Source organism: Pseudomonas sp. IT-P253, assembly GCF_949768125.1.
GTDB lineage: Bacteria > Pseudomonadota > Gammaproteobacteria > Pseudomonadales > Pseudomonadaceae > Aquipseudomonas.
Window position 1 is genome coordinate 56,853 of record NZ_CATKPT010000022.1, and the last position, 230,686, is coordinate 287,538.

185 protein-coding genes and 3 pseudogenes (2 of these 188 only partly in view) are annotated in these 230,686 nt (G+C 59.1%); 93 read left to right on the forward strand and 95 right to left on the reverse strand.

What is annotated here, in order from left to right; translation table 11 throughout:
• The 6 genes from ACM6IR_RS13110 to gloB all read right to left on the reverse strand — a co-directional run.
• On the reverse strand, positions 1 to 725 hold the 5' portion of the coding sequence (locus tag ACM6IR_RS13110; protein WP_414908085.1) for an ABC transporter permease. 295 nt of this gene lie to the left of the window's left edge; the window shows 725 of its 1,020 coding nt (coding positions 1–725); its start codon is at positions 723 to 725; its stop codon lies beyond the left edge, outside the window.
• Between the two features lies 1 nt (position 726).
• Positions 727 to 1,800, reverse strand: a complete 1,074-nt coding sequence (locus ACM6IR_RS13115; protein WP_414908086.1) for a microcin C ABC transporter permease YejB — start codon at positions 1,798 to 1,800, stop codon at positions 727 to 729.
• Between the two features lie 4 nt (positions 1,801 to 1,804).
• Positions 1,805 to 3,646, reverse strand: a complete 1,842-nt coding sequence (locus ACM6IR_RS13120) for an extracellular solute-binding protein (protein WP_414908087.1) — start codon at positions 3,644 to 3,646, stop codon at positions 1,805 to 1,807.
• Positions 3,643 to 5,475 (reverse strand): extracellular solute-binding protein, encoded by a 1,833-nt coding sequence (locus ACM6IR_RS13125; RefSeq protein ID WP_414908088.1) that lies wholly within the window; start codon positions 5,473 to 5,475, stop codon positions 3,643 to 3,645. The genes ACM6IR_RS13120 and ACM6IR_RS13125 overlap by 4 nt, the downstream gene beginning before the upstream one ends.
• 299 nt (positions 5,476 to 5,774) lie before the next feature.
• Positions 5,775 to 7,217: a transglycosylase SLT domain-containing protein gene (locus ACM6IR_RS13130; RefSeq protein ID WP_414908089.1), complete on the reverse strand. Its 1,443-nt coding sequence runs from the start codon at positions 7,215 to 7,217 to the stop codon at positions 5,775 to 5,777.
• 98 nt (positions 7,218 to 7,315) lie between these two features.
• Complete coding sequence (gene gloB, locus ACM6IR_RS13135; RefSeq protein WP_414908090.1) at positions 7,316 to 8,083, reverse strand: hydroxyacylglutathione hydrolase; 768 nt, start codon at positions 8,081 to 8,083, stop codon at positions 7,316 to 7,318.
• A gap of 65 nt (positions 8,084 to 8,148) precedes the next feature.
• Here gloB and ACM6IR_RS13140 point away from each other — a divergent pair, with 65 nt between their 5' ends.
• The 5 genes from ACM6IR_RS13140 (at position 8,149) to ACM6IR_RS13160 (ending at position 13,573) form a co-directional block, all read left to right on the forward strand.
• Positions 8,149 to 8,907 carry a class I SAM-dependent methyltransferase gene (locus tag ACM6IR_RS13140; RefSeq protein ID WP_414908091.1) on the forward strand — a complete coding sequence of 253 codons (759 nt, stop codon included), beginning with the start codon at positions 8,149 to 8,151 and terminating at the stop codon, positions 8,905 to 8,907.
• A 92-nt stretch (positions 8,908 to 8,999) separates the two neighbouring features.
• Entirely contained in the window at positions 9,000 to 9,452 is a 453-nt protein-coding gene (gene rnhA, locus ACM6IR_RS13145) for a ribonuclease HI (RefSeq protein ID WP_414908092.1), read from the forward strand.
• A 215-nt stretch (positions 9,453 to 9,667) separates the two neighbouring features.
• Positions 9,668 to 10,420, forward strand: a complete 753-nt coding sequence (gene dnaQ / locus ACM6IR_RS13150; RefSeq protein WP_414908093.1) for a DNA polymerase III subunit epsilon — start codon at positions 9,668 to 9,670, stop codon at positions 10,418 to 10,420.
• A gap of 268 nt (positions 10,421 to 10,688) precedes the next feature.
• Positions 10,689 to 12,944, forward strand: a complete 2,256-nt coding sequence (locus ACM6IR_RS13155; RefSeq protein ID WP_414908094.1) for an Orn/Lys/Arg decarboxylase N-terminal domain-containing protein — start codon at positions 10,689 to 10,691, stop codon at positions 12,942 to 12,944.
• Positions 12,945 to 12,958: 14 nt separating this feature from the next.
• Entirely contained in the window at positions 12,959 to 13,573 is a 615-nt protein-coding gene (locus ACM6IR_RS13160; protein WP_414908095.1) for a GNAT family N-acetyltransferase, read from the forward strand.
• On the opposite strand, the gene ACM6IR_RS13165 is transcribed toward ACM6IR_RS13160, so the two are convergent.
• A complete protein-coding gene (locus ACM6IR_RS13165; protein WP_414908096.1) occupies positions 13,539 to 14,432 on the reverse strand; it encodes a LysR substrate-binding domain-containing protein in 894 nt (297 codons plus the stop codon). The two genes, ACM6IR_RS13160 and ACM6IR_RS13165, sit on opposite strands and share 35 nt — an antisense overlap.
• Before the next feature lie 87 nt (positions 14,433 to 14,519).
• Entirely contained in the window at positions 14,520 to 14,780 is a 261-nt protein-coding gene (locus tag ACM6IR_RS13170) for a hypothetical protein (RefSeq protein ID WP_414908097.1), read from the reverse strand.
• A 175-nt stretch (positions 14,781 to 14,955) separates the two neighbouring features.
• On the opposite strand from ACM6IR_RS13170, the gene ACM6IR_RS13175 reads away from it, so the two are divergent.
• Both ACM6IR_RS13175 and ACM6IR_RS13180 read left to right on the forward strand, forming a co-directional pair.
• The gene (locus tag ACM6IR_RS13175; RefSeq protein ID WP_414908098.1) at positions 14,956 to 15,516 is read left to right on the forward strand and encodes an NADPH-dependent FMN reductase; all 561 of its coding nucleotides are present in this window, start codon (positions 14,956 to 14,958) and stop codon (positions 15,514 to 15,516) included.
• A gap of 331 nt (positions 15,517 to 15,847) precedes the next feature.
• Positions 15,848 to 17,131, forward strand: a complete 1,284-nt coding sequence (locus ACM6IR_RS13180; RefSeq protein ID WP_414908099.1) for an arsenic transporter — start codon at positions 15,848 to 15,850, stop codon at positions 17,129 to 17,131.
• Positions 17,132 to 17,234: 103 nt separating this feature from the next.
• On the opposite strand, the gene ACM6IR_RS13185 is transcribed toward ACM6IR_RS13180, so the two are convergent.
• Complete coding sequence (locus tag ACM6IR_RS13185; RefSeq protein ID WP_414908100.1) at positions 17,235 to 18,185, reverse strand: DUF1853 family protein; 951 nt, start codon at positions 18,183 to 18,185, stop codon at positions 17,235 to 17,237.
• A gap of 163 nt (positions 18,186 to 18,348) precedes the next feature.
• Here ACM6IR_RS13185 and ACM6IR_RS13190 point away from each other — a divergent pair, with 163 nt between their 5' ends.
• The 14 genes from ACM6IR_RS13190 to ACM6IR_RS13255 all read left to right on the forward strand — a co-directional run bounded on the left by ACM6IR_RS13190 (position 18,349) and on the right by ACM6IR_RS13255 (position 31,598).
• Positions 18,349 to 19,239, forward strand: a complete 891-nt coding sequence (locus ACM6IR_RS13190; protein ID WP_162436772.1) for an NAD(+) kinase — start codon at positions 18,349 to 18,351, stop codon at positions 19,237 to 19,239.
• Positions 19,239 to 20,210, forward strand: a complete 972-nt coding sequence (locus ACM6IR_RS13195) for a metallophosphoesterase (RefSeq protein ID WP_414908101.1) — start codon at positions 19,239 to 19,241, stop codon at positions 20,208 to 20,210. The genes ACM6IR_RS13190 and ACM6IR_RS13195 overlap by 1 nt, the downstream gene beginning before the upstream one ends.
• The gene (locus ACM6IR_RS13200; protein WP_414908102.1) at positions 20,207 to 21,076 is read left to right on the forward strand and encodes a rhomboid family intramembrane serine protease; all 870 of its coding nucleotides are present in this window, start codon (positions 20,207 to 20,209) and stop codon (positions 21,074 to 21,076) included. The genes ACM6IR_RS13195 and ACM6IR_RS13200 overlap by 4 nt, the downstream gene beginning before the upstream one ends.
• 35 nt (positions 21,077 to 21,111) lie before the next feature.
• Positions 21,112 to 21,372 carry a YeaC family protein gene (locus tag ACM6IR_RS13205; protein ID WP_414908103.1) on the forward strand — a complete coding sequence of 87 codons (261 nt, stop codon included), beginning with the start codon at positions 21,112 to 21,114 and terminating at the stop codon, positions 21,370 to 21,372.
• The gene (locus ACM6IR_RS13210) at positions 21,369 to 22,199 is read left to right on the forward strand and encodes a DUF2797 domain-containing protein (RefSeq protein ID WP_414908104.1); all 831 of its coding nucleotides are present in this window, start codon (positions 21,369 to 21,371) and stop codon (positions 22,197 to 22,199) included. Before ACM6IR_RS13205 ends, ACM6IR_RS13210 begins: the two co-directional genes overlap by 4 nt.
• Positions 22,200 to 22,209: 10 nt before the next feature.
• Positions 22,210 to 24,867, forward strand: coding sequence for an aminopeptidase N (pepN, locus tag ACM6IR_RS13215; RefSeq protein ID WP_414908105.1), 2,658 nt, complete (start codon positions 22,210 to 22,212; stop codon positions 24,865 to 24,867).
• 311 nt (positions 24,868 to 25,178) lie between these two features.
• Complete coding sequence (locus ACM6IR_RS13220) at positions 25,179 to 26,231, forward strand: WD40/YVTN/BNR-like repeat-containing protein (protein ID WP_414908106.1); 1,053 nt, start codon at positions 25,179 to 25,181, stop codon at positions 26,229 to 26,231.
• A gap of 25 nt (positions 26,232 to 26,256) precedes the next feature.
• On the forward strand, positions 26,257 to 28,632 hold the full coding sequence (locus ACM6IR_RS13225; RefSeq protein WP_414908107.1) for an efflux RND transporter permease subunit: 2,376 nt from the start codon (positions 26,257 to 26,259) through the stop codon (positions 28,630 to 28,632).
• A 259-nt stretch (positions 28,633 to 28,891) separates the two neighbouring features.
• Entirely contained in the window at positions 28,892 to 29,185 is a 294-nt protein-coding gene (locus tag ACM6IR_RS13230) for a DUF5629 family protein (protein ID WP_414908108.1), read from the forward strand.
• On the forward strand, positions 29,178 to 30,347 hold the full coding sequence (locus ACM6IR_RS13235) for a lactonase family protein (protein WP_414908109.1): 1,170 nt from the start codon (positions 29,178 to 29,180) through the stop codon (positions 30,345 to 30,347). The genes ACM6IR_RS13230 and ACM6IR_RS13235 overlap by 8 nt, the downstream gene beginning before the upstream one ends.
• 155 nt (positions 30,348 to 30,502) lie before the next feature.
• Positions 30,503 to 30,682, forward strand: coding sequence for a hypothetical protein (locus ACM6IR_RS13240; protein WP_414908110.1), 180 nt, complete (start codon positions 30,503 to 30,505; stop codon positions 30,680 to 30,682).
• A gap of 208 nt (positions 30,683 to 30,890) precedes the next feature.
• Positions 30,891 to 31,016: a hypothetical protein gene (locus tag ACM6IR_RS13245; protein WP_414908111.1), complete on the forward strand. Its 126-nt coding sequence runs from the start codon at positions 30,891 to 30,893 to the stop codon at positions 31,014 to 31,016.
• 115 nt (positions 31,017 to 31,131) lie between these two features.
• Positions 31,132 to 31,344 carry a hypothetical protein gene (locus ACM6IR_RS13250; RefSeq protein ID WP_414908112.1) on the forward strand — a complete coding sequence of 71 codons (213 nt, stop codon included), beginning with the start codon at positions 31,132 to 31,134 and terminating at the stop codon, positions 31,342 to 31,344.
• Positions 31,341 to 31,598: a hypothetical protein gene (locus ACM6IR_RS13255; protein WP_414908113.1), complete on the forward strand. Its 258-nt coding sequence runs from the start codon at positions 31,341 to 31,343 to the stop codon at positions 31,596 to 31,598. Before ACM6IR_RS13250 ends, ACM6IR_RS13255 begins: the two co-directional genes overlap by 4 nt.
• A gap of 119 nt (positions 31,599 to 31,717) precedes the next feature.
• Here ACM6IR_RS13255 and ACM6IR_RS13260 read toward each other — a convergent pair whose 3' ends face one another.
• From ACM6IR_RS13260 to ACM6IR_RS13315, 12 genes are all read right to left on the reverse strand, one after another.
• On the reverse strand, positions 31,718 to 32,314 hold the full coding sequence (locus ACM6IR_RS13260) for a glutathione S-transferase (protein ID WP_414908114.1): 597 nt from the start codon (positions 32,312 to 32,314) through the stop codon (positions 31,718 to 31,720).
• On the reverse strand, positions 32,311 to 35,952 hold the full coding sequence (locus ACM6IR_RS13265; RefSeq protein ID WP_414908115.1) for an AAA family ATPase: 3,642 nt from the start codon (positions 35,950 to 35,952) through the stop codon (positions 32,311 to 32,313). Before ACM6IR_RS13265 ends, ACM6IR_RS13260 begins: the two co-directional genes overlap by 4 nt.
• Complete coding sequence (locus tag ACM6IR_RS13270) at positions 35,949 to 37,193, reverse strand: exonuclease SbcCD subunit D C-terminal domain-containing protein (RefSeq protein WP_414908116.1); 1,245 nt, start codon at positions 37,191 to 37,193, stop codon at positions 35,949 to 35,951. The genes ACM6IR_RS13265 and ACM6IR_RS13270 overlap by 4 nt, the downstream gene beginning before the upstream one ends.
• Positions 37,194 to 37,459: 266 nt before the next feature.
• Complete coding sequence (locus tag ACM6IR_RS13275; protein ID WP_414908117.1) at positions 37,460 to 39,121, reverse strand: BatD family protein; 1,662 nt, start codon at positions 39,119 to 39,121, stop codon at positions 37,460 to 37,462.
• On the reverse strand, positions 39,118 to 40,857 hold the full coding sequence (locus tag ACM6IR_RS13280) for a tetratricopeptide repeat protein (RefSeq protein WP_414908118.1): 1,740 nt from the start codon (positions 40,855 to 40,857) through the stop codon (positions 39,118 to 39,120). The genes ACM6IR_RS13275 and ACM6IR_RS13280 overlap by 4 nt, the downstream gene beginning before the upstream one ends.
• Entirely contained in the window at positions 40,854 to 41,933 is a 1,080-nt protein-coding gene (locus ACM6IR_RS13285) for a vWA domain-containing protein (protein WP_414908119.1), read from the reverse strand. Before ACM6IR_RS13285 ends, ACM6IR_RS13280 begins: the two co-directional genes overlap by 4 nt.
• Entirely contained in the window at positions 41,926 to 42,420 is a 495-nt protein-coding gene (locus ACM6IR_RS13290) for a DUF4381 domain-containing protein (protein WP_414908120.1), read from the reverse strand. Before ACM6IR_RS13290 ends, ACM6IR_RS13285 begins: the two co-directional genes overlap by 8 nt.
• Positions 42,417 to 43,361: a DUF58 domain-containing protein gene (locus ACM6IR_RS13295; RefSeq protein WP_414908121.1), complete on the reverse strand. Its 945-nt coding sequence runs from the start codon at positions 43,359 to 43,361 to the stop codon at positions 42,417 to 42,419. Before ACM6IR_RS13295 ends, ACM6IR_RS13290 begins: the two co-directional genes overlap by 4 nt.
• Positions 43,362 to 43,366: 5 nt before the next feature.
• Positions 43,367 to 44,326: an AAA family ATPase gene (locus ACM6IR_RS13300; RefSeq protein ID WP_414908122.1), complete on the reverse strand. Its 960-nt coding sequence runs from the start codon at positions 44,324 to 44,326 to the stop codon at positions 43,367 to 43,369.
• 170 nt (positions 44,327 to 44,496) lie between these two features.
• Positions 44,497 to 46,203 (reverse strand): ATP-binding cassette domain-containing protein, encoded by a 1,707-nt coding sequence (locus tag ACM6IR_RS13305; protein ID WP_414908123.1) that lies wholly within the window; start codon positions 46,201 to 46,203, stop codon positions 44,497 to 44,499.
• Positions 46,204 to 46,230: 27 nt separating this feature from the next.
• The gene (locus tag ACM6IR_RS13310) at positions 46,231 to 47,418 is read right to left on the reverse strand and encodes a YcaO-like family protein (protein ID WP_414908124.1); all 1,188 of its coding nucleotides are present in this window, start codon (positions 47,416 to 47,418) and stop codon (positions 46,231 to 46,233) included.
• 830 nt (positions 47,419 to 48,248) lie between these two features.
• Positions 48,249 to 48,602 carry a hypothetical protein gene (locus tag ACM6IR_RS13315; RefSeq protein WP_414908125.1) on the reverse strand — a complete coding sequence of 118 codons (354 nt, stop codon included), beginning with the start codon at positions 48,600 to 48,602 and terminating at the stop codon, positions 48,249 to 48,251.
• Between the two features lie 504 nt (positions 48,603 to 49,106).
• Between ACM6IR_RS13315 and ACM6IR_RS13320 the strand changes: the two genes are divergently transcribed.
• Positions 49,107 to 54,002, forward strand: a complete 4,896-nt coding sequence (locus ACM6IR_RS13320; RefSeq protein WP_414908126.1) for an NAD-glutamate dehydrogenase — start codon at positions 49,107 to 49,109, stop codon at positions 54,000 to 54,002.
• 160 nt (positions 54,003 to 54,162) lie between these two features.
• Here ACM6IR_RS13320 and ACM6IR_RS13325 read toward each other — a convergent pair whose 3' ends face one another.
• From ACM6IR_RS13325 to ACM6IR_RS13340, 4 genes are all read right to left on the reverse strand, one after another.
• Entirely contained in the window at positions 54,163 to 54,873 is a 711-nt protein-coding gene (locus ACM6IR_RS13325; RefSeq protein WP_414908127.1) for an ATPase, read from the reverse strand.
• Positions 54,874 to 55,102: 229 nt separating this feature from the next.
• Positions 55,103 to 55,513, reverse strand: coding sequence for a cupin domain-containing protein (locus ACM6IR_RS13330; protein WP_414908128.1), 411 nt, complete (start codon positions 55,511 to 55,513; stop codon positions 55,103 to 55,105).
• A 274-nt stretch (positions 55,514 to 55,787) separates the two neighbouring features.
• Positions 55,788 to 56,081, reverse strand: a complete 294-nt coding sequence (locus tag ACM6IR_RS13335) for a putative quinol monooxygenase (protein WP_414908129.1) — start codon at positions 56,079 to 56,081, stop codon at positions 55,788 to 55,790.
• A gap of 123 nt (positions 56,082 to 56,204) precedes the next feature.
• A complete protein-coding gene (locus ACM6IR_RS13340; RefSeq protein WP_414908130.1) occupies positions 56,205 to 57,638 on the reverse strand; it encodes a PLP-dependent aminotransferase family protein in 1,434 nt (477 codons plus the stop codon).
• A 204-nt stretch (positions 57,639 to 57,842) separates the two neighbouring features.
• Here ACM6IR_RS13340 and ACM6IR_RS13345 point away from each other — a divergent pair, with 204 nt between their 5' ends.
• The 3 genes from ACM6IR_RS13345 (at position 57,843) to ACM6IR_RS13355 (ending at position 60,148) form a co-directional block, all read left to right on the forward strand.
• Complete coding sequence (locus ACM6IR_RS13345) at positions 57,843 to 58,283, forward strand: carboxymuconolactone decarboxylase family protein (RefSeq protein ID WP_414908131.1); 441 nt, start codon at positions 57,843 to 57,845, stop codon at positions 58,281 to 58,283.
• 250 nt (positions 58,284 to 58,533) lie between these two features.
• Positions 58,534 to 59,454 carry a LysR substrate-binding domain-containing protein gene (locus ACM6IR_RS13350; RefSeq protein WP_414908132.1) on the forward strand — a complete coding sequence of 307 codons (921 nt, stop codon included), beginning with the start codon at positions 58,534 to 58,536 and terminating at the stop codon, positions 59,452 to 59,454.
• A 172-nt stretch (positions 59,455 to 59,626) separates the two neighbouring features.
• A complete protein-coding gene (locus ACM6IR_RS13355) occupies positions 59,627 to 60,148 on the forward strand; it encodes a GNAT family N-acetyltransferase (protein ID WP_414908133.1) in 522 nt (173 codons plus the stop codon).
• 1 nt (position 60,149) lies between these two features.
• On the opposite strand, the gene ACM6IR_RS13360 is transcribed toward ACM6IR_RS13355, so the two are convergent.
• Complete coding sequence (locus ACM6IR_RS13360; protein WP_414908134.1) at positions 60,150 to 60,842, reverse strand: aspartate/glutamate racemase family protein; 693 nt, start codon at positions 60,840 to 60,842, stop codon at positions 60,150 to 60,152.
• Positions 60,843 to 61,031: 189 nt separating this feature from the next.
• On the opposite strand from ACM6IR_RS13360, the gene ACM6IR_RS13365 reads away from it, so the two are divergent.
• Positions 61,032 to 61,526 carry a hypothetical protein gene (locus ACM6IR_RS13365; protein ID WP_192409444.1) on the forward strand — a complete coding sequence of 165 codons (495 nt, stop codon included), beginning with the start codon at positions 61,032 to 61,034 and terminating at the stop codon, positions 61,524 to 61,526.
• A 121-nt stretch (positions 61,527 to 61,647) separates the two neighbouring features.
• On the opposite strand, the gene ACM6IR_RS13370 is transcribed toward ACM6IR_RS13365, so the two are convergent.
• Positions 61,648 to 65,547, reverse strand: a complete 3,900-nt coding sequence (locus ACM6IR_RS13370) for a fibronectin type III domain-containing protein (protein WP_414908135.1) — start codon at positions 65,545 to 65,547, stop codon at positions 61,648 to 61,650.
• Between the two features lie 415 nt (positions 65,548 to 65,962).
• Between ACM6IR_RS13370 and ACM6IR_RS13375 the strand changes: the two are divergent.
• Positions 65,963 to 66,198, forward strand: a pseudogene (locus tag ACM6IR_RS13375) (DUF934 domain-containing protein); the annotation flags it as partial.
• Between the two features lie 167 nt (positions 66,199 to 66,365).
• Here ACM6IR_RS13375 and ACM6IR_RS13380 read toward each other — a convergent pair.
• From ACM6IR_RS13380 to ACM6IR_RS13390, 3 genes are all read right to left on the reverse strand, one after another.
• On the reverse strand, positions 66,366 to 68,720 hold the full coding sequence (locus ACM6IR_RS13380) for a tetratricopeptide repeat protein (protein WP_414908136.1): 2,355 nt from the start codon (positions 68,718 to 68,720) through the stop codon (positions 66,366 to 66,368).
• 361 nt (positions 68,721 to 69,081) lie between these two features.
• Positions 69,082 to 70,212, reverse strand: a complete 1,131-nt coding sequence (locus ACM6IR_RS13385) for an RHS repeat-associated core domain-containing protein (protein WP_414908137.1) — start codon at positions 70,210 to 70,212, stop codon at positions 69,082 to 69,084.
• Positions 70,213 to 70,388: 176 nt separating this feature from the next.
• Complete coding sequence (locus ACM6IR_RS13390) at positions 70,389 to 70,814, reverse strand: YciI family protein (protein ID WP_414908138.1); 426 nt, start codon at positions 70,812 to 70,814, stop codon at positions 70,389 to 70,391.
• A 495-nt stretch (positions 70,815 to 71,309) separates the two neighbouring features.
• Here ACM6IR_RS13390 and tpx point away from each other — a divergent pair, with 495 nt between their 5' ends.
• The 5 genes from tpx to ACM6IR_RS13415 all read left to right on the forward strand — a co-directional run bounded on the left by tpx (position 71,310) and on the right by ACM6IR_RS13415 (position 80,988).
• Positions 71,310 to 71,810 (forward strand): thiol peroxidase, encoded by a 501-nt coding sequence (gene tpx / locus ACM6IR_RS13395; RefSeq protein ID WP_414908139.1) that lies wholly within the window; start codon positions 71,310 to 71,312, stop codon positions 71,808 to 71,810.
• Positions 71,811 to 71,988: 178 nt separating this feature from the next.
• On the forward strand, positions 71,989 to 73,305 hold the full coding sequence (locus ACM6IR_RS13400) for an MdtA/MuxA family multidrug efflux RND transporter periplasmic adaptor subunit (RefSeq protein ID WP_414908140.1): 1,317 nt from the start codon (positions 71,989 to 71,991) through the stop codon (positions 73,303 to 73,305).
• A complete protein-coding gene (locus ACM6IR_RS13405; RefSeq protein ID WP_414908141.1) occupies positions 73,302 to 76,406 on the forward strand; it encodes an MdtB/MuxB family multidrug efflux RND transporter permease subunit in 3,105 nt (1,034 codons plus the stop codon). Before ACM6IR_RS13400 ends, ACM6IR_RS13405 begins: the two co-directional genes overlap by 4 nt.
• On the forward strand, positions 76,403 to 79,510 hold the full coding sequence (locus ACM6IR_RS13410; protein WP_414908142.1) for an efflux RND transporter permease subunit: 3,108 nt from the start codon (positions 76,403 to 76,405) through the stop codon (positions 79,508 to 79,510). Before ACM6IR_RS13405 ends, ACM6IR_RS13410 begins: the two co-directional genes overlap by 4 nt.
• Positions 79,507 to 80,988, forward strand: a complete 1,482-nt coding sequence (locus ACM6IR_RS13415) for an efflux transporter outer membrane subunit (RefSeq protein WP_414908143.1) — start codon at positions 79,507 to 79,509, stop codon at positions 80,986 to 80,988. Before ACM6IR_RS13410 ends, ACM6IR_RS13415 begins: the two co-directional genes overlap by 4 nt.
• A gap of 158 nt (positions 80,989 to 81,146) precedes the next feature.
• On the opposite strand, the gene ACM6IR_RS13420 is transcribed toward ACM6IR_RS13415, so the two are convergent.
• A complete protein-coding gene (locus ACM6IR_RS13420; RefSeq protein ID WP_414908144.1) occupies positions 81,147 to 81,305 on the reverse strand; it encodes a hypothetical protein in 159 nt (52 codons plus the stop codon).
• On the opposite strand from ACM6IR_RS13420, the gene ACM6IR_RS13425 reads away from it, so the two are divergent.
• Together ACM6IR_RS13425 and ACM6IR_RS13430 are read left to right on the forward strand one after the other, a co-directional pair.
• Positions 81,298 to 83,379 (forward strand): putative bifunctional diguanylate cyclase/phosphodiesterase, encoded by a 2,082-nt coding sequence (locus ACM6IR_RS13425; RefSeq protein WP_414908145.1) that lies wholly within the window; start codon positions 81,298 to 81,300, stop codon positions 83,377 to 83,379. The two genes, ACM6IR_RS13420 and ACM6IR_RS13425, sit on opposite strands and share 8 nt — an antisense overlap.
• Positions 83,380 to 83,528: 149 nt before the next feature.
• The gene (locus tag ACM6IR_RS13430; protein ID WP_414908146.1) at positions 83,529 to 84,275 is read left to right on the forward strand and encodes an SDR family oxidoreductase; all 747 of its coding nucleotides are present in this window, start codon (positions 83,529 to 83,531) and stop codon (positions 84,273 to 84,275) included.
• Between the two features lie 123 nt (positions 84,276 to 84,398).
• Here ACM6IR_RS13430 and mapR read toward each other — a convergent pair whose 3' ends face one another.
• From mapR to ACM6IR_RS13460, 6 genes are all read right to left on the reverse strand, one after another.
• Positions 84,399 to 85,808 (reverse strand): GntR family transcriptional regulator MpaR, encoded by a 1,410-nt coding sequence (gene mapR, locus ACM6IR_RS13435; protein WP_414908147.1) that lies wholly within the window; start codon positions 85,806 to 85,808, stop codon positions 84,399 to 84,401.
• Positions 85,809 to 85,872: 64 nt separating this feature from the next.
• Entirely contained in the window at positions 85,873 to 87,303 is a 1,431-nt protein-coding gene (gene ccoG / locus ACM6IR_RS13440) for a cytochrome c oxidase accessory protein CcoG (RefSeq protein ID WP_414908148.1), read from the reverse strand.
• Between the two features lie 195 nt (positions 87,304 to 87,498).
• Positions 87,499 to 87,732, reverse strand: a complete 234-nt coding sequence (locus ACM6IR_RS13445) for a DUF3203 family protein (RefSeq protein WP_414908149.1) — start codon at positions 87,730 to 87,732, stop codon at positions 87,499 to 87,501.
• Positions 87,733 to 87,886: 154 nt separating this feature from the next.
• Positions 87,887 to 88,618: an ATP-binding cassette domain-containing protein gene (locus tag ACM6IR_RS13450; protein WP_414908150.1), complete on the reverse strand. Its 732-nt coding sequence runs from the start codon at positions 88,616 to 88,618 to the stop codon at positions 87,887 to 87,889.
• Entirely contained in the window at positions 88,618 to 89,364 is a 747-nt protein-coding gene (locus ACM6IR_RS13455) for an ABC transporter permease (protein WP_414908151.1), read from the reverse strand. Before ACM6IR_RS13455 ends, ACM6IR_RS13450 begins: the two co-directional genes overlap by 1 nt.
• 852 nt (positions 89,365 to 90,216) lie before the next feature.
• A complete protein-coding gene (locus ACM6IR_RS13460) occupies positions 90,217 to 90,381 on the reverse strand; it encodes a hypothetical protein (RefSeq protein ID WP_414908152.1) in 165 nt (54 codons plus the stop codon).
• 197 nt (positions 90,382 to 90,578) lie between these two features.
• On the opposite strand from ACM6IR_RS13460, the gene ACM6IR_RS13465 reads away from it, so the two are divergent.
• The 3 genes from ACM6IR_RS13465 to glgB all read left to right on the forward strand — a co-directional run bounded on the left by ACM6IR_RS13465 (position 90,579) and on the right by glgB (position 98,315).
• Positions 90,579 to 92,573 carry an alpha-1,4-glucan--maltose-1-phosphate maltosyltransferase gene (locus tag ACM6IR_RS13465; RefSeq protein WP_414908153.1) on the forward strand — a complete coding sequence of 665 codons (1,995 nt, stop codon included), beginning with the start codon at positions 90,579 to 90,581 and terminating at the stop codon, positions 92,571 to 92,573.
• A 166-nt stretch (positions 92,574 to 92,739) separates the two neighbouring features.
• On the forward strand, positions 92,740 to 96,081 hold the full coding sequence (gene treS, locus ACM6IR_RS13470; RefSeq protein ID WP_414908154.1) for a maltose alpha-D-glucosyltransferase: 3,342 nt from the start codon (positions 92,740 to 92,742) through the stop codon (positions 96,079 to 96,081).
• Positions 96,082 to 96,083: 2 nt separating this feature from the next.
• A complete protein-coding gene (gene glgB / locus ACM6IR_RS13475; RefSeq protein WP_414908155.1) occupies positions 96,084 to 98,315 on the forward strand; it encodes a 1,4-alpha-glucan branching protein GlgB in 2,232 nt (743 codons plus the stop codon).
• Between the two features lie 196 nt (positions 98,316 to 98,511).
• Here glgB and ACM6IR_RS13480 read toward each other — a convergent pair whose 3' ends face one another.
• The 8 genes from ACM6IR_RS13480 to glgA form a co-directional block, all read right to left on the reverse strand.
• Positions 98,512 to 99,579, reverse strand: coding sequence for an autotransporter domain-containing protein (locus ACM6IR_RS13480; RefSeq protein WP_414908156.1), 1,068 nt, complete (start codon positions 99,577 to 99,579; stop codon positions 98,512 to 98,514).
• Positions 99,580 to 100,148: 569 nt separating this feature from the next.
• Positions 100,149 to 100,907, reverse strand: a complete 759-nt coding sequence (locus tag ACM6IR_RS13485; protein ID WP_414908157.1) for a PIG-L deacetylase family protein — start codon at positions 100,905 to 100,907, stop codon at positions 100,149 to 100,151.
• A gap of 219 nt (positions 100,908 to 101,126) precedes the next feature.
• On the reverse strand, positions 101,127 to 103,286 hold the full coding sequence (gene glgX / locus ACM6IR_RS13490) for a glycogen debranching protein GlgX (protein WP_414908158.1): 2,160 nt from the start codon (positions 103,284 to 103,286) through the stop codon (positions 101,127 to 101,129).
• Positions 103,287 to 103,532: 246 nt separating this feature from the next.
• On the reverse strand, positions 103,533 to 103,859 hold the full coding sequence (locus ACM6IR_RS13495; RefSeq protein WP_414908159.1) for a DUF2934 domain-containing protein: 327 nt from the start codon (positions 103,857 to 103,859) through the stop codon (positions 103,533 to 103,535).
• Positions 103,860 to 103,880: 21 nt separating this feature from the next.
• A complete protein-coding gene (locus ACM6IR_RS13500) occupies positions 103,881 to 106,655 on the reverse strand; it encodes a malto-oligosyltrehalose synthase (RefSeq protein WP_414908160.1) in 2,775 nt (924 codons plus the stop codon).
• A complete protein-coding gene (malQ, locus tag ACM6IR_RS13505; protein ID WP_414908161.1) occupies positions 106,652 to 108,730 on the reverse strand; it encodes a 4-alpha-glucanotransferase in 2,079 nt (692 codons plus the stop codon). The genes ACM6IR_RS13500 and malQ overlap by 4 nt, the downstream gene beginning before the upstream one ends.
• The gene (gene treZ / locus ACM6IR_RS13510; RefSeq protein ID WP_414908162.1) at positions 108,727 to 110,523 is read right to left on the reverse strand and encodes a malto-oligosyltrehalose trehalohydrolase; all 1,797 of its coding nucleotides are present in this window, start codon (positions 110,521 to 110,523) and stop codon (positions 108,727 to 108,729) included. The genes malQ and treZ overlap by 4 nt, the downstream gene beginning before the upstream one ends.
• A 16-nt stretch (positions 110,524 to 110,539) precedes the next feature.
• The gene (glgA, locus tag ACM6IR_RS13515) at positions 110,540 to 112,126 is read right to left on the reverse strand and encodes a glycogen synthase GlgA (RefSeq protein ID WP_414908163.1); all 1,587 of its coding nucleotides are present in this window, start codon (positions 112,124 to 112,126) and stop codon (positions 110,540 to 110,542) included.
• 557 nt (positions 112,127 to 112,683) lie between these two features.
• Here glgA and ACM6IR_RS13520 point away from each other — a divergent pair.
• Complete coding sequence (locus ACM6IR_RS13520; protein WP_414908164.1) at positions 112,684 to 113,496, forward strand: crotonase/enoyl-CoA hydratase family protein; 813 nt, start codon at positions 112,684 to 112,686, stop codon at positions 113,494 to 113,496.
• A gap of 7 nt (positions 113,497 to 113,503) precedes the next feature.
• On the forward strand, positions 113,504 to 114,334 hold the full coding sequence (gene nudC, locus ACM6IR_RS13525) for an NAD(+) diphosphatase (protein ID WP_414908165.1): 831 nt from the start codon (positions 113,504 to 113,506) through the stop codon (positions 114,332 to 114,334).
• Here nudC and ACM6IR_RS13530 read toward each other — a convergent pair.
• The 3 genes from ACM6IR_RS13530 to ACM6IR_RS13540 form a co-directional block, all read right to left on the reverse strand.
• Positions 114,302 to 115,081 (reverse strand): TSUP family transporter, encoded by a 780-nt coding sequence (locus tag ACM6IR_RS13530; protein WP_414908166.1) that lies wholly within the window; start codon positions 115,079 to 115,081, stop codon positions 114,302 to 114,304. The genes nudC and ACM6IR_RS13530 overlap by 33 nt on opposite strands.
• A 204-nt stretch (positions 115,082 to 115,285) precedes the next feature.
• Positions 115,286 to 115,762, reverse strand: coding sequence for a DUF1348 family protein (locus ACM6IR_RS13535; RefSeq protein WP_414908167.1), 477 nt, complete (start codon positions 115,760 to 115,762; stop codon positions 115,286 to 115,288).
• 51 nt (positions 115,763 to 115,813) lie between these two features.
• Positions 115,814 to 116,380: a TetR/AcrR family transcriptional regulator gene (locus tag ACM6IR_RS13540; protein WP_414908168.1), complete on the reverse strand. Its 567-nt coding sequence runs from the start codon at positions 116,378 to 116,380 to the stop codon at positions 115,814 to 115,816.
• Between the two features lie 215 nt (positions 116,381 to 116,595).
• On the opposite strand from ACM6IR_RS13540, the gene pssA reads away from it, so the two are divergent.
• Positions 116,596 to 117,939, forward strand: a complete 1,344-nt coding sequence (gene pssA, locus ACM6IR_RS13545) for a CDP-diacylglycerol--serine O-phosphatidyltransferase (protein WP_414908169.1) — start codon at positions 116,596 to 116,598, stop codon at positions 117,937 to 117,939.
• A gap of 115 nt (positions 117,940 to 118,054) precedes the next feature.
• On the opposite strand, the gene efeO (ACM6IR_RS13550) is transcribed toward pssA, so the two are convergent.
• From efeO (ACM6IR_RS13550) to efeU, 4 genes are all read right to left on the reverse strand, one after another.
• Positions 118,055 to 118,879 (reverse strand): iron uptake system protein EfeO, encoded by an 825-nt coding sequence (efeO, locus tag ACM6IR_RS13550; RefSeq protein ID WP_414908170.1) that lies wholly within the window; start codon positions 118,877 to 118,879, stop codon positions 118,055 to 118,057.
• 24 nt (positions 118,880 to 118,903) lie between these two features.
• Complete coding sequence (efeB, locus tag ACM6IR_RS13555) at positions 118,904 to 120,211, reverse strand: iron uptake transporter deferrochelatase/peroxidase subunit (RefSeq protein WP_414908171.1); 1,308 nt, start codon at positions 120,209 to 120,211, stop codon at positions 118,904 to 118,906.
• Positions 120,212 to 120,230: 19 nt separating this feature from the next.
• Positions 120,231 to 121,430 carry an iron uptake system protein EfeO gene (efeO, locus tag ACM6IR_RS13560; RefSeq protein WP_414908172.1) on the reverse strand — a complete coding sequence of 400 codons (1,200 nt, stop codon included), beginning with the start codon at positions 121,428 to 121,430 and terminating at the stop codon, positions 120,231 to 120,233.
• 116 nt (positions 121,431 to 121,546) lie between these two features.
• The gene (gene efeU, locus ACM6IR_RS13565; protein WP_414908173.1) at positions 121,547 to 122,386 is read right to left on the reverse strand and encodes an iron uptake transporter permease EfeU; all 840 of its coding nucleotides are present in this window, start codon (positions 122,384 to 122,386) and stop codon (positions 121,547 to 121,549) included.
• A gap of 266 nt (positions 122,387 to 122,652) precedes the next feature.
• On the opposite strand from efeU, the gene ACM6IR_RS13570 reads away from it, so the two are divergent.
• The 6 genes from ACM6IR_RS13570 to ACM6IR_RS13595 all read left to right on the forward strand — a co-directional run bounded on the left by ACM6IR_RS13570 (position 122,653) and on the right by ACM6IR_RS13595 (position 129,750).
• Positions 122,653 to 123,669 carry an AraC family transcriptional regulator gene (locus ACM6IR_RS13570; RefSeq protein WP_414908174.1) on the forward strand — a complete coding sequence of 339 codons (1,017 nt, stop codon included), beginning with the start codon at positions 122,653 to 122,655 and terminating at the stop codon, positions 123,667 to 123,669.
• Between the two features lie 250 nt (positions 123,670 to 123,919).
• Positions 123,920 to 125,584 (forward strand): AMP-binding protein, encoded by a 1,665-nt coding sequence (locus ACM6IR_RS13575; RefSeq protein ID WP_414908175.1) that lies wholly within the window; start codon positions 123,920 to 123,922, stop codon positions 125,582 to 125,584.
• Positions 125,585 to 125,599: 15 nt separating this feature from the next.
• Entirely contained in the window at positions 125,600 to 126,361 is a 762-nt protein-coding gene (locus ACM6IR_RS13580) for an SDR family NAD(P)-dependent oxidoreductase (RefSeq protein ID WP_414908176.1), read from the forward strand.
• Between the two features lie 12 nt (positions 126,362 to 126,373).
• Positions 126,374 to 127,567 carry an acetyl-CoA C-acyltransferase gene (locus ACM6IR_RS13585; RefSeq protein ID WP_414908177.1) on the forward strand — a complete coding sequence of 398 codons (1,194 nt, stop codon included), beginning with the start codon at positions 126,374 to 126,376 and terminating at the stop codon, positions 127,565 to 127,567.
• Between the two features lie 137 nt (positions 127,568 to 127,704).
• Positions 127,705 to 128,832 carry an acyl-CoA dehydrogenase gene (locus ACM6IR_RS13590; RefSeq protein ID WP_414908178.1) on the forward strand — a complete coding sequence of 376 codons (1,128 nt, stop codon included), beginning with the start codon at positions 127,705 to 127,707 and terminating at the stop codon, positions 128,830 to 128,832.
• A 144-nt stretch (positions 128,833 to 128,976) separates the two neighbouring features.
• Positions 128,977 to 129,750, forward strand: a complete 774-nt coding sequence (locus ACM6IR_RS13595) for an enoyl-CoA hydratase (RefSeq protein WP_414908179.1) — start codon at positions 128,977 to 128,979, stop codon at positions 129,748 to 129,750.
• Positions 129,751 to 129,858: 108 nt separating this feature from the next.
• Here ACM6IR_RS13595 and ACM6IR_RS13600 read toward each other — a convergent pair whose 3' ends face one another.
• Both ACM6IR_RS13600 and ACM6IR_RS13605 read right to left on the reverse strand, forming a co-directional pair.
• A complete protein-coding gene (locus ACM6IR_RS13600; protein ID WP_414908180.1) occupies positions 129,859 to 131,010 on the reverse strand; it encodes an acyl-CoA dehydrogenase family protein in 1,152 nt (383 codons plus the stop codon).
• 3 nt (positions 131,011 to 131,013) lie between these two features.
• A complete protein-coding gene (locus tag ACM6IR_RS13605; protein WP_414908181.1) occupies positions 131,014 to 132,120 on the reverse strand; it encodes an enoyl-CoA hydratase/isomerase family protein in 1,107 nt (368 codons plus the stop codon).
• A gap of 448 nt (positions 132,121 to 132,568) precedes the next feature.
• Between ACM6IR_RS13605 and ACM6IR_RS13610 the strand changes: the two genes are divergently transcribed.
• From ACM6IR_RS13610 to astA, 7 genes are all read left to right on the forward strand, one after another.
• Positions 132,569 to 133,348 (forward strand): transporter substrate-binding domain-containing protein, encoded by a 780-nt coding sequence (locus tag ACM6IR_RS13610; protein WP_414908182.1) that lies wholly within the window; start codon positions 132,569 to 132,571, stop codon positions 133,346 to 133,348.
• A 66-nt stretch (positions 133,349 to 133,414) separates the two neighbouring features.
• Entirely contained in the window at positions 133,415 to 134,140 is a 726-nt protein-coding gene (locus ACM6IR_RS13615; RefSeq protein ID WP_414908183.1) for an ABC transporter permease, read from the forward strand.
• A complete protein-coding gene (locus ACM6IR_RS13620) occupies positions 134,137 to 134,847 on the forward strand; it encodes an ABC transporter permease (protein WP_414908184.1) in 711 nt (236 codons plus the stop codon). Before ACM6IR_RS13615 ends, ACM6IR_RS13620 begins: the two co-directional genes overlap by 4 nt.
• 56 nt (positions 134,848 to 134,903) lie before the next feature.
• A complete protein-coding gene (locus tag ACM6IR_RS13625) occupies positions 134,904 to 135,665 on the forward strand; it encodes an ABC transporter ATP-binding protein (protein ID WP_414908185.1) in 762 nt (253 codons plus the stop codon).
• Between the two features lie 12 nt (positions 135,666 to 135,677).
• On the forward strand, positions 135,678 to 136,157 hold the full coding sequence (locus tag ACM6IR_RS13630) for an Lrp/AsnC family transcriptional regulator (RefSeq protein WP_414908186.1): 480 nt from the start codon (positions 135,678 to 135,680) through the stop codon (positions 136,155 to 136,157).
• A gap of 285 nt (positions 136,158 to 136,442) precedes the next feature.
• On the forward strand, positions 136,443 to 137,381 hold the full coding sequence (gene ctlX / locus ACM6IR_RS13635; protein WP_414908187.1) for a citrulline utilization hydrolase CtlX: 939 nt from the start codon (positions 136,443 to 136,445) through the stop codon (positions 137,379 to 137,381).
• A complete protein-coding gene (gene astA / locus ACM6IR_RS13640; RefSeq protein ID WP_414908188.1) occupies positions 137,378 to 138,412 on the forward strand; it encodes an arginine N-succinyltransferase in 1,035 nt (344 codons plus the stop codon). The genes ctlX and astA overlap by 4 nt, the downstream gene beginning before the upstream one ends.
• Positions 138,413 to 138,574: 162 nt before the next feature.
• On the opposite strand, the gene ACM6IR_RS13645 is transcribed toward astA, so the two are convergent.
• The 9 genes from ACM6IR_RS13645 to argH all read right to left on the reverse strand — a co-directional run bounded on the left by ACM6IR_RS13645 (position 138,575) and on the right by argH (position 148,116).
• Positions 138,575 to 139,282, reverse strand: coding sequence for an HPP family protein (locus ACM6IR_RS13645; RefSeq protein ID WP_414908189.1), 708 nt, complete (start codon positions 139,280 to 139,282; stop codon positions 138,575 to 138,577).
• Between the two features lie 160 nt (positions 139,283 to 139,442).
• Positions 139,443 to 140,621, reverse strand: a complete 1,179-nt coding sequence (locus ACM6IR_RS13650; protein WP_414908190.1) for an MFS transporter — start codon at positions 140,619 to 140,621, stop codon at positions 139,443 to 139,445.
• A gap of 179 nt (positions 140,622 to 140,800) precedes the next feature.
• Positions 140,801 to 142,156, reverse strand: a complete 1,356-nt coding sequence (locus tag ACM6IR_RS13655; RefSeq protein WP_414908191.1) for an MmgE/PrpD family protein — start codon at positions 142,154 to 142,156, stop codon at positions 140,801 to 140,803.
• The gene (locus ACM6IR_RS13660; RefSeq protein ID WP_414908192.1) at positions 142,153 to 143,040 is read right to left on the reverse strand and encodes a polysaccharide deacetylase family protein; all 888 of its coding nucleotides are present in this window, start codon (positions 143,038 to 143,040) and stop codon (positions 142,153 to 142,155) included. The genes ACM6IR_RS13655 and ACM6IR_RS13660 overlap by 4 nt, the downstream gene beginning before the upstream one ends.
• On the reverse strand, positions 143,033 to 143,881 hold the full coding sequence (locus ACM6IR_RS13665) for a polysaccharide deacetylase family protein (protein WP_414908193.1): 849 nt from the start codon (positions 143,879 to 143,881) through the stop codon (positions 143,033 to 143,035). Before ACM6IR_RS13665 ends, ACM6IR_RS13660 begins: the two co-directional genes overlap by 8 nt.
• A 138-nt stretch (positions 143,882 to 144,019) precedes the next feature.
• Positions 144,020 to 144,844, reverse strand: a complete 825-nt coding sequence (locus ACM6IR_RS13670) for an ABC transporter substrate-binding protein (RefSeq protein ID WP_414908194.1) — start codon at positions 144,842 to 144,844, stop codon at positions 144,020 to 144,022.
• A 53-nt stretch (positions 144,845 to 144,897) separates the two neighbouring features.
• The gene (locus ACM6IR_RS13675) at positions 144,898 to 145,662 is read right to left on the reverse strand and encodes an amino acid ABC transporter ATP-binding protein (protein ID WP_414908195.1); all 765 of its coding nucleotides are present in this window, start codon (positions 145,660 to 145,662) and stop codon (positions 144,898 to 144,900) included.
• Between the two features lie 10 nt (positions 145,663 to 145,672).
• Positions 145,673 to 146,551 (reverse strand): amino acid ABC transporter permease, encoded by an 879-nt coding sequence (locus tag ACM6IR_RS13680; RefSeq protein WP_414908196.1) that lies wholly within the window; start codon positions 146,549 to 146,551, stop codon positions 145,673 to 145,675.
• Between the two features lie 137 nt (positions 146,552 to 146,688).
• Positions 146,689 to 148,116, reverse strand: a complete 1,428-nt coding sequence (gene argH, locus ACM6IR_RS13685; RefSeq protein ID WP_414908197.1) for an argininosuccinate lyase — start codon at positions 148,114 to 148,116, stop codon at positions 146,689 to 146,691.
• A gap of 296 nt (positions 148,117 to 148,412) precedes the next feature.
• Here argH and ACM6IR_RS13690 point away from each other — a divergent pair, with 296 nt between their 5' ends.
• Positions 148,413 to 149,378 carry a LysR family transcriptional regulator gene (locus ACM6IR_RS13690; RefSeq protein WP_414908198.1) on the forward strand — a complete coding sequence of 322 codons (966 nt, stop codon included), beginning with the start codon at positions 148,413 to 148,415 and terminating at the stop codon, positions 149,376 to 149,378.
• Between the two features lie 183 nt (positions 149,379 to 149,561).
• On the opposite strand, the gene ACM6IR_RS13695 is transcribed toward ACM6IR_RS13690, so the two are convergent.
• Genes ACM6IR_RS13695 through arnB form a run of 9 tightly spaced genes read right to left on the reverse strand, consistent with a single transcriptional unit; the run spans position 149,562 to position 159,957 of the window.
• Positions 149,562 to 151,154 (reverse strand): ArnT family glycosyltransferase, encoded by a 1,593-nt coding sequence (locus ACM6IR_RS13695; protein WP_414908199.1) that lies wholly within the window; start codon positions 151,152 to 151,154, stop codon positions 149,562 to 149,564.
• On the reverse strand, positions 151,154 to 152,539 hold the full coding sequence (locus tag ACM6IR_RS13700) for a UDP-glucose dehydrogenase family protein (RefSeq protein ID WP_414908200.1): 1,386 nt from the start codon (positions 152,537 to 152,539) through the stop codon (positions 151,154 to 151,156). Before ACM6IR_RS13700 ends, ACM6IR_RS13695 begins: the two co-directional genes overlap by 1 nt.
• On the reverse strand, positions 152,536 to 152,937 hold the full coding sequence (gene arnF, locus ACM6IR_RS13705; RefSeq protein ID WP_414908201.1) for a 4-amino-4-deoxy-L-arabinose-phosphoundecaprenol flippase subunit ArnF: 402 nt from the start codon (positions 152,935 to 152,937) through the stop codon (positions 152,536 to 152,538). The genes ACM6IR_RS13700 and arnF overlap by 4 nt, the downstream gene beginning before the upstream one ends.
• On the reverse strand, positions 152,934 to 153,278 hold the full coding sequence (gene arnE, locus ACM6IR_RS13710) for a 4-amino-4-deoxy-L-arabinose-phosphoundecaprenol flippase subunit ArnE (protein WP_414908202.1): 345 nt from the start codon (positions 153,276 to 153,278) through the stop codon (positions 152,934 to 152,936). Before arnE ends, arnF begins: the two co-directional genes overlap by 4 nt.
• Positions 153,275 to 154,924 (reverse strand): lipid IV(A) 4-amino-4-deoxy-L-arabinosyltransferase, encoded by a 1,650-nt coding sequence (gene arnT, locus ACM6IR_RS13715; RefSeq protein WP_414908203.1) that lies wholly within the window; start codon positions 154,922 to 154,924, stop codon positions 153,275 to 153,277. The genes arnE and arnT overlap by 4 nt, the downstream gene beginning before the upstream one ends.
• Positions 154,921 to 155,805: a 4-deoxy-4-formamido-L-arabinose-phosphoundecaprenol deformylase gene (arnD, locus tag ACM6IR_RS13720; RefSeq protein WP_414908204.1), complete on the reverse strand. Its 885-nt coding sequence runs from the start codon at positions 155,803 to 155,805 to the stop codon at positions 154,921 to 154,923. The genes arnT and arnD overlap by 4 nt, the downstream gene beginning before the upstream one ends.
• Positions 155,805 to 157,796 carry a bifunctional UDP-4-amino-4-deoxy-L-arabinose formyltransferase/UDP-glucuronic acid oxidase ArnA gene (gene arnA / locus ACM6IR_RS13725; RefSeq protein ID WP_414908205.1) on the reverse strand — a complete coding sequence of 664 codons (1,992 nt, stop codon included), beginning with the start codon at positions 157,794 to 157,796 and terminating at the stop codon, positions 155,805 to 155,807. The genes arnD and arnA overlap by 1 nt, the downstream gene beginning before the upstream one ends.
• Positions 157,793 to 158,812 carry an undecaprenyl-phosphate 4-deoxy-4-formamido-L-arabinose transferase gene (arnC, locus tag ACM6IR_RS13730; protein ID WP_414908206.1) on the reverse strand — a complete coding sequence of 340 codons (1,020 nt, stop codon included), beginning with the start codon at positions 158,810 to 158,812 and terminating at the stop codon, positions 157,793 to 157,795. Before arnC ends, arnA begins: the two co-directional genes overlap by 4 nt.
• Positions 158,809 to 159,957, reverse strand: coding sequence for a UDP-4-amino-4-deoxy-L-arabinose aminotransferase (gene arnB, locus ACM6IR_RS13735; protein ID WP_414908207.1), 1,149 nt, complete (start codon positions 159,955 to 159,957; stop codon positions 158,809 to 158,811). Before arnB ends, arnC begins: the two co-directional genes overlap by 4 nt.
• A 387-nt stretch (positions 159,958 to 160,344) precedes the next feature.
• On the opposite strand from arnB, the gene xerC reads away from it, so the two are divergent.
• The gene (gene xerC, locus ACM6IR_RS13740; protein WP_414908208.1) at positions 160,345 to 161,283 is read left to right on the forward strand and encodes a site-specific integrase; all 939 of its coding nucleotides are present in this window, start codon (positions 160,345 to 160,347) and stop codon (positions 161,281 to 161,283) included.
• A 10-nt stretch (positions 161,284 to 161,293) separates the two neighbouring features.
• Here the strand turns inward: xerC and ACM6IR_RS13745 are convergent, their stop codons facing one another.
• The 6 genes from ACM6IR_RS13745 to phbB all read right to left on the reverse strand — a co-directional run bounded on the left by ACM6IR_RS13745 (position 161,294) and on the right by phbB (position 169,255).
• A complete protein-coding gene (locus ACM6IR_RS13745; protein WP_414908209.1) occupies positions 161,294 to 162,364 on the reverse strand; it encodes an ABC transporter ATP-binding protein in 1,071 nt (356 codons plus the stop codon).
• Complete coding sequence (locus tag ACM6IR_RS13750; protein ID WP_414908362.1) at positions 162,361 to 163,959, reverse strand: ABC transporter permease; 1,599 nt, start codon at positions 163,957 to 163,959, stop codon at positions 162,361 to 162,363. The genes ACM6IR_RS13745 and ACM6IR_RS13750 overlap by 4 nt, the downstream gene beginning before the upstream one ends.
• A gap of 3 nt (positions 163,960 to 163,962) precedes the next feature.
• Complete coding sequence (locus tag ACM6IR_RS13755) at positions 163,963 to 164,976, reverse strand: iron ABC transporter substrate-binding protein (protein WP_414908210.1); 1,014 nt, start codon at positions 164,974 to 164,976, stop codon at positions 163,963 to 163,965.
• A gap of 494 nt (positions 164,977 to 165,470) precedes the next feature.
• The gene (gene phaC, locus ACM6IR_RS13760) at positions 165,471 to 167,174 is read right to left on the reverse strand and encodes a class I poly(R)-hydroxyalkanoic acid synthase (protein WP_414908211.1); all 1,704 of its coding nucleotides are present in this window, start codon (positions 167,172 to 167,174) and stop codon (positions 165,471 to 165,473) included.
• A 97-nt stretch (positions 167,175 to 167,271) separates the two neighbouring features.
• Complete coding sequence (locus tag ACM6IR_RS13765) at positions 167,272 to 168,450, reverse strand: acetyl-CoA C-acetyltransferase (protein ID WP_414908212.1); 1,179 nt, start codon at positions 168,448 to 168,450, stop codon at positions 167,272 to 167,274.
• A gap of 58 nt (positions 168,451 to 168,508) precedes the next feature.
• A complete protein-coding gene (phbB, locus tag ACM6IR_RS13770; protein ID WP_414908213.1) occupies positions 168,509 to 169,255 on the reverse strand; it encodes an acetoacetyl-CoA reductase in 747 nt (248 codons plus the stop codon).
• 459 nt (positions 169,256 to 169,714) lie between these two features.
• Here phbB and ACM6IR_RS13775 point away from each other — a divergent pair, with 459 nt between their 5' ends.
• Entirely contained in the window at positions 169,715 to 170,752 is a 1,038-nt protein-coding gene (locus ACM6IR_RS13775) for an AraC family transcriptional regulator (protein WP_414908214.1), read from the forward strand.
• A gap of 19 nt (positions 170,753 to 170,771) precedes the next feature.
• Here ACM6IR_RS13775 and ACM6IR_RS13780 read toward each other — a convergent pair whose 3' ends face one another.
• Entirely contained in the window at positions 170,772 to 172,898 is a 2,127-nt protein-coding gene (locus ACM6IR_RS13780) for a DUF3141 domain-containing protein (RefSeq protein ID WP_414908215.1), read from the reverse strand.
• 255 nt (positions 172,899 to 173,153) lie between these two features.
• Between ACM6IR_RS13780 and phaP the strand changes: the two genes are divergently transcribed.
• Positions 173,154 to 173,723, forward strand: coding sequence for a TIGR01841 family phasin (phaP, locus tag ACM6IR_RS13785; protein ID WP_414908216.1), 570 nt, complete (start codon positions 173,154 to 173,156; stop codon positions 173,721 to 173,723).
• A 35-nt stretch (positions 173,724 to 173,758) separates the two neighbouring features.
• On the opposite strand, the gene phaR is transcribed toward phaP, so the two are convergent.
• The 4 genes from phaR to ACM6IR_RS13805 all read right to left on the reverse strand — a co-directional run bounded on the left by phaR (position 173,759) and on the right by ACM6IR_RS13805 (position 179,451).
• Positions 173,759 to 174,280: a polyhydroxyalkanoate synthesis repressor PhaR gene (phaR, locus tag ACM6IR_RS13790; protein ID WP_414908217.1), complete on the reverse strand. Its 522-nt coding sequence runs from the start codon at positions 174,278 to 174,280 to the stop codon at positions 173,759 to 173,761.
• 214 nt (positions 174,281 to 174,494) lie between these two features.
• Positions 174,495 to 175,763, reverse strand: coding sequence for an OprD family porin (locus ACM6IR_RS13795; RefSeq protein WP_414908218.1), 1,269 nt, complete (start codon positions 175,761 to 175,763; stop codon positions 174,495 to 174,497).
• Positions 175,764 to 175,890: 127 nt separating this feature from the next.
• On the reverse strand, positions 175,891 to 177,663 hold the full coding sequence (locus ACM6IR_RS13800) for an acyl-CoA dehydrogenase C-terminal domain-containing protein (RefSeq protein WP_414908219.1): 1,773 nt from the start codon (positions 177,661 to 177,663) through the stop codon (positions 175,891 to 175,893).
• Between the two features lie 165 nt (positions 177,664 to 177,828).
• Complete coding sequence (locus ACM6IR_RS13805; RefSeq protein ID WP_414908220.1) at positions 177,829 to 179,451, reverse strand: acyl-CoA synthetase; 1,623 nt, start codon at positions 179,449 to 179,451, stop codon at positions 177,829 to 177,831.
• A 229-nt stretch (positions 179,452 to 179,680) separates the two neighbouring features.
• On the opposite strand from ACM6IR_RS13805, the gene ACM6IR_RS13810 reads away from it, so the two are divergent.
• The 5 genes from ACM6IR_RS13810 (at position 179,681) to ACM6IR_RS13830 (ending at position 185,852) form a co-directional block, all read left to right on the forward strand.
• Positions 179,681 to 181,957, forward strand: coding sequence for a PAS domain S-box protein (locus ACM6IR_RS13810; RefSeq protein ID WP_414908221.1), 2,277 nt, complete (start codon positions 179,681 to 179,683; stop codon positions 181,955 to 181,957).
• A 4-nt stretch (positions 181,958 to 181,961) separates the two neighbouring features.
• Positions 181,962 to 182,597 carry a response regulator transcription factor gene (locus ACM6IR_RS13815; protein WP_414908222.1) on the forward strand — a complete coding sequence of 212 codons (636 nt, stop codon included), beginning with the start codon at positions 181,962 to 181,964 and terminating at the stop codon, positions 182,595 to 182,597.
• A gap of 78 nt (positions 182,598 to 182,675) precedes the next feature.
• On the forward strand, positions 182,676 to 183,746 hold the full coding sequence (locus tag ACM6IR_RS13820) for an AI-2E family transporter (protein WP_414908223.1): 1,071 nt from the start codon (positions 182,676 to 182,678) through the stop codon (positions 183,744 to 183,746).
• A gap of 177 nt (positions 183,747 to 183,923) precedes the next feature.
• On the forward strand, positions 183,924 to 185,426 hold the full coding sequence (locus ACM6IR_RS13825; protein WP_414908224.1) for an aldehyde dehydrogenase family protein: 1,503 nt from the start codon (positions 183,924 to 183,926) through the stop codon (positions 185,424 to 185,426).
• Positions 185,427 to 185,501: 75 nt separating this feature from the next.
• Complete coding sequence (locus ACM6IR_RS13830; RefSeq protein ID WP_414908225.1) at positions 185,502 to 185,852, forward strand: BON domain-containing protein; 351 nt, start codon at positions 185,502 to 185,504, stop codon at positions 185,850 to 185,852.
• Positions 185,853 to 185,923: 71 nt separating this feature from the next.
• Here ACM6IR_RS13830 and ACM6IR_RS13835 read toward each other — a convergent pair whose 3' ends face one another.
• The gene (locus tag ACM6IR_RS13835; RefSeq protein ID WP_414908226.1) at positions 185,924 to 186,571 is read right to left on the reverse strand and encodes an MliC family protein; all 648 of its coding nucleotides are present in this window, start codon (positions 186,569 to 186,571) and stop codon (positions 185,924 to 185,926) included.
• Positions 186,572 to 186,735: 164 nt separating this feature from the next.
• The gene (locus tag ACM6IR_RS13840; protein WP_414908363.1) at positions 186,736 to 187,521 is read right to left on the reverse strand and encodes a response regulator transcription factor; all 786 of its coding nucleotides are present in this window, start codon (positions 187,519 to 187,521) and stop codon (positions 186,736 to 186,738) included.
• Positions 187,522 to 187,648: 127 nt separating this feature from the next.
• On the opposite strand from ACM6IR_RS13840, the gene ACM6IR_RS13845 reads away from it, so the two are divergent.
• From ACM6IR_RS13845 to ACM6IR_RS13855, 3 genes are all read left to right on the forward strand, one after another.
• A complete protein-coding gene (locus ACM6IR_RS13845; RefSeq protein ID WP_414908227.1) occupies positions 187,649 to 188,044 on the forward strand; it encodes a hypothetical protein in 396 nt (131 codons plus the stop codon).
• Positions 188,045 to 188,132: 88 nt separating this feature from the next.
• On the forward strand, positions 188,133 to 189,242 hold the full coding sequence (locus tag ACM6IR_RS13850; RefSeq protein WP_414908228.1) for a polyamine ABC transporter substrate-binding protein: 1,110 nt from the start codon (positions 188,133 to 188,135) through the stop codon (positions 189,240 to 189,242).
• Positions 189,243 to 189,323: 81 nt separating this feature from the next.
• Entirely contained in the window at positions 189,324 to 190,448 is a 1,125-nt protein-coding gene (locus ACM6IR_RS13855) for a P1 family peptidase (RefSeq protein WP_414908229.1), read from the forward strand.
• Between the two features lie 331 nt (positions 190,449 to 190,779).
• Here the strand turns inward: ACM6IR_RS13855 and ACM6IR_RS13860 are convergent.
• Positions 190,780 to 191,031 (reverse strand): annotated as a pseudogene (locus ACM6IR_RS13860) (LysR substrate-binding domain-containing protein); the annotation flags it as partial.
• A 204-nt stretch (positions 191,032 to 191,235) separates the two neighbouring features.
• On the opposite strand from ACM6IR_RS13860, the gene ACM6IR_RS13865 reads away from it, so the two are divergent.
• From ACM6IR_RS13865 to otnI, 6 genes are all read left to right on the forward strand, one after another.
• On the forward strand, positions 191,236 to 191,403 hold the full coding sequence (locus ACM6IR_RS13865; protein WP_414908230.1) for a hypothetical protein: 168 nt from the start codon (positions 191,236 to 191,238) through the stop codon (positions 191,401 to 191,403).
• On the forward strand, positions 191,396 to 192,310 hold the full coding sequence (gene ltnD / locus ACM6IR_RS13870) for an L-threonate dehydrogenase (protein WP_414908231.1): 915 nt from the start codon (positions 191,396 to 191,398) through the stop codon (positions 192,308 to 192,310). Before ACM6IR_RS13865 ends, ltnD begins: the two co-directional genes overlap by 8 nt.
• Before the next feature lie 10 nt (positions 192,311 to 192,320).
• On the forward strand, positions 192,321 to 193,613 hold the full coding sequence (gene otnK, locus ACM6IR_RS13875) for a 3-oxo-tetronate kinase (RefSeq protein ID WP_414908232.1): 1,293 nt from the start codon (positions 192,321 to 192,323) through the stop codon (positions 193,611 to 193,613).
• Positions 193,610 to 194,248: an aldolase gene (locus tag ACM6IR_RS13880; protein WP_414908233.1), complete on the forward strand. Its 639-nt coding sequence runs from the start codon at positions 193,610 to 193,612 to the stop codon at positions 194,246 to 194,248. The genes otnK and ACM6IR_RS13880 overlap by 4 nt, the downstream gene beginning before the upstream one ends.
• Positions 194,249 to 194,437: 189 nt before the next feature.
• Positions 194,438 to 195,898, forward strand: coding sequence for an SLC13 family permease (locus tag ACM6IR_RS13885; protein ID WP_414908234.1), 1,461 nt, complete (start codon positions 194,438 to 194,440; stop codon positions 195,896 to 195,898).
• 21 nt (positions 195,899 to 195,919) lie between these two features.
• Complete coding sequence (otnI, locus tag ACM6IR_RS13890) at positions 195,920 to 196,702, forward strand: 2-oxo-tetronate isomerase (RefSeq protein WP_414908235.1); 783 nt, start codon at positions 195,920 to 195,922, stop codon at positions 196,700 to 196,702.
• 52 nt (positions 196,703 to 196,754) lie between these two features.
• On the opposite strand, the gene ACM6IR_RS13895 is transcribed toward otnI, so the two are convergent.
• Positions 196,755 to 197,576, reverse strand: a complete 822-nt coding sequence (locus ACM6IR_RS13895) for a DeoR/GlpR family DNA-binding transcription regulator (RefSeq protein WP_414908236.1) — start codon at positions 197,574 to 197,576, stop codon at positions 196,755 to 196,757.
• A 302-nt stretch (positions 197,577 to 197,878) separates the two neighbouring features.
• Here ACM6IR_RS13895 and groL point away from each other — a divergent pair, with 302 nt between their 5' ends.
• Together groL and ACM6IR_RS13905 are read left to right on the forward strand one after the other, a co-directional pair.
• Positions 197,879 to 199,495, forward strand: coding sequence for a chaperonin GroEL (gene groL / locus ACM6IR_RS13900; RefSeq protein WP_414908237.1), 1,617 nt, complete (start codon positions 197,879 to 197,881; stop codon positions 199,493 to 199,495).
• A gap of 200 nt (positions 199,496 to 199,695) precedes the next feature.
• Positions 199,696 to 200,583, forward strand: coding sequence for a universal stress protein (locus ACM6IR_RS13905; protein WP_414908238.1), 888 nt, complete (start codon positions 199,696 to 199,698; stop codon positions 200,581 to 200,583).
• A 17-nt stretch (positions 200,584 to 200,600) separates the two neighbouring features.
• On the opposite strand, the gene ACM6IR_RS13910 is transcribed toward ACM6IR_RS13905, so the two are convergent.
• The 3 genes from ACM6IR_RS13910 to ACM6IR_RS13920 are packed head-to-tail and all read right to left on the reverse strand — an operon-like array spanning position 200,601 to position 205,050.
• Complete coding sequence (locus tag ACM6IR_RS13910) at positions 200,601 to 202,997, reverse strand: exo-beta-N-acetylmuramidase NamZ domain-containing protein (protein WP_414908239.1); 2,397 nt, start codon at positions 202,995 to 202,997, stop codon at positions 200,601 to 200,603.
• Positions 202,949 to 204,217, reverse strand: coding sequence for a putative glycoside hydrolase (locus ACM6IR_RS13915; protein ID WP_414908240.1), 1,269 nt, complete (start codon positions 204,215 to 204,217; stop codon positions 202,949 to 202,951). Before ACM6IR_RS13915 ends, ACM6IR_RS13910 begins: the two co-directional genes overlap by 49 nt.
• Positions 204,214 to 205,050 carry a polysaccharide deacetylase family protein gene (locus ACM6IR_RS13920; protein ID WP_414908241.1) on the reverse strand — a complete coding sequence of 279 codons (837 nt, stop codon included), beginning with the start codon at positions 205,048 to 205,050 and terminating at the stop codon, positions 204,214 to 204,216. The genes ACM6IR_RS13915 and ACM6IR_RS13920 overlap by 4 nt, the downstream gene beginning before the upstream one ends.
• Positions 205,051 to 205,251: 201 nt before the next feature.
• On the opposite strand from ACM6IR_RS13920, the pseudogene ACM6IR_RS13925 reads away from it, so the two are divergent.
• The 5 genes and pseudogenes from ACM6IR_RS13925 to ACM6IR_RS13945 all read left to right on the forward strand — a co-directional run.
• Positions 205,252 to 205,389: pseudogene (locus ACM6IR_RS13925) on the forward strand (nitroreductase); the annotation flags it as partial.
• A gap of 110 nt (positions 205,390 to 205,499) precedes the next feature.
• The gene (locus ACM6IR_RS13930) at positions 205,500 to 206,093 is read left to right on the forward strand and encodes a Spy/CpxP family protein refolding chaperone (RefSeq protein WP_414908242.1); all 594 of its coding nucleotides are present in this window, start codon (positions 205,500 to 205,502) and stop codon (positions 206,091 to 206,093) included.
• A 350-nt stretch (positions 206,094 to 206,443) separates the two neighbouring features.
• On the forward strand, positions 206,444 to 207,328 hold the full coding sequence (locus tag ACM6IR_RS13935) for a universal stress protein (protein WP_414908243.1): 885 nt from the start codon (positions 206,444 to 206,446) through the stop codon (positions 207,326 to 207,328).
• A 56-nt stretch (positions 207,329 to 207,384) separates the two neighbouring features.
• Positions 207,385 to 208,092, forward strand: coding sequence for a phosphoribosyltransferase (locus ACM6IR_RS13940; RefSeq protein ID WP_414908244.1), 708 nt, complete (start codon positions 207,385 to 207,387; stop codon positions 208,090 to 208,092).
• Positions 208,085 to 208,741 (forward strand): dienelactone hydrolase family protein, encoded by a 657-nt coding sequence (locus ACM6IR_RS13945; RefSeq protein WP_414908245.1) that lies wholly within the window; start codon positions 208,085 to 208,087, stop codon positions 208,739 to 208,741. Before ACM6IR_RS13940 ends, ACM6IR_RS13945 begins: the two co-directional genes overlap by 8 nt.
• A gap of 6 nt (positions 208,742 to 208,747) precedes the next feature.
• Here ACM6IR_RS13945 and ACM6IR_RS13950 read toward each other — a convergent pair whose 3' ends face one another.
• Complete coding sequence (locus ACM6IR_RS13950; protein ID WP_414908246.1) at positions 208,748 to 210,115, reverse strand: erythromycin esterase family protein; 1,368 nt, start codon at positions 210,113 to 210,115, stop codon at positions 208,748 to 208,750.
• 417 nt (positions 210,116 to 210,532) lie between these two features.
• On the opposite strand from ACM6IR_RS13950, the gene ACM6IR_RS13955 reads away from it, so the two are divergent.
• The 6 genes from ACM6IR_RS13955 to ACM6IR_RS13980 all read left to right on the forward strand — a co-directional run bounded on the left by ACM6IR_RS13955 (position 210,533) and on the right by ACM6IR_RS13980 (position 217,977).
• Positions 210,533 to 211,177 (forward strand): c-type cytochrome, encoded by a 645-nt coding sequence (locus tag ACM6IR_RS13955; protein ID WP_414908247.1) that lies wholly within the window; start codon positions 210,533 to 210,535, stop codon positions 211,175 to 211,177.
• A 197-nt stretch (positions 211,178 to 211,374) separates the two neighbouring features.
• Positions 211,375 to 212,094, forward strand: a complete 720-nt coding sequence (locus ACM6IR_RS13960; RefSeq protein WP_414908248.1) for an ABC transporter ATP-binding protein — start codon at positions 211,375 to 211,377, stop codon at positions 212,092 to 212,094.
• Entirely contained in the window at positions 212,091 to 212,978 is an 888-nt protein-coding gene (locus tag ACM6IR_RS13965) for an efflux RND transporter periplasmic adaptor subunit (RefSeq protein WP_414908249.1), read from the forward strand. The genes ACM6IR_RS13960 and ACM6IR_RS13965 overlap by 4 nt, the downstream gene beginning before the upstream one ends.
• Positions 212,978 to 214,465, forward strand: coding sequence for an efflux transporter outer membrane subunit (locus ACM6IR_RS13970; RefSeq protein ID WP_414908250.1), 1,488 nt, complete (start codon positions 212,978 to 212,980; stop codon positions 214,463 to 214,465). Before ACM6IR_RS13965 ends, ACM6IR_RS13970 begins: the two co-directional genes overlap by 1 nt.
• Positions 214,462 to 215,604 (forward strand): ABC transporter permease, encoded by a 1,143-nt coding sequence (locus ACM6IR_RS13975; RefSeq protein ID WP_414908251.1) that lies wholly within the window; start codon positions 214,462 to 214,464, stop codon positions 215,602 to 215,604. Before ACM6IR_RS13970 ends, ACM6IR_RS13975 begins: the two co-directional genes overlap by 4 nt.
• A 90-nt stretch (positions 215,605 to 215,694) precedes the next feature.
• Complete coding sequence (locus ACM6IR_RS13980) at positions 215,695 to 217,977, forward strand: heavy metal translocating P-type ATPase (RefSeq protein ID WP_414908252.1); 2,283 nt, start codon at positions 215,695 to 215,697, stop codon at positions 217,975 to 217,977.
• Positions 217,978 to 217,982: 5 nt separating this feature from the next.
• On the opposite strand, the gene ACM6IR_RS13985 is transcribed toward ACM6IR_RS13980, so the two are convergent.
• From ACM6IR_RS13985 to ACM6IR_RS14000, 4 genes are all read right to left on the reverse strand, one after another.
• Positions 217,983 to 218,948 (reverse strand): ribose-phosphate diphosphokinase, encoded by a 966-nt coding sequence (locus tag ACM6IR_RS13985; RefSeq protein WP_414908253.1) that lies wholly within the window; start codon positions 218,946 to 218,948, stop codon positions 217,983 to 217,985.
• Between the two features lie 155 nt (positions 218,949 to 219,103).
• Positions 219,104 to 219,646, reverse strand: a complete 543-nt coding sequence (locus ACM6IR_RS13990) for an Hsp20/alpha crystallin family protein (protein WP_414908254.1) — start codon at positions 219,644 to 219,646, stop codon at positions 219,104 to 219,106.
• A gap of 87 nt (positions 219,647 to 219,733) precedes the next feature.
• Positions 219,734 to 221,224: an arginine-ornithine antiporter gene (gene arcD, locus ACM6IR_RS13995; protein WP_414908255.1), complete on the reverse strand. Its 1,491-nt coding sequence runs from the start codon at positions 221,222 to 221,224 to the stop codon at positions 219,734 to 219,736.
• Positions 221,225 to 221,354: 130 nt separating this feature from the next.
• The gene (locus tag ACM6IR_RS14000; RefSeq protein WP_414908256.1) at positions 221,355 to 222,284 is read right to left on the reverse strand and encodes a universal stress protein; all 930 of its coding nucleotides are present in this window, start codon (positions 222,282 to 222,284) and stop codon (positions 221,355 to 221,357) included.
• Between the two features lie 333 nt (positions 222,285 to 222,617).
• Here ACM6IR_RS14000 and ACM6IR_RS14005 point away from each other — a divergent pair, with 333 nt between their 5' ends.
• From ACM6IR_RS14005 to ACM6IR_RS14045, 9 genes are all read left to right on the forward strand, one after another.
• The gene (locus ACM6IR_RS14005) at positions 222,618 to 222,899 is read left to right on the forward strand and encodes a hypothetical protein (RefSeq protein ID WP_414908257.1); all 282 of its coding nucleotides are present in this window, start codon (positions 222,618 to 222,620) and stop codon (positions 222,897 to 222,899) included.
• 390 nt (positions 222,900 to 223,289) lie between these two features.
• A complete protein-coding gene (locus ACM6IR_RS14010; RefSeq protein WP_414908258.1) occupies positions 223,290 to 224,132 on the forward strand; it encodes a transporter substrate-binding domain-containing protein in 843 nt (280 codons plus the stop codon).
• A 52-nt stretch (positions 224,133 to 224,184) separates the two neighbouring features.
• Positions 224,185 to 225,006, forward strand: coding sequence for an amino acid ABC transporter ATP-binding protein (locus ACM6IR_RS14015; protein ID WP_414908259.1), 822 nt, complete (start codon positions 224,185 to 224,187; stop codon positions 225,004 to 225,006).
• Positions 225,007 to 225,017: 11 nt separating this feature from the next.
• Positions 225,018 to 225,689, forward strand: coding sequence for an amino acid ABC transporter permease (locus ACM6IR_RS14020; protein ID WP_414908260.1), 672 nt, complete (start codon positions 225,018 to 225,020; stop codon positions 225,687 to 225,689).
• A 10-nt stretch (positions 225,690 to 225,699) separates the two neighbouring features.
• Positions 225,700 to 226,365, forward strand: coding sequence for an amino acid ABC transporter permease (locus ACM6IR_RS14025; RefSeq protein ID WP_414908261.1), 666 nt, complete (start codon positions 225,700 to 225,702; stop codon positions 226,363 to 226,365).
• 37 nt (positions 226,366 to 226,402) lie between these two features.
• Positions 226,403 to 227,284, forward strand: a complete 882-nt coding sequence (locus ACM6IR_RS14030; RefSeq protein WP_414908262.1) for a dihydrodipicolinate synthase family protein — start codon at positions 226,403 to 226,405, stop codon at positions 227,282 to 227,284.
• Between the two features lie 59 nt (positions 227,285 to 227,343).
• On the forward strand, positions 227,344 to 228,387 hold the full coding sequence (locus ACM6IR_RS14035; protein ID WP_414908263.1) for a 4-hydroxyproline epimerase: 1,044 nt from the start codon (positions 227,344 to 227,346) through the stop codon (positions 228,385 to 228,387).
• Entirely contained in the window at positions 228,384 to 229,682 is a 1,299-nt protein-coding gene (locus ACM6IR_RS14040) for an NAD(P)/FAD-dependent oxidoreductase (RefSeq protein WP_414908264.1), read from the forward strand. Before ACM6IR_RS14035 ends, ACM6IR_RS14040 begins: the two co-directional genes overlap by 4 nt.
• Positions 229,679 to 230,686, forward strand: the 5' portion of a protein-coding gene (locus tag ACM6IR_RS14045) for an aldehyde dehydrogenase family protein (RefSeq protein WP_414908265.1). Its footprint extends 474 nt past the window's final position; 1,008 of the gene's 1,482 nt are visible here — the first part of the coding sequence; it begins with the start codon at positions 229,679 to 229,681; its stop codon lies off the right edge, out of view. The genes ACM6IR_RS14040 and ACM6IR_RS14045 overlap by 4 nt, the downstream gene beginning before the upstream one ends.

Sequence of the window (230,686 nt, forward strand, 5' to 3'; positions counted from 1 at the left end):
CCCAGCGCCCGGGCCGCGCGTACATATTCGAGGTTGCGTCCGCGCAGGAATTCGGCGCGGACCACATCCACCAGGCTCATCCAGGAAAACAGCAACATGATCCCCAGCAGCCACCAGAAATTGGGCTGCACGAAGCTGGCCAGAATGATCAGCAGATACAGCACCGGCAGGCCGGACCAGATTTCCAGAAACCGCTGCCCGGCCAGGTCGACCCAGCCGCCATAGAAGCCCTGCAAGGCCCCGGCGATCACACCGATGATCGAGCTAAGGATGGTCAGCGTCAGGGCAAACAATACCGAAATCCGGAAGCCGTAAATCACCCGGGCCAGTACATCGCGCCCCTGATCGTCAGTGCCCAGCAAGTTGTCGGGCGAGGGCGGGCCGGGTGCAGGCACTTTCAGGTCATAGTTGATGCTTTGGTAACTGAACGGAATGGGCGCCCACAGCACCCAGGCGTCTTTGGCCTTGAGCAGTTCGCGGATGTACGGGCTCTTGTAGTTGGCTTCCAGCGGGAATTCGCCGCCGAAAGTGGTTTCCGGGTAGCGCTTGAGGGCCGGGAAATACCAGCTGTTGTCGTAGTGCACCACCAGCGGTTTGTCGTTGGCGATCAACTCGGCGCCGAGACTGGCACCGAACAGCAGCAAAAACAGCCACAACGACCACCAGCCTCGCTTGTTGGCTTTAAACAGTTCGAGACGGCGTCGATTGAGAGGGGACAGGTTCATCTCAATGCTCCCGGTTTTCGAAGTCGATGCGCGGATCCACCAGGGTGTACGTGAGGTCGCCGATCAATTTCACCACCAGCCCTAACAACGTGAAGATAAACAGCGTGCCAAAGACCACCGGGTAATCACGGTTGATCGCCGCTTCAAAGCTCATCAAACCCATGCCATCGAGCGAGAAGATCACTTCGACCAGCAGCGAGCCGGTGAAGAAAATCCCGATAAACGCCGAAGGGAAACCGGCGATCACCAGCAGCATCGCATTGCGGAACACATGGCCGTAGAGCACTCGATGCTGGGTCAGGCCCTTGGCCTTGGCGGTCACCACGTACTGTTTATTGATCTCGTCGAGGAAGCTGTTCTTGGTCAGCAGGGTCATGGTTGCGAAGTTGCCGATCACCAGCGCGGTCACGGGTAACGCGATGTGCCAGAAGTAATCGAGCACCTTGGCGCCCATGCTCAGCTCGTCGAAGTTGTTCGAGGTCAGGCCCCTGAGCGGGAACCAGTCGAAATAGCTGCCTCCGGCGAAGACTACGATCAACAGAATGGCGAACAGAAACGCCGGGATCGCGTAACCGACAATGATCAACGAACTGGTCCAGACGTCGAAATGGCTGCCGTGTCGCGTGGCCTTGGCGATCCCCAGCGGTATCGACACCAGGTACATGATCAGCGTGCTCCACAACCCGAGCGAGATCGACACCGGCAACTTTTCCTTGATCAGGTCGATGACCTTGGCGTCGCGGAAGAAGCTGTCGCCGAAATCCAGGGTGGCGTAGTTCTTGACCATGATCCACAAGCGTTCCGGTGCCGATTTGTCGAAGCCGTACATGTGCTCGATTTCTTTCACCAGCGTCGGGTCCAGGCCCTGCGCACCGCGATAGGCGGACCCGGCCACAGAGACTTCGGCACCGCCACCGGCGATGCGGCTGGTGGCGCCTTCAAAGCCCTCGAGCTTGGCGATCATCTGTTCCACCGGCCCACCGGGGGCCGCCTGGATGATCACGAAGTTGATCAGCAGAATGCCGAACAACGTCGGGATGATCAGCAGCAGTCGCCGAAAAATATATGCCAGCATCTGATTACTCCGTGCCCGCAGGGTCGGCTTGCAGTTTGGTTTCGATCTCTATCGCCGGAGCGACGTTGGGTTTGATCCACCAGGTGGCAATTCCGACGTCGTACGTGGGCGAGATTTTCGGATGGCCGATGTGGTTCCAATAAGCGACCCGCCAGGTCTTGATGTGCCAGTTGGGGATCACGTAATAGCCCCATTGCAGCACGCGGTCCAGTGCGCGAGCGTGGGCCACCAGGCTTTTGCGCGAGTCAGCGTTGATCAATTGCTCGACCAACTCATCCACTACCGGGTCCTTCAAACCCATGGAGTTGCGGCTGCCGGGTTTGTCGGCGGCGGCGGACATCCAGAACTCGCGCTGTTCGTTACCCGGCGAGTTGGACTGCGGGAAGCTGCCGACGATCATGTCGAAGTCACGTGAGCGCACGCGGTTGATGTATTGCGAGACGTCGACCCGACGGATGACCAGGTCAATGCCCAAATCACTGAGGTTGCGCTTGAACGGCAACAGCACACGCTCGAACTCGGTCTGGGCCAGCAGGAATTCGAGGGTGACGGGTTTGCCGGTGGTGTCGACCATCTTGTCGTCGACGATCCGCCAGCCGGCCTCTTGCAGTAATTGATAGGCCTTGCGTTGCTGGGTGCGGATCATGCCGCTGGCGTCGGTCACCGGGTTCTGGAACGCCTCGCTGAACACCTGGTCGGGGATCTTGCCGCGGAACGGATCGAGAATCGCCAGCTGATCGGCGTCCGGCAAACCGGTGGCGGCCATCTCCGAGTTCTCGAAATAGCTACGGGTGCGCACGTAGGCGCCGTTGAACAGTTGCTTGTTGGTCCATTCGAAATCCAGCAACAGGCTTAGCGCCTGGCGCACGCGTACGTCCTGGAACACCGGGCGACGCAGGTTGAACACGAAACCTTGCATGCCGGTCGGGTTGCCGTTCGGGATCTGTTCCTTGACCATCCGGCCTTCGGTCACCGCCGGGGTGTTGTAGGCGTTGGCCCAGTTCTTCGCACTCATCTCCAGCCAATAATCGAACTGCCCGGCCTTGAGCGCTTCCAGCGCCACGGTGTTGTCGCGGTAGTAGTCGGTGGTCATCACATCGAAGTTGTAGAACCCACGGTTCACCGGCAGATCCTTGCCCCAGTAGTCCTTGACCCGCTCATAACGCACCGAGCGCCCGGCCTTCACTTGGCTGACCTTGTACGGGCCGCTGCCCAGCGGTATTTCCAGATTGCCCTTGTTGAAATCGCGGGTGGCCCACCAATGCTTGGGGAGCACCGGCAACTGGCCCAGGATCAAGGGCAGTTCACGGTTGTTGTTGTGCTTGAATTTGAACAGCACCGTGAGCGGATCCTCAGCGATCACTTGATCGACGTCGTTGTAGTAACCGCGGTACATCGGCGCGCCGTCCTTGATCAAGGTCTGAAAGCTGAACACCACGTCTTCGGCACGTATCGGATGACCGTCGTGGAAGCGGGCTTCGGGGCGCAGGTAGAAACGCACCCAGCTGTTGTCCGGGGCTTTTTCGATCTTGCCGGCGACCAGGCCGTACTCGGTGAACGGTTCATCGAGGCCTTGTTTGGCCAGGGTGTCATAGATCATGCCGACGTCGTCGGCCGCGACGCCCTTGCTGATGAAGGGGTTGAGGCTGTCGAAGCCGCCGAAACCGGCCTGACGGAAGATTCCGCCTTTGGGGGCGTCCGGGTTCACGTAGTCAAAGTGCTTGAAATCGGCGGGGTATTTCGGCGGCTCGTTGTAGAGGGTCAGGGCATGCTGCGGGGCGGCGCAGGCCAGCCCGGCGAACAGCAAACCGCTGGCCTGCAAGAGCAGGGCGCGTAGGGGTTTCATTGATCTTTCTCCGAAGATTTCAGCCACCACGCGCTGAGACCCAGGGTATAGGGCGGCGTGGTGACGAAGGCTAACCGGTTGCGGTAGGCCAGGCGGTGATAATTGAGGTACCAATTGGGAATGATGTAGTGCTGCCACAACAACACCCGGTCCAGGGCTTTGCCGGCGGCGACTTGTTCATCGCGGGTCTGGGCGGCGAGTAATTGGTCGAGCAACCGGTCGACCACCGGGTTGGCGATGCCCGCGTAGTTTTTGCTGCCCTTGACCCCGACCTGGCTGGAATGGAAGTACTGCCATTGCTCCAGGCCCGGGCTTAGACTCTGGTTGAGAGTCATCAGGATCATGTCGAAATCGAATTGATCGAGGCGCTGCTTGTATTGGGCGCGATCGACCGTGCGCAACCGCGCGTCGATGCCGATGCTCACGAGGTTTTCGACGTAAGGTTGAAGAATCCGCTCCAGGTTCGGGTTGACCAGCAGAATTTCCAAATGCAACGGCTGGCCCGCCGCGTTCTGCAGTCGCTGACCATTGAGCTTCCAGCCGGCCTCGGCAAGCAGGCTCACGGCCTTGCGCAAGGTTTCCCGGGGGATGCCGCGCCCTTGGGTCTGCGGCAGGCTGAACGGCTCGGTGAACAGCCTGGCGGGCAACTGCTCGCGATACGGCTTGAGCATCAGCCATTCCTGGCCGACCGGCAGGCCGGTGGCGGAGAACTCACTGTTGGGGTAGTAACTCAAGGCGCGCTCGTAGGCGCCGCTGAACAGCGTGCGGTTGGTCCACTCGAAGTCGAACATCAGCCCCAGGGCCTCACGGACCCTGACGTCGGAGAAGGTCGAACGGCGGGTGTTCATGAACAGACCCTGGCTCTGTGTCGGGATCTGATGCGGGATTTGTGCCTTGATCACGTCGCCACGGGTGACGGCGGGGAAGCGGTAGCCGTTATCCCAATTCTTCGCCTGGTGTTCGATGTAGATATCAAACTCGCCCGCTTTGAAGGCTTCGAACGCGACGTCGCTGTCGCGGTAGAACTCGACCTCCATGCGATCGAAGTTGTACTTGCCACGATTGACCGCCAGGTCCTTGCCCCAGTAATCCTTGACTCGTTCAAATACGATTTGTCGTCCAGGCGTTACCGAGGTGATGCGATACGGCCCGCTACCCAGTGGCGGCTCGATCGTGGTGGCCTTGAAATCACGACCTTTCCAGTAATGCTGCGGCAGTACCGGCAACTCGCCCAGGCGCAGGATCTGCAGCGGATTACCGGCATGCTTGAAGACGAAGCGAATGCGCTGCGGGTTGAGGATATCGACCCGCAACACCTCCTGAAGACTGGTGCGGTACTGCGGATGACCTTCCTTGAGCAGCAAACGGTAGGAAAACGCGACGTCGTACGCGGTAATCGGCGTGCCATCGTGGAAGCGTGCTTCCGGGCGCAGGTTGAACACCACCCAGCTGCGGTCCTCGCTGTATTCCACCGATTGGGCAATCAGGCCATAGCTGGACGTCGGTTCGTCACCGGAAGGCGCGTACTGACCGGTGCCGACCATCAGGGGTTCGTTGAGCTCGTTGATGCCGTATTGCAGGAAATTGGGAGTCGAAACGGGGCTCGAGCCCTTGAGCGTGTAAGGGTTGAGCGTATCGAAGGTGCCAAACGCCATCACCCGCAACGTTCCGCCCTTGGGCGCTTGCGGGTTGACCCAGTCGAAGTGGGTAAATCTGGCCGGGTACTTGAGCGTACCGAATTGCGCATAACCATGGCTTTCGCTGATCGTCGCACTCGCGGGGGAGCTCAAGGCCAGGCTGATCAGGAGCAGGAGGAGGGGACGCTTCAAGTCAGAGATCCGATCCAGGCGGCTTGGGCTTTGTGCGCCGTACAGTAACAGCTTGTATGGACAGGAAAAAGACAGGGGCTTGATGCGCTGTTAATTACGCAGACGGACGCCTTGTAGCAGCTGGCGAAGCCTGCGTTCGGCTGCGAAGCGGCCGTGAATTCACACGGCGCGGTGTTTCAGGAAGCGTATGAGCTCAGGTTTTGCGACTGCTTCGCAGCCGAACGCAGGCTTCGCCAGCTGCTACAGGGCCTTGGCCAAACTTTGCGGGCAAAAAAAGCCCCTGAAATCAGGGGTTCGTTTTAGTGCGGCGAAGCAACCGTCAACATCTGCCCCGGCTTCAACGCCTGACCGACGCGAGGATTCCAGCGCTTGAGGTGTTGCATCTCGACATTGAAGCGCTTGGCGACCATGTACAGCGAGTCGCCTTGCTGGACTTTGTATTGGGTCTGCGGCTTCTTTTTGTCGGCTTTGCTGTTAGCCGCCACAACGGTGTTGACTCGACCGCTGTTGCGTTTGGTCGTGTCCCGCATCACCAGCGTCTGGCCGACCTTGAGCTCCTTGCCGGACAGTTTGTTCCAGCGCTGCAGATCCTTGATATCGACTTTGTTGGCTTTGGCGATGGTGCCCAGGTTGTCGCCACGCTTAACGCGGTAGGCGCGCTTGAGGCTGGCGACTTCGGATTCGTCGGCGCCTTCGAATACGGGTTTGAGCGCCTTCTTGCTGATCAAATCCTCAGGACGCATGGTCGAGAGGCTCGCGGTCAGCAACTGTGCCTTGGACGTCGGCACCAGCAAATGCTGGGGGCCGTCGATGGTGGTGCGCTGTTTGAAGGCCGGGTTGAGCTGGAACAGCTCGTCTTCGTCGATGTTGGCCACCTCGGCAACCTTGGACAGGTCCATGCGCTGGTTGATTTCGACGACCTGGAAATACGGTTGGTTGGCAATCGGGTTGAGGTTCACCCCGTAGGCTTCCGGTGCCAGCACCACTTGCGAGAGTGCCAGCAGCTTCGGCACATAGGCCTGGGTTTCGGCAGGCAGCGGCAGGTTCCAGTAATCGGTCGGCAGGCCCAGCTTTTCATTACGCTCGATGGCGCGGCTGACGGTGCCTTCACCGGCGTTGTAGGCCGCGAGGGCCAACAGCCAGTCACCGTTGAACATGTCGTGCAGGCGGGTCAGGTAATCCATCGCCGCGGTGGTCGAGGCGGTGATATCGCGACGGCCATCATAGAATCGGGTTTGACGCAGGTTGTAGTAACGCCCGGTGGACGGGATGAATTGCCAAAGACCCACCGCGTCGGCCCGGGAATAGGCCATCGGGTTGTAGGCGCTTTCAATGACTGGCAGCAGCGCCAGTTCAAGCGGCATGTTGCGTTCTTCAAGGCGTTCGATGATGTAGTGAATGTACAGGCTGCCGCGTTCGCCGGCGTTTTCGAGAAAGGACGGGTTACTGGCGAACCACAGGCGCTGTTGTTCGATGCGCGGGTTGACGCCCAGGCCGTCCTGCAACTGGAAGCCCTGGCGCATGCGCTCCCAGACATCCTGGGGTACTTGCGGGCTAGGTTTTTCGCTGAGCCATACAGGTTTTTGCTTGGCTCGAGCCGCGATGTTCGGCGTGTGTGCCGCGTCGGTTTGCGGAACATGGCTCGAGCAGCCCGCCAATGTGGCGGACACAGCCACCGCGATGGCTTGAGCCAGGCGGGTCAATGCGTCTGAATTGATGGCTTTACGAATAGATGACGACATTGGCTGGAAGTAAGTTCCGGGCAAAAATGTCGGGCGATTCTAGAAAGCGTACCCCCTGCGGTCAACCATTCAGATTTTTGGACCATCGTGCAAGTGACTTAAAATTTATCCTTCCACGCACGTAGTGCAGCAAAAACCGTACTCGGAGCCCGGTTATCGGCCCCGGTCCGTTCGTCCACTTTTTCTTTAACGGATGTTTCGCCGGTGCGCAAAAACGGGTTTGTCAGCTTTTCGAGGCCGATGCTGGAAGGCAGCGTCATGATTCCGGCTTCCCGTTCGCGGGTGACTTTTTCGAGGCGAGCGGCCGTGTCGGCGTTGCCCGGCTCGACCACTGCGGCGAAGCGCAGATTGCTCAGGGTGTATTCATGCGTGCAGTAGACGCGCGTCTCTTCAGGAAGCGCTGCGAGGCGTGTCAGCGAGGTGTACATTTGTTCGGGTGTGCCTTCAAACAACCGCCCACAACCGGCGGCGAACAGGGTGTCACCGCAAAATAGCAGCCCGTGATGATAGAAGGCGATATGACCCAGGGTGTGGCCGGGTACGGCGATGACGTCAAAGTCACAGCCCAGCACACTGATTCGGTCGTTGTCCTTGAGGGCAATGTCCCGCGCCGGGATGGCTTCGCTGGCGGGGCCATAGACTTGCGCGTCTGTCGCTTTTTTCAGCTGCTCGACGCCACCGACATGATCATGATGGTGATGAGTGATCAGAATATCGCTCAACACCCATTCCGGGTTGGCCTCGAGCCAGGCCAGCACTGGCGCGGCATCGCCCGGATCGACCACTGCACAGCGCCGGGAACGGGGATCTTGTAACAACCAGATGTAGTTGTCGGTAAAGGCGGGCAGGGCACTGATCTGTATCATCGTCGGATTCGCCAAGCGGAAAACAATGGTGCATCTTAGAGCTTCCTGGCGCGTTGGAGAATGCAATGACCGATAAAGCGTTCGCTCAGGCCGATCCTGACTGGCTGGCGTTGATCAGCGCGGCGCGTGAGTGGCTGTCCGGCCCTCTCGGGCAATTTTTGCTGGATGAAGAACGGCGCATGCTCGAATACGAGCTGGGGCGTTTCTTTGGCGGTTATCTGGTGCATTACGGTCCGTCGGCCCAGACACCGCCCTCGGCGCCGCAGGTGCAGCGCAATGTGCGGCTTGGCGCCCCCTTGCCGGGGGTCGAGATTGTTTGCGAAGAGCAGGCCTGGCCGTTAAGCGAGCACGCAGCCGATGTGGTGGTGTTGCAGCATGGGCTGGATTTCTGCCTGTCACCCCACGGTTTGCTGCGTGAAGCAGCCAGCAGCGTGCGGCCCGGCGGGCACCTTGTCATCATTGGCATCAATCCCTGGAGCAGTTGGGGTTTGCGGCATGTGTTTGCCCATGACGCCTTGCGCAAGGCGCGCTGTATTTCCCCCTCCCGGGTCGGCGACTGGCTGAACCTGCTGGGCTTCGCGCTGGAGAAACGCCGCTTCGGGTGCTATCGTCCGCCGATTGCGTCACCCGCCTGGCAAGCCCGTCTGGCCGGTTGGGAGCGCAAGGCCGGTGAGTGGCAATTGTCTGGCGGCGGCTTCTATTTATTGGTGGCGCGCAAGATCGTAGTGGGCCTGCGGCCGGTCCGCCAGGTGCGGCGCGAACCGATGGGCAAGCTGATTCCATTGCCGATGGCCAAGGTCAATCGTCGCCATATCGAGCCGTAAAACACTTTTTGTATTCCCGGTCGGGATTGCCCCGGCCTCGGGCATCGTCGGTCACCGATCGGCGAGCCACCGCATTTTCTGGATAGATTGGCATGAGCGATAGCGTAGAACTGTTCACTGACGGCGCCTGCAAAGGCAACCCTGGCCCTGGCGGCTGGGGCGCATTGCTGGTGTGCAAGGGTGTTGAAAAAGAACTCTGGGGCGGCGAAGCCAATACCACCAACAACCGCATGGAACTGATGGGCGCGATCCGCGGCCTGGAAGAACTCAAGCGTTCTTGCGACGTGTTGCTGGTCACCGACTCGCAGTACGTGATGAAAGGCATCAACGAGTGGATGGATAACTGGAAGAAGCGCGGCTGGAAAACAGCAGCGAAAGAACCGGTGAAAAACGCCGATTTGTGGATGTTGCTCGACGAGCAGGTCAATCGCCACAACGTCACCTGGAAATGGGTGCGCGGGCACATTGGCCATCACGGCAACGAACGTGCGGATCAACTTGCCAACCGTGGCGTAGATGAAGTGCGCGGTTACAAGCAGGCCTGATTTCGATTCTGCCGACGTATCGCGTCGCCGCCATTCGCGAGCAGGCTTGCTCCCACAGTAGATCTTTAGTGAACACAATATTTGTGACTCACCATAGATCAAATGTGGGAGCGAGCCTGCTCGCGAATGCCGCGACGCGGTGTATCTGAAAGACCCCGGCGAGCGTGTTAACATCGCCGCTTTTGCACGAATGACCCGTTGAGAGCTGAGCACTGATGGCCACCAGATCCGTTGTACTCGATACCGAAACCACCGGCATGCCGGTGACCGACGGCCACCGGATTATCGAAATCGGTTGTGTCGAGTTGATCGGTCGGCGCCTGACGGGCCGGCACTTCCACGTGTACCTGCAGCCGGATCGTGAGAGTGATGAAGGCGCCATCGGCGTCCACGGCATCACAAACGAGTTTTTGGTGGGCAAGCCGCGTTTCACGGAAGTGGCCGATGAGTTCTTCGAATTCATCAAGGGCGCCCAGCTGATCATCCATAACGCGGCGTTCGACGTTGGCTTCATCAACAACGAATTCGCCCTGATGGGGCAGCACGATCGCGCGGATATCACCCAGCATTGCTCGATCCTCGACACCCTGATGATGGCCCGGGAACGTCACCCGGGGCAGCGCAACAGCCTCGACGCCTTGTGCAAACGCTATGGCGTCGACAACTCCGGTCGTGAACTGCACGGCGCCTTGCTCGACTCCGAGATTCTCGCCGACGTCTACCTGACCATGACGGGTGGCCAGACCAGCTTGTCGCTGGCGGGTAATGCTTCCGATGGCAATGGTTCCGGTGAAGGCGCCGACAACTCGGCTACCGAAATCCGGCGCCTGCCCGCCGATCGCCAGCCGACGCGGATCCTGCGCGCCAGCGAAGACGATCTGGCCCAACACGTGGCGCGTCTGGAAGCTATCGCTAAATCCGCTGGCGCCCCATCGCTGTGGCAGCAACTGGCCGAGGCCAAGGCCTAGTAGCAGCTGCCGAAGGCTGCGTTCGCCTGCGCAGCGCTCGCCTGCGGAGTGTCAGAAGTCCTGCATATCGCCTGTTTGCGAGCGCTACGTCTGAACGCGGCCCGGCTCGAACGCAGCCTTCGGCAGCTGCTACGGGTCGTGCAATCATGCGACATTAGGGTGCGCCCACTGTCCCGCTTCGGGGCATCGCGCTCGCCACAATCGCTCGAACCCTCTACCCTGAGGTTATTGGCAGGCCACGGCCCGCCGCCTCAGGACACTGAGCCTCATGTATAAAGATTTGAAATTTCCGGTCCTGATCGTCCACCGCGACATCAAGGCCGACACGGTCGCCGGTGACCGCGTGCGTGGCATCGCACGGGAACTGGAGCAGGAAGGCTTCAGCATTGTATCGGCAGTGGATTACACCGAAGGGCGTCTGGTCGCGTCGACCCATCACGGCCTTTCCTGCATGTTGATCGCCTCCGAAGACGCCAGCGCTCACTCCCATTTGTTACAGAACATGGCCGAATTGATCGGCCTCGCGCGAGTGCGTGCCCCGGATTTGCCGATCTTCGCCCTGGGCGAGCAGGTAACCCTGGAAAACGCGCCCGCCGATGCGATGGATGAACTCAATCAGTTGCGTGGCATCCTTTATCTGTTCGAAGACACCGTGCCGTTCCTGGCCCGGCAGGTCGCCCGCGCCGCGCGTAAATACCTGGATGGTCTGTTGCCGCCGTTTTTCAAAGCGCTGGTTCAACACACGGCCGACTCCAATTACTCCTGGCACACGCCTGGTCACGGCGGCGGCGTGGCTTATCACAAAAGCCCGGTCGGTCAGGCATTTCACCAGTTCTTCGGCGAAAACACCTTGCGTTCGGATTTGTCGGTGTCGGTGCCGGAGCTCGGTTCGCTGCTGGATCACACCGGCCCGCTGGAAGAAGCGGAAGCCCGTGCGGCCCGTAACTTCGGGGCTGATCACACCTTTTTCGTGATCAATGGCACCTCGACCGCCAACAAGATCGTCTGGCATTCCATGGTTGCTCGCGACGACCTGGTGCTGGTGGATCGCAACTGCCACAAGTCGGTACTGCATTCGATCATCATGACCGGCGCTATCCCGCTGTATTTGTGCCCGGAGCGCAATGAACTGGGGATCATAGGCCCTATCCCGCTGAGCGAATTCAGCCGCGAATCGATTCAGGCCAAAATCGACGCCAGCCCGCTGACAAAGGGGCGTGAGCCCAAGGTCAAACTCGCGGTGGTGACCAATTCGACTTACGACGGTCTCTGCTACAACGCCGAGCTGATCAAGCAGCACCTGGGCAATAGCGTCGAAGTGCTGCATTTCGACGAGGCCTGGTATGCCTATGCGGCGTTCCACGAGTTTTTCGCCGGACGCTACGGCATGGGCACTTCCCGCAGCGAAGACAGTCCGCTGGTGTTCTCCACCCACTCCACCCACAAATTGTTGGCCGCGTTCAGTCAGGCCTCGATGATTCACGTCCAGGACGGCGGTGCGCGGCAGCTGGACCGCGACCGCTTCAACGAAGCGTTCATGATGCACATCTCCACGTCGCCGCAGTACAGCATCATCGCTTCACTGGATGTGGCCTCGGCCATGATGGAAGGGCCGGCCGGGCGGTCGCTGTTGCAGGAAATGTTTGATGAGGCCCTGAGTTTTCGTCGGGCCCTGGCCAATCTGCGACAGCACATCGCCGCCGATGACTGGTGGTTTTCCATCTGGCAGCCGCCGTCGGTCGAAGGCATCAATTGCGTGGTGACCGAGGACTGGCTGCTGCAGCCGGATGCCGACTGGCACGGCTTCGGCGGTGTAACCGATGACTACGTGCTGCTCGATCCGATCAAGGTCACGTTGGTGATGCCTGGCTTGACCGCTGGCGGTGCCTTGAGCGCGCGTGGGATTCCGGCGGCGGTGGTCAGCAAATTCCTCTGGGAACGTGGGCTTGTGGTCGAAAAGACCGGGCTGTATTCGTTTCTGGTGCTGTTCTCCATGGGCATCACCAAGGGCAAATGGAGCACGCTGCTGACCGAGTTGCTGGAGTTCAAGCGCAGCTATGACGCCAACGTCAGTCTGGCGACTTGCCTGCCCTGCGTGGCGCAACAGAACGTGGCGCGGTATCAAGGCATGGGGTTACGTGATCTTTGCGATCAGCTGCACGCCTGCTATCGCAGCAATGCCACGGCCAAACACCTCAAGCGCATGTACACGGTGCTCCCGGAAATCGCCATGAAGCCGGCTGACGCCTATGATCAATTAGTGCGTGGTGACGTTGAGGCGGTATCGATCGATGCTCTGGATGGGCGGGTCGCTGCCGTGATGCTGGTGCCATACCCGCCGGGGATCCCGTTGATCATGCCTGGCGAGCGTTTCACCCAGTCGACCCGCTCGATTATCGATTACCTGGCGTTTGCCCGTACATTCGACAGCAGCTTCCCGGGGTTTGTCGCTGATGTGCACGGCTTGCAACACGAAGACGAGGGCAATGGACGGCACTACACCGTCGATTGCATCAAGGAATGAGGACCTTTCCCAGTATGCAACCGCTCATGAATCCAAAATACCCAGGGCTGTCGGTGCGGGTTGCCGACGACGGCTTCGCCGCTTACATCTGGGGCAGCGATTTCAGTTTTGAAGTCGCGGCCTATGGCGCGCCCGAAATCGGCAAACCGGTGGAGCAGTGGCGGGTCACACCGATCACGCCTTATCGCAAGTGCTACGGGATTGACCCCGAGGAGTTCATCAGTTTCCGTGACGCGGCAGACAGCGCCATTTTCATGGCCTATCTCGATGACGAGCCGGTGGGCCATCTGGTGGTCAGCACCAACTGGAACGGCTTTGCCCATATCGACGAGCTGGCGGTGCACGCACCGGCGCGGCGACATGGCGTGGCCAAGGCGCTGCTGGATGTGGCGCAATTCTGGAGTCGCAAAAAGAAACTGCCGGGCATCATGCTCGAAACCCAGAACAACAACCTGGGCGCTTGCCGGCTCTACGAGCGCAGTGGTTACGTGTTAGGCGGGACCGATCATCTGCGCTATCGCGGCATCGACCCGAACACCGCCGAAGTGGCGCTGTTCTGGTATCGATTGTTTGAAAACCCGCTGGAAAACCCGCTTAGCTCGCCAACATCGCCGCGGCTTGTTCCGTGACGATGTCCAGCAGTGCCTGAACGGCCGGTGATGGCCCGCCGTTCTTCAGGGTCAGGGCATACAGGCTGATCGGCACGGCAGGCGCCAGTGGGCAGGCATCCAGTCCAGCCGACCTGGCGCCGAGGGCGGTGAAAGGGTCGACGATGGCCAGGCCTTCGCCGGCCTCGACCATGCTGCGCATCATCTGATGAGTCTGTACCCGGATCTGAATGACCGGGGCGGGGCGCAGGGCCTGCAATTTGTGATCGAGCGCGGGGCTCAACGGGTCATGACCTTCCAGCCCCACCAACGACTGGCCCGCCAGATCCTGCAACGAGATGTATTTCTGCTTCGGTTGCAGCCAGCCATGAGGCGCCAGCAACTGAAGCTTGCCTTGGGCGACCACCTGGCAATGTATATCGGCGTGATCGGGATCATGCAGGCTCAACCCCAGATCGCTTTCGCGCAGCAGCAGGCTTTTGACGATGTCGCGGGTCGGTTGGCTCAGGAGGGTGCAAGGCGCGTCGGGCAGGCGTCGGCGGAGCGCCGCGATGCTCTGTGGCAACAGTTGCTGCGCCAGGGGCGGTGTGCAGATGATTCGAAGCGGCGGCGCCTGATATTGTTTCAGGCTGTTGGCCAGGCGCTGGACCGGTTCGAGCGCGTCGTAGACGTGGGCAATCCCGACTTGCAACTCCCGCGCCTCGCGAGTGGCCTGCAAGCGTCCACGCACGCTGGAAAACAGCATGAAACCCAACTGATCCTCAGCGTCACGCAGAATGCGTTCAACCTCGGCCACCGGCAACTGCAGCCATTCGGCGGCGGTACCCAGATGACCGGTCTGCAAGAGCGCCTGGATCACTTCGATATGACGTAAACGCATGCGTGAAGTCCATGTTCAGCAGGTGGGGAGTCAGTGGCTGAATCCTAACCCAAGTCCGCCCATATGACTTCAGCTCATAACACGCGGTTATGAGGCGACGGAGGTTTGCGCCACGCCAGCGACGTAGGTATCCGGTTCGCGAACGATAGTGACGCCCGATTGCACCAGCAAGAACTGGTTGTCATCGACCTTGTTAACGCGGTCGCCAATGGCCAGCTTATAGGTGCTGACAGGCTTGGAACCGGTGAGACTGTCTGCCGGCGGGGTGGAATCCTGGAACTCATGCACGGAATAAACACGGCCTTCCGCGTCTCTTGCATGGAACTGACCGACGAGTACTGCTGCCATCTGCTTAGAACCTCTGGAGATAAATCACTCAATTTGCGGTTCTGTAGACCGTGCTTGGGCGAAGTAAGTTTTCCTACAGGAAAAAAATAGTCAGGGGCGGCCATTTCAGTCGCCCACTGGTTGAATCGTCATCTATAAATACAAGCTCTTCCCATCGAACAGTCGAGAATCTTCCATGAGCAACGTCTATACGATCGCCGTTCTGGTCGGCAGCTTGAGAAAGGAATCGATCAATCGCAAGGTTGCGCGGGCCCTGGTGGACCTGGCGCCGGCCAATCTCAAGCTCAATATCGTCGAAATTGGCGATTTGCCGCTCTACAACGAAGACATCGATGGTGCATCACCGCCGGCAGCCTACAGCACTTTCCGGCAACAAGTGAGTTCATCCGACGCGGTGCTGTTCGTAACCCCGGAATACAACCGTTCGGTGCCGGCGCCAATGAAGAATGCAATTGACGTGGGTTCACGTCCGTATGGCAAAAGCGCCTGGAACGGCAAGCCCGGCGCGGTGATCAGCGTTTCACCGGGAGCGATTGGCGGTTTTGGCGCCAATCACCATTTGCGCCAGTCCATGGTTTTTCTCAATGTGCCGTGCATGCAGCAACCCGAAGCCTATTTGAGCGGCGCCGGTTCGGCCTTTGACGAGGCGGGCAAACTGTCCGAATCGGTGAAGCCATTTTTGCAAAGTTTCATCAATGCTTATGGCGTGTGGGTCGAGCAGCACAAGAAAATGTGATCAACCCTGTAGGAGCAAGCTCGTTACTGGAAGTGGTCGAAAGCGAGGGCTATGAGGCAGCACAGAGCGTGATTTTCCGCTTGTTTCATGGACGGGTCGCACCAGCGAAGGGGCATATGACTCGGTTGGCGTAGCAGCTGCCGAGCCTGCGAGGCTGCGTTCGGCTGCGAAGCAGTCGTAAACCCTGTATGCACATTGTATCTGCAAGACCGCGGTGTCTGATTTCACGACTGCTCCGCAGCCGAACGCAGCCTCGCAAGCTCGACAGCTGCTACGCCCTTTGGGGTGATCTGCGTTACTTTAGCGGCCCTTGATTGAAGGCTGCTTTTACATGCTCATCGCGTCATTGATTTTCCTGCTGACCATCACCTTGGTGATCTGGCAGCCCAAAGGCCTTGGTGTTGGCTGGAGTGCGGTGTTCGGCGCGGTATTGGCGCTGATTTTCGGCGTGGTGCACCTGTCCGACATCCCGCTGGTGTGGCAGATCATCTGGAACGCCACAGGCACCTTCGTCGCACTGATCATCATTAGTCTGCTGCTGGACGAGGCGGGGCTGTTTGCCTGGGCGGCGCTGCATGTGGCCCGTTGGGGAAGGGGCAGCGGACGCAAGCTCTTTGCTTATATGGTGCTGCTCGGGGCACTGGTGTCGGCGCTGTTCGCCAACGACGGGGCGGCGCTGATTCTCACGCCTATCGTGATTTCCATGTTGCTGGCGTTGCGTTTTTCGCCCGCGGCGACCTTGGCGTTCGTCATGGGGGCCGGCTTCATTGCCGATACCGCCAGCCTGCCACTGGTGGTGTCGAACCTGGTGAACATCGTCTCCGCGGACTTCTTCCATATCAGCTTCAACCGCTACGCCGCGGTGATGATTCCAGTCAATCTGGTGAGTGTCGCGGCAACGCTTGCGGTGCTGATGGTGTACTTCCGTCGCGACATCCCCAAGGATTACGACCCCAGGCAGCTTGAATCTCCCAAGTCGGCGATCCACGACAGCGCGACGTTCTACGCCGGTTGGGCGGTCCTGGTGATTTTGTTGCTCGGCTGCTTTGCCCTGGAACCGCTGGGCATTCCGATCAGCGCGATTTCGGCAGTGTGCGCGGCGCTGCTGCTGGCCGTTGCCGCCCGGGGTCACAAGATTTCCACGCGCAAAGTGATGAAAGAAGCGCCGTGGCACATCGTGATTTTCTCGTTGGGCATGTACCTGGTGGTGTATGGCCTGCGCAACGCCGGGCTGACCGGGTATCTGGCCGGTTGGCTTGACGGTTTTGCCGGGTACGGCGTCTGGGGCGCGGCCATGGGCACGGGCGTGCTGACGGCGTTGCTGGCGTCGATGATGAACAATCTGCCGACAGTGCTGATCGGTCTGTTATCGATTGATGCGAGCCAGGCAACCGGGGTGGTGAAGGAGGCAATGGTCTACGCCAACGTCATCGGCAGCGATTTGGGGCCGAAAATCACCCCGATCGGCAGTCTGGCGACGTTGCTGTGGCTGCACGTGCTGGAGCGCAAGAGCATCCGGATTGGCTGGGGGTATTACTTCAAGGTCGGGATTGTGTTGACGGTGCCGGTGTTGTTGGTGACCTTGGCGGCTTTGGCATTGAGGTTGTCCATCTAAACCGGGTTGGCCCCTTCGCGAGCAGGCTCGCTCCCACAGGATCACCACCGCCTCTATGGGAGCGAGCCTGCTCGCGAAGGGGGCCGTTCATTCACCTCAAATTTCAACCACTGCCCGGCACATTCGGCCAAAGGTCCGCCACCAGAAACAGGCGCTCCGCTTCCTCCCAGTCGCCTTTAGCATTCTCAACCAATCGAACCAGCAATTGCGCAGGCGCCAGCGGCTCCAGATCACTCAGCCACGCCGCCAACTGTTCAGTGCTCCAGGTCTGCTCGGCAGGATAGTGCGCCGGTGCCAGCCAGGCGTGACGGGGCAGGGGCTGCCAGCGACCGAACGGCCGCTGCACGACAAAGGCCGGCCAGTCCTTTTGATGCAACCAGCTACCGCGCAAATGCTGCGGATGGGCGCCGATGGGGGGCTCGGCGTGTCCCGGCCATGGATACAGTAAATAACCGCCCAGCCACAAATGCGCGCTGAACTGCTGGATATCCAGCGCTGCGAGCACTTCGCGGCTCTCCGATCGTGCGGAGATCGGCAGCTGATGCTGGGTCAGGTGCGCCAGTTTTCGGTCCAGCCGATCATGGCAGCCTGGGCCGAGCCATTGCGCGGTGTCGTGGCCATCGCCATTTTGCGGACCGAGGTAGAGTTTGATTGCCAACTCCAGATGATGCACGCCGTCGCGATCACGCAGTAGCATGTCCAGCTCGCCCAAGGTATGACCCTCGCGGCGGATAGGCATATTGGCGGCAATCAGGTCGATGCCCGGCGCATGCCGCACGGCGTATTGCCACAGACGCTCGTAATACAGACCCAGGCGCCGGGTTCGCGCCTGGGCCAGCCAGTGCAGCAAGTCATAACTGTCGTGATCGAGTTGTCGCAGCCACTGCTCCAGACGTTCCGGTGCCTGCACCCAATCGCTGCCGGCCAGCGGATGGCGTTGCGGCCACGGCGTGTCGCTGAGCATCGGCGGTGCGAGGATGACCCACGCCAGGTCACGCACTTCGGGGTGGCGTAACTGGTGGGGTAACTGCAACAAATCTGGAAATAGGATCATCTTGCGAGCATAGCCTCAAACAGGAGTACATCCTTGTAGCTGAAAGGATTTTGTCTATCCCGCGCTTTCGCCCATAATCGTGCTTTTCGCCTTCGCTGACCTTAGGGTCTGTTGACGCTTGGCGGCCGCCACCCAGCGTCAACGGACCCTACTTAGGAGCCCCATGGAGCAATTTCGTAATATCGGCATCATCGGTCGCCTGGGCAGTTCGCAGGTGCTGGATACCGTCCGCCGACTGAAACGGTTTCTGCTCGATCGTCACCTGCACGTGATCCTCGAAGACACCATCGCCGAAGTACTGCCCGGTCATGGCCTGCAAACCTCGTCGCGCAAGATGCTCGGCGAAGTCTGTGACATGGTGATTGTGGTCGGCGGTGACGGCAGCCTGCTCGGCGCCGCACGTGCCTTGGCCCGACACAATATTCCGGTGCTCGGTATCAACCGTGGCAGCCTGGGCTTTCTGACCGATATCCGCCCTGATGAGCTGGAAGTCAAAGTCGCCGAAGTGCTCGACGGCCACTATCTGGTGGAAAACCGCTTCCTGCTGCAAGCCGAAGTCCGTCGCCACGCCGAGGCCATCGGTCAGGGCGATGCCTTGAACGACGTGGTGCTGCACCCCGGTAAATCAACGCGGATGATCGAGTTCGAGCTGTACATCGACGGCCAGTTCGTCTGCAGCCAGAAGGCCGACGGCCTGATCGTCGCCACACCGACCGGTTCGACGGCTTATGCGCTGTCGGCGGGTGGCCCGATCATGCATCCCAAGCTCGACGCTATTGTGATTGTGCCAATGTACCCCCATACCTTGTCAGGCCGGCCAATTGTGGTCGATGGCAACAGTGAGCTGAAAATCGTCGTGTCCAAGGATATGCAGATTTACCCGCAAGTGTCTTGTGACGGCCAGAATCACTTCACCTGCGCGCCGGGTGACACCATCACCGTCAGCAAAAAGGCGCAGAAATTGCGGCTGATCCACCCGCTCGACCACAATTACTATGAAGTCTGCCGGACCAAGCTCGGCTGGGGCAGTCGATTGGGTGGTGGAGGCGACTGATGCTCGATCCCGCGCGTAGCTACGACCTGATCGGTGACGTGCACGGTTGCGCTCTGACCCTTGAGCACTTGCTGGACCGACTCGGTTATCACAAACAAGGGGGTGTCTGGCGGCATCCATCGCGCATGGCGGTGTTCGTCGGTGACATTATCGACCGCGGCCCGCGGATTCGCGAGGCGTTGCACATCGTTCATGACATGGTCGAGGCCCGTCAGGCGTTGTGCATCATGGGTAACCATGAATTCAACGCCCTCGGCTGGAGCACCCCGGCGCCTCCAGGCAGCGGCAAGCAGTTCGTGCGCGAACACACCCCGCGTCACGCGCGACTGCTCGGTGAAACCCTGGCTCAATTTGAAGATCATCCAGGCGACTGGCACGACTTCCAGCAATGGTTTTATGAAATGCCGTTGTTCATCGATGCCGGGCGTTTCCGGGTCGTGCACGCCTGCTGGGACTCCGGCCTGATTGAACCGCTTCGGGCGCTGTTTGCCGATGGTTGCGTGGATGAGCATTTTCTCCAGGCCTCGGCCGTGCCGGGCAGTTTCGCGTGCACGGTGTTCGACCGCCTGTTGCGCGGTACCGACATGCGCTTGCCTCACGGGTTGACGATGACCAGCGGCGATGGCCTGGTGCGCTCCTTCTTCCGCACCAAGTTCTGGGAAGACGACCCACAAACCTACGGAGATATCGTGTTTCAGCCTGACGCTTTGCCCGAACCCGTGGCCCGGACCCCGCTGTCTTCCACCGAAAAAAACACGTTGTTGCGCTATGGCATTGACGAACCCTTGTTGTTCGTCGGCCACTATTGGCGCAGCGGTAAACCGGCACCGATCCGCCCTAACCTGGCGTGTCTGGATTACAGCGCGGTGCTCTACGGCAAACTGGTTGCCTATCGCCTGGACCAGGAAACCCGGCTCGATCCGCATAAATTTGTTTGGGTCGATGTTGAACGGCCGGAGGCCCTGCAATGAGTACTGTTGCCGTATTGCGACTGCCGCTGGCGGTAGATTTGAGCGGGTTCGTCAATCTGTTGCAACGCATGCAGGTGCCGTATCGCGTCAGCGAAGAAGCGGGCGAGCAAGTGTTGTGGGTGCCCGCCAGCATCAGCGAAGACATTCGTGCTTTGTACGAGCGTTTCCCGGCGGGTGACCCTGATCAGCAACTGGACATCCCGGTGGCGCAGACCCTGAATCGCCCCGGTTTTGCCGAGCAATTGCGCCACGCCAGGGCGACGGGTCTGGTGTTGCTGTTGAGCCTGATCGTCAGCGCAGTGACGCTGCTTGGCGAAAACCTCGACACGATGCGCTGGCTGACCTTCCTGGATTTTCACGTGGTCGGCGAGTACATCCGTTTCGTGCCCTTGGCCGACAGCCTGGCGGCGGGGCAGTGGTGGCGTCTGGTGACGCCGATGCTGATCCACTTCGGCATCCTGCACCTGGCCATGAACGGTATGTGGTACTGGGAGCTGGGGCGGCGTATCGAGTCGCGCCAGGGCAGCATCAACCTGATCGGCCTGACGTTGCTGTTCAGCCTGACCTCCAATTACGCCCAATATTATTTCAGCGGCCCGACGTTGTTTGGCGGGTTGTCCGGGGTGCTGTACGGCCTGCTCGGTCATTGCTGGATCTTTCAGACGCTGTCGCCGAACCGGGCTTATAGCCTGCCGCGTGGCGTGCTGGTGATGATGCTGGTGTGGCTGCTGCTGTGTCTGTCCGGGCTGATCTCGATGATCGGCTTCGGTGAAATTGCCAACGCGGCGCACGTCGGCGGGTTGCTCGTCGGATGCCTGACCGGTTTGTTGGGTGGTTTGTACAACCGCCGTAAACTGCACGCCTAAACAAGCTATGTGAATTAAAGAGCGCGGAGACCTTGATGTCCTCTTTCAACGAAATGATTAAAAACATCACACCCGATATTTACCAGAACCTGAAATTGGCGGTGGAAATCGGTAAATGGTCTGACGGCGGCAAACTCACCGCCGAACAACGCGAACTGTCGCTGCAAGCGATGATCGCCTGGGAAATCCAGAACCTGCCCGAAGAACAGCGTACCGGCTACATGGGCCCGCAGGAGTGCAGTTCGAAGTCGATCAGCGTGCCGAATATTCTGTTCAAGTCGGATGCCATCCATTGATCGAGATTGGCCGCGGTGCAATCAGTAAAATGTCGACGCGCCTTGACGGGTCGAACGTGCAGTACGCGTTTCGCCTGGGCGACGTCGAGGTTCCGGTCAACCCGTTGATTGGCACCACAGTGCGCCTGGAATACCTGGGCGCGATCTTTTGCTCTCATTGCGGGCGCAAGACCAAAACCAGTTTCAGCCAGGGTTATTGCTACCCGTGCATGACCAAGCTGGCTCAGTGCGATGTCTGCATCATGAGCCCGGAGCGCTGTCACTACGACGCCGGCACTTGCCGTGAGCCGGAGTGGGGCGAGAAGTTTTGCATGACCGATCACATCGTGTACCTGTCCAATTCGTCGGGTGTGAAAGTCGGGATTACCCGCGCCACACAGTTACCGACTCGCTGGATCGATCAAGGCGCACGTCAGGCATTGCCGATCATGCGCGTGTCGACTCGCCAGCAGTCGGGCTTCGTCGAAGACCTGTTCCGCAGTCAGGTGGCGGACAAGACCAACTGGCGTGCTTTACTCAAGGGCGAAGCGGTGTCGGTGGACCTGGCCGCGGTTCGCGATCAGCTGTTTGAACGCTGCGCCGAAGGGCTGCAAGGTTTGCAGGAACGATTCGGCCTACAGGCCATCCAAACTGTTTCCGACGTAGAACCGCTCGAAATCCACTACCCGGTCGAGCAATACCCGACGAAGATTGTCAGCTTCAACCTGGACAAGAATCCGATTGCCGAAGGCACGCTGCTGGGGATCAAGGGCCAATACCTGATCTTCGATACCGGCGTGATCAATATTCGTAAATACACGGCCTATCAGCTCGCCGTGCATCAGTAAGGACTCCAGCATGCGCACCGAACAACCGAAGATGATCTACCTGAAGGACTATCAGGCGCCTGAGTACCTGATCGACGAGACACACCTGACCTTCGAGTTGTTCGAGGACCACAGCCTGGTCCATGCGCAACTGGTGATGCGCCGCAACCCTGAGCGTGGCCCTGGCCTGCCGCCGCTGGTGCTGGATGGCCAGCAGCTGGAGTTGCTATCGGTGACGCTGGCCGACCGCGAGCTGAGCACCGCTGATTACCAGATGACCGAGAATCACCTGACCCTGCACCCGACCAGCACCACGTTCACGGTCGACACCAGCGTCAAGATCCACCCGGAAAGCAACACCGCGCTGGAAGGTTTGTACAAGTCCAGCGGCATGTTCTGCACTCAGTGCGAGGCCGAAGGTTTCCGCAAGATCACCTATTACCTCGACCGCCCGGACGTGATGAGCAAATTCACCACCACGGTCGTCGCCGAGCAGCACAGTTATCCGATGCTCCTGTCCAACGGCAACCCGATTGCCAGTGGTCCGGGCGAGGAGGGCCGGCACTGGGCAACGTGGGAAGACCCGTTCATGAAACCGGCGTATTTGTTCGCGCTGGTGGCCGGTGACTTGTGGTGTGTCGAAGACACGTTCACCACCATGACCGGGCGCTCCGTGGCGCTGCGCATTTATGTCGAGCCAGAAAACATCGACAAGTGCCAGCACGCCATGAACAGCCTGAAAAAGTCGATGCGCTGGGACGAAGAAGTCTACGGTCGCGAGTACGACCTGGACATCTTCATGATCGTCGCGGTCAACGACTTCAACATGGGCGCCATGGAGAACAAGGGCCTCAACATCTTCAACTCCAGCGCCGTGCTGGCCCGGGCCGAAACCGCCACTGACGCCGCACACCAGCGGGTCGAGGCGATCGTTGCCCACGAATACTTCCACAACTGGTCGGGCAACCGCGTGACCTGCCGCGACTGGTTCCAGTTGTCGCTGAAGGAAGGTTTCACCGTGTTCCGCGACTCGGGCTTCTCCGCCGACATGAACTCGGCCACGGTCAAGCGTATCCAGGACGTGGCGTACCTGCGCACCCACCAGTTCGCCGAAGACGCCGGCCCCATGGCCCACGCCGTGCGCCCGGAGAGCTTCATCGAGATTTCCAACTTCTACACCCTGACCGTGTACGAAAAGGGCTCGGAAGTGGTCGGCATGATCCACACGTTGCTCGGCGCGCAAGGCTTCCGCAAAGGCAGCGACCTGTATTTCGATCGCCACGACGGCCAGGCCGTGACGTGCGATGACTTCATCAAGGCCATGGAAGACGCCAATGGTGTCGACCTGACCCCGTTCAAACGCTGGTACAGCCAGGCCGGGACACCGCGATTGGCGGTGAGCGAGTCCTACGATGCGGCGGCGAAAACCTACAGCCTGACGTTCCGTCAGAGCTGCCCGGAAACGCCGGACAAGGTTGAAAAACTGCCGTTCGTGATCCCGGTCGAGTTGGGCTTGCTGGACGCCAAAGGGGCGGCGATTGCGTTGCGCCTTTGCGGTGAGGCCAGTGCGCAGGGCACTTCGCGGGTTATTTCGGTGACCGAGGCCGAGCAGACTTTCACCTTTGTCGACATCGCTGAACAGCCATTGCCTTCATTGCTGCGTGGTTTCTCGGCACCGGTGAAACTGAGCTTCCCGTACAACCGCGATCAGTTGATGTTCCTGATGCAGCATGACAGCGACGGTTTTAATCGTTGGGATGCGGGTCAGCAATTGTCGGTGCAGGTGCTGCAAGAATTGATCGCTCAACAGCAGAAGGGTGAGGCACTGGTGCTGGATCAGCGTCTGGTGTCAGCCTTGCGCACCGTATTGTCCGACGACACGCTGGACCAGGCGATGGTTGCGGAAATGCTCTCGCTTCCCGGTGAGGCGTATCTGACTGAAATCAGCGAAGTGGCTGATGTAGATGCCATTCACATTGCTCGCGAGTTTGCTCGCAAGCAGTTGGCCGAGGGTTTGTTTGACGCGTTGTGGCTGCGTTACCAGGCCAACCGCGATCTGTCGAAACAGACGCCTTATGTGGCCGAGGCGGAGCACTTTGCTCGTCGTGCGCTGCAGAACATCGCGCTGTCGTACCTGATGCTGAGCGGCAAGCCGCAAGTGTTGGCCGCGACGCTTGAGCAGTTTGAAACAAGCGACAACATGACCGAGCGCCTGACGGCGTTGGCGGTGTTGGTGAACTCGTCTTTCGAAGACGAGAAAGCCAAGGCGCTGGCCAGCTTCGCCGAGCACTTCAAGGCCAATCCGCTGGTTATGGATCAGTGGTTCAGTGTTCAAGCGGGCAGCACATTGCCCGGTGGTCTGGAGCGGGTTCGTCAGTTGATGCAGCATCCGGCGTTCAACATCAAGAACCCGAACAAGGTACGGGCACTGGTCGGTGCATTTGCCGGGCAGAACCTGATCAACTTCCATGCGGCGGACGGTTCCGGCTATCGCTTCCTGGCAGACCTGGTGATTGAGTTGAACGGGTTTAACCCGCAAATCGCTTCGCGGCAGTTGGCGCCGCTGACTCGCTGGCGCAAATATGACGATGCTCGCCAGGCGTTGATGAAAGTTGAACTGGAGCGGATTCGTGCTTCGGGTCAGCTGTCCAGCGATGTGTTTGAAGTGGTCAGCAAAAGCCTGGCCTGAGTCTGGTTTCGCTCCTACAGCGACTCAAGTAGCAGCCGCTAGAAAAAACGGAAATGCCCCCAAAACCAGCCCCCAAATCACCCCACCTGATACCCAATCATTCAGCCCCCCCCCCATACCCCCTGGTTAACAAAACATAACGTGGCGTCGATTGTCAGACCTTTCCAAACCCCGATAGGATAAGCCAGCTTCCGAAGGGGGCTCTAGATTGCGCGTTTCAGGACCACGCTCCAGAACGCCAATCCCAACGAGCAGCCCTTACGGCGCCCTGAAAGGTTGAACGACCTAACAATAATAATGGGGGAAGGTCTATGAGTGAGCCTGTCATGGGTGTGGGTATCTGCCGCCCGCCGGCAATACGCAAATTCGCGTTGCTGGCTACAGCGCTCTCGCTGTTGGGCTATACCGTGTTGTCGGCACCTGTACTGGCCGCCGCCGCGCCAACAACCGACGTTGTGTATTCCGTTGAATCCGCCAAGGCCAGCAAAAGCCTGATGCTCGACGTCGCGCACGCCGGTAAGCGTCTGGTGGCGGTCGGCGATCGCGGGCACATTCTGTATTCCGATGACCAGGGCGCGACCTGGACCCAGGCCAAAGTCCCGAGCCGTCAGCTGCTGACGTCGGTATTTTTTGTCGACGACAAACACGGCTGGGCTGTCGGCCACGACGCACAAATCCTCGCCAGCGAGGACGGCGGCGTCACCTGGACCAAACAGTTTGAAGATCTGAAGCGCGAATCACCGCTGCTCGACGTCTGGTTCAAGGACGTCAACAGTGGCTTTGCCGTGGGTGCTTACGGTTCGTTGATGGAAACCACCGATGGAGGCAAGCACTGGGAAGACGCCAGCGACCGCCTCGACAACGAAGACCAGTACCACCTCAACGCTATCGCAGCGGTCAAGGATGCCGGACTGTTCATCGTTGGCGAGCAGGGCAGCATGTTCCGCTCGGCTGATTGGGGCCAGACCTGGGAAAAGCTCGAAGGCCCCTACCAAGGTTCGTTGTTCGGTGTGATCGGCACCGCCCAGGCCAACACGCTGCTGGCCTACGGGCTGCGGGGCAACCTGTTTCGCTCGACCGATTTCGGTACCACGTGGGCGCCGGTCGAACTCAAGGCTACTCGCGGCGCACTGGAGTTCGGGCTGTCCGGCGCAACGTTGTTCGACGACGGCACCCTCGTCATCGTCGGCAACGGAGGTTCGGTGATCCGCAGTAACGACAACGGTGAAACCTTTAGCGTGTTCAACCGTCCGGATCGCATTTCCGTTTCGGCGGTCACCGCGGCGGGCAACGGCAATCTGATTCTGGCAGGACAGGGCGGCGTTCGCGCCACTTCGCCAACCGGCGCCGAGCTGGGCAAATAATAAGAAGGGCGGAGCTATGACATCAATGACAAGTCATCACCAAGACAAGGCGACGCTTCTTGAGCGCCTGATATTCAACAACCGTCCGGCTGTGATCACTATCTGCCTGCTGGTCAGTATTTTCCTGTTCTGGCAGGCCACGCTGATCCGGCCGTCCACCAGTTTTGAAAAAATGATCCCGCTCCAGCATCCATTCATTCAAAACATGATGGAGCACCGTAACGATCTGGCAAACCTGGGCAATACGGTGCGGATCTCGGTGGAAGCCACCAATGGCGACATCTTCTCCAAGGAGTACATGGAGACCCTGCGTCAGATCAACGACGAGGTGTTCTACATTTCCGGCGTTGACCGTTCCGGCCTGAAGTCGCTGTGGAGCCCGAGCGTGCGCTGGACCGAAGTGACGGAAGAGGGTTTTGCCGGTGGTGAGGTGATTCCGCAGAGCTATAACGGTTCCCAGCAAAGCCTCGACCTGTTGCGCAACAACGTGCTCAAGTCCGGCCAGGTCGGGCGTCTGGTGTCCAACGACTTCAAGTCGAGCATTGTCGATATCCCGTTGCTCGAGTCCTATCCGGACCCGCAGGATCAAGGCAAGTTGCTGGCCCTGGACTATCGCCAGTTCTCCCATGAGCTGGAAGAAAAGATCCGCGACAAGTTTGAAAAGCAGAACCCTAACGTGCAGATCCACATCGTCGGTTTCGCCAAGAAAGTCGGCGACCTGATCGATGGCCTGGTCATGGTGGTGATGTTCTTCGGCGTCGCCTTCATCATCACGTTGATCCTGCTCTACTGGTTCACCAACTGCATGCGCAGCACCGTGGCGGTGCTGAGTACGACGCTGGTGGCGGTGGTCTGGCAGCTCGGCTTGATGCACTTCTTCGGCTTCGGGCTTGATCCGTATTCAATGCTGGTTCCGTTCCTGATCTTCGCCATCGGTATTTCCCACGGCGTGCAGAAGATCAACGGGATTGCCTTGCAGTCCAGCGATGCGGACAACGCCCTGACGGCAGCGCGGCGTACCTTTCGACAACTGTTTCTGCCAGGGATGATCGCCATCCTCGCGGATGCGGTGGGCTTCATCACGCTGTTGATCATCGATATCGGTGTGATTCGCGAGCTGGCGATCGGTGCCTCCATCGGCGTGGCGGTGATCGTGTTCACTAACCTGATCCTGCTGCCGGTAGCGATTTCCTACGTTGGTATCAGCAATCGCGCGGTGGCCCGCAGCAAGAAAGATGCAACCCGCGAGCACCCGTTCTGGCGTCTGCTGTCGAACTTTGCCAGCGCCAAAGTTGCTCCGGTGTCGATCGTTTTGGCCTTGCTGGCCTTCGGAGGCGGCCTTTGGTACAGCCAGAACCTGAAAATCGGCGACCTTGATCAGGGGGCTCCAGAGCTGCGTCCGGATTCGCGCTACAACAAGGACAACAGCTTCATCATCAACAACTACTCCACCAGCTCGGATGTATTGGTGGTGATGGTCAAGACCAAGGCTGAAGGTTGCTCGCGCTACGAAGCCATGGCGCCGATCGACGAGCTGATGTGGAAGATGCAGAACACCGAGGGCGTGCAGTCAGCGATTTCTCTGGTGACCGTGTCCAAGCAGATGATCAAGGGCATGAACGAGGGCAACCTGAAGTGGGAAACCTTGTCGCGCAACCCGGACGTGCTGAACAACTCCATCGCTCGGGCTGACGGCCTCTACAACAACAACTGTTCCCTGGCGCCGGTGCTGGTGTTCCTCAACGATCACAAGGCTGCCACGCTGGACCGCGCCGTCCATGCCGTCCAGGACTTCGCCGAGGAAAACAACAAGGAAGGGCTGGAATTCATCCTCGCTGCCGGTAATGCCGGGATCGAGGCGGCTACCAACGAGGTGATCAAGGAATCCGAGCTGACCATCCTGATCCTGGTGTACATCTGCGTCGCGACCATGTGCATGATCACCTTCCGTTCCTGGGCGGCGACCTTGTGCATCGTGCTGCCGCTGGTGCTGACCTCGGTGCTCGGCAACGCACTGATGGCCTTCATGGGCATCGGCGTAAAAGTCGCGACGCTGCCAGTCGTGGCGCTGGGTGTAGGGATTGGCGTGGACTATGGCATCTACATCTACAGCCGACTGGAAAGTTTCCTGCGTGCTGGTCTGCCGTTGCAAGAAGCTTATTACCAGACGCTGAAATCGACCGGTAAAGCGGTACTGTTCACCGGTTTGTGCCTGGCCATCGGCGTGTGCACCTGGATCTTCTCGGCCATCAAGTTCCAGGCCGATATGGGCCTGATGCTGACCTTTATGCTGCTCTGGAACATGTTCGGCGCACTCTGGCTGCTGCCAGCGCTCGCACGGTTCCTGATCAAACCGGAGAAGCTGGCGGGGCAGAAGGGCAACTCATTGTTTGCTCACTGATCGGTCGCTGAAAATAAAAAAGCCGCAACCATGATGGTTGCGGCTTTTTTAAGCTCAAATTTCACACTAACCCCCTGTAGGAGCGAGCCTGCTCGCGAAGGCGGAGTGTCAGCCAATACAGAGGTTGAATGATAAAGCGCCTTCGCGAGCGGGTTCGCTCCCACAGTTGTCTGTTGTTGTATTCGGGTGGTATGTCCGACACTGGTCCGCTCCCACATTGAGCTATCATTGCGTTTTTCCCCTTTAAAGATTGACTGCCATGACTGCCGTAACCGACACCTTGCTCAATACCCTCGAACATTGCGACATGGTTGAAATCGACGGGCTGCACGCCTTTGAATTTTCCCTCGATGAACACGACAACCTGCACATCGAATGCATGGATGGCCGAGCGGCCAAACACTGGGAGTTCACCCCGGCGCAGATTGCGGCGGCGACGTTCGATCCGACCCTGCAAAGCTGGGTGATCACCGGTGATTCCGGCGAGCACCGGTTGGTGTGCTTGACCGCGTTCGGTGGTGATGACGAGGATGAAGAGAATGAGGATGCGTAAACTCTGGCCGCTGTTGATGGCCGGCAGTATGGGCGCGATGGGCGTCCAGGCGGCGTCCGCCGACGACTATCAACTGCTGGTCGGTTCTTACACGGCCGGCCAGAGCCAGGGTATTTATCGCCTGAGTTTCGACAGCGCCACCGGGCAGATCAACTCCAAACCGTTGCAAGTGGTCAAAAGCGAAAACCCGTCGTGGCTGACCCTGTCCAAAGATCAGCGTCACCTGTTCGTGGTCAACGAAAACGGCCCGGGCCAGGCTGATCCGGTAGGGCGTGTCAGCAGCTATGCGATCGACGCCAAGACCCATGAACTGAGCCTGATCAATCAAGTTCAGAGCCTGGGCAACGAACCGACGCATTCAAGCCTCAGTGGTGATGCCAGCCACTTGTTTGTCAGCAACTATTCGGTCGCTGAAGATCCGGGCGGCACCTTGGCGGTGTTACCGGTGAGCGCCGATGGCAAGCTCAAACCGGTGGTGCAGATGAGCAGCCATCCTTCCAGTCGGGTCAATCCCGAGCGGCAGATGTCGGCCCACGTGCATTCGACGATTTCGTCACTGGATGGCAACTACGTGTTTTCCAATGATCTTGGGGCGGACAGGATTTTTATCTACCGCTTCAACCCCAAGGGCAATCCCGAGCTGCCGTTGACCGCCGCGACCCCCGCGTCGGTCCAGCTGCCGCCGGGCAGCGGGCCGCGGCATCTGCTGTTCAGCGCCGATGGCAAGCACGCCTGGCTGACCATGGAAATGAGTGCTCAGGTGGCCGTGTTCGATTACCAGGACGGCACACTCAAGCCAACCCAAATGGTCGACCTCGCGGCGGGGCAGCCCTCGTCGGACAAGGCGGCTGCGGCATTGCACGCCTCGGCGGATGGCCGGTTCCTCTACGTCAGCAACCGTGGTACCGCCAATCAACTGCTGGTGTTCGCTATCGACCCCGCTAATGGCCACCTCAAGGAGTTGCAGCGCCGCTCGGTTGAAGGCGACCACCCGCGCGAATTCAGCCTCGATCCAACGGGTAAGTTTCTGTTGATTGCCAACCAGAAGAGCAATCAGATTGTCGTCGTCGAGCGCGATGCCAAGACCGGTCTTTTAGGTAAAGCCGTGCAAAAACTGCCGATGGACGCCCCGAGCGACCTCAAGTTTATGCTGCGTCAATAGGCCGCAGGCCCCGGTTGATGGGGCCTGCATTCTTCTATTAACGACGCTGATATGTGCTAATGCTACAAAGCATTTCAGGCACGGACCCTCGGAGGTTAAGTTTGCTTCACGGCCCCACCGGGCAAGCAAGCCAACTGAATCCGAGGAATACCACCATGAACTTCAATCTCTTTTCCATCATCGCTGCTTCCGCTATCTCTGCCACCGTTGCTCTGCCAGCCAGCGCCAACGTTGAAATCAAGGAAAGAAAATCCCACACCCAGAGCTATACCCAGAAATATCTGCAACAGAGCGCCAACTTCTATGCGGCGCTGGACCACAAAACCCACGCCTGAAATTCCAGCCCTGCACCTTTTATGCAGGAGCGAAGTCACTTGCGTCGATCGAGCTGAAAAGCATCGAGAAACATGAGTGATGTCGCTCCTGCATAACGCGTTTACGACAGCATCATATTGATATCAAGGTATCGCTTGATATCACAAAGCCATGAGTTTAAATTTGACGCTGATTTTTTGACTCCTTCCCGTCACAAGGATCGACAGCATGGCGATGCGTCTGACAGTGGTGCTTTTGTTGCTCTATTCAACGCCCATTATTTCGGCCGTCCAGCCCGTTTCAGACGAGCCGGAGGCAGCGCGCGAGCGCTTGATGAGTTTTATCGAAGACTGAAATAGACTGGCTTAATGATCAACGAAGCTGATGTTTACTATGGACAGCCCTGAGTGGTTATCCCTGCTTTTTTGATCGATTCTGTGGGCTCTGAAACATGCCCACGGAGAACACCATGGCCAGCGCAATCCTCACTTCTGCCAAATACGGCGCCTACTTGGCCATTGGTCTTTATATGGCCCTGGTGCTGGCCGTCAGCCTGTCGACTCAATCGCGACAGTCCGTTGAAGCGCCGATTCAGGTCGCTTATCCCGCCATCCAGTTCGAGCACCGCGCTCAAAACGTGAGGGTCGATCCCGTAGACGTGGCGGGAGTGGTGGGGGCATGAAAGGGGGCAAACTCTGGGTCATTGCTTTCCTGGCATTCATGACCAATGGCACTTCCCTGTTGGGCATCGGGCAAGGCTCGGCAGGTTCCGTGGCACGCTCCATCGAAGCCAATCACAACCTCGCTCGTAATATTGAAACGGCCAAGGCCATGGGGTTGCCGGTCGGTAATCCGCCAAGCAAACGCCAGGACGATTTCTTCGGGCCGTTCCAGGTGGATTGCTCGGTGTTGCAGATGTGTGAAGTGTTCGCCTGATTTTTTCATACGCCGTCATTCCCGTAGGAGCGAGCGGTGCGACGATTCGACTTGCCCGCGAAGCTGTCGGCGGCCTTGATGGCCCCTTCGCGGGCAAGCCTCGCTCCTACAGAGATCGGTTACTTCTTCATCACTGATGTGAAGAGGTCCGATTGCAAAAAACGCTGCAACCACGCCTGCAACCGCACGTAATGCGTCTGCGCGAACCACTCGCGATCGACATGGGCGAACTGCCGCACGAACGGCATCAACGCCACATCCGCCAGGCTCGGATGCGCCGCCAGCAAATAGTCCCGGCCTTCCAGCAACGCATCGAGCTTGCGCAGAAAGGCCTCGCCCTGGGCACGATAAAACGTCATCGGTTGTTCGGGGTAACGCTCGGCGTATTTGTAGCGATTCAGATGGACCTTGAACACGTGATCGTTTTCGTCGATCAGCCCGGCAATGTGTTGCTGCCCGACAGGATCATCCTTGAGCAGCCAATCCTGCGGGTCGTTCTGCGCCAACGCCCAGCGCATGATTTCCAGGCTTTCGTCAATCACTTGACCGTCGGCATTCAGCACCGGCACCGTGCCCTTGCTCGACAGCGCGAGCATGTCGGCCGGCTTGGCCTTCAGGCTGACTTCGACGATCTGCACCGCAACCCCTGAATACCGCAGGGCCATGCGCGCTCGCATGGCGTATGGGCAGCGACGAAAGGAATACAGCGTATTCATTTCACCTCCAGGGTGCTCAGGCCGTTGCCCTGACGGCGCACCTGAATCTGCACCGGTATCCGTTCGTGCATTTCCTGTACGTGAGAAATCACCGCGACCTTGCGTCCTTGAGCCTGCAAGCCATCGAGGGCATCCATGGCCAGTTGCAGGGACTCCGGGTCGAGGCTGCCGAAACCTTCGTCGATGAACAGTGATTCGATTTTCAGCGTGCTCGATGCCATCGATGCCAGGCCCAAGGCCAGGGCCAGCGACACCAGGAATGTCTCGCCACCGGACAACGAATGCACCGAGCGCAATTCGTCGCCCATCTCGGTGTCCATCACCAGCAAACCGAGCATGCTGCCACCGCGTTTCAGGCGATAGCGACGGACCAGTTGGCGCAACTGGACGTTAGCGTGATGCACCAGCAGGTCGAGGTTGTAGGCCTGGGCGATTTTACGGAAGGTGTCGCCGGTGGCCGAGCCGATCAACGCATTTAACCGCGCCCAGCGCTGGTACTCGCTGTAGGCGTCGGCGATCTGCTGCGCCAGGGCCTGGTTGGCAGTTTGGCGCCGCTGGTCCTCGGCCTGCTCGGCACGCAGTTCGGCGCAGTGGTGTTCGCTGGCAGTGAACAGGGTTTGCAGCTCGGTCAGTGCCGATGCGAGTTGCGCGGCATCGAGGTTGCCGTTGTGCTGCGCTTGATGGTTGAGCAGACGCTGGTCGCGCTCCTGCAACAACACCTCGAACTGCTCGATGGCTTTTTCGCTTTGCTGCAACTGCTGACGCAACGCGTGGACGCGCGGGTCGTCGACCTTTAGCAAGTCTTCCAGCCCACTGTCGTCCAGTTCCGGGTGCAAGGCTCGCCAGTCGGCAATCTTGATGCTCAGTTCGCGATCTTCGGCCTCAAGCGCCAGTGAGCGTTCCTGCTGCGCTTTAAGCTCAGCGGCCAATTGCACCAGCCGTGTGCGCACGGTTTGCAGCTCCTGATTGGCAGCAGCTTCGGCGTTGCGCGCCTGGTCCACGGTCTTATCCAGTTGCTGCTGCCACTCCTCGGCGCTGGCGTGCAGGCCCAACAGTTGAGTCAGTTTTTGTTGGCACGTCTGTTGTTGCTCGGCGAGGGCGGTGAACTGCTGCCGGGCGGCTTCGAGCTGCTGGGTACGCGTCTGCTGCCGATCCTGTTCCTTCTCCAGCGTTTGCTGGCGCTGTTGCTGTTCGCCGAGCTCATCGCGCTGTTGCTCGAGTTGCTCCAGACGCTGGGCGATTTGCCGGTCGAGTTCCAGGAAGGTCGCGGCGGGCTCATTGCGCAAGGCTTGCAAAGTCTCGGCCGGGAGCAGGGTGCTGAAGGCGCTCAGCTCGTCGTCCAGACGCTGGCGATCACTGCCCAGTTCACGTTGCTGGTTGGCCAGATGCTGGGTCGCTTGGTGGCTCGCCGTTTCGGCATTGCGCAGTTGTTGCGCCAGTCGCGCCGCGTCCTGTTGCAGCGTGAGCAAGGCGGTTTGCCGTTGTTCGTCCTGGCTGATGCTCTGGTTCAACTGGCTGGTTTGCTGCGTCAGCCAGGCATCGCGTCGGGTCGCGTCCTGAGCCAGCAGTTGCGTTGACAACGGATGCGCTTCGAGGCTCGGTGTCAGGCCTTGTTGCTGAACGCCAAGCTGTTCCTGTTGCTGCAGAAGTTCTTTTTGCTGCGCGATCAAACCGCCGACTTCGGCGCGTAAATCAGTGAGTTTTTCTTTGAGCAGGTCGACGGCTTTCTGGGCGTTGGCCTGTTCACTTTCGTCGTGCCGACCGAGGCTCTGCAGTAGCGCTTCGGGCTGATGATAAGGATGGTCGAGGCTGCCACAAACCGGGCAGGGCTGATCGTCCTGCAACTGTTCGCGCAGTTCCTCGACGCTTGCGCTACGTGCCAGACGCTGGCGCTCCAGCAGTTCGCGCGTCACCGTCAGGGTCTGCTCGGCGAAGGTTAATTCGCTTTTGGTTTTCACCCCGTCCTGGGTCAGGCGATCACGTTCTTGCTGCGCAACGAGCTGCCGTTGCTGTAGTTCTGCGCCGCGCCTATCCAATTCATTTTGGCTGGCCCACAGGCGTGTCAGCTCTTCAAACGCCCGCAGTTGCTTGCGGTTGTCCTGCAACAGGTTGCCGAGCAACTGGATCTGTTCGGCCACGGCTTCGGGTTCAGCGCCGGCCTCTTTGTAGAGCACTTCAAGATTTTGTTTTTGCGCTGTCAGTTCTTCAGCGGCACGTAAGGCGCTTTGCTCAAGAGTAGCCAGTTCGGACTGGCCCTGGTTCAGGCGATTGCTGATTAGCATCAGCTGTTGCAGGCGATCGCGGTAGGCATTCCAGGCATCGCTTAACGGCGCCAGATGAGTGCTTTGCTCAAGCGCTGTTGCGATTGTCTCCAGGCGTGAAACGACCCGTTCTTGTTGGTCGAGCAAGCCTTGAATCGTGGTTTGGCCTTGGGTCCAGGCCAACTCGGTCTGTTGCTTGAGGCCGGCACTGAGGCCGGTGTCTTTGGCCAGTCGGGCGAGGGCGCTTTGCTCTTCGAAGGCCTGGCGCAGCAATGGCGCACTGGTGGTGTGTTGGCGTTGAGCGTCGACCAGGGCGACCTGCGCCGCGCTCAGGATGTGTTCGAGCTGAGCCTGACGTTCGTTCAACTGCGCTTGCTGCTGGGTGTGCTGCTGAATCTGCTCGGCCAGTGGTGTGAGCCGGGCGGTGAGTTCAATCTTGCGGGCGAACTGGTGGCGTTGCGGAGCCAGTTGTTCCAGACGCGTCAGCTTCAGGCGTTCGCCGCTCAGGCTTTCCCAGTGCTGGCGGGCGCTGGTCAGTTGCTCGGTGGCGCTTAGCTGCTCGTCCTGTAGCTGACGCAAGTCCTTGAGCCAGGTGTGTTGTAACTCTAACTGCTTGAGCTGTGCCTGCCGGGTCTTGAGTTGCTGTTGAGCCTGGTTGAAGCGCTCATCGAGTTCGGCCCGGGCTTCGGGTGACAGCGGCGTGACTCCGCTGGCCTGATCCTGCAACAACTTGTGGGCTTCGCGAGCCTCTTTAGTCTTGTCGAAGGCCCCGCGACCGAGGCGAGTGTAGAGCGCGGTATCGGTGAGTTTTTCCAGCAGTTCGCTACGTTCGTTGTCGTTAGCCTTGAGGAACGCGCTGAATTCACTCTGGGCGAGCAGTACGGCGCGAGTGAACTGCTCGAAGTTCAGGCCGAGTACAGATTCGAGTTGGGTTTTGAATTCAACTTTCTGACTGGCCAGCAATTGGTCCAGATCGATGTCGCGCAAACTCTGACGGCTGGCTTGCAGCTTGCCGCCGGCCTTCTCCCGGGCGCGATTGGCTTCCCAGCGTGCGCGATAGCGACGGCCATCGATGCCGACGAAATCGACCTCGGCATACCCTTCACCCGTGCCGCGACGCAGCAACGTGCGAGGGTCGCCCGTGCTGATTTCGCCATCGGCGTCCGGCGCTTTGGCAGACACCTGAGCGTTACTCAGTCGAGGCACGGCGCCAAATAGCGCAAGGCACAAGGCATCGAGCAAGGTACTTTTGCCCGCGCCGGTCGGCCCGGTAATGGCGAACAAGCCTGCGCTGGCCAGTGGTTCGGCAGTAAAGTCGATCTCAAAAGGCCCGGCCAGCGACGCGAGGTTTTTCAGGCGAATCGCGAGAATTTTCATACGGGTTCGCTCTCCATCTGCACGTCCTGCAAAAGCTCGGCAAAGTCCTTCAGCGTTTGCTCATCGACCTCACTGCCGTAGTTGTCCTGCCAGGCGCGGCTGAACAATTCCTGGGGTGTGAGCTGGTCGAGTTCGATCAACGTGGTGCCGTCATCGACACCCTCGCGGCTGCCGTTGCCGGCGTACTCGGCGGCGATGCGCACCAGACGCACGGCTTTGCCTTGCAGGGCGGTTTCCACCTGATGACGCAGGTCGGGTTGCGGCTCATCGAGGCGCACACGGACTTCCAGCCATGGTTGCCGTTGGATATCGGCCAGCAGGTCGATGTTCGGCAGGTCCGCCAGTTGCAGCAGGATGTCTGCCAAAGGCGCGGGGCCGACGCGTTGCAGATTCACCGCCCGTGGGATCAGTTTCGGCTCGACGCTCATCAGTGTTTCGCCGTCGAGCGTGACGTCGAGAATCTGGTGCTGATACCCGATCTCGGAGAACGACAACGGAATCGGTGAGCCGCTGTAGCGAATGCGTTCTTCAGCGTTGACCTTCTGCGGCTTGTGCAAATGGCCAAGGGCGACGTAGCTGATGGTCGGCCCGAACAGGCTGGCGGGCAGGGCTTCGGCATTACCGATGATCAGGCTGCGCTCCGAGTCTTCGGAGACCGAGCCGCCGGCCATGTGGGCATGGCTGATGGCGATCAGTGCCTGGCCTGGCTTGCGTTTGGCGTTCGCCGCTTCGATCAGCCATTCGTGAACCTGACCGATACCCCGCAGGTAGTTATCGCCTAGCTGCGCGCCAGTCACTTCAGCCGGACGCAGGAACGGCAGCGCCAGGCACCAGCCGGCAATTTCGCCGCTGGCATCCGGCAACGGCAGCAACAGCCGTTCGGCATCCAGCTGGCCGTCGTCCAGCCACAGAACACGACCCAACGCATGGGTGCGCAAACGCCGCATCAACGGCGCGGGCAGTTCGATCCGTGAGCCGGAATCGTGGTTGCCGGCAATCATCACAATGGTCAGCAACGGTTGCTGCTCGTGGGCGCTGACGATGAAATCGTAAAGCCGTTCCTGGGCTTTGACCGGCGGGTTGACCGTGTCGAAGATATCGCCGGCAATCAGCAGCACATCAGGCTGATCCAGCTTCAGCTGACGCAACAGCCATTCAAGGAAACAGCCGTGCTCGAAATCGCGTTCCTGGCCGTGCAGGTTCTGCCCAAGGTGCCAGTCGGAGGTGTGAAACAGACGCAAGGCAAACTCCGTAGGAAATAAGGTAATGGCCGCGTGGGAAATTAAGGCGGCTAAAGGGGAGAGAGTTTACTGGCAAACACACTGGATGTGGCCAGGCGCTCTTTGTAGCAGCTGGCGAAGCCTGCGTTCGGCTGCTGTAGGAGCGAAGCTTGCTCGCGAAGAACGATAACGCGGTGTGTCAGAACTGACGCCTTCGCGGGCAAGCCTCGCTCCTACAGAAGCCGAACGCAGGCTTCGCCAGCTGCTACATAGGCTGCGGTGGTTATTTATTTGGGATACAGCGGCGGCAACCCGCTATCACCCACCGGGTCCTGAACCCGCTCGGCAATCGGAATTGATTTGATCGCGCGCCACAGGTCTTCACCTTGCCAGTGCTGGCCGGTTTCGCTGTACAGCGCGCCGTTCAAGCCGTCGAGCGCGTCGGACAGCGGCACGAAGCGTGCGGCCATGTCGGCCAGGGTTTCCGGTTGTTGGCGGGCCCAGGCGTCGAGGGCCTGGCGGGTGGCGTGGGAGTCGTTGGCCTGGCAGGCGCGCTTGAGGTCGTCGAGCACGGTGCGGGGGCTCGGACCGGTTTGCGCAGCGCGCAGGATTGCCGGTTGCCAGCGTGCGCGCCACCAGAGGCCGAAGCCGAGCAGGGTGGTGCAGGCCAGAATCAGGGTGCTGAGTTTCCACCGCCAAAGGACTTCACTGTCGGCCGCGTAACTGACTTGAGGTACGCCGGTCGGGGTATCGACCGCCAGGCTCGGGTTGTTTGCCACTTCCAGGCTTTGGGCTGGCAGGCTGCTGTGTTCCAGATGATCTTCGAAGGTGTTCCACCACACCACGTCCACCGCCGGCAACTCGATCAGGCCACTTCGCGTCGGCACCAGGGCCTCGCGTTCTTCGCGACTGCCGATCAAGCCGCGCTCGCCGTTTTGATTGGCCAGCACGGGTTGATCCGGATAGCGCCGCAGGCCGTTAACGTCGGTGGCGGGAAGCGGGGGCAGTTGTGAACTGGCCAGGCCTTCGGCTTTCAGGGTCAGGCTGCGAGTCAGCGAATCGCCCACTTGAGTGTGATCCGGTTCAGGATTCCAGCTTTCGCTCAGGCTAACGCTGCGCGCTGGCAACCATGGCGTGTCAGCCGGGTAACTGGCGGGCTTGGCCTTGACTGTCAGCAGTATCTCGGAAGAACTGACGCGCATCAGTTTGCCGGATTTCGGCGCTTGGGCGGCGGCGTCCTGGGCGGGCTGTACGGGCTGTGCGTCGACCAGCGCGGCATTGAAAATCTGTGCCGGAATGGTCAATACGCCGCTGTGCTGCGGATAGATTGCATAGCGCATTTCGATCACGCCATGGCGCACGCCATTGATGGCTTTCTCGTAGGTCCGCGATTCACCCAGCTGTTCGATGCGCACATCGGGGATCTGCAGCGGAGGGAGGCTGCTGTCGTCGTACAGCGACACCGAATGGTAGATGCGCAAGGTCAGGACCGCCTGGGCTTGCACATACACGCTGTTTTGGTCGAGGCTGGCGTCGATGAACACCGGGGCCAGCGTGTTCGCGGTGTCCTGGGTTTCGCTCTCGACCACTTGCACAGTGATGGGCTGGCTCTGCACGTCACCCAGTTGCAGTGACGGAATCACCACACTGCCGTTTTGCCGCGGCAGCAGGGTGATGATCCAGCGGGTAGTGGCCTGGTTGTCGCCGTTGAGGGTATTCAACTGGTTGACCTGGCGGGTGCCACGGACTTCAAACAGAGCGTCCAGGGGGGTCAGATCCGGTTTGCCAAACAGCGTCACGTCGTTGGATTCCAGGGTCAGTTCGACGGTCTCGCCGGAGTTCAGGCGACTGCGATCCACACTGGCGACCAGCCCCGCGGCCTGGGCCTGAACGGAGCAGAGCAGCAGGGCGGGCAATAGCGCGAGTGAGAGGACGGTGAAGCGGGTCATCGAGTTTTTCCCTGATCCTGATGTTGTTGCTGTTCGTACCAAAATTTGCGCCTGAGCAACTCACCCGGATCATCCGGGATTTTGCGCAACCACTGCTCCAGTGCCTGGCGTTGTTCGCCGTCGATTGTGGCGTTGGCTGGGCGCAGGGGCGGCGTAGTGCTTTGTTCATCCCCCAACTCGCTGCCAGGGACTTCATTGGTGCCGGCTTTCGGTGGCACCGTCGACGACTGTTCGGCGTCTGCTGAAGGCTGCTGCGCATCGGTTTTCGGTTCGCCGCTGCTCGTTGGTTGTGTGGCGGCGCCTGGGGGTGGCTCCTGCGTGATGGTCTCGCTCTCGCCCTTGTCGTTTTTGTCCTGCTCAGCGGGGTGCGCTGCGGCTTTCTGTTTGATCAGGCTTTCCATCAGCGCCTTGTTGGCCTGCGCCGGGCGTAAATCCGGTTGCAGTTCCAGCGCTTGTTCGTATGCATCCAGTGCGGCTTCCAGCTCTCCGCTTTTGGCCAGGGCATTGCCACGATTGTAGTGGGCGTGGGCGTCGTTGCCTTCGGCGAACCGCTGGGCGGCGCCACTGTAGTCGCCCGCCTCATAGAGCGCCACACCTTGCCATTGCCGGTCTTCGAAATGTTGCGCAGCCTCGGCCGGGCGTTCTTGCTTGAGTAAATGCAGACCCCGTTGGTCGGGGCGCAGCCACAAGTCCTGGAAGTCAAAAGCGTAGCTCGGTTGCGGTACCAGAAACAGCAGCGGCAGGCAGAATAACCAGCCGCGACGACCGGCGCAGGCTGCCAGCAGCAACAGCGGCAACAGCAGCCAGTAACCCTGATCGGCCCAGGTGTCGAGGCGCAGGGTCTGGCCGTCGTTGCGCAGCGAGCGTGGCCCGTCGAGAAGGCCGAGCGCATGCAGGTCGGCATCGTCCAGACGCGCGTGCTGATAGCGCCCGTCCAGTGCGTTGGCAAAGGCTTTCAGGCTGGGTTCGTCCAGACGCGGGACCAGAATCGCGCCCTGATCGTCCTTGAGGAAACTGCCGTCCTCCCGAGTAATCGGCGCGCCTTCGGCGGTGCCGATCCCGAGCATGAGCAATTGCGTCGATTTGCCGTCCATTGCCCGGCGGATGCCTTGGCGCTCCTGCTCGGTCAGGGTGGAACCGATCAGCAGGATCCGGCCGTCGCCGAGTGCGCCTTGATTGAGCAATGTCAGAGCCTTGGTCACCGCCAGGTCAGCGCGATGGCCAGCCTCGGGCATCAGCGAAGGCTTGAGCGCATCCAGCAGGTTATGACTGGTGGCCAGGTCATCCGAGAGTGGCACCAGCGTGTGGGCACTGCCGGCATAGACGACGATCGCGGTCTGGGCGTCGCTGCGGTTTTGCAGCAGGTCGAACAGTTTGCGTCGGGCCTGTTCCAATCGGTTGGGCACCACGTCGGTGGCGAGCATTTCCGGAGTCAGTTCAAGTATCACCACCAGCGGATCGGCCGGTTTCTGACTGGTTTGCTCGACACGTTCCCAGCTCGGGCCCAACAGCGCCAGGACCGTCAGCACCCAGGCCAGGCCCAGCACCACCCACGGCAACTTACTGTCGCGACCGCTGCCGCCACTGAGCAACGCGGCGTGAAAGGCGGGCGGCAGAATCATTTGCCAGCGCCCGGCACGTTTCTGCCGATGCCAGAGTTGCCACAGCAACCAGCCGAGCAACGGCAACAGCAACAGCCACCAGGGGCGGAACCAGTACGGCCACAGCGCACTCATCGGCGCCTCCGCAGGCGCAGGCGGTTTAGCCGCTGGCGCCAGTCGGGCAGTTGCGTTTGCAGATACAGCTCCTTGGTAAACAACCGCTGCAACGGGTTATCCGGCCAGCGCTCACGAACCACCAGCAGCATGCTCAACAGCAGTGCCATCGCCAGGGGCCACTGATACAACGCCTGGGCCGGGCGGGCCTGAGTTGGTTGCTGGGTCACCGGTTCCAGTTTATCGAGGGTATCCTTGATGGCTTGTAGCTCTTTGCCATCGCGGGCGCGGAAGTACTGGCCGCCCGTGGCGTCGGCAATGGCCTTCAAGGAGGGCTCGTCGAGGTCCAGGCTTGGATTGACCCCGAGGAACCCCAAGGTGCCACTTTTTTCCGGATCGGCGCCGATGCCGATCGGGTAGATTTTCACGCCTTCTTTAGCCGCCAGCCGCGCCGCCGTGAGCGGGTCGATTTCGCCGCCATTGTTGGCGCCATCGGTGACCAGAATCATCACGCGACTCTGGGCCGGACGCATGCGCAGGCGTTTGAGCGCCAGGCCGATGGCATCGCCGATGGCGGTGTTTTTGCCGGCGATTCCGATCCGCGCTTCGTCGAGCCAGACGCGCACGGTGTGGCGGTCGAAGGTCAGCGGCGCTTGCAGGTAAGCCTGGCTGCCGAACAGGATCAGGCCGACCCGATCGCCTTCGCGGCTTTCCAGGAAGTCACCGAGCAAATGCTGGACCAGCGAAAGGCGGCTGACGTCCTCGTCCTGCCACTGCATGTCGGGGAAATCCATGGAGCCGGAGACATCGACCGCCACCAGCAGATCCCGGCCACTGGCCGCAATCGGCAGCGGTTCGCCAAGCCATTGCGGACGCGCGGCGCCGATCAGTAGCAACAGCCACAGCAGGATGAACGGCGCTTGCTGGCGCCAGGCCGGCAGGTTGGCACGGGCGCGGCGCCGGGCCAGGCCTTCGAGGTCGCTGAGAAAACTGACTTTGAGCGCAGGCTCGCCGCTGTCGGCAACCGGCAGCACCACGCGCATCAGCCACGGCAGTGGCAGCAGAGCGAAGATCCACGGCCAGGCGAACTCAAACATGTTTGCGAATCCAGGTGTCGACGGCTTGGGTCAGGCCGGCGATGGCCTTGTCGTCAAGTTTGCATTCGGGTTTGTAGGCGCCTTCCACCAGCACCATCCAGCGGGTCAGGCCGGCGGCCGGGCAACGGTTGTCGAGGAACGCCAGCCATTTGCGGCCGTTGAGGGTGTGGCTCTGGCTATAGGGGTAATGATTGCGGCACAAGCGTTTGAGCAAACCGTTGAGTTGCTGCAACCAGGCGCCGGCCGGGGCGCCGTCGTAGGGTTTGGGCATGCGCGCCAGTTCGGCCAGTGCCGCGACGCGCACCGGGTCCAGCGGTTGTTCGGCGCGTACCACAGGGCGCTTGTCCGGAAGAAAGCGCCGTGCCTTCCACAGGCCAAAACCGATCAGTGGCAGCAACAACAGCAATAGCCACCAACCCGGCGCCGGGGGCCAGAAATCAATCGGCGGCGGGGAGATCAGGGGTTGCAGTTGATCGAGGCTACTCATCGTCCTTTCCCCGGCTTCTGTGGGTTCAGGTACTCGCGCAATTGCTCGACCATTTCGCTTTGGGTGCTCAATGGCATCAGCAGTACACGCAGCTTCTGTGCGAGCAGTTCCCAGCGGGCGATGCGCGCTTCGGCCTGGGCGCGATAGGTCTGGCGCAGGTCGAAATTCAACGTGTCGAGTTCCAGTTGCGCACCGCGTTCGGCAAAACGCAGCAGGCCGGCGGCAGGGAGGGCGTGGTCCAGCGGATCGGACACCGGCAGCAGCAGCAGGTCGCAATGGCGCGACAAAAGGCTCAACTGCTGCTCGGCGCCCTCGCTCAAGGCGCGCTCGTCGCAGATCACGATCGCCAAGCTGCCGGGGCGCAGTACTTCCCGAGCGCGCCGCAGGGCAATGCCGAAGGCGTCGCGGTCCGTTTCGTTTTCGGTGTGCAGCGACTGATTGACCCGCACCAGACGGTTGAGCAATTGCAGCAGGCTCTGTTTGCTGCGCCGGGGTTTGATCTCGTAGTGCTCGTTGTCGCCGAACACCAGTCCGCCGACCCGATCGTTATGGCCGAGCGCCGCCCAGCCAATCAGGCTCGCGGCCTGGGCGGCGAGCACCGACTTGAACATCAGTCCTGAACCGAAAAACAGCCGACGACTTTGCTCGACCATGATGAAAATCGGCCGCTCGCGCTCTTCATGGAACAGCTTGGTGTGGGGTTCCTGGGTGCGGGCGGTGACGCGCCAGTCAATGCTGCGCACGTCATCGCCGGCCTGATAGACCCGTACCTGATCGAAATCCACCCCGCGGCCGCGCAGCTTGGAGTGGTGCAGGCCGATCAGCGGGCTGCGTTGGCTCGGCGTGGAAAACAGCTGCACTTCGCGCACGCGATGGCGCATCTCGATCAACTCGGCGAGGCTGACACGGATGCCTGGTTCGGGCGGCAGGGTGGCGTTCATCGGGATCAAGCGACGGCTACGACGTCGAGAATCCGCTGGACCACCCGGTCCTGGTCGATGCCAGCGGCTTCGGCTTCAAAGGACAGAATGATGCGGTGACGCAACACGTCGAACAGCACAGCCTGAATATCTTCCGGGCTGACGAAGTCGCGACCGGCCAGCCAGGCGTGGGCACGGGCGCAGCGGTCGAGCGCAATCGAACCGCGCGGGCTGGCGCCATAGGCGATCCACTCGGACATCTCCGGGTCGAACTTGGCCGGCGTGCGCGTGGCCATGACCAGTTGCACCAGGTATTCCTCCACGGCGTCGGCCATGTACAAGCCGAGGATTTCCTTACGCGCGGCAAAGATCGCCTGCTGGCTGACCCGGCGCTCGGGTTTGGTTTCGCCGTTCAACGCTTCGCCACGGGCCTGTTGCAGGATTCGTCGTTCGACGGCGGCATCAGGGAAGCCGATTTTTACATGCATCAGAAAGCGGTCGAGCTGGGCTTCGGGCAGCGGATAAGTGCCTTCCTGCTCGATCGGGTTTTGCGTGGCCATTACCAAAAACAGCGGTGACAGCTCGTAAGTGCTGCGCCCGACGCTGACCTGGCGCTCGCCCATGGCTTCCAGCAAGGCGGACTGAACCTTGGCCGGGGCACGGTTGATTTCGTCCGCCAGCACCAGGTTGTGGAAAATCGGGCCTTGCTGGAACACGAAACTGCCGGTTTCCGGTCGATAGATTTCGGTGCCGGTGATGTCGGCCGGCAGCAGATCAGGGGTGAACTGGATGCGGTGGAACTGGGCTTCGATGCCTTCGGCGAGTTCTTTGATGGCCTTCGTCTTGGCCAGGCCAGGGGCGCCCTCGACCAGCATGTGGCCGTCGGCGAGCAAGGCGATGAGCAAGCGCTCGATGAGTTTTTCCTGGCCGAGAATCTGCGTTGAAAGAAAGGTTCGCAGCGCCAGCAGCGCTTCACGATGTTCCATCGATGACTGTTCCTGGAAAAGGTGACCGAAGACGTTCGAATAACGCCAGGGTTGGGGGCGTTACTTTAATGCATCGTGGGGTGCGGCGACTAACGGCATTTTGTGCAAAGTGTGGGGATTTGAATCCGATCTCGCTTCTGCCCGCGGAAATGGTGGTAACGGTTCTGGTACTACTGCGCCGCTTGAAGATCACTCAACAGCAGCTTGATTGTGGTCCTGTTGACCAAATCACACCACGGGCCGTCGTCAATGATTGCCCCGTCCTGCATGACGATGACTCGGTCGAAGCGGTGCAGGTGGCAGACATCGTGGGTTACACAAATCAATCCGCTGTCGGCGAATGTATCGAACAGCAAGTCCCACACCGGGGTGGCCAGCCTCGGTTCGATCGATGCACTGGGCTCGTCGAACAGATTGAATTTCCCCGGTCTGTTGATCAGGCGTAGCAGTGACAGACGCTTGGCTTCACCACCGGAAATATTGGATGCGTTTTCCGTGAGGTTGCGATGGGAAACGATTTCTTCAAGATTCAGTCGATGTATCGCGTGGTTCAAATTTGGCGAAGGGCGGACTCCGAACAGCACCGACCTGTCAAAGGTGCCCTCCAGAAACTGCGGTGATTGAGGGCAATACCTAAGGGACTTCAAGTGGGTCTGGGCGCTTAACCTGGAAATCGGTATGTCGTTGATGCTCAACTGACTCCTCACCGAAGCATTCATCCCCGCCAGCGTTTCCAGCAGGGTGGATTTGCCCGCGCCACTGGGGCCAGTGATGGCGACCGACTGACCTTGGGTGAAGGTGATGGCGTTCTCGATGGACAATCGAACAGCCCCGTTGTCCGTCACAATGCAAGGCTCAAGCACCAGTGTCGATTTGTGCCGAGACGTGAGTTCGGCTTGTCGACTGTCGTCGTCAAAGTTTGGTAGCGACAGCAAAAACTGGAGTCGGCGCTGGTCCGCGAGAAATTGATCAAGCACTCGATAGCCCTCGGTCAGTGCAGTGATATTGAGTAAAAAACTACCTGCAATAGAGAATATGGCGACCAGTTGCCCGACGCTGATGCTTGGTTCGCCCGACAGCTGATCAAGGACCCCCCAGCCGAGTAACCCACCCGTGGATAGGCTGACAAACAAGATTTTTGCCCCGCTCAAGAAACCGCCGGAACTTGCCACGGTTACCGCAGCTTTCGCGTATTGCATGAATGCATAGCTCAGCGGTTGAGTTGCGGTGTGTTCGGCACCTTCCAGTTTTATCGATTTGCCTGTGTTCAAGGTGTTGAAAAGAATGGCACTTAGCTCATCCTCTTGCTCGTTGACGGCGTCAATGTGCTTTCTGCGCCAGCTGATGATTCGATGTGCGACGAACAGATAGACGATCCCAAGGCCGGTCATTGCGAGGAAAATTTCAGAGCCGCCCATATAGTAAAAAGCACTTCCAACGATAAGGAACTCCAGGCACAGAGGGAATCCGATAGTGACGAAGAAAGTTAACAGCTGCTCATGTGCCGTAATTCCGCGCTCCACTGACTTTATAAAGTGACCGATTCGCCATGAGCTGAACTGGAAAAAATCTTTGCGCATCAGTTGTGCAATCCAGTCGATGGAGGCATTCATCACTACTTGCTGTACCAGTTTGGATAGTAAGAATACTTGCAGCGGGTTTATGATTGCCTGAATGCATCCGGTAAGTGTGATGCCTGCTGTTAGAAGTAGTAATAAGTTGAGGGGTGCCTGGCTGCCACTGTTTAAAGTGTCTACAACTTTTCCCAGTAGCAAGGGAGGTGCTAGTGCTATAATTTTCAGCGCTATTATTGTTATGAACGTTGACGTCAGCAGTGCCGCGTGTTCTCTGCAGGCTGTTTTAATAAGGGTTTGCATTGGGCACCTGATGCTGTTCGGTAAAAATCAAGGCGTTATTTGTGTTTGTCGAAGAATGTGTTGGGGAGCAACCAGGCATCCATTTCTAATAATGTTGAAGCGCTCAAGGCTGGGAATATAAGACTGGCAAACAATGCCGTTGTCTGAGTACTGGGTGATGACTCTGTGGAAAATGATTCTGCCACTAGCGGAAACGTTGTTTTTTAGCATTTCCAATTGCAACGGAACGTTGATTGCGAAATCTGTTGGCGGCTGGTCGAGTATGGGGAGATTCAGGTTTTTTACGGAGTTGAAATCTATAAGGTATTTCAATGTATTTGAGCGTGACAGCAGGTCAAGTGTTTTTCTGTCAATTGCCTCTTGCGCGTCGTCATACAATGCCTCGACTTGGAATTGTTCTGTAACTGCTCTTTGAATGGCGATGCAGATGTCCAGCGAGCAGCCAGAACCAATAGGTGATAAGTGGAGGTTTCCGGGGCCCGCTTTAGGTATTGCCACAGCAAAATAAACATTCATCACATCTTTTATTATGATGATTTGTAGTTTGTCAGCCATCGCCAGAGCGCAAGGGTCGCTCTGCAATGCTCTTGTGAGTAGAGGTTTAGAAGGCGCATATAGTTTCATGAGGGGGCCGATCGCACAGATGGCCATAAAAAATCGGGACAGGATGTGTCTCTCAATGACTTCGTGGGTCCCGTGCAACAGCGCTTCATCTTTGGTGCAGCCAAATGCAATCCCTGAATTCGAAGAGTAGCGAGATAGAAATTGCAGGTTAGTACTGGCACTGTTCCATACGGTACCTTCAAGCCAGGGGCAAAGAAGAATGCTCGGAACAAAAAGCTCTTCCGCTATATCAAGTGTCGTGAGCCTGAAGGTGTCGATTGTATCCGCTTTGCAAGGCAGACTTGTCAGAAATCCGTCGCATTCGATGGCTTTCTGAGTGGCAATAAAATCACAGCGCTGAATGCTCGCCTCGTTTGCGTTTGACTGAAAAGTACTGAGATGTTCGATGCTTTCGGCTAACGCCCCAATAAGCGAATCTGGACCTTTTCCTGCGCCTGATTCAATTAAATTATTTGTATCGTCAAAGAGTTCGGCTACGGCTACCAATTTACTTTCATCTGTATGGCGTGTTACGGCATTCAGACGTAGAGAGTGAATGATTTTCTTGATTTTGGATAGTGCTTCAGTAGGGCTGTATTCTCGTTCTGACATATTGAGCCTCATGGGGTTTTAAAATACCGAAAGGGATCCCTTTCGGCATTTTTAAAGGTGCTATATCAGCCAGTGTCAGATGGTCAGCGTGGCAAAGAAGTTGGCTTCAGTTGCCAGAAAGCCGTCTGAAGTGCCCATTAGCTGTGGCAGGCCATCAAAGGGGCCTATCTCAGTACGTTTTTTACCCATGATATTAACTCCTTGTTATTGATGTGGCGGCCCTGCAGGCAAGTGCCGCACTTGCGATGTTTTTCGCAAGTGATTTATTAATAACAGTGAGTTTTCTGATTATCAATCGCGTGGCGGAGCGAAACGTCCGTTACTGGAGTGGGGTTATTCTTGTCTAGGGGTAGGATGGATCTCAGAGTTTTTTAGAATTTGTTTTAAATTGGTTGTTTTGTCTGATACTTCAGTTGGTTGTGATGTTTAAGAGATTGTCGGCGAATGCTGGTTTTTCGATGCGAAGGGTTTTCCATCGTTAGCGCTCATCAACCAAGAAGGTCTGGAGTGCTCGGTAATTTCGAACGAAACTGATGGAAATCGGCCTGGCGGCGGGGGTGAGGTTTCGGACGCTCTCCGTTCAGATAACGCCAAGATTGGGGCGTTACTTTAATGCATCGTGGGGTGCGGCGACTAATGGCATTTTGTGCAAAGTGTGGGAATTGATTGGGGGAATTGTTGGAAGTTTGTACGGACGGGGGTGTTGTGGTGTTCTTTTGGACGCCTTCGCGGGCAAGCTCCTACAGGTATGGAGTCATACGCACTATCTGCGCACGCCACTGTCCTTGTAGGAGCGAGGCTTGCCCGCGAAGGTGCCCTCCCATACACCATCAGAGCTCGCTAATGTAGGTACCCGTGCCCTTGAGAATGTTCTGCAACGTTTCCTCCACCTCCGCCAAATCACTCGCAGCGGTGCTGTGCGTGATTTCCAGCGAATCATCGCCATTCAGCGCATCGGCATCCGCCGCTGCGATTTCGATCAGCAGGCGGGTAGGGCTGAGGGTGACTTTCACGCCATCGAGGGTCGAAGGCTCGCCATCAAGGGTGATTTCCAGTTCGTCTTCGTCCGGGTAGCGGGTCATCAGGAACATCTCGCCTTGCTCGCTGTGGCAGGCGAGCATTGCCATGTTGTCTTCTTCGTCGTCGCACGGGTTGACGATCAAGAGGGAGGTAGTCATTTGCATGGGGGAAATCCTGGCTCGGCGAGCGTTGTGAACACAACAAAACGCGATTTTGCCAGTCCTCGGGAATTTCTGCTCGACTGAGTGTCATAGGATGTGTCGCGAACACATGGGGAGTTACTGGTCATTTTTGGTACGAGTGTGCCGTAAAACCGGTCAGAAAACCGCCATTTTCCCTTGCGGCTGCTAGTGTTGTTCGATGCGCCGCCGTGAAGCAGCGTACCGATGACCGAATATGTCGCAGCATCGCAAGCACGGGCCTTGCCGCACTGGTTAAGCTGCGCAACGGATGAGCACCCGTAAAGACATTGCGCTGTACGCAGCCCAGTCGTTTTTGCAGATGCCCATTCATGGAAGGTGAATGTGACCCGAGTGTCTCGTCCAGCTTCATCCACCTGTCATTCTGTTTCCTCTGCCCGAGAATCAGGAACAGGGTGACGGATCGCCCCGAAAGGGGTTTTGCACGCGACGCTTCCATCAATAACAAGCCCAAGCGGAGTACCACAGATGGCGTTCTTCACCGCAGCCAGCAAAGCCGACTTCCAGCACCAACTGCAAGCGGCACTGGCGCAGCACATCAGTGAACAGGCACTGCCACAAGTGGCGCTGTTTGCTGAACAATTTTTCGGCATCATTTCCCTCGACGAGCTGACCCAGCGTCGGCTGTCCGACCTCGCTGGCTGTACCCTTTCTGCGTGGCGCCTGCTTGAGCGCTTCGATCACGCGCAACCACAGGTTCGCGTCTACAACCCTGATTACGAACGTCACGGCTGGCAGTCGACCCACACCGCGGTCGAAGTGCTGCACCACGATCTGCCATTTCTGGTGGACTCGGTGCGTACCGAGCTGAACCGTCGTGGCTACAGCATTCACACCCTGCAAACCACTGTGCTGAGCGTACGTCGCGGCAGCAAGGGCGAGCTGCTGGAAATCCTGCCGAAAGGCACCCAGGGCGACGACGTTCTTCAAGAGTCGTTGATGTACCTGGAAATCGACCGTTGCGCTAACGCGGCCGAAATGAACGTGCTGAGCAAAGAGCTGGAGCAGGTTCTCGGTGAGGTCCGCGTGGCGGTCGCCGATTTCGAGCCGATGAAGGCCAAGGTCCAGGAAATCCTCACGGGTCTGGACAACAGCCAGTTCGCTGTCGACGCCGAAGAAAAAGCCGAGATCAAAAGCTTCCTCGAATGGCTGGTGGGTAATCACTTCACGTTCCTGGGCTATGAAGAGTTCGTGGTTCGCGACGAGGCCGACGGCGGCCACATTGTTTACGACCAGAATTCCTTCCTCGGCCTGACCAAATTGCTGCGCACCGGCCTGACCTACGATGACCTGCGCATCGAAGACTACGCGGTGAACTACCTGCGCGAACCGACCCTGTTGTCGTTCGCCAAGGCTGCGCACCCGAGCCGCGTACACCGTCCGGCTTACCCGGACTACGTGTCGATCCGTGAAATCGACGCCGACGGCAACGTCATCAAGGAATGCCGTTTCATGGGCCTGTACACCTCCTCGGTGTATGGCGAGAGCGTGCGGGTCATTCCGTACATCCGCCGCAAGGTCGAAGAAATCGAACGCCGTTCCGGCTTCCAGGCCAAGGCTCACCTGGGCAAGGAACTGGCGCAAGTGGTTGAAGTGCTGCCGCGGGACGATCTGTTCCAGACCCCGGTGGACGAGCTGTTCAGCACCGTGATGTCGATCGTGCAGATCCAGGAACGCAACAAGATCCGCGTGTTCCTGCGTAAAGACCCGTACGGTCGTTTCTGCTACTGCCTGGCCTACGTGCCGCGCGACATCTACTCGACCGAAGTGCGCCAGAAGATCCAGCAAGTGCTGATGGATCGCCTGAAAGCTTCGGACTGCGAGTTCTGGACCTTCTTCTCCGAGTCCGTGCTGGCCCGCGTGCAGCTGATTCTGCGCGTCGATCCGAAGAACCGTCTCGACATCGACCCGCTGCTGCTGGAAAAAGAAGTGATACAGGCCTGCCGCAGCTGGCAGGACGACTACGCAGCCCTGATCGTCGAAAGCTTCGGCGAAGCCCACGGCACCAACGTGCTGGCCGACTTCCCGAAAGGCTTCCCGGCCGGTTACCGCGAGCGTTTCGCCGCGCACTCGGCTGTGGTCGACATGCAGCACCTGCTGAGCCTGAACGAAAAAAATCCGCTGGTGATGAGTTTTTATCAGCCGCTGGGTCAGGTCTCCGGTCAGCGCGAGCTGCACTGCAAGCTGTATCACGCCGATACCCCGCTGGCACTGTCGGACGTGTTGCCGATCCTGGAAAACCTCGGTCTGCGCGTGTTGGGTGAATTCCCGTACCGCCTGCGCCACAACAATGGCCGCGAGTTCTGGATTCACGACTTCGCGTTCACTGCGGCCGAAGGCCTGGAACTCGACATCCAGCAACTCAACGACACCTTGCAGGACGCGTTCGTCCACATCGTGCGTGGCGATGCCGAGAACGACGCATTCAACCGTCTGGTGCTGACCGCCGGCCTGCCATGGCGTGATGTGGCACTGCTGCGTGCTTACGCGCGCTACATGAAGCAGATCCGTCTGGGCTTCGACCTGGGTTACATCGCCAGCACCCTGAACAACCACACCGACATCGCTCGCGAGTTGACCCGGCTGTTCAAAACCCGTTTCTACCTGGCCCGCAAGCTCGGTACTGACGATCTGGAAGACAAGCAGCAGCGCCTGGAGCACGCGATCCTCAGCGCACTGGACGACGTCCAGGTGTTGAACGAAGACCGCATCCTGCGTCGCTACCTGGACCTGATCAAAGCCACCCTGCGGACCAACTTCTATCAGACCGACGCCCACGGTCAGAACAAGTCCTACTTCAGCTTCAAGTTCAACCCGCATCAGATTCCAGAGCTGCCGAAGCCGGTACCGAAGTTCGAAATCTTCGTTTACTCGCCACGCGTCGAAGGTGTGCACCTGCGCTTCGGCAACGTCGCTCGCGGCGGTCTGCGCTGGTCTGACCGTGAAGAAGACTTCCGTACCGAAGTCCTGGGCCTGGTAAAAGCCCAGCAAGTGAAGAACTCGGTCATCGTGCCAGTAGGCGCGAAGGGCGGCTTCCTGCCGCGTCGCCTGCCACTGGGCGGCAGCCGTGACGAGATCGCGGCCGAGGGCATCGCCTGCTACCGCATCTTCATCTCGGGCCTGTTGGACATCACCGACAACCTGAAAGACGGCGCACTGGTGCCACCGGCCAACGTCGTGCGTCATGACGACGATGACCCGTACCTGGTAGTGGCAGCGGACAAGGGCACTGCAACCTTCTCCGACATCGCCAACGGCATCGCTATCGACTACGGCTTCTGGCTCGGTGATGCGTTCGCCTCCGGCGGTTCCGCCGGTTACGACCACAAGAAAATGGGCATCACCGCCAAGGGCGCGTGGGTTGGCGTGCAACGTCACTTCCGCGAACGCGGCATCAATGTTCAGGAAGACAGCATCACTGTAGTGGGCGTCGGCGACATGGCCGGTGACGTGTTCGGTAACGGTTTGTTGATGTCCGACAAGCTGCAACTGGTCGCGGCATTCAACCACCTGCACATTTTCATCGATCCAAACCCTGAGCCTGCGAACAGCTTCGCTGAGCGTCAGCGCCTGTTCGACCTGCCGCGTTCGGCCTGGTCGGATTACGACACCAGCATCATGTCCGAAGGCGGCGGGATCTTCTCCCGTAGCGCGAAAAGCATCGCGATTTCCCCGCAGATGAAAGAGCGTTTCGACATTCAGGCAGACAAGCTGACCCCGACCGAACTGCTGAATGCCTTGCTCAAGGCACCGGTGGATCTGTTGTGGAACGGCGGTATCGGCACCTACGTCAAAGCCAGCACCGAAAGCCACGCCGATGTCGGCGACAAGGCCAACGATGCGCTGCGCGTAAACGGTAACGAGCTGCGCTGCAAAGTCGTGGGCGAGGGCGGTAACCTCGGTATGACCCAACTGGGTCGTGTCGAATTCGGCCTCAATGGTGGCGGTTCCAACACCGACTTCATCGACAACGCCGGTGGCGTGGACTGCTCCGACCACGAAGTGAACATCAAGATCCTGCTGAACGAAGTGGTTCACGCCGGTGACATGACCGACAAGCAACGTAACCAGTTGCTGGCGAGCATGACCGACGAAGTGGGCAATCTGGTGCTCGGCAACAACTACAAGCAGACCCAGGCCCTGTCCTTGGCGGCCCGTCGCGCCTTGCCGCGGATTGCCGAATACAAGCGCCTGATGAACGATCTGGAAAGCCGTGGCAAGCTGGATCGTGCCATCGAGTTCCTGCCGTCTGAAGAGGCGATCAACGAGCGCGTCATGGATGGCCACGGTCTGACCCGTGCCGAGCTGTCGGTGCTGATCTCCTACAGCAAAATCGACCTCAAGGAGCAGCTGCTCAACTCCTTGGTGCCGGACGACGACTACCTGACTCGCGACATGGAAACCGCTTTCCCACCGAGCCTGGTGAGCAAGTTCTCCGCCGCCATGCGCCGTCACCGCCTGAAGCGCGAAATCGTCAGCACCCAGATCGCCAACGATCTGGTGAACCACATGGGCATCACCTTCGTTCAACGACTCAAAGAGTCGACTGGCATGAGCCCGGCGAACGTGGCCGGTGCGTATGTGATCGTGCGTGACATCTTCCACCTCCCGCACTGGTTCCGTCAGATCGAAGCCCTGGATTACCAGGTTTCCGCTGATGTTCAACTGGAGCTGATGGACGAGCTGATGCGTCTGGGCCGTCGCGCTACGCGCTGGTTCCTGCGCAGCCGTCGCAACGAGCAGAACGCTGCCCGTGACGTCGCGCACTTCGGTCCACATCTTGCGGCGCTGGGCCTCAAGCTCGACGAACTGCTGGAAGGTCCGACTCGCGAAGGCTGGCAGACCCGTTATCAGGCCTACGTCGCGGCTGGCGTGCCTGAGTTGCTGGCGCGCATGGTTGCAGGCACTACTCACCTGTACACCTTGCTGCCGATCATCGAAGCGTCGGATGTGACCGGCCAGAACGCAGCTGACGTGGCGAAGGCTTACTTCGCTGTCGGCAGCGCGCTGGACATCACCTGGTACCTGCAACAGATCAGTGCCCTGCCGGTTGAAAACAACTGGCAGGCCCTGGCCCGTGAAGCGTTCCGTGACGACGTCGACTGGCAACAACGTGCGATCACCATCTCCGTCCTGCAACAGGGCGACGGCAGCCAAGACGTGGAAACACGCCTGGCGCTGTGGATGGAAGAGCACGAAGGCATGATCGAACGCTGGCGCGCCATGCTGGTGGAACTGCGTGCCGCCAGCGGCACCGACTACGCCATGTACGCCGTGGCCAACCGCGAACTGCTGGACCTGGCATTGAGCGGTCAAACGGTGTTGCCTGCCACTGTCAGCATCGAGCTGGAGCCTGCTGCCTGATCAGGCGCTGAATGAAAAAACCCCGCATTGAGAGATGCGGGGTTTTTTTATGTTTGGTTTTTGTGTTGTCTGGTCGGGCCTCTTCGCGAGCAGGCTCGCTCCCACAATGGAATGCATTTCAAATGTGGGAGCGAGCCTGCTCGCGAAGAGGCCATCAGCCTTAATACAACTTTTGGCCTGAAGTGTTATCAATCATCGACACTTTATCTGTCGGCCTGGTCAATAAATTACTGAGCGACTGGTCAAACTTCTGCAGCGCCCGAACTTGTACATTTTGTTGTTCGTTAATATCCGCCACTATCTCTTCACTGGGCTTGAAATCTGCCCATAACGGACTCAACGCTTTGGCGTCATGGCCTTGCGCGGTGCCAATGTAATTAAAGTTCTTGTCGTAGAATTCCACGCTGACATCGGCTTTGATGTCCGAACTGCGCGAGGTCATCAACTGACTGCGGCTGTCGACGATGGCGACCACGTCCGGTTTCGCCGCTTTGAGACTTTGCATGTCCGGATACACCGTCACCGCGCCGAACTGACGTTGCAAGGAGGCCTTGACCCAATCCACCGCCATGTCGGGCCTGGAGCTGGCTACGTAAGCGTCGTGAATCGATTGCACCAGCAGGCTCTGGCCGAAACCGGTGCCGGCATTGGCCTGGTAATCCTCAAGGTAAGCACGGTTGGTCTGGGTGTTGCGGCTGTAGACAATGCCCAGCGAAACAGTGCGGCCATTGGGAATACTCGTCGCCGTGCTGCGGCCGACAGGCTCAGTGAAGATGCCGTCCAGTGAAGACACCGCTGTCGGCGCGGTGGGAATTGAGCAGCCAGTTAAAACAGCTGTTATCGTCAAGGTGCTGACAAGCGCAAGTTTCATGGTGGTTCTCCAGTGAAACAACTTCAGTCTGAACATTTAAGTTGCCGAAAGTTGTCGGCGGTGATGTCAGACTAGACCGTGGGTGACTGAATAAAATAGTCAATATCAGTACTTGTCAGGCCGCGAATAGTTTTATTTGGATTAACCGGAGGCGGTTAATTGCGTGGAGAAATAAAAAGGCCCAAATCATCAATTCGAGCCTTTTTATTTATGGCTGTATGTCCAGCGATCAGTTTTCCAAAGGGATCAGCACTTTCTCGTCCGGGCCCAACACCATGAACACCAACAGCTTGGCAGGTTTGGTCGTGCTGGCGTTCTTCGAGACTAGATGTTCCGAGCCTGCGGGTTCGTACCAGAACTGACCCGTCTTGTAGGTGATCGCCTTACCGCCTTTGACTTGAGAAGTGACCGCGCCCGAGAGCACATAAGCCATGGCCGTGCCTTCATGTTTGTGGGCGATGGAGGACTGGCCGGGTTTGTAGTCGACCTCGATCATCATGGCCTTTTTCCCTGGCACGTTTTGCAGCATCTCGTCCTGCAACACCGTGACTTTTTCCGAAGGGTCGTGGGCAAATGCCGACGCTGAAACAGTCAGGGCCAAAGCAGCAAAGGAGGCCGCACAGAAGCGCAAAGGGTTCATGGTTCATCACCTGAGGTCGTTGGTTGTGAGAAACCACGATAGTCCGCAGATTGGGGCAATCAAACAGCCAATTTTCGGGAAGGTGAGGGGGCCAATCCGCGACACCGAAACCTGTAGCAGCCTGTAGCAGCTGTCGAGCAGCGCGAGGCTGCGTCCGGCTGCGCAGCAGTCGTAAAACCGGAGAGCGCGGTTAACATGAAACACCGTGCTGGCTGATTTTACGACGGCTTCGCAGCCGGACGCAGCCTCGCGCTGCTCGACAGCTGCTACAGGTTTAGCGGATCGGAAAGCTGTTGAAATCCACGGCATTCGCCAACTGGTTGTCGATCAGGCCGATAAAGCCTTGTACTTCAGGGCAGTTGAAATGCATGTGCATGGCCGCTTCCGATTGCCAGTGGGCGCTGACGTTCCAGCGGTTGCTGTCCTCGGGGCAACGGTCGACCATATAGGACTCACAGCCCGGTAGTTCGCGCAGGGTTTCGACAATCTTTTGCAGTTGCTTGCCCAGTTCATCCGAGCGACCGGCGGCGGCCTGCACCTTTACGGTATTGATCACTTCGTAGGACATTGCTCACACTCCTGAATCAGGCCGGACGAATCCTGCTCATTGAGGGATAACGCCTATGCAGGATAGGCCTGCACCCTTGGGGCGCCAATAGCCAATCGCCGGATAAAGCCACAGACCAATCCGTCAGCCGACCTGCTGCAAAATGTCCCGCAGACGGTCCAGGGCGATGTCGATGTCCAGGGTCTCGATGGCACCAAAACCCAGCAAAAGCCCGGCCCGCGGCGGGTGCTGGTAGAAAAAGCCATCGATGGAATAGAGGCCGACTTCGACTTTTTTTGCCAGGTCGATCACTAATGGAATATCGATAGGCACTTTGCACATCACCACCATGTGGAACCCCGCCGTGCTGGGGACCGCCTCCAGCCACGGTGAAAGATCGCTGGCGATACGCGTCAAAATCCGCTCGCGGCGCCCGGCATAGATCGTATGGCAGCGACGGATGTGCTTGAGCAGGCAGCCTTCGGCGATGAATTTGGCCAGCGCCCATTGGGGCAGGGTGGAGGTGTGCAGGTCGGTCAGTTGCTTGGCGCGGATCACCGCTTCGAGAATCGCCGGCGGCAGGATCGCATAGCCCAGCCGCAGCTCCGGCAGCAAGGTTTTGGAAAAGGTCCCGACGTAGGCGACGATGCCGCGCTCATCCATGCTTTGCAGTGAATCGGTAGGGCGGCCCTCGTAGCGGAATTCGCTGTCGTAATCGTCCTCGATGATGATCGCACCCAATTCATAGGCTCGTTCCAGCAGTGCAGACCGGCGCGCCTGACTCATCGGCATGCCGAGTGGAAACTGGTGGGACGGCGTGACGTAAATCAGTCGTGTGCCCAAGGGGATTTTATCGACTTGAATGCCTTCGTCATCCACGGGAACCCCGATCACGGTGGCCCCGTGGGTGCCGAACAGCAAGCGCGCCGGTGGGTAACCGGGGTCTTCCATGGCGACGATGCTGCCTGGCTGTGTCAGCACCCGCGAAATCAAGTCCAGCGCCTGTTGGGCACCGTTGCACACCACCACGTCATCGTCCTGGCAATTGACCCCGCGAGAAAACGCGATGTGCCGGGCGATGGCATTGCGCAGCGCCGGCAGGCCTTCGGGCTGGCTGTACAAGCCTTTTGAACCGGCGATCTGGCGCAACGCGTGAGAGGTACAGCGCCGCCAGTCATCCTGGGGAAACTGGCCCTTGCTGGTCGCGCCACCGATAAAGTCGTAGCGCAGCGAGCCTTCCAGGGTCGGATGACGCAAAAACTGCGGCAGGTTGCGCCAGGACTCGATGACATCGAAGCTCGCCAGCTCCGAATGGCTCTGTTTTCGGGTGACTTTCTCTGCACGGGCGTTGACGTATGTGCCTTTGCCGATCACCCCGGTGAGGAAGTTTTCATAGGTCAGTTGCGCATAGGTGTCGGAAATGGTTTTGCGCGAAATGCCCAGCTGTTCAGCCAGCAGCCGGCTGGGCGGCAGTTGCGTCCCTGCGGCCAGGCGGCCGGTTTCGATGGCGCTGCGCAGTTGGTTATACAACTGGCCTGCCAGGTCCTTACGGCCGTTGATGACGACATGAAGTTCCATACCGACGAGTTTCCTGGACGAGTGAGGCGCGTGTGCGTCGCGCCAGATTACCCGCATGCGCGGCTGCACAGTAGTTGTGTGGTCGAAAAACCTGCGATTGGTCTGTTGTCAGGTGGTCCACTGGTTTTTCGCGCAATTGGACCTGTGACGCCTGTCCGTGACCCTCTAACTTGGATAGACAGATCCGATCCACGAGGTCGCGCCATGAACCCCCGGCTGGATTACTACAGCGCATCGCCCAAAGCGATGAAAGCCATGATTGCCATGGAAGCCTTGACCAGTAACCTCAGCATCGAGCCGGCCCTGCTGCACCTGATTAAAATCCGCGCCTCACAACTCAACGGCTGCGCTTTTTGTACCGACATGCATTCGGTGGATGCGCGCCGGCTCGGCGAGACCGACCGCCGCCTGTATTCGATTGTGGTCTGGCGCGACAGCGGCTTCTTCAACCCTCGGGAGCGCGCGGCGCTGGCCTGGACCGAAGCCGTCACCTTGCTCGCCGAAAGCCATGTGCCGGACGACGTCTACGCCCTGGCGCGGGAGCAGTTCAGCGAAAGCGAGATAGTCGACCTGACCATTGCGGTCACCACCATCAACAGCTGGAATCGCCTGGCGGTGAGTTTTCGGCAGGTCCCCAGTGGCTGAATCGATTTTCTACCGCAGGTGTCACATCAGTTTCATAACCGCTGAGCACGATGGCAATGTTACTCATTAAAGGATTTTGTGGGAGCGAGCCTGCTCGCGAAGCAGACACCGCGGTTTAACAGACAGACCACGTCATCGTTCTTCGCGAGCAGGCTCGCTCCCACAGGGTTCCCGGAGCAAGCTCGCTCCTACAGTGAACAACATTGCGCCTGATGCAGGCTTTCAAGGATAGAGGGACAGGGAGTCATCGATGTCAGTCATGGAATCCACATTCGTCGCAGCCATCGATCCGGTGCTGGCGCACGCTTTCCGGGTCAGTGCCCGTTGTGGCTGCTTTATGCAAGCGGCTCGTAGTCTCAACATCAAGGCCACGCTGCTGCGCAAACAATTGGCGCAGCTGGAAGCGCACCTTCACTGTTCGCTGTTCAGTCACTCGGACAATGGTTTTGCCCTCAGTCGTGAAGGGTTACAGCTGCATTCGCAGTTGATTGCCCTGTCCCGCGAGCGCGATTTGCCGGTGCTCGAACAACCCGTGATTCGCCTGGCTGTCGCCGAATCAATCCTGCATGACATTCTCGGCCGCGATCTGGTTGCCTTGCTGCGACGCAATGCCCGCGTGCGCCTGGACATCATCAGCCTGGACAGCGAGCTGTCCTTGCAAGCAATCAGCGCCGATGTGGTGGTCTGGTTGGCCGGCACCGATTCGCCGCTGCCAAGCCCGAGTTTTGCCGTCAGTGAACCGCAGCGTCTGGCGCGGCTGGATTACTTTCCACACATTGCCAAGCGTTACTCGCGGGTGGCGGCGCGCCCGGACAGCCTGGATGATCTGGCTGATTTTCTATTGGTGCAATGGCAGCATGACCGTGAGGTCGACAGTTTCCGGCCGTGGAATACCCTGGTGGAACAGCGTCTGGCCGGGGTGGTGCAGCTGCATTCCTATGAGCTGATGCTGGAAATGATCCGTTGCAGCGCCTGCATTGGCCTGTTGCCTGGGTATATGAGTCACTTCGACCGTGGGCTGATCGCCTTGCCAGGGTTGTTCAGCGAGCCTGCGCAGCGTCAGGTGTGGATGGCGGTCAATGCCCAATCCCGGGAAGAGGCGCAGGTGCAGATGATCGTCGAGCTGATCCGCAGCACCTTCGAAGAGCGCAGGGAGTGGTTTGAAGGCTGATCACTGTCCAAAATGTGGGAGCGAGCTTGCTCGCGATGGCGGTGTTTCAGGCACATCATTGTTGAAGGTGCGACTGCTATCGTGTTCAAGCTCGCTCCCACAAGGTTCTCGCCATGTCCGAAGATTGCGTTATAGAGTAAGGGGCCATGTCTGTATCAAGGACGAATACCCCATGCCGCACACTGACGCTGTCTTCACCCTCGAACGCTTCAACGAATCCCATCTCGAGGGCATCACTGCTCTCTACAACGATCCAGCCGTCACCCGACAAGTGCTGCAAATGCCGTTTCAGTCCACCGAGGTCTGGCGCCAACGCCTGACGCCGGACAACGAACGGGTGGTGCAGCTGGTGGCGCTGCATCAAGGAGCGGTCATCGGCAACATAGGCCTGGAACAATTTTTGCGGATTCGCCGCAGCCATGCGGGCAGCCTTGGCATGGGCGTCGCGGTGGCGTGGCAAGGCAAAGGTGTCGGCACAAAACTGCTGGCGGCGGCACTGGACATCGCCGACAACTGGATGAATCTGCAACGGGTCGAGCTTTCGGTCTATAGCGACAACGAAGCGGCCATCGGCTTGTACCGCAAGTTTGGCTTCGAAACCGAAGGGCTGTTTCGCGACTACGCCGTCCGTGACGGCATGTTAGTAGACACCTTGAGCATGGCGCGCCTGCGTCGCACGCCCAAGGCTCATTGATTCAGTCGCCCAGTGCGAACGCCACCGCCGCTTGCGCATGCAGTTCGGTGGTGTCGAGCAAGGGCAGGGCGCTGTGCTCGGGTTTGATCAGCATGCCGATTTCCGTGCAGCCGAGGATGATCGCCTGGGCGCCGCGTCGGGTCAGCGATTCGATGACTTGTTGGTACACCTTGCGCGAGGCCTCGCTGATCACTCCGACGCACAACTCGTCATAGATGATCCGGTGGACCGCTTGGCGTTCCTCGGTCTCCGGCACCAGCACGGTCAACCCTTGCGCGGTCAGGCGGTCCTTCAGAAAGTCCTGCTCCATGGTAAACGCGGTGCCCAACAGGCCGACCTTCAGTGCTCCAGCGCTGACTGCTGCCTGACCGGTCGGGTCCGCGATGTGCAGAAACGGAATGTCGATCGCGGCCTGAATCTGCGCGGCCACCTTGTGCATGGTGTTGGTACAGAGCACCACGCAATCGGCACCGCCAGCCACCAGCCGCTGCGCCGCATCCACCAGGATTGCCGCCGCATCGTCCCAACGTCCGGCATGTTGCGCCTGTTCGACAGGCCCGAAGTCGACGCTGTACATGAGCAACTTCGCCGAACGCAATGGTCCGAGCCGGTCGCGTACCTGTTGGTTGATGAGACGGTAATACTCGGCGCTGGACTCCCAGCTCATGCCGCCGATCAGGCCGATGGTGCGCATAACGTGCTCCTGTGGTTGGCAACTTTTGAGAGAGTGTCCCGTGGATCCGAGTTTTGATCTATCGGAAAATGCTCAATGCACTTCACCACGCCTCCAACCGCTACCGCTCAGACTATTAGTTGTACGCCGACAACGCGCATCTGCCATGCTCAAAGTCCGCAGCACCGCTTCAATCAAAGGAACACCGCAATGGACGACGTACAGCAACTGGGCGAGATGCTTCGCCACTACGCAGAAAGCGAAGCGCACAAAAAGCAACTGTTTGAGTCGCAATCGGCCGTGTGGGCGACGCGTATTGGTGAGTTGTTCGATCAGATCCAGCAGTGGCTTGAACCGGTCCAGGCACCAAATCTGCTGGAAGTCAGCCGCGAGGCGTATGTCGCATCGGGTCCGAGCGTTCCGGTCGAAACATCGACGTTCAAGACCGAGAAACTGAGCATCGTGATCGCCGGCAAACCGGTGGAGTTCGTGCCGGACGTGATGGGTGCGGGTGGGCAGATTTCATTGGCGGTGATGGGCCTGACCGCCGCGCGGTATGGCAGCATCTCGCTGGTGTGCCTGCCGCCGTCAAGCAGCTGGCAGTGGCGCAAGACCAATGGCTTGAAAGATCCGGACACCTTTGCGTTTGATGCGAACTTTTTGGCGCAGCAGTTGCAGAGTTTGATTCCGCGTGAGCGGGGATAACAGCATATTCATTGGCCAAGAGCGCTGTTGTTTCAAAAGGGTTGTTGAAAAGCCGGTCTCCGAGACTACAAACACGTTTGTGTTGTTAGTCTCGGAGACCGGTATTCGGAACCACTGCTTTTTACTTTGTGGTCAACTCGGAAATTAACGGCAGTGACCGATCCAACGCGCTCACCGCTGTAATGCTGACCTCGTAGCGGGTGCGTGGAAGCAGGATCGGTTTCAAAAAGGTATTGACTGACTGGTAAGGCAGCTCAGTCCCCTGTGGACCGGTCAAAACGATGTCATAGCGCAGTACATCCTCCATATCAATCGGTGCATCCCATTCCAGCGTGGGTACTAACCCTGGTTGGGTGAACCGAAAGTTGCTCGGTGCACTCGGCGGCGGGCCTTGCGTACGAACGGTTATTGCAGCTGGCTCGGAGGCATTGCCGGAAAGGTCCAGGGCACACACCTCGAACGAGTAGGTGCCGGGAAGCAAGTTGACGGCTGTGTAATGCGTCAGTGGTGTGCTATCGAAGTATTCGTGATTGTTGTAGATCACATATTCATGAACTCCGATGTCGTCGGTTGAAGACTCCCAGGCCAGCGTGACTGAGTCAGTGGTTGCTTCAGCGATGTGTAGATTTCCCGGCAGGCTCGGTGGGGTGACGTCCTTCGGAACATAAGTCAGCACGGTGGGTTCAGATAGCTGACCATACACGTCAAAAGCCGAGACGCTGATTGTATGCTCAACGTCGAGCTCCAGATTTAGATCAATACCGGTGATCAATGAATCGAAACGGTGCTCATCATTGACCAAGACTCTGACCCCCTGTGTGGCACCCCCCTCTCCCTTTGACCACTCCAATCTCACTGAAGTTGATGTCCGAGGAATGAGCTGCGCGCTTGGCGAAGCAGGCGCCGGCTGTGGTGCCTGCCCCGTGGTTTTGAACACAGCGCTCCGGCTGTATGCGGAGACGTTTCCATCTTTGTCACGTGCACCCACGTATACCCGGTGATAGGCGCCGCTTGTCAGTTTTGTAAACGTGAAATGAGTGTCTGGGGTCGAAAACAGTAATCCGTTCAGCAGAACGCGATAACCGGTGACGCCAATATTGTCACTAGAGGGTTCCCAAGTCAGCGTTGCGCCAGAGTCGGTTATTGCGCTGACGACTGGAGCGCCTGGTGCGCTCGGAGGAACGTCGTCAGCCACGGTTTTCTCGAGCAACGCCACTTCAGAAGTATCCCCGTCCAACTTGGCATGAACCGAAAATTTGAAATGGTGTGGAACCGGGCCAGGCGAGACGTCAGCCAGCTTGAAGTTGTAACCCCAGCGACCAGGGGCTGTCGTGAATACCTGGCCATTGATGGAGACTTCATGAGCCGGGTGTTGCCTGAAGACGGGATCCCACGCCAGTCTGCAGAGCCCGTTACTGTGGCTGAACCGAAGGTGGGTAGGTGGACGCAATCTGGTCTTGAAGGTAGTGCCGGCCGGTTCGGATCGACCGGCGTCATTAATTGCTCGTACTTCGACGCTATAATCGGAATGGCTTTGCAGGTACTTGAGATTGAACTGAGGCTGTTCAGTCCGGGCGACAAGGTAGCCGTTCAAATAAATGAGGTACTTAATTTCTCCGCCATTGTCAGTCGATGGCGCCCAAGTCAATGTTACGGATGCATCCGTCAAATTGCTCGGTTGTGGAATACCGGGTTTGGTGGGGGGGTTAAGTACCAATGTATTGAAGGCAGCGGTCGCAGGCTGAGAAAGGTTTCCGGGGAAATCTGTGGCTCTGACCTCGACAGTGTACGAGGTTGAGTGTTTCAAACCGGTCAAGGTGTGGCCGGTCTCGGTGACCATCGTCGCACTGCCATTAACCGATACTTCATAACCTGTTACGCCGATATTGTCAGTGGATGGTGCCCACTTTACGTCGGATGAGGTAAAGGTGATGTCGCTGAATTCCGGGGTCCCCGGCTTGCTGGGTGGCGTGGAGTCTTTCGAGACATAAATGAAAATCCACTCTGAGGGGCGTTTAACACCGTCTATGGCCCAAATCCGAAACAGATAACTCGATGTGGAAGGTAAATTGTGAGCGGTATAACTGCATTCGGAGGCAGGAATAAAGAAAGGCACTTCTTCATCGCGCAGTATTACGTAGTGCGTTATATCTTCATCGACTGAAGCTGTCCAAGTCAGCGTTACAGAATTCTCGGTTCTGGAAAACTTCAGGTTGGTCGGCGGTTTGGGAGGGGTTACATCAGTTCTGAAAGTAAATAAAAGAGGTTCGGATGTCTCCTTTGTGCCTCGTAGTCTTGAGCGTATTTCAGCAGTTCGAACCTTATTGTCTTCACTCATCTGAAGAGATTCGTTTTTAAGGGTGCCAGGTGCGGGCCGTCCCTGGCTGAAAGTATGATTGCTGTCATCCATTTTAATTATGTGTTCGTAATCGATGCTGGTATCGACATCCGCCTCCCATTCAATGTGTTCCATAGGCCATTTTTCGGCTATAAACACACTGTGGCTACTGGGGTTTCTCGGCTTTCCAGGCCGCACATCCAAAATAATTGAAGCGGGAACCGAGTATTTTCCACTAACGTCCAGAGCACGCAACTTAAAGGTATATGCAGTCTCGATGTCCAGGTTGGCTACATGATAACTCAGCTCCTTTTGTGGTGGGGAGTCTTTGCCTTCATGAGTCACCACGTATTCAACAGGACCAGACGCATCGTAAGATGCACTCCAAGTCAGGGTTGCAGATCTCATTCTTACATCAATAAGTTGCAAATTTTCAGGCTTTGTCGGCGGTGTAGTGTCCTTAAGATGAAGAAAGGCTCCCCGCGAGGGAGGCGAAACATTAGCTGCTGTATCGACGGCTTCGACTGTATATGTGTAAGGCAAGGGGCGGACGTTCGATAGTTGATAGTTGGTTGTTGTAGTCCATCCCACCTTCACATCGTTCTGGAGGATGTTGTAGTAATGCAGGGTTTTATTGTTATCCGTACTTTTGTTCCATAGCAACTCCACCTCGTAGATGTCTTGATCTCCCGGACCCTTCTGTCTCGCGATAAAATTTGACGGTGTGGAAGGTGGGATGTTGTCAAGACCTTTTTCCCTATTCCTCTCAATGCAAAAATCGACAAGACCGGTGCTTCCAATGAAGTCGGCGTTTATAATGTTGCACTTTGCCCCTAGCCCGTTTTCAAGGTCGTACATATCCTTCCAGAATTGATGGTCAGACTTCATTCGTACGGGGCCGGTAGCACTATAGGCGACGGCCTGAAATGACCATATGCGGTCGATAAGTTCAGTGCCGCGATATCTGAGTGTTGAGTTTATATCGCGCATGAACTCAACTAGATCGGCCATGCCATTCTTTCCCGACCAGACATGAGTTAACTGAGACCAATAATTACCATTTAGTGCTGAAATTTCCCCTGGAGCACAAATGATTATATTTTTACCGGGATAGTTTGCGTATATTTCTCCCATCGTCATGGTGGCTGCGGGCTTTGGCAGTAGCAGGCCATCTAAAGGGGCGAGATAGTCCCGGCAGATCCGTGCACCATTCCCGAGAGAACCACGATCAAACTGATGGATATTAAGAATAATCAGTTCTTTCGGGTTGCTTTCGGCGAACTGTTTCATCGTTTTTACACAGTCGGGAAGAAAGCGGGATTCTACTACACCATGAACGAAACGCATTTTCTTAATGGTGGTGCAGTTTACACTTCCGCATGAGTTATAGCTTGTGTTTTTGAGGCGTAGATCGAAAACTCTTACTCCTAGTTCAAGTTGGTAACTAAATGAATCATCCTGGCAGGCAGCGTACAGTTCTTCAAAAAATTCTAGCGCTTTCATGTCACTGCCCGCATTATGCGCTGAGGGTAATACAAGTTGATGAATTTTCAAACCGGAAATCTGCGCGCTAATGTTAGTCATCCATCGACTGTAGTCAACATTGGTTTCTGTTTTTTGAGTTGCGGAATCTGGAGTTGAAGTTAACGTCTGGTCGCTTGAAAAGCTTTCGTCATTGTTCATGATGGCATTCTCAATTGTTGAGGATGCTGTAAGCTTGCGCCTCTTTTTTTTTGCCGAACACTATCAGTTCTGCTAGTTGCAAATATGGAAACTTCGGCTAATTTATATCGCTTGGTTATTTTGGTGTTGAGTGAAATTGGAATCCCGCCGAGGCGGAACATCCCCCCACAACGGATCACACATCCCGGATTGCGCCTACGGCGTTTCTGTCAGCACACTCGATAATGCTTCAGCGGAGTGAGACTGGTGGTGAGCGGCCGTCTCGATGGTGGTGAGTTCGACCAGCAATACGCGTTGGTGGACGGCGCAGGTCACCCGGTGAGATCAGGCAATTACATTATTACTCTAAGCCTGCCTTAGATGTTCTAAGAACAGCCAACGTCCTTGGGGCGCGGCGGTTGAAATAATCCACCCGTGGCCGTGTTTTCGCGATGGTCTCGGTTGCAGTCAGGCGTATTTGCTGCGCACTCGTTGGGCTTGACCGGGGAGTTGCGAGCCATTAGCGATGTGTTGCGCGACCAACTCATCCACATGCGTCAATGTGATTTCGACAGTTTCGCGGTGCGTGAAGATAAATCCGCCGAGGATGCGTTGAAGGGCTTGGCTGCGGTGAGCGTGGTCGGCCGTTGTTCCGCCGGCGCTAATCCCTAACGCACAACACCGCTTTGTAGCAGCTGCCGAGCAGCGCGAGGCTGCGTTCGGCTGCGAAGCAGTCGTAAACCCTATGAATGCGGTCTTGCTGAAGAAATGCATCGTATTATTTCACGACTGCTGCGCAGCCGAACGCAGCCTCGCGCTGCTCGGCAGCTGCTACAGGTTTACTTCAACGCCGGATCCCCCATGTTCATTTTCTTCCAGCCTTGCAGCAACACCTGGGCCTTCGGTTCCTGTCCGCTGTTCAGGTAATACTGGATCAACGCCAGTCGTGCAGTGCGATTGGCCGGTTGCACCTTCAACAACCTTTCAAGCTCTGCACAGGCCTGATCGATCTTGCCACTGTCGTGCAACGCCACCGCCAGTACATAGCCGTACTGGGCGTTTTGTGGCTCCAGTTGCGCGGCTTTGCGCAGGGCGGTCATGGCCTGGTCTGATTTGCCGGCACGTACCAGCGACAAGCCTTGGGTGTGTTGCAGCAGCGCAGCGTCAGGGTGTTGTTTCAGGCTCTGCGCCAGCAGTGCTTGAGCTTCCTGACTGCGTCCGTTGGCCTCCAGCCATTGCACCAGTGTCACCAGGGCCGGGTAGAAATCCGGGTCACGCTTGAGCGCCGTGCGCAGCAGCGCTTCGACTTCGCCACTACGGCCGCTGGCCTGATAAAGCGTCGCGAGGTTGAGGTTGGCTTCAGCGCGTTCGGCCAGGTTCCTTTGCACGTCCTCGTATTCGGCGATGGCGGCATTCCAGTTGGCCTGGGCGTTACCCAGACCATTGCGGGCGACGCTAAGCAAATCCCGGGCGGCGGCAATGCGTACAGCCTTCACTGGATCGCCCAGCAACGGCGTCAGCAGCGGCGCACGTTGGGGCGGCGGCAGGAACGCACTGATGGCCCGAATGGCGCTTTCGCGCACTTGCGGTGCCGGGTTGCTCAGGTCCTGGGTGGCCAGTTTCAATGCCTGTTCGCTCGGATACAGCGGCAGTTCAGCCAGCAGGGTCGCGCGTTGAATCGCTGGCAAGTTGCTGCGTTGCAGCTGCTCGTACAACGCCTGCGCCGCGCCGGGCTGGCCGTTGCGAATCAGCCACAGGCTTTCGTCGTAGCGTGGGGCTTGCGCGGCGGTGGACGTGTTCCAGAGCTTGAACTGTTCGGTGACCTTGTCGCCAGCCTTGCCTTGGTGACAGGTCAGGCAGGCGTCAGGCGTACCGAGCTTTTTCGCCCGTTCAGGGTTGGGAATGCTGAAGCTGTGGTCATGCCGGAAGTCATTGCCCATGTAGAACTTGCCGGGCATGTGGCAATCCACGCACTGCGAACCCGGTTGTCCCATGGTGTGGCGGGTGTGTTCGATGGAGTCGTAGTTCTTCGCTTGCAGGCCTTTGCCGTCGACGCCTTCGACGGCGGTTTTGCCGGCGGTGTTGTGGCACTGCAAACAGACGCCGTTGCCCGGTGCCTTCAGTTCGGTGCTGTGAGGGTTGTGGCAGTTACTGCAGCGCACGCCTTTGTCGAACATTTTGCTTTGGGCAAAGGAGCCGTGTTCAAACACTTCATCCTTGATCTTGCCGTCCAGCGCATACAGTTCGCGGGTCAAGACGCTTGGCAGGTAGGCGTCCATCAGGCGCTTGCCCACGGTAAAACCGTCACCCAGTGGTGCGCGGCGCGAGTGGCAGCGAGCACAGGTTTCGATTTCGACGGTGGCGTTCTTGTCCTTGAGGTCGACGGCAAAACCGGCATGGACCAGGTCGGTTTTTTTGGCAGTCCATTCCAGGTGATTCGAGGCGGGGCCGTGGCAGGCCTGACAGCCGACACCGAGGCTGTTCCAGTGGCTGTCAAAGGTGTTTTTCGCCGCATCGAAATTGCGCTTGTACCCGGTGGTGTGGCACTCGACGCACATGAAGTTGGCGTTCTGACTCGGTTTGCTCCAGTGCCGCGGGTCTTTGAAGTTCACGCCCTGACCGGGATAGAGGTGAAACCAGCGATGTTTCTCGGTATCCCAGGCTATGCCCAGCGCTTGTAACCGACCTTCGCCGACCTCGATCAGGTATTGCTGCAACGGCGCAATGCCAAAGGTGTAGGCCACCTTGAAGTCAGCGTTCTTGCCATCGATGCCGGGCGTGTTGACCCAGAATCCGTTGTCTTTGCGTGAAAAGCGGGTGGTTTCGCTTTGTGCTTTGAAAGTGACGTTGTTGAAGTCACCCAGCATCGTCTCGGCATTGGCTTCCTGCATCGCCATTTGGTGATGGGAGCCTTGCCAGTCCTTGACTTGAGCGCTGTGGCAGCCCTGGCATTGTTGCTCATCGACCATCATCGCCGGTGCGACGGCGGCCGGTTTTGGTTTGACCGTCTGAGCAACGGGAGCGCTGATCGGCGCAGCGGTCACAGGGGCCGGTTTGCTGCTCAGCAGAAACCACCCGATGCCCGCAACGGCCAATAACAAGACGCCGATGGTGAGGGGGAACAGGTAGCGATTAAACAGGGTCGGTTGCGAGTCAGGCTTTGGATTTACCGCATTGTTTTTATGTTTCGGCATTACGACTTCCGTAGTCCAGGGGCGTTTGCCGTCAGGCGCGGGTTCTAGCTGATGCTAGCTTTGCCGGATGGCCGGCGTCTGTCAAATGACGGTGGTGGCTGGGCTTCGGATTTGCATCAGTCGTAGCTGAAACTCAAGTCCAAGTGATCTATTGACGCTGATGGCCTCATTCGCGAGCGGGCTCGCACATTTGATTGTTGTCGTACAGGCATTTTGTGCCTACAGAAAATCCACTGTGGGCGGCGATTCGACGATGAACGATGACGCGGTGGCGCAGTCTTTCATCAACTCAGCGAAATCAGCGACCTCACGGTCCATTACACTGAAGGTATTGAAGGTCGCAAAAAGGATCCCCGCTCGGTTAATTATTATTTCGGATGGACGCTTGGTGCTCGGCGAGGGCTGTTTCATAAGCTTTTCCGCGATCGTCGTACCTCCCTGCACCGGTATTGTTCCTCTTCATGTATCGACGCATTCTATATTCTGCATAGCTGGGCGGCACTCCCAGAGCGTTTCCTCTCAGGGCGTTCAACGCATCGGTTCTTGCTATTTCGGGTGAAAACTGGTGTATCTGGTTTCGGGACATGTAGTTGTTAAAGTTCCGTGAGGCTAGGTTTTGCTCTAGAGCGTTTAAGTGTTGTGCTGGCAGGGGTGGGGTGTCAGGGAGAAAGCCCGGTTGTAAAAGGCCACCGTGTGCCGCGTTGTAACTTGACTCAAGCAATGAAAACGGGGCATTTCTCACGCTTCGCTGAAGGCCAGATGGATAGGTGAAGTGTGTAAATCCGTTTTCATTGCGAACAGTGGTTCTCAGCCCGTATCGAATGACATTTAAAGTTTCAACTCTGTCGTGGTAACTCTGGTAAAGATGCGTTTCGGGTTTTTTAACCATTGCGAGTCGAGCTCTTGCACGTCCCAACGAAGCAGACAATGAAACTTTTGCTCGCGCCAGTCCTTTAAATAAGGCAAGTGTTACGTGCCCCGTTTCATCACTTCGATTAATCGGATCCCCCAGACAATACGCATACGGATTCAACCCACCACCTCCGAACGGACTCCAACTGTCCGGGCTGTTAAATCGCATCAATACCGGGTTAAACGCCCGATATCCAATGCCCAATAGATAATGTCCAGTCACCGGGTCTCGCCGTTCGCCATTGAATCCGAGCAGGCTCTGCAAGCCACTATTGACGGGGCGATGACCGTAAGGGGAATAGGCGATGGGTGGGGACGGTTGAGAGTCAAGGGTATGCAGCACCGACCGTTGCTGATCGATAGCAAGCAATGTGGCATGCACCGTTGTCCCATTGCACTGTTGCTGTGCGAGAAGTTGATCGTCCTGTTGGAACATCGAGTGATTCGATTGGCCCCCAATTTCTGTGGCCAACCGACTTTTGCAGTAAAAACGTTGAGATTCGGCATCCGTCAGTGACGACGTCCCGACGAGCCGATCCAGTGGGTCGTATGCGTAACGACAAAGCCTGATTTTGCGCATGGCAAACGCTCCCGAGCCCCCTTTGGACAGGGATACTGAGCTTTATCTATTGTGCAGGCGCTGTCTACTAGCAGAACTGATAGGTGTTGTTCGCGATGCATCTCTATCGCGATCGTTGTGGCGTGAGTGCTTGCTCTCCCGCCACGGCAATTTTTACTGATGGATCAATGAAATGCTCAACACTTCTTCCCCTGCCCAAATGCTCGCTCTTCCTGCTCCCGCAATTCCGGCGTTAGCTGCGCACCGAAATCGTCCATTTCAAACACCTGGCGAATCTCGATCTCCGCCTCGGTGCCCGGCATCGGGTTGGGGCAGCGTTTGACCCACTCGATGGCTTCCTCTTTCGACTTCACCTGCCACAGCCAAAAGCCGGCGATCAGTTCCTTGGTTTCGGCAAAGGGACCGTCGATCACCGAGCGTTTTTCACCCGAGAAACGCACGCGGGCGCCTTTGCTGCTGGGGTGCAGGCCCTCGCCCGCGAGAAGGACGCCGGCCTTGGCCAGTTCCTCGTTATAGTTGCCCATTGCGGTCAGCAGATCCTGGCTGGGCATTACACCGGCCTCGGAATCCTGGCTGGCTTTGATGATGATCATGAATCGCATGGTCTTATCTCCTCTGGGTATGAATGGTTTACCGTCTAGTCGAATGAGCGGCGCCCGGATCGACATCGACGTCAACAAAAAAAGTTTAGGGCTGATGGCTAATGCCAGTCAGTTAAGCCGTAACGCGATCTGCTACCAAGAGCGTGTTTCGCCTGAGATTTTCTTAACTGACTGGCATTAGGGCTGGTGGCGGCCTTTCGTCATGTACACCGGGTTGTGGCAGGAGAAGGGGTACGCTGTATCAGTCTGCGTGCGATCCTGTGGGAGCGGGCTTGCTCGCAATAGCGGCATAACATTCAACACGTACAGTGACGGCCATTGCACCATCGCGAGCAAGCTCGTTCCTACAGGGTTTTGTGTTGGCAGTCAGGGTTGTATCCAATTGATGCGGCGATACATCACAATTTGTATCTGGGCATAGGTCGTCGGACCATTTCGTGGTTAACTTCGGCCTCGTCAAAATTCTCTACATCAACGTTCAGAAGGACTCCGTTCATGGCTCAAGTCACTCTTAAAGGCAATCCGGTTCAAGTCAACGGCCAACTGCCACAAGCCGGTTCCAAGGCGCCAGCCTTTTCCCTGGTTGCCGGCAATCTGTCCGATGTGACCCTGGCGAGCTTCGCCGGCAAGCGCAAAGTGCTGAACATTTTCCCGAGCATCGACACCCCGACCTGCGCCACCTCGGTTCGCAAGTTCAACGCGCAAGCCAATGACGTCGCCAACACCGTGGTGCTGTGCATTTCCGCTGACCTGCCGTTCGCCCAGGCCCGCTTCTGCGGCGCTGAAGGTCTGGAAAACGTACAGAACCTGTCGACCCTGCGCGGTGCCGAGTTCATCGAAAACTACGGCGTGGCAATTGCCGATGGTCCACTCAAAGGCCTGACCGCCCGTGCCGTTGTGGTACTGGACGAAAACGACAAAGTGCTGCACAGCGAACTGGTCAGCGAAATCGGTCAAGAACCCAACTACGAAGCCGCGCTTGCCGTTCTGAAATAAGCCCGGTTTTACACTTGTTAACGGCCTGGCTCTGTCCAGGCCGTTTTCATTTGTGATTCAGTGTCTTGGATAAACATCCTGTTACGTAAGCCAAAGGTAAATTGCCGGTAAAGGCGCTTTGCTTAATAGTCGCCAGTGCTTATCGTTCAGCCTCATGTAGAAGAAGCCCACGCGCCCAATGGTTGATCATTCAATGCAATCCTCCGCTTCCCGCAATCCCCGTCGCTGGCTGTTTGGCCTGCTTGTCCTGTTGGTCATCGCGGGGCTGTGCTGGAAATTCTGGCCCGCCGACAGCAGCCATAAAGAGGTTGCAGGGCAAAAAGCCGTCGCCGGGCATACCGGCAGGTCGGGGGCGATGCGTCCGGGGTTCGGCGGGGCGACCGGGCCGGTCCCGGTGCGTGTGGCCCCCGCGGTCAAAGGCGACTTCGCGCTGTACTACAAGGCACTGGGCACCGTCACGGCGCTCAATACCATCAATGTGCGCAGCCGTGTTGGCGGCGAATTGATGAAGATCTCCTTCGAAGAAGGGCAAATGGTCAAGGCGGGGGACTTGCTGGCTGAAATCGACCCACGTCCTTACCAGAACGCCTTGCTTCAGGCCGAAGGCACGTTGTTGCAGAATCAGGCGCAATTGAAAAACGCCCAGCTCGATGTCGAGCGTTATCGCGGCCTGTATCGCGAAGACAGTATCGCCAAGCAGACCCTGGACACCGCCGAAGCACTGGTGGGCCAGTATCAGGGCACGGTCAAGACCAACCAGGCAGCGGTCAACGACGCCAGGCTCAATCTGGAATTCACCCAGATCCGCGCACCGATTTCCGGGCGTGTGGGCCTGCGTCAGCTGGACGTCGGCAATCTGGTGTCGGCCAACGACACGACCGCGCTGGCGATCATCACCCAGACCCAGCCGATCAGTGTGGCGTTCACCTTGCCGGAAAACAGCCTGGAAACCGTGCTGGCCCGATATCGCTCCGGCGCAAAACTGCCGGTCGAAGCCTGGGATCGCGGCGATACCAAATTGCAAGCGAGCGGCGTATTGCAGAGCCTGGATAACCAGATCGACGTGACCACGGGCACGCTGAAATTCAAGGCGCGTTACGAAAACCGCGATCAGTCGTTGTTCCCTAATCAATTCGTCAACGTCCACCTGCTGGCCGATACCCTCAAGGACGTTGTGCTCGCGCCCTCGGCAGCGATCCAGTTCGGCACCAACGGTACGTTCGTCTATGCGCTGGACGGTGACAAGAAGGTCACCATCCGTCAGTTGAAAGTCGGCGCCAGTGACGGCAATAACACGGTGATTATTGAAGGCCTGGCTCCCGGTGACCGGGTGGTCCTGGAAGGCACTGACCGCCTGAAAGAAGGCAGCGAGGTGGAGGTGGTCAACGATACTCAGGACGTACCGACCCCCCCGGCCGGCCACCTGCAGGGGAAATCGGCAGCCGGCGCGACTGACCCGGCAACCACCGACAAGGCGAAAAAGGGCGGCGCATGAACATCTCGCGGCTGTTCATCCTTCGTCCGGTTGCCACCACCCTGAGTATGCTGGCCATTGTGCTGGCCGGCCTCATCGCTTATCGCCTGCTGCCAGTGTCGGCGTTGCCTCAGGTCGACTACCCGACCATCCGCGTCATGACGCTCTATCCCGGTGCCAGTCCGGATGTGATGACCAGCGCCGTGACCGCACCCCTTGAGCGGCAGTTCGGGCAGATGCCCGGCCTGACTCAAATGGCCTCGACCAGTTCTGGCGGCGCTTCGGTGCTGACCTTGCGTTTCAGCCTCGACATCAACATGGACGTCGCCGAGCAACAGGTGCAAGCCGCGATCAACGCCGCGACCAATTTGTTGCCCAAGGACCTGCCGGCGCCGCCGGTGTACAACAAGGTCAACCCGGCGGACACCCCGGTGCTGACCCTTGCCATCACCTCCAAGACCATGCTGCTGCCCAAACTCAACGATTTGGTCGACACCCGCATGGCGCAAAAAATCGCCCAGATCAGCGGCGTCGGGATGGTCAGCATAGCGGGCGGGCAGCGCCAGGCCGTGCGAATCAAGGTCAACCCCGAAGCCCTCGCGGCCAACGGCCTTAACCTGTCGGATGTGCGCACCTTGATTGGTGCGTCCAACGTCAACCAGCCCAAAGGCAACTTTGATGGACCGACCCGGGTCTCGATGCTGGATGCCAACGACCAGCTGACCTCGCCCAAGGACTACGCCAACCTCATCCTCGCCTACGCCAAGGGCGCGCCATTGCGGCTCAAGGACGTGGCAGAGATCGTCGACGGTGCCGAGAACGAACGTCTGGCGGCCTGGGCCAACGAAAACCAGGCGGTGCTGCTGAACATCCAGCGTCAGCCCGGCGCCAACGTCATCGAGGTGGTCGACCGGATCAAGGCGTTGCTGCCGAGCATCACCGACAACCTGCCGGCCGGCCTCGATGTCACGGTCCTTACCGACCGGACCCAGACCATTCGTGCCTCGGTCAAAGACGTGCAACACGAATTGCTCATCGCCATCGCACTGGTGGTGATGGTCACGTTCCTGTTCCTGCGGCGGGCCAGCGCCACGATCATCCCGTCGGTCGCCGTGCCGTTGTCGCTGATTGGCACCTTTGGCGTGATGTACCTCGCGGGTTTCTCGGTCAACAACCTGACCCTGATGGCCCTGACCATCGCCACCGGTTTCGTGGTGGACGATGCGATCGTCATGCTGGAGAACATTTCGCGATTTATCGAAGAGGGCTACAGCCCCTTGAACGCGGCACTCAAGGGCGCCAAGCAGATTGGTTTCACCCTGATTTCCCTGACCCTGTCGCTGATTGCGGTACTGATCCCGCTGCTGTTCATGGCCGACGTAGTAGGGCGCTTGTTCCGCGAATTCGCCATCACCCTGGCGGTCGCGATCCTGATCTCCCTCGTGGTGTCCCTGACCCTGACGCCAATGATGTGCGCGCGTTTGCTCAAGCGAGAACCCAAGGAAGAGCAACAGGGGCGTTTTTACCGCGCAAGTGGTGCCGCAATTGATTGGATGATCGCGGCTTACGGGCGCAAGTTAAAGTGGGTTCTCAAGCATCAACCGCTGACGCTGCTGGTGGCCATCGGCACGCTGGCACTGACCGTGTTCCTTTACACAGTCGTGCCCAAGGGCTTTTTCCCCGTGCAGGACACCGGGGTGATTCAAGGTATTTCCGAAGCGCCGCAGTCGATTTCCTTTGCGGCAATGAGCGAGCGTCAGCAAGCACTGGCCAAGGTCATCCTCGCCGACCCGGCGGTCGAGAGCCTGTCGTCCTACATCGGCGTCGACGGCGACAACGCCACGCTCAACAGTGGTCGCTTGCTGATCAACCTCAAATCCCACAGCGCCCGCAACTTGAGCGCGACCGACGTGATTGCCCGCCTGCAACCGGAACTCGACAAACTGGTCGGCATCCGCCTGTTCATGCAGCCGGTGCAGGACCTGACCATCGAAGATCGGGTCAGCCGCACGCAGTACCAGTTCAGCATGTCATCGCCGGACTCGGAATTGTTGAGCCTGTGGAGCGGTCGCTTGGTGGCGGCATTGGCTCAGCGGCCCGAGCTGACCGACGTCGCCAGCGATTTGCAGGACAAGGGGCTGCAGGTCTATCTGGTGATCGACCGCGATGCGGCGTCGCGGGTCGGCGTGTCGGTATCGAATATCACCGACGCGCTGTACGACGCCTTCGGTCAGCGGCAGATTTCCACCATCTACACCCAGGCCAGCCAGTACCGCGTGGTCCTGCAATCGCAGTCCGGCGAGAAAATCGGCCCCAGTGCGCTGAACCAGATCCACGTCAAGACCACCGATGGTGGACAGGTTCGGCTGTCGAGCCTGGCACATGTCGAAGAGCGTCAGGCGCAATTGGCGATTACGCACATTGGCCAGTTCCCGGCCGTGATGATGTCCTTCAACCTTGCCCACGGCGTGGCTTTGGGGCCGGCGGTGCAGATCATCGATCAGGTGCAGAAAGACATCGGCATGCCGATTGGCGTGCAGACCCAGTTCCAGGGGGCGGCCGAAGCGTTCCAGGCGTCGCTGTCGAGTACCTTGCTGCTGATTCTGGCGGCGGTGGTGACCATGTACATCGTGCTGGGCGTGCTCTACGAGAGCTACATCCACCCGATCACCATTCTCTCGACCTTGCCCTCGGCGGCGGTCGGCGCCTTGCTGGCGTTGCTGTTGAGCGGCAATGACCTGGGGATGATCGCAATCATCGGCATCATCTTGTTGATCGGCATCGTGAAGAAGAACGCGATCATGATGATCGACTTCGCCCTCGACGCTGAGCGCAATCAGGGCATGGACCCGGAGACGGCGATCTATCAGGCGGCGCTGCTGCGTTTCCGGCCGATCCTGATGACCACGCTGGCGGCATTGTTCGGTGCGATGCCGTTGATGCTGGCCACCGGTTCCGGCGCAGAACTGCGCCAGCCGCTGGGTTTGGTGATGGTCGGCGGTTTGTTGGTCAGTCAGGTGCTGACGCTGTTTACCACACCTGTGATCTATCTGTATTTCGACCGCCTCGGCCGGCGCTGGGGCCGCAAGTCTGAGTCCATGGATGCGGTAGAGCAGCCATGAACCTCTCGGGACCTTTCATCAAGCGCCCGGTCGCGACCATGCTGCTGAGCCTGGCGATCATGCTGCTGGGCGGCGTGAGCTTTGGCCTGTTGCCGGTGTCGCCGCTGCCGCAAATGGACTTCCCGGTGATCGTGGTTCAAGCCAGTCTTCCCGGCGCCAGCCCCGAGGTGATGGCCTCGACCGTGGCCACACCGCTCGAACGTTCCTTCGGCGCCATCGCCGGGGTCAACACCATGAGCAGCCGGTCCAGCCAGGGTTCGACCCGGGTGATTTTGCAGTTCGACCTCGACCGCGATATCAACGGCGCGGCGCGAGAAGTACAAGCGGCGATCAACGCCTCGCGCAACCTGCTGCCGAGCGGCATGCGCAGCATGCCGACCTATAAGAAGGTCAATCCGTCCCAGGCACCGATCATGGTGCTGTCGCTGACGTCCGATGTGTTGGAAAAGGGCCAGCTCTACGATTTGGCCTCGACGATTCTGTCCCAGAGCCTGTCCCAGGTGCAGGGCGTCGGTGAAGTGCAAATTGGCGGCAGCTCCTTGCCGGCGGTGCGTATTGAACTCGAACCGCATGCGCTCAGCCAGTACGGCGTGGCGCTCGACGATGTGCGCAACACCATCGCCAATGCCAACGTGCGTCGGCCCAAGGGTTCGGTCGAAGACGACCAGCGTTTGTGGCAGGTTCAGGCCAATGATCAACTGGAAAAAGCCAAGGATTACGAGTCGCTGATCATTCACTACAAAAACGGCGCGGCGCTACGGTTGAAGGATGTGGCCAAGGTCAGTGACGGCGTCGAGGACCGCTACAACAGCGGCTTCTTCAACGATGACGCGGCGGTGCTGCTGGTGATCAACCGTCAGGCCGGTGCCAACATTATCGAGACGGTCAACGAGATCAAGGCCCAATTGCCGGCGTTGCAAGCCGTGCTGCCGGCCAGCGTCAAACTGAACCTGGCAATGGACCGCTCACCCGTGATCAAGGCCACCTTGCACGAGGCGGAAATGACCCTGCTGATTGCCGTGGCGCTGGTGATTCTGGTGGTGTTCCTGTTTCTCGGTAACTTGCGCGCCTCGCTGATTCCTACCCTTGCGGTACCGGTGTCGCTGGTCGGCACCTTTGCGGTGATGTACCTCTATGGGTTCTCGCTGAACAACCTGTCGCTGATGGCGCTGATTCTGGCCACCGGGTTGGTGGTGGACGACGCCATTGTGGTGCTGGAGAACATTTCGCGGCACATCGACAAAGGCGTGCCGCCGATGAAGGCCGCGTATCTGGGGGCTCAGGAGGTCGGCTTCACGCTGCTGTCGATGAACGTCTCGCTGGTGGCGGTGTTCTTGTCGATCCTGTTCATGGGCGGGATCATCGAAAGCCTGTTCCGTGAGTTCTCCATCACGCTGGCAGCGTCCATCGTGGTGTCACTGCTGGTCTCGCTGACATTGACCCCGATGCTCTGCGCCCGCTGGCTCAAGCCGCATACGCCGGGTCAGGAAAATCGCCTGCAACGGGCAAGTCAGCGGGCCAACGAGTGGCTGGTGGGCAAGTATGCGACCAGCCTCGACTGGGTGCTGCGCCACCGTCGCCTGACGTTGCTCAGCCTTCTAGTGACAATTGGCGTTAACATTCTGCTGTATGTGGTTGTTCCTAAAACGTTTCTTCCTCAGCAGGATACCGGCCAGCTGATCGGTTTCGTGCGCGGCGACGACGGCCTGTCGTTCAACGTGATGCAGCCGAAAATGGAGACTTTCCGCCGTGCCGTGCTCAAGGACGAAGCAGTTGAAAGTGTGGCCGGCTTCATCGGTGGCACCAACGGCACCAACAATGCCTTCATGCTGGTGCGTCTGAAGCCGATCAAGGAACGCAACCTGTCCGCGCAGAAAGTCATCGAGCGGCTGCGCAAGGAAATGCCCAAGGTGGCCGGTGCACAACTGATGTTGATGGCGGATCAGGACCTGCAGTTCGGTGGCGGTCGCGAGCAGACCACGTCGCAGTATTCCTACATCCTGCAAAGCGCTGACCTTGGCGAGTTGCGCCAGTGGTATCCGAAGGTCGTGGCCGCGCTCAAGGCCTTGCCGGAGCTGACTGCGATCGATGCCCGCGAGGGACGCGGTGCGCAACAGGTGACCCTGATCGTCGATCGGGATCAGGCCAAGCGCTTGGGTGTCGACATGAACATGGTCACCGCCGTGTTGAACAACGCGTACAGCCAGCGGCAGATTTCGACGATTTACGACAGCCTTAACCAGTATCAGGTGGTTATGGAGGTCAACCCGAAATACGCCCAGGACCCGATCACGCTTAAACAGGTTCAGGTGATCACCGCTGCTGGCGCGCGGATTCCGCTGTCGACCATCGCCCATTACGAAAACAGCCTGGAAGATGATCGCGTCAGTCACGAAGGCCAGTTCGCCTCCGAGAGCATTTCCTTCGACATGGCCGAAGGCGTGACCGTGGAGCAGGGCACAGCCGCCATTGAGCGGGCGATTGCCCGGCTCGGCATGCCGGAAGACGTGATCGTGAAAATGGCCGGTACCGCCGATGCCTTCGCCGCGACTCAAAAAAGCCAACCGTGGATGATTCTTGGCGCGCTGGTGGCGGTGTATCTGGTGTTGGGTGTTCTGTACGAAAGCTACATTCACCCGCTGACGATTCTGTCCACCTTGCCGTCGGCCGGTGTCGGCGCATTGCTGTCGATTTACGCGTTGGGTGGTGAGTTCAGCCTGATCTCACTGCTGGGGCTGTTTTTGCTGATCGGTGTGGTGAAGAAGAACGCGATTCTGATGATCGATCTCGCGCTGCAACTCGAACGCCATCAAGGCCTGGCACCGCTGGAGTCGATTCGCAGTGCTTGCCTGCAACGTCTGCGACCGATTCTGATGACCACCCTGGCGGCGATCCTCGGCGCAGTGCCGTTGCTGCTTAGCCGTGCCGAAGGCGCAGAAATGCGCCAACCGTTGGGCCTGACCATTATCGGCGGGCTGATCTTCAGCCAGGTGCTGACCCTTTACACCACCCCGGTGGTTTACCTCTATCTCGACAAACTGCGCCATCGCTTCAATAAATGGCGTGGGGTGCGAACCGATGCTGCTCTGGAAACTCCGCTATGACTGACCGTTCGCTTATCAATCTAGCCAACCCGTTGATCGCGGGGCGGGGTTCGCGTTTGCTGAGCCTGGCGCTGTGCGTGGCGATGCTCAGCGCTTGCGCGGTTGGCCCGGACTATCAGCGCCCGCAAACCGCCGCGCCGGCGCAATACAAGGAAGCGGCAGGTTGGCGTCAGGCCAGCCCGAGCGATTCCCTGGCACGGGGTGCCTGGTGGGAGCTGTACGGCGATCAGCAACTCAATGGCCTGATCGAGAAACTCAACAGTTCCAACCAGACGGTTGCCCAGTCCGAAGCGCAATACCGCCAGGCCCAGGCTTTGGTGCGCAGCGCCCGTGGTGCATTTTTCCCGACCGTGGACCTGACGGTCGGGAAAAATCGCTCCAGCCAGGGCACCGGTAGCAGCAACTCAAGCCTGACCAGTTCTTCCAGCGGCATTCGTGACACTTACACCGCGCAGGCCGGCGTCAGTTGGGAGGCCGATGTCTGGGGTAAATTGCGCCGTGGGCTCGAAGCCGACACCGCCAACGCCGAGGCCAGTTTTGCCGATCTGGCGGCGATGCGCCTGAGCCAGCAATCGCAACTGGTGCAGAACTACCTGCAACTGCGGGTCATCGATGAACAGAAGCGTCTGCTGGAAGCGACGGTCGAGGCCTATCAGCGTTCACTGACAATGACCGAGAACCAATACCGCGCTGGTGTCTCCGGTAAAAACGCTGTGGCTCAGGCCCAGGCTCAGCTCAAAGGCACTCAAGCTGACCTGGTCGACCTGATCTGGCAGCGTGCCCAATTCGAGAACGCCATCGCTGTTCTGATCGGGCTGGCTCCGGCCGAGTTCAGCCTGGCCGAAACCACGGACATCCCGGCATTGCCGCAGATTCCGCTGAACGTACCTTCGCAGCTGCTGGAACGCCGTCCGGACATTGCTTCCGCCGAGCGCTCGGTGATGGCAGCCAACGCCAATATTGGCGTGGCCAAGGCCGCCTACTACCCGGATCTGACGCTGAGTCTGAACGGTGGCTATAGCAGTAGCACGTATGCGAACTGGTTTAGCCTGCCTAATCGCTTTTGGTCGGTCGGGCCGCAATTGGCCATGACCCTGTTCGACGGCGGCCAGATTTCGGCGCAAGTCGACAGCAGCGTAGCGGCTTACGATCAAACCGTGGCCAAGTACCGCCAGACCGTGCTCGACGGTTTCCGTGAAGTGGAGAATTTTCTGGTCCAGCTCAAGGTGCTGGAAAACGAATCCGAAGTGCGCCAGCAGGCACTGGATGCGGCACGTGAATCCTTGCGTTTGACCCAGAACCAGTACAAGGCCGGGCTGATTGCTTATCTCGATGTGGTGGTGGTTCAGGCTACGGCGTTGAGCAACGAACGCAACATGCTGAACCTGCTGCAAAGTCGCCTGATTGCCAGCGTGCAATTGATTGCGGCATTGGGTGGTGGTTGGGATGGGCAGCTTCAGATGAGTGACAACCGATAAGGATGACACCTCAAGCTGTAGCAGCTGCCGAGCCTGCGAGGCTGCGTTCGACGGCGAAGCCGTCGTGAATTCAGGCGGCGCGGTGTTTCAGGAAGACTGTATGTGCCGGGTTTACGACGGCTCCGCCGTCGAACGCAGCCTCGCAGGCTCGGCAGCTGCTACGGGTGATCGATGTGGCAAACAAGTGTTTTATCAGGTTGATGGCCTTTTGCTAATTTTGTCAGTGCGTTCTTTTGCGCAATCAGTACAATCGCCGCTTTTGCCTCCCCCGGATTGGACGCCGGACGGCGGGTGCTTGCGAGAATTCCAATGCTCATCGGTAGCTATTCCTCCACGCTGGTTGTCATCTCGCTCTTTGTAGCGATTCTTGCCTCCTATACCGCGCTCGACATGACCGGCCGCATCGCCACGGCCAAGGGGCGGGCGGTTCATCTGTGGACGGCGGGCGGTGCGTTTGCAATGGGGGTCGGCGTGTGGTCGATGCATTTCATCGGCATGCTCGCGTTCAAACTGCCCATCGACCTTGGCTACGACCTCGGCATCACGGTGCTGTCGCTGCTGATCGCGATTCTTTCCTGCGGCTTTGCCCTGTGGCTGGTCAGTCAGCCGCGGCTGCCTGCCTGGCGACTGGCGTTCGGTGCGCTGACCATGGGCGCCGGGATCAGTGCCATGCACTACACCGGCATGGCGGCCATGCGCATGCAGCCAGGCATTGATTACGATCCGACACTGTTCGGTACGTCGCTGCTGATCGCGGTCGTTGCGTCGGGCGCGGCGTTATGGATCGCCTTTCGACTGCGACAGCACACGCCCTATGTTGGACTGATCCGCGGTGGCGCGGCGGTGGTCATGGGCTTCGCCATTGTCGGTATGCACTACACCGCCATGGCGGCGGCCCGCTTCCCGGATGGCAGTTTCTGTGGTGCGGCCATCAGCGGCCTGAACGGCAAGGGCCTGGACAGCCTGGTGCTGATCACCACCCTGGCCGTGTTGAGCATTGCCCTGTTGACCTCGATTCTCGATGCGCGTCTGGAGGCCCGCACCGCCAGCCTTGCCGACTCGTTGACCGAGGCCAATCGCGAGCTGACCCAACTGGCGTTGCACGACACCCTGACCGGCCTGCCGAATCGGGTATTGCTGGCCGATCGCATCGATCAGGCAATGTCGAGAGTGCAGGAGCAGGGCGGCTGTTTTGCCTTGATGTTCATCGATCTGGACGGTTTCAAACCGGTCAACGATGCCTTCGGCCATCACATGGGCGATCAGTTGTTGCGCGAAGTCGGCCTGCGACTGCGTGAGGATTTGCGCAGCCAGGACACGCTTGCGCGAATCGGCGGGGATGAGTTTGTGCTGCTGGTGCAACTCGGCGAGCAGAACGACGCATTGAGTCTGGCGGCCCGTCAGGTCGGGTTGATCGGGCGCTCGTTCCAGGTCGCCGAACATGACTTGCAGATATCTGCCAGCGTGGGCATCGCGCTGTATCCGGGCAATGGCCAAACCGCCCAGGAATTGCTGATGAACGCCGACGCGGCGATGTATCACGCCAAGGGTGCAGGCAAAAATGGTTACAGCTTCTTTGACGCTTCGATGAACAGCAACGCGCGCAAACAACTGCAATTGCTGCAAGACTTGCGCGCTGCCCTCGATCAACAGCAATTCAGCCTCTATTACCAGCCCAAGTTCGACGCCAGCAACGGCCGGCCGGTGGGCGCCGAGGCGTTATTGCGCTGGGAGCATCCGACCCAGGGCATGTTGCTGCCAGACAAGTTCATCGAACTTGCGGAGAAAACCGGGCTGATCATTCCGATTGGCGAGTGGGTGCTGAACGAAGCCTGCCGTCAGATGCGTGAGTGGTATGTTCTCGGGTATACCGACTGGCGCATCGCGGTGAACCTCTCGGCCTTGCAGTTCTGCCACGTCGGTTTGGTCCAGAGCGTCGCCAAGGCACTGGCTACTCACCGTTTGCCGGCCAACAGCCTGACGCTCGAAATCACCGAAACCACCGCCATGAGCGATGCCGATGCGAGCATGACGGTGCTTCAGGAGTTGTCGGAAATGGGCGTTGACCTTTCCATCGATGACTTTGGCACCGGCTATTCGAGCTTGATGTACCTCAAGCGCCTACCGGCCAACGAGCTGAAAATCGACCGGGGTTTTGTTCGCGATCTGGAACGTGACAGCGATGACGCCGCCATCGTTTCCGCGATCGTCGCCCTCGGCCAGGCGTTGGGTTTGCGAATTGTCGCCGAAGGCGTGGAAACCGACGTTCAGCAGGACTTCCTGACCCAACTCGGGTGCGATTCGTTGCAGGGTTACCTGCTCGGCCACCCGTTACCGGCCGACCGGTTCATGGTGGATATTCTCCGTGCAGAACGCCTGGTAACGGCCTAAAGACTCCCGTAGCAGCTGCCGAGCTGCGCGAGGCTGCGTCCGGAGGCGCAGCCTCGCGCAGCTCGGCAGCTGCTACGGACCATGCAAAAAACGGCAATGGCGGTTATTCTTTGCCCCGACCGCTTACGCTTGGAACGGGGAACGCTCACATGGACAAAGTCATCGTCATCACTGGCGGCAGCCGCGGCATCGGTGCCGCCACAGCCCTGTTGGCCGCCGAACAAGGCTATCGGGTCTGTATCAACTATCTGGCCGATGAACAGGCCGCGCTGCGAGTGCTGGAGCAAGTCCGCGCCTTGGGGGCCCAAGCCATCGCAGTACGTGCCGATGTCAGCATCGAAGACGAAGTGATCGGTCTGTTCCATCGCGTGGACACTGAACTCGGCCGGGTCACGGCGCTGGTGAACAACGCCGGCACCGTGGGGCACAAGTCCCGGGTCGACGAAATGTCCGAATTTCGCATCCTCAAAATCCTGACAACCAACGTCCTGGCGCCGATCCTCTGCGCCAAGCACGCGATCCTGCGCATGTCGCCCAGGCATGGCGGGCAGGGCGGTAGCATCGTCAATGTGTCATCGGTCGCCGCACGCCTGGGCGCGCCCAACGAATACGTCGACTACGCCGCGTCCAAAGGTGCACTCGACACCTTTACCATCGGCTTGTCCAAGGAAGTGGCCGGTGAAGGCATCCGCGTCAACGCCGTGCGGCCGGGTTACATCTACACCGACTTCCATGCGTTGAGCGGTGATCCGGATCGGGTCAGCAAGCTAGAGTCGGCGATTCCAATGGCCCGGGGTGGCCGGCCGGATGAAGTGGCGGAGGCGATTGTGTGGTTGTTGTCGGACAAGGCTTCTTATGCGACCGGCACGTTTGTTGATCTGGGTGGTGGGCGTTAATCCTCAAGATTTGCGTTATCTGTTATGGCCTCATCGCGAGCAAGCTCGCTCCCACAGGGGAATACGATCACCTGTGGGAGCGAGCTTGCTCGCGATGGCGTCAGTCGGAACACTACAAAACATTCAGAACGACCGCACAATCCTGCCCAACGTCTCCATCGCCTTCTCCGCCGCTTCATCCCACGGGCTGCCATAGTTCAACCGAATGCAATTCCTGAACCGCTGCGTCGGTGAAAAAATCGGCCCCGGCGCGATGCTGATTCCCTGCGCCAATGCCATCTGGAATAACTTCAACGAATCCATCTGTGGCGGCAACTCCAGCCACAAAAAATAGCCGCCAGCCGGCTGACTCACGCGCGTCTGCGCCGGAAAGTAGCGGGCGATGGCCGCGAGCATTGCGCTTTGCTGTTCTTCCAGTGCGTAACGCAACTTACGCAGATGCCGGTCATAGCCGCCGTGCTGCAAGTAATCGGCAATGGCGGCCTGGGCCGGCATCGAGGCGCAGAGCGAAGTCATGAGTTTCAGGCGTTCAATCTTCTGCGCGTAACGACCGGCAGCGACCCAGCCGATGCGGTAACCGGGCGCGAGGCTTTTGGCAAAGGAGCCGCAATGCATCACAAGCCCTTCGGTGTCGAAGGCTTTCGCCGGTTTCGGCGCTTGTTGCCCGTAATAGAGTTCGGCGTAGACGTCGTCTTCGATCAGCGGCACTTGATGGCTGCGTAACAGCGCCACCAGTTCCTGTTTCTTCGACTCGGGCATGGTCGCGCCCACGGGGTTCTGGAAACTGGTCATGCACCAGCACGCCTTGATCGGGTGGCGTTCGAGCGTCTGGGCGAGTACGCCAAGGTCAATGCCGTCACGCGGGTGCACGGGAATTTCCACGGCTTTGAGTTTCAGCCGTTCCAGTATTTGCAGGCAGGCGTAGAACGCCGGGGCTTCGATGGCCACCAGGTCGCCGGGCTCGGTCACCGCTTGCAGGCACAGGTTCAGGGCTTCGAGGGCGCCGTTGGTGATCAGCAGTTCTTCCATGGGCAGCATCAGGCCACCGACCATGTAGCGCAGGGCGATTTGCCGACGCAGCTGCGGGTTGCCCGGCGACATGTCGGTGACGACCATGCGCGGGTCCATCTCCCGGGAAGCGCTCGCCAAAGATCGCGACAACCGCTGCAAGGGAAACAGGGACGGGCTGGGGAACGCTGAGCCGAAGGGGACGGTGTTCGGGTCCTTGATGGAGTCGAGCACCGAAAACACCAGTTCGCTGACGTCGACTTCGGTGGATTCGTTGACCTGGCTGCTGATCACAGGCTCTGAAAACGGGCTCGGTGCATGAGCGTTGACGAAGTAGCCGGAACGCGGTCGGGCGCGGATCAACCCGCGACGCTCGAGCAGGTAATAGGCCTGGAACACCGTGGACGGGCTGACCCCATAGGTCTGACTGGCGTAACGCACCGAAGGCACGCGCTGGCCAGGGCCGAGGACGCCGGAGCGGATCAGTTCAGCGATGTCGTCGGCGAATTTTTCGTAGCGTTTCATCGAGTGCCTGGATTGATTTCATTCTGGAAGATCGAGTCGCCTTTTTCGCGAGCAGTCTAAGTGATCAACGATTCATCGGCGCGACAAACCGGCTTTTCGCCACGCTATAAATATCCGGCTCATCACTGTCGACAATCTTGAAGCTGATCGTCTGCGAGCTACTGCTTGGCCGCTGCGCCGTCATCGCCACCGACACCGGTACGTCCACAATTTCACCGGCTGCCAGGCTCAGCTCAGTCTTGCCTTGCAGCTGGAAGCCGTCGCCATTGACCAGGCTCAGCCGGTAGCCCTGACGTTGCTGGGTTTTGTTGATGACCTTCAAGCTGTAGATGTTTTCGATCTGTCCCTGACTGTTCTCGCGGAACAGACCCCGGTCCTTGCTCACATCCAGCGACACCATCGGCCGTTCCACCAACGCCAATGCAAGCGCCCCGATCATCAGCAACAGCACGGCGCTGTAGCCGATCAGTCGTGGGCGCAGCAGGCGAGTCTTGCCGCCCTGCAACTGATGCTCCGAGGTATAGCTGATCAGCCCTCGGGCGTAGCCCATTTTGTCCATGATCGAATCACAGGCGTCGATGCACGCCGCACACCCGATGCACTCCATCTGCAAACCATCGCGGATGTCGATGCCGGTCGGACAGACCTGCACGCAGAGCTGGCAGTCGACGCAATCGCCGAGGCCGGCTTCGGCAGGTTTCACCTCACGTTTACGCGGACCACGGTTTTCGCCGCGGGCGACGTCGTAGGAAATGGTCAGGGTGTCTTTGTCGAACATCACACTCTGGAACCGTGCATACGGACACATGTGCATGCACACCGCTTCACGCAGCCAGCCGGCATTGATGTAAGTCGCGCCGGTGAAGAACAGCACCCAGAACAGGCTGACACCGCCCATTTGCAAGGTCAGCAGCTCTTCGGCCAGCGGCCTGATCGGCGTGAAGTAACCGACGAAGGTCAGGCCGGTGAGCAGGCTGATGGCCAGCCACAGCGTGTGTTTGGCCGAGCGGCGGATCAATTTGTTCAGGTCCCAGGGCGCGGCTTGCAGTTTGATGCGCTGGTTGCGCTCGCCTTCGGTGATTTTCTCGCACCACATGAAAATCCAGGTCCAGGAACTCTGCGGGCAGGCGTAACCGCACCAGACCCTGCCGGCAAACACGGTGATCGCAAACAGGCCAAACGCAGCAATGATCAGCAGCGCTGACAGCAGAATGAAATCCTGCGGCCAGAAGGTCGCACCAAAGATGTGGAATTTGCTTTCGCAAAGGTCCCAGAGCACCGCCTGGCGACCGCCCCAGTTCAACCACACCGTGCCAAAGAACAGCAAAAACAGAAACCCCGCACCGCTCATGCGCAAGGTACGGAACAGACCGGTGAAACTGCGGGTGTGGATCAGGTTGTCGCTGGACTTGGCCTTCATCTTTGGACGCGAAGGCTCAAAGTTCTGTACTAAAGGGGCGCTTTCAACTATTCGGACGGGGATTCTATCGCTCATGGTCTTTCGCTCATCAGCCTCCATCAGGCCAGAGCACTATGAGCGGCGATCTGTTTGCATAACAGACTCAGGTATTGCAATAAAAAGCGGATCAGATGCGCGCTGATCCCCTGCCTGCGACAAGTTGATGCACCCGCCATTGCAGGATACGGGTGCCTGAATCAGGCACCGGTGAGTGTTACTGATCTGCATCCGTCAAATCACCGAACCACTGTCGGTTGCCTTCAAATGTTTACGACCGTCAACGGCGCCTGCTACGGTCAATGCGTCGGCTTCTGCTTCGGTGATGTAAAAGCGCTGGCCGTTGATTTCCACCGCGGACATGGCTTTTTCCGAGTCGGTGATGATGGTCACGTCGGGGCACAGACGAATTTCTTCGCCGTCCTCGGTGATGAAGAAGCAGGCCTGGTTTTCGATGCGCACGGGCATGGAGAGGTCCTTTTTTGCTGGTCCTACTGTGTTAGGGCGCATCCGCCGGACATCGTTCGGTGCAACCGATTAATGGTCGGTGAGACGTACCCTTCACGGGACAGCACCGTGAGCGCGCGGTGGCATGGGGTTTGATTTAATGGTTGGTGTTCTTCTATTTTAGGGGGCGCATTTTGAACGTTGGCGCAGTTACAGCGCGGATAAACGCGTCATCTACAGTTTTAGCTCCATACTTGCGCATAAACTCTGAGGCACTAGCAAAGCGATTGAATCGTTGTTGGCTTATCATATAAAAATAAGAGCAGTTATTTACTACTTCGTCTACATTGTGGGAAGAGACCAGAATAGCAGTGCCTTCTCTGGCTGCTCCATGTAGGCATTGCCAAATATAATGTCGAAATTCAGGGTCCACGCCGGCGGTAGGCTCATCGAGAATCACGAAGTCAGTAGAAATGGATAATAGTGAAAGTGTGAAGAACCATCGCGTCTCCCCATAACTGCACAATGAGGATTTTTTGTTCCAGATTTCCTTGTATCGATCAACTATGGAAGGACTCCAAAAACTTAATTTCTCCAGCGCTCGGGATTGTGTAATATGTTCGTCTGAAGACAGCGAAGTGACCATCTTGAATATATCGCGCATACGTAGAGAAGGTGGTGTTGTAACTATTTGAGATAGGTAAACAAAGTTGGAAAAATCATTTTTAATAAAGCCGGATTTTACCGTTTTCAGTTCACAAGCAATATCGAAAAATGTAGTCTTTCCTGATCCGTTTGGGCCTAAGATGCCTACAATGGAACCTTCGGTAATGTCAAGAGATGCCTGGTCGAAAAGTATTTTTTCTTCATAGGAGAAGTCAATGCATTTCGCGCTAAATTGGTTCATCAGTATCGGCTCCAAACAGGGTTGATTTTTAAATACTTTATTAGTCCAAAAGAAGATGCGATAAATAAAAATATTATTAGCAAGATCGTGGGTTTGTTAAGGCTCAAGTCGTCGGCCATTAATTGATTTGCAATCGTCAGCGGGTTCGCCAGGTTTATGCTGTCGATAATGTTATTCGCTCTACTAGCCCCCATTACTCCGAGGATAAGCATGCAGAATGAACAAATCGATATCAGCGTATTAGCGTTTTGAAAATTAATTGGCGGCAGCGTGAATAGGACACCTAAACTGCAAAACATGATAAAGCAAATGTAGAAGCGCAGAGTGATACTCAGAAATTCATTGAGTTCATAGTTGCCGAAAGGAAGTTTGGTCACTAGGTAGAAAGTTAAGCAGTATGCAATCGAAATCAATGAGTAAGCAAGGAAGTGCGAGTAGAGGAATATGGCTCTTGATTTTTTTGAGTAGATGAATGATCGAATAAAGCCACTTTCTCTTCTCCCTATAATATAAAAAGCAAACCCAAATAACGCGACGCTAGATGAGATGTACGCATAAAACCATGCCGCCGCAGCAGTGTAATCGCTTTGGTAATAGTTGGCATCTTGCCTCGTTATTGCAAAAAAATAGAAGAGTGCGCAAGGTGAAATCATAATCCAGAAAAAAGCAATGGGTTCTTTTAGCTGTTCCTTTATGAATAGGCCTACGAGAGTAAAAACTCTTGAGTGTACATTTTTATTCATCATTGCTAGTCCTATGGAAATGGAACCATTTTCTCTTTTCGATCTAAATCAATGGACGCAAAAAAAGAGGCGGAGTAATCATTATCCAGGTTTATATTTTTTGAATTATCCATGTGCATGAATAAAGATGGGGAGATGAATTTGCAGAATGTATAGGTTGAGTTATTCAGTTGTCACCGCAACCTCCTTGTCCTCCGGAGGCGCCAACCATCTGCTGGTTAGTGTTTGGCTAAAGTCATTTCTAAAGTTGAAGAGTACTTTGCCGGGTTTTCGTTTTTCATGTTTGTTTGTCACTCGTCGTATTTGCCGCTCGGTGTTAAGTGATGCTGTTAGATTTAGATGGTTGCAGTCTCAATTGCAAACGGGCGAATAATCGCTTGTAGGAAATATCATTCAACTAAATAGGAGTATTCATGCAGAAAAATTGGAGGGCTATTTGTTTGCTTTAGTGTTTAAAAGTCCACGTGGTGCAAATGGTTGATTGGAAACGCTTTAAAAAACTGTGTTTTGGGCTTCATCCAACTTAAGAATATTGGAGTAATACTGAACACGCATGTCTGTAGGACGGAGTAAGAAGATTCCTTCTCTACAGGCGTACTTTTGGAACGGAGCAATGATTTTTTATGAAAGAAAGCGACAGGCGGTCGCCTCGACAGGGTGGGGAAGCCGCAAGTCGCATTCAATTAGGTGCGCCCGGTGTAAGGGGCTAGTCAGCGTGATGCCGAGGATAGTGAAGATGCTTGAGAAGGACCGCGACCCCCAGTAGGAGCTGCCGAAGGCTGCGATCTTTTGATCTTTTGATCCACGAAGCACCGAGATCAAGATCAAAAGATTGCAGCCTTCGGCAGCTCCTACTTACGGATTCACAATCACCGGCGGCACTGCGCTTGGCGGTTCCTCCCGCGCTGGCGCGGTCGTGCCGGGCGGGTCTTGCTCTGGCACGGGTTGCGGCTCCGTGGGTGGGACGGCGGGTTCATCGATGTTCGGATCCGGTGTTTCCGGTGGGATCGGAATACTCATTGTTAAAGCCTCCGGGTGGCACATGGCGCAAGTCGTGCTTTAGTTGGTTGACCACCGCGCGAAGGAATTGATTCCCCCAGTGGCTTCAGGCAAATCCCCGTGAACTTTTACCGCCGTCTGCCGCTCGGAACCTAAGTGAGTTGTTTCACGGAACATCAGACACAAGAGCGTCCATGGGGCGTAAGGAGAGATGCTCGATGACTGCTGAAAAACCGACAGAGCTGAACTACAACCCTCATATGCCGCTGTCGCAGGCGTTGCTGCTGCCGCGTATCGTGATTGAAAACACCATGCCAACCCTTGATGGCGGGCAGTTTGCCGCTAAAGCCGTGGTCGGTCAGGACGTGGTGGTGACCAGCAAGGTGTTTGCCGATGGTCACGACAAACTGGCAGTGCGCATCCGCTGGCGCGCCGAGGTCGATGAGACTTGGCAGAGCGAAGTGATGAGCGAGCTCGGCAATAACGGCTGGCAGGGCCAGTTCCGTGTGGTGCGCCAGGGCCGTTATGTGTTTTGCATTGAGGCCTGGATCGATCAGTTCGCCAGTTTTTGTTATGAGCTGGAAAAAAAGCACGCGGCGCGGGTACCGGTCAGCCTTGAGCTGCAGGAAGGGCGAACCCTGGTGCAGCAGGCGGCCGAGCGCACGGATGGTTCGCTGAGCGAGGATCTGGCGGCGTTGCACCTTGAACTGACCGGGCTGCTCGAAACCGAGCAGGTCGCGCTGTTTCTGCACCCGCGTAGTGCGGAGCTGATGGCCCAGGCCAATCACCGCGCCTACGTGAGTCTCAGTCCCGAGTATCCGCTGGAGGTCGAACGGGAGCTGGCGCAGTTCGCCAGTTGGTATGAATTGTTTCCGCGCTCGATCACTGACGATGCGGCTCGCCATGGCACCTTCAACGATGTGCATTCGCGACTGCCGATGATTCAGGACATGGGCTTCGATGTCCTGTACTTCCCGCCGATCCACCCGATTGGTCGCAGCTACCGTAAAGGCCCGAACAATTCCCTGACTGCCGGCCCGGACGATCCGGGCAGTCCGTACGCTATCGGCAGCGAAGACGGTGGGCATGAAGCTATTCTCTCGGAACTGGGGACCCGCGAAGACTTTCGCAAGTTGGTGGCGGCAGCGGCTGACCATGGCCTGGAAATCGCCCTCGATTTCGCGATCCAGTGTTCTCAGGATCACCCGTGGCTCAAGCAGCATCCAGGCTGGTTCAACTGGCGGCCGGACGGCACGATCAAATACGCCGAAAACCCGCCGAAAAAGTATCAGGACATCGTCAACGTCGATTTCTACGCCGTCGAAGCGATCCCCAGCCTTTGGGTCGAATTGCGCGACATTGTGGTGGGGTGGGTCGAGGAGGGCGTGAAGCTCTTTCGCGTCGACAACCCTCATACCAAACCGCTGCCATTCTGGCAGTGGCTGATCGCGGATGTGCGAGCGCTGTACCCCGACGTAATTTTCCTCGCTGAAGCCTTTACCACGCCGGCGATGATGGCGCGGTTGGGTAAGGTCGGTTATTCCCAGAGCTACACCTACTTCACCTGGCGCAATACCAAGAACGAACTGGCGACGTATTTCACCGAACTCAACGAGTCACCGTGGCGCGAATGCTTCCGCCCGAACTTCTTCGTCAACACCCCGGACATCAACCCGGCGTTTTTGCATGAGTCCGGCCGTGCGGGATTTTTGATCCGCGCGGCGCTCGCGACCATGGGCTCCGGTTTGTGGGGCATGTATTCGGGCTTTGAACTTTGTGAGGCTGCGCCGGTGCCGGGCAAAGAGGAATACCTCAACTCGGAAAAGTATGAAATCCGTCCACGGGACTTCAACGCGCCGGGCAACATCATTGCCGAGATCGCCCAGCTCAATCGCATTCGCCGACAGAACCCGGCACTGCACACGCATTTGGGTTTGAAGGTCTACAACGCCTGGAACGACAACATTCTGTATTTCGGCAAACGCAGCGCGGACGGCAGCAACTTCATTCTGGTGGCGGTCAGTCTTGACCCGCATAACGTTCAGGAAGCGAATTTCGAATTGCCGCTATGGGAAATGGGCTTGCCTGATGACGCCAGCACCCAGGGTGAAGACCTGATGAACGGCCACCGCTGGACGTGGCACGGCAAGTACCAGTTCATGCGGATTGATCCGGCATACCAGCCGTTCGGGATTTGGCGGATTACCGCATAGACACAGAACCTGTGGGAGCGAGCTTGCTCGCGATAGCAAATTGGCGGGCAACACATCTGTTGGATGTTCGATTGCCATCGCGAGCAAGCTCGCTCCCACAGGTAATCATCGGGTTTGAAGCAGGGGATCGGCTCAGAGGCTTTATCGAATTCAACAGGAGTTTCAGATGGCGAAGAAACCCAAGGCAGCCGCCTTCATCAAGGACCCGCTCTGGTACAAAGACGCGGTGATCTACCAGGTTCACGTTAAGTCTTTTTTCGACTCCAATAACGACGGGATCGGAGACTTTCCCGGTCTTATCGCCAAACTCGATTACATTGCCGATCTGGGCGTCAACACCATCTGGCTGTTGCCGTTCTATCCGTCGCCACGGCGCGATGATGGTTACGACATCGCCGAATACCGTGGCGTACACGCCGATTACGGGACCATGGCCGACGCAAGGCGCTTCATCGCCGAGGCGCACAAACGCGGGCTGCGGGTGATTACCGAGCTGGTCATCAACCACACCTCGGATCAACACGCCTGGTTCCAGCGTGCGCGCAAGGCCAAAAAAGGCTCGGCGGCGCGGGATTTCTATGTCTGGTCTGATGACGATCAAAAGTACGACGGCACCCGCATCATTTTTCTTGACACCGAAAAGTCCAATTGGACCTGGGACCCGGTGGCCGGCCAATACTTTTGGCACCGGTTCTATTCCCACCAGCCCGACCTGAATTTCGATAACCCGCAAGTCATGAAAGCGGTGCTGTCGGTGATGCGCTACTGGCTCGACATGGGTATCGACGGCCTGCGTCTGGACGCGATTCCGTACTTGATCGAGCGCGACGGCACCAACAACGAGAACCTCCCCGAGACCCACGACGTCCTCAAGCAGATCCGTGCCGAAATCGACGCCAACTACCCGGACCGCATGCTCTTGGCGGAGGCCAATCAATGGCCTGAGGACACGCAGTTGTATTTCGGTACCACCGACGCCAAGGGCTTGAACGGCGACGAGTGCCACATGGCGTTCCACTTCCCGTTGATGCCGCGCATGTACATGGCGCTGGCCCAGGAAGACCGCTTTCCGATCACCGACATTTTGCGTCAGACCCCGGAAATCCCCACCAACTGCCAGTGGGCGATCTTCCTGCGTAACCATGATGAGCTGACCCTGGAAATGGTCACCGACAAGGAGCGCGACTATCTGTGGAATTATTACGCGGCCGACCGTCGGGCGCGGATCAACCTGGGGATTCGCCGCCGCCTCGCGCCGTTGATGGAGCGCGACCGCCGCCGTGTGGAACTGCTCAACAGCCTGCTGCTGTCGATGCCCGGCACGCCGACCCTGTATTACGGCGATGAAATTGGCATGGGTGACAATATCTACCTTGGCGACCGCGACGGTGTGCGTACGCCGATGCAGTGGTCGATCGACCGTAACGGCGGCTTTTCTCGCGCAGACCCGGCGAGCCTGGTGCTGCCACCGATCATGGACCCGCAATACGGTTACCTGTCCGTCAACGTCGAAACCCAGGCCGGCGACCCACATTCGCTGTTGAACTGGAACCGACGCATGCTCGCCGTGCGCAAGCAGTCCAAGGCCTTCGGGCGCGGCACGCTGAAAATGCTGTCGCCGAGCAATCGACGGATTCTGGCCTACACCCGGGAATTCACCGGCGCAGACGGCAAGCACGAAATCATCTTGTGCGTGGCCAACGTGTCGCGTAGCGCACAGGCGGCGGAACTGGACCTGTCGGCTTACGTCGGCATGGTGCCGGTGGAGATGCTCGGCGGTAATGCCTTCCCGCCCATCGGCCAGTTGAATTTCCTCCTGACGCTGGCGCCTTACGGCTTCTATTGGTTCGTGCTGGCCGCTGAAAACCAGATGCCGAGCTGGCACGTCGAGCCGGCGCAAAGCCTGCCGGACTTCACCACGCTGGTGTTGAAAAAACGCATGGAAGAGCTACTTGAAGCGCCATCGCGGGGCACGCTCGAGCAGGGCATCTTGCCGAGCTGGCTGCAGAACCGCCGCTGGTTCGCGGGTAAGGACGCCGCTATCGAACAGGTCAGCATCGCTTATGGCGTGCGTTTCGGCGATCCACTGCACCCGGTGTTACTGAGTGAAGTCGATGTCACCAGCGGCGGCCAGACCAGTCGCTATCAGTTGCCGTTCGGCTTTATTTCCGAAGATCAGGTCGGTACGGCGTTGCCACAACAACTGGCGTTGTCGCGGGTTCGGCGCGTGCGCCAGGTCGGTTTGATCACCGATGCGTTTAGCCTGGAAACGTTTATTCGTGCGGTGCTGCACGGCATGCAGGCCAACACGGTATTGCCATCGAGCGCTGGCGAGATCCGTTTCGAACCGACTGCCGAGCTGGCAAAACTGGGCCTGACGGGCGAGTCCGAAGTGCGTTATCTGTCCGCCGAACAGTCCAACAGTTCGGTGGTGATCGGCAACAGCCTGGTGTTGAAACTGATCCGTAAACTGGCCACTGGCGTGCACCCTGAACTGGAGATGAGCGCGTATTTGACCCATGCCGGTTACCGCAATATTTCGCCGTTGCTGGGATCGGTGGTGCGCCACGACACGGCGGGTGAGGGCACGCTGTTGATGATTGCCCAAGGTTATTTGAGCAATCAGGGTGACGCATGGGAGTGGACGCAAAACAACCTCGAACGGGCGTTGCGCGACGAACTGGCGGACGCCGTGTCGGAACAGGAACAGCACTACAACGCGCTAGGCGAGCTGAAGGACTTTGCAAGCATGCTCGGCCAGCGCCTGGGTGAAATGCACCAAGTGCTGGCGGCGCCCACTGCTAACCCGGACTTCGCCCCGCAAGTGACCTCGCAAAAAGATGCACTGGCCTCGGCCAAGGCTGTCGCTGCGCAACTGGAACATGCACTGAAGTTACTCAAGCAGCATCAAAACGAACTGAACCCGGCAGACAAATCGCTGGTCACTCATTTAATGGATAACAAAAAAGCCATCCTCAATCATATACAGGAGCTGGGCAAAAAATCGGCCGGTGGATTGCGCATTCGCGTCCATGGCGATCTGCACCTGGGGCAAGTGCTGGTGATCAAGGGCGATGCTTACTTGATCGACTTTGAAGGCGAGCCGGCACGGCCGTTGCACGAGCGAAGGGGCAAGCACAGCCCGTATAAAGACGTCAGTGGTGTCTTGCGTTCCTTCGATTACGCGGCGGCGATGACGATCAACGTGCAGAACGTCGATAACACCGCCGATGCACGGACCGCTCGCCAGCGCGTCGCCGACCGTTATTTAAGTGAGGCGCGACAAGCATTTATCGACGCTTATCGGCTGGCGGCAGCTAGTCTTGCTCATGCATGGCAAGATCCTGAAGGTGATGACGCCGCGCTGGCGTTGTTCAGTCTGGAAAAGGCAGCGTATGAGGTGGCGTATGAGGCTGAAAATCGGCCCACGTGGCTGCCTGTGCCGTTGCACGGTTTGTTTGGATTATTGAGTGGGCTTAAACCCTTTTCCGATCTTGGTGGAGAGTAGTCATGAGTTTCTCGAACAAGGAACAGGGGCACGCTAAAGAGGCGTTGCTGCCCAGATCGCGGGACATCGAGGCGCTGGTACGCGCCGAACATCACGACCCCTTTGCAATTCTCGGTCCCCACGGCGATGACGGTGGCGGTCAATTCATCCGGGCTTATCTGCCCGACGCGTTGAACGTGCAGGTGATAGCCAGGGACTCCGGGGAAGAACTCGGTCCTCTTGAGGCCACCCAGACGCCGGGTTTGTTCGTCGGGCATTTCGAGCGGGCGCAACCGTACCTGTTGCGAACCCGTTGGGCCGGCGGCGAGCAACTCTCCGAGGACCCGTACAGCTTTGGCCCGTTGCTCGGCGAAATGGATTTGTACCTGTTCGCCGAAGGTAATCACAGGGACCTCAGTGCTTGCCTTGGTGCGCAACTGAAGACTGTCGACGGCGTGGAGGGGGTGCGGTTTGCCGTGTGGGCACCGAACGCCAAAAGGGTGTCGGTGGTTGGAGATTTCAACAACTGGGACGGCCGTCGCCACCCGATGCGGCTGCGTCATCCTACCGGCGTCTGGGAAATATTCATTCCGCGGATGCAGGCGGGGGAGGCGTACAAATACGAAATCCTCGGGTCTCACGGCATTCTGCCGCTCAAGGCCGACCCGATGGCCTTAGCCACCTCGATGCCGCCCGACACGGCGTCAAAGGTTGCTTCGCCATTGACAATCGACTGGCAGGATCAGGCGTGGATGCAATCCCGTGGCGATCGCCAGCGTTCAACTGCGCCGCTGTCGATCTATGAGCTGCATGCCGGTTCCTGGCAGTGTGAGCTGGATGATCTGGGCGAAGTCGCCCGTCAGTACACCTGGCATGAGTTGGGTGATCGACTGATTCCCTATGTGAAGGAGTTGGGGTTCACCCACATCGAGCTGATGCCGGTCATGGAGCACCCGTTCGGCGGTTCCTGGGGTTATCAGTTGCTCTCGCAATTCGCCCCGAGTGCCCGTTACGGGTCGCCGGATGATTTCGCCGCCTTCGTCAATGCCTGCCACCAGGCCGAGATCGGCGTGATCCTCGACTGGGTGCCCGCGCATTTTCCGACCGATATCCACGGCCTGGCGCAATTCGACGGCACCGCACTATACGAATACGGCAACCCGATGGAAGGTTTTCACCAGGACTGGGACACGCTGATCTACAACCTGGGACGGACCGAAGTACATGGCTATATGCTGGCCTCGGCGTTGCACTGGCTCAAACATTTCCACGTCGATGGCCTGCGTGTCGACGCCGTCGCCTCGATGCTCTATCGAGACTATTCACGCAAGGCGGGCGAATGGGTGCCCAATCGTCATGGTGGTCGGGAAAACCTCGAAGCCATCGACTTCCTGCGCCATCTCAATGATGTGGTCGACCTCGAAGCCCCCGGTGCACTGGTGATTGCCGAAGAGTCAACGGCGTGGCCGGGTGTCAGTCAGGGCACGCAACAGGGTGGACTGGGCTTTGACTACAAGTGGAACATGGGCTGGATGCACGATTCGCTGCACTACATTCAGCAGGACCCGGTGTACCGCGCCCATCACCACAATGAGCTGAGTTTCGGCCTGGTGTATGCCTGGTCCGAGCGGTTCATCCTGCCGATTTCCCACGATGAAGTGGTGCACGGCAAGCATTCGCTGATCGACAAGATGCCCGGCGATCGCTGGCAGAAATTCGCCAACCTGCGGGCCTACCTGAGTTTCATGTGGGCGCATCCGGGCAAGAAGCTGTTGTTCATGGGGTGCGAGTTCGGCCAGTGGCGCGAGTGGAATCACGATCAGCAACTGGACTGGTACCTGCTTCAGTACCCCGAACACCAGGGGGTGCAGAAACTGGTCGGCGATCTGAATCGGCTCTATCGCCAAGAGCCTGCTCTGCATGAGCAGGACGATGTACCTCAAGGTTTCCAGTGGTTGATTGGTGATGATGCAATCAACAGTGTTTACGCCTTCCTGCGCTGGAGCAAAGAGGGGCGGCCGGTGTTGGTGGTGGCCAACTTTACGCCGGTACCGCGTCAGTCTTACCGCATTGGCGTGCCGTTTGCCGGGCGCTGGGCGGAAGTGGTCAATAGCGATGCCGCGATGTATGCCGGCTCCAATTACGGTAACAGTGGCGGGGCGTCTACCGAGGAAGAGCCGAGCCATGGGCAGGCGCTGTCACTGGTGCTGAATTTGCCGCCGTTGGCGGTGTTGATGTTGCGTCCTGAAGGTTGATCTAAAACCGAGTCGTCCCCTTCGCGAGCAGGCTCGCTCCCACAGGTTAAAAGTGATCCTTGTGGGAGCGAGCCTGCTCGCGAAGGGGCCAGCCCAAACAACACAGCTCCCACCACAGGTTAACGGTGATCCTTGTGGGAGCGAGCTTGCTCGCGAAGGGGCCAGCCCAAACAACACAGCTCTTGATGTCAGGTCCTCACCACCGCATCCGCACGCCCAGGCTCCCGATCAACCCGTTCAAATCACCGGCATTCACATCGCTGCTGTAATCGGCACTGACGAACACACTCATTGTAGGCGTCACTCTGGCCACCAACCCCAATCCCAGCTCGACCGTCGATGAATTGCGGCTGCTGCTGATCTTGTCGACCTGATCAAGGGACACGGTGCTGCCAGTGTGTGCCGTGTGCCACAAGTTGGTCCGCACATAAGGTTCGACGGGCATGCCGTCAATGTCGTAACTACCTGTCAACCGGGCACCGATCCGACTGGTCCAGGAGATCAAGTCAGTCGAAGACGCATTGCCCGAGCCTGCATACGGGGCATCCAGGGTCACGCGCTGATTGATCAACTGCGCCTGGGGTTCGATCACCCAGTGATCGCTCAGGCTAATCGGGATGCCGCCCTCCGCCGAGAGGATCATCGCGGTGCCCTCGGTGGCTTGCCGAGCGCCTTGGTCATTACGGCTGTAGCCATTGACCCTGCCGCCACTGGCCGTCAAGTCGACGTGCCAGCCCTCGGAACCGGTCAGGCTCCAGTAAGCGCCGAGGCTCTGGCCTTGAAGGTTGAGGGTGTTGCTGTTCGGATCGGCGAGGGCGGGGCTGATCAGTACCCCGTTGCTGTTGCTCTGGAGCTGAGTGGTGCCGCTGACCAGGCCGACCCGTTGGGTTTGGCCACTGCTGCCTTGCAAGGTCAAAATGGGCGGGCCTTTTAATTCGCCGCCGCCCGCGAGAGAAGCGCTTTGGTTCTGGTAATTGGTTTGTGCCTGCCGCGAAGCCTGCCCATAGAGTTGGTCCCAGGCCAAGGGCGCAGCATCCTCGGTCGTCAGGTGTGAACTTCGCAAGTCCGGCATGGCGCTGAAGCGGCCGGGATACGTCGTCGCAAGAGTGGTCAAGGCGAGGACCGGGACATCCTGGCGATACCAGGGCGTTATATCTGTCTCGGGAGGCGAGGCCTGCACTTCCATCGATGAGCACAACAGGAGTGAACTCGAGACCGTGCAAAAAGTGACTTTGATCTCATGTTGGGTGAATGAAGTTCTCATGGGGGTCTACCTTGCAAACTATTCCATATCTCGCTTTGGCGTCTCTCCTACCCCGAATGAGGGGCGACCGAATGAATTGGGGCAAGCCTCTGACCGCCCGTTTTTGCGGGTAGCTGCGGGGTGTCCCTGGTGGAGTTTCCGGGGGTAGTACGGTGTAGCTAAGAAGACCCAAGCCGCTGCGTCAAGAAAATGGCCGATAAATGGTATGTCTATTTTAGTGGTTGTAAGTTATTGATTTGAGGGGGCTCTCTAAGTGGTTGTTTGTACGAAAAAAGTCGAAATGTCCTCGTTCTAGACACTTTCGGTAGCACGCTATCGGCTTGCCAACAGACTCTTATACCGACGTTGGAAACCGTTTCAAGCAGTTGATTACTGTCGATATTGCGAATTTTGTCGGCACTGGTATACACAGTGACGGTAGACGCCAGGCACGGTGTCGCTGCCGGAAAAGGTGTGCCACAGGTTGGCGCGCAGGTGAGCAAAGCCTGGTGCTCAGATAACGACTGCTGCGCAGCCGAACGCAGCCTCGCAGGCTCGGCAGCTGCTACAACGCGGCCACACCCAGGGTTTTAGACGAAGACAATCTCATAAGGCAACCGCATGCGCTCCAGCAACACTGGCGGCAGCAGCGGCGCGAGACCGATGGCCGGCTCGCCGTCGAGCTGGCTGGCATAGGCGTGGGTGGCGTGGCTTTTGCGCGCGACGGTCCAGGTGTCGAGACGCACCTTGCGTGCACGGTGCCAAGGGATCAACCCTCGATCGCGAGTCGGCCAGTGCCAGGCCCACACGGGCACTTCGTGGAATGCCGCGCCGACCTCGGCTGCGGCCTTGGCGCTGGCACGTCCGACGACGTCGTGGTCGACATTGCCGTCCTCGCGCCAGGTGCTGAATACCACGTCGCCGGGGCGCAAATAGCGGGCGATGAACTGACTCAATTGAACTTCGCGCTCAGCCAGGGCGTTGTCGGTGAAACCACCGCGAATCCACTTCAGGCTGTGCATCGGCAAGCCGAGTCGACGCAAGGCTTCGACGCTTTCCTGGGGGCGGAACACACTCAAGCGTTTTTCCGACCATTGCTGCGACCCCGGATGACTGGCGCTGCCATCGGTAATCGAGATCAATTGCAGAGGGTGACCCAGCGTGCTCAGTAATTGCAGTACACCGCCGCATGTCACGACTTCATCGCCAGGATGCGGGGCGATCACCACGGCGCGTGCGTCGGCGGGGACCAGGGTCTGAGTGCTGATGACGGGGATGTTGTCCAGTTGTGGGGCGCTGTTCCAGATCTGTGCTGACAGGCTGTTTTCACTGAGGGAAACCGGCTTCATGGGGTTACGTCCTTGTTCTCGTTGATAGCAGTGTGCGGTGCTCCAAACCCTGGATTACCGCGAGCAGAGTATTGCTCATGTATCGCGATCCGTCGCCTCGATGCGCCTTCTTGTCCGTTTTTTTATCCGGCATCCACCCGCGCCCGCAGGAAGTGGCCTAACGCCTGAGTGTCGGTGTAGTCCGCTGGCGGTTGCCGGAGAAACCGCTGAAGGCCCATTTCACTCTTGTTCCTCATGCTGCAATTCGAACAGCAGCAGCGAACGGCCGGTAACTGAATATTCGTGACCGAACTCAAAGCGTTCCTGGCCACGAATCGACGGTTGATTGGTGTCGATCATGCAGGTCCAGAAACCGCCATCGGGCACTTCCGGGAGCATGAAGTTGACAATGTCGTGGTGGGCATTGACCACCAACAGCAGGGTGGCGTCGGCGCCTTTGCGGCGGATGCCGGTTTCCTGTGCGCGGCCATCGAGGAGCATGCCCAGGCATTTGCCATGGGCTTCTTCCCATTGTTCGACGCTCATTTCACTGCCATCCGGGGCAAGCCAGGTGACGTCCTTGACCCCGATGTCCTCGTTGTAATTGCCCACCAGGAACCGTCCGCGCCGCAGGATCGGGTAGGCCAGGCGCAGTTTGATCAGACGTTTGACGAACTTGAGCAGGGCCTTGCCATCATCGCTCAGGTCCCAATTGACCCAGCCAATCTCGCTGTCCTGACAATAAGCGTTGTTGTTGCCGTCCTGGGTGCGGGCGAATTCGTCGCCGGCCACCAGCATCGGCGTGCCTTGGGCCAGCAATAGTGTGGCGAAGAAGTTGCGCATCTGCCGCTGACGCAGCTCATTGATCTGCGGATCGTCGGTCGGGCCTTCGACGCCGTGGTTCCAGGACAAGTTATTGTTGCTGCCGTCCTCATTGTTTTCGTCGTTAGCCTCGTTGTGCTTGTCGTTGTATGACACCAGGTCATTGAGGGTAAAACCGTCGTGGGCGGTGATGAAGTTCACCGAGGCATACGGTCGCCGCCCCCGCTGATTGAACATCTCCCCGGACGCGGTCATGCGGCTGGCGAAGTCTGCGAGCTGGCCTTCATCACCTTTCCAGAACGCTCGCGCGGTATCGCGGAATTTGTCGTTCCATTCGACCCAGCCCGGCGGAAAGTTACCGACCTGGTACCCGCCGGGGCCACAATCCCACGCCTCGGCAATCATCTTCACTTGACGCAATACCGGGTCCTGGCGACAGGCGACGAGGAAGCTGTGACGCTCGTCGAAGCCATCGTGGTAGCGCCCGAGAATGGTCGCCAGGTCGAACCGGAAGCCGTCCACGTGCATCTCCGAGGCCCAGTAACGCAGGGAGTCGGTGACCATTTGCAGGACGCACGGGTGACTCAGGTCCAGCGTGTTGCCGGTGCCGGAATCATTGATGTAGAAGCGCTTGTCGTCGGGCATCAAGCGGTAGTAAGAGGCGTTGTCGATGCCGCGCATGGACAGCGTCGGTCCTTGCTCGTTGCCTTCGGCGGTGTGGTTGTAGACCACGTCGAGGATCACTTCGAGATTGGCTTCATGCAGGTGCGCGACCATCTCCTTGAACTCGGCGATCTTGCCGCTGGCCAGGTAGCGCGGGTCCGGGGCGAAGAACGCAATGCTGTTGTAGCCCCAGTAATTGGTCATGCCTTTGTGCAACAAATGCTGGTCGTTGACGAATGCGTGGATCGGCAGCAACTCCACGGTCGACACACCCAGTTTGCGGATGTGTTCCAGCACATCATCGACCATCAACCCGGCGAAGGTGCCACGCACGTTCTCGGGGACGGAAGGGTGGCGCATGCTGAAGCCGCGGACGTGGGTCTCATAAATGATCGTCTTGTCCCAGGGCACGCTGACCCGATGGTCGTGGCCCCAGGTGTGTGCCGGGTCGATCACCTTGCACTTGGGAACGAAGGGCGCACTGTCACGTTCATCGAAACTGAGGTCGGCGTCGGGGTGGCCGATGGTGTAGCCAAACAAGGCTTCGGACCATTTCAGTTTGCCGACCAATTGCTTGGCATAGGGGTCGATCAGCAGTTTGTTGGGGTTGAAGCGATGACCATTGGCCGGATCGTACGGCCCATAGACGCGGTAACCGTAGATCAGCCCCGGATGAGCGTCGGGCAGGTAGCCGTGATAGATCTCGTCGGTGTATTCCGGCAGTTCGATGCGTTCCAGTTCGACCTCGCCGGCATCATCGAAGATGCACAGTTCGACTTTGGTGGCATTGGCGGAAAACAAGGCGAAATTGACCCCCAGGCCATCCCACGTCGCGCCCAGCGGGAAGGGCAAGCCTTCACGGATTCGCGAGGCCTCGGCAAGAGGTTCTGGCGCGGCTTTCTTGGGACTGGTCATAGGTGCTCCTGCAAGGGGGGGATCGGGTGCATGTGTTCCTGTAGGTACGCAATCTCTGTGGGAGCGAGCCTGCTCGCGATGGCGGTTTGGCAGCCAATACAGGTGTTGAATGTGCCGCCCTCTTCGCGAGCAGGCTCGCTCCCACAGGGGAAGCGGTGTTTGATTCGTCGCTCTTTTTCAGGGCGAACGAACCCTCGATGGCGAGAGGGCTCGCCATGAAGCCAATCAGGGCAGCCAGATGAAGCGTCAGACAGCCGGCGGTTTGCGCGCGGCTCGAGGCTTTTTCTCGGTAGCTTTTTCGCCCGGCGGAATGACCTTGGAAGCCGCGGCAGGTTTGGCTTTTACCTGGGCTTTGGGTTCGCCGGCCTTGCCATTGGGGGCTTTGCTGGCAGGCGATTTGGTGTTGGCGGCTTTGCTGCCAGTGGCCTTTGGCGATTTACTGGGTGCCAGCGCTTCAGCTTCGGCCAGCTTGCGTGCCATCTCCCAGTGACGGGCTTCCTGGCCCTCGGGTTTTCCTTCGGACTCCCAGATTTGATAGGCAAATTCGCGAACGCGTTTATCGTCGGTACTCATCGCAATGCTCCTGAACTGAACTTAAGTGTGACTAGTTTCGATAAAGAGATTGACCGGGAAGTCCCCCAGCGCGGCGCTGATCATCAGCTCCCTGTGTTGTGTGACTGCGACGCTTGAAAAAAGTCCCTTCAGATTTTTATCAGGGGCGGCGAATGGCAATTTGACCCTCGTATCGCCCCACAGCGGCGCGCCAACGTGTGGCCCGGCATCGTTTTTCAGCAGGTCGGCGCAGCGTATCGGTACGATCACGATGGCCCTTTCGCCCGCCTGTTCTCGCATGAAACCGAGGACCCGATGCGCTTGGCTGCCGATAATGTCCAGGGCTTGATAAGTCCCTCGACGGAACAACTCGGCATGCTCGGCACGCAGGTTCAAGGTCTGAGCAATCAAGGTTTGCTTGACGCGCCCGTCGCGCCAGTTCGCCAAAAGATCCGGCAGGTCGAGCGGCACCTGCATTGACTGCTGGCGGCTGGCGTAATCCACCGGCCGGCGGTTGTCCGGGTCTACCAGGCTGAAGTCCCAGAACTCATTTCCCTGGTAGAGATCCGGCACTCCCGGCACGGTCATTCGCAGCAAGGTTTGCGCCAAACCGTTGAGTGCACCGGGGGCGGCGATTGTCTGAGCGGCCTGACCCAGCGCCGAGCGCAATGCCTGGCCCTGCGGGCTCAACAACAGTCGCGTGAGAAAGGCCTCGGTCGCTTGCTCGTACGTGTCGTTGGCGGCGCTCCAGCTGCTTTGCAATTTGGCTTCGCGCAGGGCTTTTTGCTGCCACTGCCAGAGGCGTTTGGCATAGTCCTCGAGGGCCGGCAGATCGTCGCTGCGCAGTGTCAGTGGCCAGCTGCCGAGGATGGCTTGATAGAGAATCAACTCGTCGCCAACCGACGGTGCGCTGTCGTCGGTGCGCAGCGGCATGGCGAGGGTTCGCCAGTGGTCGACCTGCCCGGCGTACCAGTCGCTGCGTTCACTCACGACCGCCAATCGCGCGCGGGTGTCTTCGCCGCGTTTGTGATCGTGGGTGGCCGTGGCCAGTAAATTGTCCGGGAATTCCTTGAGGCGATTGAGGCAGGCCGCATGGAAGTCAGCCACCGGCGCGCTGAACTGTTCGGTGTTGAACCCGACGTCATTGCGTGAAAGCAACACCGCCGAGCGATAGAGCGCAGTGTCTTCGACAGCCTTGGCGGCTGCCGGTGAAGTCAACTGCTGAAACCGCACGCAGGCATGTTTGAGCAGTTTGCGCGGGCGACCTGCCGGGCGCTTGCGCCAAGGCTCCCCCCCCAGCCAGCCGGCCAGGCAATCGAGCACCGGCCAGTCAGCTTCGCCGAGGGTTTGCCGTGCGCCGTCCATGGCCTGCTGGAAAAACCCATCGTCTTCGGCAGAGCGGCCACAGGGACTGATATAGGTTCGATACACCGGAAAATGCACGATCAGTTCGTGCAAGGCCCGACGGATCGCGCCGAGGGTCAGGTCGCGGGTCATCAGGTCGTCACGGGCCACTTGCAACAGGGCTTGGGCGACACTTTCAAAATCCCCGGCGAGTGAGCCGTTGAGGATCTGTTGGCGAGCCAGTTGGGCTTCTTGACGGAAATCGGCGGGCCGTTCGCTGTACTGGCTCCAGAGGTCGCCCAGCACCTGGGCGCCTTCGGGTGCATGTTGCAGCAGCGACAACTGGTTCATGAATTCGTAACCGGTGGTGCCGTCCACCGACCAGTCGCGGTGCAGGGTTTCACCTTCGCCAAGGATCTTCTCGACGTAGATCGGCAGGTGCCGGTCCGGCGCCAGGCTATCGACCCGACGCCGCAGTTTGCGGCAGTAACCGCGCGGGTCAGCAAGACCGTCGATATGGTCGATACGCAAGCCGTCCACCATGCCCTTAGCCACCAGCTCGAAGAGCTTCGCGTGGGTCGCCTCGAACACCGCCGGGCGTTCGACTCGCAGCCCGCCGAGTTCGTTGATATCGAAAAAGCGCCGCCAATTGATGTCATCCGCCGCCGTGCGCCAACTGGCAAGGCGATAGCTCTGGCGCTCAAGCAGGTTGTGCAGGCGTTGAAAACCTTCCGGGGTGAATGAGTCGTAGGCTTTCAGGTTCTGCTCAATGACCTGAAGCATAGCCGGATCACGCGCCAGTTCCTGCAGTTCCTCCTGCAAGGGAATGGCCAGGCTGTGTGCGTCGGTCTGGTAACTCAAGGTGCTGAAGCGGTCCGCGAGAGACTTGAGCCGTTCGGTGTCCGACTTGAGCAGTTCGCCATAATTCATCGGGCAAATCGGGAAGTGATGATCGTAGTGCTCGACATGAAACGCGCCGCGCTGTGCATCGAAGCGTAGGGGCAGGGTGCCGTCCTGCAAGGCCACACCGTAATCGCTGCCCAGAAACGGCAGCAGCAACTGGCCTTCCATTAACGGATCGGGCGAATGCCACTGAATATCGAAGAACTCGCCGTATGGGCTCAGGCGTCCCCACTCCAGCAAGTCCAGCCACCAGGGGTTATCGCTACCGCCGACGGCCATGTGGTTGGAAACGACATCGAGGATCAACCCCATCTGGCGCTCACGCAACGCGGCAACCAGCCGACGCAACGCCGCTTCGCCACCCAGTTCGGGGTTGACCGTGGTCGGGTCCACCACATCGTAACCGTGCAGGGAGCCGGCACGGGCGCAGAGCAGTGGCGAGGCGTAAACATGACTGATGCCCAGGCGGGCGAAGTACGGCACCAGCGGCACCGCCTGGTCCAGCGTGAAGCCTTTATGAAATTGCAGTCGCAGGGTGGCTCGCAGTGGCTGGACCAAGGTCTGATTCATTGATCACGCTCGGCCGCCTGTAGTCGCGCGCAGGCGAGCAATTCGAGACGTCGGGCCGCGTCGGCGTTATCGAGCAGCGCTTCGCTGTCGCCGGGTAGTCGCCGGGACCAGTTGGGGTGTGTGTCGATGGTGCCTGGCAGGTTGGCTTGCTGTTCGATGCCCAGGGCATCTTCCATGGGCAACAACACCAGCGGTGCTCGGGTATGCCCAAGGAAGCGCGTCGCAGCGTCGAGCACCTGATCGGTTTCGTGTGACTCTTCACGGAAATTTTGCGGATCTTGGCTCAACACTCGACGCAAGCCCTCGCGTTCCCGTTCGCGATGATGGCGCCAGTCGATTTCGCCGTTGGCATCGGTGAGGCCGAGGCGGGCATTCCAGTCGATATCGCGGCCATGCCACCAGCCATTGAGGGTCGGCAAGTCATGGGTGCTGGTGGTCGCGAGGGCGTTGTCCGGCCAGTCGAGAATTGGCTTGAAGTGTGCGTTGTCCTGTTCGAACAGCAGCACGCGCATGCCGAGGATCGAGCGGGCGATGAGTTTCTCCCGCAGACCGTCCGGCACGGTGCCGAGGTCTTCGCCGAGCACAATCGCCTGATGACGATGGGACTCAAGCGCCAGCAGCCGCAGCAGGTCGTCCACTGGGTAATAGAGGTAGGCGCCGTCGGCGGGCAGTGAGCCATTGGGGATCACCCACAGCCGTTGCAGGCCCATGACGTGATCGATCCGCAGGCCGCCGGCGTGGGCGAAGTTGGCTCGGAGCATTTCGATGAACGCACGGAAGCCATTGCGTACCAGACCTTCCGGAGAAAACGCGGAAATTCCCCAGCCTTGGCCGGTGCGATTGAGTATGTCCGGTGGCGCGCCGACGGTCAGCGAGGCGAGCAGTTCGTCCTGCCGGCTCCAGGCCTGGCTACCCGCGCCGTCGGCACCGACCGCCAGATCGGCAATTAGCCCGATGTTCATGCCACTGCTGCGGGCGGCAGCTTGGGCACGCTCCAGGCAGCGCGTGATCAGCCATTGGCAGAAGGCGAAAAAGCCGATGCGGCCAGCGTTCTCTTCGGCAAACTCGGCCAGCGCAGCACTGCGTGGGTGTCGCCATTGTTCGGGCCATTCACGCCAGTCGAGGTTTTCACCTTTGGCGGCGCGGGCCTCTTGAATGGCTTCGAAGCGGCAGTGATTTTCCAGGGCTTCGCCACCGGTATGGCGGAAGCTGCTGAAGTCGGCGTGCAGTGGGTGTTCACCCTGGACAAATGCTTCGTACAGCGCCTGCAATAGACGATGCTTGGCTTCGGCGGCGGACGGCCAATCGATCAGCGGCATGTCCTCCAGACGCATCAACTCATCGGCCAGTCCGGTGGCATCAATCGCCGCGCGCAACGCTCGCTCGCCAAGGATCGCCCCCGGCGCTGCATAAAGGCTGTTGAGAAACAATCGGCTGGAGGGCGAGTACGGGCTGTAACGCTGGGTGTCGTTGCTGAACATCGCATGCAGCGGGCTGATCGCCAAGGCATCGGCGCCGCGCTCGCCGGCCACTCGGGCCAGGTCTTCGAGTGCCTGGGTATCGCCGAAACCGCCATCACCCGGACGACGCAGCGAGTACAGCTGCACGCTCAATCCCCAGGCACGGGGGATTGGGCTGCCAACGGCGTCGCCCACGCTGTAGCAGTGCTCCGGTGCGACCGCGAGGGTGAATGTTTGTCCGTCGATGCTGACATGCTGATAACCGATCGGGATCAGGCCGGGAAGTACCGCATTGGCATCCAGATTCAGTTTGAGTCGCGAGCCATCTTCGAGGTGTATTTCGCAAGGCGTTTCGGGCCCAAAGTAATGGGCCAGGTTCAGCCCGACGCCGACGTCTGCAGTGATCAGCGGCGGCAGGCGGTGAGTCTGTTGCACCTGCTGCAATTGCTGCAGGCTGGCGTCGATTTCCCGAGCGCTGCCGGCCGGGTGGCCGAGACAGCTGAGGACGGTGCGTAACACCGAGGATGTCACTTTTTGCGGGCGACCGTTGGCGTCGATCCAGTCGACTGCCAGGCCCGCTCGGGTGGCCAGTATTTCCAGTTGCGCGTCACTCATGGGCGCTCTCCATCCGGGGGTAGCAAGGGGGTTGCGGCCGTGAGGCTGACAAGCGCGCAATACGGGGCAAGTGTGCCCTGATCCAAAAGCCTGGCTGAGGTTGGTGGGTATTCGAACAACACCTTGGCGTCGGACTGTGGGGTGTGGACCACGGGGGTATTGCCGAGGTTCAGATCAATGCGCAGCTGACTGCCATCGCCCAGCCGCCAGCGCGCCGAGACGGCGCCCTTGGCCAATACATCGGTGCCCAGGGCCTGGGCGCCGGGCAGGCGTGGAACGATCTGCTGATGGCGGATCTGTAACAGGTCGCGATACAAGTCGTGCATGGCCGATTGTCGGGTAGGGGTAAGCGTCGGCCGTGAAGCCTCAAAAGTGCGGCGCGCGTTCGGGTCGGGGATCTGTTCGCGTTTGTGCGGATCAGTAAACGCGCTGAACGCTGCAAACTCGTTACGCCGTCCTTCGCGCACCAACTCCGCCAGTTCACCGTGGTGGCTGGTAAAGAACAGGAACGGTTGTTCGGCGGCGAACTCGTCGCCCATGAACATCAGGGGAATCATCGGCGACAACAGCAACAGCGCCGTGGCTGCCTGCAGCGCCTGAGGGTTGGCCAGTTGATGCAGTCTTTCACCAAAGGCGCGATTGCCGATCTGATCGTGGTTTTGCAGAAACAGCACAAACGCACTCGGCGGCAAATGACCGCTGGGTTCTCCGCGGGGTGTCCCGTGGCGGGTGAGGTGTCCCTGGAAAACAAAGCCTTCGCTCAGGCAACGGGCCAACTGTTCGGTGGGGTTCTGGGCATAGTCGGCGTAATAGGCGTCGGTTTCACCGGTCAGCAGCACATGCAGGGCGTTATGCCCGTCGTCGTTCCATTGGGCGTCGAATCCTTCCCCTAGCAGGCTGGCCTGATTGTGCTCGTTTTCCACGGTCAGCCACACATGCCGCGCCGGATCGGTTTGTTGCCGAACCCGTTGCGCCAACTCCTGAAGAAAGTCCGGGTCTTCGATGGCGTGCACCGCGTCCAGGCGCAAGCCATCAAAGCGGTACTCGAACAACCACATCAAGGCGTTTTCAATGAAGAAGTCCCGCACCTCGCGACGCCGGAAATCAATAGCCGCACCCCACGGGGTGTGTTTGTCCTCACGGAAGAAGCTTTTAGCGTAGCGATGCAGGTAATTGCCGTCAGGGCCGAAGTGGTTGTAAACCACGTCGAGTATCACCGCCAGGCCATGGCCGTGGGCGGTGTCGATCAGGTGTTTGAGTTGTTCGGGGGAACCGTAGGACGCCTGGGGCGCGAAGGGCAGAACCCCGTCGTAGCCCCAATTGCGCTCGCCAGGGAATTGCGCCAGCGGCATCAGTTCAATCGCGGTGATGCCCAGCTCGACAAGGCGCGCCAGGTGCTGCTCGACTGCACTGAAGCCACCGAGCGCACCGACGTGCAGTTCGTAAATCACCGCCTGATGCCAAGGGCGACCTGACCAGGCGTTGTGTTGCCAACGGTAGGCGAAGGGATCGATCACCACGCTTGGCCGGTGTATATCACCGGCCTGCGCGCGGGAGGCCGGATCGGGCACCTCGATTTCACCGTCGATGTTGTAGCGGTAACGCGTGCCAGCGGGGCAGCGGGTCTGGATCACGAACCAGCCATCGTCCTGAGGCAGTAGCGGCAAGGATTGTCCATCTTCCAGTTCGACACTGACGTAAAACGCATCGGGCGCCCACAAGGCAAAACGCGTGTGCTCTGCGTCCAGCATGATTGCGCCGTGGGGCCAGGTCTCAAGGGTCCGTAACGGCATCTTTGAAAACCTCTTCCTATTTATGGCCCGATTTACCCAACGCCCTGGCGACCAGCTGTTCATAGAGTTCGGCGTACGGTTCGACGGCTTTGCACCAATTGAAAGGCGCCGCCATGGCGCGGCAGCGCATGGCATGGAGCAGGCCGGGGAAGGCGAACACTTTGAACGCGCGGTTCAGCGCTTCCTGATAGCTCTCCACCGTGGACTCGTCGAAGAGAAATCCGGTAACACCGTCTTCAATGGTGTCGGCCAATCCACCGGTGTTGCGCGCTACCGGCAACGAACCGAAACGCTGGGCGTACATCTGGCTCAAGCCGCAAGGCTCGTAACGCGAGGGCATCAGCAAGAAGTCGCTACCGGCGAACATGCGGCGGGCATCGGTTTCGTTGAAGCCGATACGCACACCGATCTGGCCAGGGAAACGCAGGGCCAGTTCACGCATGGCTTGTTCTTCTTCCGGTTCGCCCCGACCGATGATCGCGATCTGGCCGCCCGACTTGACGATGTATTCGGAGACGGCTTCGGTGAGGTCCAGGCCTTTCTGATACACCAGGCGCGAGACCACGGCGAACAGCGGACCTTCGGAGTCGTCCAGGCCGAACAGTTCGCGCACATGCGCTGCATTGACCGCTTTGCCGTCCCAGTCGCCGATGGCAAAGGGGCACAACAAGTGCGGATCGGTGGCGGCGTCCCAGCTTTCATCAATGCCGTTAGGAATCCCGCTGAGCAAACCTTGCTGGGTCTTGGCGGCGAGAAAACCGTCGAGACCGCAACCGAAGGCGGGGGTCGTGATTTCCTGGGCGTAAGTGGCACTGACCGTGGTGATATGGCTCGAATAGGCCATGCCGGCCTTGAGGAACGACATCTTGCCGTAAAACTCCATGCCTTCCTGTTGCAGTGCATGCAGGGGAATGCCCAGCTCCGGGCATGAGCCCAGGCTGGTCACGCCTTGATAGGCGAGGTTATGAATGGTGAACAGCGTCGGGGTGCGCTGCCCACGCCAGTGCATGTACGCAGGCGCCAGGCCGGCAGGCCAGTCATGGGCGTGCACCAGGTCCGGGCACCAGTGAATTTGTGCAAGGTTGGCGGCGATATCGGCGGCCGCCAGGCCCAGACGGGCGAAACGGATATGGTTATCCGGCCAGTCGCGGCCGTTGTTGGCGCCGTAAGGCGAACCTTCGCGCTCGTAGAGTTCAGGGCAAATCAACACGTAAATGACCAGACCATCAGGCATGTCCATGCGCCCGATCTTGCAGGGCGGCAATGCGGCATGACCGCCCAGCTCGCCAATAATATGAATCGGATTTTCGCTATGCAGCACCTGCGGGTAGCCCGGGATCAGCACGCGTACATCGTGCAATTGGGCCATGGCCCGGGGCAGTGCTGCAGAAACGTCACCCAAACCACCGGTCTTCACCAGGTCGGCGATTTCCGAGGTCACGAACAACACTTTCTTTCTATTGGGATTCTGACTGGCAACGGGTGCCAGTGTCTTGGTGCCGGGGACGATGACCGATTGGGCCGTAGGTGCACTCACGGCGTTCGATTCGCCGACCTGCTGATGAGCACGTTCTCCCTGAATGTCTAAAGCCGTACTGATCATATGAATCTCCCGTGTTGTTGATCTAATTCTTAGGTCTGGCACAAACGGTGTTTCGTGGCCAATTCCTGTGGCCGGGCGCAAACGCGCTTCGCATCGGTAAGCAAATGCCGCCCATGCGTTGAAGCAGAATGGCTGGAGTGGTCGTTGCAAGGACTGCACCAGTCGCAACGCACTTACCTTTCAGAGGACCGATCACAAACGGCAAAAGTTTCGATTTTTTTTACACTTTGTGACCGACCGGTTTTGCCCCGCGGAAATGAGTCTAGGCCAGAAGTTAGAGCGGTGCAGGCCAGATGGCAAAATTGTTCGACAATCGGTTCAAAGAGGTACGGACGTACAGAATAGGAGCGCCAACGCTCCGACGAAGGGCACGTTTTTTTTAAGCCAAGCCCCAAAAAGTAACCTGGCAGTCACATTGATGTGCGAGGTGTTGCAGCATTGGTGCACTACTATGGTGCGCTGGTGCGTCCGGCTTTTGGCCGAACCACTGCCTTACTGCCAGCCAAGGTGCCTTGTTATAGTTCGTGCCTCATTTTGTCCGGTAAAGGATCACTACCTTGTCTCAGTACACTGCATTCACCGTCGAACTGGCTGACAAAATCGCCCACGTGCAAATCAATCGCCCGGAAAAGATCAATTCGATGAATGCCGCGTTCTGGAGCGAGATCATCGATATCTTCCAGTGGGTCGACGACACCGACGAAGTGCGGGTGGTGGTGCTCAGTGGGGCCGGTAAACATTTTTCCTCGGGCATTGACCTGATGATGCTCGCCAGCGTGGCCAATGAACTGGGCAAGGATGTCGGGCGTAACGCGCGCCTGCTGCGCCGCAAGATTCTTGCTTTGCAGGCGTCGTTCAATGCCGTCGACAACTGCCGCAAACCGGTGCTGGCTGCGATTCAGGGGTATTGCCTGGGCGGCGCCATCGACCTGATTGCAGCCTGCGACATGCGCTACGCTGCCGAGGATGCGCAGTTCTCGATCAAGGAAATCGACATCGGCATGGCGGCGGACGTCGGTACCTTGCAACGCTTGCCGCGGATCATCGGTGACGGCATGCTGCGTGAACTGGCTTACACTGGTCGCACGTTCGGTGCCGAGGAAGCGCGTGGCATGGGCCTGGTCAATCGTGTCTACAGCGACACGGCCAGCCTGCTCGACGGGGTCATGGGCATTGCCCGTGAAATCGCCGGCAAGTCACCGATTGCCGTCACTGGCACGAAAGAGATGATCAGCTACATGCGCGATCATCGCATCGACGACGGCCTTGAATATGTCGCCACCTGGAACGCGGCCATGCTTCAATCCACCGATCTGCGCGTGGCGATGGCCGCCCATATGAGCAAACAGAAACCCGAATTTCTGGATTGATTGAAAAATGACTTCACGCTGGACCACCGCAGTACTGGATGCCGATCAACCGGGCGGCTGGGCCGTAGCGCGCAGCCCTGAAGGCTTTCTGTTCGATGACAATGGCGCACTGTTCCCGCGCGAATGGCTCAAGCGTCAGGACCTGACGATCCTCGCCGAACACGGTATCGGCCATCTGGATGGCGAGCCGGTCTATTTGCTGGAACTGCGCAGTCACAGCGAAGTGCCGGGCTGCAACTGGAAAGGCCTGCGAGCCTTTATGCTGGACGGCGACCACACGGTCTACAAGGTGCTGGGTTATGCCGCGCAAATCGGCACCTGGGCCCGTGAGCACCGCTTTTGCGGCAATTGCGGGCAGGCGACGAGCCAGGTCATCCGGGAGCGTGCGATGTATTGCGAACCCTGCGATATACGCTATTACCCACGGATTTCGCCGAGCATGATCGTGTTGGTCACACGTGGCGATGAAGTCCTGTTGGCGCGCTCACCGCGCTTCGTCAGCGGTGTCTACAGCACGCTGGCCGGGTTCGCCGAGCCGGGCGAATCCGCCGAAGACTGCCTGATTCGCGAGGTGCGCGAGGAGGTGCAGATCGAGGTCAAGAACATCCAGTACCTCGGCAGCCAGTGCTGGCCATTCCCGCATTCGATGATGCTGGGCTTTCACGCCGAGTACGCCGGCGGCGAGATTGTTTGTCAGGAAGACGAGATTGAAGACGCCCAGTGGTTCAACGTTCACGAGCTGCCGCCTTTGCCGGCGTCCCGCTCGATTGCCCGTTACCTGATCGACGTCTACGTGGCGCGGCGCTTAGGCCATGCTGAACCAGTGTTGCCAGGCTAACCGCACGGTCAGTCCCAGTACGACGGTGATAAACACCGGCCGGATGAATTTTGCACCGCCACTGATGGCGGTGCGGGCGCCGAAGAAGGCACCGACCATCACCGACAGGCCCATGCTCAGGCCGATGATCCAGTCCACTTGCCCGGAAAATATGAACACCGACAGCGCCGCAATGTTGCTGACGAAGTTCATGCTGCGCGCCACACCGCTGGCCTTCACCAGGTCGATGGGGTACATGAGCAGGCTGCTGACCGTCCAGAACGCGCCAGTACCGGGGCCTGCCACACCGTCATAGAAACCGAGGCTGAAGCCTTGGGTCGATTGCCACTTTTTCTTGATCGGCGCGTCGCTGTCCAGCGGCGCTTTCGGCGTGCCGCCAAACAATAAATACAGGCCGCAGGCGAAGACGATGATCGGGAGCATTTTGTTCAGCCATTCTGCAGGCAGGTAATGCGCGACCACGGCACCGGTCAATGCGCCGACCAGGGTGCCGACAATCGCGTGCACCCACTGCTTGGGATGGAACAGCTTACGGCGGAAGAAGGTGAAACTGGCGGTGGCCGAGCCGAACGTCGAACTCAATTTGTTGGTGCCCAGCACCAGATGTGGCGGCAGGCCGGCGGTCAACAGCGCCGGCGTCGTCAACAGACCGCCGCCACCGGCAATGGCGTCGATGAAGCCGGCGATGAATGCGACAAAGGCCAGAATGGCCAGAGTGGTGAGGTCAACACTGAGTTCGAAAGGCATGGAGTCGGCTTATTCGGCGGGGTGCAGGAAAGGACTGCGGGAAAGGGGCGACATCTTACCTATATCCGACTTTTGCGGCGACCGGTCTACACCACAAAACCCTTGTGGGAGCGAGCCTGCTCGCGAAAGCGGTTCATCAGTCAACGATTATGTTGAAGGTTAAGCCGCCTTCGCGAGCAGGCTCGCACACAAGGGGGATCGTGTTTACAGGCCTAGATCAGACAAGCCCGGATGATCATCCGGTCGGCGTCCCAGCGGCCAACGGAATTTGCGCTCGCTTTCCTTGATCGGCAGGTCATTGATGGAGGCAAACCGATTGGCCATCAATCCGTCTTCATTGAACTCCCAGTTCTCGTTGCCGTAGGAACGGAACCAGTTGCCGGAGTCGTCGTGCCATTCATAGGCGTATCGCACAGCGATGCGATTGCCGGTGAAGGCCCAGAGTTCCTTGATCAGTCGGTAGTCCAGTTCCTTGGCCCATTTGCGGGTCAGAAAACCTTTGGCTTCTTCACGGTTGTTGGCGAACTCGGCGCGGTTACGCCACTTTGTGTCCAGGGTATAGGCCAGGGACACTCGCTGCGGATCGCGGGAGTTCCAGCCATCTTCGGCCAGACGAACTTTTTCAATCGCCGATTCACGGGTGAAGGGCGGTAATGGCGGACGAACTTCAGTGTTAGACATATAAGTCTCCCTATCAAAGTACAGTTCAACGCGTTGTCGGGCTTGATTGAGTCATGACAGGTCCAATAACTTTCGCGCCATGCATTGCGCATTATCGGCGGCACTGTGATCCCCCATGACAAGCGCCACGGTGATGGCGCCATCGATCAGGATCAGCAGCTGTTTGGCCAGCGTCTCCGGGTCTTTAGCGCCATATTCGGTACAGAGCTCGTGCACGTAGTCGAGCAGCTTCTGTTTGTGTTCCTTGGCGACCAGGCGAACGGGGTCCTGTGGGTCGCCGGTTTCGCCGCTGGTGTTAATGAACGCACAACCGCGGAAGCCTTCGGAGGCGAACCAGGCCTTGAGCACGGTAAAAAGGTTGAGCAATCGCTCGGCCGGGCTCTCGGCCCGGTTGACTTCACTTCGGTACCAGTGCATCCAGCGCAGGTCGCGGCGTTGCAGGGCCGCGACAATGAGCGCTTCCTTGTTGGCAAAGTAGCGGTAGATGCTCTTTCTGGAGACGCCGGCGGTTTTCACCAGAAGATCCATGCCGGTGGCAGCGATGCCACTTTTGTAGATCAACTTTTCGGTGACGTCCAGAATAATGTCGCGTGTGGCGTTGCTGATTGTTTCGTTCATGTGGCGAACTGTAGAACGAACGTTCTTCATGGTCAAGCAGGTATTTTTTGTGCCTGTGAAAATGCCTTCGCGGGCAAGCCTCGCTCCTACGGGGGGGCGTGTTTTTGTAGGAGCGAGGCTTGCCCGCGAAGAGGCCATTACAGACAGTAACAAGACCCAAACGGATCCATGGTGTAAGCTCTCGGGTTCTTCGGATTCGACCCATTGCGAGCCCTATGCCGTCGCTTTTCAAACGCTCTCTGCTGCCCAAACTGCGCAGTTTTCCGCTGAACGCGGATGCCGTCACCATCCTCTCTGGCGCTGCCGAGTTCCGTCGTTGCCTGCTGGAAAAAATCGCCAGTGCAACTCAGCGCATCTATATCGTCGCGCTGTACCTGCAACAGGATGAGGCCGGCCAGGAAATTCTCGACGCCTTGCACGCTGCCAAACTGGCGCGTCCGCAACTGGACGTCGTCGTGGTGGTTGACTGGCTGCGCGCCCAACGTGGTTTGATCGGCGCCGGCAAGCAGCCGGGCAACGCGGCCTGGTATCAGGAAACCACCCGCACTCACCACAGTGAGGTGCCGGTGTACGGCGTGCCCGTGCAGACTCGCGAGCTGTTCGGTGTGCTGCATTTGAAAGGTTTCGTGATCGATGACTGCGTGATCTACAGCGGTGCAAGTCTGAACAACGTCTATCTGCACAAATTCGACAAGTACCGCTACGACCGTTATCACTTGTTGCAGAACCGCGCGTTGGCCGATTCGATGCAGCACCTGATTCAGCATGGGCTGATGACGTCAAAAGCGGTGCATCGTCTCGATTTACCGAACTTGCCGACCACCCGCAGCCTGCGCAACGACATCGGTGACCTGCGCAGTCGGCTCAAACACGCGACCTACGACACCACGCTAGGCAGCACGATGAGGGGCGAGCTGTCAGTCAGCCCGTTGCTGGGGTTGGGCAAGAATAATCCGTTGAGCCGGGTGATTTGCGAGCTGATCGCCAGCGCCCAACATCATCTGATCATCTGCACGCCGTACTTCAACTTGCCGCTGGCCGTTACCCGGGAAATCAACCGGGCGCTGGCGCGGGGGGTGAAGATTGATATCATCGTCGGCGACAAGACGGCCAACGACTTTTATATCCCGCCGAGCGAACCGTTCAAGGTGATCGCGGCGTTGCCGTATCTCTACGAAATCAGCCTGCGACGCTTTGCCAAAGGGCATCAACCCGGCATCGACAGTGGTCAGTTGAACCTGCACCTGTGGAAGCATGGCGATAACACCTACCACCTCAAAGGCATGTGGGTCGATCAGCGCTACACCTTGCTGACCGGTAACAACCTCAACCCGCGAGCGTTTCGCCTCGACCTGGAAAACGCATTGCTGATCGATGACCCGAAAGGCGAATTGCTCGAGCCGCGTAACAAGGAACTGGCGGAGATCTTCCAGAACACCACACGCATCGAGCGTTATCAGGACCTGGAAACACTCCTGGAGTACCCGGCGGCAGTGGCCAAGTTTCTCAAGCGCGTCAGTCGGGTGCGGATCGAGCGGTTGCTCTATCGGATGTTGTGAGGGCTAACAAGGCGGGGTAGATGCCTTCGCGAGCAGGCTCGCTCCCACAGTGGATTTGTGATCGACGTGGGAGCGAGCCTGCTCGCGAAGGGGCCCGCTTAAACGCTACAAATAATCAGTTCAAACCCAATTTCCCACGCAACATCGACAGGTCTTCAGCCAAGGTATTCACCGGCCCGACCAGCGCTTTGCGGTCGTTCTCTTTCACCTTGTCATACGTCTCGAAACCGCCATCCCTGGTCTTGTACTTGGCCAGGGTTTTGTCGACGGAAGCGAAATTCTTGTCGACCTTGGCAATGAACGCGGCGTCCTGCTTCTCGATCTGCGGGCGGAACAGGTCGACGATTTTCTTCGCGCCGTCGATGTTGCCCTGGAAGTCATGGAGGTCGGTGTGGCTGTAGCGATCTTCCTCACCGGAGATCTTGGTCGCGGCCACTTCTTCCAGCAGCGCAGCAGCGCCACCGACGACTTTCTCAGGCGGGAACGTCAGGCCGGCTACGCGGGCTTGCAGGTCTTTCACATCCTTGTTCAGGCCATCGGCCAGCTCGCCCAGGCCGTTGGTGCTTTTTTCCGTGAACAGCGAGTATTCGATGCGGTGAAAACCGGTGAAGTCTTCGGCTTTCACGCCTTTCTCGTGGTCGTCGACACGGGAGTCGATGGACGCATCCAGGTCACTGAACAGTTCGGCAATCGGCTCGATCGACTCGTAGTAAACACGGGTCGGTGCGTAAAGCTTTTGTGCGGTGGCCAGGTCACCTTTTTTCACCGCGTCGGTGAACTGTTGGGTATGGCTGGCCAGTTCGTCCAGTTGTTCGGTGACGTAGAGCTTGTAGTCCGAGACCGGCCCCACCAGGTCCAGCGGTGCCGTTGCCGCAAAAGCCGAAAACGGGGTGTTGAGCAAACCAAGGGTCAGCAATAAAGCGAGAGGCGACTTTTTCATGGGACGATTCCGTGTGGGCGTTGTTCAGGCGTTTTTAGGTTGAGGAGCGGGTTGGGTGGCATCAAGCAGCGAACGACCGATGAAGTCCTTGTCGCCCGTAACACCGGGCAAGGTGAAGAAGTACCCGCCGCCGACCGGCTTGAGGTATTCCTCGAGCGGTTCGCCGTTAAGGCGGGTTTGCACGGTAATGAAGCCTTTGTGCAGATCGGCCTGGTAGCAGATGAACAACAGGCCCATGTCCAACTGGCCATTCTTGTTCACCCCGTTGGAGTAGTTGAACGGCCGGCGCAGGATCAGGTTGGCCTGGGTCGCGGCGGTGCGCGGGTTGGCCAGCCGGATGTGCGCATCGAGTTTGGTCAGCTTGCCTTCCGGGTCCTTGGTGTAGTCCGGGACCTCGGTTTCATGCGCGGCGCCCATCGGTGCGCCGGTGCTTTTGACCCGGCCGAGGATGCCTTCCTGTTCCTGCAACGGCGTACGGTCCCAACGCTCGACGAAGTTGCGGATGATTCGCACCGCTTGATAGCTGCCGTTAGCCGTCCACGCCGGCTCATCGCTACCGGGCTGGACCCAGACGATGCTGTCCATGGCCTTGGCGTCGTTGGAATTCGGATTGGCCGAGCCATCGCGAAAACCCAGAAAGTTACGCGCGCTCTGCGCCGGCACACCCGGTTTCACCGGAGCCTGCGGCGGCACGCTGCCTTCCTGTTTCCAGCGCACCAACAGCAAGTCCGGCAGGTTTTTCAGGATGTCGCGTAGCGCATGAATGTTGGTGTCGATGGTGTTGGAGCAGAACTGCAAGCTGAGGTCGCCGTGGCAGCAATCGGCTTCGAGCGCATCGTTGGGGAAGCCGACCATGCGGATCAGCTGCTTCGGTTTGGCGTTGGCCAGGCCGAACCGCTCGTCGAACAGCGACTCGCCCACCGACACGGTGATGGTCAGATTGTCCGGCGTCACCATCGGGCCCAGAATCCCCGAATCCACCGGTGGCAGTTTCGGGTCGACCTGTGTCACCGGGCCGCCCTTCATCAAAAACGCGATGCGTTGGTTGAGGGTGCGGAACAGGCGTTCCAGGTCCTCGCGGTCGCTGGCCAATACATCGAATGACACCAGCATGCCAGACGCCGGACGCGGCGTGATGATGCCGGTCTGGTGTTGGCCATGGAACGGGTGGCGATCTTCGGTCTTGTCGCTGCTCGGTGCTTCAGTGACTTGGGCCGGGTTGGCGGCCATGGCCGGGCAGCTCAATGCCGAACCGGCGAGGGCAACGCCGGCCGCGCCCATGCCCATCAATATCCGGCGACGCTGAAGGTTGAAGTGTTCTGAATCGTTCATCTGATAAGTCGTCTTCTGCTTATAGGCCGGAGAGGCCAAGGGCGGGATCGATTGCATCGAGTGCGTCGGCCAGGGTTTTCGCCTTGTCGGCGATCTGTTTGCGCTGTTCGGCACTGACCGTGTCGTAGCTCGCGTAGCCATCCTTGACCTTAAAGCCTTTGAGTTCGGCATCCAGTTCGGTGACGGCGCTGTCGATCTTCGGCAGCAGTTCGGCGGCGGTTTTGGTCAGCAACGGACGCAACAGGTCGACGACCTTTTGGGTCGTTTCGAGGTTCGCGGCGAAACCGTTCAAATCGAGATGGCTGTAGCGTTCTTCTTCGCCACTGCGGGCACGAACGTCGGCGAGGCTGTTGAGGTTACGCACCACACTGCTCACCAGTTGTTCCGGCGGCAGGGATTGGGCCAACAGTTGTTGTTTGAGCGCAGTGACATCAGCGATCAGGCGCTGGGCAATCGGTGCCAGACCGTCGAGGTTACGCTGTTGGAACAGCGCCAATTCGATGCGGTGGAAACCAACGAAGTCCGGATCTTGCTCGCGCTTCTCGAAGTAGTCAGCGCGTGCGTTGATTGCGTTATCCAGTTCGGCCAGGCGCTGGGCGGCCGGGGCGATTCGTTGATAAGCGGCGCGGGCCGGCACGTACAAGGCTTGCGCCTGGCTGAGGTCGTCGGCATTGATCGCTTGCTCCAGCGCCGCGACAGCCTTGATCAGCGCGCTGCTTTGGCTGCCCAGGTAGACGCGAAATTCCGACAACGGTCCAACGAAAGCGACCATCGAAGGTTTTGCCTTGGCCGCGGCGTCGGACGCCGCGGTCGGCGTGACATGCAAGGTGCCGCGCGGGTTGCTCAACAAGCCGCAGGTGATTGCGTAGTCGCCGGGCAACAGGTTGGCGTTGATCACCTGACTCAGGCCGGGGGCGATGTTTTCCCGCTCTTCGAGCACCAGCACGCCGTCGAGGATTTCCCATTCAACGGCCCGATCCGAACGGTTGACGATACGAAAACTGGCGCGGCCCGCCGGCACCGTCAGCGCATTCGGCTCGCAGCTGTGCGGGTGAATGGTGACTGTCACTTCGTCATGGTGGGGCTGGCGCTTGGCCGCGGCCATTTTCGAGGCGTAATAAAACAGGCCACCGGCAGCGATCATCACGATCACCGAACCGGCCACCGCCCAGCGCAAGGCGCGGGGAGGCGAGGCCTGGGGAGAGGCTTGATTTGGCATGGGAGCCCTTATTGGCTGTAAATAACTGCTGAAATATCGCAACCCACATGCTCCTTGCAGGAGCGAGCCTGCTCGCGAAAAACTCACACGCGGCGCTGACCATCCGGTTTAACGCGTTATCGTTCACGAGCATCGCGAGCAAGCTCGCTCCTACAGGGGGGCGGGAGAAAAAACATCACCAGCGCCACCACCAGATAAATCAAGTAAGCGCCAAGGGTGCTGACAGTCGGCGCGTCCTGATACCCGAACATGCCGGCCAGCACTGAGCCCAGCGGGCCATCCATTGGCAGCGTCGCGCTGACGTCGAACAACACGGTTTGCAGGTGATTCCAGACCCCGGCTTCATGCAGCGCTTGCACAGAGTTGGCGAGGATGCCGGCGGCCACTACGAGGATGAACAGCCCGGTCCAACGGAAGAACGCGCCGAGGTTCAGGCGCATGCTGCCGGTGTAGATCAGGAAGCCGACAATGATTGCCAGGATCAGGCCGAGCAGGGCGCCGATCGGTGCCGCCGGCCCTTCACTTTGCTGGAACACCGCGAGCAAGAAGAACACCGTTTCCAGGCCTTCCCGGGCCACGGCGAAAAACACCATGGCGATCAGCGCTGTGACCTGATGGGTGGAACCGGTCAGCGCGTGATCGAGGGAAACATGCAGCGAATGCTTGATCGAACGCGCCACCTTGCGCATCCAGAACACCATCGAGCTGAGAATGCCGACGGCCAACAGGCCGACGACGCCCTCGAACAGTTCCTGTTGTTTTTGCGGGAATTCAGCACTGACCAGTTCCAGGCCTCCGCCCACCAGCAGGGCCAGGGCAACGGCAAGGAGCACGCCAACCCACACGGCGGGCATCCACTGGCCACGGCCGGTCTGCTTGAGATAACTGGCGATGATGCCAACGATCAACGCGGCTTCAATGCCTTCGCGCAGCATGATCAGAAAAGGAACAAGCATTCAGCACCGTCGCGTCTGTAGAGAAGATGCGTATTTGTAACATAATGACACTCATTCGCATACGCGGATGATTGCCATTACCTGAACCTGAGCTGAACTACCCTGCACATCACACTGCCCTCCTGTAGGAGCGAGGCTTGCCCGCGAAGAAGACGTCTCGGTGTTTCAGCGTAACCGTGTAATCGTTCTTCGCGGGCAAGCCTGCTCCTACAGAGGGTCTGCTGCGCTAATATGCGCACCACTTAAACAAGGGCTCGCAACACTCAATGTCAGAAAAAGACACCATCGCCGTTCAACTGGTGCGCGAAGCACTGTTGCAAAGTTGCGCCCCCGGACTGGCCACTGACGAAGTGCTGAACAAGGTCGGGATCAATCCGGCGCTGTTGGCCACTAGCGGTGGGCGAGTCCCGGCCACTGCTTACGCGCGCCTGTGGCGGTTGCTGGCCCGGCGCGGTGACGATGAGTTTTTTGGCATGGACCCGCGCAAACTCAAATCGGGCAGTCTGGAATTTCTGTGTCGCTGCTCGATGATCCAGCCGAGCCTGGCGGCGGGATTAACCTCGGGCCTGAGCTTCCTGTCGTTGATGCTCGAACACATTCCCGCGCAGTTGGTTCGTCAGCAAAGCCTGGCCGAAATCGTGTTGCTGGAGGACGAGCAGGCCCCGCGTCGCGCCTTTACCTATTTCACTTACTGGATGATCGTCCATGGCGTCGCCTGTTGGCTGGCGGGGCGGCGGATTCCGATCCTGGCCATCGAGTTGCGTTGTTCAGAGCCGGATTTTTGCGACGATTATCGCGTGATGTTCTCCGAGAACCTGCGTTTCGACCGGCCGCGCACGCGGATGATTTTCTCGGCCGATTGCCTGGACCTGCCGATCAAGCGCAGCGCTGAGGAACTCAAACGGTTCCTGGCACATGCCCCGGCCAACATTTTGGTGAAGTACCGTGATCCGCAGAGCCTGGCCAGCCGGATCAAACATGACCTGCGCCAACTGCCCGCCGAACACTGGCCTGAAACCGAGCCGCTGGCGCAACAGTTGTGCATGTCGGCTTCGACGTTGCGTCGCCGGCTGTCGGAGGAGGGGCAGACCTATCAAGCGCTCAAAGACAGCGTGCGCAAGGAGTTGGCCATTGTTTGGCTGGCTGAACCGAGTATCAGCTTCGCCGAGATCGCCACCCGCCTGGGGTTTGCTGATGCCAGCTCGTTCTACAAGGCGTTTCGCAAGTGGTCCGGGTCCAATCCGGGGCATTACCGAAGCCTGATTCTCAATGAGGCGGACTGATCCGGATTTTGTATTGAGGGGGCTGGCGCCTTCGCGAGCAGGCTCGCTCCCACAGGGGGAGAATGCATTTCAAATGTGGGAGCGAGCCTGCTCGCGAAGAGGCCCTGACAGGCGCCGCAACTCTCAACCCTTGGCCAAACCAGTCAAGCAACTTGATAACTTTGACCATTGCCGTGTTCTACGCGTAGAGCGAATATTTCCCTGTTAATTACGGTTCCCCAACCTAATAAAAAACAGAGGGATTCTGGCAATGCGCGATTACTTGTCTGCTGCATCACAGTTCAATTATCAGCACACCGTCGACGCAGCACTCGCTGGCGACTTGACTGCCCTCAACGCCTGCGTCGAGTGTTGTGACCGGCATGCCTTGCCGGGGCGCATCGCGTTGTTCTGGGAAGGCCGCGACGGTGCCAGCGCGACGTATACCTTTACCGATCTGCAAGACAAAGCCGCGCGTTTCGCCAACTACCTCCTGGCCCAGGGCGTGAAGAAAGGCGACAAAGTCGCCGGTCTCCTGCCACGTAATATCGAATTATTGATCACTGTGTTCGCCACCTGGCGCATCGGCGCGGTTTACCAACCGTTGTTCACTGCGTTCGGTCCAAAAGCCATCGAGCACCGCCTCAGTTGCTCGGGCGCCAAAGTGGTGGTGACCGATGCGGTCAACCGCCCCAAACTCGCGGAAGTTGCCGACTGCCCGACCATCGTGACCGTCGCTGGCGCCAAAGGACAAGGCATCGTCCGCGGCGATTTCAGTTTCTGGGCCGAACTGGCCAATTATTCCTCGATGTGCGAACCGGTACTGTTGACCGGCGAAGACCCGTTCCTGCTGATGTTCACCTCGGGCACCACCGGGCCGTCGAAAGCCCTGTCGGTGCCGCTCAAGGCCATCGTCGCGTTCCAGAGCTACACCCGCGACGCGGTGGACTTGCGCCCTGAAGACGCGTTCTGGAACGTCGCCGATCCGGGTTGGGCCTACGGCATTTATTTCGGCGTCACCGGGCCGATGTCGATGGGGCATCCGATCACCTTTTACGATGGCCCGTTCAGCCTCGAAAGCACCTGCCGGGTGATCAACAAATACGGAATCACCAACCTCACCGGTTCACCGACGGCTTACCGTCTGCTGATCGCGGGAGGCGACGAGTTCGCCCGTTCGATCAAAGGCAAACTGCGCATCGTCAGCAGTGCTGGCGAGCCGCTGAACCCGGAAGTCATCCGCTGGTTCGCCGACAATCTCGGCGTGGTCATTCACGACCATTACGGCCAGACCGAGCTGGGCATGGTCTTATGCAATCACCATGGTCTGGAACATCCCATCCACATGGGCGCCGCCGGTTTTGCCTCGCCCGGCCACCGCATCGTGGTGCTGGACGAGGACTATAGGGAGCTGGGCGTCGGCCAACCGGGCATCCTGGCGATTGACCGCACCCAGTCGCCGATGTGCTGGTTCGCCGGTTACGAAGGCGCACCGACCAAGGCCTTTGTCGGCAACTATTACCTGAGCGGCGACACCGTCGAGTGGAATCCGGACGGCAGCATCAGCTTCGTCGGCCGCAGTGATGATGTGATCACCACCTCCGGCTACCGCGTCGGCCCGTTCGACGTGGAAAGTGCCTTGATCGAACACCCTGCAGTGGTCGAAGCAGCGGTCATCGGCAAGCCTGATCCAGAGCGTACCGAACTGGTCAAAGCCTTTGTCGTGCTCAACCCGCAATACCGGGCCGCGCCAGAACTGGCCGAAGAGCTGCGCCAACACGTGCGCAAACGTCTGGCCGCGCACTCGTACCCCCGTGAAATCGAATTTGTCAGTGAATTGCCGAAAACCCCAAGCGGCAAATTGCAGCGCTTTATCTTGCGCAACCAGGAAATCGCCAAGGCTCAAGAGGCCGCCGCGAAGAACGTTTCAGCTTGAATCAAGGAAACAATGATGCAGATCGCAAACAAGGTTTTTCTCGTCACCGGCGGTGCCTCCGGACTCGGTGCGGCCACGGCTGAAATGCTGGTCGCGGCGGGCGCCAAGGTGATGCTGGTGGACATGAATGCTGAAGCCGTTGCGGCTCAGGCAGCGCGTATTGGCGCGAAAAGCGTCGTCGCCGACATCAGCGACGAAGCCGCGGCAGAAGCGGCCGTGCAGGCGACCGTCAACGCCTTCGGTGGCCTCAACGGCCTGGTCAACTGCGCCGGCATCGTGCGTGGCGAGAAGATCCTGGGCAAGAACGGCCCCCACGCGCTGGCCAGTTTCAGCCAGGTGATCAACGTCAACCTGATCGGCAGCTTCAACATGCTGCGCCTGGCTTCAGCAGCCATCGCCGAAACCGACGCGGACGCCGATGGCGAGCGCGGCGTGATTATCAACACCGCTTCGGCAGCGGCGTATGATGGCCAGATCGGCCAGGCGGCCTATGCCGCTTCCAAAGGCGCGATCGTCAGCCTGACGTTGCCTGCTGCCCGTGAACTGGCGCGTTTCGGCATCCGCGTGATGACCATCGCCCCGGGCATTTTCGAAACCCCGATGATGGCCGGCATGACCCCGGAAGTCCGCGCATCCCTGGCCGCCGGCGTGCCATTCCCGCCGCGTCTGGGCAAACCGGACGAGTATGCCGCGCTGGTCAGGCATATCATTGAAAACAGCATGCTCAATGGCGAGGTGATCCGTCTCGACGGCGCCTTGCGTATGGCCGCCAAATAAGGAGGATTTATCATGACTATTGCCAACGATCCTATCGTTATCGTCAGCGCTGTCCGCACCCCGATGGGCGGTTTCCAAGGGGAACTGAAAAGCCTGACAGCTCCGCAACTGGGTGCTGCGGCGATTCGCGCAGCGGTTGAGCGCGCGGGTGTCGCCGCCGATGCGGTTGAAGAAGTGCTGTTTGGCTGCGTGTTGTCCGCAGGCCTCGGCCAGGCCCCTGCGCGCCAGGCTGCACTGGGCGCGGGCCTGGATAAATCAACCCGTTGCACCACGCTGAACAAGATGTGCGGTTCGGGCATGGAAGCGACCATTCTGGCCCACGACATGCTCGTCGCCGGCAGTGCCGACGTGGTCGTGGCGGGTGGTATGGAAAGCATGTCCAACGCGCCATACCTGCTGGACCGCGCCCGCAGCGGTTACCGCATGGGCCATGGTCGTGTGCTCGATCACATGTTCCTCGACGGCCTCGAAGACGCCTACGACAAGGGCCGCCTGATGGGTACCTTTGCCGAAGAGTGCGCTGACACCAACGGTTTTACCCGCGAAGCCCAGGACGCGTTTGCCATCGCTTCGACCACCCGCGCCCAGCAAGCGATCAAGGACGGCAGCTTCAAGGACGAGATCGTGCCGCTCACCGTGACCGTCGGCAAAGAGCAGGTGCTGATCAGCAACGACGAGCAGCCGCCCAAAGCCAGGCTCGACAAAATCGCCTCGCTGAAACCGGCGTTCCGCGACGGCGGCACCGTGACAGCGGCGAACTCCAGTTCGATCTCCGATGGCGCGGCGGCACTGGTGCTGATGCGTCGCTCCGAAGCTGAAAAGCGCGGTCTCAAACCGCTGGCAGTAATTCACGGCCACGCCGCGTTTGCCGACACACCGGGGCTGTTTCCGGTGGCACCGGTGGGCGCAATCAAAAAGCTGATGAAGAAAACCGGTTGGTCGCTGGACGAGGTCGAGTTATTTGAAGTCAACGAAGCCTTCGCCGTGGTCAGTCTGGTGACCATGACCAAACTGGAAATCCCACACGAGAAGGTCAACATTCACGGCGGCGCTTGCGCGTTGGGCCACCCGATCGGTGCGTCCGGTGCGCGGATCCTCGTGACGTTGCTCTCGGCCCTGCGCCAGAAAGGCCTGAAACGCGGTGTTGCAGCGATCTGCATCGGCGGCGGCGAAGCCACGGCCATGGCCGTTGAGTGCCTCTATTGAAGAGTGCAATCCATGTGGGAGCGAGCCTGCTCGCGAAGGAGCCCTGTCAGTCGGCATCGATGTTGAATGACAAATCGCTTTCGCGAGCAGGCTCGCTCCCACAGGTTTTGCGCCTTAACTGAATTAAGGAAATAGTCATGATTCCCAATGACGAACAACTTCAGATCAGCGACGCGGCCCGGCAGTTTGCCCAGGAACGGCTGAAACCGTTCGCCGCCGAGTGGGACCGTGAGCATCGCTTCCCCAAAGAGGCCATTGGCGAGATGGCTCAACTGGGCTTCTTCGGCATGCTGGTGCCGGAGGAATGGGGCGGTTGCGACACCGGCTACCTGGCCTACGCCATGGCGCTGGAAGAGATCGCGGCCGGCGACGGCGCCTGCTCGACCATCATGAGCGTGCACAACTCGGTGGGTTGCGTGCCGATTCTCAAGTACGGCAACGACGATCAGAAAGAACGCTTCCTCAAGCCGCTGGCCAGCGGCGCAATGCTCGGCGCGTTTGCCCTGACCGAACCGCAGGCCGGTTCCGATGCCAGCGGCCTGAAGACCCGTGCGCGTCTGGAAGGCGATCATTACGTCCTCAACGGCTGCAAACAGTTCATCACCTCCGGGCAAAATGCCGGGGTGGTGATCGTATTCGCGGTCACTGACCCGAGTGCCGGCAAACGCGGGATCACGGCGCTGATCGTGCCGACCGATTCCCCGGGCTATAAAGTCGCGCGGGTTGAAGACAAGCTCGGCCAGCACGCGTCCGACACCTGCCAGATTCTGTTTGAGAACGTGGAAGTCCCGGTGGCCAATCGGCTGGGCGAGGAGGGCGAAGGTTACCGGATCGCCCTGGCCAACCTCGAAGGCGGCCGTGTCGGCATTGCCTCGCAATCGGTGGGCATGGCCCGTGCCGCGTTTGAAGCGGCCCGCGATTACGCCCGTGAACGCGAGAGCTTCGGCAAGCCGATCATCGAACATCAGGCAGTAGCGTTTCGTTTGGCTGACATGGCGACGCAGATCGCCGTGGCCCGGCAGATGGTGCATTACGCTGCGGCATTAAGAGACAGTGGAAAGCCGGCGCTGGTCGAAGCCTCGATGGCCAAACTGTTCGCCTCGGAAATGGCCGAAAAGGTCTGCTCTTCGGCGTTGCAAACCCTTGGCGGATACGGTTATCTGAACGACTTCCCGCTGGAGCGGATCTACCGTGACGTGCGGGTGTGTCAGATCTACGAAGGCACCAGCGATATTCAGCGCATGGTCATTTCGCGCAATCTTTAAACAGGAAACCTGTAGGAGCTGTCGAGTGAAACGAGGCTGCGAGCTTTTGATGTTGTTTTTAAAGAGCAAGATCAAAGGATCGCAGCCTCGTTTCACTCGACAGCTCCTACAGGGATAGAGCTTTAAGCTAAACCGGAGTTAATGATGAGTTACGAAACGATTTTGTTGGAAATCCACGGTCGCGTGGGCCTGATTACCCTCAACCGTCCGCAAGCCCTGAACGCGTTGAACGCCCAGATCATCAGCGAACTGAACCACGCCCTCGATGGCCTGGAAGCGGATTCGAACATCGGCTGCATCGTGCTGACCGGTTCGAAAAAAGCCTTCGCCGCCGGCGCTGACATCAAGGAAATGGCCGAGCTGACGTATCCGCAGATCTACCTTGATGACCTGTTCAGCGACAGCGATCGCGTGGCCAACCGCCGCAAGCCGATCATCGCAGCGGTCAGCGGCTTTGCCTTGGGCGGTGGCTGTGAACTGGCGCTGATGTGCGATTTCATCCTGGCCGGCGACAACGCCAAATTCGGCCAACCGGAAATCAACCTCGGCGTGCTGCCGGGCATGGGCGGTACCCAGCGCCTGACCCGCGCCGTGGGCAAGGCAAAGGCCATGGAAATGTGCCTGAGCGGGCGTTTGATTGATGCGGTGGAAGCGGAGCGTTGCGGGATTGTGGCGCGGATCGTACCGGCGGATGAGTTGCTGGACGAAGCGCTGAAAGTCGCGGCGTTGATTGCTAAAAAATCATTGCCGATTGCGATGATGGTCAAGGAAAGCGTTAACCGCGCGTTTGAAGTAAGCCTGTCGGAAGGCGTGCGTTTTGAGCGCCGGGTGTTCCATGCGGCGTTTGCGACGCAGGATCAGAAGGAAGGGATGGCGGCGTTTATTGCCAAGCGTGAGGCTGAGTTCCAGGGTAAGTGATGCGGCGTTTTCAATGACGCCTTCGCGAGCAGGCTCGCTCCCACATTGGACCTCAGCGTTTATGAGATTCCTTGTAGGAGCGAGCCTGCTCGCGAAGCTTTTGGGGTTTCAAACCAGATAGTTTTTCAGCTCACGGGCAATCACCATCCGCTGTATCTCGCTCGACCCTTCATAAATCTGCGTAATCCGCGCATCCCGGTAGTAGCGCTCCACCGGATAGTCTTCCAGATATCCATACCCGCCATGAATTTGCAGCGCCGATGAGCAGACCTTCTCGGCCATCTCCGAAGCAAACAGCTTGGCTTGTGAGGCCTCCGACAAACACGGCTTACCGGCACTGCGTAACCGCGCGGCATGCAGGATCAGCAACCGCGCCGCGTTCAGGCGGGTGTGCATGTCGGCCAGCATGTTGGCGACGCTTTGGTGCTCGATGATCGCCTTGCCGAACTGCACACGATCGCGCGAGTAGGCCAGCGCCGCTTCAAAGGCTGCCCGGGCAATGCCCAACGCCTGCGCGGCAATGCCGATGCGACCGCCTTCAAGGTTGGACAGGGCAATCGCCAGGCCCTTGCCCCGTTCGCCCAGCAGGTTGGCTTCGGGAATCGTGCAGTTGCTCAGGGTCACCGCGCAGGTATCAGAGGCGCGAATACCCATCTTGTGTTCGGTGCGATCAACAATGAAACCCGCGGTGTCCGTCGGCACCAGGAAGGCCGAGATGCCACGCTTGCCCAGATCCGGGTCCGTCACTGCAAAGACGATCGCCAGTTTCGCCCGTTTGCCGTTGCTGACAAATTGCTTGGCGCCGTTGATCACCCACTGGCCGTCGCGCAGTTCGGCGCGAGTGCGCAAGTTATGCGCTTCGGAACCGGCTTGCGGTTCGGTCAGGCAGAAGCAGCCAATCGCCTGGCCGCTGGCCAGGTCCGGCAGCCAGGTCTGTTTCTGTTGTTCGGTGCCGTAATTCAGGACCGGCCCGCAACCCACTGAGTTGTGGATGCTCATCAGCGCGCCAGTGGCGCCGTCACCGGCGGAAATCTCTTCAACCGCCAGGGCGTAGGCGACGTAGTCGACATAGGTGCCTCCCCACTCTTCGGGCACCACCATGCCCAACAGACCCAGCTCGCCCATCTTCGCCACCAGACCGTCATCGATCCAGCCGGCCTTTTCCCAGGCTTGCGCGTGGGGTGCGATTTCACCGCGGGCAAAGTCCCGGGCCATGTCGCGGATCATGACTTGTTCTTCGCTCAATTCGATATCGTGCATGGCTCAGCTCCAGCTTGGGTCAAAACCGCTGAAGAAACTCGCAACGTGCTCGGCGTCCAGCGCCTGCAAGGTCGGCGGGTTCCAGCGCGGGTTCTTGTCTTTGTCGATCAGCAAGGCGCGCACGCCTTCGATCAGGTCGCCGCGCTCGAACCACTGACGGTCCAGGTGCAGTTCAAGGGCGAAGCAGTCTTCCAGACTCAAGTGCCGACCACGACGGAGCATTTCCAGGGTCACCGCCATCGCCAGCGGCGAGCGGCTTTGCAGCAGGTCGGCAGTGGCGACCGCCCATTCATGGCTGCCGACGACCGTCACTTCACGCAGTTGCTTAACAATACTCGGCACATCGGGCAGGGCGAAGAAGTGATCGATAGCCGGGCGTAAAGCCGCCAATGGCGCATCGGGCAACTGTTGCACGGCGAGTTTCGCCAGCAGGCCCTGCAGGTCTTTCAGCGGTGTGTCGTGCCATTCGAGACGATCGAGTTGCTCGTCCAGCGTTCCCAGACGGGTGCTGTCCAGATACCAGTCGGCCAGGCCGCAATACAGTGCATCGGCGGCGCGAATCTGCACACCGCTGACCCCCAGATAAATACCCAGCTCCCCGGGAATGCGTGGCAGGAAGTAGCTGCCGCCGACATCCGGGAAGTAGCCGATGCCCACTTCCGGCATTGCCAGACGGCTTTTCTCGGTGACCACCCGCAGGTCGGCGCCTTGCACCAGACCCATGCCGCCGCCCAGGACAAATCCGTCCATCAAGGCGAGCACGGGTTTGCGGTAGTGGTGGATAGCGAGGTCGAGTGCGTATTCCTCGACGAAGAACGTTTCGTGCAGCGTGTCACCACTTTTGAAACTGTCGTACAGCGAGCGAATATCGCCGCCGGCGCAGAACGCTTTTTCCCCCGCACCGCGCAACACCACCGCGTGGATTTGCTCATCCTGCGCCCAGGCATCGAGTTGGCGCTGCAGGTTGCGAACCATGTCCAGGGTAATGGCATTGAGGCCGGCGGGGCGATTGAGGGTCAGGTGACCGATGTGATTGCGAACCTCGGCCAGCACGTCGTTTTGCGTGGCATCCATGGACTGAGTCCCCGGAGAAGAAACCTGAGCAGTCATCACTAACTCCCTGCTTTTATTGTTCTTTATAAAGAAGCTCGCGCGCGAGCGATGCCGGATCGTACCAGTGCAAATTTGCCATGTACAACCCGGATATGTGCAGGTTCCGTGTGCATTTTTGTAATACCTGTGCAGGATTTCCTCCTCGATACCGCCCTGGACCGGGCTCGCGACCGATTCGGCTGCGAAAACAATCTTATCAGCGCAATCGGGGTGTCTATCTCGGCGCTTACGACACCTGTGCCCAGTCATCTGTTGGCATTCTGGCCGCGGGTTTGAAACCGTCTGTGCCGAAGGTTTCAGGCTGGGTGCCGCCTTGTGCGGCCCACCGTATAAAACAATAAGAACGCAGTTGCGGCCTACGCCGCATCGACTCTCTGTTCCTGCCCATAAAGGTGGCCCGGTTCTCCTGGCCGCAATAACTCCAAACAAATCGGGATTCAAGAAGATGAAGACTAAATGGCTGAGCTTGTCGGTACTCGCGCTGCTGTGCTGCACCACCGGCGCCAATGCCAAGGAGTGGAAAGAGCTGCGATTCGGTGTCAACCCAAGTTACCCGCCGTTTGAATCCACCACCGCCGATGGCGGGGTGCAAGGCTTCGGCGTGGACCTGGGCAATGCGATTTGCGCCGAACTTAAGGTTAAGTGCGTCTGGGTCAGCAATGACTTTGATGGCCTGATACCGGGCCTCAAGGCCGGCAAGTTCGACGCCATCGAGTCCTCAATGACCGTCACCGACACGCGCAAAAAACAGATCGACTTCACCGATCGTCTGTACGCCGGGCCGACCGCTATCGTCACCCGCAAGGATTCCGGGCTGCAGCCCACCGCTGACTCCCTGCGGGGCAAGACCATCGGGTATATGCAGGGCACCATTCAGGAAACCTACGCCAAGGCCAAATTGGCCCCGGCCGGGGTGAAACTGCGGGCGTATCAGAATCAGGATCAGGTCTACGCCGACCTGGTTTATGGCCGTCTCGATGCGTCGATCCAGGACAAACTGCAAGCGCAGATGAGCTTTCTGACGTCACCGCAAGGGGCCAATTTCCAGAACAGCGAAGGCATCAGTGACCCGCTGGTACCGTCAGAAATCGCCATTGGTGTACGCAAGGACAACGAAGAACTCAAAGGCATGCTCAATGCTGCCATCAAGGCCCTGCATGACAAGGGCATCTATGCGCAGATCCAGCAGAAGCACTTCGGCGATCTGGACCTCTACAACAACTGAGCCTCGCCACCTGACGGTCGCTGTGTCGCAGCGCCCGTCCCGGTGGCATCAAGACAGGTGACTGGCGTGAATTCCTTCCTGAATATCCTGGGGCTCGATCTTTCGGCCCTGCAAGGCTATGGCCCGTTGTTGCTGCACGGCACCTGGGTCACCCTGAAATTATCGGCACTTTCGCTACTGGTGAGCATGGCGCTGGGATTGCTCGGCGCGGCGGCCAAGCTGTCGCCACTGAAACTGTTGAACCTGCCGGCAACCTTTTACACGACGCTGATTCGCGGGGTGCCTGACCTGGTACTGATGCTGCTGATTTTCTACAGTCTGCAAGGCTGGCTGAGCAGCCTGACGGAAGCGCTGGGCTGGCCCTACATGGAAATCGACCCGTTCGTGGCCGGCATCGTCACCCTCGGTTTTATCTACGGCGCGTACTTCACCGAGACTTTTCGCGGGGCGATTATGAGCGTGCCACGCGGTCAGCAGGAAGCCGCCGCGTGCTTTGGTTTGAATCGCTGGCAACGTTTTCGCTTTGTGGTGTTCCCGCAAATGATGCGCTTCGCCTTGCCCAGCCTGGGCAACAACTGGCTGGTGCTGCTCAAGGCGACGGCGCTGGTGTCGATCATCGGCTTGTCGGACCTGGTCAAGGTCGCGCAAGAGGCCGGTAAGAGCACCTTCAACATGCTCGACTTTCTGCTGTTGGCAGGGGCGCTGTACTTGCTGATCACCAGTGCCTCGAACTACCTCTTGCGTGTGCTGGAACGGCGCTACAACCAGGGCGTGCGGGGGATGACGCGATGATCGAATTGATTGCCGAATACTGGAAACCCTTTCTGTTCACCGACGGCGACACCCTCACCGGACTGACCATGACGCTGTGGTTGCTGGTGGCCAGTATCGCGATGGGGTTTTTCCTGTCGTTGCCGTTGGCGATCATGCGCACTTCACGTTGGGCCTTGGTGCGTTGGCCGGTACAGTTGTTCACCTATGTGTTCCGTGGCACGCCGTTGTATATCCAGTTGCTGATTTGCTACAGCGGCATCTACGGCATCACCGTGGTCCGCTCGCAACCATTGCTTGAAGCGTTCTTTCGCGATGCGATGAATTGTACCTTGCTCGCGTTCACCCTCAACACCTGTGCCTACACCGTGGAAATTTTCGCCGGGGCGATTCGCAGCATTCCCTACGGTGAAATCGAAGCGGCCCACGCCTATGGCCTGAGTGGCTGGCGCCTGTACTTGCGGTTGATTTTGCCTTCGGCGCTGCGCCGGGCACTGCCGTATTACAGCAACGAAGTGATCCTGATGTTGCACGCCACTTCAGTGGCGTTCACCGCCACCATTCCCGACATTCTAAAAATTGCCAGGGATGCCAATGCCGCGACGTTTATGACCTTCCAGGCTTTCGGCATTGCCGGCCTGTTGTACCTAACGCTGTCGTTCGGTCTGGTCGGCACGTTCCGGCTGGCAGAGAAGCGTTGGCTGAGCTTTCTCGGTCCGGCTCACTGAATTCCATTCTTTATCCAGAGCGTCGCCGATAAGGGCGCCGTTCCAGGAGTGCTTGCATGTACAAACTCACGGTTGAAAATCTGTATAAACGTTTTGGTGACAATGAAGTGCTCAAGGGCGTCTCGTTGAATGCCAAGGCTGGCGATGTGGTGAGCATGATCGGCGCCAGCGGATCGGGCAAAAGCACTATGCTGCGTTGTATCAACTTTCTGGAACGCGCGGACGAAGGCGCCATCGCACTCGATGGCGAGCGGATCCTCACGCGCCCGGGGGCGGGTGGCATGCGCGTCGCCCATCCGGCGCAATTGCAGCGTTTGCGTACTCGACTGGCGATGGTGTTCCAGCACTTCAATTTGTGGAGTCACTTGACGGTATTGGAGAACATCGTGCTGGCGCCGTGTAGGGTGTTGGGTGTGAGCCGCAAGGCCGCTGAAGACAGCGCGCGGGCGTACCTGGACAAAGTCGGGTTGCCGCAGAGAGTCGCCGATCAATACCCGGCGTTCCTGTCTGGCGGTCAGCAACAACGAGTGGCCATTGCCCGGGCGCTGGCGGTGGAACCGCAGATTCTGTTGTTCGACGAGCCGACCTCGGCACTCGATCCGGAACTGGTGGGCGAGGTGCTGAAGGTGATTCAGGCGCTGGCCGAAGAAGGCCGGACCATGTTGATGGTGACCCACGAAATGGGCTTTGCCCGGCAGGTCTCCAGCCAGGTGTTGTTCTTACATCAGGGGCGGGTCGAGGAGCAGGGTGACGCGACGATCCTCGACCAGCCAAACAGTGAACGTTTACAGCAATTCCTATCGGGTCGTTTGAAGTGAGGCAAGACGTACATGGCGGAAATCCGCGATCTGTCGATCGTGCTTGATCGTATCGATCAGGCAATCATCGAAGTGCTGCGCCACGATGGGCGCATCACTTATCAAAAGCTCTCCGAGCGCGTGCACTTGACCCCAAGGCCCTGCCTGGAGCGGGTACGCAAGCTCGAACAGCTCGGGGTTATCCGTGGTTACGGCGCGATTCTCGATGAGAAGAAACTGACGCCGGGCTTGTCTTTGCTGGTGTTGGTAGCGCTGTCGAATCAGAGTGGGCGGGCGGCGCAAAAGGCTTTCGAGGCCAAGGTGCGCGCCTGCCCGCAAGTGCTGGAATGCCGCTTGATCAGCGGTGCGTTCGATTACAGCCTGCGCATGCGGTGCCGGGACATGGAGCATTATCGGGTGCTGACCGAAGTGTGGTTTGACGACCCGGAATTGCACATCGACAAGTTGGTGAGCCATCCTGAACTGGCGACAGTCAAAACCACGATGGAGTAGGCTGCACGCAGCCTCGTAGCAGCTGCCGAGCCTGCGAGGCTGCGTCCGGCGGCGCAGCCGTCGTAAAACAATCCAAACGCGGTATGTCAGACACGTCGCATCCACCGGATTGGCGAGGACTTCGTCCTCGGACGCAGCCTCGCAGGCTCGGCAGCTGCTACAGAATCGGCTGAGGCACCCAGGATCTTCAGCCGTTTCCATCACTGCCAGCGCCTTCATCAACCGGCTTTTCCCCGCCCCGAAACAGACAATGAGTACCTCTCAACCCTCATTGAATCTGTGCCCATGCAAACCACCAATACTGTTTTGATGATTCGCCCGACACGTTTCTCCTTCAATCAGGACACGGCGGCGAACAACCGTTTCCAGCGTCCGGCGGCCGCGTCTGAAGACGTGCAGCTCAAGGCCTTGCAAGAGTTCGATGGCTACGTCGCCGCGCTGCGCAGCCATGGTGTCGAAGTGTTGGTGCATAACGACCTCGAAGCACCGCATACCCCAGACTCGATTTTCCCCAACAACTGGTGGAGCAGCCATCCGGACGGCACGTTGGTGCTGTACCCGATGCAAGGCCATAACCGGCGCCTTGAGCGGGACAAAGGCGCACTCGACTGGCTGCGCAACGAATTTCGAGTCGAACAGTTGCTGGACCTGTCCAGCCTTGAACAGCAGGAAGTGTTTCTCGAAGGCACTGGCAGCATGGTGCTGGATCGTCAGCAGCGGATTTGCTACGCCGGTTATTCCACCCGCACCCACGCCCGCGCCTTGGATCAGGTGGTCAAACATTTTGGATATGAGCTGTGTGCATTCAACGCCGTGGACCACCAGGGCGTCGCGATTTACCACACCAACGTGATGATGAGCGTCGGCACGCGGCTGGCCATGGTCTGTCTGGCGTCGGTCGCTCAGGCTGATGAGCGCCAGGCCTTGCACGCTCGCCTGGAGAGCAGCGGCAAACAGGTGATCGCGCTGGACTGGGCGCAACTGGAGTCCTTCGCCGGCAACATGCTGGAAGTCCACAACTCGGCAGGGGAGCCGGTGTTGGTGATGTCGCGCACGGCGTGGCAATCGCTGGATGCCGGGCAGCGTCGCTTGATCGAAGCCCACACTACGCCGCTGCCGGTGAACATCGACACCATCGAACGCATCGGTGGCGGCAGCGCACGCTGCATGTTGGCCGAAGTTTTTCTACCCAAACAACAGTCCGCAAAGGAGCAAACACGATGATCGTTCGTCCCGCCACACCGGCCGACCTGCCGGCATTGTTAGCCCTGGCCCATAGCGCCGGTACGGGTTTGACCACCTTGCCGGCCGACGCGTCGCGCTTGCGTCAGCGCCTGGAATGGGCAGCGAAAACCTTTGCCGGCGAAGCCGAGCGCGCCGATGCCGATTACCTGTTTGTGCTGGAAAACGAGCAGCACGAAGCGATCGGTATCTGTGCATTGGCCGGTGCCGTCGGACTACGCGAGCCCTGGTACAACTATCGATTGGGATTGTTTGTCGCCGCGTCGAAAAACCTCGGAATCAACCAGCACCTGCCAACGTTGTTCCTCGGCAACGACATGACCGGTCATTCGGAACTTTGCTCACTGTTTCTGCACGCCGATCACCGCAGCGGTCTGAACGGTCGTTTGCTGTCCAAGGCGCGATTCCTGTTCCTGGCGGAATTTCGTCAGCTCTTCGGCGACAAGGTGATCGCGGAGATGCGCGGCTATTCTGATGAAGAAGGGGTTTCACCGTTCTGGGAGGGGTTGGGGCGGCACTTCTTCAAGATGGATTTTGCCGACGCCGATTACCTGACGGGCCTGGGTAACAAGACCTTCATCGCCGAATTGATGCCCAAGTTTCCGCTGCCCACCTGCCTGTTGCCGGAAGCGGCGCGAACCGCCATCGGCCGCGTCCACCCCAACACCGAGCCGGCGCTGGGCATGCTCAAGGCGGAAGGATTCGAACACCGGGATTACATCGACATCTTCGACGGCGGCCCGCTGATTGAATGCGCCACGGGCGATATTCGTGCAGTGCGCGACAGCCAGGTACTGCAACTGAGCATCGGCACGCCGGGTGACCAGGCGGCGACTTACTTGATTCATAACCGCCAGTTCGCCGAATGCCGGATTACCACGGCACCGGCGCGGGTGGCTGCCGGTACGTTGATCGTCGATGCAGACACCGCGAAAACCCTGGGCCTGAGTGCCGGCGCATCGGTGCGGGCGGTGAGTCTGGCGGTGCCTGCGCAGCAGCGATCAGCGGCCTAGATTTGTAGCAGCTGGCGAAGCCTGCGTTCGGCTGCGTAGCAGTCGTGAAACCAGAGTGCACGGTCTTCCTGAGGTATCCCGTCGTCTGATTTCACGACTGCTACGCAGCCGAACGCAGGCTTCGCCAGCTGCTACAGATTGCGATGGTTACGATGGTTGCGATCAGAGTCTGGGGCTCAGCACTTCACCAATGCTACGACGCTTGGCGTGCAACTCGCTCGCATGGATCAACTGTTCAAGGTCTTCGGGCGTGACGTCAAAGAAGGCTTCCATGTCGGCCAATGCCAGCTTCAGGTCTTGAGCGGTGATGGCCTGGCTGTCGCTGGGAGGATGATCGGCCGGCACTATGGCAGCCGGCTCGCTGGCGCGCTTAGGGTAACGAATGCCCGTCAGGTTGTTGTACGCCAGGGCGCTGAGCAGCAGGGTCGATGCGCTCACCATCACCGGGCCGAGGGCGTTCCAGTCCAACGCAATGGTGACCGGGTCTGCCAATACCAGCGTCAGGGCCAAACCGCCGGCCGGTGGATGCAGGCAACGCAGCCAGCACATCAGCAACAAGGCCATGCCGGCCGCCAGGCCGGCACTGCCCAGCGTACGGCCCAGTACATGGGCCACGAGCAGCGACACCACCGCGGCGGTCAAATACCCGCCGACTATCGACCACGGTTGGGCAAGCGCGCCGGAGGATACGGCGAACAGCAGCACCGCCGACGCCCCCAACGGGCCGATCAAGTGTTGCGCCACGTCGATACCGAACACCTGCCCGCAGACCCAGACGCTGAGCATCGTTCCAAGGGCCATGCCGATGGCGGCGCGGCTCCATTCGGTGGGGCGGGTATTGATGGCAGCGGGTAACCAGCGAGCAAGCATGATGAAAACCGATCCGTTTACAAAAACCGAGGAAAAAAAAGGGCTTAGCTGGAATACCCAGAAAGCCCTTGAAAGTGTTCCAACTATTGGGGGAGGAACGGCGACAGTGTGCCGTTCATTGCAGATGCTTACAAATTCATATTAATGCACTTTCAATGCACTATTTTTGCAGTATCGCCACCCGTCGGCCACTGAGGAAACACAGGGAGCCGCCCATGGCGGTCAGCGCACTCAGCGCATAAAACATGGTGGGTGCGGGCGTGTGCATCAACAGGTAGCCGCAAATCACCGGGCTCAAGGCGCCGCCAAGGGCTGCGAGATTTTGCGCACCGTAGTAGCTGCCGCGCAGTTCTTCCGGGGCCAGGGTGTCAACGAAGAGAAATTCGGCGGGGTAAATGATCATTTCGCCCAGGGTAAAGATGAACATCGCCATGCACCAGCTCAGCAGGCTGTAGGCCAGGCTGAAACCGATTAACCCGACAATGAACAGACTCGTGCCGCCGGCAATCCAGTAGCGCAGCTGTTCACGCTTGAGAAAGCGCCCGATCTGGTACTGCAGCAGGATCACGCTGATGGCATTGCAGGCGAGCAGGGCGGCCATGGTTTCCAGGGCGCGCTTGGAATCGTGGGTCACCAGCAGGTATTGCGACAGGTACAAGGTGAAACGGCCATGAACCACCGTGCTGAGCAGGCAGCCGCCGGTAAACATGATCAGGGTGCGATCGTTTTTCAGGGTGATCAGCGTCTTCAGAAAGCTTTGCGGCTGGCCGATGGCGGGTGTCTGGGCCGAGTCCCTGGGGATGCCGAACATCAGGAAAATGCTGAAAAACGCGATGCCCCCAGCAATCAGGAATGGAGCAATCGGATACACGCCAGCGATCACCACGCCGAGCATCGGGCCGGTGGCGTAACCGATGTTGGTCAGTGTGTAGCGCAGGGAGAAGGCCTTGGCGCGCTGACCCAAGGGCAGGTTTTCGCTGAGAATCGCTTTCGAACCGATGAGGAACAACGCCGAGGCGGTTTCGGTGATCACCAGGGTGACGGTGGTCAGGTAGAGGTTTTGCGCAAAGGTCAGCAGCACGAAACCGATGGCGCTGGAGAGCATCGCCAGGATCAGCAACCGGCGTTTTTCCAGGCGGTCGATGATGTAGCCACCGTAGAGGGCGAGCAGGGTGGCGATGAACACCGCGATCCCCAGCAGCAAACCAACGTCCTGCTGGTTGAGGCCGAGCTTGTTGCTCAGGAACAACGTGAGCAACGGGCTGGTGATGGCGCGGCTGACCACGATCGTCAGGGAAACGATCATCAATCGACGGATAACGAGCGAGTAAGTGGCCACGGTGGGGCACGAGTCCTTGTTTAGAATGATATTTCCAGTGTTTCGATACCTTTGTAGCAGCTGCCGAAGGCTGCGTTCGAGCGCGCAGCGGTCGTAAACCGGACACCTCGGTATGTCTAAATGACTGAGTCGTTTGATTTCACGACTGCTTCGCAGCCGAACGCAGGCTCCGCCAGCTGCTACAAGTTCTGTGTTCGCAGCTGAAGTATTTCGACCGATTCCAGCTCATCAAGTCGCCACAACTGCTCAAGCAATTCCCCGGCTTGCGCCTGAGGCATTACCCGCGTCGCCAAACTAAAAAACTTCTGTTCCAGCGCGGCATCACTCAGCGGATTCCCCGGCGCCCCCAGTGGCGGATCGACGCACAGGCTCGCACGTCGACCGTCCACGGTGCGCACGCTGATGACAGGCTCGCCATCCTCTGACAGTTGCGAATCCACTTCAAGGTGAATGCGCGACATCCAGTGCGCGATACGCAGATCGCCACGTTGTTCATCGTCATAAGCTTCCAGCCGGCAATGACCATGGACCAGCCGCGCGGCCAAGGCATATGGCAGACTCATCTGCGCCGCGGCCAAGGTGCTGACGTCACGCCCGCCACACATGTCCAGAAGAAAGCTGCACAACGAAACGTGAACATCCTCGACCTGATCAGCACCCACCCGCAGTTGCTCGAGTAACAGACCCAACGCGTCGATCGCCGAATGAGTCCCCCGACATGCGGCGTAAGGCTTGATCGAGCAGCGGGCGAGCTTCCACACCACGCCCAGGTCGGCATCCAGCGCTTCAGGCTGTGAATTCACTCCGGCCAACGTTTTCAAAAAACCACCCCAGACGTCATCGAACAAACGACTCGGCCCGGTGATGCCCCGTTGGGCAAACCGGGCCGCCAGCAGGCCACCTTCAGCCGCGCGTCCGGTGTGAAGTTTTTTACTTTGCGTACCGTCATGAATAAAGGCCCATAGACCTGCGCTGAAACTGCCGGCAATGCCCAGCGCCGACTGTGTCTGCGCAATATCCAGCCGCAGAATTCGTGCACTGGCGGCGGCCGCACCAAACACGCCGCAGGTCGCGGTGGAGTGCCAACCCGCGCCGTTGTGCGCGGAGTAACCACCGCAGGCTTCGAGCACCCGACGGCCGACTTCGTAGCCGATGACCACCGCTGCAATCAGCTCGCGACCGCTGACCGGCTGCGTAAGCATCGACACGGCGGCCATAACGGCCGGCAGCACCACCGCACCGGAATGGTCGCAACCGCCGGTGTCATCCAGCTCCAGTGCATGAGCGGCGACACCGTTGAGCATCGCCGCCTGAGCGGCACCGACCTTTACCTCGGTGCCCCAGACTAACGTTTGGCCGGTTTCACCGTCGAAGACCTGCCGCGCCTGTCTGGCGACATCGCTACCCGCCCCGGCGAGCGTCACGCCAAAGGTATCGAGGATGTGCCGCGTGGCTTGTGCCACCAGCGCCGCAGGCAAGTCTTCAAATCGGCTGTCAACGCAGAACTGCGCCAGTCGCTGCATGCGCTCCGTCATACGATGTACTCCCGATAGTGCCGTTCATAGACCGCAGCCGGGTGATCCTCGGTCACCGGTGCTGCCGATTGCGCCCACCACCGGGCCACTTCAGCGCCGGTGGCGATCCACACGTCATCGTGCTGCTGGATGCCCTGGAGCAACTCGCGCAACACGCCAATTCTCCCGGGGGTGGCAATAATCTCCGGGTGCAGCCGCAGTACGTAACACAGCCCGAACCGGTGAAACCCGGCAAAGTCCATTTGCAGGTTGCCGAGGGTGTGACTGTAGGAGGCGATCCGCGATTGCGCTGGCGGCACGGCCGGGCTCAGGTTGAACGCAAAGTAGGGTTCATCCTCCAGTTCGTAATGCAGGGGCAGTTCGATCACTTCGGGCGCCGTCGGGTGCGCAAACGGCAAATCATCACCGCGCCATGACGATGACCAGCGAATGCCCTGGTCCTTGAGTGCTTCGATAAAACCCGGAGCGCCGTTGCCGGCCGGAATGCGGAAACCTGTCGGACGCTGGCCGGTCAGCGCTTTCAAGGCTTCGCAGCCCTTGGCGATTTCGGCACGTTGCGCGGCCAGGTCCAGTGCGTCGTAATGCTGATGGCGATAGCCTGCGCACGCAATCTCATGCCCTGCGGCCTGGATCGCCCGGAGGTGGTCCGGGTTTTCCTCGGCGACGATGCCGGGAACAAACCAGCTGCTGGTCACCCCCAGTTCGGCGAACAATGCCAGCAAACGGTCGACACCGCGCCGTGTGCCATAACGCCAGACCGACAGGGTCTTGTCGCGCCCGGCGACTTCCGGGGCCTGGGTCAAAATGCCGTGGATGTCGTTGTAATCGACGGTCAGTACCACGGCGCATCGGTAGCCTTTGGGCCAGACCGGGGAATCAGCCATGGTGATGCTCCTTCAGCCACCACTGCGCGACATCGCGGCAAGTGGCGAACCAGACGTCGTCGCGCTTGCGCATGTATTCGAAGAGTTTCTCCAGCAACAGGATGCGCCCCGGTTTGCCGGTGATCTTGGGGTGGAACAGGGTTGTCAGGCACAAGCCTTCATTCATCGCGCCGTCGTATTCGCGGCACCAGTTGTCCAGCGTCAATTCGTAGCTGGCGGTGCGATCCAGTCCGCAAGGGAAATCCGGCGCGCGGGTATAGGCGAGGGAGGCGTAGTCGTCCATTTCCCAGCGGCCGGGAATTTCCACCAGTGGGGTTTCAAAGCCAGGTACTTTCACCAGGTAGGGCCGGTCATCGCCGCGCATGCTGCTGGAATAGGTGACGCCGGCTTCCACCAACATGGCCGGGGTTTCGGCGCGCCAGTCACCTGACGGCGTGCGGAAACCTGCGGCACGGATGTTCAGGTGTGTCCAGAACACCTCGCGGGATTTATTCATCACGTCCTTTTGCTGTTCCAGCGTCAGGGCGTAAAAAGATTCGTGTTTGTAGCCGTGGTAGGCCACTTCATGCCCACGCTCGACAATGGCCTGGCACTGTTTCGGCCAGTTTTCCACGACCCAGGCCGGGACAAAAAACGTCGTCGGGATTCGGTACTCGTCGAGTACATCGAGCAGGCGTGGCAATGCCCGGTAGGGGCCGTAACCACCGAAGCCGAAGTACTCGGGCTTGTGCCAGATCGAGCCATTGAGCATGGCATCGCCAGTGGGACCGTCGAGGTCGAAAGCCAGGGCGAGGCAGGCGTTGTGCTGGCCAGGCCAGGTGGGTTGGGTTGAGGAGGACATCTTTGCGCTCCATTCATCTAAAGGTAAACACAACCCCAGTAGGAGCGAAGCTTGCTCGCGAATGCGGTGTGCCAGTCAGCACAGATGTCGAATGACACACCGCATTCGCGAGCAAGCTTCGCTCCTACTGGGTAAGCATTACTTCCCGCCGTTGATGCTCACGGTCTTGATCGCACCCAGCTCCAAATCCCATTTCTTCAGGATCGCCTGATAGCTTCCGTCATCCACCATGCTCTGCAACGCGACCTTCACCGCGTCACTCAACTCAGGCTTTTTCTTGCTCACACCCAACCCGGTGAACTGCACGGAAATCGGCATCCCGACCGTCTTGTACATGTCCTTTTCCTGAGTCTTCAGGTAGGGCAGGGTCTCGCTTCCCTGCATCGCCGCATCGATGCGGCTCTGACGCAGTTGCGCACGCGCATCCGCCGAACCTTCGGTGCCGATCACCACGATGGCCGGTTTGCCGGCGGCTTCGCAGTGGGTCTTGCTGTATTCAGCGATTTCCGCCGGGAAGGTGGTCCGTCGGCTGGTGCCGACTTTCTTGCCGCACAGATCAGTGATTTCGTTGAAATCCTTGTTCTTCTGCAAGGTGTAGAACTGCGGGCCGCTGGTGAAATAGTCGACGAAAGTCACACTGGCCTGGCGCTCGACGGTATCGGTCATGCCCGACAGCACCATGTCCACGCGGTCGGTGGTCAAGGCGTTGATCATTTGCTCGAAGCCGGTTTCCTGCCATTTGATTTTCACGCCCAGACGTTCGGCCAGGGCGTTGCCCAGGTCATAGTCGAGGCCGGTGAGGGTGTTGGTGGCCGGGTCTTTGAAGTCCATGGGCGGGTAGTTCGGCATGATCGCGACGACGATCTCGCCCTTGCTCTTGATGCTGGCGGGTAATTCGGCGGCGAAGCTGACGCTGGACGCCATCAGGCCTGCGAGTACTGCTGGGATAACGAAACTCTTCATGGTCGTTCTCTTATGTGTGTTGTTATGCAGCTCTTGGTTTGCGAGGCTGGCGCTTAGGTTCGAACGGCAGAAATGAAGCTTTGGGTGCGAGGGTTTTGCGGACTTATTAGTATTTCTTCGGGGCTTCCTGCCTCCACGATCTGGCCGCCGTCCATGAACACCATGCGGTTGGAAACCTCGCGAGCGAAGCCCAGTTCATGGGTGACGACGATCATGGTCATGCCGGTTTGCGCCAGATCGCGCATCACCGACAGCACCTCACCGACCAGTTCCGGGTCGAGTGCCGAAGTGGGTTCATCGAACAGCATCAGCTTGGGGCGCATGGCCAACGCACGGGCGATGGCAACGCGTTGTTGCTGCCCCCCCGAAAGCTCGATCGGGTAGCTGTTGCGCTTGTCGGCCAGGCCGACGCGGGCGAGCAATTCCACGGCTTCGTCGTGCGCCTCTTTGGGCGAACGCTTGAGCACCTGGCACGGCCCTTCGACGATGTTTTGCAGCACAGTCATGTGCGGGAACAGGTTGAAACGCTGGAACACCATGCCGGTGGACAGGCGCTGGCGGGCGATCTGCGACTCGTTGAGTTCGTGCAGTTTGTTACCGACCACGCGGTAACCCACCAGCTCGCCGTCGACCCAGAGGCCGCCCTTGTCGATCTTTTCCAACTGATTGACGCAACGCAGCAATGTGCTTTTGCCCGAGCCGGACGGGCCGATGATGCACAGCACTTCGCCTTGCTCGACTTCGATATTGATGTCCTTGAGCGCGTGGTACTGGTCGTAATATTTGTTCAGGCTCACGGCCTTGACGATGCTTCTCATGGTGAACTCCTCAAGAACGCTTGCCGGCGCCGCGAGCGAAACGACGCTCCAGACGGCTTTGACCAAAGGACAGGACGGTGACGGCGACCAGGTACCAGATACCGGCGACGATCAGCAGCTCCATCACGCGGGCGTTGGCGTAGTAGATGTTCTGGGCGTTGTAGAGCAGTTCCGAATACTGGATGACGCTCGCCAGCGAGGTCATTTTCACCATGCCGATGAATTCGTTACCGACCGGCGGAATAATGATCCGCATGGCCTGTGGCAGGATGATTCGGCGCAGTGCTTGCAGGCGCGGCATGCCGATCGACTTGGCCGCTTCGTACTGACCGGTGTCCACCGACAGCAGGCCGGCGCGTACCACTTCGGCGGTGTAGGCGCCCTGGTTGATGCTCAAACCGAGGAGGGCGGCCACGAACGGGGTCATCAGGCTCACGGTGTCCATTTCGAACAGGCCGGGGATGCCGATGGTGGGGAATATCAGTGCCAGGTTGAACCACAACAGCAGTTGCAGGATCAGCGGCGTGCCGCGAAACAGCCAGGTGTAGGTCACCGCCACGTAGCGCAGGATCGGGTTGGCCGACATGCGCATGATCGCCGTGATGACCCCGAACACAATGCCCAGTGCCATCGCCAGCACCGCCATGACGATGGTGTTGAACAATCCCCATATGATCGCTTGCGACGTGACGAACTGGCCGATGTACGACCATTCGATCTTGCCTTCGGCAAAGGCACGCACCAGCCCGAGAAGGGCGATGACGATGACGGTGGCAAAGAAAATCCGCCCGTAATAGCGCCGAGGCACGTGGTGGTACTGGGTAATGTCGAACTGGTTTTCCGCCAGTTTTCGCTCCGACTGGAGTCGTTCTGCCTGGGTCTGGCTCATGTTGCTTCTCCGTACACTGGTGTTAATCCCTGTAGGAGCGAAGCTTGCTCGCGAAAGCGGTGTGTCATTCACCACTGATACTGACTGACACGGCCTCTTCGCGAGCAAGCTTCGCTCCTACAGGTTTTTCGCCTTATTCAGAGGCGGAAACCCTGATAGTTCTCGGTCCACGCTTGCTGGGCGGCGAGGGCAGTTTTCAAGCGGCCGATTTGTTCGCGCACCTGTTGCGGCGCGGTGCCGCCCCAACCGCTACGGGCAGCGATGGCGGCTTCGAGGGTCAGGCTGTCACGCACTTCAGGTTTCAGGCGCGGGTCGATCTCGGCCAGCAGCGCCGGCGACGCTTCCCACAGTTCGATGTCGTGTTTCTCGCAGGCTTGTACCAGCGCACCGGTGATTTCGTGGGCTTCCTTGAACGGTACGCCGCGCACGGCCAGCCAGTCCGCGACTTCGGTGGCGAGGGTGAAGCCAAGCGGTGCCTGGCGCCGCAGTTCCTCGACGTTGACCTTCATGGTCGCCACCATCCCGGCCATGGCCGGCAGCACCAACAGCAGGGTGTCGACGCTGTCGAGCACGCCGTTCTTGTCTTCGCTCAAGTCGCGGTTGTAGGACAGCGGCAGGGATTTGAGGGTGGAGAGCAGACCGGTCAGGTTACCGATCAAGCGACCCGCCTTGCCCCGGGCCAGCTCAGCGATGTCCGGGTTCTTCTTCTGCGGCATGATCGAGCTACCAGTGGCGTAGGCATCGTCCAGTGCGACCCAGCGAAATTGCCGCGACGACCACAGGCAGAATTCTTCGGCGAGGCGGGAAATGTTGATCCCCAACATGCTTGCGATAAACAGGAATTCGGCGACGTGGTCGCGGCTGGCCACAGCATCGATGGAGTTCTCACAGACCCCGCTGTAGCCCATTTCCTTGGCCGACTGCTGAGGCAGGCGAGCGATGGCGGAGCCGGCCATGGCCGCCGCGCCGAGTGGCGACAGCGAAGTGCGCACGTCCCAGTCCACCAGACGTTGCACGTCACGCAGCATCGATTGGGCGTGAGCCAGCAAGTGGTGCGCGAAGACGATGGGTTGGGCTTGCTGCAGGTGGGTGAACCCAGGGCAGATGCTTTCGATGTGCTGCTCGGCCTGATCGACCAGTGCGTGTTGCAGGGCCAGCACTTCGACGGCCAGGGTGCGGACGTGATCCCGCAGGAACAGGCGCAGGTCGTTGGCCGTCTGGTCGTTGCGTGAACGCCCGGCACGCAGTTTGCCGCCGAGTGCGCCTAGGCGCTCGGTCAACAGGCGTTCGATGAAGGTGTGGACGTCTTCGTCGTCGAGGGTCGGCGCGATACTGCCGGCGCGGAAGTCATCACCGATGCGCTCCAGGGCGTCGAGCATGCTCAGGGTTTCTTGCTCGTCGAGCAGACCGGCGCGTTGCAGTTCACGGGCATGGGCCTTGGAACCGGCGAGGTCATACGGCGTGAGGCGAAAGTAGCGCTCAGGGCAACGGGACAAGGCCGCCAGGGCTTCGGATGGGCCGCTTTTGAAGCGAGCACCCCAGAGACGGTCGGTGGTTTGAGACATTGTTGTTTTCCTCGTCGGTAAAGCGAACTGAAATCGGTGTGCCAAGCCCGGAACATCCGCCGCAAATCATTCGGGCGTGGTTCGGCTCAAGCAGGTTTGATGAGGGCAGTTGCGAAGTGGCGAGAGTTGATCGAAGTGTCAATTTTTAATTGCGCGAAATCAGTGGGTTGGCACTGAAGTGCGAAAATTATTAGCGGTTGCCAAGCTTGGTTTTCTGTGGTCATTATTATTGGCCAGCTATGTTTTTGTTGTTGGACACAGGTTGTTGAATAGCGTGCCAGAGGTAAATAAGCATTATGGAAACCCCACTTTCCAATTCCGGAAACCCGCCGCCGAAAACGGCGTATCGGGCACCGCTGGCCCTCAGCGGTCTGGACTTCAAACTGCTCAAGGTGTTCAAGGCCGTGGTCGAGGCCGGAGGCTTCAGCGCGGCGCAGAACGAGCTGAATGTGGGGCTGGCAGCCATCAGCAAACAGATATCCGACCTGGAAATCCGTATCGGCATGCGCCTGTGCACCCGAGGCCGAGAAGGTTTTCACCTGACCGAAGAGGGCCGTCTGGTGTATCAGGCGTCCATCGATTTATTTGCGTCGGTCGATAACTTCAGGGACAGGCTTAGTTCCGCGCAAAACGAACTGATCGGCGACCTTGGTGTGGGGGTTATTGATAATACGATTACCGACATTAATTCGCCGTTAGTTGCGGCGCTTAGACGAATTAATGAAGGCTCGCCCAAAGTAAGGTTTCAACTTCAAACTTCTCAACTGGATGAAGTGGAAAGAGGCGTCGTAGAGGGGCGATTAACAGCGGGGATTGTCCCGGTTTATCAAAAGCGGGAAGAGTTTGATTACTACGCGCTGTATGAAGAACGTTCGGAGGTTTATTGCGCCGTCGGACATCCGTTGTTCTCGATGCCGGACGCGGAAATGGGCAGCCAGGTGCTCAAGGATCACGCGTGCATCAACCATCGCTATGCGATTCATCGAGACAAGCTGAACTTCGCCCATTACGACAGCTTTTCCGCCTCGGCCACTCAGGTGGAAGCCGTGGCGTTGCTGATCAAGACCGGCCGTTTCGTGGGTTTTTTACCCCAGCATTACGCCGCGCCGTGGGTGGCCCAGGGGCAATTTCGGGCGGTGCGCCCAGACCTGATCAGCATCCTCACGCCGTTCAATCTGATCCTTCGTCACAACACTGTGCGCAGTCCGCTGGTGAAAGCATTTGCCCAGGCGTTGGGGGTGGATCTGAAAGCGCCGGTTTGAGGTCGGCAACGGGTAAAGCGTGGTCAGAATCGGTAACTTGTTGCGCTCAATAACTTACGACTGCTGCGCAGCCGGACGCAGGCTTCGCCAGCTGCTACATACACCTCGGTGTACTCAGGTCTTGTAGCCGTTGCCGAAGGCTACGTCCGACTGCGCAGCAGTCGTTAATATGTTCCGTCCAGACTATGGTTTCAGGTGCAGCAAGACGAAATCATTCTTATCGAAACGCCCACTCAACACGGGTGGCAGCGCACCCACAACAGTGCCTTGCAGTGCGTTGTAATCGTTCAGGTCCATCATCAACCAGGCAGGTCCCGCCAGGCTTTCCAGTTCCTGAGTCGTTTCCGTGAAAACCGGTTTCAGGTCTTGCTCGGTATTGACCATAAACTTGATGCCCTTGGCGTCCTGGCCCATGCGATGCAGCACCAGGGGCGCGGGGTCTTTCTGTACAAGCGCGAGCGCGTCAAGGCTGAAGGTCCGCGAGTCATAGAGCTGCCGTTCGACCGGTTCGAACACCAGGATATACATCGACCACAATCCGAGGACTGCGCAAAACGCCAGCGTTTGCGCCCGCCAGCGAGGCCTGAAAAGCGCTGCCAGTGTGACGACTTGCAGCAGGCCCAGAATCACCAAGACAGGCATGAGCGCAGTCATGGTCAGCTGTTCTGGAAACCGTCGATGACCGAAGAGAAGCGCTCCGATCAGCAGCGCTGGAATCAACAGCCACAATCCTTGCATCAAACCCCGCAACCAGCCGAATACCCGACCCTTCGCAACCTGAAACGGATACGCCGCAATAATCGCCGCCATGGGCAACATCGGCAGCAGGTAACGGGCTTTTTTCGCTTGGGGAATCGACAACCCGACCATCACGATCAGTCCGGCAGCTGCGCAATATTGCAACAGCCGAAGCTCGGGTCCGGCCTGGCGCGGTTTGACCAGCCACACTGCCGCCAATGCCAACAGCGCCAACGGGTATGCCAGCGCATAGTTACCCATCGAACTGGTGAAGTAATACAGCGAACCACTGACGCCCTCACTGCCGTTCATGCGTCCCATGAACTGCATGCGCACCACGTCTTGCATAAAGACCGGGCCGCCACTGGCTTCGGCCAGCCATAACAAAGCGCCGACGCACACCGCGAGGAGTACGGCCGCCGTCAGGCCGAAACCGAACAGTCGCTGCCATTGACGATTGAGCAAGAAGTAACTGCACAGCATGCCGGTCGGAACGACCAAACCAATCGGCCCACGCACCCCGAAACCCAGGAGCAACAGGGCAAAGATCAGCAGCCAGCGTCGAGGCGCCGCAAAATGATCGGCGGCATAACCCACATAGAACACCGAAAACGCCACTGCCGCGAGTATCAGGTCCTGAGACACGGCACGGGTTTCGGTGACAAAGGTGTTGGTCAGCAACAACAGGGCGATGCTCAGCAGCGCCCATCGTTGGGAGCAGGGCGCCAACAACCGGTACATCAACGTGACGATCACCGCCGCGGCTATGGCACTCGGAAACCAGGCGCTGAAGCTGTTGACCTGCCCGAATGGCAAGGACAACAACCAGATAAACAGCGTCGAGACCGCCGAGTAATCAGCGTAAGGCTGGCCGTAGGTGGTCGGAAACACCGTCGGCCCATGGCGCAGCATTTCCTGGGCGAACAGCACAAACCGCGAATCGAAGCCGATCGCCGCCTGCTGATAAACCCCGGCGCTGAACAGCACCAGCGCCAGCAGCCCGATGATGAGCGACTGCTGGCGAACCGGTATGGACATCACAATTGAGTGACGGCTGGAGTCACCGGCCACTGTTGATGTGGAATCGGCAATTTGCGTGACTCACCGCGTCCCATCGGGAAATACGTGAACCCGTTGCGTGCCAGGCGATCAGCGTCGTAGAGGTTGCGTCCGTCGAAGATCACCGGTGCAATGAGACGCTGCTGGATCAGGTCGAAGTCCGGCGCTTTGAACTGCTGCCATTCGGTGCAGATGATCAGCGCATCGGCATCGGTCAATACCGATTCCGGTGTGCCCATGAGCATCAGTTTCGATTCGTCTGGATACAGCTTCTGGGTTTCCTGCATGGCTTCCGGGTCGAACGCGCGAACGTTGGCGCCAGCCGCCCACAGTGACTCCAGCAGCACCCGGCTCGGTGCATCGCGCATGTCGTCGGTGTTGGGTTTGAACGCCAGGCCCCACACGGCGAAGGTCTTGCCCTGCAACTCGCCCTTGTAGAACGCATTGATGCGGTCAAACAGTTTGTTTTTTTGGCGTTCGTTGATGGCTTCAACCGCTTTCAGCAGGTCGTTTGAGCAATGGGCTTCTTCAGCGCTGTGGATCAGGGCACGCATGTCCTTGGGGAAGCAAGAACCGCCATAACCGCAGCCGGGATAGATGAAGTGGTAGCCGATGCGTGAGTCGGCACCGATGCCCAGGCGCACCGATTCGATGTCGGCGCCCAGGTGTTCGGCCAGTTCGGCGATCTGGTTGATGAAGCTGATCTTGGTCGCCAGCATGCAGTTGGCCGCGTACTTGGTCAGCTCGGCGCTGCGCAAGTCCATGAACATGACACGGTCGTGGTTACGGTTGAACGGTGCATAGAGATCACGCATCACATCACGCACAGCATCGCTTTCGCAGCCGATGATGATCCGGTCTGGACGGCGGCAATCGTTCACGGCCGAGCCTTCTTTCAAAAACTCCGGATTGGATACGATATCGAACTGCAGCGACCGGCCGGCTTTTTCCAGGCATTGGTCGATATGTGCACGCAAGGTATCGCCGGTGCCCACCGGCACCGTGGATTTTTCCACCAGAATCACCGGTTGTTCGCGGTGACGCGCGACCGCGTCTCCCACGGACAGCACGTAGCGCAAGTCTGCCGAGCCGTCTTCCCGTGATGGTGTCCCGACCGCAATGAACAGCACCTGGCCGTGCTGCACGGCAAATTTCTCGTCCGAGGTGAACTGCAACCGTTTGCTTTCCAGACCTTCGCGCACCAGGCTGGCCAGCCCTGGTTCGAAAATGCTTACGTGGCCGTGCTGGAGCAACTCGACTTTCTTCTCGTCGATGTCCATGCAAACGACATCATGGCCGACTTCAGCCAGGACGGCTGCTTGCACCAAGCCAACGTAACCGCTACCAAATACACTGATTTTCATGGAGTACTCCTGAGTTCGCGCGCGCGAGCAGGTCGAGAGTTAATGGTGATGACGCCTAGTATGACCAGGGCCACCCCGAGGCTTTTTGAAAGAGTGAAATCTTCGTTGAACAGCGGCAGGCTGGCGGCCAACAGGTACACCAGCGCGTAGCTGATGCTCAGGAGCGAATAAGCCCGGCCCAACGGCACATCCCGCAGGGCAACCAGCCAGCAAAGCATCGACAGGGCATAAGCGAAGATCGCTGCCAGCACCACGGCGACGGCGTACAAATCGATGTTGGAGCTCAATAATTGTTGCGGGACGGGCAGGCGACTCATGCTCCAGCGCATGCCCAACTGCGCGGCGCTGACCAACAGCACGCTGCCCAGCGCGAAGGTGATTCCGCGACGAAGGTTCATGTGTGTTGCCCCAGCAGAACCACGCCACCGATCACCAGTGCCACACCCAGCCAGTGGCGACGGTCGATGGTTTCGTGGAACACGAATCGGGCGACCAGGGTGATAAGCACGAAATTCAGACTCAGCATCGGGTAGGCAACGCCGACTTCAAGACGCTGTAGCACCAGCAACCAGACCAGCAGCCCCAACCCCAGGGCCGCGAGTGCCAGCCAGAGCCAGGGTGAGAGCAGTTTTTCGCCCCAGCCTGTGGTTTGGCCGCGCCAGCTTTCCACGGCGTACTTCTGGGCAATCTGGCCCAGGCACGTCAGCAGGCACGCGGCCAACAACAGCAGCAGACTCATGACGGCTCCTGTGGGAAGATCAGGATCACGATGTTGCCTCGTTCATAGCGTTTGCCATCCTTTGGCAGCAGTTCGACTTCGTGCAATTCGTCGTCACCCTTGACGCGCATGACTACACCGACCGAGCCTTTCCGGCGGGCTTCGTGCATCCACGCTTGAACCTTATCCAGATCAATCTGTTGCTGCACGCCGTCAGGATAGTCAAGGCCGTATTTCAATTCGCCAATCGTGTTGTACAACGCCACGTCCGGGCGTTTCAGGCGCCAGGCCAACGCCGAAGCGGCACCCAGGTCATTGCTCAGCAACTGGCTGGCGTGGCCGAGTTCCGGTGCATGCTCAAGGATGAACTGATCGGGCATTTTGTTGGCGACCACCGATTCGGGCAGCCCCGCCGGCAACAAGCCAATGAGCAGCAGGCTGCCGATTGACGGCGCCGCCCAACATTGCAGGGGCCTGAAGGCCTGCAGCAGGTTGGCCATGATCCAGCCGGTCAGGCCGATGAACACCAGCACCAGATTATGCAGTTCATGATTGTACAGCGGCTTTTTCAGTTGCAGGTAGACCAGTGCCAGCAGGGTTATCAGGCCCAGGGCCAAATTCAGCAAGCCATTGATGCCCAGCACCCGGCCTTGGTCGAGCTTCAAGCGGTCTGCCAGTACATTACCCAGCAACAACGCCAGCGGCAGCAGGCACGGCATGATGTAGGTCGGCAGTTTTCCGTTGCTCAGGCTGAAAAAAAACAGCGGCATCAATAGCCACAGCAACAGAAATCCGATGCGTGCCTGGCGTCGCGTTTCCCAGGCTTGTTTGAGCGCCGATGGCAGCAACCCCGCCCACGGCAGACTGAATGCCACCAGCAACGGGAAGTAAAACCACCACGGTGAGTCGTGCTGCGCGTCGTCCCCGGCGAAGCGTCGAATATGTTCGTGCCAGAAGAAGAATCGCCAGTAATCGGGCTCTTGAGCGTGCACTGCCAACACCCACGGCAGACTCACCGCAATGGCCACGACAATCGCCACAGGGCCGAAGATCAACAGTTCACGCCAGCGTTTTTGCCAGAGCATCCAGGGCAGGGCGATCAGCACGGGCAGCAGCCACGCGAGAAAACCCTTGGTCATGAACCCCATGCCGCAAGCCAGGCCCGTCACGGCCCAGCCAGCCAGGCGCTGGCCACGGTTGACGCTGTCCAGCGCAAACCACAAACCGACAAGGCTCAGATTGACCCAAAAGGTGAACTGCGGGTCGAGGTTGGCATAACCAGCCTGGCCGGCGATCACCGTGAAACTCATGTACAGCAACGCGCAGGCGAAGCTTTTGCGCGGCTCGTTCCACAGCTTGCGGGCGATCAGGTAACACAGCAGCATGCTGAGCCCGGTGCTGACAGCTGAAGCGATGCGCACGCCAAACAGGTTGTCGCCAAACACCGCTTGGCCGATGGCGATCATCCAATAACCGGCCACCGGCTTTTCAAAGTAGCGCAGGCTCATGAAATGCGGCGACACCCAGTCGCCGCTCAGGAGCATGCCCTGGCTGATCTGGGCGTAGCGGGTTTCGTCGGGAATCCATAAGCCATGGGTGCCCAGTGGCAGCAGATAGGCCACCGCGCAAACGATCAGTAATATCGGTAACGCCCAGCGCTTGGTCATGCGCCCTGGACTCCCAGCCAGCCTTCGCGGCCTGGGAGCGTGCCACGCACCACTTTGCCGATCGGCAGGGTGCCGGGGACCTCAGGCAGCAAATCGCCCAAAGGTTGAAAACAGATGCCTCGCTGGCGCGCGTCGGCCAGCAGTTGGCGGAAATCGTTGGCCATCAGAATCCCTTCTACTTCGGCATGTATCGTGTAAACGTTGAGTTGTTCAGGGGTGAAGCGGTCAAGAATGTACGCGTTGAAGTCCTTGGAAGCCACCATCGGGCCGACGACTTCATCGAAGGTCGGCAGGTCAACCGGGATCTGCGGTGCACCCAGACCGCCACCGGCCAGAGTCGGCTGGAACAGGCTGTGGCCGCGACAGTCGCTGTTGTAGCGAAAGTTGAAACCTTGCTTGGCTTCGATCACACGCTCGTCCGCCCGCCAACCGGCGGAGGCCGAACACGTGACGTGCTGCCCGAGGATGTCACTGAGCTCGTCCACGCCTTTACGAATCTGCTCGACCAGCTGTGCATCGCTCCAGCGCCCGGCATTGGCCTGCCACGCATGGTGATCCCAGGCGTGCAGACCGATTTCATGCCCGGCGGCCTGGGCCTGACGCATCAAGTGCCCGAGGTCACGGCCAATCGGTTTGCCTGGCCACGCGGTGCCGGCCAGCAAGATGTCCCAGCCATAAAGGCCGGCTGCGTTGGAACGGAGCATTTTCCAGAGAAATTGCGGGCGGATGAGGCGCCATAAATGGCGCCCCATGTTGTCCGGACCGACACTGAAGAAAAAGGTTGCTTTGACCTGTGCTTCATCAAGGATTTCCAACAGTCGAGGCACCCCCTCACGGGTGCCTCGGTAGGTATCGACATCGATCCGAAGGCCTGCCTGCATCAGCGCTTGTCCGCGATTTCGAGCATGGCTTCACGCAGGAAGAAATCCAGTGTGTTGCCGATGGTTTCGTTCATCTCTACGGTTGGCGCCCAGTCCAGCAGACGTTTGGCGTTGTCGATGCTTGGTTTGCGATGGGACACATCCTGATAGCCGGTGCCGTAGAACGCCTTGCTTTCCACGTCGCGGAAACCGGCGAACGGCGGGAAGTTGCTGCGCAACGGGTGAGCTTCGAACTGGCGCAACAGCTCTTCGCCCAATTGACGAATGCTGGCTTCGTTGTCCGGGTTGCCGATGTTGATGATTTGACCATTGCAGACGTCGTTATCGTTGTCGATGATCCGCGCCAGGGCTTCTACGCCATCGGCAATGTCGGTGAAGCAGCGTTTTTGCTCACCACCATCGAACAGACGAATCGGCGTGCCTTCCACCAGGTTCAGAATCAGCTGGGTAATGGCCCGGGAACTGCCAATACGCGCCGAGTCGAGACGGTCAAGGCGTGGACCCATCCAGTTGAAAGGACGGAACAGGGTGAAGTTCAGGCCTTTCTGGCCGTAGGCCCAGATCACACGATCGAGCAATTGCTTGGAGACCGAGTAGATCCAGCGTTGCTTGTTGATCGGACCCACGATGAGGTTGGAGGTGTCTTCGTCGAAGTTGCCGTCCTGGCACATGCCATAGACTTCCGAAGTCGAAGGGAAGATCACGCGCTTGTTGTATTTGACGCAGTAACGAACCAGTTTCAGGTTCTCTTCGAAGTCCAGTTCGAAAACGCGCAACGGGTTGCGTGTGTACTCGATTGGCGTGGCAATCGCCACCAGCGGCAGGACCACGTCGCACTTCTTGATGTGGTATTCGATCCACTCGGAGTGGATGCTGATGTCGCCTTCAACGAAGTGGAAGTTCGGATGGCTGCGCAGGCGTTCGATGGCGTCTGAGCCGATGTCGAGGCCATACACTTCGTATCGGTCGTCACGCAGCAGGCGCTCGGACAAGTGATTGCCGATGAAGCCGTTGACACCCAGGATCAGCACGCGGGTGCGACGCGGGGCACGACCGGACTCTGCGCCACGCAACACGGAACCATCCACCAGACCCAGCTCATTGGCCAGCTGTGGGCCGCTCAGGTACAAGCCGTTTTCGTTACGCTGCCCGGCGTTGACCACCAGGGAGTCTACGCCGCAGGCAATACGCAGCGGGTCGACGCTGATGACACGGCCAGGTGCCAGGCCTTCATTGCCCTTGACAACTTCGGCGCTCCAGACGATCAGCTTGTGTTCGCCCACGGCGCAGAAAGCGCCCGGGTATGGCTGGGTCACGGCGCGGACCAGGTTGAACAGTTCTTCGGCCGGTTTTTGCCACAGCAGTTTGCCGTCTTCAGGCGTACGACGACCAAACACCGTCGCTTTCGATTCGTCCTGTGCGGTTTCGCTGATTTTGCCCTGAAGCAACGTCGGCAAGGTTTCACGCAGCAGCTCGGAAGCGGCCGAACGCAATTTAGCGTGCAGGGTCAGTGCCGTGTCACTGCGCTCAATCGCCACCCGTTGCTGGGCAATGATTGCGCCAGCGTCGGCACGTTTGACCATGCGGTGCAGGGTCACGCCGGTTTCGGTTTCGCCTTTGACCAGGACCCAATTGGCCGGTGCGCGGCCACGGTAGCGTGGCAGCAACGAACCGTGCAGGTTGAACGCGCCTTTACTGGCCGTGGCCAGCAGCGGTTCACTCAACAGGTTGCGGTAGTAGAACGAGAACAGGTAATCCGGGTTGAGCTTGCTGATGCGCTCGATCCACAGCGGATGGTTGGCATCTTCCGGTGCATGCACCGGGATACCGTTGCGGGCACACAGTTGCGCAACGGAGCCATAGAAGGCGTTTTCCTTCGGGTCATCGGCGTGGGTAAACACGGCCGCGATGTCATAGCCGGAGCTGAGCAGGGCTTCGATGCCGGCACAGCCGATATCGTGGTAGGCGAAGACAACAGCTTTTGCGCTCATGAGAGAACCTGATCTGAAGAGGTGGAATTGAGACTGTCAACGAGAACGACAGGTGCTGGCGTGGCGGATGGGCTACGCAAGACCTTTTCGATAAAGAACCGGGGGCGGGCGCGGACGTCGCTGTACATGCGACCCAGGTACTCGCCCAACAGGCCCATGCCGATGAATTGCCCGCCAGTGAAGACGAACAGCACAGCGAACAACACGAATGTACCGCCACCGGCCCAACCTGCGCCGAAGACCAGGCGCAGCATGACCAGCGCGATGGCGAAAAGAACGCCCAGTGCGGCCATGGCGAAGCCGACGATGCTCAACAGTCGCAGGGGCGTGGTGGTCATGCAGGTCACCAGGTCAAACATCAGGTTGACCAGGCGCATCGGGCTGTACTTCGATTCGCCGTGTTCGCGCTCGGCGTGCATCACCAGGATTTCCGTGGTGTGCCGGGCGAAGCTGTTGGCCAGGATCGGGATAAAGGTGCTGCGTTCGCGGCAGGCGAGCATGGCATCGACGATGGTGCGCCGGTAGGCGCGCAACATGCAGCCGTAGTCGCTCATGGCGACACCGGTAGAGCGCTGCACGGCGAGGTTGATCAACTTCGACGGCCAGCGACGCAGGGCAGAGTCCTGACGGTTGTTACGCACCGTGGCGACGACGTCATAGCCCAGTTCGGCCTGAGCCACCAGGCGCGGGATCTCTTCGGGAGGGTTTTGCAGGTCCGCGTCAAGGGTAATGACTACATCACCCTTGCACTGTTCGAACCCGGCCATGATTGCGGCGTGCTGGCCGTAGTTGCGATTGAGAATGACCGCCACCACCGAACTGCCTTCACGATTGGCGGCGTCTTCGAGGAGTTGCGCCGAGTCGTCGCGGCTGCCGTCATCCACCAACACGATTTCATATTCATGTTGCAGCTGCTGACACGCCGCTTCGGTGCGCCGCAGCAGCTCCGGCAGGCTATCTTGCTCGTTGTAGACCGGGATGACGATCGACACGCAGCGGATGGGATAAGGTTTCACAGGTTTTTGTCCAGTGTGTTTTTAATGGCGCCGACGACACGATCAACATCATCGAGGGTCATATCGGGGAACAACGGGATCGAACACAATCGCGCCGAGTTCCATTCGGTGTTTGGCAAGTAAATCTCGGGGTAACGCTGACGGTAGTAAGTGTGCAGGTGTGTGGCGATAAAGTGAATACCTGTGCCGATGTTCTGTTCCTGCAAGGCCTTCATGAACGCTTCGCGGTCGAGCCCGCAGTGCTCGGCGTCGATACGCAGGATGAACAGGTGCCAGGCATGCTGCTGCGGGTAGGCAGGCACGGTCAGCGGTTGCACGGGCAGGCCTTCGAGCCGCTGCAAGTAGGCCTGGGCCAGTTCCGTGCGCTTGGCGTTGATCTCGTCCAGACGCTGCAACTGCACCAGGGCGATGGCGGCATTGATGTCCGCCAGGTTGTATTTGAAGCCGGGCTCCATGACCTGGGCCTGAGGCTTGCGGCCGTGGGTCAGGCGGTCGTAGGCGTCGACACCGAGGCCATGAAACTTGAGCATGCGTACACGGTTGGCCAGCGCTTCATCGTCGCTGACGAACATTGCGCCTTCGGCGCAGGTCATGTTCTTGATCGCATGGAACGAGAAGATCGCCGTGCCCTTGGCGCCGACGTGGCGCCCTTTGTAGTACGTGCCCGCCGCGTGGGCGGCATCTTCGATGACAGGGATACCGTGTTTATCGGCCAGCGCATAGAGCGGGTCGAGATCGAACGCCGCGCCGGCGTAATGCACGGGAATGATCGCCCGGGTGCGAGGCGTGATGGCGGCCTCGATGCTTGAGAGGTCGCTCATCAGGGTGTGGCGGTCGACGTCGACAAACACGGGGGTCGCGCCCAGAAGGCTGATCATGTTGGCCGTGGAGACCCAAGTCTGGGACGGTGTGATCACTTCGTCGCCGGGACCGATTCCCAATGCCAACAGAGTGATATGCATACCACCGGTAGCCGAAGAAAGTGCAACGGCATGTCGGCACCCAACGTAGTTGGCGAATCGTTCTTCCAGTTCCTGGTTTTTTGGCCCGGTCGTGATCCAGCCGGAGCGCAATACTTGCTCGACGGCGGCTATTTCTTCATCGCCGATACTGGGTCTGGAGAACGGGAGAAACGCCTGACTCATGGGCACCTCGGGGCGTAAAATTGGATAGCCTTGGAGGCTACAAAAGTGGATCCAGTATAAGGATAGATGCTAAACACGCACGGTATCAATAAGTTACGAGCATCTGCAGAGAAACTGCATCAGTTGACTTTTCCTGCTATGAGCGGCAGGTTGGAGCCTCGCAGGGGTCGCGCGTAATCCTCTGAGATTAGGCCCAATTTTGTGAAAGGAACATGAAAAACCGGTCGGGGAATCATTTATCTGAGGACGATTAAGCGAATGTTCAGACTTCTGCCGCTCATCACGCCCTTTGTGTAGAAACGTCCTACGGAATTACTCTGTTTTATATGAAGGATGTTTCCATCCTTAGTTGTTTTAATAAGCTGTTTTCACTCAAGGCTGTTACGTTTGATTGACTTACCTGTCGCTGATTCAAGTGCTGCCAAGACCAATCCGCTGACTCTGTACCTGGCGCGACTTGCTCCCTCCAGCCAGCTGACCATGCGCTACATTTTGCAGGATGCCGCTGACCGCCTGGGCTTCGAAGACATGAACGTCGAGGAAATACCCTGGCACGCACTTCAGCCTGAAAACGTCGTGGCGCTGGTGGCGACCCTGCGCGAGGACGGCTACGCGCCGAACACGTCATCCTTGTACGTCAACGCGCTGCGCGGGGTGATGAATGAAGCGTGGCGCATGAGCCTGATCAGTCAGGAGCACTTGCTGAAAATGCGCTCGGTGAAGGGCATTGCCGGCACGCGATTGTCCCAGGGCCGCAATCTCAAGCGCACGCTGATCCAGGAATTGATGGCGGTCTGCGCCGCCGATCCACGGCCACAAGGCCTGCGGGATGCGGCGATCATCGGTATTTTGTACGGTTCGGGAATGCGTAAATCCGAATCGGTGAACTTGGACCTTGATCAGGTCGATTTCACCGAGCGCAGCCTGCGGGTGACTGCCAAGGGCAACAAACAATTGATCAAGTACGCACCCGCCTGGGCTTTTGCCAAGCTGGATGCCTGGCTGGAGCTGCGGCGTTCGCTACTGGGGGAGGGGCAGGACGATGATCCGTTCCTGTTCAACCGGATCCGTCGTGGCAGCCACATCACCCGCGAGCGCATCACCAAACATGCGATCTATTACATTGCCCGGCAGAGGGGCGCGCAGGTGGGGGTGAAGATCATGCCGCATGATTTTCGGCGCTCATTCATTACCCGAGTGATTGAAGAGCACGATTTGTCGATCGCGCAAAAGCTCGCCCATCACAGCAATATCCAGACGACGGCCAACTACGATGTGCGCGATGACAACGAGCGGCGTCGAGCGGTTGATCGCTTCGATCTTTGAAGGGTACGGTTCAAGGTTCTCTCAGTACGTGGGCGTGGCCAATCGTCGAAACGTGAACCGTGCTCCCCGCAGGCGGAGCGTGCAGGCCGGAACTGCGCACCAGTATCGAGCGCCCCGACGTGTTGTCGGCGAGCAGAGACTCCAGTTCCACGGTCAAGGTGCAGGTGTTGCCACCGAAATCGCGGTCTGTCACCACGCCTTTACAGCCTTGCGGATGCTCCGCGCCAGTCGTTGGGTTGCTGACCTGGAGTTGCTCGGGTCGCAACATGATCTGTGCGCTAAGGTTATTCCTGTGGTTGTTGACCGGTACCCGTCCCAGATCGCAATGAGCCCAGCCAGCTTCGATTCTGGCGGGCATAACCACGGCTTCGCCGAGAAACAACGCGGTTTGCTCGTCGTCGGGATACCGGTAGAGATCCAGCGGATGCCCTGACTGTACCAGTCGCCCCTGGCGCATCACAGCCAGTTGATCGGCGAACGACAACGCTTCGCTCTGGTCATGGGTGACCAGAATGGTGGTGACGCCAGTATCGGCCAGCAGTCGCGCGACCAATTTTCGCATGGCGGCGCGCAACCCCGTATCGAGTGCGGAAAACGGTTCGTCCAGTAGCATCAAGCGCGGCTGTTGTGCCAAGGCCCGCGCCAGCGCCACACGTTGCTGCTGACCGCCCGAGAGTTCGTGGGGCCAGCGATTAGCCATGTTCGAGTCCAGGGCAACACTGTCCATCAACTCGGCAATGCGCTCCTGTTTTTCGACCCCCTTGGTCGACAGCCCGAAACCGATGTTGGCCGCCACGGTCATGTGCGGAAAGAGCGCACCGTCCTGCGGAACATAGCCAATCAATCGTTGATGCGCTGGCACCTCATGCGTGCCGTCGACGAGCGTCTGCCCGTTGAGCGACAGGCGGCCGGAATCGGGGAATTCGAAGCCGGCGATCATCCGCAGCAAGGTGGTCTTGCCGGAACCTGAAGGGCCGACGATGACGGTCCGGCTGCCAGTGGGTACGGACAGGCTGATGTTATCCAGGGCTCGATATGAACCGTAGGACTTAGAGATCGAGTGCAGTTCAAGAGCGTTCATCGGCCTGCCGTTCGTTTGGATTGATGATAAAGAAGCCCGGTCAACGGAAGCGACAGCAAAACCATCAGCAAGGCATAAGGCGCTGCGGCGGCATAATCGATTTCGCTGGTCATCGCCCAAAAACCGGTTGCCAGGGTCCGCGTGCCGTTGGGGGCGAGCAGCAGCGTGGCCGTCAGTTCATTGGTAATCGCCAGGAACACCAGCGCAGCACCGGCTGCAGCGCCAGGCGCGGCCAGTCGCAGGGTGATCAGCCACAGCGCCCGAGCCGGCGAGCGCCCGAGGCTACGGGCCATATTTTCCAGTTCCACCGGGGCCTGTGCGATACCCGCACGCAGACTCACCAGGGCACGGGGCAAAAACATCAGCAGATACGCCAGCAACACCGTGATCGTGGTCTGGTAAATCGGTCGGGCAACATGGATCGTAAACGTCACCAAGGCCAGGGCGACGACAATCCCGGGCAGCGAACTGGTGATGTAGTTGCAGCTTTCCAAAATCCGTTGCAACCGCCCTGGCGAGCGAATCGACAACCAGGCAATCGGGATCGCCGCACAGGTGGTCAACACCGCACCCGCGGCCCCTAACAGCAGCGTCTGCTCCAGTGCCGGCAGCAAATCGGCGGACTCCCAGACGTGCGATCCGCCCGCGATCAGCCATTTGCCCAAGGTAATCAATGGCACGCCGAGCGCCAGTGCACAGGTCACGATCTGCAAGGTCAGCGCCAGCGCGGTGGTCGTGCTGCCGAGGTGCACGATTCGCTGCTCCCGTGCACTTCCTGGCCCCACCCTGGCATAACGCGCATTGCCGCGAGCCGCCGATTCAGCGGTGAGCATTGCCAGGCAACACAGCGCCAGAATCCCGGCCAGCATGTTGGCGGCGGGCCCGTTGAAGGTGGATTTGAATTGGTCGAAGATCGCCGTGGTGAAGGTGTCGAAGCGAATCATCGCGTACAGGCCATATTCCGCCAGCAGGTGCAGACCCACCAACAGCGCGCCGCCGCAGATTGCCAGCCTCAATTGCGGCAACACTACGCGAAAAAACACCGCCCAAGGCTTGAGCCCCAGTGACTCACCGACATCTTCGATTGCCGGATCAAGCCGGCGCAACGTCGCAGCAACCGGCAGGTACAGAAACGGGAAGTAGGCGATGACCGAGACCAGAACCCCGGCAAACAGCCCATTGATCGGTGGCACCAGGCTGACCCAGGCGTAGCTGTGAACGAAGGCGGGGACCGCCAGCGGCGCAGTTGCCAGCAACGACCACCAGCGCCGCCCCGGCAGGTTGGTGCGTTCTGTCAGCCACGCCAACGCCACGCCGAGTGCGACGCACAAGGGAATGGTGATCACCACCAGCAATACGGTGTTGATCAGCAACTCGCCGACTCGTGGCCGCCATACCAGCGTCACAAGGGTTGCCCAGCCTGTCTGGAAGGACACGCCGATCACGAATGCAATCGGCAGCAGTGCCAGGAGTGAAACCAGCACCGACATACCGGTCACCCACGCGCCGCCGCGGCCCGCAAAGAGACCGCGGGAGCGTCGTCGCAAGTTCGCGGGTATCGCCTCGGCGACACCCGCCGGTAAGGTTTCAGGGATCAATTAAAGCAGTCCCGCCTGAGTCATCAGTTCCACGGCTTTTTTGCTGTCGAGTTTGGAGGCATCGACAGTCGGCGCGTCGAGCTGCTGCAAGGGCACCAGTTTTGGGTTGGATTGAGCGTTCTGGCCCACGGCGTATTCAAACGATTTGCCGTTCTTGAGGACTGCCTGGCCGTCTTTGCCGGTAATCCACTTGAGGAACGCCTGTGCTTGTTCCTTGTGTTTGCTGGAAGCCAGCACGCCGCCGCCCGACACGCTGACAAATGCTCCAGGGTCTTTGTGTTTGAAGTAGTACAGCGCGGCGTTATTGCTGTTTTCGCCGGTCTTGGCCTGGTCGCCGAAGTGGTAATAGTGATAGATCACGCCACTGTCGATCTGCCCGGCATTCACCGCTTTGAGCACTGCGCTGTTGCCCCGGTAGGCGGTGGCATTGGCTTTCATCGCTTTCAACCACTCGAGAGTGGCGGCTTCGCCCTTGAGTTCGAGCACGGCGGCGACAATGGCCTGGAAGTCAGCGCCTGCAGGTGAAACACCCCAGCGACCTTTCCAGCGCGGGGAGGCGAGGTCCATCAGCGACTTGGGCAAATCGGCTTCTGGCAGTTTGCTCGGGTTGTAGACGAAAACGGTGGAGCGCGCTGCGATGCCCACCCATTTGCCATGTGCCGGACGGTAGGCGGCGCCCACCTGTTCCAGGGTGGTCGGCGCAACCGGTGTAAACAGGCCCGCGTTGTCGACCAGCACCATCGCCGGGGAGTTTTCGGTGAGGAACACGTCTGCCGGCGAGGCGGCGCCTTCCTGCACGATCTGGTTGCCCATCTCGGTGTCATCGCCGTTGCGTACGGTGACTTTTATCCCGGTTTCCTTGGTAAAGCCATCGATCCAGGCTTTGGTCAGGCTTTCGTGTTGGGCGTTGTAGACCACGATGCCGTCGGTATCTTCGGCATACACATGACCGGCGCTCAACAGGGCGGTGACCAGCAGGGCTTTTTTCAGGAAAGAGGGCAGGGGGAAATTCATGCGCTGACAGCTCCAGTTTTTTTAGAATCGTGCTACAGATTTGACAGATTCGACGGGGAAGGTCGTCGATTATTGTAGATCAATACGAATCATTTGCATGTTTGAGGCGCGGCGAATGTAGAGTTTGAAATGAGAAAAAAATGTGAAAATAACGGTTAAATTGTGTGATTTGATTCGCTGGGGGGTTGGGGGGATATCCGATTTTTTGGTTGCGGCGGCTATTGGTTCCGCCCTTACGGCGGGTCACTTTGAAAAGCGCAAAGTAACCAAACGCTCTTGATGTGTGGTGAGAATCAAAAGCCATACGCCGATCCAATATCCACTGTAGGAGCGGGCTTGCTCGCGATGGACGTGAACGATAACGCGTGCTGTCTGGAAAAATGCGTCGCCATCGAGTTCATCGCGAGCAAGCTCGCTCCTACACATACAGGGAGCGAGCCTGCTCGCGAAGCTGTTGATCTTGAGCTGTCTACCCCTTCTCCTGCAGCTGAGCCTCATTGCATGACATAACGCCCGGGTGCTGGTTCCAGTGCCGGGTACTGGACGTTTCCGGTTTGCACTACCGAGGGCTGGCGTTCGCCGGCGTGTTCGGCCAGCCAGGCGAACCAGTCGTTCCACCAGCTGCCGGGGTGTTGCTGGGCGTTCTTGAACCAGGTTTCAGGGTTCTTCGTAATCCGGTTGTTGGTCCAGTAGTGACGCTTTTCCTTGGCCGGAGGGTTTATCACCCCGGCAATATGGCCCGAAGCGCCCAGCACAAAGCGTTTGGTGCCGGACAGCAGTTCGGTGCTGGCGTAAGCGCTTTTCCAGGGCACGATGTGATCGTCGTGGGTGGCGAGGATGTAGGCGGGGGCGTCGATGGTGCGCAGGTCCAGTTTCACCCCGCAGCAATCCAGCTCGCCGGATTTCAGGTCGTTCTGCAAATAGGTGTGGCGTAAATACCAGCAGTACATCGGTCCGGGAAGGTTGGTGCTGTCGTTGTTCCAGTACAGCAGGTCGAGGGCGGTTGGTTTTTGGCCCTTGAGGTATTTGTCGACGTTGTAGTTCCACCACAAGTCGTTGGGGCGCAGCAGCGAGAAGGTGTTGCCCATGTCTTCGCCCCTGAACAGACCGATGGGGCCATTCAGGCCGCCGATGGTGCGCTCGCGGTAGGCCACCAATTGTTCGTCGACAAAGATGTCGATGGGGCCGGTATCGAGGTAATCGAGGAAGGTGGTGAGCAGGCTCACGCTGGCGATGTCTTTGTCGCCACGGGCTGCCAGCACGGCCAGCGCCGAGCTCAGCAGCGTGCCGCCGATGCAGAAACCCACGCAGTTGGGCCGTTGCTCGCCGTTGATCTCACGGGTTACCTGCAAGCCTTTGATGATGCCGGTTTCGATCAGGTCATCCCAGGTGGTATCGGCGTGTTCCTGATCGAAGTTGCGCCACGACATCAGAAACACCGGGTGTCCTTGCAGCAGCAGATGGCGAACCATCGAGTTTTCCGGGCGCAGGTCGAGGATGTAGTACTTGTTGATTGCCGGCGGAACGATAAACACCGGGCGCCGGTACTGGGTTTCGCTTTGCGGGTAGTACTGAATCAGCTGGAACAGTTCATTCTCGAACACCACTTCGCCGGGGGTGTTGGCCAGGTCGACCCCCACTTCGAAGGCGCCGCTGTCGCACTGACGCATCTTGCCTTCCTGCAGGTCGCTGGCAAGGTGCAACAGGCCTGTGATCAGGCTGCCACCTTGGGTATCGATCACGCGCTGCAGTGCATCGGGGTTGCTCGCCAGGAAGTTGCTCGGTGCGCCGGCAGCAATGGCCTGTTCAACCAGATACAGCAGGCGCTGACGCGGTTTTTTTTCCTTGATGGGCAACGTGTCCAGCAGCTTCAGCAAAAAGCCGGCATTGAGCAGGTAAAACGCCGCAAGGGAGCCGAACATCGGCGCGCTCCAGTTTCCGCTGGCGAACCGTCGATCTTCAAAGGTGAAGGGCTGGCCGCTTAGCAGGCGCTGGCCAAGTTCGCCCCATTGCATCTGATAGTCCGACTGAAGGCTGTCGAGGGTGCCGCGCGGCAAATCGAACCAGTCGTTGTATTCCTGCCCGGTAAACCACGGATTGGTGCTGACCCAGAGACGCAATTGTTGCACCGCAAAGGAGGCAATGAACGGGACCTGGCCTGACCAGAAGGTATTGAATGTATGCGCGTTGTTGTCCATGGAACTCCTTGTCCACATCAGTAAATCGGGCAGAAAAAAATGCGGCGCCGGACTTCGGCGCCGCGTCAGCAGTCAAGCAGGCAGTCCTGGGTTTTTTCTATCGTTCGATGACCAGGCTGACACCCTGGCCGCCACCGATGCACAGCGTGGCCAGGCCTTTCTTGCCGTCGCGACGTATCAGCTCGTGCACCAGCGACACCAGAATCCGCGCGCCCGATGCGCCGATCGGATGCCCCAAGGCAATTGCGCCACCGTTGACGTTGACCTTGCTGGTGTCCCAGCCCAGTTCCTTGCCGACCGCCAATGACTGCGCAGCGAAGGCTTCGTTGGCTTCGATCAGGTCGAGGTCGTCCAGGCTCCAGCCGGCTTTCGTCAGGACCAGTCGGGTGGCTGGCACCGGGCCGATGCCCATGATCGACGGCTCCACACCAGCGCTGGCATAAGCCTTGATGCGCGCCAGTACGGGCAAACCGAGTGCCAGGGCCTTGGCTTCGCTGGCCAGTAACAGCACGGCGGCGCCATCGTTGAGGGTCGACGAGTTGCCGGCGGTCACGCTGCCATTTTTTTGAAAGGCCGGTTTGAGGTTGCCGAGTGCCTGGAGCGTGCTGTCCGGGCGAGGTTGTTCGTCGGTGTCGAAGACCAGCGGATCGCCCTTGCGCTGAGGAATCAGGATCGGGGTGATTTCACGCTTGAAGTAACCCGCTTCGATGGCGGCAGCGGCTTTCTGTTGCGAGGCCGCGGCGAAGGCGTCCTGATCTTCACGACTGAGTTCGTACTGACTCGCCAGATTCTCAGCGGTAACGCCCATGTGGTAGTCGTTGAAGGCGTCCCACAGACCATCCTGAATCACGCTGTCTTGCAGTTGCGCATGACCCAGCCGCAGGCCAGTGCGTGCCTTGGGCAGAACGTAAGGGGCCAGGCTCATGTTTTCCTGGCCGCCGGCAATCACCAGTTCGGCATCGCCGCAACGGATTGCCTGGACCGCGAGCTGCACAGCCTTGAGCCCGGAGCCGCAGACCTTGTTCAGGGTCAGGGCAGGGGTGGTATAGGGCAGGCCTGCCTTGATCGCGGTCTGGCGTGCCGGGTTTTGGCCCGCCCCTGCGGTTAGCACCTGGCCGAGGATCACTTCATCGATCTGGCTCGGCTCGACACCGCTCTGTTCCAGCAGGCTGCGAATCACCGCGGCCCCCAGTTCGGTGGCGGGAATCGTCGACAAGGCACCCTGAAAACTGCCAATGGCGGTGCGCGTAGCGGCAACGATTACGACTTCGTTCATGCATGACCTCATTAAATTTGTCTCGAGCAGGAGTGGGGCGTCCATGCCCCCGACAGGCTTATTGCATGTTCATGCCGCCGTTGACCGAGAAGTCGGCGCCGGTGCTGTAGCCCGATTCATCGCAAGCCAGCCACGCCACGATGGAGGCGATTTCTTCGGGTTGGCCGAGGCGTCCGACCGGAGTGGCCGCGATCATGGTGTCGAGAATGTCCGGACGGATGGACGCGGTCATGCTGGTCTGGATGTAGCCAGGGGACACGGTATTGACGGTCACGCCCTTGCCGGACACTTCCCGGGCCAGGGCCATGGTGAAGCCATGGATTCCGGCTTTGGCGGCGCTGTAGTTGGTCTGGCCGAACTGGCCGCGCTGACCGTTGATCGAGGAGATATTGATGACCCGTCCCCAACCCTTGGCCAACATGCCTTCAATCACCTGTTTGGTGGTGTTGAACAGGCCGGTCAGGTTGGTGCCGATTACGGCGTTCCAGTCTTCCGGGGTGAGTTTGCGGAAGGAGGCATCGCGAGTGATGCCGGCGTTGTTGACCAGCACATCGATCGGGCCGAACTGCTCACGCGCCAGCTCGAAGGCTTTGCGGGTCGATTCCCAATCGGTGATGTCGCCGTAGATGCATTCGAACTGATAACCCGCCGCCAGCTGTGCGGCAATCCAGTCGTTCTTGCGGGCGGAATCGGAGCTGCAGCCCACGATGACTTTGAATCCTTCCTTGTACAGGCGTTGGCTTATCGCAGTGCCAATCCCACCCATACCACCCGTTACCAACGCAATACGACCAAGTGACTTCATAGACTCCCTTCCTTTTTTTATATTGCGTTGCAAGATGGGAGGATTGTTCGGTATCGGCTGGGTGTGCGGAAGTGTTGAGAGGTGACTGTCTGGTGTCCAACGGTGCCAATCCCGGATTGGAAAAGAACGGGTAGCTACTGAGATCGCCCGTGTAGCAGCTGCCGAGCCTGCGAGGCTGCGTTCGGCGGCGAAGCCGTCGTAAACCCTGTATGCGAGATCGTCCTGACACACCGAGGAGCCCGGTTTTACGACGGCTTCGCCGCCGAACGCAGCCTCGCAGGCTCGGCAGCTGCTACAGGTAGCGTGAAGTCACGGGGGGGGGGCGAACGTGGCAAAAAAGCGTGAATACCTATACTGAGATCAACTCTTCAAATTAAACCTGCAATTACTATTTGCTGTAACGTAGATCAGTCATGGCTCCGGACAGGATGTTCGGTTCCACAGGTCATTGAGGACGCCATGTATAGAATGAGTTCAGGCTATGCCAGCGTGCTGGTAAATACGCTCTCGGTTCAAGGACTGGATGTTGCCAGTCTGTGTCGGGAGGCTGGACTAGACATTGATCTCGCGAACAATCCAGGAGCGTTTTGCGAGCGAAGGGCGGTCTACAGACTATGGGATCTGGCCGCTCAGGCCTCGGGCGATCCAGACATCGGCTTGAAGGCTTGTGGCAGTTTCCACCCCGGTAGCTTTCAGATCGTCGGCTACACCATGATGTCCAGCCTGAACCTGAAAAAAGCCCTTGAGCGCCTGGTCCGTTTCAGTCCATTAATTGGCACTGGCTTCAGCCTTTTCTTTACATCGGAACAGCAGAATTACCGGCTGTCCGGGCTCGATCATCAACAAAAAGGATCGGTTAAACCTCGCCAATACACCGATGCAGGGCTGGCTGCATTGCTGGGCTTCTGCCGTAAGTTGGCGGGAGGCAACTCACCGCAACCCTTGAGTGTCGGATTCACCTATCCCGAACCTGAAGACACTTCCGAGCATCGACGGTTGTTTGGCTGTGCGCTGCATTTCGACGCGGCTTACGACAGCATTTTGTTTGACGAGCAGGAGCTGCTGCGTCCGTTGAGCATGGCCAACGAAGCGTTGGCAGTGTTGCATGACAGTTTTGCCGAGGCGCAACTGGATCTGCTGTTTGGCTTTTCCATTGTCGGCAGGATTCGGGCGCTGATTACCGAGCGCTTGAGTCAGGGCCAGAGGCAGTGCGATATGGAGTCGATTGCCGCTGAGTTGAACATCAGCAAGCGCACGCTACAACGTGCTTTGGAAAAGGACGGGGCGCAATTCAAGGATGTGCAGAATGCCGTGCGTCGGCAGTTGGCCGATTTTTATTTGCGCCATTCTCACTTCAATATGAAGCATGTTGCCTATCTCCTTGGTTTTCATGACCACAGCAGCTTTAACAAGGCTTGCAGCCGCTGGTTTGGCATGACACCTGGTCAGTATCGGGCCGATGAGTCGTTCGGCATCGAGGTGGCCGCGCCGGTCTGACGCGGTTCTCGTCAGCAATTCAGAGCGGCTTCTTTGCACCTTTCTTGTGTTTGGCCGATTTGTGTACCGGGCTTGCAACCTTGGCCAGTGGTTCAGGGAGTGGCGCCGGAAGGTCGTCTTCGATGGCTTCCACTTCAGCGGGCGGTTGAGTCAGGTTGAAATTGGGTAGCGCAACGTCGAGCGGCGTGTGCAACTCGCTCTGGGACTGGTTTTCAGCGGCAGTGGCTGTCAGCACTGGCGGCAGCGGGTTGTCGTGCAGACGCTCGATCAACGCCTTGTCATGTTGCTCGGCATGGGCCTGAAGATTTCGCCCGGGCGGGTTGCCGCTCAAGCTATTGAGCGCGCCGTACACGCCGTAAAAGCACATCTCCTGGGCGGCATCGCGCAGATCGCGGTAACCGTTCAAGGCATCCTGCATCTGATTGGAAAACAGTGCCTGCCAGGCCAGTAACGGGTTATCCGGGCTGGCGGGATGACGATCCTTGCTCACTTGCGCGGCGCTTCCTGCCAACCACCACATCGCAGGGTTCAAGCTACTCCACATCACTTGCTGTTGATGGAAGGGGTGCGCCTTGCGCATGAGTTCGGCGCTGGGTTCATTGATCAATTGGCGCAGCCATGGACGTATGAACCCGTCGTAAAGGCTGTTGTTGATCGCGGAGGCGCGTTCGACCAGCGCGAATTCGCGATCGTCGTCGCGCGCAGGCTGGACATCGCCATGGATGTCGGCGATCAGGCGGGGTTCAAACCTGACGTCATACTGCGCATCGGCGCTGCCTGACGCGTCCGGCAGATCATCGATGAGCATTTCATACAGCCCGGCGGGCAGGGCGTTGATTGCGTCGACCGCACCAAGCAATTCGCGGTGCTCACGCCGGGCCACTTCGCCGGAAACGAAGATGCCCAAATGGCCGATAGTGGCATGGCGCAAGTAAACGATGGTGCGTCCGGCATTTTGCAAGGCGAGATCGCTGGGGTACACGTCGGTGATCCAGTCCAGCGCTTGTTGCGGGGAGGTGATGTTGTCGCCATACGAGCAGAACACCACCACCGGGACTTCAATCAGCTTGAGGTCAAGCCCGCTGCTTTTACGCCCGAGTCCGCCGGACAGCTGATTGCCGATGAACAAGTCGTCGACGATCATCTCGATCTCCTCGCCATTGAGCAGGGTCGGGCTGCCCCACCAGCGCTCGAAATCGAGAAACCGCGCCGCTTCGCTGTCGACTTCACTGAACAAGTGGTAGTACTTGCCCCACCAGGTGTTGGCCGGGTCCAGGCTTTCGAAATTGCTGACCAGCCAGGTCCCGTCGAATCGGTTATTGCCCAGGTCGCTACCCAGGCGCGCCATCCAGCCACCGCCCAGCAAACCACCGGTGTAGCGCATCGGATTGCGGCCATTGACGCCGGCCCAATACGACAATGGCGCACCGTTGACGATGATCAACCCTGGCAGTTCTGGTCGGGTGGCCGCCAACCCCATCAACGCCCAGCCCGCCTGGCAATTGCCGATTACCACAGGTTTGGCGCTGTCGGGATGTCGCTCGCTGACGACCTCAATGAACCGGGCCTGGGCGTCAACGATGTCCGCGAGGGTTTGCCCAGGGCGTGGCGAGTGGCTGAACGATATGAAGTAGGTGGGGTGGCCGGCACGCAAGCTTTCGCCGATGACCGAGTCCTGCTTGAAGCCGCCGATCCCCGAGCCGTGGCCGCCACGGGGGTCGATGATGATCACTGGCTGTTTTTTGGCATCAATCTGTTGCCCGGGTCCCGCGAGGATCTGTAACAGCGAGTAATTGACCGGGCGCGGCAGGTCTTCGCCGGCGACCAGCCGCTTGTGATTGAACTTCAGTAGCAGCGGGTACCCGGCCTGCTCGTGCGCAAGCATGTTGTCACCGCGTTGACGCAGAGTGTCCCAGAACAGCACGCTGCGTTGGCCGAGATCCGTGAAGTACTCCTGCCAGTCAGCAGACGTTGGCTGTCTGAGTTGCCCCAGGCTTAACGGCGCGAAGGTTTTTGCCTGGCGCTTTTGCACGGCGTCGAGGACGTTGCGGGTATTGAGTTGCTGCAGATGATTGAGGTGGTCGAACAAGCCCGCGGGTGTGGAAATCGCGTCATCGTGCGTTGCAATATTTCCTTCCTGACCCATCGTGATCTCCTGACGCCGTACATGGAGAGCGGTCCGGTTCATCCCTTTACTTAACCAGGGTGAGGTGGGCCGTTCGATTTTCAGGAGTTTATCGTTAATAGAGGCAGGGCAGACAAGTTTTATTTTGCATCGCACAAAAATAGACATTGCCAAATAGTTTTGTGCACTGCAATATCAAGGCTAACGCGATGACTGGCCGGATCGCTGTCGCGTCCTCAGGCCCCTCTGGGCCTTCCAGTACCAGGAGATTCAAGCATGTCTTTTTTCAACTCGGAAAAACTGCAAGCCGCTCAGAAAGCCAACCTCGATCTTTTTCAGCAAATCAGCGGCAAAGTCTTCGCCAGTGTTGAACAGCTCAGCCAGTTGCAGTTCAAGGCACTGCGTGACTCCACCGAAGAGCACTTTGACGGTGTCCGCAAGCTGCTGGCTGTGCGTGATCCACAAGGGTTCGCTGAGCTGCAGGCTTCTTTCACCCAGCCGAGCGCGCAGAGCGAACGTCTGGCCGAGTTCAATCGTCAGGTTCAAGCGCTGATCGTGGGGACGCAGTCGGACATCGCCAAACTGACGTCGAGTCAGGTCGAGGCGGGCACCCAGCAGGTGCAAGAGTTCGTTGAAGCGATCAGCAAGAATGCACCGGCCGGCTCCGAGCCTGTCGTGGCCGCGTTCAAGTCGGGCCTGGCAAATGCCGGTACGGTGTTTGAGAGCGCACAGAAAGCAGTGAAACAGGCTGCCGATTTGGCCCAGAGTGGTTTCGAGAGCGCGACTGCCGCCGCCACAAAAGCCGCCCCGGAAGCAAGCGCCAAGGCCACCAGCGGTAACAAGTAAGTCAAATCAGTACGGCAACACCGATGGCGACGGGATTATTCCCCGTCGCCATTTTTTTTCGTTCCGGAATCGGTATCCGGCTTGCCGCCGAACATGCCGAACAGGTTCTGGGTGTTCAGATAGAGGGCTTTGGACTGGTCGACGTACTGGCGCATCAAATCCTGCATCACCGGCGCTTGCTGGTGCATGAACGTGCTCCAGGCCTCGGATGACTGTGCACCAGTCTGGGATTGAACATCGATGACGGTCTGTATGCTCTTGTCCAGGTAGCTGCCCAGTACACCCTGATACGGGCCGTAGAACTGGATGATCCCCATCAGCATCTCGCTGGTAAAGATTGGCTCACCGCCGCTTTCAGCGTCCAGAATGACTTGCAGCAAGATGCTGCGAGTCAGATCCTCGCCACTCTTGGCATCGACCACCTGAAACGCGATTTTATCGACGACCAATTGGCGTATGTCCGCCAGGGTCAAATGGCTGCTGGTGTGAGTGTCATACAGCCGGCGATTGGGGTACTTCTTGATCAGGCGGGGAGTGTTCCGACTGTTATCTGTCATGCGGGGCGTCTCGTGGCGAGCCTGGTTTGCAGGCATCTTATCCTACTCTCATCTTTGGTGCCCTTGAGGGCCTCTTCGCGAGCAGGCTCGCTCCCACATTGGACAACTCGTCAAGGGTGGGAGCGAGCCTGCTCGCGAAGAGGCCGCGCAAACCCATCAGCAAAAAGGGGACTGCGCCGTCAAGCGAGCCCCCCTTTGTGAAGCCTGAACTGACTCACCAGATCGGCAAGGTGTAACTGACGATCAAACGGTTTTCATCCAGGTCGCTGCCAAAGTTGGTCGAGCGAACCGTCGCGTTGCGCCATTTCACCCCGACGTTTTTCAGTGGCCCACCCTGAATGACGTAACCGATATCGGTGTCACGCTCCCATTCCTTGCCTTCCGGGCGATTGCCGCCCAGATCGATATTGTCGCCGTTGATGTAGCGCGTCATAAAGGTCAGGCCAGGAACGCCAAGGGCCGCAAAGTTGTAGTCGTAACGCGCCTGCCAGGACTTTTCATCCTTGCTGGCGAAGTCGCCGATCTGCACGAAGTTCACCAGGAACGCATCGGTGCCATTGATGTAGGCGAAACCGGTGTCGCCACTCATGCCTTGATAACCCAGACCGAAAGCGTTCCCGCCGAGACTGTAGGTAAACATCGCGCCCAACGCCTTGTTGTCGACATTGCTGCCGCCATTATCCGTGGAGCGGGCAAAGCGCAGATCGGTCTTCAGCGACTGCCCCGGGGTGATTGGCAGCATATACGTCAGGTTCACCATGTGCTGACTGTAGAAATTGTCGAGATGACCGTAGCTGTAGCTCGTGGCGAGGTTGTTGGTCCATTTGTAATTCAGGCTGGCGAAATCGAAACTGTCGCTGCCCAGATGACGGGTCGTAATGCCTTTGGCACCGGTCCGGGTGATCCCCATGTCCTCATAGTTGGAGGAGTCGCGCTGGTTGACCTGCGTCAGTCGCCCGCCATCCACGGTCAAGCCTTCGACTTCCAGGGACGTCAACTGACCGCCCTTGAAGGTTTGCGGCAATAGTCGTGAGTCGTTGGCCAATACCGTCGGCAGTTTGGGCAGCAGCGTGCCGAGTTTCAGCACGCTTTTAGAGGCGCGTACTTTGGCGGTCAGGCCCAGTTCGCCATACTCGTCCTGAGCCCCCTTGCTCGTGTCGCTGTGGCGTTTGAGCAGGCCGGAGCCGGCGCGATCGGGGCTGGAGTCGAGTTTGACGCCGAGCAGGCCAATGGCATCGAAACCGACGCCGACCACGCCCTCCGTGAAACCGGATTCGAAGCGCATCAAAAAGCCCTGCGCCCATTCCTCTTGTTTGGATTGAGGGGGGTTGGCCTGGCGATAGTCGCGGTTGAAATAGAAGTTGCGCAGCTCAAGGCTGGCCTTGCTGTCATTGACAAAATCCGCTGCGGCGGGAGCCGAGAGGCTGATAACACCACCGGCCAGCATCAGTCGGGTCGCCAGATTGCGGGTGTGACGGTCCATCGTGAAGCTCCTTTGTTTTTATTATGCAAAGACAGGTCCCGCAGCCCTCGCCGAATGGGCGAGGGCCTATCGATAAAAAACGCGAACGCCAAAAGTGAGGAGCGCGACGCCGCGTGCGGTTCAATCGTTAGAACTGTTCGGCACTCAGGCCATACAACGAGCCACTGCCGGCGCGAATGGATTGCTCCAGACTCAAAATGCGCGGCAGCAGGCGGTGGATGTAGAAGTCGGCGGTGGCGATCTTTGCGCCGTAAAACTCAGGGTCGTCGCTGTGTTTCTTCTGCGCGACCTGGGCCATGCGCGCCCAAAGCCAGGCGTAGGCGACGTAACCGAACAGATGCAAATACTCCACCGAGGCGGCGCCGACTTCGTTGCGATTGGTGGTGGCCCGCTCCTGCAGCCAGTCGCTCAGGTCCTCCAGGCGTTGCACGGCGTCGAACAGTTGAGCGCTGTAGGGCGCGTCGGGCTGATGAGCGAAGTGGCGAATTTCAGCGGTGAACTGACGCAGGGCGACGCCATTGTCAGCCAGCACTTTGCGCCCGAGCAGGTCCAGTGCCTGGATGCCGTTGGTGCCTTCGTAGATCTGCGCGATACGCACGTCACGGACCAATTGTTCCTGGCCCCATTCGCGGATATAGCCATGGCCACCGAACACTTGCTGACCGTTGATGCAGCTTTCCAGACCGGTGTCGGTGAAGAACGCCTTGGCAATCGGCGTCAGCAGTGCGACCAGGGACTGCGCGGTGTCGCGCTCCTGGGCGTCAGCAGAAAACTTCGCCAGATCGAGTTGCTGGCCGACATAACTGGCGAACGCGCGACCGCCTTCGGTCATCGCTTTCATGCTTAGCAGCATGCGTCGCACATCGGGGTGGACGATGATCGGATCGGCCACTTTATCGGGTGCAATGGCACCGGTTGGCGCGCGACTTTGAACGCGTTCGCGTGCATAGCGCACAGCGCTCTGATAGGACGCCTCGGCACAACCGATGCCCTGAATGCCGATGGACAGGCGTTCGTAGTTCATCATGGTGAACATCGCCGCCAGGCCTTTATTGGCTTCGCCGACCAGCCAGCCGCTGGCGCCGTCGAAGTTCATGACGCAGGTGGCCGAGGCTTTGATGCCCATTTTGTGTTCGATCGAACCGCAACTCACGGCGTTGGCATGACCGAGGGAGCCGTCGGTATTGACCAGCACTTTGGGGACCACAAACAGCGAGATGCCTTTGGGCCCGGCAGGCGCATCCGGCAGTTTGGCCAGCACCAGATGGATGATGTTTTCAGTCAGGTCCTGATCGCCACCAGTGATGAAGATTTTGCTGCCGGTGAGTCTGTAGCTGCCATCGGTCTGAGGTTCGGCGCGGGTGCGGATAATCCCCAGGTCAGTGCCGGCATGGGCTTCAGTCAGACACATGGAACCGGCCCAGCGGCCTTCATACATTGGCGGCAGGTACAGGTTTTTCAGGGTCTCACTGGCGTGGGCATCCAGCGCCAGGCAAGCCCCGGAGCTCAGTGCCGAATACAGCGCAAAGCTCGAGTTGGCGCCGTAAAGCATTTCTTCAAACTGCACGGCCAGCATCTTGGGCATGCCCATGCCGCCGAATTCAGTGTTGCCGGACAGGCCCACCCATCCGCCTTCGATGTAGGTGGCATAGGCCTGCTTGAACCCGACGGGGGTCGTGACCTCACCGTAAACCCAATGCGCGCCTTCTTCGTCGCCACTGCGGTTCAACGGCGCGATCAGGTGGCTGGTGACTTTCGCCGCTTCCTCAAGAATGGCGTCGGCGGTATCGGCATCGACGGTGTCGGCCAGGGCCGGCAAGCGCGCCCACAAGGTCGGGGCGTCGAACACTTCATGCAGGACAAAGCGCATGTCGCGTAGCGGGGCGTTGAATTGGGGCATGACGTAAACCTCAATGGACGGTTGTGCGACAGGCACGGCGCGCTTGAGCGGGCCGTGCCATTTCAATCAATGACTGGAAGCGCTGGCGGCACCGAATTCGGCCTGCACGAACCCGAAGCGGCAGGTAAAGCACCTGCCGCCGGGTGGATCAAACTCAGGTTCGGGTTAGAGGGCTTTGGCCCTGTCGCGCAGAACGTACTTCTGAATCTTGCCGGTGGATGTCTTCGGCAACAGGGTGAAGATCACGGTGCGTGGGACTTTGAAGCCGGCCAGATGTTCGCGGCAAAAACTGATGATGTCCGCCTCGCGTACATCCTGGTGATCGGCTTTCAAGGTGATGAAAGCGCAAGGCGTTTCGCCCCATTTCTCATCGGGACGCGCAACCACTGCCGCCTCCATCACGCCTGGGTGGCGATAGAGCACGCCTTCGAGTTCTATGGTGGAGATGTTCTCGCCGCCGGAGATGATGATGTCTTTGAGTCGGTCCTTGATCTCGACATAACCGTCCGGATGACAGACCGCCAGGTCGCCGGTATGGAACCAGCCGCCGTCGAAGGCTTCAGCGGTGGCGGTCGGGTTCTTCAGGTAGCCCTTCATCACGGTGTTGCCGCGCATGAAGATCTCGCCGATGGTCTGACCGTCACGCGGGGTGGGTTCCAGCGTCGTGGAGTCGCCGACCATCACGCCTTCGAGCGTCGGGTAGCGCACGCCTTGACGGGATTTGATCTGTGCCCGCTCATCCAGGGAAAACTCATCCCATTCGGCATGCCAGGCACACAGCGTCACCGGGCCATAGGTTTCGGTCAGGCCGTAGACGTGTGTGACCTTGATGCCCATTTCTTCTACAGCGCCAATCACTTTGGCCGGCGGTGCGGCGCCTGCGACCATGGCGTTGACCGGGTGGTCGATGGCCGCTTTCGCCGATTCCGGCATGTTAACCAGCGCGTTGAGCACGATCGGCGCGCCGCACAGGTGAGTGACCTGGTGTTCGCGGATCAGCGTGAGGATTTTCTGCGGATCGACGCGACGCAGGAACACGTGCACACCGGCCAGCGCCGTAATGGTCCATGGGTAGCACCAGCCGTTGCAATGGAACATCGGCAGCGTCCAGAGGTACACCGGATGGTTGCCGATGGACCAGGTCATCTGGTTGCCCAATGAGTTCAGGTAAGCGCCGCGATGGTGGTAGACCACGCCTTTCGGGTTCCCGGTGGTGCCGGAGGTGTAGTTCAGCGAGATGGCTTGCCATTCGTTCTCCGGCCATTGCCAGGCGAAGTCCGGGTCGCCTTCAGCGAGCAACGCTTCATAGTCCAGATCGCTGACGGCCTGACCTTCGCCGTACTCCGGGTCGTTGACGTCGATGACCAGCGGCGGGTGATCCAGCATGCCGATCGCTGCGTGAATCACGCTATGGAACTCACGGTCGGTGATCAGCACCCTGGCCTCGCCATGCTGCAGCATGAAGGCAATGGCTTCGGCATCCAGGCGCACGTTGAGCGGGTTGAGCACTGCGCCAATCATCGGTACGCCGAAATGCACTTCAAGCATCTCGGGAATATTGGGCAGCATCACCGCCACGGTGTCGTTCTTGCCGATGCCGCGACCAGCCAACGCCGAGGCCAGGCGGCGGCAACGGGTGTAGGTCTGCGCCCACGTACGGCGAATCGAGCCATGGATGACAGCGGGGTAGTTCGGGTAAACGCTGGCGGTACGCTCAATGAAGCTGAGCGGAGACAAGGCAATGTGATTGACAGCCGTAGGGCCTAGCCCTTGTTCATAGATCGACATGACGGGTACTCGGTGGCTGATTGTTAGCTCTATTGGTGGCCTTTCAGCTTAGCCGCTGAGGTCACCTTTTATGTCCGGTGTGATTTATATAACAATTGCTCATCTATATGGAAGTACAACCTATGGCGTATAGGAAATGTACTATATTTAATTCTTGCTGATCCAAATGGCTGCAGTCATACCGCTAAGGTCGGTATATCCTTATCTCCCCTTACGAAGCGGACCTGTGATGACCCTGACTCCCGTTCGATTGCACAGCTGGTTGCGCCTGCAGCGCGAGGGTGTGCCGCTGGCCGCTCGGGCCGATGCCTTGTGCCGTGCGTTGCAGGAGTGTCCAGAGGTGCGCCGGGCGGTTTATTTGAGCTGGCAACCCCATGCGCGGATTTACAGCCATGAAGGCTCTGCCCAGCATTTTCCACCGGGCCAGGGTGACCCTGCGCTGGCGAGTGATGAGTTGTTGTTCGATGGATTGGTTGAGGCCGGACGTCTGGACCTGGAGCAAGTCCGTCAACTCGATTGCTGGCTGTCCGGTCGGTTGCGCCGGGCCGCGATCAGCCATGGCCAGGTGTTTAATCTGGCGCTACAGCCAGGGCAGCCGGGGTTGCTGTTGGTGGAAGTGTGCGAGGGCGTGAGTTTCGATTGGTTGGGTTGGGTGCAGGACTTGCTGACCACCTTGCTGAGTAGCGTCAATGGCATGCTGCGCGGCTCACCGCTGTTGGGGCACGATCCGCAGCCGAGCCTGTTACTCGATGCACAGGGTCGACCGCTGGAGTTCAACGCGGCGCTGTTGGCATTGCTCGCTGAAAAACCGCTGACCGATGTGCTGGGCTTTTTACCGGTGAATCACCGGGTGCTGGTGCGCGCGTGTCTGGACCAGCAACGTGCCATCGAAGGCGTCGAAGCTCAATTCGAAACGCGGATACTGATCTGGACGTTTATTCCCGATCCCCAGGACAACCGCGTGCTCGCGCGCTGCCGCGATGCCACCGTACAAGTGCTGGCCGAGCGTGAAGCGGCCACGGCACGACGGCTGTATCGGCTGATCATCGAGAACACCACCGACCTGATTTCCCGGCATACCCCGGACGGGCGCTTTCTCGATGCGTCGCCCGCGTCCTGGACGTTGCTCGGCTATTGGCCCGAAGAATTGCGCGGCAAAATGGCCCAGGGTTTGTTCCATGGCCAGGACCTCGCCAACCTGGTGCAGCGCGCGCGGGACGCATTGGAGCAGGACGGCTATCACACCATGACGTATCGCATCCGCCATCGTGCCGGGCATTACCTGTGGTTCGAAACCGCCAGCCGGGCGATCCGTGAAACCTATACCGGCGCGGTCGTCGAAGTGGTCAGCGTCTCCCGGGATATCACTGCAAGGGTGCAGGCCGAAGAGAACAAACGGCGCCTGGCGGAAGTGGTCGAGGCCAACATCGACCCGGTGTTGTTCATCGATCCCGAGGGGCAGGTTACTTACCTGAACCCCGCGGCGCGGCGCATCCTCGGGATCGACGAGCAACAACCGATGCCGGCCCTGGCCGAGTTATTCGCCAGCGCCGACCTGACACGTTTGCAACGGGACGGCTGGAGCAGCGCCGAACGTGAGGGTGTCTGGAGCACCGACGCACGCTTGCAACCGCCGGGTGGCGGCACGTCCGTGCCGGTGTCGCTGGTGTTGCTGGCGCACCGTTCGGCGGGGGGCGAGCGCTATTACTCGTTGGTGGCGCGGGACATGACCGAGCGTGAACTGCGCGAAGTGCAACAGCGCCGCCATCAGGACGAACTGGCGCACACCGCGCGGTTGGTCACGTTGGGTGAACTCGCTTCGGGCATCGCCCACGAAATCAATCAGCCGCTGGCGGCCGTGGTCAATTATGCCAATGCCAGCCAGCGTTACCTGCAGACACTGGACTCCAATCCTCAAGCGGCCGAACGCGTGGCGCAAGGACTGCAACGCATCACCCATCACGCCACCCATGCCTCGGAAGTGATCAAGCGGTTGCGGGCGTTTCTGCGCAAGGGGCAGCGGCGCATGCAGGCGCTGAATTTTACCGACGTCGCCCGCGAGGCTGTGCGTTTATGTGCCTGGGAAGCGAGCAATTGCCAAGTGACAATCGAGGATCGGCTGCCGGATAATCTGCCGCCCGTTTATGCCGACCGGGTGTTGCTGGAGCAGGTGCTGCTCAATCTGCTGCGCAATGCTATCGATGCCAACCGCGAACAACATCCGGGACAGCCTTCGCTGATCGTGATGGCGGCGGAGCAGGGCGGTGGCGCTACCGTGGAAATCAGTGTGCAAGACCAGGGGCCGGGCGTCAGCGAGTCCGAGCTTGAGCAGATATTTACCCCGTTCTATACCAGCAAGGCCGACGGCCTGGGGCTTGGCTTGTCCATGAGCCGCAGTATCATCGAAGGGTTCGGTGGTGAATTGCAGGCCCGGCGTCAGTCTGTCGGACTGCTGATGTGTTGCTGCTTGCCGCTCGCCGGCCCAACAAAACAACAACAGGAATAATGCAATGGCAGGTGTGACGGAGCACGTGGTGTACGTGGTCGACGATGACCAGGGGATGCTCGATTCAACGGTTTGGCTGTTGGAGTCGGTCGGGCTCAAGGCGTTGCCGTTTACCAGTGGTGTCGAGTTTCTCAATGCCTGCGATGCCTCGCTCGATGCCTGTGTGCTGCTGGATGTGCGCATGCCGGGCATGGGGGGGTTGAATGTCCAGGAAGAAATGCGTGTGCGCCAGTTGAACCTGCCGATCATCTTCGTCAGCGGGCACGCCGATGTGCCGATTGTAGTGCGCGCCTTCAAGGCCGGCGCCCATGACTTCATCGAGAAACCCTATAACGAGCAGTTGCTGCTGGACAGCGTGCAACAGGCGCTCAGCAACTGCGCGAGCCACCGCTCAGGTAACCAGGGCCACGACGCCTTGCAGGCGCGCTTGCTCACACTGACACCCCGGGAGCGTGATGTGTTGCTGCCGCTGGTGCAGGGTTACACCACCCGTGAAATCGCCGAGCAACTGGGCGTGAGCGCAAAAACCGTCGACCTGTACCGCTCGCGCGTGATGAAGCGCATGCAGGCCAATACGTTGCCGGATCTGGTGGGCATGGCTATCGCGGCTGAAATGGTGGATCCACTAAAACTGCGTTGAACCGTCACGCTGTGTATTTGGCGTCTATGCTGGGCTAACCGATCCCCAACCTTTGCAGCGACCTGCAAGGAGGCAGCCATGGTGCCCTCGTCGACCCCTGAAAAATCCTTCTCCCGAGACCTGCTCAATGTGCTAATTCGCGCCGGGCTGATTGTGGTTCTGGTGCTGTTCTGCTTCGAGATATTCCGTCCGTTCCGTGACTTGATGCTGTGGTCGGTGATCCTGGCGATCACCCTTTATCCCCTGCAAAAGCGGCTCATGGGCCCGCTGGGGCATAAAGAAGGGCTTATTGCCACGCTGATTGTGTTGATCTCCATCATTATTCTCATGGTGCCGATCTACCTGTTGGGTACCTCGATCGCAGACTCGGTCCAGAACACGATGAGCACGGTCAAGGCCGGCGATTTTCAAATTGCTCCACCGCCCGATTCAATCGCCGGCTTGCCGTTGGTGGGTAAGCGTCTATCCGGAATCTGGCTGCAAGCCTCCATTGATCTGCCGGGGCTGACACAGAAGTACTTACCGCAAATAAAAGACGTCAGCCTGACCCTGCTAAGCAAGATTGCCGGTGTCGGCATGGGGTTTCTCACCTTTATCTTTGCCTTGATAATTGCTGGCATCTTCATGGCCTATGGTGAAGCGGGTAGCCGCAGTGCCGTGCAGATCGCCTCGCGCGTCAGCGATCCAGGCAAAGGGGCGAAAATCGCCGAACTGTGCACGGCCACCATCCGGGCGGTCGCGTTGGGGGTGGTGGGCATCGCCTTCATTCAGATGCTGCTGGTGGGCGTCGGTTTCGTGATGAAGGGGGTGCCGGGGGCCGGTTTGCTGGCGCTCGGGGTGTTGTTGCTCGGTATCTTGCAGTTGCCGGCGACGCTGATTACGGTGCCCGTGATTGCGTTTGTGTTTGCCACTGAAGGGGCCAGCACGGCGACCATCATCTTTGCCATCTATGTATTCGTCGCCGGGCTGGTCGATAACGTACTCAAACCGTTGTTGTTGGGACGCGGAGTGGATGTGCCGATGCCGGTGGTGCTGATCGGCGCCTTGGGCGGCATGGTCACCGGCGGGATCATCGGGCTGTTCATCGGCCCCGTGGTGCTTGCGGTCGGCTATCAGTTGTTCTGGCAATGGGTGGAGGACGCGCCGTAGGCGCCTGAAAGTCCTGACTTGTTTGACAGGCCGCTATGGACGAAGCCAAATCGCCGTCCTGCGGACTGACCCAATCTTCCAGGCAGGAGAGGGGGGCGGCAACCGGTGGCGGGCTGATGACGCTGAATGGCTTTTCCTATACATTTTCCAGCCGCCCCCTGCATGGTGAACCGCTTCATGTCTCTTGCGCTCGAACGTCTAATCGCTGGCACGCCGATCCCGTTTGCCGGTAATCGTGTCACCGTGGTCAGCCCCGAACTGGCAGCGCGCTTTCAGCCCGGCGACCATCTTCTGGTGGAACAGGTCAGTGGCGAATTGTTGCTGGTTCCCGTCGCCGACCAGAAAGCGGCGGCGGTGGCGATCGAGCGGGCCGAAGCGGCCTTTACGGCGATGTCCGCTGTGTCGGATCAGGCGATCAGCGCGTTCTTCGACTGTTTTGCCCAACGTCTGGAAAATCCGGACTGCTGGGCGTTGATCGAGGCTGCCAACCTGGCCGACATCGAGTGGGCCATCTCGCGTGGACGTTCAACCACACGGTTGCTCGCCGATGACCGCATGCGCCGTGACATGATCGCCGGTCTGCGGGCCTGGCGCGATGCATCGGCCACGCGCGGCAAAGTCATCAGTTGCGTCGAGCATGACGGCTGGAAAGTCGAGCAAGTGGTCTCGCCCCTGGGCATCGTCGCGTTCGTCTTCGAAGGCCGGCCAAACGTCTTCGCCGATGCCGCTGGCGTATTGCGCACCGGCAACACCGCCGTACTGCGCATTGGCAGCGATGCGTTGGGCACGGCGCAAGCCATCGTTACTCACGCATTGAACCCGGCACTGAGTGACGCCGGGTTGCCGGCGGGCGCAGTGTCGCTGGTGGAAAGCGTCAACCACGCCGCTGGTTGGGCGATGTTCGCCGACCGGCGTCTGTCGCTGGCCGTGGCCCGTGGTTCGGGTCGCGCCGTCAGTCAACTGGGCAGCATCGCGCAGCAAGCGGGCACCGCCGTCAGCCTGCACGGCACCGGTGGCGCCTGGTTGATCGCCGATAAGGACGCTGACGCCAAGCGTTTCGCCGCGGTGGTGCGCCATTCCCTGGACCGCAAAGTCTGTAACACCCTGAATGTCTGCCTGATTCACCGCGATCGCGCGGCCGAACTGGTGCCATTGTTTCTGGACGCCTTGCAACAGTCGGGCGCCGCACGGGAAGAGGGCTGCAAGTTGCACATCGTCGAGGGCAGCGAATCGTATTTGCCCGGCAATTGGCTGACCGAAACGGTCGACGTCTACCGTGCTGACGGCTACCAGACCGAAGCGTTGGCCGAACCGCTGCCCGAAAGTCAGTTGGGCCGCGAATGGGAATGGGAGGAAACCCCGGAAGTCAGCCTCAAGATCGTCGACGACCTGGACACGGCGATCGCCTTGTTCAATCGCTACAGCCCGCAATTCACCGTGTCGCTGATCAGTGAAGACGGTGTCGCGCACGAGCGTTTCTACAACGCGGTCAACGCACCTTTTGTCGGCAACGGCATCACCCGCTGGGTCGATGGCCAGTACGCGCTGAACAAGCCGGAACTGGGGCTTTCGAACTGGGAGAGTGGTCGGTTGTTTGCTCGCAGCGCCATTCTCTCGGGAGATGGGGTGTTCACCATCCGCAGTCGCATGACTCAGACCGATCTTTCGGTCAAACGCTGAGCATCCTGACCGCAGGTGAGTGCCGCACTATACTTAGTAGGTGTTTGTGTCTGTGATTCGAGAGAGGGGTCTGCCATGAAACTTCAATCCTTTAAGCATTACTCTGATCAACTGGAAACAGTCGCTCACGACGCGTGGATTACCGCCCGGGTGAAATCGGCCCTGGCACTGGGCGAGCCGACCCTTGGCCTGCAGATCCACGTCAAAACCTATGCGGGTACGGTGGCGTTGAGCGGTCGCGTCAACACCCATAAACAGTGTGAGCAGGCTGTTGCACTGGCCCGCACGGTGCCCGGTGTCGTTGAAATCGATGCCCGGGAGTTGCTGACTCACGTGTTCACGCCTGGCAGTGTTCCAACACCGCCCAACGCCGAGGAAAACGTGGAGAGTCGCGCACAATCGTCTGAAAAACCGGACGACAAATGAAGCACACCCGTTGAGTCGATGCGGCTTCCCTGTGAACCGGGGGGCCGTATCGATTGTTATGCGCCATAAAATCAGCCGGCCGGCTCGGCCGTACAACTCATTTGCGCTGAGCCCGGTTTCTGGAAAAGGACCACATCGCCGTCTTGCCGGAAGCGATAGCTCCCGTGGTAATCCTTGCCCGTGTATTGGGTTCCGGAATCACTCGGCACCTGGTTCAGGGTGACCGAGGCGTTCGCCCATTTCAGGTACACGACACCCGGTTGCGTGGTAAAGAAGGTGGCGGCAATCGGCGCGTTAAGCCCCGTACAACGAAAAGCCAGGGGGCCTTCGGTGAGTCTGTCCGGGTCCTTGGTTCGCACAATGGCCGAGCCTTGGCGTAGCTGGTGGGCGCGCTCGGCATAACTGCGGATCGTGCACGCCTTGGGCTCCCGATCGGAGGCACACTGATTGCGGGCGTCGATCCAGAACTGCTGGTCGATCATGACTTTGTCTGGACGTGGTACGGAATGTTCATCCGTGAGCGCCAGGCGATAAAGACGTGTCAATTCGATATCCATTTGCGCCAGTTGCGAATCGCGACAAATCAGCTTTTCGATGGATGCCCTTGCCGTGGTGCAGTCGAAGCTGGTCTTGAAGGACGCTGCGTTCGCACAGGGGCTTGTCACCGCGAACACACTGGCAGTGACCAGACAGGCAAGAAGGGCTGTGACCGTTTTCATGTGGGCATTACCCAGATCATGACGAGTAGACAGAACTGAAGATCAAAGAATGCGCTACTGCATCACAGGCTGAAACTGTATTTTTGACTTTTTCAATTCGGCCTCATCTCGGCATAAAGTTGCGGAAAATTCAATACCGCCACCGTCCCTCGCTAGCGGCGACCTCAGCTCTGCGCGTTCAGAAACAGTGAGAACAGCTCGGTCTGAGATTTAATCCCGAGTTTGCTGTACATGTGCTTGCGGTGGACCTTCACGGTCTCGGCGGAAATCGCCAGCTTGCGCGCGATCTCCTTGTTCGAACAGCCGCTGAGCATTAGCCGACCCACTTCCAGTTCGCGGGCCGAGAGCGGCGATTCCAACTGCTGGTCAGTGGCGTCCAGCCAGTTATGCCAGCGGGGTGTCGGCGCCGGGGGCTGCTCCGGCACCTCTTGTTCGAACGCCATGCGCTGCCGCATCAGGGCGGCGACCCAGGACTGGATGAGGCTGAGCAAGGCGATCTGCTCTGGACTGAAGCGGCCCTCGCTTCCCAGCGACAGGCTGAGGGTGCGTTCCGCGTCCAGCTGGACGTTGATGTGCACTTCGTCGGCAACGACATTGAGGCGGAAATAGCGTTGGTAATAGTCGGTCTGCTCGAAGCACTCCGGCGCCACATCAGTCAGCCAAAATAAACCGGTCTGCGGTGCTTCCCGGTTGGCCTGGTAAAAGGGGTCGAGCAGGTACAGGCCTTTGAGGTAGTCCTGAAAGAGCGGATCCGGCCCGCCATCCTTGCCGGGGCATTCGGCGAGCACCTGCGGCCGCCCATTGCTGAAAATCAGCACGACCCAGCTGTCCACCGGAATGTATCGGTCCAGCAGACGCACCAGTGACAGCCAGAAAACAGGACGGTCAAGTGTTTCAATCAGCCTGCCAACTGCCTGGTGCCAGGCCATGTCCTGCAAGGTCATGCTCACGTTTCTACCCATACGGGGTTACCCCATCGATGTGATTACTTTCTGTTTTGTGGCTCTCCATACTCCATCCAGCCCTGGCAGGTGCTGTGCAGTTTGGCGAGCCCACATACACGTGAAAGGATCACCGATGAAGATTGAACTCGTACAACTTACCGGTCGCGATGGCGACACCGCTTATAACCTAGACCGTACCTTGCAGGCCATCGCTACCTGTGCAGAGGATACCGATCTGCTGATATTTCCAGAAACCCAGTTGATGGGATTCGCCAGCGCGGTGATGGTCAATCGCGTCGGCGACGGCGACGAAGGCCTGGTTTTTGCCGGTGGGAGTACAGCAATCGATCCCTTCGGGCGCACGCTCTTCGAAGCGGGGCGTGCAGAGTGCCGTCAGGTGGTAGAGCTGGACCTCGAGCTGCTGCGCACGGCCCGCCGCGACTATGACGACCTCAGTGACCGCCGTCTGCTCCTGACCGGCAAGCAGATCGAGCACGAAGATGGTCGCCGTGAACTACTGATCCCCTGATTTCATCCCAACCACAACAATAATTCACACATTAGCAGGAGCAGTGCGGGTGTCCTTGGACCCGGCGCTAAAGCTCTGGAGCATCCCGATGAAACCGACTCGTTATATGCAATTCGCGCTGGCCTCACTGTTCAGTTTCGGCCTGGTCTGCGCCGAGGCCGATGACGCTGCCAAGCCCAGTGTTCATATCTACAACTGGTATGACTACATTGCCCCGAATACGGTGAAAGACTTCCAGAAAGAAGCGGGCATCAACGCTGTGTACGATGTGTTCGACAACAGCGACGTCATGCAAAGCAAATTGATGGCAGGACGAAGTGGCTATGACGTAGTGGTCGCCAGTGCCGACCTGCTACCGAACCTGATCAAGGCGGGTGTGCTCAAGAAGCTGGATCGCAGCAAGTTGCCCAACTGGTCCCATCTCGACCCTGGCATCCTCGCCAAGTTGCAGACCAACGATCCCGGAAACAGCTATGCGGCCCCGTATCTGTGGGGTACCACTGGCATCGGCTATGACGCGGACAAGGTTAAATCGATCCTCGGCCCGGATGCGCCAGTGAATTCCTGGGACCTGATTTTCAAGGAAGAAAACCTGGCCAAGCTGAGTCAATGCGGTGTGGCCATGCTTGACGCTCCCAGCGAGATCATTCCCATCGCGTTGCACTACCTTGGATTGCCCTATAACAGCCAGAACCCGGAGGATTACAAAAAAGCCGAGCAACTGCTACTGAAACTGCGTCCTCATATCGCCTACTTCGATTCTTCCAAGTTCATCTCTGATTTGGCCAACGGCAACGTCTGCGTCGTGCTTGGCTGGGCCGGGGGTGTCTCTGATGCACAAAAAGCTGCCGAACTTGCTGGCAGTGGACGCCACCTCGTCTACAGCATTCCACGTGAAGGTGCTCCGGTGTGGGTGGAGAGTCTGGTGCAACTCAACGATGCGCCGAACCCGGAACAAGGATTGGCCTTCATCAACTACATGCTGCGCCCCGAAGTCATCGCTGAGTCATCCAACTACCTGAGCTATCCGAACGCCAACAAGGATGCCACCGCGCTTGTCGAGCAGAAAATCCGCGACAACCCCGGGGTATATCCGTCCAAGGAAGTGTTGGACACGCTTTTTCCGCTTGAACCACTCCCGCTGAAGATGGAGCGCGTGCGCACCCGTGCGTGGAACACGGTCAAGACCGGCGCTTGATTGGCAGACTCGGCTCTGCTGCCGACTAACCAATCGCTTTCCTCAAACACATCAAATAAGACCCGGATTATGAAAGAGACGATGAAACCACGTGCCCGCGACCTGAACATTCAGTTCGGCCAACTGCAACCCGGCCCCCTCAATGCCATCACCGACGTGCCCGGCGTACGGGTCGGCCACAGCAATGTGCGAGGACGCACCGCCAACGGCCGCGACATCCTGACCGGCGTCACCCTGATCGAACCGCGTGCCGGTTCCACCAGCGAGCAACCGTGCTTCGCCGGCGTCCATGTGTTGAACGGCAACGGCGATGCCACCGGTCTGGAGTGGATTCGCGAGGCGGGACTGTTGACCAGCCCGATCGCCTTCACCAACACCCACAGCCTGGGCGTGGTGCGCGATGCGCTGATTGTGCTGGACCGTGAGCATCAGCCGGATGACGGGCGCCTCTACTGGAACATGCCCGTGGTGCTGGAGACTTACGACGGCTTGCTCAACGACATCAACGGCTTTCATGTGAAACCCGAACACGTGGCCGAAGCCCTGCGCTCGGCGGCGAGCGGCCCGGTCACTGAAGGGGCCGTGGGCGGTGGCAGCGGTATGATCTGTCACGAATTCAAGGGCGGAATCGGCACGGCTTCGCGGCGTCTGAGCGCTGCCCAGGGCGGTTGGACCGTTGGCGCCATCGTTCAGGCCAACCACGGCATCCGCAATGAATTGCGCGTCGATGGCTACCCCGTCGGACGCTACATGGAACAGGTCGATTCGCCATTTCTAAAAGCGTCGCTGCCGCACCCGGGCATGGGCTCGATCGTGGTTTGCCTGGCCACCGATGCGCCGTTGCTGCCGCACCAATGCACGCGCCTGGCGCAGCGTGCCAGCCTCGGCCTCGCCCGTACCGGCGGCGGTAATGAAGACCACAGCGGTGACATTTTCATCGCCTTCGCCACCGGCAATCAGCACGTGCCGCCGGCTGCTTACGAGAGTAAGCGCGCGCCAACCACCGACAACCTGAGCATGGTCAACAACGACCACATCAGCGAATTGTTCCTGGCCGCCACCGAAGCTGTGGAGGAAGCCATCATCAATGCCTTGCTGGCCGCTGATACCGCCGAAGGCAACGGGCATGCAGTGCCGGGGCTGGATGCCGAGACGCTGCTCAAAGCCTTGCATCAGGCGGGCTGGCCGGGAGCGGCGCACGGCTAACTGATTGGGGCGGTGCGCTCGCTTCGCGGTCGTGCCGCCTGTCAGTTAAGACGTAACACGATCTGTAGCAGCTGGCGAAGCCTGCGTTCGGCTGCGCCAGCAGTCGTGAAACCTGAGCGCGAGGTCTTCCTGAAACCCCGCATCGCCTGATTTCACGACTGCTACGCAGCCGAACGCAGGCTTCGCCAGCTGCTACCAAGATTGTGTTTTGCCTGAGATTTCCTATGCGTGCTCACCTTCTTTAGTCTCCCTTATTTGGACGTCAAGACTTTCGGATTGGAGTTGCCCCAGATCGTGTACAGGTCAGCGGGCAGTTTTCGTATCTGATCCATCAACGCCGTGACGACAGTTGCTGCGGCGCAAGAAAGGCATCGTGGAAGTAATCGCGCATGGCCTGCATAGCCGGGGTAAAGACGCGCTCGCGGTGCCAGGCCAGGCCGACGCTCATGGGCGTTACCGAATCGCTCAGTGTCACGGTTTCGATGCGCTTGCCCTCCAGGGACCAAGGGCGGTGCACCAGGTCCGAAAGGATCGCCACGTCGATGCCTCTGGCTCCTGCACCAGGCACAGCTTGGCAGTCGCTGCGCACCACCCTCATGCCTTTTCCTCATGACTCAGCTAAACGACTGTCTCCCGTAGGGAGCGCAGCAGCGCTTCTTCCTGCGTGGCGAAAGCAGTGTTAAAAAATGTTATATAGAAAAAATACTTCACATAATCCGTTCATTGGTGGATGATCGTTCCAGCCGGTATGACAACCTGACAACACGATTGAAACAGGATTGCCTTGATGTTCGATGAGATCCCGACTCACGTGCTGAATCACAGCGCCCCTCTGGGGGTTTACCCGCTCGGTGCTGATCCGGTCTACCGCAGCCCTATCTACAACGCGGCTAACGTCTGCGCCTTGCAGGCGTGGAAGCAGTCGCTGCTTTCCTCTGGAGTACCCCATGAATAACAAGAGTGTCGGTGTTGTCGGTGTTGTCGGTCTGGGCGCGATGGGGCTGGGCATTGCCCGCTCGTTGTTGCGCAGCGGTTTCAATGTGCATGCCTGTGATGTGCGTGCTGGCGTAACAGAACAGTTCGCCGGGGAGGGCGGTGTGGCTTGCCCGTCACCCTCGCACATGGCCGCTGAGTGTGACGTGATCATTACCGTGGTGGTCAATGCCGAGCAGACCGAGACCGTCTTGTTCGGTGAGGGTGGTGCCGTGGCCGCATTGCGGCCTGGCAGTCTGGTGATTGGCTGCGCCACCGTAGCCCCGACTTACGCGGTGGATCTGGGCCAGCGCCTGGCCGCGCTAGGCCTGCTGTATCTGGATGCACCGATTTCCGGTGGCGCCGCCAAGGCTGCCGCTGGCGAGATGACCATGATGACCTCGGGCCCGGCCGACGCCTATACCAAGGCTGATTCGATCCTGGCGGGCATGGCCGGCAAGATTTATCGCCTGGGTGACGTTCATGGCCTGGGTTCGAAGGTCAAAATCATCAACCAGCTCCTCGCCGGTGTGCATATTGCCGCCGCTGCCGAAGCCATGGCGCTGGGCCTGCGTGAAGGGGTCGATGCCGATGCACTCTACGAGGTGATCACCCATAGCGCCGGTAATTCCTGGATGTTCGAAAACCGCGTGCCGCACATTCTCAAGGCTGACTACACACCCCTGTCCGCGGTGGATATTTTCGTCAAGGATCTGGGCCTGGTACTGGATACCGCCCGGGCCAGCAAATTCCCGCTGCCGCTGTCGGCCACCGCTCACCAGATGTTCATGCAGGCATCCAGCGCCGGCTTCGGCCGTGAGGACGATTCGGCGGTGATCAAGATTTTCCCGGGCATCACATTGCCGACTGCCAAGCCTGAGTCCGTTTGAGGAACACCCCATGACTACATCCACCGCACGCCCGCTGCTGGGCTGCATCGCCGACGATTTCACCGGTGCCACGGACCTGGCCAACATGCTGGTGCGCGGCGGTATGCGCACCGTGCAAAGCATCGGCATCCCGAGCGCGCAAGTGACGGCCGGGCTTGACGCCGATGCGATCGTCATTGCCCTGAAGTCGCGTACCACGCCGGTCGCCGAAGCGGTCGAGCAGTCCCTCGCCGCGCTGGCCTGGCTGCGCGAACAAGGCTGCGAGCAGATCTTTTTCAAGTATTGCTCGACGTTCGACTCCACCGCAGCCGGCAATATCGGCCAGGTCAGCGAAGCGCTGCTGGGCGCACTGGGCAGCGACTTCACCCTGGCCTGCCCGGCGTTCCCGGAGAATGGCCGGACAATCTTCCGCGGCCACTTGTTTGTGCAGGATCAGTTACTCAGCGATTCGGGCATGCAACATCACCCGCTGACGCCGATGACCGATGCCAATCTGGTTCGGGTCCTGCAATCGCAGACCCGCCTGAATGTAGGCCTGTTGCGCTACGACACCATTGCAGGCGGCACAGAGCAAGTGCGGGCACGCATTGCAGAGCTGAGAACTCAAGGTGTCGGCATAGCAATCGCTGATGCCTTGTCGGACAGCGATCTGTACACCCTCGGTGCAGCCTGCGCCGATCTGCCGTTGTTGACGGGTGGTTCAGGTCTGGCCTTGGGCTTACCGGAAAATTTCCGGCGCGCCGGCAAACTGCGTAACCTCGATGCTTCGAAACTCCCCGCGGTGTCCGGCAGGGAAGTGGTGTTGGCCGGTAGTGCTTCGATCGCCACCAATGGACAAGTGGCGGCCTGGCTCGAAGCCGGCCGGCCGGCCTTGCGAATTGATCCTTTGGCCTTGGCTACAGGTGAGCCGGTGGTGGCGCAAGCCTTGTCCTTTGCTCGTGATAACGACCAAACCGTGTTGATCTACGCCACCAGCTCACCCGATGAGGTCAAGTCGGTGCAACAGCAACTGGGTATCGAGCACGCTGGAAGTCTGGTGGAAAAAGCCTTTGGCGAAATTGCACAAGGACTGCGCCAGAGCGGAGTGCGCCGTTTCGTGATCGCCGGTGGAGAAACCTCGGGCGCGGTGGTTCAGGCATTGGGCGTACAGCTGCTGCAAATCGGCGCGCAGATCGACCCGGGGGTGCCGGCAACCGTCAGCAATACTGACGAACCTTTGGCGCTGGCACTCAAATCGGGCAACTTCGGTGGTCGGGATTTCTTCAGTAAAGCCTTGAACCAACTCGCCGGAGGTGTGCAGTGAGTAACGAAAACGCCTTGCGCGAAGAAATCTGTGAGGTTGGCCGCAGTCTTTACCAGCGCGGTTATACGGTTGGCAGCGCTGGCAATATCAGCGCGCGCCTGGACGATGGTTGGTTGATCACGCCGACTGATGTCTGCCTCGGGCGACTCGATCCGGCGACCATAGCCAAGGTCAACCTGGCCGGCGAATGGGTGTCCGGTGACAAACCCTCGAAGACGTTGGCGCTGCATCGCCAGGTCTATGACCGCAACCCGACTGTCGGCGGCGTGGTGCATACCCACTCCACCCATCTGGTGGCGTTGACGCTGGCCGGTGTCTGGCAGGCGGACGACATTCTGCCGCCGTTGACGCCCTATCAGGTCATGAAGGTCGGGCATATTCCGTTGATTGGCTACCAGCGACCCGGTTCTGCGAAAGTGGCCAAACAGGTCGCCCAACTGGCCAACAGCGTCCGCGGTGTGATGCTTGAGCGGCTTGGCCCGGTGGTCTGGGAAAGTTCGGTGTCCCGGGCCAGCTACGCCCTGGAAGAACTCGAGGAAACTGCGCGGCTCTGGCTGATGAGCAATCCCAAACCGCAACCCCTCGACCAGACAGCATTGGACGAATTGCGCGAGACCTTCGGCGCGCACTGGTAAAACCCTGGCTTAACACGACAGATCGACACCGCAGGCCCGGTCCGGGGGGCGCACAGCGACTCTCGACGGACGCGGCTTGCCTGAAAAAACAATAACAACAGGAAATCCAAACATGACTGACCTTCACGGCGGTACTTTCAGTTCCAGTTGCAGGACCTTCGCGCCCATCCAGCGTGGAGGGCCTGTGCAATGAGCCCGTTAATCCTGATGATTACTGCCGGGGTGGGCATCGCGCTGTTGTTGTTCCTGGTGCTCAAGTACAAGTTCCAACCCTTCGTGGCCTTGATGCTGGTGAGCATTCTGGTGGCGCTGGTGGCCGGCGTGAAGCCGGTCGATCTGGTCGCCACCATCGAAGGCGGCATGGGCAAGACCTTGGGGCATATCGCGATCATCATCGCCCTGGGCGCGATGATCGGACGGATCATCGAGCTCTCCGGAGGTGCCGAGGCGCTGGCCAAGACGCTGATTTCTCGTTTCGGCAACCGGCGTACGCCCCTGGCGTTGACGATTGCCGGCTTCATGGTCGGGGTACCGGTGTTCTTCGAAGTGGGCGTGATCATCCTCATGCCCCTGGCCTATAGCGTCGCTCGCAGTGCGCGTAAGCCGCTGTTGGTGTTTGCGCTGCCGATGTGTGCTGCCTTGTTGACCGTACACGCCTTTCTGCCGCCACACCCGGGCGCAGTGGCCGCTGCCAGTCAGTTGGGTGCGGACCTGGGCCGCGTGCTGATGTTCGGTTTGCCGATGACCGCGCTGCTTTGCTATGTCGGCTACCGTGTGGCCGGACGCATGACGCGTCGGGTGTACCCGATGACCGACGATATTCGTGCCGAGGTCTACGGTCCGCATGTCACCAATGAAGACCTGGCCGCCTGGTCCAATGGCAACGACAAAGGCACTGCGCAAGCTGCCGTGGCCGTGTCCCACATGGGCCTGGAAGAGTCCATCAGCAGCATCGTTTCCAAGTTGCCGCCGGCACCGGCACCGGGATTCGGGCTGATCGTCAGTCTGATCCTGCTCCCGATCATTCTGATTCTGCTGGGGACTCTGTCCACCTCATTGCTGCCTGCCGATTCGATTCTGCGCGGCATCATGACGGTGCTCGGCGCACCGCTGGTGGCGCTGCTGATCGACACCTTACTGTGTGCCTGGTTGCTGGGTTCGCGTCGGGGCTGGAGTCGTACTCAGGTGTCCGACGTGATCGGTTCGGCCTTGCCCGGTGTGGCCATGGTGATCCTGATAGCCGGTGCCGGCGGGGTGTTTGGCAAGGTGCTGGTGGATACCGGCATCGGTGCCGTGGTCTCCGATATGTTGCGCACAACCGGTTTGCCGGTGCTGGCGCTGGGCTTTCTGCTGACCCTGCTGTTGCGCGCGGTCCAAGGCTCGACCACGGTGGCGCTGGTGACCACTGCCGGCATCATCAGCCCGCTGATTGCGACCCTCAATCTCACCCCGAACCACATGGCTCTGTTGTGCCTGGCCATGGGGGGTGGCGGGTTGGCCATGTCCCATATCAATGATGCCGGTTACTGGATCTTCACCAAGCTGTCCGGACTGAATGTGGCTGACGGCTTGCGTACCTGGACGGTGTTGACCACCTTGCTCGGTACCTTGGGTTTCTGTATTACCCTGCTGATCTGGCCCTTTGTCTAACCTTTAATCTCAGGAGCTACCATGCCTCGTTTTGCTGCCAATCTCAGCATGCTCTACCCCGAACATGAGTTTCTGGATCGCTTCGCCGCCGCGGCGGCTGATGGTTTCGAAGCGGTGGAATACCTGTTTCCCTACGACCACAGTGCTGAAGAACTCAAGCAACGCTTGAGCGACAACGGCCTGGTACAGGCACTGTTCAACGCGCCACCCGGTAATTGGGCGGCGGGCGAGCGGGGCACGGTGTCGTTGCCGGGCCGGGAGAGTGAATTTCGCAGTGGTTTTGATCGCGCCCTGGAATACGCCAGCGTGTTGGGTAACTCACGCATCCATGTCATGGCCGGCCTGCTGCCCTCCGAGAATGACCGGGCACGGCATCACGGCATTTACCTGGAAAACCTCGGCTACGCCACCACTCAGGCGGCCAAGGTCGGGATCACGGTATTGCTAGAACCGATCAATACGCGGGACATGCCAGGCTTTTTCCTCAACCGGCAGGACCAGGCCCAAACCATCTGCAAGGAAGTGGGCGCCAGTAACCTGAAGGTGCAGTTCGATTGTTATCACTGCCAAATCGTCGAGGGAGACCTGGCCACTAAACTTCGTCGGGACTTCGACGGAATCGGCCATATCCAGATCGCCGGCGTGCCGGACCGGCATGAACCCGATCTGGGAGAAGTCAACTATCCGTATCTGTTCGAGCTGATCGACCAGTTGGGTTATGACGGCTGGGTAGGGTGCGAATACCGGCCGCGAGGCAATACGTCTGCCGGCTTGCAGTGGTTGCGGGACTGGAAAGCGCGCTAAGCGCAAAGGGGAAGGGGAACACGGGCTGTACTCGATGCAGGCGTCCGTTGTTTCAGACCGGGGGGCTGTCAGACGGCAGCATCAGCTCGACACCCTGCTTGCGAATGCTATCGGCCGCGGCAGGGGTCAACGCGTCGTCGCTGAGGATGATGTCGAACTGTTCGAGCCCGGCGATCCTGTACATGCTGAACGTGCCGTACTTCGAACTGCTGGCCACCAGCACCACTTGCGAAGCCGATTGCATCGCGACTTGCTTGACTTCCACCTTCAGCGCCGAAGGCGTGGTGAGGCCGCGGCGCAAATCCCAGGAACTGGTAGAGATAAAGGCAATATCGGTGACGACTTGACGCAAGGTGGCAACCGCCAGACCGCCCACGCACGATTGATTGGAGTGATCCAGCTGCCCGCCGGTATGAATCACCGTGACATGCGGTGCTTCGATCAGCGCCTGGACAATGCCGAAGTCGTTAGTCACCACGGTCATGCCGGACAGCGCCTTGATGTAAGGGACGATTTCCAGTGTGCTGGTTCCCGCATCCAGGTAGATCGTCATATCGGCATGCAGTAGTCGAGCGGCGAGCCTGGCCATGGCCTGCTTCTGTGGCAACTCGACCACCGCCTTGAACTGATGGCTGGGCTCACTATGGAGCTGGCTGGCGATCCGTACTCCTCCCGTTACCGAGTAAGCACGACCTTCCTGCTCCAGCAACGCGATATCGCGGCGTATGGTCATGTGCGAACAGTCAAACATTTCCATCAGTTGATGAACGCTCAGCACCTGATGCTTGCGCAACTGTCGCAGCATCAATTCACGGCGCTGTTCAGGAATCATCGGTGCGCCGCTATCGACGGCGATGTCCTTTTGATTAGGCATTCGGGCTCCAAAATAAGCAAAGCTGACGGTAAAGGTAACGGTTAAACATAGTAGCGAATCTGTGACTGGATCAGTAGCGCGACGATGCGACGGCCCCGGGCGCGACTGTGAGCAGACGGCCGAACCTTCAACCTGGGGGCGAGCGCTGACAACCGGTCAAAACCACTGCTGCCGGTATTCTCGTGAGGCGACGGGAGGACGCTGCGAGGGGGCGATTTTGTTGATAAAAGTCAACATTGGCGAGACCATTTCATAGAGGTAGCTAGAACACACTGATGTAGAACTGGCAGGAGAACAACCTGATGGCTCACAGTAAGATCGTGTTTCGTGCGACAGCTCGCGAGAAAATCCTCAGTGGCGCCACACAGTTGGCGGACGCCGTGCGCGTGACGCTGGGCCCGAAATCAAAATCGGTGTTGATTCAGAATAAATGGGGCAATCCCACCGTCTGCAATGATGGCGTGACGATCGCCAAACGAATTGACCTGCTAGACCCCGAGGAAAACCTCGGAGCCCAAATGCTGCGACAGGCGGCAGAGCGCACAGGCGATGCGGTAGGGGACGGGACCAGTACGTCAACGGTGCTGGCCCACGCAATCCTGGCCGATGGCATCCGCAACGTCGTCGCGGGGGCCAGTGCGATCGACCTCAAACGGGGCCTGGATCGTGGGCTGTTGTTGGTCGTGGAATCACTTGCCGCCCAGTCGCGCCCCGTCAGCACCCCCAAGGAAAAGGCCCAGGTCGCCACGCTGTCGGCGCATAACGATGCCGTCATCGGTCAACTGGTGGCAGATGCCCTGGAAAAGGTCGGCGTTGAAGGCGTCGTCAGTGTCGAGGAGTCCAAGACCACCGAAACAGTGGTCGAGGTCATGGAAGGCATGCGGTTTGACCGGGGTTATGTCTCGCCTTATTTCGTCACCGACGCCGAGAAGATGCAGGTCGAACTCGATGATGCCTTCCTGCTGCTCTGTGACCATAAGATCGGTGTACTCCAAGACCTGCTTCCCTTGCTTGAGCTCGTGGCTAAAAGCGGACAGCCACTGGTGTTGATTGCAGACGACATCGAAGGTGAGGCGTTGACCACGCTCGTCGTCAATCAGATTCGGGGCGTATTGCGCGCAGTGGCGATCAAGGCACCAGGCTTTGGTGATCGACGCAAGGAAATGCTCCAGGATATGGCCGTTCTGACGGGGGCAACGGTGGTGTCCAATGAGCTGGGCATCACCCTCGAACAGGTGGAATTGAAGCAGTTGGGACGAGCGCACCGAGTCGTGGTGCAAAAAGACAGCACGTCGCTGATAGGGGGCGCCGGTACACGCGAGGCCATTGAGGCGCGTCTGCAGCAGATCCGTGCGCAAATGGACGCTACCACCAGCGATTACGACCGTGAAAAACTTCAGGAGCGACTGGCCAGGCTGTCCGGCGGTGTCGCGGTGATCCGGGTCGGGGCGCCTTCCGAGGCAGAAATGAAGGCACGCAAGGATGCGCTGGATGATGCCATCTCAGCGACCCGCGCGGCGATCGCCGAAGGCATTGTTCCCGGTGGCGGGCTTGCGCTGCTCAAGGCCGTGCCGATTATCGCCGCCGAAGAAGCCCGTTATGAGGGGGATGCCAGGACTGGACTGCAGATTCTTCGTCGGGCGCTGGAAGCACCGGCCAGACTCATAGCCGAAAACTCGGCGGTGGATGCTGGCGTCGTTGTTGCGCGCATGCTCGCGGAGCCTGGAAACATCGGCTTCGATGCCTCCGCCAATCGTTATGTCGACATGTACGAAGCGGGCATCATTGACCCGACCAAGGTAGTGCGCATTGCCCTTGAAAATGCGGTTTCAGTCGCCAGCATCCTGCTGTTGACCGAGGCGACCTTGACCGATATTCCAGAAAAGGAATCGCCTGCCCAACCACCGTTCCCTGAGTGATGGCTGCCGTGCGCAGAAGGGAGGTCCGGACCCGATTGATAGTGATCAAGTACAGTGAAATGAAAGGCTGTGGGTCTTACAGGCCTCATGCCGGTATTTGATATTTATCAACGTCAGGCACCTTCCAGCGGCGCAGTCTGGCTTGACGCTGGCACCTGAACCGGCGCAGAGGTCGAATCCCATCTGTCTGGAGGCAGATCATGAGCCAATATCAACGCTTGCTGCTGATCATCAACCCGGCTCTGCGCCATTCCCCTGCAATCAACCATGCCGCCGCCCTGGCCAAGGCCAGCGGTGCGACCTTGCATATTGCCGCCTTTGTAAAATCGCTGGACATACTGTCGCTGCTCGAAGAGGGCGCACGGGAACAGGCTCGGGAGAACTATTTGCATGAGCATCGCCACTGGCTGAAGGATCAGGCCATCAATCTGCGTGGCAGAGGTATCGAGGTGACCACCGAGGTGACGTGGTCCGATGACATGCAGCAAGACATTCTCGATCACGTCACGGAAATGCAGCCCGACCTGTTGATCAAGCAAGTGCAGCACGAATCAGCGCTCAAACGCGCGTTCTTCACTCCGTTGGACTGGCACGTGTTACGCCACTGCCCGATACCGGTCTATCTGCTGGGCGGCGGTGCTCATGCCTTGCCGCGCAAGGTCGTCGCAGCGGTTGATGCGTCGGTGGGCAACGCTGAAAACAGCGAACTGAATGACCGCATCATCCAACAGGCTTCCAGCCTTGCCATACAGTGCGATGCCGAGTTGCACTTGTTGTATGCCTATGACATTTCGCAAGACTACCTGGAGGAATTGGGCGGCGGCTTGAAACTCTCGGACCTGACCAAAGGCCTGCGCAGAGAGTTGGAAAAATCGTTCCTGAAGTTCTGCGGTCGGTACGGCGTGCCCGCTGACCGCCGGCATTTCGTTATCGGACACCCGGTCTCGGCGTTGAGCGAGTTTGCCAACGAGCATCACGTGGATGTGATCGTGATGGGCAGAGTCCAGGACCATGGCGTGGAGAAGCTGCTGGGCAGTACGACCGAACACATCCTGTATCAGGTGCCTTGCAGCGTCTTGGCGGTCTAGGGCAGGACCACACACAGTCAATAGAGCAGGCTCTGCTCCCGCAGTGTGGCGAAGCGCGCAAGCGCCGCGGCGTCGAGTGTTTGCGCCGCATCCGCTCTAACGCCGTCCTGAATCGCTTGCCACACGACTTGCGAACCGACCGAACCGTGGGTCGCCGCAAGGTTGAATGTGTCGGGGTAGAGCGCGTGCAGTGTAGCGAGCAGCGACAGTCCCAGGTTTGCCACAGGATGTCGATCGGGGGCCGCGTCGCGAGTGATGCTCACACCATGACAGAGTTGGCCGCGCCAGTTGGACTCAGTGGGGACGAAGTCGACCGGCTCGAAATGCGCGCCGGCGTCGAGCGCATTCAGCGCGGTGGCGAGCCGGCGTGCGTCAACCCACGGCGCGCCGATCCACTCAAACGGATGCGGTGTACCACGCCCCACACTTACATTCGCGCCTTCGAGCAAACCGACATCCGGGTACAGGTCGAGTTGGGACAGCGTGCGCAGGTTCGGCGATAGCGGTACCCAACCCAGACCGGTGTCGGCAAAGGTCATTGTGCGTAGGTAGCCCTGCATCGGTACCACGCGCAGAGCCGCGCCAATGTGTTTGTTGCGATTGAACAGGTTCGCCAGTTCGCCGACCGTCATGCCGGGCTGAAGCGGTGCAGGGAAATAGCCAGTGAAGGATTCATGCCGGCTGTCCAGCACCGGTCCGCCGAAGCGCTGCGCACCTAGCGGGTCGGGTCGGTCCAGCACGAACAGCGGAATGCCTCGCGCCGCTGCGGCCTCCAGCGCGTAGCCGAGCGTCGTTTCATAGGTGAAGAAGCGTACGCCGGCGTCTTGTATGTCAAAGATCAGCGCATCCAGCCCACGAAGTGACGCCGCCGGGAAGCGCTGCGTTGCGCCGTACAGGCTGTGCACAGTGAGGCCCGTCGCCGCGTCGCGGGTGTCGCCGACCCGTTCGTCCACATCGGTATCAAGTCCGTGTTCCGGCGAGAACAGCGCCGCCAGCGTGACGCCTGGCGCATGCGCGAGTACGTCGACGGTGCGCCTGCCCTCGGCGTCAAAGCCGCTGCGATTGGTGATCAAACCCACGCGCAGGCCGGCGAGCGGCGCAAACTGCTGCGCCTCCAGCACGTCAATGCCGGCCTGCACTGGGCCCGTCGAGGTCGGCAGGCGATTGGCTTCACGCAGCGCCGGCAACGCTGACGGCAACGTCCGACCGATTTGTGCAGCGCTCACAGGCGCGGCCCGGCTTGCCAGCAACGCGAGCAACTGCGCACGAAGCGGGCGAGCATCACCGCGGTCGTCCGGGTACACACGGTTGGTCAGGATGACAATGAATTGGCCTGTTACCCGATCGATCCACAGACCCGTACCGGTGTAGCCGGTGTGGCCGATGACGCCAATCGGCGGCAGGCGGTCATGATTCTGCACGAACGGTGCGGCCAGTTCCCAGCCGAGGCCGCGCCACGGCACGGCCGCGAGCGGTGAGGACGCCGCCGCCAGTGCGGCGATGGTCTCGGGCCGCAGAATTCGCACGGTGCCCGCGCGCCCGTCGTTGAGCATCATCTGCGCGAAGCGGGCGAGATCGTCCGCAGTGGAAAACAGCCCCGCGTTACCCGAAACGCCGCCCATCCATCGGGCCGTCGGATCGTGCACGCGTCCGCGGAGGATGCCGGCCTGGTTGGCGATGGTCGGTGCACTGCGTGCCGCTCTTCCGGCGTCCGGCACGAAGACCGTGTCGCGCATGCCCAGTGGGCCGAAGATATGCACCCGGCAATACGCGTCAAGTGGAAGGTGGGTGATGCGCTCGACCAGCTCCCCAAGCACCACGAAATTAAGATCGCTGTAGATGACACGTTCACCGGGTGCGCTGCGCGGACGCTGCGCCGCAATCGCGCTCAATACGGCTTCCCGGCCGGCTTGCGGCGGCCGCGCAGGCAGGTCTGGTGGCAGCCCGGAGGTATGCGCAAGCAGTTCGCGCACCGTCACCGTGTTTTTGCCGAATGACCCAAAGGCCGGCCAATACCGCGCCACGGGCGCGTTCAGGTTGATTCGTCCCGTTTCGGCCAGTTGCATCACCGCCGTGGTGGTCGAGATGACCTTGGTCAACGACGCGAGATCGAACTCGGTGTCCAGCGTCATCGGTTCAGAGGAGGGCGCCGTCACCCGTTGTCCAAAGGCTTGGCGATAGAATACATGCGTGGCGTCCCCGATCAGGACGACGGCACCCGGAATACGTCCGGCGGCGATCTGTCCCTCCACGGTTCCGGCGATTTGCAGGCGCGCCGTCGCATCGATCTCGGCGGCACCCGCGATCTGCGTAGCCATCGCCACCGCCAAGCCAAACAACAGTGCCCAGCGTTTGAGTGCACCGATCAACGGGTGGGCAGATCTGCGGCGTCGTAGTGATTGTGTGGGTTCCATAACATCCATCCATTGGAGCCGGCAGCATCAGCGGCGTTTACCTGTGGACTGATTGCCGCCGCGTCAAACACGCGGTGATCGAACGCATAATCGCGAAAGGCTTGCAGCCACGGACGGAAACGCGCGCCTGGCAGGTGGGTGCGATGCTTCGCCTTTGCCAGGGAGCGCCTGACAATCTGGCCGGGATCGGCGACCGGGTCGGTCAACCCTGGCAGCCCCCAAGTGAAGCCGGACGGGTACAGCATCGGTGAAATATAGTCGAGCTCTGCGCCGAGCAGTTCGATTTGCTGGCCGATCGCGGTGTCGTCAAGGTTCCAGCAGACGTAGCCGAAGATGTCCGCGGCGATGAACACGTTATAGGGCGCGAGCCGCGTACGAGCAGCCTGCAGGAACCCGACAATTGCCGCGGTGCGGTTGGCCCGGGTGTTCGGGAGGGCAAAGCGTAGCCCGCTCTTGTCGGGAAAGCGCAAATAGTCGAACTGGATCTCATCGAAGCCCATCCGTGCCGCCTCCTCGGCGACATCAAGATTGTGCTGCCAGACGTCGTGGGAAAACGGATCCATCCATTGCAGGTTTTCGCTATCGCGCCAGGGTTCGCCGTCTGCGGTATGCACGCTCCACTGCGGATGCGCGTCGGCCAGTGGATCGTCCTTGAACACCACGATGCGTGCGATCAGGTAGAGGTGTTGATCATGCAGCCTGGCAAGCAACGCAGGAAAATCCCGTGCATGAGGTGCGTGCGTTGTCACACGGGCCTCCGCGCCAATGGCCTCGCGTGCCGCACTGCGATAGGGCGTCAGGCCGCGGTCACCCTTGACGTCTATGACCAGTGCATTGATCACGGTGCTGTCGGCAAGGGCGGTGGCGCTGTTGCGCAGGGGCGCGCTGGTCACGCCGAACACCGACAGATAAACGGCTTTCGGACGAAATGGAGTCAATTCGAGCGTCACAGAGGTTTCGTCGAACACCTTAACCTCGGTGCGCAGATACCCTGGGGCGCGGGCCGCGACGCTTTCGGCCGCGTCATCAGTCTCGAACTGCCCCTGGTCGTCGGTTTTTGTCACACCGGCCGACGTCGTGATGGTCGCGCCGGCAACCGGATTACGGGTACTGGAGTCGAGTACGACGCCGCTGAGCGCCAGGGCTTGATCCACCAGCAGGGCGCTGAAGGCGAGCAACGCCGGGGGAGCCAAACGCCTGAAGGCGCGGATCAAGGTCATGGTGGGCTCCCTGCAGCGGTCGTTGACTGGGTAGTCGGTTCGCCGAGCAGGCGCGCGAAAGTATTTGCACCGTAGGCATCGATCATCAAAAACCGCGGCAGTGCAAGCAGCCGTGCGTGCCGGTCAGCCTTGCGCGCGTCCAGAGTCAAACCGACGGTATAGCCTTCATCGGCGGCGAGCGTGATCAACTCATCGTCGTAGATACCGAACGGCCACGCGAGCATGTCGACATGGGAACCGGTTTGCGACTCGATACGTTGCCGTGATTTTTCGAGTTGTGTGCGCACGAATTGCTGGAAATCCTCTGGTGTACGGTGTCGACGCTCGATGTTGAAATTGGGATGCCAGTACGTATGCGACTGGATATCCACGAGCCCGGTCTGTTTGAGGGCACGCAATTGCTCCCAGGTCATGGCATAGGACGCGTTGGAGATCGCGGATGGGTAAATAAACAGCGTGACCGTCAACCGTTCGCGCAGCATCACCGGCAGCAGTTTTTCATATACCGACCGATGCCCGTCGTCGACGGTGATCACCACTGGCTTGGGCGGCAACGTCGCATCGGGATCGCGTAGCCAGTCGACCACCTCACGCAGCGGCACGATGTGGTAGCCGTGCTCACGCAGGACACGTAGTTGGGATTCGAAGGTGCTCATGCGCACCGTCATCGAGTCGTCCGCCGTCTCCGAAAAACGGTGGTAAACGAGGATCGTGACGTGTGGTTCGGCGCTGTCCGCGCCCCAGGCCAGTCCGCAAACACACACCAGCACGGCGCGCATTAACAACTGGAACACGGTGTTTCCGTGGAGATACGTCATGATTTTTCCACGCACGTCAGCGCTCCTGCGCGAGCCATTTTACCGCGTTGCCCGTTTTGCGAGAGCGAGCCAGGCGTTTCCAGTGTGCAGTGAGCGCACAGCGCCCATCTGATGCAGATCAATTTCGCTCGACGTGGCGTCGTTCGTAAGTGCGCGAGTCGTCAGATGAAACGAGAGACTGGTCTGCCTTGATTTGATTTAAGTCAACAGCTGGGCTTACGCAAGCCGGATGGCAAGCATGCCCTTGGCCTGCCGGCCGAGTGGACGCCAGTGGCGCCCATTATCGTTGGCCATCCGAAATCTGCGCCCGCACCCATCGTGCACAAGGCGCCGGAGATCCGCTGGATTGGCTGACCGTTTATCCTCAGTCCCGATTGTCTGGCTGTTTTCTGATGTGGATCAGATTCTCCACCCGCCCGGCTCCTAATCTCGAACCATCCCCCACGGTGTCGAGATGAGCTGAGATGAACAAAGCAAGCATGATCGGCCAATGCATGTTGATAGCGGCAAGCGTTTTATTGTTGCCATCCACCCGCGTCTTCGCCAACCCACCCATGTCACCGCAAGGTGGCATGTCCCATCATTTCCAGGAGTTCGATTGGGTCAAACATACGCAGCAGACCCTGGATGATCTGAAAGGCAAGCTCAATCTCAAGCCGGAGCAAATGCCCGCTTGGGAGGCTTGGTCCACAGGCGTGATTACCGATGCCAATCAGCAACTGGAAAAGGACAAGACCCGGCGCGACGAGATGGCGAGTTCGAAGCAAGCGCTGATGGATGAAACAACGCCGCAAAGGATGGCCAAAGGGATAGAGCGCCTGCGCGCACAAACCACCTGGATGCAGGAGCATCTGGTGCGTCTGGACGCTGCTCAGGTGCGTACCAAAACCTTCTACGACGCGCTGGAGACTGAACAGAAAACCATATTCGACCTGTTCTGGACGGTGATGCATCACAGGAACGCCGGCTATGACGGTTGGCAGATGCCCATGCACATGCCTATGCCCATGCACAGGCTGCAGATGGACGGTGACCAGGACGAAACAGGCCAGCAGTAAGCGCTACTCACTGTTCGATCAGGTAAATATCATGAACACCGACACGGTAAAACGTTGCGCGTTGACAGGGTTGATCCTGTTTGCCACAAGCCTTGCCTTACCGGCCTATGCCGAATCGCATCATGGCCATGGCGGTGCAGGTCCATTTTGGTGGTGCGGGGCTCGGCGGAGAGGCGTAAGACGCCGCTCCAGTAGACGGGTTTTGCGCTGGCATTTGATAAAAGTCAACGCCAGAGTAGTCTCGACAGAGGACTCTGAATCAACGCCGCCGGATTCGGCGCAGGCGTCACGACGGGCCTCGGCAACGGGGCAGTGGTGGACGTCGAGTCCCACCTGTCTGGAGTCAGATCATGAGCCAATATCAACGCTTGCTGCTGATCATCAACCCGGACCTGCGCCATTCCCCAGCGATAAACCATGCTGCGGCCCTCGCCAAGGCCAGTGGCGCGAGCCTGCATATTGCTGCGTTTGCAAAGCCATTGGACATACTGTCACTGCTTGAAGAAAGCGTGCGGGAAACAGCCCGGGAAAGCTACCTTCAGGACCATCGCGACTGGTTGAAGAACCAGGCGAAAAACCTCCACGCTCTCGGGCTCCAAGTGACGGTGGAGGTGACGTGGGCCGAGGACATGAAGCAAGACATCCTTGATCATGTCACGGAAATGCAGCCGGACCTGTTAATCAAGGAAGTTGAGCACGTATCAGCGCTAAAACGCGCGTTCTTCACGCCGCTGGACTGGCAATTGTTACGCCACTGCCCGATCCCGGTTTATCTGGTCGGCGGCAGTGGCCACGCCTTGCCGCGCAAGGTCGTGGCAGCGGTTGATGCGTCGGATCTGCATCCTGAAAGTAACGAACTGAACGAGCGAATCATTCAGCAAGCCTCCAACCTGGCGCTGCAGTGCGATGCTGAGTTGCACCTGTTGTATGCCTGCGATCTTTCGAATGTCTATCTGGCGGACATGGGCGGCCTGGCGCTTTCTGACATCACCAAAGAGTTGCGCACAACCGAGGAACAATCGTTCCTCAAATTAGCCACTCGGTACGGCGTACCCTCTGACCGTCGGCATTTCGTTCTCGGACACCCGGTCTCGGCATTGAGCGATTTTGCCAACGATCAGCACATGGATGTGATCGTGATGGGCAGGGTCCAGTACCACGGCCTGGAGAAGCTGCTGGGCAGCACGACCGAACATATCCTGTATCAGGTGCCTTGCAGTGTTCTGGCGGTCTAGAGCGGACAAGGCCCGGTATTACGAAAGCAGGCGCAGTCGCCTGAGGAGGTATTCCAATGACTCAGATCCCCTCATTGCAAACCACCTTGCAGGACCGGGTAGACGCCGGTCGACGTCTGGTGGAACCGTTGCTCAAATACGCGCATCGACGCGATGTCATCATCCTCGCCTTGCCCCGAGGCGGTGTACCGGTGGCGTATGAAGTGGCCACCGCGCTGGAGGTGCGCCTGGACCTCTTGTTGGTCCGCAAGCTGGGCGTTCCGTCCCGCCCGGAGTACGCCATGGGCGCCATTGCCAGTGGCGGCATACAGATCGTTAACGAAGACGCGCTGCGGGCTCACCCGATTGATCAAGCCAGTTTCGACGCCGTGGTCGCACGGGAAACACGGGAGCTGTTGCGTCGCGAGCAGGTGTACCGGGAAAACCGCCCACCTGTGCAACTCAAGGATCAGGTGGTGATTTTGATCGATGACGGTCTGGCAACTGGCGCCTCCATGATGGCGGCGATCCAGGCGGTGCGATTGCAGGCGCCGGCTCGCATCGTCGTTGCGGTGCCGGTTGCGCCAGTGGATACGGCAGAGGCGCTGCGTAGCGAAGTCGATGAGGTGATCTGCACACTCACGCCTGAGTGGATGATGTCGATCGGTTATTGGTACTTGAATTTCTCCCAGACTTCAGATTACGAGGTCATTGATCTGTTGCGGCAGGCCTGGCAACGAGAGTCCGATGCCGGGGCCTCCACTGAGGAGCGTTTCGATGCTTGAATCTCAATCCCGCCAGTTGGACCTGCAGGACGTTGTGTTGTCAGCCGATTTGCGGCTGCCGACCAACGCCAGCGGCCTGGTGGTCTTCGTTCATGGCAGCGGCAGCGGGCGTTCAAGCCCGCGTAATCAGTATGTCGCAGAGTCGCTGGCCAGGCGGCGGCTGGGATCGTTGCTGTTCGACCTGCTCACGGAGCCAGAGCAACGCCTGGACAACTACACCCGGGAGCTACGTTTCGATATCGCCTTCCTTGCCAAGCGACTGGTGGAGGTGATCGACTGGGTCGGTCGGGACGTAGCCTTGCACTCGCTGCGAATCGGTCTGTTCGGCGCTAGCACCGGCGCTGCGGCGGCGCTGGTTGCGGCGGCGCAGCGCCCGGAGGTGGTGCAGGCGGTGGTCAGCCGGGGAGGGCGCACCGACCTGGCGGGTCCGGAACTGTCGCAGGTGAGGGCGCCCACTCTGCAGATCGTTGGCGCACAGGACCCCGTGGTGCTCGAACTGAATGATCAAAGCCGTCATGCCTTGCGGTGTGAGCAGCGTCTGGAAATCGTGGCAGGCGCGACCCATCTTTTCGAAGAACCCGGAGCCCTTGAGGAAGTCGCCAGACTGGCTGGCGACTGGTTCGAAAAGCATCTGCGCAGCAGTCCTTGAGTAGCCTCATACACCAAACGGAAAGGTTTCGTCTTCCGGTTCGAGTTGCTGGCTTTTTGGCAGTGCCAGTGCTGTCACCGGTTGGGTCTGTTCAATCCAGATCAAGGCGTCGAACTGTTCGGCCAGCATCGCTTCGAAGTAGTGACTGCCACGCTCGGTTTCGGGGCGGTAAATCACCCCGATGGCCCGCTCCAACAACGGTTTGGACAACACCCGGCGCAGCTCTTTGCGCTGTGGGTCTCGCCAGTCGGTCAATGACGCCGGCACACCGGCCTTGAGAAACTGATGCTCCCAACTGTCCGGGCGAGAGGGACGGATGTCCTTGATGCGCATGTCGCCGTCCCAGTCGTCGGCCGCGGCCACCTGGCCACGGTCGGTGCTCATGCCGATCAGCACGACATCGCGCCCATAGGCACTGCGGCACAGCTGACCGATGTTGAACTGGCCCTTCCAGCCCATTTCCGTGGCAGCCGCGTTGCCGATATGAGAATTGTGCGCCCAGACCACGGCTTTGGCCTGCGGGCCCCGGTGCTCAAGCAGTGCACGTAGTGTGTCGAACATGTGCCGGTCGCGCAGGTTCCAGGAACTGGTCGATCCTCGATAAATCGCGCGGTAATACTGTTCCGCAGCCTGTACTACACGGGCATTTTGCGCCGCATTAAAGAATGCCTCGTCGTCCTGGATAAGCCCGGCCAGTTGTTCGGCCAGCATGGCATTGAGCTGCTCGATCACCGGCTGCTCACAGGGCATCAAGCCGCCACGTTCGACGAAGTGGCCGTACAGCGCCGGTTCATCCTGCCAAGGCGTCAAACAGCCATAGCGCCGCCGGGCTTCATGGGCCAACTGCGGGTCGACCCCGTCGAGATAACTCAACACTTCATGAATCGAGTTGCGCAAACTGTAAACGTCCAGGCCGCGGAACTCGACGCGACGCTCAGGGGCGTATTGGTGGTTGAACTGATGCAGCCAGTGGGCGAACGCTCTTACCTCGGTGTTGCGCCACATCCAGGTCGGGAATCGGCTGAAAATGTGGCGCTTCCAGGCCGTGCGTACCAACCCCCGGACATACCGGTCGACATAGCCGGCATCCGGCCAGTCCGCTTCAACGGCCACAATGTTGAACCCGTGCTGCTCAATCAACCGTTGAGTAATCGCCGCCCGGGTTCGATAGAAGTCGCTGGTGCCATGACTGGCTTCACCGATCATCACCACACGGGCATCCGCGTAGCGATCGAACATTTCACCAAAAGCGGGAGAATCCAGCGTGGGCAGTGGCTCAGCGTACTGGCGCAGAAGAGGCGCGATGGCGGCCTCATCGATGTGCCGAGATGAGCCATACAGTTTATCCAGCAGGTCTTGGGAAGGGGTATTCATGACCGTTATCCCCATAAAAGTGGGTTACCGCCAGTGGCATTGCGCTTGTCTTTCATCAACGCTCAACCGCCCGAAATCAATCTGCAGGCGCTCGATACAATTGTCGTCTGTTTGTTTATTTCTACACCCTGATCCAGACCAATCATTGAGTTTCGTCAACAAAGGGTGCAATGCCTTAAGCGACGCTGTTTGGAGCCAGTATTCGCTGGCTGCCGAACATGACCTGACGCGATGAGCGCGTTATCCCGAATCAGGCTTAATGGCTCGTTTTCCTCCGAGCTTGTAAATGGTCTGTGTCTAGCTAGGCTCCAGCCATAGGTGTCACCAGGCAGCGTCTTTCAGAGGGAATTGAAATGTATGTGAAGGGCACGTATTGATCCGCTGAACCTAGGGGCGTAGATCATGGAATCATTTGGCATGAAGCGTACTTTCAACCGCTCACAGCTAGCGCTTGCCCTCTGTGTCGCTGCGCTCATGGGCTGTACCCACACGAGCGAGGAGGCATCGCAAAAAACGTCGCCCATGGCCGGTGTCGCCATGGCGGACAGCGTTTGCTCCCTGTGCCATGGACTGACAGGGGAGTCCATTTCGCCGACCTTTCCCAAATTGGCCGGTCAGCAAAACGAGTACCTGAAATTGCAGCTGACTGACTTCAAGGGCCATGCGCGCGTCGATAAAACCGGAACTCAGTACATGTGGGGGTTTACCCGTCTGACAGAGACTCAAATCACCGAGCTGGCAGACTATTTTTCAAGTCAGAGCCCGATGAAGGCTGACGCCGATACGCCTGATGCGCGGGGTGAATTGATCTTTCGCCAAGGCGTGCCTGAATCCGGCGTCGCTCGGTGTAGCTCCTGTCATGGTGCTGACGGCCAGGGCAGTGGCCCGATACCCCGCGTGGGGGGGCAACATGCCGCCTACATGATTCGCCAGATCCAGGTGTTTCAACAGGCCGGTCAGCGTCCCCGGGGCGACCTGACGAAGCAAAATGCTCATGCATTGTCTGAGGCAGATGCCGAATCCGTCGCTCATTACATGGCGGCGCTGGGGGCCAAACAATAAGGGCTTTTACGGCACCTGCGATGAGCCTTCAGGCGCTGTCTGATTTATATCAATGCCTACGTGGCGCGATCGGCAATGCTGATTCAATGACCTCCACCGCGTCAGGATTGCGCCATGAAACTCAGGGCCGTACCTCCCCAGGAGCCGTTGCCAGCCTTGCTGTCGTCCTCGGTCAAGGACTGTTGGGAGGAGAGAACATGAGTACCGTCCCAGCGGCCACGGCCAATCATCCGGCAATCGTTTCAAGTGGGCTGAGCAAATGGTTTGGCGAAGGCAGTGCGCGCATGACCGCGGTCGATCAGGTTGCGTTGGTCGCGCAGTTTGGCGAAATGGTCTTTATCGTGGGGCCCTCCGGCAGTGGCAAGACCACGCTGTTAAGCATGATCTCCGGCATATTGCGACCCGATGCCGGGACGGTGATGATCAATGGCCAGGACATCTGGAGTTTGAGCAGCGATCAATTGGCGGAGCTGCGCCTCAATAACATTGGGTTTGTATTTCAGGACTATCACCTCTTTGCGCGATTAACCGCTGCCGAGAATGTCGCCATTCCCCTGATTCTCCAGCACCACGACTGGAACGATGCCATCGTGCAGGCCAGGCAGAGCCTGGAAGTGGTCGGCCTCAAGGATCGGGGGGACATCCTGCCGGTCAAGCTTTCCGGCGGCGAGCAACAGCGCGTCGCCATTGCCCGAGCGATCGTGAGCGGGCCACAGATCCTGATTCTGGACGAGCCCACCGCTTCCCTCGACGGTGATACCGGAAAAATGATCATTGCCTTCGTCAAGGCCCGGATCCTCAATCAGCAGCGGTGCATCCTGATCGTCACGCACGACGCACGGATCAACGAGTACGCCGATCGCATCATCTACATGGAAGACGGCCGTATCTCCGAGCCCGAGCGGACCCCGCCGTGAAAAAGCCCCTATTGTTCGCGCTGGCGATACTCGGTGTCCTTGTCGGATTGATCGCCGCGTACCTGTTTGGGCGCACCCCCCAAACGCTGCCGCCAGCCTTTGCGCCGGCGAGCAGTACTTACGACACCGCGATCTATGCCAATGGCATTATCGAAAGTGAACAATCTGGCGGTTCCAACATCGTGATCTATCCGCAAGTGGCCGGGCCCCTGACTCAAGTGCTGGTGCATGAAGGGCAAGTGGTCACCCGTGGCATGCCGTTGGTGACGATAGACGACGCGCTGCCCAGGGCTAATTTCGAGTTGGCACAAGCCAATGTGACGACCGCTCGGGACCAGTACAACAAGCGGTTGGAGTCCTACGCCATTGACCCGAAATCGATCAGCAAGGACACCCTCGATACCGCGAAAGACACGGCGGCCCAGGCGCAAGCGGCGCTGAAAGCGTCGGCCGTGGCGTTGGCACAATACGTGATCAAGGCACCGACGGACGGGGTGGTGTTGGCAATCAACAGCACCGTCGGCAGTTATGTGTCACCCCAGGGGGCCTACGATACTTACACACAAGGGTTCAGTCCGCTGGTTGTCATGAGTGCCGATCAGGAGCATCTGGCAGTTCGCTGCTACGTCGATGAGATCCTGATTGCTCGTTTGCCCGCCCCCGAGCACATTCGTGCGCAGATGCTGATCCATGGCACGGATATCAAAGTGCCGCTGGAGTTCGTCCGCGTACAACCCTACGTGTCGCCGAAAATCGAGTTGTCCAATCAGCGCCAGGAGAAAGTCGACCTGAGGGTTCTGGCGGTGATATTCCGGTTTGAGAAAAAAGATCTTCCGATGGTGTATCCGGGTCAGTTGGTGGATGTCTTCATAGGTCAGAAATAATGGACAGGGCAGGCCGGTTTCGCTGCGTATGGGGTCGCTGGCTCGTGCTGAGCCTGCTGATGTTGAGCAGCGCCTGCAAGGTCGGGCCGGACTTTTCGCGCCCGGCAGCCCCCGCGCAGCAGAGCTACCTGCGCGACGCGGTGCCGAATACTGTCGCGGCACAGGGGCAGGTACAACGCTTTGTGCCGGGGGGCGAGGTCACGCCGCACTGGTGGCGGTTGTTCCAGTCCACTTCGCTGGATGCGCTGGTACGGCAGGCGATTACCCATAACATGACCTTGCAGGCGGCCGAGGCCAGTTTGCGGCAAAGCCAGGACATACTCATGGCGGGCTACGGCGTTTTCTACCCGCACCTGGACGCGCACTTCGGTGCGAGTCGCGAACGCAGTGTCCCCCTTCAGCAAGGGCTGACGACGACCAGCTCGATCTTCAATGTGATGACCCTCAGTGGCACCATCAGCTATACCCTCGATATTTTTGGTGGTGAGCGTCGAGCCGTCGAAGGTTTGCAAGCTCAAGTCGACCATCAAACCTGGCTGACGCAGGCGGCTTACCTCACCCTGACCGCCAATGTCGTCAATACGGCCATCGCCCGTGCAGCCTATGCCGCGCAGATCGAGGCCACGGAGCAGCTGATTGAACTGCAAAGGCAGCAGCTTCAGTCCACTGAGGTCCAGGTGCGCAGCGGAACGGTGCCCTATTCAGCGATCCTGAGTTTGCAAAGTCTGATCGCTACCAATGAGGCTTTGTTGCCGGCGCTGAAACTGAAAATCAGCCAGACTGAACATTTGCTGGCTACGCTCGAAGGTGTGGTACCCACGCAAGTCAAACTCCCCGACATCCGCTTGACGACACTTTCACTGCCCAGGGATCTACCCGTCAGTCTGCCTTCCGAGCTGGTTCGCCAGCGGCCGGATATCCTTTCCGCTGAAGCTCAGTTGCACCAGGCCAGTGCCGATATCGGCGTGGCGACGGCGGCGATGTTTCCCAGCTTCAGCCTGACGGGCACCTACGGGACCGCCGGATCTTCCACCGGATCACTGTTCGCCAGTGCCGGACGCTTCTGGAGTGTCGGGCCATCGATCGACATTCCGCTGTTTGAGGGCGGTCGTCTGTGGTTTGGCCGTCAGGCTGCCATCGATGCCTATCAGCAAGCGGCGGCGAATTATCGGCAAGTGGTGCTGGAGTCTTTCGCCCAAGTGGCTGATGTCCTCAAAGCGCTGGAGTTCGATGCCCAATCCTTGCAAAAACAGGCTGAGGCACAAGCCAGCGCCCAGGAGGCATTGAGATTATTGCAGGCCAACTATCGCTCGGGGCTGGTGACGTATCTGGATCTGCTGGTGGCCGATGTGCAGCTGCATCAGGTCAACATCGCCTACTTGCAAGCGCTGGCCCAACGTCATCAGGACACTGTCGGGTTATTCGTTGCCCTGGGAGGCGGGTGGTGGAACCGTCCAGACGCTGCCGGTAGCAGGCCGGCCCCATGAAGTACGCCGGCATCCTGCGCATCGGGTACAAACTCCTGGTCAATGATCGCGCCAAGTTTTCCGCGTTGCTGGTGGGTATTACGTTCTCGGTGTTCCTGATGATGCAAATGACCGCGATGTTTGCCGGGATCCTGAACAGGGCCTACTCGACGGTGACCAACATCGGTGCACCGATGTGGATCCTCGACCCGGCGGTGAACACACCCACCAGTGTCATCCCGCTGCCTGATTACCTGCTGGATGCCGTGCGCAGCATGAAGCAAGTTGAATTTGCCGTGCCGATCTTCATTGGCAGTGCGCAGGTGCGGCTGTCCAACGGCACCTACCAAGGGGTCAGCGTGATCGGCCTGGACGACACGAGCCTGTTCGGCCGTCCGGCGCTGGAGCAGGGCGCTATCGAGGATATCTACGCCGAGAATGCGTTCATCATGGTCCACGATGCCGAGTTTGCGAAACTGGGCAACCCCAGGATCGGCACCTCATTTGAACTCAACGATCACCGGGGCACCATTGTGGGTATTGCCAAGGTCCTCGTCAGTGGGTTGACCGGTGTGCCGACGCTTTACACCACCTACCGCAGAGCCATCGAATACCTGCCGACCACTCGCTTCACGGTGTCTTACATCTTGCTCAAATCCAGGAGCAAGCAAGCGGAGGCGGCGATCAAGCAGCAGGTGGCGCAATTGGGCTATGTCGCCCTGACCAAGAAGGAGTTCAACCAGCGCATTGCCAATTACTACATTTATCAGACCGGGGTGGGCACTAACATCCTGATGATGACCGTTATCAGTTTTCTGGTCGGGCTATCGATATCCGGCCAAACGTTCTACACCTTCATTCTGGAAAACCTGGACAAATTCGCCGCCCTCAAGGCCATTGGTGCCAAGAGCCGGGAGCTGGTCTATATGATCCTGTTCATGGCCACGTTTACGGCCATGACCGGTTATGGGCTGGGCATCGGCCTGGTGACCCTGATGATCGCCATTGCGCGTACCAATCTGCCTAACTACGCAGCAATCATCACCTTCTGGAATCTAGGGCTGGCGTTTGGACTGGTGCTCTTGATCGCCGGTTTTTCCAGTTACCTGGGGATCCGCAAGGTTCTGAGGATCGAGCCATTCGATATTTTCAGGGGATGAGGCACGGAGCGAGTCCTAAGCTCTACCTCGGATGAGCGAGAGATGTTTTTACAGCGAAGCATGCAAATCGCTTTTGAGGAACTCACTTCGATGCTCAATAAGTGGCTGGACCCCGTTCTATTGCTGCTCACCGCACTGACGCTGCTGGCCGGCGGCGTTGCGTATGTTGCGCAAAAGCCTGAGTGGGCATCGATGTCCTGGGCCGCAGGCAGTCTGGTGATGTCCGCGGTACTGCTCGTTGAAATCGTCAGGCGCCTGGCCCGGCGCGAGGCCGGTGTAGACCTGATCGCGCTGCTGTCGATCGCGGCCGCCCTGGTCTTTGAGCAGACACTGGTGGCGGCGGTGATTGCCTTGATGCTGGCCACCGGACGCACCCTGGAGTTTTTCACCAGGCAACGCGCGGAGCGTGAGCTTCGTGCGCTCATCGACCGGGCGCCGCGTTTTGCCTGGTTGCAGGAGGAGGGCGGCTTGCGCGAGATCCCCGTTGAGCAGGTCCAGCCGCATCAGACATTGCTGGTGCGGCTGGGGGAGGTGATACCGGTTGACGGTCGGCTGCTAAGTCCCGCGGCTATTCTGGACGAATCGGCGCTTAGCGGTGAGTCGTTGCCCGTCACCCGTCGAGAAGGTGAACAACTGCCCAGCGGCGTTTCCAATGTCGGGGCGCCCATCCTGCTGATCGCCACGCGAACGGCCGCGCAGAGTACCTATGCCGGTATAGTGCGGCTGGCCGAGGCGGCACGCCGTTCACGCGCACCTTTCGTGCGTCTTGCCGACCGCTATGCATTGTTCCTCATCCCACTGACGTTGCTGATTGCCGGATTGGCCTGGCAGTTGAGTGGAGATCCCTTGCGGGCGCTGGCGGTTCTGGTGGTGGCCACGCCTTGCCCTTTGATTCTGGCGGTACCGATTTCCTTCATGTCTGGCATTTCGAGGGCTGCGCGACGCGGGATCCTGATCAAGGACGGCGTGACCCTGGAAGCGCTGGCCGGGGTCAAGCAGGTGTTTCTCGACAAGACCGGCACGCTGACCAGCGGCCATGCCCGTCTGCAGTCGATAGAGGTCAACGGACTGGCCGATCCGCAGCGTCTGCTTGGTCTGGCAGCTTCGCTGGCACAAGCCTCGACGCACCCGATCTCCCAGGCAATTGTTGAAGCAGCGCATCAGCGCCAATTGCCACTCAGTGTTCCGCAGGAAGTAGAAGAAAGCCCGGGCTCAGGACTTTGTGGGCGAGTCGATGGCGTGCGGGTGCGTTTTGGCACGTTGTCATTTGCTCACAAAGAAGCCTCTGCGACCGACTGGGCCGCCGCCATGCTGCGCCACATGGATTACCTGGCGTGCAGTGGAAGCTTCATCGAAGTGGATGGGGAACTGGCTGGCCTGCTGGTGTTCTCCGACAACGTTCGGCGCGAAACCCCGCAGACTCTGCGTCGACTGCGTAACAGAGGTATCGAAAGGATCGTCATGCTCACCGGGGATCGCCTGGAAACTGCGGAGATGATCGCGCTGTCTGCCGGAATTGACGAGCTGCGTGCCGGGTTGACCCCTGAGGAAAAAGTGCTTGCTGTACAGCAAGGTTGCCTGCGCACCAGCACACTGATGGTCGGCGACGGCATCAACGATGCCCCCGCGCTGGCGGCGGCCAACGTCGGCGTGGCCATGGGGGCCGGCGGTGCCACTGCTTCCGCACAAGCCGCTGGTGTTGTGCTGCTGGTGGATCGTCTGGATCGTCTGGTCGAGGCGCTGGACATTGCCCGGAGAACCCGCTTCATCGCCCGCCAAGGTGTGCTGGTCGGAATGGGGATGTCGTTGCTGGCCATGGCAGTGGCGGCCCTCGGTTACCTGCCGCCGCTGATTGGCGCCATGGTGCAGGAGGGCATCGACGTGGTGATCATCATTAACGCCTTGCGGGCATTGGGACCGTTATGGGCGCTGAGGAAACGAAAGCTTACCGCAGAGCATATCGATCGCCTGCAAGATGAACACCAGCAACTGTCTACCGTACTGAGCGATCTGCACCAACTGGCCAATGACTTTGCCCAACGCCCACTTGCGCAAGCACAGGCCGACTTGCTGGAACTGGTCAACAAGCTGCAGACATCACTGGCGCAGCATGAACATGAAGATGAAAACACACTGTACCCGCTGCTGACGCGAAGCATGCCGGGCGAGGATCCGATGTCGGCCATGAGCCACGTGCACCGGGAGATTTTTCGCCTGATCCATTTACTGGCACGCATGAGCAGCGACTTCAGTGCCAACCCCGCAACGGCACCTGCTGATGAGATTCAGCATCAGTTGATTCGTCTGGATACCCTCGTGCGACTGCACTTCGATCAGGAGGAGGAACTGTTCCGTTACCTTGATGGGCGCTAGAAATTTCAGACGGTGCCAAATGCTCCACTTTCAGCCAGTAAGGTGGCTATCAGGGCCGTGCTGTCGAGTACGTGCAGGTGCCGCGTCACACACTCGGGGGGCAGGCGAAGCGGAGGCACGCTGTCAGAAATCGCGATGTGCTCGAAAAGCGGCTTGTCGAACAGATGACTGCCAGCAGTGAACAAACCATGAGTGGCCGCTGCGAACAACCGGGTGGCTCCAGCCTTTTGACAGGCAAGACCCGCACGCTTCAGCGTTTCGCCGGTACTGATCAGGTCGTCGAAAACAATGGCTGTCTTACCCGATACTTCACCAACCAGGAGGGTGCCCGTCAGCGTAGCGTGATCACGGTGCTTTTCCATCAGAGCACTGCCCACCGAGCGTCCCAGTTGTCGTTCGAGGGCCTGACGAAACTGCTCGGCGCGTTTGGCACCACCGGAATCCGGGGACACTGCAACCACGTCGGCGTCGCCGACCAGCCCGGCGAAATGCTGAGCGAATAATTCTGCGCACTGCACGTTCCACGCAGGAATGCGAAAGGCGTTGTCAAACGCCGCCGGATTGTGAACCTCCAGGGCAATCAGACGATCTATGCGACAGACTTCAATCATGGCCGCCAGATAGCGAGTGATCGTTGGATCCTGAGGTTGGCTGCGACGATCCTTGCGACCATAGCAGAGGTAGGGCGTTACGACCTGCACATGGCGCGCGCCGGCATCCTTGAGTGCAGCGCAAAAAAACAATAAGCGACACAGCTTATCGTTTACGCTCTGCCGGCCATCCCCATACAAAGAATGGAACACCACGACCTCGCGGCCGTTAACCGACTCCAGCGGTCGGCATTTGTGCTCGCCATCTTCATAGTCGTGTTCTTCATGAAGGGCCAGTTGGCAGCCAAGCCACTGCGCGACGCGCGTTGCATAGTGCTCACTGCCTTGCAGAGCAAAAAGAAGCGGGTGATCGTTGAGCATGTATCAGCTCCTTTGAGGCTTATCAAGCGGCCTCACCTCGCTTTCCTGCCGGCAACCACCGCAGGTTGCACTCATAAGCACGCACGTGAGGGCGAATTTTACGATGACTAAAGCCCCCTGCCGGTTTACCGGCAAGGGGCAGGGCAGTCTGTGATTCACTCGCCTTTAATGGGCACGACTTTATCCGCTTTCATGGCATCAGGCTTTTTCGGCATCGAGATGCTCAGCACGCCTTTGCTGAAACTCGCGTCGATCTTCTCGGCATCGACCCCTTTGGGCAAGTTGAACACACGCTCGAAGGAGCCATAGTGACGCTCACTAAGGTGATAGCCCTTGCTTTTTTCTTCCTTGACCTGGTTCTTTTCCCCTTTGATGATCAGGCTGCCGTTGGACAGTTTGATCTCAATGTCCTTCTGATCCATGCCGGGCAATTCGGCGGTAAGTTCGAAGCTTTTATCCTTCTCGGTGATGTCCACGGCGGGTATGCCATGGCCGATCAGTTCACGACGCCAAAGCGGATCGACATCGAACAGTCCACGACCAAAGGGTGAAAGCCCCGAACCACGATTGAAGTCTTCGAACAGGTGATCGACCTGTTGCCGCAGTTTTTCCAGTGGCCGCCAAAGGTCTGTCGCCATCGGATTCCGACTGGATTTGTCTTCGGAAGTGACCGGCATTTTTTTCGTGGAATCGCTCATTTTCAGTACTCCTCTCAGGTAGAAGGCAGACGGCGAACATCCTCTGCGCGGGGCTGCCAGGACAGAACGAATTTGCGACACTCACCCTTACAAGATTAGCGTCCCAGACCACAGCATCCAGCCGGCGAAGGCCGCTGCCGTCCAGATGATGATCAGCAGTCCCGTCTCGGGACCGCTGAGTGGTTGTCCCTGGCGCGCCTTCATGGAGCCCAGGTAAATCAACGAACCGGGGGCGTAGAGCAAGGCACTGAGCAACATGTATTTGGGCCCGGCGGCATACAGCAGCCACAGGCAGTACAACGTGGCGACCGAGGCGATGGCCATGTCGCGCAGTTGCAGACCGCGGTGGTCGGCGTAGGTCTGGCCTTGCCAGGCTAATTTCAATGCATACAAACCGCTGAACAGGTACGGCAGCAAAATCATCGACGTGGCCAGGGAAATCAGCGCGAGGTAAGTGGCGCTCGAGTACAAGGTCAGCAGCAGGAACAGTTGAATGCAGCCGTTGGTGATCCACAGTGCATTGGCCGGTACCCCTCGGGTATTTTCCAGGGCGAGTGCGCCCGGCATGACCTTTTCCCTGGCCGGTGTGAACACCGACTCGGCTGTCAGCAACGTCCAGGCGAGCAGGGCGCCGCCTACCGAAATGATCAAGCCGAGGCTGATCAGCACCGCGCCCCAGGGCCCGGTCGCTGCCTGGAGCACGCCAGCCATCGAAGGGTTTTTCAGGGCTGCCAGTTCCGGTTGTTTGAGAATGCCCAGCGACAACAGGGACACCGCAATCAGCAGCAACAAGGTGATGACAAAACCGATGACTGTGGCGCGACCGACATTGGCCCGTTCCGCGGCGCGGGCGGAAAACACGTTGGCGCCTTCAATCCCGATAAACACCCACACGGTCACCAGCATGGTGCTTTTGACTTGATCGAGGGTGCTACCCAGCGCGGGTGATCCCCAGAAGTCGACACTGAAGGTTTCACGCTGGAACGCCGCGATCACCAGGCCGATAAACAACAGCAGCGGCACGATCTTGGCCACCGTCGTCAGCGCGTTGGCCCGTGCCGCAGTGCGCATCCCCCTGAGGATCATCCAGTGCAACGACCACAGCACCACAGACGCCCCGGCAATCGCCGCTTTGTTATTACCTTCACCAAACAAGGGGAAGAAGTAACTCAGCGCGGCAAACAAAATCACCAGGTAGCTGACGTTGCCAATCCAGGCGCTGATCCAGTAGCCCCAGGCGGAGTTGAAGCTCAGGTATTCGCCACCCAGGGCCCGGGCATAGGCAAACACGCCGTTGTCCAGCGCTGGTTGGCGGTTGGAGAGAGTCTGATAGACCAGCGCCAGCGACAGCATGCCCACGCCGGTGATCAGCCAGCCAATCAGGATTGCCCCCGCACCCGCGCTGGCAGCCATGTTCTGCGGCAGGCTGAAAATGCCGCTGCCAATCATCGAACCGACCACCAGGGCAATCAGCAGGCTTAGGGACAGACGTTTGGGTTCCACCTGGCGCAAACTGCCTGCAAGGGGCGGGGCAGTTTGTGGGATGACCGGTTGGGTGCCTTGCAGGTGCGTAGCCATGAGAGCCTCCACGAAACGAGAGTATCTGCACTCACCGAAAAGGATGAGGCGACTGCTGACGTTAATGTCTGCTTGAATGCCCCAACCCTGTTTGACTTTAATCAGAAAGAGGACAACTGCCCGAAGTGTCCTACTGGTCAGTCAGTATCTCCGGTGAAATCACCCAAATGCTGCAAGGCATTTTGTACAGCAGGTGTTCCACCGTACTGCCGACCAACCGGCCGATGCCGCGATGACCCACTCGGCCCATGACAATCATGTCGATGTCATAGGCATCGGCGTAACTGGACAATACCTTGGCCGGGTTGCCCATGATCATGTGCTGGCGCTCCGGCGGGATACCGTTGCGCTCGGCCAGCTCGCGGAAGGCATCACCCTGGGCGTCGTACAGCTCCTTGGCTTTGCTTGAAGAGAAAAACATCGCCGCGTTGTCGAAGCCGAATTCGTTCGCAGTGATGGATGAAAGGTCATGGGCATAGATCACATCGAGTTCGGCGTTACAGGTGCTCGCCAGTTTTGCGGCCTCGCGCAGAATCCTGTCGTTGAAACCTTCGTATTGGCCATCCCGGTGGAAGGGGTCTACGGCGGCGACGATTCTGCGCGGCAAGGCGTGCCGCACATGGCTGACAAAATGCAGCGGCACTGGGCATTCGCGCAGCAAATGCATATCCAGCGGCGTGAACATCAGGCGTGACAGCGTTGACTCGTGCTCCAGCGCCTTGATCAAGGCTGTCATGGGCTGTTCTCTGAGGTGAATGAGGATTTCCTGCAAGGGTCTTTCCACCCACACCACTTCAGTGGTGACGGGCACCCCGATTTTGCGCAGGGGTCGGGCCTGGTCTTCGAGCCATTGGCGATGGCGCTCGACATACCCGAGTCGCATCTGCTCCCGCGCTTGTTCGTTGGCCATGCCGGCGTTTGCCAGCCCCTCCAGGTAATCGAATGCCACGATGTGCAGTGCCGCGCCCGAAGCCTTGGCCAGTGCGGCGGCCCGGTCGAATGCGGGGCTGCTTTCCATCAGGGGCGAGACGACCAGCATTAAACGTGATTGCTCAGACATGATGTATCTCCCGTAGATCATTGCAGAATCGTTTGTGCTCACTGACAACGGTGCAGGTGGCCAGCGGGCCTTGTATGGATCCTGCTGCTGGTCGGGGGAGGCGGTTTGATCTTTGTCAAAAGGGCGGCTGACGGGGCATGCTGTCCGACGTGCGGTGAGTTGTGCCTTTGTCTTTTCTCAAATCGTTGACCAATATCAATCACTCGCCCGCCTCATGAGCACATGCTTGGAGTCGGGCAGAACTCAAGTGCACGACATACCGGCCTTGGCGCGGCGATTGGGTCAGGCGTGGTGGCGCAGTGGGTGACTCTCGACGCTCGACGGAGGTTATCTATGAACATTGATATCAAAAAGAAACAGACAACCCATGGCTGGGTTGTGCACATGGATGCCTTGGCGGTGAGCTTCAACACCCAGGAAGAAGCCAATGCATTTGTCGGCCAGCTCCAGGCACGCATTGATGCACCGCATCGTTGGCCAAACAGCTCCGACCTGATGGTTTTCCCCGCTCCGGCTTTGGGTTGCTGCAGCGCGCCTGTCAATGAGACCACGGTGCGGGCAGATCTCGTGACGCCGCCATCGGGCGAAGGAATTCGAGAAACCGTTCCGCATTAAGCACAAGCTCTTCGTCTCAATCGACATTCCCCCACTGCCTTCAAGCGTCTGGGAACTCATCACCTTGATACCTCTGTCCAGTTCAGAGTTGCCGATTCACGCCATTTGAAATCGGCGAGCCTGTATTTTTCTGCCTGAGACCTGGAGCGAGCGAGCCTCGACAAGGACCCGCTCATTCCCTCTGACATAAGTCTCAGCAGACGTCTTTTCCCACCTCAGAGCGCTCGTCCGACCGCTCGGTCATCCTCTTGATAAATTTTTTTCGACGCGTGTTGACAGCGTGCTGCGTTCAATTCTAGTCTGCATACAGCGCTGCACACAAGTCAGCGCACATGGTTGTTGAATTTGTACCTTCCTGCCTACAAGAACGAAATCATCGGAGAGGTCAAAATGGCTCAGTTTCTTCCTCGCACCATCCGCAACATGCTCGTTTGTGCTGGCGCCATCGGCGCATTGCTCGCTCAGGTTCCAGCCCAGGCGGCTGATGTTTCACTCTGGAAAGACATTCAGAAAGCGGGGGTTCTAAAGTGTGGGGCAGCCGTGGCCGCGCCTTACGTCATGCGTGATGCCCGTTCGGGTGAATACAGTGGCTACTTCGTGGATCTGTGCCGCGACTTCGGCGAAAGAGTGCTGAAGGTGAAAGTCGAATTCGTCGACACCAACTGGGACAACCTCGTGGCCGGGCTGCAGGGTGGCAAGTGGGATATGGCCATGGCCCTGAACCAGACCCCGGAACGCGCGCTGGCTGTGAGTTTTTCAGTGCCGGCGACTGACTACCAAGTCTCGTTGCTGATCAACAAGGACAACCCGAAGCTGGCGAGTGTCGGCAACTCCATCGCCGACTTCGACAAGCCGGACGTGACCTTCGCGGTGATGTCCGGCACCGCCCAGGACAAGGCCATTTCGTCGGTCGTCAAGCAAGGCAAGATCATGCGCCTGCCAGGCATGGACGAAGTGCGTCTGGCCGTCATGTCCAAGCGTGCCGATGTCCTGGTGGATGCCAGTGACACCAACCATCTGTTTGCCGTGGCCAACCCGGGTTGGTCGAAGGAAATTCTGCCCAAGCCCGCGCTGGCCAAGCAGGGTGTCGCGTTCGGTGTCCGTCGGGATGTCAGTGCCGCGGACTTGCAGACGCTGAACATCTATCTCTCCCAGCGGCGCGAGACCGGTGAAATCGACGCTTTGGTCGACAAAGCCTCGCAACTCGCCAATGCCGACAAAACCCCTCAGTAAACCCCGCCGATGCCGGGCGCGCAGCGGGCTGCGCGCTCTCGGAGAATGTTCGATGAAAGCTTCCAATCTAGCGGCGGTACCGCCACGGACTCAGCACGCCTATGAAACGAAGAGCAGTGAGTTCATTCAACTGCGCGACGTCTATAAATCCTATGGTGAAAATCTGGTGGTGATGGACCACCTGGATCTGGATATGCGGGCCGATGATCGCTTGGTCATCATTGGCCCGAGCGGCAGCGGAAAAAGTTCCTTGCTTCGGGTGATGATGGGACTCGAGAGCATTCAGGGCGGCACCATCCGCTTTCAGGGCAAGCCCTACATCGATGGCAATGCTCGCGGCAAAGGCAAGCCAATGGACTGCTCGCTGCAAACCCAGGTGGGCATGGTCTTCCAGCATTACACCTTGTTTCCGCACCTGTCAGTACTGGGCAACCTGATTCTGGCACCGATGAAAGTGCATGGCCTGTCCAGGGCTCAGGCGACTGAAAAGGCTCGACAGCTGCTGGCTCGGCTGGGGCTGGAGAGCAAGCTCAATGTTTACCCCAGTCAGTTATCCGGCGGCCAGAAACAGCGTGTGGCAATTGCCCGGGCGCTGATGCTCGAGCCCAAGCTGATGCTGTTCGATGAGGTCACCTCCGCGCTCGATCCCGAGATGGTCATCGAGGTGCAGAACGTCATGCTGCAATTGGCCGAGCAGAAGATGGCGATGATCATCGTCACCCACGACATGCACTTCGCCCGTCATATCGCGACCCGCGTGGTGTTTTGCGCCAACGGCAAAGTGGTCGAACAAGGCCATCCCGATCAGTTGTTCACGCACCCCAAGGAACCCCGCACCCGCGAGTTTCTGGAAAAAGTGCTGCACCTGGACTGAGGACGGCGATCATGAATTATCAATTTGACTTCAACTTTCTTAACGGCAATTTCGGTCTGTTGTGGGATGGCCTGAAAGTCACCCTGCAGCTGGCGCTGGTGTCGAATATTGTCGGTCTGGTGCTGGGCTTTGGCCTGTGTCTGTTGACCCTGAGCCGCTGGTTTTTCTTGCGCTGGCCGGCACAGCTGTTCATTGAGTTCTTTCGCTGCACGCCGGTGCTGCTGCAAATCGTCTGGTTCTTCTATTGCGTGCCGATGCTGTTTGACGTGTTCATCGACCCGATCACCATGGGCGTGCTCGCCCTGGGCCTGAACCTTACCGCGTTCAACGCCGAAGCCTATCGGGCCGGCGTACAGGCGGTACCGCGTGAACACCTGGATGCCTGCGTTGCATTAGGTCTGCGCCCCTGGCAGCGCACGCTCTACGTGATTCTTCCGCAGGCGCTGCGCAGTGCCATACCGGTGCTGATGACCAACGGCATCTCGATCCTTCAACAGAGCGCGCTGGTGGCAATCGTCGCCGTAGGGGATTTGATGTATGTCGGCAAAAGCATCGCCACTGAAGCCTACCGCCCGCTGGAAACCTACTCGCTGATCGCACTCATCTACTTCGCCCTGTCGCTGCCCATCGCCCAGCTGGTGCAGTGGCTGGAGCGTCGTCAGGACGCTGCGCTCGCGCGCTGAGGAGACTGTCATGAATCTTGATTTCACCGTGGTGTTCTCCTACTGGCACGCCTTGTTGCAGGGGTTGGCCCTGACCCTGGCGTTCACCGTGGGGTGCGCCATCCTCGGCAGCTTGTTCGGCTTCTTGTTGAGCCTGTTGCGATCGTCCCATAGTCGCTGGCTGAGCGTACCTGCCGGGCTTTATGTGGAGCTGTTTCGCGGCACGCCGCTGTTGATTCAGTTGTTCTGGGTGTTCTTCTGCTTCCCGGTGGTGTTCGGCATCGATGTTCCACCTTACGTTTCGGTGTTGCTGGCCCTGACCCTGTACATGACCGCCATCACCAGCGAGACCTTCCGTGGCGCCCTGAAATCCATTCCCGGCGAACAGCATGACGCGTGCGTCGCATTAGGGCTGGCGTCGTGGAATAAAACGATCTTCGTTGTATTTCCCCAGGCCTTGCTCAGGGGCATTCCTCCGCTGCTCTCCAATGTGGTTTCGCTGTTCAAGGAGAGCGCGCTGATTTCTTCGGTGGGTATCGCCGACCTGATGTTCGTGGGCCAGAACATCTCCAACAGCACAGCCCGCCCGGTCGAGTTTCTCTCGGCGGTGGCTGTCATCTACTTCCTCGTCGCGTTCCCGTTGACCCGTCTGGTCAGCGTGATCGAGACGCGGATGCTGCGCCGCTATGCGTACTAACCCCAACCCTGTCATCCAACTCAGTGGAGTGTCTTCAATGACTCAACTCAAAGGCATCCTGCCTGCCCTGGTCACGCCTTTCGACAAGAGCGGCAATGTCGATTACGACATGCTCTCCAACATTATCGAGTTTCAACTCAAGGCCGGCGTCAAAGGCTTCGTGCCGCTGGGCTCCACCGGTGAATACTACGCACTGACCAATGAAGAGCGGCGCCAGGTATTGGCCACGGTGCGCGAAGTGGTGGATGACCGTGGTGTGCTGATTGCCGGTGCCAACGGTTCCTGCACCCGTGAGGTCATTGAGCAGGTGAAGCAGACCCGTGACGCGGGCTACACCAATCTGCTGATCGCTCCGCCGTATTACGCACTGCCATCCCAGGACGAGTTGATCGGTCACTATCAGGCCATCCTCGATGCGGCGCCCGATATCAATGTGGTTTTGTATAACTACCCGATACGCACCAACGTTGAAGTCGGCTTTGGCGTGCTGGATGCGTTCAAGGACAACAGGCGCGTGATCGCCATCAAGGAAAGTAGCGGCAACCTGCTGCGTGCCATCGAAATCGGCGGCACCTACAAGGACCACTACCAATTGTCCTGCGGCTCCGACGACCAGGCACTGGACTTCTTCCTGTGGGGCGCGACCAGTTGGATCTGCGGCCCGGCTAATTGCTTGACCCAGCAGGTCTGCGACTTCTACACCCGCTACAGCAGCGGCGACCTGTCGGGCGCCCAGGCCATCGTCCGTTCGCTGTTTCCGGTATTGGCGGATATGGAATCCGGCAAGTTCATTCAGAAGGTCAAGTACGGCTGTGAGTTGGCAGGCTTCGACGCCGGTAAGGCACGGATGCCGTTGCAACCCTTGACCACCGAAGAAAAAGCCAGCTTCCGCAAAGCTTACGAACTGGCTCAGGGTTAATGGCGACTGCCGCATCGGTCGCGACGCCCGACCGGTGCGGCTCTACGGAGTGATATGAGATGACCCGACACGTATTCAACTGCATCGAAGGCCATACTGAGGGGATGCCCGTGCGTATGGTGGTCGCCGGAGCGCCGGAGCTTGAAGGCGCGACCATGAGTGAACGACGCGAACATTTCATGGCCAGGTTCGACTGGATTCGCCGCGCCTTGATGCTCGAACCTCGCGGCCATTCGCACATGTCGGGCACGATTTTCTATCCGCCGATGCGGACGGACAGTGACTTCAGTCTGCTGTTCATCGAGACCTCCGGCTGCCTGCCGATGTGCGGGCATGCCACCTTGGGCTCCATTACCTTCGCACTGGAGGCCGGCCTGATCGAACCGAAGGTTGCGGGTACGGTGGTGGTGGATGTTCCGGCGGGGCAGATTCACGCCACCTACACCCGCAGCGGTGAAAAGATCAGTTCGGTGTGTTTCACCAATGTCCCGTCATTCTTGCTGCACCGTGATTTGATCATCGACTTTGCGCCATTGGGTCCGTTGAAGGTCGACATTGCTTACGGAGGCAATTTTTATCCGATTGTCGACGTGCAACCCAATTATCCGGGTTGTGAACATTTCAGCCCGCAGCAGCTGCTGGACTGGGGGCGGCAGATGCAGGATCTGGTCAACCAATCCTTGGACGTGGTCCATCCGCAAAACCCGGCGATCAAAGGTGTCAAACACTGTATGTGGACTGGCGCGCCATTGTCGGCCGAGTCCCAGGGGCGGGCGGTGGTTATTGCAGGGGACAGCCTCATCGATCGTTCCCCGTGTGGCACCGGCAGTTCGGCCCGGGTCGCTCAGCGATTTGCCCGTGGCTGGCTTGGCGAAAACGGCGCCTATCGCCATGAAAGCCTGATTGGCAGCTTTTTTGTGGGGCGTGTGGCGCAGCAGCTTCAATTGGAAGATGGCCGTTCTGCGATTCGCCCCAGCATTGAAGGACGGGCGTGGATCACAGGAAGCGCGGAGTTTATTGTCGACGATACCCAACCCTGGTGGGATGGCTTCAGTCTGGAAGATTTTGCCGCTGCGGCCCCTGCGCAAGAGAATTCCCTATGACCCCTCTGCAGTCTGTTGCACAAGCGGCTGTCCTGCGTGAAAAGGCCGTCGTGGTCGGCGGGGGAATCGTTGGCGTCTGTTGTGCCCTTTATCTGCAACGAGAAGGTTATGCGGTGACGCTGATCGACCCGGCAGCGGCGGGTGACAGCACCGCCAAGTGGAGTTGCGGACAGATGGCGGTCAGCGAAGTCATCCCGCTGTCCAAGCCCGGCATTCTGAAAAAAATACCCGGTTGGCTGCTCGACCAGAAAGGCCCTCTGGCGCTAAGACCCGGCGCGTTGCCGGGCATCTTGCCATGGTTCCTGCGGTTTCTGGCGTGTGCCAGGCATTCGAAAATCGTCGAGATTTCCGAGCACATGGCGACCCTCACGCATCATGTCTACGAGGACTATGCGCCCTTGCTGGAGGCCTGCCCGGACAAGCATCTGATGGGGGAAAGGCCGATCATCGAGGTGTTCGACTCGCCCTCGGGGCTGAACCACGAACGTCCACATCTGGAGCTACGCGAGGCGCTGGGCTTCAAGTCCGAGGTGCTTGATCGTGCCGCAATCTCCGACCTTGAACCCTCCCTGGCGGGTAAATTCAGCCATGGCCTGCTGTTTCCGGACTGGCGCTCGGTCAGCGACACCAAAGGCTTTATCGAGGCGCTGACGCAAAGCTTCATCAACCAGGGCGGCGTGCGTGTACGTGCCCAGGTCAAACAGCTCGATGAAGTGGCCGACCGTGCCAGTGGCGTCACCTTGACCAGCGGTGAACGCTACGCGGCCGACCATGTCGTGATTGCCGCAGGTACGGGTTCGCGACGGTTTTTCGAGCAGATCGGCGCGCAGATTCCCTTGGCCGGGATCGCGGGTTATCAAGTGCTGCTGCCGACACCAGGGGTGGCGGTTCGGCATTCGGTGATCTATGCCGATGGCGGGTTCTGCTTCAGTCCTATGACCCGAGGCTTGCAGATCGGCGGAACCATCGAGTTCGCCAGCCAGAATGCCGAGCCAAACTTCAAGCGCGCCGACATCATTCTTGAGAAGGCCCGAAAGATCCTTCCGCAGTTGCAACTGGACAACATTGAGTACGGGGTCGGTTATCGCCCGTTTCTTCCCGACACCAAACCCGTCATTGACTGCAGCAGCCGTTTTTCGAACGTATTCCTGGCGTTCGGCCACGGCCAGCTCGGCCTGACCTTGGGCGCGACGACCGGGCGACTCATTGCCGACATGGTCGCCGGTCGCACGCCCGCCCAGGACTTGACCCCTTTTAGCGCCAAGCGCTTTGCCCTTTTTGGAGACCACGCATGAAATCCTATGACCAGCTCTATATCGACGGCCAGTGGGTTCGCCCGAAGAAAGGTGGCACGTTTGACACCATCGACCCCAACACTGAGTCGGTCATCACTCAAGTCGCTGCGGCAACGGCGGAGGATGTCGACCTGGCGGTAAAAGCCGCGCGCCGTGCCTTCGATGAAGGCCCGTGGCCGCAAATGAGCGGAGCCGAACGTGCGACGATTCTGCGGGCCATCGCCACCGGCATTCGCCAACGTCAGGACACACTCGCTGAACTTGAGGTACGTGACAACGGCAAACCATTACCCGAAGCCCTTTGGGACATTGCTGATACGGCGGGCTGTTTCGATTTTTACGCCGATTTGGCGGATGACCTGGACGGTCACCGTGAACAGCGCATTTCACTCGCGGATGAACGCTTCACGTCGATCGCACGCAAGGAGCCGATGGGGGTCGCGGGGGCCATCATTCCCTGGAACTTCCCGATGTTGATGGCCGCCTGGAAGGTGGCGCCGGCGTTGGCGTCGGGTTGCTGCATGGTGCTCAAACCGTCGGAGCTGACGCCACTGACCGCCCTCGAACTGGCCGATATTGCCCATCAGGCGGGTTTGCCTGCCGGTGTGCTCAATGTCGTGACCGGCCTGGGCCCGGAGGCCGGCGCGCCGCTGAGCGAACATCAAGGCATCGACAAACTGGCCTTTACCGGCAGCGTTCCGACCGGCACCCGGATCATGCAAGCAGCCGCGCGCGATATCAAAAACATCAGTCTGGAACTGGGCGGCAAGTCGCCCTTTATCATCTTCGATGACAGCGACATCGAAGCGGCTGTCGAGTGGATCATGTTCGGGATTTTCTGGAATCAGGGCCAGGTGTGTTCGGCAACCTCCCGGGTGCTGGTTCAGCGGGAGCTGTATGAACCGTTGCTCAAGCGTCTGGTGGCGCAGACTCAAAGCCTGAGTATCGGCAATGGGATGAACGAGGGTGTATTGCTCGGGCCTCTGGTCAGTCACGGTCAGTAT

Excerpts from the sequence above, each read along its gene's own strand:
- ACM6IR_RS13570 (WP_414908174.1), top strand. The coding sequence starts at position 122,653 with ATGTCAGAAAAAGACACCATCGCCGTTCAACTGGTGCGCGAAGCACTG.
- ACM6IR_RS13825 (WP_414908224.1), top strand. The coding sequence starts at position 183,924 with ATGTCTCTTGCGCTCGAACGTCTAATCGCTGGCACGCCGATCCCGTTT.
- ACM6IR_RS13165 (WP_414908096.1), bottom strand. The coding sequence starts at position 14,432 with ATGCGTTTACGTCATATCGAAGTGATCCAGGCGCTCTTGCAGACCGGT.
- ACM6IR_RS13405 (WP_414908141.1), top strand. The coding sequence starts at position 73,302 with ATGAACATCTCGCGGCTGTTCATCCTTCGTCCGGTTGCCACCACCCTG.
- ACM6IR_RS14010 (WP_414908258.1), top strand. The coding sequence starts at position 223,290 with ATGGCTCAGTTTCTTCCTCGCACCATCCGCAACATGCTCGTTTGTGCT.
- ACM6IR_RS13275 (WP_414908117.1), bottom strand. The coding sequence starts at position 39,121 with ATGACCCGCTTCACCGTCCTCTCACTCGCGCTATTGCCCGCCCTGCTG.
- ACM6IR_RS13960 (WP_414908248.1), top strand. The coding sequence starts at position 211,375 with ATGAGTACCGTCCCAGCGGCCACGGCCAATCATCCGGCAATCGTTTCA.
- ACM6IR_RS13765 (WP_414908212.1), bottom strand. The coding sequence starts at position 168,450 with ATGAACGAAGTCGTAATCGTTGCCGCTACGCGCACCGCCATTGGCAGT.
- ACM6IR_RS13185 (WP_414908100.1), bottom strand. The coding sequence starts at position 18,185 with ATGATCCTATTTCCAGATTTGTTGCAGTTACCCCACCAGTTACGCCAC.
- ACM6IR_RS13700 (WP_414908200.1), bottom strand. The coding sequence starts at position 152,539 with ATGAAAATCAGTGTATTTGGTAGCGGTTACGTTGGCTTGGTGCAAGCA.
- ccoG (WP_414908148.1), bottom strand. The coding sequence starts at position 87,303 with ATGAGCGATAGAATCCCCGTCCGAATAGTTGAAAGCGCCCCTTTAGTA.
- ACM6IR_RS13450 (WP_414908150.1), bottom strand. The coding sequence starts at position 88,618 with ATGAACCAATTTAGCGCGAAATGCATTGACTTCTCCTATGAAGAAAAA.
- ACM6IR_RS13670 (WP_414908194.1), bottom strand. The coding sequence starts at position 144,844 with ATGAAGAGTTTCGTTATCCCAGCAGTACTCGCAGGCCTGATGGCGTCC.
- ACM6IR_RS13530 (WP_414908166.1), bottom strand. The coding sequence starts at position 115,081 with ATGCCTTTCGAACTCAGTGTTGACCTCACCACTCTGGCCATTCTGGCC.
- ACM6IR_RS13115 (WP_414908086.1), bottom strand. The coding sequence starts at position 1,800 with ATGCTGGCATATATTTTTCGGCGACTGCTGCTGATCATCCCGACGTTG.
- ACM6IR_RS13585 (WP_414908177.1), top strand. The coding sequence starts at position 126,374 with ATGACTATTGCCAACGATCCTATCGTTATCGTCAGCGCTGTCCGCACC.
- ACM6IR_RS13260 (WP_414908114.1), bottom strand. The coding sequence starts at position 32,314 with ATGAATACGCTGTATTCCTTTCGTCGCTGCCCATACGCCATGCGAGCG.
- ACM6IR_RS13355 (WP_414908133.1), top strand. The coding sequence starts at position 59,627 with ATGCCGCACACTGACGCTGTCTTCACCCTCGAACGCTTCAACGAATCC.
- ACM6IR_RS13630 (WP_414908186.1), top strand. The coding sequence starts at position 135,678 with ATGGCGGAAATCCGCGATCTGTCGATCGTGCTTGATCGTATCGATCAG.
- ACM6IR_RS13820 (WP_414908223.1), top strand. The coding sequence starts at position 182,676 with ATGGTGCCCTCGTCGACCCCTGAAAAATCCTTCTCCCGAGACCTGCTC.
- ACM6IR_RS13590 (WP_414908178.1), top strand. The coding sequence starts at position 127,705 with ATGATTCCCAATGACGAACAACTTCAGATCAGCGACGCGGCCCGGCAG.
- arcD (WP_414908255.1), bottom strand. The coding sequence starts at position 221,224 with ATGGCTACGCACCTGCAAGGCACCCAACCGGTCATCCCACAAACTGCC.
- groL (WP_414908237.1), top strand. The coding sequence starts at position 197,879 with ATGGCTCACAGTAAGATCGTGTTTCGTGCGACAGCTCGCGAGAAAATC.
- ACM6IR_RS13130 (WP_414908089.1), bottom strand. The coding sequence starts at position 7,217 with ATGTCGTCATCTATTCGTAAAGCCATCAATTCAGACGCATTGACCCGC.
- ACM6IR_RS13580 (WP_414908176.1), top strand. The coding sequence starts at position 125,600 with ATGCAGATCGCAAACAAGGTTTTTCTCGTCACCGGCGGTGCCTCCGGA.
- ACM6IR_RS13460 (WP_414908152.1), bottom strand. The coding sequence starts at position 90,381 with ATGAGTATTCCGATCCCACCGGAAACACCGGATCCGAACATCGATGAA.
- ACM6IR_RS13620 (WP_414908184.1), top strand. The coding sequence starts at position 134,137 with ATGATCGAATTGATTGCCGAATACTGGAAACCCTTTCTGTTCACCGAC.
- glgX (WP_414908158.1), bottom strand. The coding sequence starts at position 103,286 with ATGACCAGTCCCAAGAAAGCCGCGCCAGAACCTCTTGCCGAGGCCTCG.
- ACM6IR_RS13415 (WP_414908143.1), top strand. The coding sequence starts at position 79,507 with ATGACTGACCGTTCGCTTATCAATCTAGCCAACCCGTTGATCGCGGGG.
- ACM6IR_RS13335 (WP_414908129.1), bottom strand. The coding sequence starts at position 56,081 with ATGTCCTACGAAGTGATCAATACCGTAAAGGTGCAGGCCGCCGCCGGT.
- ACM6IR_RS13680 (WP_414908196.1), bottom strand. The coding sequence starts at position 146,551 with ATGAGCCAGACCCAGGCAGAACGACTCCAGTCGGAGCGAAAACTGGCG.
- ACM6IR_RS13655 (WP_414908191.1), bottom strand. The coding sequence starts at position 142,156 with ATGACGGAGCGCATGCAGCGACTGGCGCAGTTCTGCGTTGACAGCCGA.
- ACM6IR_RS13990 (WP_414908254.1), bottom strand. The coding sequence starts at position 219,646 with ATGAGCGATTCCACGAAAAAAATGCCGGTCACTTCCGAAGACAAATCC.
- arnB (WP_414908207.1), bottom strand. The coding sequence starts at position 159,957 with ATGAGTCAGGCGTTTCTCCCGTTCTCCAGACCCAGTATCGGCGATGAA.
- ACM6IR_RS13600 (WP_414908180.1), bottom strand. The coding sequence starts at position 131,010 with ATGCACGATATCGAATTGAGCGAAGAACAAGTCATGATCCGCGACATG.
- ACM6IR_RS13445 (WP_414908149.1), bottom strand. The coding sequence starts at position 87,732 with ATGCCCGTGCGCATCGAAAACCAGGCCTGCTTCTTCATCACCGAGGAC.
- ACM6IR_RS13980 (WP_414908252.1), top strand. The coding sequence starts at position 215,695 with ATGCTCAATAAGTGGCTGGACCCCGTTCTATTGCTGCTCACCGCACTG.
- astA (WP_414908188.1), top strand. The coding sequence starts at position 137,378 with ATGATCGTTCGTCCCGCCACACCGGCCGACCTGCCGGCATTGTTAGCC.
- ACM6IR_RS13310 (WP_414908124.1), bottom strand. The coding sequence starts at position 47,418 with ATGTCAGAACGAGAATACAGCCCTACTGAAGCACTATCCAAAATCAAG.
- arnF (WP_414908201.1), bottom strand. The coding sequence starts at position 152,937 with ATGAACCTTCGTCGCGGAATCACCTTCGCGCTGGGCAGCGTGCTGTTG.
- efeO (WP_414908170.1), bottom strand. The coding sequence starts at position 118,879 with ATGAAAAAGTCGCCTCTCGCTTTATTGCTGACCCTTGGTTTGCTCAAC.
- ACM6IR_RS13795 (WP_414908218.1), bottom strand. The coding sequence starts at position 175,763 with ATGGACCGTCACACCCGCAATCTGGCGACCCGACTGATGCTGGCCGGT.
- ACM6IR_RS13305 (WP_414908123.1), bottom strand. The coding sequence starts at position 46,203 with ATGCAAACCCTTATTAAAACAGCCTGCAGAGAACACGCGGCACTGCTG.
- efeU (WP_414908173.1), bottom strand. The coding sequence starts at position 122,386 with ATGCTTGTTCCTTTTCTGATCATGCTGCGCGAAGGCATTGAAGCCGCG.
- ACM6IR_RS14020 (WP_414908260.1), top strand. The coding sequence starts at position 225,018 with ATGAATTATCAATTTGACTTCAACTTTCTTAACGGCAATTTCGGTCTG.
- ACM6IR_RS13830 (WP_414908225.1), top strand. The coding sequence starts at position 185,502 with ATGAAACTTCAATCCTTTAAGCATTACTCTGATCAACTGGAAACAGTC.
- ACM6IR_RS13535 (WP_414908167.1), bottom strand. The coding sequence starts at position 115,762 with ATGTCTAACACTGAAGTTCGTCCGCCATTACCGCCCTTCACCCGTGAA.
- efeB (WP_414908171.1), bottom strand. The coding sequence starts at position 120,211 with ATGAACGATTCAGAACACTTCAACCTTCAGCGTCGCCGGATATTGATG.
- ACM6IR_RS13430 (WP_414908146.1), top strand. The coding sequence starts at position 83,529 with ATGGACAAAGTCATCGTCATCACTGGCGGCAGCCGCGGCATCGGTGCC.
- ACM6IR_RS13935 (WP_414908243.1), top strand. The coding sequence starts at position 206,444 with ATGAGCCAATATCAACGCTTGCTGCTGATCATCAACCCGGACCTGCGC.
- ACM6IR_RS13660 (WP_414908192.1), bottom strand. The coding sequence starts at position 143,040 with ATGGCTGATTCCCCGGTCTGGCCCAAAGGCTACCGATGCGCCGTGGTA.
- ACM6IR_RS13480 (WP_414908156.1), bottom strand. The coding sequence starts at position 99,579 with ATGAGAACTTCATTCACCCAACATGAGATCAAAGTCACTTTTTGCACG.
- ACM6IR_RS14000 (WP_414908256.1), bottom strand. The coding sequence starts at position 222,284 with ATGTCTGAGCAATCACGTTTAATGCTGGTCGTCTCGCCCCTGATGGAA.
- ACM6IR_RS13360 (WP_414908134.1), bottom strand. The coding sequence starts at position 60,842 with ATGCGCACCATCGGCCTGATCGGCGGCATGAGCTGGGAGTCCAGCGCC.
- ACM6IR_RS13385 (WP_414908137.1), bottom strand. The coding sequence starts at position 70,212 with ATGCGCAAAATCAGGCTTTGTCGTTACGCATACGACCCACTGGATCGG.
- ACM6IR_RS13455 (WP_414908151.1), bottom strand. The coding sequence starts at position 89,364 with ATGATGAATAAAAATGTACACTCAAGAGTTTTTACTCTCGTAGGCCTA.
- ACM6IR_RS13810 (WP_414908221.1), top strand. The coding sequence starts at position 179,681 with ATGACCCTGACTCCCGTTCGATTGCACAGCTGGTTGCGCCTGCAGCGC.
- ACM6IR_RS13755 (WP_414908210.1), bottom strand. The coding sequence starts at position 164,976 with ATGAATTTCCCCCTGCCCTCTTTCCTGAAAAAAGCCCTGCTGGTCACC.
- arnA (WP_414908205.1), bottom strand. The coding sequence starts at position 157,796 with ATGAGCGCAAAAGCTGTTGTCTTCGCCTACCACGATATCGGCTGTGCC.
- ltnD (WP_414908231.1), top strand. The coding sequence starts at position 191,396 with ATGAATAACAAGAGTGTCGGTGTTGTCGGTGTTGTCGGTCTGGGCGCG.
- glgA (WP_414908163.1), bottom strand. The coding sequence starts at position 112,126 with ATGATCAGTACGGCTTTAGACATTCAGGGAGAACGTGCTCATCAGCAG.
- ACM6IR_RS14040 (WP_414908264.1), top strand. The coding sequence starts at position 228,384 with ATGACCCCTCTGCAGTCTGTTGCACAAGCGGCTGTCCTGCGTGAAAAG.
- pepN (WP_414908105.1), top strand. The coding sequence starts at position 22,210 with ATGCGCACCGAACAACCGAAGATGATCTACCTGAAGGACTATCAGGCG.
- ACM6IR_RS13975 (WP_414908251.1), top strand. The coding sequence starts at position 214,462 with ATGAAGTACGCCGGCATCCTGCGCATCGGGTACAAACTCCTGGTCAAT.
- ACM6IR_RS14015 (WP_414908259.1), top strand. The coding sequence starts at position 224,185 with ATGAAAGCTTCCAATCTAGCGGCGGTACCGCCACGGACTCAGCACGCC.
- ACM6IR_RS13330 (WP_414908128.1), bottom strand. The coding sequence starts at position 55,513 with ATGAACCCTTTGCGCTTCTGTGCGGCCTCCTTTGCTGCTTTGGCCCTG.
- ACM6IR_RS13610 (WP_414908182.1), top strand. The coding sequence starts at position 132,569 with ATGAAGACTAAATGGCTGAGCTTGTCGGTACTCGCGCTGCTGTGCTGC.
- ACM6IR_RS13345 (WP_414908131.1), top strand. The coding sequence starts at position 57,843 with ATGAACCCCCGGCTGGATTACTACAGCGCATCGCCCAAAGCGATGAAA.
- ACM6IR_RS13325 (WP_414908127.1), bottom strand. The coding sequence starts at position 54,873 with ATGAAACTTGCGCTTGTCAGCACCTTGACGATAACAGCTGTTTTAACT.
- ACM6IR_RS13485 (WP_414908157.1), bottom strand. The coding sequence starts at position 100,907 with ATGAAGCCGGTTTCCCTCAGTGAAAACAGCCTGTCAGCACAGATCTGG.
- ACM6IR_RS14030 (WP_414908262.1), top strand. The coding sequence starts at position 226,403 with ATGACTCAACTCAAAGGCATCCTGCCTGCCCTGGTCACGCCTTTCGAC.
- ACM6IR_RS13805 (WP_414908220.1), bottom strand. The coding sequence starts at position 179,451 with ATGTCGATCTATGAACAAGGGCTAGGCCCTACGGCTGTCAATCACATT.
- ACM6IR_RS13140 (WP_414908091.1), top strand. The coding sequence starts at position 8,149 with ATGACCGATAAAGCGTTCGCTCAGGCCGATCCTGACTGGCTGGCGTTG.
- ACM6IR_RS13425 (WP_414908145.1), top strand. The coding sequence starts at position 81,298 with ATGCTCATCGGTAGCTATTCCTCCACGCTGGTTGTCATCTCGCTCTTT.
- ACM6IR_RS13930 (WP_414908242.1), top strand. The coding sequence starts at position 205,500 with ATGAACAAAGCAAGCATGATCGGCCAATGCATGTTGATAGCGGCAAGC.
- ACM6IR_RS13540 (WP_414908168.1), bottom strand. The coding sequence starts at position 116,380 with ATGAACGAAACAATCAGCAACGCCACACGCGACATTATTCTGGACGTC.
- ACM6IR_RS13320 (WP_414908126.1), top strand. The coding sequence starts at position 49,107 with ATGGCGTTCTTCACCGCAGCCAGCAAAGCCGACTTCCAGCACCAACTG.
- ACM6IR_RS13160 (WP_414908095.1), top strand. The coding sequence starts at position 12,959 with ATGCAACCGCTCATGAATCCAAAATACCCAGGGCTGTCGGTGCGGGTT.
- ACM6IR_RS13905 (WP_414908238.1), top strand. The coding sequence starts at position 199,696 with ATGAGCCAATATCAACGCTTGCTGCTGATCATCAACCCGGCTCTGCGC.
- ACM6IR_RS13340 (WP_414908130.1), bottom strand. The coding sequence starts at position 57,638 with ATGGAACTTCATGTCGTCATCAACGGCCGTAAGGACCTGGCAGGCCAG.
- ACM6IR_RS13625 (WP_414908185.1), top strand. The coding sequence starts at position 134,904 with ATGTACAAACTCACGGTTGAAAATCTGTATAAACGTTTTGGTGACAAT.
- pssA (WP_414908169.1), top strand. The coding sequence starts at position 116,596 with ATGCCGTCGCTTTTCAAACGCTCTCTGCTGCCCAAACTGCGCAGTTTT.
- phaC (WP_414908211.1), bottom strand. The coding sequence starts at position 167,174 with ATGGACAACAACGCGCATACATTCAATACCTTCTGGTCAGGCCAGGTC.
- mapR (WP_414908147.1), bottom strand. The coding sequence starts at position 85,808 with ATGAAACGCTACGAAAAATTCGCCGACGACATCGCTGAACTGATCCGC.
- ACM6IR_RS13780 (WP_414908215.1), bottom strand. The coding sequence starts at position 172,898 with ATGGGTCAGGAAGGAAATATTGCAACGCACGATGACGCGATTTCCACA.
- ACM6IR_RS13220 (WP_414908106.1), top strand. The coding sequence starts at position 25,179 with ATGAGTGAGCCTGTCATGGGTGTGGGTATCTGCCGCCCGCCGGCAATA.
- ACM6IR_RS13370 (WP_414908135.1), bottom strand. The coding sequence starts at position 65,547 with ATGAACAATGACGAAAGCTTTTCAAGCGACCAGACGTTAACTTCAACT.
- ACM6IR_RS13265 (WP_414908115.1), bottom strand. The coding sequence starts at position 35,952 with ATGAAAATTCTCGCGATTCGCCTGAAAAACCTCGCGTCGCTGGCCGGG.
- ACM6IR_RS13745 (WP_414908209.1), bottom strand. The coding sequence starts at position 162,364 with ATGAACGCTCTTGAACTGCACTCGATCTCTAAGTCCTACGGTTCATAT.
- ACM6IR_RS13285 (WP_414908119.1), bottom strand. The coding sequence starts at position 41,933 with ATGTTTGAGTTCGCCTGGCCGTGGATCTTCGCTCTGCTGCCACTGCCG.
- ACM6IR_RS13255 (WP_414908113.1), top strand. The coding sequence starts at position 31,341 with ATGAAAGGGGGCAAACTCTGGGTCATTGCTTTCCTGGCATTCATGACC.
- phaP (WP_414908216.1), top strand. The coding sequence starts at position 173,154 with ATGTCTTTTTTCAACTCGGAAAAACTGCAAGCCGCTCAGAAAGCCAAC.
- ACM6IR_RS13605 (WP_414908181.1), bottom strand. The coding sequence starts at position 132,120 with ATGACTGCTCAGGTTTCTTCTCCGGGGACTCAGTCCATGGATGCCACG.
- otnI (WP_414908235.1), top strand. The coding sequence starts at position 195,920 with ATGCCTCGTTTTGCTGCCAATCTCAGCATGCTCTACCCCGAACATGAG.
- otnK (WP_414908232.1), top strand. The coding sequence starts at position 192,321 with ATGACTACATCCACCGCACGCCCGCTGCTGGGCTGCATCGCCGACGAT.
- ACM6IR_RS13465 (WP_414908153.1), top strand. The coding sequence starts at position 90,579 with ATGACTGCTGAAAAACCGACAGAGCTGAACTACAACCCTCATATGCCG.
- ACM6IR_RS13250 (WP_414908112.1), top strand. The coding sequence starts at position 31,132 with ATGGCCAGCGCAATCCTCACTTCTGCCAAATACGGCGCCTACTTGGCC.
- ACM6IR_RS13290 (WP_414908120.1), bottom strand. The coding sequence starts at position 42,420 with ATGAGTAGCCTCGATCAACTGCAACCCCTGATCTCCCCGCCGCCGATT.
- ACM6IR_RS13315 (WP_414908125.1), bottom strand. The coding sequence starts at position 48,602 with ATGCAAATGACTACCTCCCTCTTGATCGTCAACCCGTGCGACGACGAA.
- tpx (WP_414908139.1), top strand. The coding sequence starts at position 71,310 with ATGGCTCAAGTCACTCTTAAAGGCAATCCGGTTCAAGTCAACGGCCAA.
- ACM6IR_RS13955 (WP_414908247.1), top strand. The coding sequence starts at position 210,533 with ATGAAGCGTACTTTCAACCGCTCACAGCTAGCGCTTGCCCTCTGTGTC.
- treS (WP_414908154.1), top strand. The coding sequence starts at position 92,740 with ATGGCGAAGAAACCCAAGGCAGCCGCCTTCATCAAGGACCCGCTCTGG.
- efeO (WP_414908172.1), bottom strand. The coding sequence starts at position 121,430 with ATGCCAAATCAAGCCTCTCCCCAGGCCTCGCCTCCCCGCGCCTTGCGC.
- ACM6IR_RS13495 (WP_414908159.1), bottom strand. The coding sequence starts at position 103,859 with ATGAGTACCGACGATAAACGCGTTCGCGAATTTGCCTATCAAATCTGG.
- ACM6IR_RS13945 (WP_414908245.1), top strand. The coding sequence starts at position 208,085 with ATGCTTGAATCTCAATCCCGCCAGTTGGACCTGCAGGACGTTGTGTTG.
- phaR (WP_414908217.1), bottom strand. The coding sequence starts at position 174,280 with ATGACAGATAACAGTCGGAACACTCCCCGCCTGATCAAGAAGTACCCC.
- ACM6IR_RS13225 (WP_414908107.1), top strand. The coding sequence starts at position 26,257 with ATGACAAGTCATCACCAAGACAAGGCGACGCTTCTTGAGCGCCTGATA.
- ACM6IR_RS13295 (WP_414908121.1), bottom strand. The coding sequence starts at position 43,361 with ATGAACGCCACCCTGCCGCCCGAACCAGGCATCCGTGTCAGCCTCGCC.
- ACM6IR_RS13695 (WP_414908199.1), bottom strand. The coding sequence starts at position 151,154 with ATGTCCATACCGGTTCGCCAGCAGTCGCTCATCATCGGGCTGCTGGCG.
- ACM6IR_RS13850 (WP_414908228.1), top strand. The coding sequence starts at position 188,133 with ATGAAACCGACTCGTTATATGCAATTCGCGCTGGCCTCACTGTTCAGT.
- ACM6IR_RS13595 (WP_414908179.1), top strand. The coding sequence starts at position 128,977 with ATGAGTTACGAAACGATTTTGTTGGAAATCCACGGTCGCGTGGGCCTG.
- ACM6IR_RS14025 (WP_414908261.1), top strand. The coding sequence starts at position 225,700 with ATGAATCTTGATTTCACCGTGGTGTTCTCCTACTGGCACGCCTTGTTG.
- ACM6IR_RS13855 (WP_414908229.1), top strand. The coding sequence starts at position 189,324 with ATGAAACCACGTGCCCGCGACCTGAACATTCAGTTCGGCCAACTGCAA.
- ACM6IR_RS13665 (WP_414908193.1), bottom strand. The coding sequence starts at position 143,881 with ATGTCCTCCTCAACCCAACCCACCTGGCCTGGCCAGCACAACGCCTGC.
- nudC (WP_414908165.1), top strand. The coding sequence starts at position 113,504 with ATGACTTCACGCTGGACCACCGCAGTACTGGATGCCGATCAACCGGGC.
- ACM6IR_RS13950 (WP_414908246.1), bottom strand. The coding sequence starts at position 210,115 with ATGAATACCCCTTCCCAAGACCTGCTGGATAAACTGTATGGCTCATCT.
- ACM6IR_RS13940 (WP_414908244.1), top strand. The coding sequence starts at position 207,385 with ATGACTCAGATCCCCTCATTGCAAACCACCTTGCAGGACCGGGTAGAC.
- ACM6IR_RS13240 (WP_414908110.1), top strand. The coding sequence starts at position 30,503 with ATGAACTTCAATCTCTTTTCCATCATCGCTGCTTCCGCTATCTCTGCC.
- ACM6IR_RS13190 (WP_162436772.1), top strand. The coding sequence starts at position 18,349 with ATGGAGCAATTTCGTAATATCGGCATCATCGGTCGCCTGGGCAGTTCG.
- ACM6IR_RS13800 (WP_414908219.1), bottom strand. The coding sequence starts at position 177,663 with ATGCCCCAATTCAACGCCCCGCTACGCGACATGCGCTTTGTCCTGCAT.
- ACM6IR_RS13235 (WP_414908109.1), top strand. The coding sequence starts at position 29,178 with ATGCGTAAACTCTGGCCGCTGTTGATGGCCGGCAGTATGGGCGCGATG.
- ACM6IR_RS13200 (WP_414908102.1), top strand. The coding sequence starts at position 20,207 with ATGAGTACTGTTGCCGTATTGCGACTGCCGCTGGCGGTAGATTTGAGC.
- ACM6IR_RS13205 (WP_414908103.1), top strand. The coding sequence starts at position 21,112 with ATGTCCTCTTTCAACGAAATGATTAAAAACATCACACCCGATATTTAC.
- arnT (WP_414908203.1), bottom strand. The coding sequence starts at position 154,924 with ATGACCAAGCGCTGGGCGTTACCGATATTACTGATCGTTTGCGCGGTG.
- ACM6IR_RS13845 (WP_414908227.1), top strand. The coding sequence starts at position 187,649 with ATGAAGATTGAACTCGTACAACTTACCGGTCGCGATGGCGACACCGCT.
- ACM6IR_RS14035 (WP_414908263.1), top strand. The coding sequence starts at position 227,344 with ATGACCCGACACGTATTCAACTGCATCGAAGGCCATACTGAGGGGATG.
- rnhA (WP_414908092.1), top strand. The coding sequence starts at position 9,000 with ATGAGCGATAGCGTAGAACTGTTCACTGACGGCGCCTGCAAAGGCAAC.
- ACM6IR_RS13120 (WP_414908087.1), bottom strand. The coding sequence starts at position 3,646 with ATGAAACCCCTACGCGCCCTGCTCTTGCAGGCCAGCGGTTTGCTGTTC.
- ACM6IR_RS13180 (WP_414908099.1), top strand. The coding sequence starts at position 15,848 with ATGCTCATCGCGTCATTGATTTTCCTGCTGACCATCACCTTGGTGATC.
- ACM6IR_RS13350 (WP_414908132.1), top strand. The coding sequence starts at position 58,534 with ATGTCAGTCATGGAATCCACATTCGTCGCAGCCATCGATCCGGTGCTG.
- ACM6IR_RS13910 (WP_414908239.1), bottom strand. The coding sequence starts at position 202,997 with ATGGAACCCACACAATCACTACGACGCCGCAGATCTGCCCACCCGTTG.
- ACM6IR_RS14005 (WP_414908257.1), top strand. The coding sequence starts at position 222,618 with ATGAACATTGATATCAAAAAGAAACAGACAACCCATGGCTGGGTTGTG.
- ACM6IR_RS13775 (WP_414908214.1), top strand. The coding sequence starts at position 169,715 with ATGTATAGAATGAGTTCAGGCTATGCCAGCGTGCTGGTAAATACGCTC.
- ACM6IR_RS13885 (WP_414908234.1), top strand. The coding sequence starts at position 194,438 with ATGAGCCCGTTAATCCTGATGATTACTGCCGGGGTGGGCATCGCGCTG.
- ctlX (WP_414908187.1), top strand. The coding sequence starts at position 136,443 with ATGCAAACCACCAATACTGTTTTGATGATTCGCCCGACACGTTTCTCC.
- ACM6IR_RS13690 (WP_414908198.1), top strand. The coding sequence starts at position 148,413 with ATGGAAACCCCACTTTCCAATTCCGGAAACCCGCCGCCGAAAACGGCG.
- ACM6IR_RS13815 (WP_414908222.1), top strand. The coding sequence starts at position 181,962 with ATGGCAGGTGTGACGGAGCACGTGGTGTACGTGGTCGACGATGACCAG.
- ACM6IR_RS13420 (WP_414908144.1), bottom strand. The coding sequence starts at position 81,305 with ATGAGCATTGGAATTCTCGCAAGCACCCGCCGTCCGGCGTCCAATCCG.
- ACM6IR_RS13985 (WP_414908253.1), bottom strand. The coding sequence starts at position 218,948 with ATGCTCAACGATCACCCGCTTCTTTTTGCTCTGCAAGGCAGTGAGCAC.
- treZ (WP_414908162.1), bottom strand. The coding sequence starts at position 110,523 with ATGCCGTTACGGACCCTTGAGACCTGGCCCCACGGCGCAATCATGCTG.
- ACM6IR_RS13390 (WP_414908138.1), bottom strand. The coding sequence starts at position 70,814 with ATGCGATTCATGATCATCATCAAAGCCAGCCAGGATTCCGAGGCCGGT.
- malQ (WP_414908161.1), bottom strand. The coding sequence starts at position 108,730 with ATGAGTGACGCGCAACTGGAAATACTGGCCACCCGAGCGGGCCTGGCA.
- ACM6IR_RS13645 (WP_414908189.1), bottom strand. The coding sequence starts at position 139,282 with ATGCTTGCTCGCTGGTTACCCGCTGCCATCAATACCCGCCCCACCGAA.
- ACM6IR_RS13230 (WP_414908108.1), top strand. The coding sequence starts at position 28,892 with ATGACTGCCGTAACCGACACCTTGCTCAATACCCTCGAACATTGCGAC.
- ACM6IR_RS13155 (WP_414908094.1), top strand. The coding sequence starts at position 10,689 with ATGTATAAAGATTTGAAATTTCCGGTCCTGATCGTCCACCGCGACATC.
- ACM6IR_RS13300 (WP_414908122.1), bottom strand. The coding sequence starts at position 44,326 with ATGGAACATCGTGAAGCGCTGCTGGCGCTGCGAACCTTTCTTTCAACG.
- gloB (WP_414908090.1), bottom strand. The coding sequence starts at position 8,083 with ATGATACAGATCAGTGCCCTGCCCGCCTTTACCGACAACTACATCTGG.
- ACM6IR_RS13865 (WP_414908230.1), top strand. The coding sequence starts at position 191,236 with ATGTTCGATGAGATCCCGACTCACGTGCTGAATCACAGCGCCCCTCTG.
- glgB (WP_414908155.1), top strand. The coding sequence starts at position 96,084 with ATGAGTTTCTCGAACAAGGAACAGGGGCACGCTAAAGAGGCGTTGCTG.
- ACM6IR_RS13895 (WP_414908236.1), bottom strand. The coding sequence starts at position 197,576 with ATGCCTAATCAAAAGGACATCGCCGTCGATAGCGGCGCACCGATGATT.
- ACM6IR_RS13365 (WP_192409444.1), top strand. The coding sequence starts at position 61,032 with ATGGACGACGTACAGCAACTGGGCGAGATGCTTCGCCACTACGCAGAA.
- ACM6IR_RS13835 (WP_414908226.1), bottom strand. The coding sequence starts at position 186,571 with ATGAAAACGGTCACAGCCCTTCTTGCCTGTCTGGTCACTGCCAGTGTG.
- ACM6IR_RS13675 (WP_414908195.1), bottom strand. The coding sequence starts at position 145,662 with ATGAGAAGCATCGTCAAGGCCGTGAGCCTGAACAAATATTACGACCAG.
- ACM6IR_RS13170 (WP_414908097.1), bottom strand. The coding sequence starts at position 14,780 with ATGGCAGCAGTACTCGTCGGTCAGTTCCATGCAAGAGACGCGGAAGGC.
- ACM6IR_RS13195 (WP_414908101.1), top strand. The coding sequence starts at position 19,239 with ATGCTCGATCCCGCGCGTAGCTACGACCTGATCGGTGACGTGCACGGT.
- arnD (WP_414908204.1), bottom strand. The coding sequence starts at position 155,805 with ATGCAGGCAGGCCTTCGGATCGATGTCGATACCTACCGAGGCACCCGT.
- ACM6IR_RS13970 (WP_414908250.1), top strand. The coding sequence starts at position 212,978 with ATGGACAGGGCAGGCCGGTTTCGCTGCGTATGGGGTCGCTGGCTCGTG.
- ACM6IR_RS13915 (WP_414908240.1), bottom strand. The coding sequence starts at position 204,217 with ATGACCTTGATCCGCGCCTTCAGGCGTTTGGCTCCCCCGGCGTTGCTC.
- ACM6IR_RS13380 (WP_414908136.1), bottom strand. The coding sequence starts at position 68,720 with ATGCCGAAACATAAAAACAATGCGGTAAATCCAAAGCCTGACTCGCAA.
- ACM6IR_RS13280 (WP_414908118.1), bottom strand. The coding sequence starts at position 40,857 with ATGAGTGCGCTGTGGCCGTACTGGTTCCGCCCCTGGTGGCTGTTGCTG.
- ACM6IR_RS13500 (WP_414908160.1), bottom strand. The coding sequence starts at position 106,655 with ATGAATCAGACCTTGGTCCAGCCACTGCGAGCCACCCTGCGACTGCAA.
- argH (WP_414908197.1), bottom strand. The coding sequence starts at position 148,116 with ATGTCTCAAACCACCGACCGTCTCTGGGGTGCTCGCTTCAAAAGCGGC.
- ACM6IR_RS13245 (WP_414908111.1), top strand. The coding sequence starts at position 30,891 with ATGGCGATGCGTCTGACAGTGGTGCTTTTGTTGCTCTATTCAACGCCC.
- ACM6IR_RS13400 (WP_414908140.1), top strand. The coding sequence starts at position 71,989 with ATGGTTGATCATTCAATGCAATCCTCCGCTTCCCGCAATCCCCGTCGC.
- ACM6IR_RS13575 (WP_414908175.1), top strand. The coding sequence starts at position 123,920 with ATGCGCGATTACTTGTCTGCTGCATCACAGTTCAATTATCAGCACACC.
- ACM6IR_RS13410 (WP_414908142.1), top strand. The coding sequence starts at position 76,403 with ATGAACCTCTCGGGACCTTTCATCAAGCGCCCGGTCGCGACCATGCTG.
- ACM6IR_RS13175 (WP_414908098.1), top strand. The coding sequence starts at position 14,956 with ATGAGCAACGTCTATACGATCGCCGTTCTGGTCGGCAGCTTGAGAAAG.
- dnaQ (WP_414908093.1), top strand. The coding sequence starts at position 9,668 with ATGGCCACCAGATCCGTTGTACTCGATACCGAAACCACCGGCATGCCG.
- phbB (WP_414908213.1), bottom strand. The coding sequence starts at position 169,255 with ATGAAGTCACTTGGTCGTATTGCGTTGGTAACGGGTGGTATGGGTGGG.
- arnE (WP_414908202.1), bottom strand. The coding sequence starts at position 153,278 with ATGAGTCTGCTGCTGTTGTTGGCCGCGTGCCTGCTGACGTGCCTGGGC.